Source organism: Pseudomonas sp. Teo4 (assembly GCF_034387475.1).
GTDB lineage: Bacteria > Pseudomonadota > Gammaproteobacteria > Pseudomonadales > Pseudomonadaceae > Aquipseudomonas.
In genome coordinates, this window is record NZ_JAXCIL010000002.1 from 1,609,357 (window position 1) to 1,832,953 (window position 223,597).

Here is a 223,597-nt window from a genome sequence, read left to right on the forward strand (position 1 = left end):
GAGCGAGAGCATCGACGAGATCGTCGGTGCGGTTTCGGTGATGCGTGAACTGGCCGACAAGGTCGAACTGAAAAGCCTCGATGGCGTGGTCGATATCGTCGGTACCGGGGGCGATGGCGCCAACATTTTCAACGTTTCCACCGCATCTTCCTTCGTCCTTGCGGCGGCGGGCTGCCCGGTGGCCAAGCATGGTAACCGGGCCGTCTCCGGCAAGAGCGGCAGCGCCGACCTGCTGGAAGCCGCTGGGGTTTATCTGGACCTGAACCCGACTCAGGTCGCTCGCTGCATCGACAGCCTCGGCATTGGCTTCATGTTCGCCCAAAGCCACCACAAGGCAATGAAATATGCCGCCGGCCCGCGCCGTGACCTGGGTCTGCGTACCCTGTTCAACATGCTCGGCCCGCTTACGAATCCGGCCGGTGTGAAGCACCAGGTGGTCGGCGTGTTCACCCAGGCCTTGTGCCGCCCACTGGCTGAAGTGTTGCAGCGTCTGGGCAGCAAGCATGTGCTGGTGGTGCACTCGAAGGACGGCCTGGACGAGTTCAGCCTGGCCGCGCCGACTTTCGTGGCCGAATTGAAGAATGACCAGATCACCGAGTACTGGATCGAGCCTGAAGACCTCGGCATCAAGAGCCAGAGCCTGCATGGCCTGGCAGTCGAAGGGCCGGAAGCCTCGCTGGCGCTGATTCGCGATGCATTGGGCCGACGCAAGACTGAAAACGGGCAGAAAGCTGCCGAAATGATCGTACTCAATGCGGGCGCGGCACTGTACGCCGCAGACCACGCAATGAGCCTGAAGGCGGGTGTGGAACTGGCCCACGACGTCCTGCACACCGGGCTGGCCTGGGAGAAGCTGCAGGAGCTAGGCGCCTTTACGGCGGTATTCAAGGTGGAGAACGAAGCATGAGTGTGCCGACGGTGCTGGAAAGGATCATCGCCCGCAAATTCCAGGAAGTGGCCGAGCGCAGCGCGCGCGTGAGCCTCGCCGAGCTGGAGCGCCTGGCCAAATCGGCTGATGCGCCGCGAGGCTTCGCCAACGCCCTGATCGAACAGGCAAAGCGCAAACAGCCGGCGGTGATTGCCGAAATCAAGAAAGCTTCACCGAGCAAGGGTGTGATCCGCGAGAACTTCGTGCCGGCAGAGATTGCCGTCAGCTACGAAAAAGGTGGCGCGACCTGCCTGTCGGTGTTGACCGATGTGGACTACTTCCAGGGTGCTGATGAGTATCTGCAGCAGGCGCGTGCCGCTGTTTCGCTGCCAGTGATCCGCAAGGACTTCATGGTCGATCCGTACCAGATCGTCGAGGCCCGTGCCCTGGGTGCCGATTGCGTGCTGCTGATCGTGTCGGCGCTGGATGACGTGAAAATGGCTGAATTGGCCGCCACGGCCAAGGATGTCGGCCTCGACGTCCTGGTCGAAGTGCACGACGGCGATGAGCTGGAACGTGCCTTGAAGACGCTCGATACGCCGCTGGTGGGGGTCAACAATCGTAACCTGCACACCTTCGAGGTGAGCCTTGAGACCACGCTCGACCTGTTGCCGCGTATTCCGCGTGATCGCCTGGCCATTACTGAAAGCGGCATTCTCAACCGTGCCGACGTCGAGCTGATGGAAATCAACGAGGTCTACAGCTTCCTGGTAGGCGAGGCGTTCATGCGCGCCGAGCAGCCTGGGCTTGAACTGCAGCGGTTGTTCTTCCCGGATCAGATCAAGAAGACTGTTCAGCAACTGGACTGATCAAAACGAAGCCGGCCTATTGCCGGCTTTTTTGTAGGCCTGTTCCGGCCCTTTCGCGGGTAAACCCGCTCCCACAGGATTTCTGTTGCTCTCAGGGGCCGTACAGTACCTGTGGGAGCGGGTTTACCCGCGAAGAGGCCTGTGAATCCAACATCATAGGTGGATCAATGACCGATCAACCCCTGGCACTGACCGTCGAACAAGGCCTGCACGCCGAGCAAGAGCTGCTGGCGGCCGTCTGCCGCGGCGAGCGTGACGCCGGTGTGCTGTTCTGGCGCCCAACCGACCATGCCTTGGTCATGCCACGGCGCATGAGCCGGTTGGACAACTTCGAAGCGGCCTGTGCGGAGCTGGCGATTGCCGGTTGGCCGGTGCTGCTGCGTGAAACCGGCGGCGAGCCGGTGCCACAGTCTCACTCGACGGTGAACGTCGCGCTGGTCTACGTCGCGCCGCGCAGCGAAGGCGACCACGGGCGAATCGAGCATGCCTACGAGCGGCTGTGCCTGCCTTTGTGCGATGTGTTGCGCGAGTGGGGGGGCGTGGCTTCGGTGGGCGAAATCGACGGTGCCTTCTGTGACGGCCGTTTCAACGTCAATTTGAACGGCCGAAAACTGGTGGGCACCGCGCAGCGCTGGCGCCAGGGCTTGGGCGGCAAGCGGGCAGTGGTGCTGGTCCATGGCGCCCTGCTGCTGGACAATGAGCGGGAGTCGATGGTGGCGGCCGTCAATCGCTTCAACGAATGCTGCGATCTGGAGCCGCGTTGCCGGGCCGACAGCCATATCGCCCTGCATGAGGTGGTGCCCCAAGCGCCCTGGTTCGAGCGTTTGTCCCAGGCCTATGCCGATGAATTGGCGAAGCTGCCCAAGGACTAACGGGTACCGTAGACCACCATGGTCTTGCCCTTGACCTGTACCAGGCTGCGCTCCTCGAGGTCCTTGAGGACGCGGCCGACCATTTCCCGCGAACACCCGACGATGCGACCGATCTCCTGACGGGTGATCTTGATCTGCATGCCATCCGGGTGGGTCATGGCGTCCGGCTGCTTGCACAAGTCCAACAGGCAGCGGGCAACACGGCCGGTAACGTCGAAAAAGGCCAGATCACCGACCTTGCGCGTGGTATTGCGCAGGCGCTGGGCCATCTGACTGCCCAGGGCGTAGAGGATGTCCGGGTCGTGGCGTGACAGTTCACGGAATTTGTCGTAGCTGATTTCCGCCACCTCGCATTCAGTCTTGGCGCGGACCCACGCGCTGCGCTGGTGATCGCCGCCCACCGGCTCGAACAGGCCCAGTTCGCCGAAGAAGTCGCCGCTGTTGAGGTAGGCGATGATCATCTCGTGACCTTCGTCGTCCTCGATCAGGATGGTGACCGACCCTTTGATGATGAACGAAAGCGTCTCGGCTCGGTCACCGGCGCAAATGATGTTGCTCTTGGCGACATATCGGCGGCGTTGGCAGTGAACCAGCAGTTTGTCGATGTTCTTGATCTTGGCGGGTAGGGCTGAGGCAACCATCACGAAATCCTGTTCGATGTGAGGTGTGAGCTTTGTTCTAAGATGCCTGGCAGTTGACGCCAGTCATTTGGCGCCAGCTTATCAGACACTGTGGGATGTTTCGGCACAATTGCGACTCGTCTTGATCTTTTCCGACAGCCACACAAGGTCTAAGCTGACACCCTTTTCCGATATCTAGGAGTCCGGATAGATGAAGGCACGCATCCAGTGGGCCGGTGAAGCGATGTTCCTCGGCGAGTCCGGGAGCGGCCACGTCGTGGTGATGGACGGCCCTCCCGAGGCGGGTGGGCGCAACCTGGGCGTGCGCCCGATGGAAATGCTCCTGCTTGGCTTGGGTGGCTGCAGCAGCTTTGACGTCGTGAGTATCCTGAAGAAGTCGCGTCAGGCGGTGGAGAGCTGCGAGGCTTTCCTCGAGGCCGAGCGCGCTGGCGAGGATCCGAAAGTCTTCACCAAGATCCACATGAACTTCGTGGTGAAGGGGCGTGGGCTGAAGGAGGCTCAGGTCAAGCGGGCGGTTGAGTTGTCGGCGGAGAAGTACTGCTCGGCGTCGATCATGTTGGAGCGTGCAGGCGTTGAGATCACCCACGGCTACGAGATTGTAGAGCTGGGTTGAGTCTGAGTATTTGGGGCCGCTTTGCGGCCCATCGCTTATCAGTTACGCAGCGCTGGCAGGGCCGCCAGCAACCACTGCGGCAAGCACCCTCTGACAGATTGGCTCAGCTGCTCCCGCCGCTTCTGATACACCAGCCCCAGCCCAATCACCCCCAACCCGATCAAGGTCAGTACCACCGGGAACAACAGGGATTCGGCAAATACGTCGTATGACAGGTACCCCAGGTACGCCGCCACGCCCATTGCCCCGAACACCATGAACACTGGCCGGCGCAGCAACACTGCCATGCCCATCAGTCCAAGGTTGATCAGGCAGTAAATCGCTTTGCCCAGTTCGCTGCCGCTGTCCAGCAGAGTCAGGCCGCCCCAGAACGCTGCCAATCCAGCCAGATAGCCCCAATGGGCATAGTCCTGTCGGGTACGTCCATCCAGAACCAACACCACCAGCAACAGGCCAAGCCCGAACCACAGCGAAACCGTACGGCGTTGCTCCCAACTGAAGGGTGAGCCATACACCCATTCGCTCAGGTCCATCGACATGAACCACAAGGCAACGGCGATCGGCATGACGATGAACGGGTAGGGAACCAGCCGCAGCATCAGCAGGCCGGCCAGCACCGTGGCCGCTTCCATCAGCAGCCAGCCGCCTTGCACGTAGGTGTAGTACTGGTGGTAGTCCGTTTGCGCGTCGTCCATGGGCCACCAGCCAGCCATGCGTTCGAGGGCGAATACGACCAGCGGCACGATGCTGACCGCGACTGCGGCGAGTACCCCGGCGGCGATGGGTTGTCGGCGACGTTGCAGGCTCAGTGCGAACAGTGTCAGCAGCGTGATGTACAGCCCGGCGATGGCCAGCAGTGCCCCGTCACCGGTGCGCATCCAGGCTTCGGTGAGCAACCAGCCCATGGCGCCCATGATCAGCAGAGCGCCGAAATAGAACGCCACGTGTGCCAGTTGCAGGGTGCCGCGAGGGGCCGGATGCTGTTGCAGAAATGCCAGCAGGGCCTGGTCCTGGCCCGGCTGGAGGATGCCGGCTTGCACGGCGCGCGCCAGGTCCTTGGCGTCGATGCGGTCCGTCATGGTCGTGGCCCTAGATGCGGTAGGTGCTCTTGGTCATGACTTTGGCCAACAGGCTCATGCCAAAGCGGACAGGCGCGGGGAAGCGATAGCCGCCTGCCTCGAGGGCCGATTCGGCGTGCTGTTCTTCGTCGACGCGCATCTGTTCGAGGATGGCGCGAGATTTCTCGTCTTCCTCAGGAAGCTGTTCAAGGTGCTCGTCCAGGTGTTTGCACACCTGATGCTCGGTGGCGGCAACGAAGCCCAGGCTGACTTTGTCGCTGACCAGGCCGGCGAGAGCGCCAATGCCAAACGACATGCCATAGAACAATGGGTTGAGCACGCTCGGGTGGCTGCCCAGTTGGCGAATGCGTTGCTCGCACCAGGCCAGGTGATCGACCTCTTCCTCGGCGGCATGTTCCATCGCCTTGCGTACCTGGGGCAGCTTTGCGGTCAGGGCCTGGCCCTGGTACAGCGCCTGGGCGCAGACTTCGCCAGTGTGGTTGATGCGCATGAGCCCGGCGATGTGACGGGTCTGGTTTTCATCCAGCTCGACATCTGGCTGGACGATGGCCGGGGAGGGCCGGGAAGGTTGGCCGCTGAAAGGCAGCAAGGTGCGCATGGCGGTATCGGCCTGCAGCAACAAGCGGTCGAGCGGCGAGTAGTGACGTTCGGTGGCCATCGGGCACCTCCGCTAGAGTGTGCCCGACAGTTTACCGCAATCGGTCCGGGGTCGCTTGCCCTGGATCAGCCCGGCGGCCAGTGCATCTGGCGTTGGCCAAGCACGTGCATATGGATGTGATAGACGGTCTGGCCACCTTGCTCGTTGCAGTTCATGACCACGCGGAAGCCGTCGTCGCAGCCGAGCTCTTTGGCCAGACGCTGGGCGGTGAACAGGATGTGGCCGGCCAGGCCCTTGTCCTCTTCGGTCAGGTCGTTGAGGGTGCGGATGTGTTTTTTCGGGATAACCAGAAAATGCACCGGCGCCTGAGGGGCGATATCGTGGAACGCCAGAACCTGGTCGTCCTCGTAGATGATCTTCGCCGGGATCTCCCGGTTGATGATTCTGGTGAATAAGTCGTCCACAGCACTTGCTCCATGGTGAGGGTCCGGGCCGAGTTTACTCAGCCGGGCGCCGCTCGCCCAGTGGCTATTCCATGCCGATCGGGCAGTAGCGGCGATGCAGTGCCCCAGCGAGCTTACGTACCAGCCAGCGGGGTAGCAGGCGCGGGGCGAAGGCCAGCCAGCGGTTACGCCGGCCAGGCGTGATCAGGGCGCGGTTTTTGTCGAGGGCGCGTACGGTGTAAAGCGCCACTTCCTCGGGGCTCAGGCAGCGGGTGTTGCCTTCGAGCTTGGGAATAGGGCGTCTGGACGAGCGCACCGGGCCGGGGTTGAGTACCGAGACCTTGATACCCGTGCGCTTGAGTTCTTCGCGCAGAGCCTCGGAAAAGTTCAGCACATAAGCCTTGCTGGCCGCATAGGTCGCCATCCAGGGGCCGGGTGCTGCGCTGGCCAGGCCGGCGACATTGAGAATCTGCCCGCCGCCTTGTACCGCCATCAGGTTGCCGATCGCATGGCACAGACGGCTCATGGCGAGGATGTTGACCTCTAGCAGATCCTGCTCATCGGCCCATTCATGGGCGAGGAACGGCCCATAGGTGCGCAGCCCGGCGCAGTTCACCAACAGGTCGATGCGTCGCTCGCCTTCTTCCAGTTCGAGCACGAAGCCCGACAGGCGCAAGGGCTGGCTAAGGTCGCAGGCGCGGAACAGCACCTCGACACCAAAGCGCTGGGTCAGCTCGATGGCGACCGGCTCCAGGGTTTCGCGCTGGCGTGCCACCAGGATCAGATTGCGCCCGCGCCGCGCCAGGGCTTCCGCCAGGGCCAGGCCCAGGCCGCTGGAAGCACCGGTAATCATGGCGTAACGGGTCATGCAAGGCTCCTGGGGGCTGAAGAGGGCGCCTAGTGTACAGCTTGGTCAGGCAAGGTGTTGCCTTTTGCTACAGGGTCTTGTCGCGTAGGGCCTTGGTGCGGTCAAGGGCTGCGCGGTACTCGCCGTGCAGGCGCTCGATCAGTTTAGCGGTGCCGGGCAGGTCTAGGATTTCACCAACGCCCTGACCCGCAGACCAAACGGTCTTCCATGCCTTGGCCTCGTCATCGAGCGGCTTGAGCTTGCCCGGTTCGTGGCCGCTGTTGAGGGTGGCCATGTCATAGCCGGCCTGCTCCAGACTTGGGCGCAGGAAACTGGCGGGCACGCCGGACACTGCTGGCGTGTGCACGATATCCGCCGCATGGGCATTTAGCAGCATCTGCTTGTACTCAGGTTGAGCCTGGCTTTCGGCCGTGGCGATGAAGCGGGTGCCCATGTACGCAAGGTCTGCCCCCAGCAACTGGGCGGCGAGGATCTGATGGCCATGGTTGATGCACCCTGCCAGCAGCAGCGTCTTGTCGAAGAACTGCCGGATCTCGGCGGCCAGGGCGAAGGGGCTCCAGCTGCCAGCATGGCCACCGGCGCCAGCAGCCACGGCGATCAGGCCATCGACGCCTGCCTCGGCAGCCTTTTCGGCATGGCGGCGCGTGGTGACGTCATGAAATACCAGGCCGCCGTAGCTGTGCACGGCATCCACCACTTCCTTTACCGCACCGAGACTTGTGATGACGATTGGTACGCGGTGTTCGACGCAAAGCGCCAGGTCGGCCTGCAAGCGTGGGTTGGTGGGGTGGACGATGAGGTTGACCGCATAGGGAGCTGGAGCGGCCAGGCCTTTCAAACCCTGCTTGATCTCTTCAAGCCAGGCCTTGAACCCGGCACTGTTGCGCTGGTTCAGGGCCGGGAAGCTTCCCACCACGCCGTTGGCGCAGCAGGCCAGCACCAGGCGTGGGTTGGAGATCAGGAACATCGGAGCCGCAACCACGGGGAGGCGCAGGCGTCGTGCGAGCGAGGTGGGCAAGGGCATGGAGGGCTCCTGAGGGTAGGTATATCGTCAGAACGGTTTGACCACCACGAGAATTACGATGCCCAGCAGGAACAACACGGGGACCTCGTTGAACCAGCGATAGTACACATGGCTGCGGGTATTGCTGCCGCTGGCGAAGCGTTTGCGCTGGGCGCCACAGATGTGATGGTAGCCGGTCAGCAGGATTACCAGGGTGAGCTTGGCGTGCAGCCAGCCCTGGCTAAGCCAGCCCGGTGTGAGGTAAAGCATCCAGGCGCCGAACACGTAGGTGGCGATCATCGCCGGGTTCATGATGCCGCGGTACAGCTTGCGCTCCATGGTGACGAAGCGTTCCTGGCTGATGCTGTCATTGCTCTGGGCGTGGTAGACGAACAGCCTTGGCAGGTAGAACAGGCCGGCGAACCAGCAGACCACGCTGATGATGTGCAGCGCCTTGATCCATAGGTAAAGCATGGAGGGAGTTCCTTCAGGTTTTCACGGTCGTCAGATAGTAGAGGTCAAGCGCCCAAAGGGGCACCCCAAGAGTTGTTACAGGCGGCGTGCGCCCCTATCATCGTGCGCTTTCCAGTCGGCTCGTTGATAAGGGGCAAGCGTTATGATCAAGGTCGGTATCGTCGGCGGCACGGGTTACACCGGCGTCGAACTGTTGCGTCTGCTGGCACAGCATCCACAGGCCGAGGTGGCGGTCATCACTTCGCGCTCCGAGGCGGGCGTGGCGGTTGCCGACATGTATCCGAACCTGCGTGGCCACTACGATGGCCTGGCCTTCAGTGTTCCGGACAGCAAAACCCTGGGCGCCTGCGACGTGGTGTTCTTCGCCACTCCCCATGGCGTTGCCCACGCCCTGGCCGGCGAGCTGCTGGCGGCTGGCACCAAGGTGATCGACCTGTCCGCTGACTTCCGCCTGCAGGATGCCGTCGAGTGGGGCAAGTGGTACGGCCAGCCGCATGGCGCGCCCGAGCTGCTCAAGGACGCGGTATACGGCTTGCCTGAAGTCAACCGTGAGAAGATTCGCCAGGCACGCCTGATTGCCGTACCGGGCTGCTACCCAACCGCTACCCAGCTGGGTTTCCTGCCGCTGCTCGAAGCTGGCCTGGCCGACCCATCGCGACTGATCGCCGACTGCAAGTCGGGCGTCAGCGGCGCCGGTCGTGGTGCTGCCGTGGGCTCGCTGTTCTGCGAAGCAGGCGAAAGCATGAAAGCCTACGCGGTCAAGGGCCACCGTCACTTGCCGGAAATCAGCCAAGGCCTGCGCCTGGCGGCTGGCAAAGACATTGGCCTGACCTTCGTGCCGCACCTGACGCCGATGATTCGCGGCATCCACGCAACCCTGTACGCGAACGTGGTCGACACCTCGGTCGACCTGCAGGCGCTGTTCGAGAAGCGCTATGCCGATGAACCGTTCGTCGACGTCATGCCTGCCGGCAGCCATCCGGAAACCCGCAGCGTGCGTGGCGCCAACGTCTGCCGCATCGCGGTTCACCGTCCGCAAGGCGGCGACCTGGTGGTGGTACTGTCGGTCATCGACAACCTGGTCAAGGGCGCGTCCGGCCAGGCAGTACAGAACCTGAACATCCTGTTCGGGCTGGATGAGCGCATGGGCTTGTCCCACGCCGGTCTGCTGCCGTAAGCGCAGGCTTGTCCACAAGGCCCGCCCAGTGCGGGCCTTTTTATTTGGCGCGACTAAAGCCGCACAATTCTTGACCGATTTTCTCGGAGAAGCGGATAATGCGCACCATCGAGTTTTATGGCGGCACTGCGCCGGGAGAATCAACATGAGCGTCGAAACCTTCACCCCCACCGCGTTGGAGTTCACCCACGGGGCTGCGCAAAAGGTGAAGAACCTGGTTTCCGAGGAAGGCAACGATCGCCTGAAGTTGCGTGTATTCGTGACGGGTGGTGGCTGCTCGGGCTTCCAGTATGGTTTCACCTTTGATGAAGATGTGGCCGAAGATGACACCATTGTTGAGCGCGAAGGTGTTTCCCTGGTGGTCGACCCTATGAGCTTCCAGTACCTGGCGGGTGCCGAGGTGGACTACCAGGAAGGCCTGGAAGGTTCGCGCTTCGTGATCAAGAACCCCAACGCTGCCACCACCTGTGGCTGTGGTTCCTCGTTCTCGATCTGAGACTTGGCCATACGAAAACGCCGCGCAATTGCGCGGCGTTTTGCATTCTACGGTTCGTTACGCGGGATAGATCGCGCCCAGAATACGTAGCCCTTTTGCCGCCGTGACGCTGGGGCGATTGGCGGGAATGCCCTCCAGGCAGCAATGGGCCAGCCAGGCGAAGGCCATGGCTTCGACCCAGTCCGGGTCCACGCCATGAGCTGCCGTGCTGCAGACCTTCGCATCAGGCAGCAAGGCTGCCAGGCGAGCCATCAGCGCGCCGTTGCGGGCGCCGCCACCGCAGACCAGCAGGGCTTCGGTGCCTTGTTGGGCATTGCGCAGAGACTCGATGATGCTGCGACTGGTGAGCTCCAGGAGCGTGGCTTGCACATCTTCATCGCTGTACTGGGGCAGGCGTGCCAGGTGGCCATCAAGCCACTGCAGGTTGAACACCTCGCGGCCTGTGCTTTTCGGACCGCTGCCGGAGAAGAACGGATCGCTGAGCAAGGCGTTCAGCAGACCTTCCTGTACGCTTCCGCTGGCAGCCCAAGCACCGTCGGCATCATACGACTGCCCGCGCTTGCGCTCGATCCAGGCATCCATCAGCACGTTGCCTGGGCCGCAGTCGAAGCCGTGCACGGGTCTGTCGCTTTCGATCAGGCTGAGGTTGCTGAAACCGCCGACGTTAAGCACCGCCAGCCGTTGGCCGAGATGGCCGAACAAGGTTTCATGGAATGCAGGTACCAGTGGGGCGCCTTGGCCGCCGGCCGCCACGTCACGACGTCGGAAATCGCCTACCACAGTGATGCCGGTCAGTTCAGCGAGCAGTGCCGGGTTGCCGATTTGCACGGTGAAGCCGCGGGCGGGTTCATGGCGAATGGTCTGGCCGTGGCTGCCGATTGCGCGAATGGCTGCTGCCTCGAGCCCTTGCTGGGCGAGGAGGTCGCGAATGCCCTCTGCGGCAAGGCTGGCCCAGCGGTTTTCCGCCAGTGCTGCCCGTGCGATCTCGTCAGCGCCGCTGGCGCATAGGCTCAGCAGGTCCTGACGCAGGTCAGCAGGCATGGGGAGGTAGTGGGTGGCGAACAGGCGGGGCTGCTCGCCTTGTTCGATCAAGGCGATGTCCAGGCCGTCGAGGCTGGTGCCGGACATCACCCCCAGATAAAGCGCCATGGGCTCAGCGCTTGTTGGCTGCGAGCAGCGTAGCCTTTTCCTGATCCATGCGTGCGATCAGGGGCTGGCTTTGCTGCAGGAAGCGCTGGCGCTCGGCCTTGGCGATTGGGTCGGCCATCGGCACTTTCTGGCTCAAGGGGTCGACGTGCACGCCGTTGACCTGGAACTCGTAGTGCAGGTGCGGCCCGGTGGACAGGCCGGTGGTTCCGATGTAACCAATGATCTGCCCCTGTTTGACCTGGCCTCCGGTCTTGATGCCTTTGGCAAAGCCTTGCATATGGCCGTAAAGGGTTTTGTAGCGGTTGCCATGGGCGATGATCACGGTATTGCCATAACCACCACGGCGCCCTGCCAGCTCGATGCGACCGTCACCGGCGGCCTTGATCGGCGTACCGCGTGGGGCTGCATAGTCAACGCCCTTGTGCGCCCGGATCTTGTTCAGGATCGGGTGCTTGCGGCCAGCGGAGAAGCGCGAACTGATGCGGGCGAAGTCCACTGGAGTACGGATGAACGCCTTGCGCAGGCTGTTGCCATCGGCGGTGTAGTAGCTGGTGTTGCCCTGTTTGTTGGTGTAGCGCACGGCAGTGTAGGTCTTGCCGCGGTTGGTGAAGCGTGCGGACAGGATGTTGCCGGTGCCGACCACCTTGCCATCCATGACTTTCTGTTCGTAAACCACGTCGAACTCGTCGCCTGGGCGGATGTCCTGAGCGAAGTCGATGTCGTAGCCAAGTACCCGGGCCATGTCCATGGTCATGCTGTGGGAAAGGCCGGCGCGTTGGGCGGAAGCGGAAAGCGAGCTCTTGATCACGCCGTGGGCGTAAGCGGTGCGCACTACTGGCTTGCTGACTTCACGCTCGAACGTGTAACCCTTGGCGGTTTTGTTCAGGCGAATGGTTTCGAGGTTGCTGACCTTGCTGTGCAGGCTGGCCAGTTGGCCATCCTTGTCCAATTCGAACTGCAGGACCTGGCCATGCTTGAGCTGGGTGAACTGCTTGGCTTGCTTGTTGCTGGCCAGCAGGTCGTGGACCGCGTTCGACGGCAGACCGACTTTGGAAAACAGCGTAGACAGCGTGTCGCCACGGGCTACGGTGACTTCGCGATGGGCAGGGTCCTTGGCCGCAGGCTCCGGCTGGGCCTCAGGCGCTTGCGGGGCTGCTGCTTGTTCGGTACTCGGCTCGGCGTTTTCGATCTGGGCGAAGGGGGAGCCTTGATCGCCTTCTGACTGGACCAGCGGTGCATTGCTGGTTTCGTCCTTCAACTGCTCGGCAGGGCTCTCCAGTTCAAGGGAAAGCGTGGTTTTCTTGGCTTCTACCTCGCTGGAGGGAAATACCAGCAAGGCCAGGCTGAGCAGGGCGGCAATGCCGCTGGCGGCCAACAGATGGCTTTTCGGATAAAGCGGGGGCGCTTTAGGCGTTTTGTTGGTCATAGGTAAGGTGGCTTTGAAGAAAAATGAATATGGAAAAGATGAATGACATGATGAAGATGAAATAACTGTATAAAATATAACCAAATCCATTTTCACGCAAGGGCGCGTAGACGCCGTAAGGCTTCACCTGGGTCACATTCCTTTGCGAAACTTGTATTTGATGGCCGATCTTGTATGGTTGGCTCCCCTTGAATCTGAGCCTTGCGGGTCTGTCTATGAAGTCGGTTGAAGAGCAGCTGGCGCTTATCAAGCGCGGTGCGGAAGAAGTATTGGTCGAGTCGGAACTGGTGGAGAAGCTCAAGCGCGGCCAACCTCTGCGTATCAAGGCAGGCTTCGACCCGACTGCGCCCGACCTGCATCTGGGGCACACGGTGCTCATCAACAAGCTGCGCCAGTTCCAGGATCTGGGGCATCAGGTCATCTTCCTGATCGGTGACTTCACCGGCATGATCGGTGACCCAAGCGGCAAGAGTGCCACCCGTCCGCCGCTAACGCGCGAGCAGGTGCTGGACAATGCTGAGACCTACAAGCAGCAGGTGTTCAAGATTCTCGACCCGGCCAAGACCGAAGTCGCGTTCAACTCCACCTGGATGGACAAGCTGACGCCGGCAGACTTCATTCGCCTGGCTTCGCAATACACCGTGGCGCGCATGCTCGAGCGTGATGACTTCGACAAGCGCTACACCACCAATCAGCCGATTGCCATCCACGAGTTCCTTTACCCGCTGGTGCAGGGCTATGACTCCGTGGCACTGAAGGCTGACGTGGAGCTGGGTGGTACCGATCAGAAGTTCAACCTGTTGATGGGGCGTGAGCTGCAGCGCGCCTATGGCCAGGAAGCGCAGAACATCGTCACCATGCCGTTGCTCGAAGGGCTTGATGGCGTGAAGAAGATGTCCAAGTCGCTGGGTAACTATGTGGGTATCCAGGAAGCGCCGGGCGTGATGTACAGCAAGCTGGTATCGATCCCGGATACGCTGATGTGGCGTTACTTCGAGTTGCTGAGCTTCCGCTCGATGGAAGAGATTGATCAGTTCCGGGCTGACGTCGCCAATGGTGCGAACCCGCGTGACATCAAGATCAAGCTGGCTGAAGAGATTGTCGCGCGTTTCCATGGTGAAGAGGCTGCAGCCAATGCTCACCGTGCTGCGGGTAACCGCATGAAGGAGGGCGAGCTGCCAGAAGACCTGCCGGAGATCGAGGTGGTCGCGGCCGAAGACTTGCCGATCGCTGCAGTGCTGAACCGGGCAGGCCTGGTCAAGAACTCGGCGCAGGCGCGGGACCTGCTTAATGGCGGTGCCGTCAAGGTCGATGGTTCGGTCGTCGATCGCGACTTCATGTTTGCGCTTGGTGCGACCCATGTGTGCCAGGCGGGCAAGAAGGCATTCGCGCGGGTTACCCTCAAGGCTGAGTGATCGCCTGTAGTAGTTGTAGCTATATAGAAGCGGGGAGGCCGGTAGGCCTCCCCGCTTTGCTTTTCAGGTTTATTAAACTTTCTTGAAATTAAGGGTTGACGGGCTTTCGAATCCCCTTATAATGCGCCCCACTTCCGACGCAGTCGAAACGAAAAATTCCTTGTTAATCAACAGGTTGAGCGTTTCGAAAGCAGAAAGAAGCGCTGAAAGAGGTGGTTGACAACGTTTTTAAACGCTGTATTATTCGCCTCCCGCTACGAGAGATCGCAGCGAGCCAAGTGTTTGAAGCTAAACGAGTTTCTCGCAAAAAACTTCAAAATAAACACTTGACAGCAAATGAGGAAAGCGTAGAATGCGCGCCTCGGTTGAGACGAAACACTCTTAACCAAACGCTCTTTAACAAATCGAATCAAGCAATTCGTGTGGGTGCTTGTGAGTACGGACTGATAGTCACAAAGATTATCAGCATCACAAGTGGCCATGCGAGAAATCACATAGTCATTTGAGATTGCTGAGCCAAGTTTAGGGTTTCTTAAAAACCCAAGCAGTATTGAACTGAAGAGTTTGATCATGGCTCAGATTGAACGCTGGCGGCAGGCCTAACACATGCAAGTCGAGCGGATGACGGGAGCTTGCTCCTTGATTCAGCGGCGGACGGGTGAGTAATGCCTAGGAATCTGCCTGGTAGTGGGGGACAACGTTTCGAAAGGAACGCTAATACCGCATACGTCCTACGGGAGAAAGCAGGGGACCTTCGGGCCTTGCGCTATCAGATGAGCCTAGGTCGGATTAGCTAGTTGGTGAGGTAATGGCTCACCAAGGCGACGATCCGTAACTGGTCTGAGAGGATGATCAGTCACACTGGAACTGAGACACGGTCCAGACTCCTACGGGAGGCAGCAGTGGGGAATATTGGACAATGGGCGAAAGCCTGATCCAGCCATGCCGCGTGTGTGAAGAAGGTCTTCGGATTGTAAAGCACTTTAAGTTGGGAGGAAGGGCAGTAAGTTAATACCTTGCTGTTTTGACGTTACCGACAGAATAAGCACCGGCTAACTCTGTGCCAGCAGCCGCGGTAATACAGAGGGTGCAAGCGTTAATCGGAATTACTGGGCGTAAAGCGCGCGTAGGTGGTTCGTTAAGTTGGATGTGAAAGCCCCGGGCTCAACCTGGGAACTGCATCCAAAACTGGCGAGCTAGAGTACGGTAGAGGGTGGTGGAATTTCCTGTGTAGCGGTGAAATGCGTAGATATAGGAAGGAACACCAGTGGCGAAGGCGACCACCTGGACTGATACTGACACTGAGGTGCGAAAGCGTGGGGAGCAAACAGGATTAGATACCCTGGTAGTCCACGCCGTAAACGATGTCAACTAGCCGTTGGAATCCTTGAGATTTTAGTGGCGCAGCTAACGCATTAAGTTGACCGCCTGGGGAGTACGGCCGCAAGGTTAAAACTCAAATGAATTGACGGGGGCCCGCACAAGCGGTGGAGCATGTGGTTTAATTCGAAGCAACGCGAAGAACCTTACCAGGCCTTGACATGCAGAGAACTTTCCAGAGATGGATTGGTGCCTTCGGGAACTCTGACACAGGTGCTGCATGGCTGTCGTCAGCTCGTGTCGTGAGATGTTGGGTTAAGTCCCGTAACGAGCGCAACCCTTGTCCTTAGTTACCAGCACGTTATGGTGGGCACTCTAAGGAGACTGCCGGTGACAAACCGGAGGAAGGTGGGGATGACGTCAAGTCATCATGGCCCTTACGGCCTGGGCTACACACGTGCTACAATGGTCGGTACAGAGGGTTGCCAAGCCGCGAGGTGGAGCTAATCTCACAAAACCGATCGTAGTCCGGATCGCAGTCTGCAACTCGACTGCGTGAAGTCGGAATCGCTAGTAATCGCGAATCAGAATGTCGCGGTGAATACGTTCCCGGGCCTTGTACACACCGCCCGTCACACCATGGGAGTGGGTTGCACCAGAAGTAGCTAGTCTAACCTTCGGGAGGACGGTTACCACGGTGTGATTCATGACTGGGGTGAAGTCGTAACAAGGTAGCCGTAGGGGAACCTGCGGCTGGATCACCTCCTTAATCGACGACATCAGCCTACTGATGAGCTCCCACACGAATTGCTTGATTCATTGTAGAAGACGATCAAGATCCCATAGGGATCTAATGTTGTTCCTGATCAGAACTCGGAAATGAGCATTCGCATCGAATGTTGATTTCTGACTTTTGTCAGATCGTTCTTTAAAAATTCGGATATGTGATAGATATAGACTGATAACCACTTTCACTGGTGGATATCAGGCTAAGGTAAAATTTGTGAGTTCTGCTCTTAATTGAGCAACATGCGAATTTTCGGCGAATGTCGTCTTCACAGTATAACCAGATTGCTTGGGGTTATATGGTCAAGTGAAGAAGCGCATACGGTGGATGCCTTGGCAGTCAGAGGCGATGAAAGACGTGGTAGCCTGCGATAAGCTTTGGGGAGTCGGCAAACAGACTGTGATCCAGAGATCTCTGAATGGGGGAACCCAGCCAGCATAAGCTGGTTATCTTGTACTGAATACATAGGTACAAGAGGCGAACCAGGGGAACTGAAACATCTAAGTACCCTGAGGAAAAGAAATCAACCGAGATTCCCTTAGTAGTGGCGAGCGAACGGGGACCAGCCCTTAAGTTGGTTTGAGATTAGTGGAACACTCTGGAAAGTGTGGCCATAGTGGGTGATAGCCCCGTACACGAAAATCTCTTATCAATGAAATCGAGTAGGACGGAGCACGAGAAACTTTGTCTGAACATGGGGGGACCATCCTCCAAGGCTAAATACTACTGACTGACCGATAGTGAACCAGTACCGTGAGGGAAAGGCGAAAAGAACCCCGGAGAGGGGAGTGAAATAGAACCTGAAACCGTATGCGTACAAGCAGTGGGAGCCTACTTTGTTAGGTGACTGCGTACCTTTTGTATAATGGGTCAGCGACTTATATTCAGTGGCGAGCTTAACCGAATAGGGGAGGCGTAGCGAAAGCGAGTCTTAATAGGGCGTTTAGTCGCTGGGTATAGACCCGAAACCGGGCGATCTATCCATGGGCAGGTTGAAGGTTAGGTAACACTGACTGGAGGACCGAACCGACTACCGTTGAAAAGTTAGCGGATGACCTGTGGATCGGAGTGAAAGGCTAATCAAGCTCGGAGATAGCTGGTTCTCCTCGAAAGCTATTTAGGTAGCGCCTCATGTATCACTGTAGGGGGTAGAGCACTGTTTCGGCTAGGGGGTCATCCCGACTTACCAAACCGATGCAAACTCCGAATACCTACAAGTGCCGAGCATGGGAGACACACGGCGGGTGCTAACGTCCGTCGTGAAAAGGGAAACAACCCAGACCGTCAGCTAAGGTCCCAAAGTCATGGTTAAGTGGGAAACGATGTGGGAAGGCTTAGACAGCTAGGAGGTTGGCTTAGAAGCAGCCATCCTTTAAAGAAAGCGTAATAGCTCACTAGTCGAGTCGGCCTGCGCGGAAGATGTAACGGGGCTCAAACCATGCACCGAAGCTACGGGTATCACCTTTGGTGATGCGGTAGAGGAGCGTTCTGTAAGCCTGTGAAGGTGAGTTGAGAAGCTTGCTGGAGGTATCAGAAGTGCGAATGCTGACATGAGTAACGACAATGGGAGTGAAAAACTCCCACGCCGAAAGACCAAGGTTTCCTGCGCAACGTTAATCGACGCAGGGTTAGTCGGTCCCTAAGGCGAGGCTGAAAAGCGTAGTCGATGGAAAACAGGTTAATATTCCTGTACTTCCAGTTATTGCGATGGAGGGACGGAGAAGGCTAGGCCAGCTTGGCGTTGGTTGTCCAAGTTTAAGGTGGTAGGCTGAGATCTTAGGCAAATCCGGGATTTCAAGGCCGAGAGCTGATGACGAGTTGCTATTAGGCGACGAAGTGGTTGATGCCATGCTTCCAAGAAAAGCTCCTAAGCTTCAGATAACTGGGAACCGTACCCCAAACCGACACAGGTGGTCGGGTAGAGAATACCAAGGCGCTTGAGAGAACTCGGGTGAAGGAACTAGGCAAAATGGCACCGTAACTTCGGGAGAAGGTGCGCCGGCGAGGGTTAAGGACTTGCTCCGTAAGCCCATGCCGGTCGAAGATACCAGGCCGCTGCGACTGTTTATTAAAAACACAGCACTCTGCAAACACGAAAGTGGACGTATAGGGTGTGACGCCTGCCCGGTGCCGGAAGGTTAATTGATGGGGTTAGCGCAAGCGAAGCTCTTGATCGAAGCCCCGGTAAACGGCGGCCGTAACTATAACGGTCCTAAGGTAGCGAAATTCCTTGTCGGGTAAGTTCCGACCTGCACGAATGGCGTAACGATGGCGGCGCTGTCTCCACCCGAGACTCAGTGAAATTGAAATCGCTGTGAAGATGCAGTGTATCCGCGGCTAGACGGAAAGACCCCGTGAACCTTTACTATAGCTTTGCACTGGACTTTGAATTTGCTTGTGTAGGATAGGTGGGAGGCTTTGAAGTGGGGACGCCAGTTCTCATGGAGCCATTCTTGAAATACCACCCTGGCAACTTTGAGGTTCTAACTCAGGTCCGTTATCCGGATCGAGGACAGTGTATGGTGGGTAGTTTGACTGGGGCGGTCTCCTCCCAAAGAGTAACGGAGGAGTACGAAGGTGCGCTCAGACCGGTCGGAAATCGGTCGTAGAGTATAAAGGCAAAAGCGCGCTTGACTGCGAGACAAACACGTCGAGCAGGTACGAAAGTAGGTCTTAGTGATCCGGTGGTTCTGTATGGAAGGGCCATCGCTCAACGGATAAAAGGTACTCCGGGGATAACAGGCTGATACCGCCCAAGAGTTCATATCGACGGCGGTGTTTGGCACCTCGATGTCGGCTCATCACATCCTGGGGCTGAAGCCGGTCCCAAGGGTATGGCTGTTCGCCATTTAAAGTGGTACGCGAGCTGGGTTTAGAACGTCGTGAGACAGTTCGGTCCCTATCTGCCGTGGACGTTTGAGATTTGAGAGGGGCTGCTCCTAGTACGAGAGGACCGGAGTGGACGAACCTCTGGTGTTCCGGTTGTCACGCCAGTGGCATTGCCGGGTAGCTATGTTCGGAAGAGATAACCGCTGAAAGCATCTAAGCGGGAAACTTGCCTCAAGATGAGATCTCACTGGGATCTTGAATCCCCTAAAGGGCCGTCGAAGACTACGACGTTGATAGGTTGGGTGTGTAAGCGCTGTGAGGCGTTGAGCTAACCAATACTAATTGCCCGTGAGGCTTGACCATATAACACCCAAGCAATTTGCTGACGCAGATTGCGGTGGTGAAGACGAAAGAACCGAAAATTCGTAACATCACAAATTCACATATCCGAATTCGCCAAGAGTGTTCCTAAGACATTCTGGCTACAGAATTTCTTGACGACCATAGAGCATTGGAACCACCTGATCCCATCCCGAACTCAGTAGTGAAACGATGCATCGCCGATGGTAGTGTGGGGTTTCCCCATGTGAGAGTAGGTCATCGTCAAGATTCATTTCGCAAAACCCCTATCTGCGCATGCAGGTAGGGGTTTTGTCTTTTCCGGGTTTTATCCCGGCAAGGCTCCCATCGTACGTTGTGGGAGCCGGCTTGCCGGCGATCACCGGCGAAGCCGGTGCCGCAGCGGCCGCAACCTCTGTTTCCACTGGGTTATGGCCGCTATATCCGGCCCCTTTTCCTATGCAAGCCCACTACCCATAGCTATCATGCCAGCCTTATTCCAAGTCGAGACTGGCATGCTGAAGTTGTTGAATCTCCTCAAGGATGGCCGGTTCCATTCCGGAGAAGCCTTAGGTGCAGCCCTCGGGGTGAGTCGTAGTGCTGTCTGGAAACAGCTACAGCACCTCGAGAGTGACTTGAACCTGACCATCCACAAGGTTCGCGGGCGCGGCTATCAGCTGGCGGCTCCCTTGGCGTTGCTCGAGGAGCAAGCGATTGCCGAGCTTTCTCAGGGTGAGCAATGGCCGGTGTTCATTCATGACACCATCGACTCGACTAATGCCGAGGGCTTGAGGCTCGCCACGGAGGGGCAGGTTGCGCCATTCCTGGTCCTGGCCGAGCGCCAAAGTGCTGGTCGAGGGCGGCGCGGGCGTCAGTGGGTCAGTCCGTTTGCCGAAAACCTCTATTACAGCCTGGTGTTGCGCGTTGATGGTGGCATGCGGCAGCTTGAGGGCTTGAGCCTGGTTGTCGGGCTAGCAGTCATGCGTACGTTGCAGGCTTTCGGTGTAAAAGAGGTAGGGCTCAAATGGCCTAATGATGTGCTAGTCAGAGGGCAGAAAATTACCGGTATTCTGCTTGAACTGGTTGGAGATCCAGCTGATGTCTGCCATGTAGTGCTGGGTGTCGGTATCAATGTGAACATGCAGGTCAATGAGCAGGTCGACCAGGCATGGACCTCGATGCGGCGTGAACTTGGTACGAGCATTGATCGAAATCGTCTGGTGTCTTCGCTGACCCAGCAACTGCAGCATGAGTTGACGCGCCATCGTCGCTACGGGTTTGCAGCGTTTCAGGAAGAGTGGGAGCAGGCTCATCTCTGGCAGGGGCGGAGTGTATCGCTGATTGCCGGGTCCACCCGTATCGATGGTGTGGTGCTTGGTGTGGATGGGCAGGGCGGTTTGCGCCTTGAGGTCGATGGTGTGGAAAAGAGCTTCAGTGGCGGAGAGCTCAGTTTGAGGTTGCGTGATGATTCTTGAGCTCGATTGCGGTAATAGCTTTATCAAGTGGCGGGTTATTCACACTGCTGACGGCACTATCGTGGGCGGCGGCATTGTCGACTCCGACCAGGCCCTGGTTGCTCAAGTAGCGGCATTGTCATCTATTCATTTATCCGGCTGTCGCATGGTCAGTGTGCGCAGTGAGGATGAGACCGAAGCGCTCTGTGCCCTTATCGCCAAGGCGTTCGCGGTCGAAGCTCGGGTGGCGCAGCCTGCACAGGAAATGTCAGGGGTGCGCAACGGTTATGAAGATTTCCAGCGCTTGGGCATGGATCGCTGGCTAGCCGCTTTGGGTGCTTATCACCTGGCCAAGGGCGCCTGCCTGGTCATCGATCTTGGTACCGCAGCGAAAGCCGACTTCGTCGCCGGCGACGGTGAGCACCTGGGTGGCTACATCTGTCCAGGTATGCCGTTGATGCGCAGTCAGCTCCGTACCCATACCCGTCGGATTCGTTACGACGACGCTTCAGCCGAAAGGGCGCTGGCCAGTCTGGAGCCCGGTCGCTCCACCGTCGAAGCTGTTGAGCGCGGTTGCGTGTTGATGTTGCAGGGGTTTGCGCGCACACAGCTTGAGCAGGCGCGCGCCTTGTGGGGAGATGATTTCGCGGTGTTTCTCACTGGTGGGGATGCCCCGCTGGTAAGAGAGGCCGTGCCGCAGGCGCGAGTCGTGCCTGACCTGGTGTTCGTCGGTCTGGCCATGGCCTGCCCATTGGATTGAGGTGCCTATGCGTTGGTTGTTTCTGTTGTTGGTGGTGCTCAACGTCGTCTATTACGTATGGCACCAGCAGGAAGCCCCGCTGAAGGTCAAGGAAGTCGCGTCCCTGTCGCTGTACAAGGGAAATCAGCAAGAAATCCGTTTACTGCGTGAAGCTGGCGTCAATGCACCGCCCAAGCGGCGTGATGAGTGTCTTGTAGTAGGGGGGCTTGCGACGCAAGAGCAGCTCGATGAGTTGCGTCAGCGTCTGTTGAGCCTCGATATCAGCGCTGTTCCGGTGTCTGGTCAGCTGCCTGGCGCCGACGGTCGCTGGCTCAAGGTCAGCCCTCAAAGCGAGCGTTTGCTGGACTCAGCCGTGCTTTCTACTCTTTCCAACGATTTCAAAGACTTAAAACATAAAATTATTTTCTGCCAGGGTATTGCAACTGGCGAATAGCTTGATAGAATGGCGCCCGCTTCACAGGGAACACTACTTAGGTGGCAGAACTGGAAGCGGTGTCAAAGCAGCTAAGTTTCAGATTTGATTGAAAAAATTTGAAAAAACGCTTGACACTAGGACGGCAGACAAATAGAATGCCGGCCACATCTGGAGGGATTCCCGAGCGGTCAAAGGGGACGGACTGTAAATCCGTTGCGAGAGCTTCGAAGGTTCGAATCCTTCTCCCTCCACCAGTTTTAGCGAGAGCCGCAAGCTCCGCGGGTATAGTTTAGTGGTAGAACCTCAGCCTTCCAAGCTGATGATGCGGGTTCGATTCCCGCTACCCGCTCCAAGTTTGCTGGATTTTGCACAAAGTGTTTCGCTCTTGTAGCTCAGTTGGTAGAGCACACCCTTGGTAAGGGTGAGGTCAGCGGTTCAAGTCCGCTCAAGAGCTCCATATAAACAAGGCAGATATGAAAATATCTGCCTTTGTTTTATCAGCGGTGTGACTATTTTCTTCTGCGGAGGATTGTATCGATGGCTAAGGAAAAGTTTGATCGTTCCCTACCACACGTGAACGTTGGCACTATCGGCCACGTTGACCATGGTAAAACCACTCTGACCGCAGCTCTGACTCGCGTCTGCTCCGAAGTTTTCGGTTCGGCAGTCGTTGAGTTCGACAAGATCGACTCGGCTCCGGAAGAAAAAGCGCGCGGTATCACCATCAACACCGCTCATGTCGAGTACAACTCGAACATTCGTCACTACGCTCACGTTGACTGCCCAGGTCACGCTGACTACGTGAAGAACATGATCACCGGTGCTGCCCAGATGGATGGCGCGATCCTGGTTTGCTCGGCCGCCGATGGTCCGATGCCACAAACCCGTGAGCACATCCTGCTGTCCCGTCAGGTTGGCGTTCCGTACATCGTGGTCTTCCTGAACAAGGCTGACCTGGTAGACGACGCTGAGCTGCTGGAGCTGGTCGAGATGGAAGTTCGCGACCTGCTGTCCACCTACGACTTCCCAGGCGACGACACTCCGATCATCATCGGTTCCGCTCGTATGGCCCTGGAAGGCAAAGACGACAACGAAATGGGTACTACCGCTGTTAAGAAGCTGGTAGAAACTCTGGATGCCTACATCCCTGAGCCAGTTCGTGCCGTTGACCAGCCGTTCCTGATGCCGATCGAAGACGTATTCTCGATCTCGGGTCGTGGTACCGTTGTTACCGGTCGTATCGAGCGTGGTATCGTTCGCGTTCAAGACCCGCTGGAAATCGTTGGTCTGCGTGACACCACCACCACCACCTGCACCGGTGTTGAGATGTTCCGCAAGCTGCTGGACGAAGGCCGTGCTGGCGAGAACTGCGGCGTTCTGCTGCGTGGTACCAAGCGTGACGACGTTGAGCGTGGCCAGGTTCTGGTTAAGCCAGGTTCGGTCAAGCCGCACACCAAGTTCACCGCAGAAGTCTACGTTCTGTCGAAAGAAGAAGGCGGCCGTCACACTCCGTTCTTCAAAGGCTACCGTCCTCAGTTCTACTTCCGTACCACTGACGTGACCGGTAACTGCGAACTGCCGGAAGGCGTTGAAATGGTAATGCCAGGTGACAACATTCAGATGACTGTCACTCTGATCAAGACCATCGCAATGGAAGACGGTCTGCGCTTCGCTATCCGTGAAGGCGGTCGTACCGTCGGCGCCGGTGTCGTAGCAAAAATTATTGAATAAGTAGTTGATTTACTTGATCGGGCCGGTATAATGGCCGGCCTGATACAGCGTTAAAGGTCAGTAGCTCAATTGGCAGAGCGACGGTCTCCAAAACCGTAGGTTGGGGGTTCGATTCCCTCCTGACCTGCCATTCACCTCGGTGTGATTGGCTTTCTTCTCACAGGATCCTCCCCGATGACGCCCAAGACTGAAGCCCAAGAATCGCGTTTTGATCTGTTCAAGTGGCTGGCTGTAGTGGCTTTGGTGGTCGTTGGTGTTGTGGGTAATCAGTATTACTCCGCCTCTCCGATCCTGTATCGCGTCCTTGCACTTCTCGCCCTGGCTGCTGTCGCAGGCTTTGTTGCCTTGCAGACTGCGAAGGGTAAGTCGTTCTTTGCGTTGGCGAAGGAAGCTCGTACCGAGATTCGTAAAGTCGTGTGGCCGACCCGCCAGGAAACCACCCAGACCACTCTGATTGTCGTGGCTGTCGTGTTGGTTATGGCACTGCTGCTGTGGGGTCTTGATTCCCTGCTCGGCTGGGCGGTCTCCCTGATCGTTGGCTAAAGGTGTCCCGTGGCTAAGCGTTGGTATGTTGTGCATGCTTACTCGGGTTACGAGAAGCATGTGATGCGGTCGCTGATCGAGCGCGTCAAGCTGGCTGGCATGGAAGACGAATTCGGCGAGATCCTGGTCCCGACCGAAGAAGTCGTAGAAATGCGCAACGGCCAAAAGCGTAAGAGTGAGCGCAAGTTCTTCCCTGGCTATGTTCTGGTCCAGATGGAAATGAACGAAGGGACTTGGCACTTGGTCAAGGATACCCCGCGTGTGATGGGCTTTATTGGTGGTACCGCAGACAAGCCTGCGCCGATCACTGATAAAGAAGCTGAAGCTATCCTGCGTCGCGTAGCTGACGGTAGTGATAAGCCGAAGCCGAAGACGCTGTTCGAGCCGGGTGAAGTGGTTCGAGTCATTGACGGTCCGTTCGCTGACTTCAATGGTAGTGTCGAAGAGGTTAACTACGAAAAGAGTCGCCTCCAGGTGGCGGTGCTCATTTTCGGTCGCTCTACTCCGGTGGAGCTCGAGTTCAGCCAGGTCGAAAAGGTCTAGGCGGACAATGCATCCCATACCCCGCAGCCCTGTGTGCTGCGGGGTTTTGTCGTCACTGGGATAAAACGCAAGTCATCCGGGGAGCCTTCTGGCGTTCGTACCCGATTTTGGAGTAGCTCATGGCTAAGAAGATTCAGGCTTACATCAAGCTGCAAGTTAAGGCCGGCCAGGCCAACCCAAGCCCACCCGTTGGTCCAGCACTGGGTCAACACGGTGTGAACATCATGGAATTCTGCAAGGCCTTCAACGCCCGTACTCAGGGTCAAGAAGCCGGCCTGCCGACTCCTGTGATCATCACTGTCTACAGTGACCGTAGCTTCACTTTCGAAACCAAGAGCACCCCTGCTTCGGTTCTGCTGAAGAAGGCTGCTGGCCTGGCTAGCGGTTCGGCTCGCCCGAACACTGTCAAGGTTGGCACCGTCAACCGTGCTCAGCTCGAAGAGATCGCCAAGGCCAAACAGGCTGATCTGACCGCTGCTGACCTGGACGCAGCTGTACGCACCATCGCTGGCTCTGCCCGCAGCATGGGCCTGAACGTGGAGGGTGTGTAATGGCTAAGCTGACCAAGCGCCAAAAGGCCATTGCTTCGAAAATCGAAGCTGGCAAAGTTTACAACTTCGAAGAAGCCGCCGTGCTGCTGGCCGAACTGTCCACCGTGAAGTTCAGCGAGTCCTTCGACGTTGCCGTCAACCTCGGCGTTGACCCACGTAAATCCGACCAGGTCGTTCGTAGCGCTACCGTGCTGCCACACGGCACTGGCAAGACCGTACGTGTTGCCGTCTTCACCCAGGGTCCAGCTGCTGAAGCCGCTCTGGCTGCCGGCGCTGACCGCGTAGGTATGGACGATCTGGCTGCCGAAATGAAAGGCGGCGACCTGAACTATGACGTCGTCATCGCATCGCCTGATGCCATGCGCGTTGTAGGTCAGCTGGGTCAGGTTCTGGGTCCTCGCGGCCTGATGCCTAACCCGAAAGTTGGTACCGTGACTCCAGACGTAGCTGGCGCTGTCAAAAACGCCAAGGCTGGTCAGGTTCGCTACCGTACCGACAAGAACGGTATCATCCACACCTCCGTTGGCAAGGTCGGCTTCGAAGCTGGCAAGCTGAAGGAAAACGTTGAAGCCCTGATCGCTGACCTGAAGCGTATCAAGCCAGCTTCTTCGAAAGGTATCTACGTCAAGCGCGTTACCCTGAGCACCACTATGGGCCCAGGTCTGGTTATCGACCAGAGCTCGCTGAACGCGTAAGACCATGGTGGCGCGATTCGTCGCGCCACCAGCAAAAATTGGGGTCCCTGCCTGGCGGGGGCTATCCAAGACCGTAGGCGGCGCAAGCCTTAAACGACAAGCCTACGCAGATGGTGCTCCCGATTCGTTACCGAATCAGACACCAAAACGACATCCGGCTTCGGCCAGATGAAACGGTAAAAACCAGGAGTAAACCCGTGGCAATTAAACTCGAAGACAAGAAGGCCATCGTCGCTGAAGTCAACGAGGCTGCCAAAGTCGCTCTGTCCGCTGTCGTGGCCGATGCCCGTGGTGTGACTGTAAGCGCAATGACCGGACTCCGTAAAGAGGCCCGCGAAGCTGGCGTTTACGTACGTGTCGTACGTAATACCCTGCTCAAGCGCGCTGTTGAAGGCACCGAATTCTCGATCCTCAACGACGCGTTCAAAGGCCCGACCCTGATTGCTTTCTCCAACGAACACCCGGGCGCTGCTGCTCGTCTGTTCAAAGAGTTCGCCAAGGGTCAGGACAAGTTCGAGATCAAGGCAGCTGCGTTTGACGGCAATTTCATTGCAGCGAACCAGATCGACGTGTTGGCTACCCTGCCGACCCGCGACGAAGCTATTGCGAAACTGATGAGCGTGATCCAAGGCGCTACCAGCAAGCTGGCTCGTACTCTGGCAGCCATTCGCGACCAGAAAGAAGCTACCGCTGCCTAAGGCACGCGAGACTCTTTCAAAATCATACGTTTAATTTGATGGCTGCGTAGGCTGTCACCCCAATACAGGATTTAAGTCATGTCTCTGACTAACGAACAAATCATCGAAGCAATCGGCCAGAAAACCGTTCTGGAAGTTGTTGAACTGATCAAAGCAATGGAAGAAACCTTCGGCGTTACCGCTGCTGTTGCCGCTGCTGGCCCAGCTGCTGCTGCTGCCGTTGTTGAAGAGCAAACCGAGTTCAACGTCGTTCTGACCGAAGCTGGCGACAAGAAGGTCAACGTGATCAAGGCAGTTCGTGAACTGACCGGTCTGGGCCTGAAAGAAGCCAAAGAGAAAGTCGACGGCGCTCCTCAGGTTATCGCTGAAGGCGTTTCGAAAGAAGCCGCTGAAGACGCGAAGAAGAAGCTGGAAGAAGCTGGCGCTAAAGTCGAGCTGAAGTAATCTCGACCTTGCGACTCCAGCCGGAGCGTTGAGCGAAGGCTGATGGCTGGTGGCTTATGCCACCGGCCTTTTTCCGTTATTGGTGGCCGATCAGGTCGGCCCCGATAACAGGCTGCAAGACACCCATGTGGGTGGCGCAAACCAAGGGGTTTGCACGATTTTCTGGCTGCTCCCGCCGGGAGAAGCCAAACAAGCAGGTGACCAAGCTGGGGAACGCTGATGGCTTACTCATACACTGAGAAAAAACGTATCCGCAAGGACTTTAGCAAGTTGCCGGACGTCATGGATGTGCCTTACCTCCTGGCCATCCAGCTGGATTCGTATCGCGAATTCCTGCAAGCGGGAGCATCCAAGGATCAGTTCCGCGACGTCGGCCTGCACGCGGCCTTCAAATCGGTATTCCCGATCATCAGCTACTCCGGCAATGCTGCCCTGGAGTACGTAGGCTATCGCCTGGGCGAACCAGCCTTCGATGTGAAGGAATGTGTCCTGCGTGGCGTGACCTTCGCGGTCCCACTGCGGGTCAAGGTGCGCCTGATCATCTTCGACAAGGAATCGTCGAACAAAGCGATCAAGGACATCAAAGAGCAAGAAGTCTACATGGGTGAAATCCCCCTGATGACTGAGAACGGTACCTTCGTAATCAACGGTACCGAGCGTGTGATCGTTTCCCAGCTGCACCGTTCGCCTGGTGTGTTCTTCGACCACGACCGTGGCAAGACTCACAGCTCCGGCAAGCTGCTGTACTCCGCTCGCATCATCCCTTACCGCGGTTCGTGGCTGGACTTCGAGTTCGACCCTAAAGACTGCGTGTTCGTGCGTATCGACCGTCGCCGCAAACTGCCGGCTTCGGTACTGCTGCGCGCCCTGGGTTACAGCACCGAAGAGGTTCTGAACACCTTCTACACCACCAACGTCTTCCATGTGTCCGGCGAAAAACTGAGCCTGGAACTGGTACCGCAGCGTCTGCGTGGTGAAGTTGCTGTCATGGACATCCTTGACGGCAGCGGCAAGGTCATCGTCGAGCAAGGGCGCCGTATTACCGCGCGTCACGTCAACCAGCTCGAGAAGGCCGGCGTCAGCCAGCTGGACGTTCCAATGGAGTACGTCCTGGGTCGTACCACCGCCAAGGCCATCGTGCATCCGGCCACCGGTGAGATCCTGGCTGAGTGCAACACCGAGATGACCACCGAGCTGATGATCAAGGTCGCCAAGGCCCAGGTCGTTCGCATCGAGACCCTGTACACCAACGACATCGACTGCGGTCCGTTCATCTCCGACACCCTGAAGATCGACACCACCAGCAACCAGCTGGAAGCTCTGGTCGAGATCTACCGCATGATGCGTCCAGGCGAGCCGCCAACCAAGGATGCCGCCGAGACCCTGTTCAACAACCTGTTCTTCAGCGCCGAGCGTTACGACCTGTCCGCCGTTGGCCGCATGAAGTTCAACCGTCGTATCGGTCGTACCGAGATCGAAGGTTCGGGCGTGCTGAGCAAGGAAGATATCGTCGAGGTCCTCAAGACCCTGGTCGACATCCGTAACGGCAAAGGCATCGTCGACGACATCGACCACCTGGGTAACCGTCGCGTCCGTTGCGTCGGCGAGATGGCCGAGAACCAGTTCCGTGTTGGCCTGGTGCGCGTAGAGCGTGCGGTCAAGGAACGCCTGTCGATGGCAGAAAGCGAAGGCCTGATGCCGCAAGACCTGATCAACGCCAAGCCAGTAGCGGCGGCGGTGAAAGAGTTCTTCGGTTCCAGCCAGCTGTCGCAGTTCATGGACCAGAACAACCCGCTCTCCGAGATCACCCACAAGCGTCGTGTCTCCGCACTCGGCCCTGGTGGTCTGACCCGTGAGCGCGCTGGCTTCGAAGTCCGTGACGTACACCCGACCCACTACGGCCGTGTGTGCCCGATCGAGACCCCTGAAGGTCCGAACATCGGTCTGATCAACTCCCTGGCAGCCTATGCCCGCACCAACCAGTACGGCTTCCTGGAAAGCCCGTACCGCGTTGTGAAGGAAGGCGTGGTCAGCGATGACATCGTGTTCCTGTCGGCGATCGAAGAAGCGGATCACGTCATTGCACAGGCTTCGGCCGCAATGAACGAGAAGAAGCAGCTGATCGACGAGCTGGTAGCGGTCCGTCACCTGAACGAATTCACCGTCAAGGCGCCGGAAGACGTCACCCTGATGGACGTTTCGCCGAAGCAGGTTGTTTCCGTCGCTGCCTCGTTGATTCCGTTCCTCGAGCACGACGACGCCAACCGTGCATTGATGGGTTCGAACATGCAGCGTCAGGCTGTACCGACACTGCGTGCCGACAAGCCGCTGGTAGGTACCGGCATGGAGCGCAACGTCGCCCGTGACTCCGGTGTCTGCGTGGTTGCTCGCCGTGGCGGCGTGATCGACTCGGTCGACGCAAGCCGTATCGTCGTTCGCGTTGCCGACGACGAAGTCGAGACCGGCGAAGCAGGTGTGGATATCTACAACCTGACCAAGTACACCCGTTCCAACCAGAACACCTGCATCAACCAGCGTCCGCTGGTCAGCAAAGGTGACGTGGTTGCGCGTGGTGACATCATGGCCGACGGCCCGTCCACCGACATGGGTGAACTGGCTCTGGGTCAGAACATGCGCATCGCGTTCATGGCGTGGAACGGCTTCAACTTCGAAGACTCCATCTGCCTGTCCGAGCGTGTTGTTCAGGAAGACCGTTTCACCACCATCCACATTCAGGAACTGACCTGTGTGGCGCGTGACACCAAGCTTGGCCCAGAGGAAATCACTGCGGACATCCCGAACGTCGGTGAAGCCGCTCTGAACAAACTGGACGAAGCCGGTATCGTCTACGTCGGTGCCGAAGTTGGCGCTGGTGATATCCTGGTCGGCAAGGTCACTCCGAAAGGTGAGACCCAGCTGACTCCGGAAGAAAAACTGCTGCGTGCGATCTTCGGTGAGAAGGCCAGCGACGTCAAAGACACCTCCCTGCGCGTGCCGACCGGCACCAAGGGTACCGTCATCGACGTTCAGGTCTTCACTCGTGATGGCGTTGAGCGCGACAGCCGCGCCCTGGCCATCGAGAAGATGCAGCTGGACGAGATCCGCAAGGACCTCAACGAAGAGTTCCGCATCGTCGAAGGCGCGACCTTCGAGCGTCTGCGTAGTGCCCTGAACGGCCAGGTGGTCGACGGTGGCGCGGGCCTGAAGAAAGGCGCCGTGATCACTGACGAAGTGCTGGACGGTCTGGAGCACGGCCAGTGGTTCAAACTGCGCATGGCTGAAGATGCACTGAACGAGCAGCTGGAAAAGGCTCAGCAGTACATCGTCGACCGCCGTCGTCTGTTGGATGACAAGTTCGAAGACAAGAAGCGCAAGCTGCAGCAGGGCGACGACTTGGCTCCGGGCGTTCTGAAGATCGTCAAGGTCTACCTGGCAATCCGCCGTCGCATCCAGCCGGGTGACAAGATGGCCGGTCGTCACGGTAACAAAGGTGTGGTCTCCGTGATCATGCCGGTCGAAGACATGCCGCACGACGCCAACGGTACTCCGGTCGACGTCGTACTGAACCCGCTGGGCGTACCTTCGCGTATGAACGTCGGTCAGATCCTTGAAACCCACCTGGGCCTCGCGGCCAAAGGTCTGGGCGAGAAGATCGACCGCATGATCGAAGAGCAGCGCAAGGCCGCTGAACTGCGCACCTTCCTGACCGAGATCTACAACGAGATCGGTGGTCGTCAGGAAAACCTGGACGAGTTCTCTGACGAAGAGATCATCACCCTGGCGAACAACCTGAAGAAGGGTGTGCCGATGGCCACTCCAGTCTTCGACGGTGCCAAGGAGCGTGAGATCAAGGCCATGCTGAAGCTGGCCGACCTGCCAGAGAGCGGCCAGATGGTGCTGTTCGATGGTCGTACCGGCAACAAGTTCGAGCGTCCTGTGACCGTTGGTTACATGTACATGCTCAAGCTGAACCACTTGGTGGACGACAAGATGCACGCGCGTTCCACTGGTTCCTACAGCCTGGTTACCCAGCAGCCGCTGGGTGGTAAGGCGCAGTTCGGTGGTCAGCGTTTCGGGGAGATGGAAGTGTGGGCGCTGGAAGCATACGGCGCGGCATACACCCTGCAAGAAATGCTCACAGTGAAGTCGGACGACGTGAACGGCCGTACCAAGATGTACAAGAACATCGTGGATGGCGATCACCGTATGGAGCCGGGCATGCCCGAGTCCTTCAACGTGTTGATCAAAGAGATCCGTTCGCTCGGTATCGATATCGATCTGGAAACCGAATAACACGTGACGCGAAGGGGAGTGGGGCAGGTAATGCCCGCTCCCTGCTCCGCCAGGAGGAAAGGCCTTGAAAGACCTACTGAATTTGCTGAAAAACCAGGGTCAAGTCGAAGAGTTCGACGCCATCCGCATCGGTCTGGCGTCGCCTGAAATGATCCGTTCGTGGTCGTTCGGTGAAGTTAAGAAGCCGGAAACCATCAACTACCGTACGTTCAAGCCTGAGCGTGACGGCCTGTTCTGCGCCAAGATCTTTGGCCCAGTCAAGGACTACGAGTGCCTGTGCGGTAAGTACAAGCGCCTGAAGCACCGTGGCGTCATCTGCGAGAAGTGCGGCGTTGAAGTCGCTCTGGCCAAGGTTCGTCGTGAGCGCATGGCGCACATCGAACTGGCTTCGCCGGTTGCCCACATCTGGTTCCTGAAGTCGCTGCCGTCCCGTATCGGCCTGCTGATGGACATGACCCTGCGTGATATCGAGCGCGTGCTCTACTTCGAGAGCTATGTCGTTATTGATCCGGGCATGACCACCCTGGAAAAGGGTCAGCTGCTGAACGACGAGCAGTATTTCGAAGCGCTGGAAGAGTTCGGTGACGACTTCGACGCCCGCATGGGTGCCGAGGCTGTCCGCGAACTGCTGCACGCTATCGACCTGGAGCACGAGATCGGCCGCCTGCGCGAAGAGATTCCGCAGACCAACTCGGAAACCAAGATCAAGAAGCTGTCCAAACGCCTGAAGCTGATGGAAGCTTTCCAGGGTTCGGGCAACCTGCCTGAGTGGATGGTCCTGACCGTCCTGCCAGTACTGCCGCCGGACCTGCGTCCGCTGGTACCGCTGGATGGTGGCCGCTTCGCGACCTCCGACCTGAACGACCTGTATCGTCGGGTGATCAACCGTAACAACCGTCTGAAGCGCCTGCTTGATCTGTCGGCGCCGGACATCATCGTGCGCAACGAAAAGCGCATGCTGCAGGAAGCGGTCGACGCCCTGCTGGACAACGGCCGTCGCGGTCGCGCCATCACTGGCTCGAACAAGCGTCCGCTGAAGTCCCTGGCTGACATGATCAAAGGTAAGCAAGGTCGCTTCCGTCAGAACTTGCTCGGTAAGCGTGTTGACTACTCCGGTCGTTCGGTAATTACCGTAGGCCCGACCCTGCGTCTGCACCAGTGCGGTCTGCCGAAGAAGATGGCTCTCGAGCTGTTCAAGCCGTTCATTTTCGGCAAGCTGGAAATGCGTGGTCTGGCGACCACCATCAAGGCTGCCAAGAAGATGGTCGAGCGCGAACTGCCAGAGGTATGGGACGTTCTCGCCGAAGTGATTCGCGAACACCCCGTCCTGCTCAACCGTGCACCGACCCTGCACCGTCTGGGTATCCAGGCGTTCGAGCCAGTGCTGATCGAAGGTAAGGCTATCCAGCTGCACCCGCTGGTCTGTGCCGCGTACAACGCCGACTTCGACGGTGACCAGATGGCCGTTCACGTGCCGCTGACCCTGGAAGCTCAGCTTGAAGCGCGTGCGCTGATGATGTCGACCAACAACATCCTGTCGCCAGCCAACGGTGAGCCAATCATCGTTCCGTCGCAGGACGTTGTACTGGGTCTGTACTACATGACCCGTGAAGCCATCAACGCCAAAGGCGAAGGTCGCGTGTTCGCCGACCTGCAGGAAGTCGACCGCGTATTCCGCGCCGGCGAAGCTGCCCTGCACGCCAAAATCAAGGTGCGTATCAACGAAACCGTCAAAGAGCGTGATGGTTCCGTGGTCAAGAACACCCGCATCGTCGACACCACTGTCGGCCGTGCGCTGCTGTTCCAGGTTGTACCGGCAGGTCTGCCGTACGACGTGGTTAACCAGCCGATGAAGAAAAAGGCGATCTCCAAGCTGATCAACCAGTGCTACCGCGTGGTTGGTCTGAAAGAGACCGTTATCTTCGCTGACCAGCTGATGTACACCGGTTTCGCTTATTCGACCATTTCCGGCGTTTCCATCGGTGTTAACGACTTCGTTATCCCGGACGAGAAAGCCCGCATCATCGGTAACGCTACCGACGAAGTGAAGGAAATCGAGAGCCAGTACGCCTCCGGCCTGGTAACCCAGGGCGAGAAGTACAACAAGGTCATCGACTTGTGGTCGAAGGCGAACGACGAAGTGTCCAAGGCGATGATGGCCAACCTCTCGAAAGAGAAGGTCATCGACCGCGAGGGCAAGGAAGTCGATCAAGAGTCCTTCAACTCGATGTACATGATGGCTGACTCCGGTGCGCGGGGTTCCGCAGCCCAGATCCGTCAGCTGGCCGGTATGCGTGGTCTGATGGCCAAGCCGGACGGCTCCATCATCGAGACGCCGATCACCGCGAACTTCCGTGAAGGTCTGAGCGTACTTCAGTACTTCATCTCGACTCACGGTGCTCGTAAGGGTCTGGCGGATACCGCCTTGAAGACTGCGAACTCCGGTTACCTGACTCGCCGTCTGGTAGACGTTGCCCAGGATCTGGTCGTTACCGAGATCGACTGCGGCACCGACCAGGGCCTGCTGATGACCCCGCACATCGAAGGCGGCGACGTTGTAGAGCCGCTGGGTGAGCGTGTACTGGGTCGTGTCATCGCCCGTGACGTGTTCAAGCCAGGCACCGAGGACGTCATCGTTCCGGCCGGTACCCTGGTCGACGAGCAGTGGGTCGAGTTCATCGAGCTGAACAGCATCGACGAAGTGATCGTGCGTTCGCCGATCAACTGCGAAACCCGCTACGGCATCTGCGCCAAGTGCTACGGTCGTGACCTGGCTCGTGGTCACCAGGTGAACATCGGTGAAGCTGTCGGCGTTATCGCTGCTCAGTCGATCGGTGAGCCGGGTACCCAGCTGACCATGCGTACGTTCCACATCGGTGGTGCTGCAAGCCGTACCTCGGCTGCCGACAGTGTCCAGGTGAAGAACGGCGGTATGGTTCGTCTGCACAACCTGAAGCAGGTTGAGCGTGCCGATGGCAACCTGGTTGCCGTATCGCGTTCCGGTGAGCTGGCCATTGCCGACGAATTCGGTCGTGAGCGTGAGCGTTACAAGCTGCCTTACGGTGCGGTGATTTCGGTCAAGGAAGGTGAGAAGGTCGAAGCTGGCGCCATCGTCGCCAAGTGGGACCCGCACACCCACCCGATCGTTACCGAGCTGAAAGGTACCGTGACCTTCGTGGGCATGGAAGAAAACATCACCATCAAGCGCCAGACCGACGAACTGACCGGTCTGACCAACATTGAAGTTCTGGACGTCAAGGATCGCCCTGCCGCTGGCAAGGAAATCCGTCCGGCCATCAAGATGGTAGATGCTGCTGGCAAGGACCTGTACCTGCCAGGTACCGACGTACCTGCCCAGTACTTCCTGCCGGCCAACGCCTTGGTTGGTGTGGCTGACGGTGCACAGATCGGCGTCGGTGACGTTATTGCGCGTATTCCGCAAGAAACGTCGAAGACCCGTGACATCACCGGTGGTCTGCCGCGCGTTGCCGACCTGTTCGAAGCGCGTCGTCCGAAAGAAGCCTCGATTCTGGCTGAAGTCAGCGGCACCATCGCGTTCGGTAAAGAGACCAAGGGCAAGCGCCGTCTGGTCATTACTCCGACCGACGGTAGCGATCCGTACGAAGAGCTGATTCCGAAGTGGCGCCACCTGAACGTCTTCGAAGGCGAACAGGTAAACCGCGGCGAAGTTATCTCCGACGGCCCGAGCGATCCGCACGACATCCTGCGTCTGCTGGGTGTGAGCGCGCTGGCGAAGTACATCGTCAACGAGATTCAGGACGTTTACCGTCTGCAAGGCGTTAAGATCAACGACAAGCACATCGAGACCATCCTGCGTCAGATGCTGCGCAAGGTCGAGATCTCCGAGTCGGGCGATTCCAGCTTCATCAAGGGCGACCAGATGGAACTGACCCAGGTACTGGTCGAGAACGAGCGTCTCGCCAGCGAGGACAAGTTCATCTCGAAGTTCACCCGTGTGCTGCTGGGTATCACCAAGGCCTCGCTGTCGACCGAGTCGTTCATCTCCGCGGCTTCCTTCCAGGAAACCACCCGCGTACTGACCGAAGCGGCGGTAACCGGCAAGCGCGATTACCTGCGCGGCCTGAAAGAGAACGTGGTCGTGGGTCGTCTGATCCCGGCCGGTACTGGTCTGGCATACCACAGCGAGCGTAAGCGTCGCCGTGATGCAGACAAGCCGCTGCGCGTAAGTGCCAGTGAGGTGGAAGCCGCACTGACCGAAGCGCTGAACTCCAGCGGTAACTAAGTACAGGGCAGGGCCCCGGCAGTTCCTGAAGGTCATCGGTGACATGAATTGTTGCCGATGATCGGGCGGGGAGGGCCGGGGCCTCGTCTTGACTGGGTGCAAGATCCTCTTTAGACTTTTGTACCCTTAAATTTGGTGAGGCTCCGTCTCGCCAATTTTTGGCTTTTCTTGCAAGACAATAGCGTCGCAAGACAATCAGTGGAGCTAGTAGATGGCAACTATCAACCAGCTGGTACGTCAGCCGCGTAAGCGTATCGTCGAGAAATCCGACGTTCCTGCGCTGCAGAACTGCCCGCAACGTCGTGGCGTGTGCACCCGCGTGTACACCACCACGCCGAAAAAACCTAACTCGGCACTGCGTAAAGTATGCCGTGTGCGTCTGACCAACGGTTTCGAGGTTTCCTCGTACATCGGTGGTGAAGGCCACAACCTGCAAGAGCACAGCGTCGTCCTGATCCGTGGCGGCCGTGTAAAAGACTTGCCAGGTGTTCGTTACCACACCGTTCGCGGCTCTCTGGATACTTCGGGCGTCAAAGGCCGTAACCAGGGTCGTTCGAAATACGGTACCAAGCGTCCGAAGTAATCGGTCGTTTGCAGACATCCATTTTTTTGAGTCGATAAGAGTAAGGTCGGGCAGGGGTCGAAGACCCACGTCCCGGGCTAACCTGAAGACCGTTTGAGGGCTTATCATGCCAAGACGTCGTGTAGCAGCAAAACGTGAGATCCTTGACGATCCGAAGTACGGATCCCAGATCCTCGCCAAGTTCATGAACCACGTGATGGAAAGCGGCAAGAAGGCCGTAGCCGAGCGCATCGTTTACGGTGCTCTGGATACCGTCAAAGCACGCAAGAACAGCGACCCCCTGGAAATCTTCGAGAAAGCTCTCGACGCCATCGCTCCGCTGGTCGAAGTTAAGTCCCGCCGTGTAGGCGGTGCTACCTACCAGGTTCCGGTTGAAGTTCGTCCATCCCGTCGTAACGCTCTGGCAATGCGCTGGCTCGTAGACTACGCCCGCAAGCGTGGCGAGAAGTCCATGGCCCTGCGCCTGGCTGGCGAGCTGCTGGATGCTGCCGAAGGCAAGGGTGCTGCAGTCAAGAAGCGTGAAGACGTGCACCGTATGGCCGAAGCCAACAAAGCGTTCTCGCACTACCGCTTCTAATTCAAGCATCAATCTTTTTGCGAGGGCTTTATGGCTCGTACTACAGCAATTAACCGCTACCGTAACATCGGTATCTGTGCTCACGTTGACGCGGGCAAGACTACCACTACCGAGCGGATCCTGTTCTACACAGGCCTGAGCCACAAGATGGGCGAGGTGCATGACGGCGCCGCGACCACCGACTGGATGGTTCAGGAGCAGGAGCGCGGTATCACCATTACCTCCGCTGCTGTTACCACCTTCTGGAAAGGTTCCCGTGGTCAGTACGACAACTACCGCGTAAACGTCATCGATACCCCCGGCCACGTTGACTTCACCATTGAAGTAGAGCGTTCGCTGCGTGTACTCGACGGCGCGGTCGTCGTATTCTGCGGTACTTCCGGCGTTGAGCCGCAGTCCGAAACCGTATGGCGTCAGGCCAACAAATACGGCGTTCCACGTGTTGTCTACGTGAACAAGATGGACCGTGCTGGTGCCAACTTCCTGCGCGTTGTCGGTCAGATCAAGAACCGTCTGGGTCACACCCCGGTTCCGGTCCAGCTGGCTATCGGTGCTGAAGAAGACTTCCAGGGTCAGGTTGACCTGATCAAGATGAAAGCCATCTACTGGAACGAAGACGACAAGGGCACTACCTACCGTGAGGAAGAGATTCCTGCCGAGCTGGTAGACCTGGCCAACGAATGGCGCAACAACATGGTTGAGGCTGCTGCCGAAGCCAGCGAAGAACTGATGAACAAGTACCTCGAAGAAGGTGACCTGTCCGTCGAAGACATCAAGGCTGGTCTGCGCGCCCGTACCCTGGCGAGCGAGATCGTTCCTGCTGTCTGCGGTTCCTCGTTCAAGAACAAGGGCGTTCCCCTGGTTCTCGACGCCGTTATCGACTTCCTGCCTGCTCCGACCGAGATTCCTGCGATCAAGGGTATCCACCCTGATCTGGCCGAAGTGCCGAAGGACGAAGTCAAGCCAGAACAGTACGACGAGCGTCACGCTAGCGACGACGAGCCTTTCTCGGCGCTGGCCTTCAAGATTGCCACCGACCCGTTCGTTGGTACTCTGACCTTCGTCCGCGTTTATTCGGGCTTCCTGACCTCCGGTGACTCCGTCATCAACTCGGTCAAGGGCAAGAAAGAGCGCGTTGGTCGTATGGTGCAGATGCACGCTAACCAGCGTGAAGAGATCAAAGAAGTACGCGCTGGTGACATCGCTGCTCTGATCGGCATGAAGGACGTCACCACTGGTGACACCCTGTGCAACGCCGACAAGCCGATCATCCTCGAGCGTATGGACTTCCCAGAGCCTGTGATTTCGCTCTCTGTAGAGCCGAAAACCAAGCAGGATCAGGAGAAGATGGGTATCGCACTGGGCAAGCTGGCTCAGGAAGACCCGTCGTTCCGCGTCAAGACTGACGAAGAAACCGGTCAGACCATCATCTCCGGTATGGGTGAGCTGCACCTGGACATTCTCGTTGACCGCATGAAGCGCGAATTCAACGTTGAAGCCAACATTGGTAAGCCTCAGGTTTCGTACCGCGAGAAGATCACCAAGTCCAACGTCGAAATCGAAGGCAAGTTCGTTCGTCAGTCGGGTGGTCGTGGTCAGTTCGGTCACTGCTGGATCCGTTTCTCGGAGCCAGATCAGGACGAGAAAGGCAACATCACCGAAGGTCTGGTGTTCGCGAACGAAGTCGTTGGTGGTGTGATTCCTAAGGAATACATCCCTGCGATCCAGAAGGGTATCGAAGAGCAGATGAAGAACGGCGTTGTTGCCGGCTATCCTCTGATCGGCCTGAAGGCCGCGGTATTCGATGGTTCGTACCACGACGTCGACTCCAACGAAATGGCGTTCAAGATCGCTGCTTCGATGGCAACCAAGCAACTGGCCCAGAAGGGCGGTGGCGTGGTTCTCGAGCCGATCATGAAGGTCGAAGTTGTAACCCCGGAAGACTACCTGGGTGACGTGATGGGTGACCTGAACCGTCGTCGTGGTCTGGTACAGGGTATGGATGAGTCGGTCTCTGGCCGTGTCGTCCGCGCTGAAGTTCCGCTCGGAGAGATGTTCGGTTATGCAACCGACGTTCGTTCCATGTCTCAGGGTCGCGCAAGCTACTCCATGGAATTCTCCAAATACGCCGAAGCTCCGTCGAACATCGTCGAAGCACTCGTTAAAAAACAAGGCTAATCCCCTTTAGGCAAGAGGTTCACTGTCGTGGCTAAAGAAAAATTTGATCGTTCCCTTCCCCACGTTAACGTCGGCACCATCGGCCACGTTGACCACGGTAAGACCACTCTGACCGCAGCTCTGACTCGCGTCTGCTCCGAAGTTTTCGGTTCGGCAGTCGTTGAGTTCGACAAGATCGACTCGGCTCCGGAAGAAAAAGCTCGCGGTATCACCATCAACACCGCTCACGTCGAGTACAACTCGAACATTCGTCACTACGCTCACGTTGACTGCCCAGGTCACGCTGACTACGTGAAGAACATGATCACCGGTGCTGCCCAGATGGACGGCGCGATCCTGGTTTGCTCGGCCGCCGATGGTCCGATGCCACAAACCCGTGAGCACATCCTGCTGTCCCGTCAGGTTGGCGTTCCGTACATCGTGGTCTTCCTGAACAAGGCTGACCTGGTAGACGACGCTGAGCTGCTGGAACTGGTCGAGATGGAAGTTCGCGACCTGCTGTCCACCTACGACTTCCCAGGCGACGACACTCCGATCATCATCGGTTCCGCTCGTATGGCCCTGGAAGGCAAAGACGACAACGAAATGGGTACTACCGCTGTTAAGAAGCTGGTAGAAACTCTGGATGCCTACATCCCTGAGCCAGTTCGTGCCGTTGACCAGCCGTTCCTGATGCCGATCGAAGACGTATTCTCGATCTCGGGTCGTGGTACCGTTGTTACCGGTCGTATCGAGCGCGGTATCGTTCGCGTTCAAGATCCGCTGGAAATCGTTGGTCTGCGTGACACCACCACCACCACCTGCACCGGTGTTGAGATGTTCCGCAAGCTGCTGGACGAAGGCCGTGCTGGCGAGAACTGCGGCGTTCTGCTGCGTGGTACCAAGCGTGACGACGTTGAGCGTGGCCAGGTTCTGGTCAAGCCAGGTTCGGTCAAGCCGCACACCAAGTTCACCGCAGAAGTCTACGTTCTGTCGAAAGAAGAAGGCGGTCGTCACACTCCGTTCTTCAAAGGCTACCGTCCTCAGTTCTACTTCCGTACCACTGACGTGACCGGTAACTGCGAACTGCCGGAAGGCGTTGAAATGGTAATGCCAGGTGACAACATTCAGATGACTGTCACTCTGATCAAGACCATCGCAATGGAAGACGGTCTGCGCTTCGCTATCCGTGAAGGCGGTCGTACCGTCGGCGCCGGCGTCGTAGCCAAAATCATCGAGTAATCACTCGATCGATTGAAAAAACCCCCGCTCAGCGGGGGTTTTTTTATTGGGTTGACACTAAATTGGGGCGTCTATAGAATCACGCCTCCTTTTAACGGGCGTAGTGCGCCCGATGGGAACAGCCTGGAGTCTGAAATCCAATGCAAAATCAGCAAATCCGAATCAGGTTGAAGGCTTTCGACCATCGCCTGATCGACCAATCCACCCAGGAAATCGTGGAAACCGCGAAACGTACTGGTGCACAAGTGCGTGGTCCAATTCCACTGCCTACCCGCAAAGAGCGTTTCACCGTTCTGGTCTCCCCGCACGTCAACAAAGACGCGCGTGACCAGTACGAGATTCGCACTCATAAGCGTGTTCTGGACATCGTCCAGCCAACGGATAAAACCGTTGATGCGCTGATGAAGCTTGATCTTGCGGCAGGTGTGGAAGTGCAGATCAGCCTCGGCTAAGACTTCGGTCTGGTCGTGTAACGCTCTGAAATGGGCGGCCATAGCGGGTGAAAGCCCCGTACACTCATGAGGTTTACAACATGACTATTGGTGTAGTCGGTCGCAAGTGCGGTATGACCCGCATTTTCACCGAAGAAGGTGTCTCCATTCCGGTCACGGTCATCGAGATCGAGCCGAATCGTGTCACCCAGTTCAAAACTGAAGAAACCGATGGCTACCGTGCAGTGCAAGTCACTGTCGGCGAGCGTCGTGCTTCGCGTGTGACTGCCGCTCAGGCAGGTCACTTCGCCAAGGCTAACGTTGCCGCTGGTCGCGGTGTCTGGGAGTTCCGTCTTGAAGAAGGCGAGTTCCAGGCTGGCGACTCGATCAAAGCTGAACTCTTCGCTGCAGGCCAGCTGGTTGACGTTACTGGTCAGTCCAAAGGTAAAGGCTTCGCCGGTACCATCAAGCGCTGGAACTTCCGTGGTCAGGACAACACCCACGGTAACTCCGTGTCGCACCGTGTCCCTGGTTCCATCGGCCAGTGCCAGACTCCTGGTCGTGTGTTCAAGGGCAAGAAAATGTCCGGTCACATGGGCGCCGAGCGCGTGACTGTTCAGTCCCTGGAAGTAGTGCGTGTAGACGCTGAACGCAATCTGCTGCTGGTCAAGGGTGCCGTTCCTGGCGCTACTGGCGGCGACGTGATTGTTCGTCCAGCTGTCAAGGCTCGCGGTTAAGGGGAAACTGACATGCAACTTAATGTAAATGACGCTCAGGCGATCGAAGTTTCCGAACTGACCTTCGGTGGCGAATTCAACGAGACGCTGGTACACCAAGCAGTCGTGGCCTACATGGCCGGCGGCCGTCAGGGCACCAAGCAGCAAAAGACCCGTTCCGACGTGGCTGGTGGCGGTAAGCGCCCATGGCGTCAGAAGGGTACTGGCCGTGCTCGTGCTGGTACCACTCGTGGTCCGATCTGGCGTGGCGGTGGTGTAACCTTCGCAGCGCGTCCTCAGGATCACTCGCAGAAGCTCAACAAGAAGATGTATCGCGCAGCTCTGCGCTCCATCCTCGCTGAGCTGGTGCGTAGCGACCGTCTGGTTGTGGTTCAGGACTTCGCTGTTGAAGCCCCGAAAACCAAAGACCTGCTGAACAAGCTGAACGGCATGGGTCTGAACGACGTACTGATCGTTTCGGACGCTGTTGATCAGAACCTGTACCTGGCTGCTCGCAACCTGCCGCACGTCGACGTACGTGACGTTCAAGGTTCCGACCCGGTCAGTCTGATCGCATACGAGAAAGTGTTGATCACTGTCTCGGCCGTGAAGAAATTCGAGGAGCTGCTGGGATGAACCAGGAACGCGTATTTAAAGTCCTCCTTGGCCCGCACGTTTCCGAGAAGGCTACCGTTCTGGCTGAGAAAAAAGGCCAGTTCGTATTCAAGGTTGCTACCGATGCAACCAAGCTGGAAATCAAGAAAGCTGTCGAAGGCCTGTTCAACGTAAAAGTTGAAAACGTGTCGACCGTTAACGTTCTGGGTAAAACCAAGCGTACCGCACGTGGTCTGGGCAAGCGTAATGACTGGAAGAAGGCGATCGTCTCCCTTCAGCCAGGCCAAGATCTCGATTTCAGCAGCAGTGCTGAGTAAGGAAGGGGTGCATCATGGCAATCGTTAAATGCAAACCGACTTCCCCTGGCCGCCGTTTCGTGGTCAAGGTGGTCAACAAGGAGCTGCACAAAGGCGCTCCTCACGCACCGCTGCTCGAGAAGAAGTCGAAGTCTGGTGGTCGTAACAACAATGGCCGCATTACCACTCGTCACGTTGGTGGTGGTCATAAGCAGCATTACCGTCTGGTCGACTTCCGTCGCAACGACAAAGATGGCATCCCAGCCACTGTCGAGCGTATCGAATACGACCCGAACCGTACTGCTCACATCGCCCTGCTGTGCTACGCAGACGGTGAGCGTCGCTACATCATCGCCCCTAAAGGCGTTGTTGCTGGTGACCAGCTGATCGCAGGCGCTCTGGCCCCAATCAAGGCCGGTAACTCCCTGCAACTGCGCAACATCCCAGTAGGTAGCACCATTCACGGCATCGAACTGAAGCCGGGTAAAGGTGCTCAGATCGCACGTTCCGCTGGTGCTTCGGCTCAGCTGATCGCTCGTGAAGGTGTCTACGTGACCCTGCGTCTGCGCTCTGGTGAAATGCGTAAAGTCCTGGCTGAGTGCCGTGCGACCCTGGGCGAAGTCTCGAACTCCGAGCACAGCCTGCGTTCGCTGGGTAAAGCTGGTGCCAAACGCTGGCGCGGCGTTCGCCCAACCGTTCGTGGTGTTGCCATGAACCCGGTTGACCACCCACATGGTGGTGGTGAAGGTCGTACCTCCGGTGGTCGTCATCCGGTATCGCCATGGGGCTTCCCAACCAAGGGTGCGAAGACCCGCGGTAATAAGCGTACCGACAACATGATCGTCCGTCGTCGCAAGTAACTAGAGGGATACGACAGTGCCACGTTCTCTGAAAAAAGGTCCTTTTATCGATCTTCACCTGCTGAAGAAGATCGAAGTGGCGGTGGAGAAGAACGATCGCAAGCCAGTTAAAACCTGGTCGCGCCGTTCGATGATCCTGCCACAAATGGTCGGTCTGACCATCGCGGTACACAACGGTCGTCAACATGTCCCAGTTCTCGTGAACGAAGACATGGTCGGCCACAAACTGGGCGAGTTCGCCGGTACCCGCACCTACCGCGGGCACGTGGCTGACAAGAAAGCCAAGCGTTAAGGGGTAAGGAAATGGAAGTAGCCGCTAAGTTGTCGGGCGCTCGCATCTCCGCCCAGAAAGCCCGCTTGGTCGCCGACCAGATCCGCGGGAAGAAGGTGGGCGAAGCGCTCAACCTGTTGGCCTTCAGCAGCAAAAAAGCCGCTGAAATCATGAAGAAAGTCCTCGAGTCGGCCGTTGCCAACGCCGAACACAACGAAGGCGCAGACGTTGATGACCTGAAGGTCTCCACCGTCTTCGTCAACGAAGGGCGTTCGCTGAAGCGCATCATGCCACGTGCCAAAGGCCGTGCTGATCGCATCGTCAAGCGGTCTTGCCATATCACTGTCAAGGTTGCGGACAAGTAACGGAGTCGATCAGATGGGTCAGAAAGTACATCCCACTGGCATTCGCCTGGGAATCGTCAAGGAGCACACCTCCGTCTGGTACGCAGACGGTGCTACTTACGCAGATTACCTGTTGAAGGATCTGAAAACGCGTGAGTACCTCCAAGACAAACTAAAAAGCGCGTCCGTAAGCCGTATCGATATTCATCGTCCGGCTCAAACTGCACGCATCACCATCCACACCGCTCGTCCCGGTATCGTTATCGGTAAGAAAGGTGAAGATGTCGAGAAGCTGCGTCAGGACCTGACCAAGCAGATGGGTGTGCCTGTGCACATCAACATCGAAGAGATCCGCAAGCCGGAACTCGACGCTATGCTGGTTGCGCAGAGCGTAGCTCAGCAGCTGGAACGCCGCGTAATGTTCCGTCGCGCCATGAAGCGCGCCGTACAGAACGCCATGCGTATTGGTGCCAAAGGCATCAAGATCCAGGTGAGCGGTCGTCTCGGCGGTGCTGAGATTGCTCGTACCGAGTGGTATCGCGAAGGTCGTGTGCCTCTGCACACCCTGCGTGCCGATATCGACTACAACACCTACGAAGCTCACACCACTTATGGTGTGATCGGTGTGAAGGTTTGGATCTTCAAAGGCGAAGTTATTGGTGGTCGCCAAGAAGAACTGAAACCACAAGCACCAGCGCCTCGTAAAAAAGCTGCTAAGTAAGGGGTACGCCAAATGTTGCAACCAAAGCGTACAAAATTCCGCAAGCAGATGACCGGCCACAACCGTGGTCTGGCACTGCGCGGTAGCAAAGTCAGCTTCGGCGAATTCGCCCTGAAGGCTGTTGCTCGCGGTCGCCTCACCGCTCGCCAGATCGAGTCCGCACGTCGTGCGCTGACCCGTCACGTAAAACGTGGCGGTAAGATCTGGATCCGTGTGTTCCCGGACAAGCCGATCTCCAAGAAGCCTCTCGAGGTTCGTATGGGTAAAGGTAAAGGTTCCGTGGAATACTGGGTTGCCCAGATCCAGCCAGGCAAAGTCCTGTACGAGATCGAGGGTGTTTCTGAAGAGCTGGCGCGCGAAGCTTTCGCCCTGGCTGCTGCAAAGCTGCCTCTCGCCACCTCCTTTGTTAAGCGGACGGTGATGTGATGAAAGCGAATGAACTTCGTGAAAAATCTGCACAGCAACTGAATGAGCAACTGCTCGGCTTGCTGCGCGACCAGTTCAATCTGCGTATGCAGAAAGCAACTGGCCAGTTGGGTCAGTCGCACCTGCTCTCGCAAGTTAAGCGTGACATCGCTCGCGTGAAAACTGTGCTCAACCAGCAGGCAGGTAAGTGATCATGGCTGAAGCTGAAAAAACCGTCCGTACGCTGACTGGCCGTGTCGTCAGCGACAAAATGGACAAGACCATCACCGTTCTGATCGAGCGTCGCGTAAAGCACCCGATCTACGGTAAATACGTTAAGCGTTCGACTAAGCTGCACGCGCACGACGAATCCAACCAGTGCAAAATCGGCGACAAGGTTTCCATCCGTGAAACCCGTCCGCTGGCCAAGACCAAGTCCTGGGCACTGGTTGAAGTCCTCGAACGCGCTGTTGAAGTCTAAGGGCTAGGGGTCGGAGAAATTTTATGATTCAGACTCAATCCATGCTCGATGTGGCCGATAACAGCGGCGCTCGTCGCGTCATGTGCATCAAGGTGCTCGGCGGTTCCCACCGCCGTTACGCCGGCATCGGTGACATCATCAAAGTAACCGTCAAGGAAGCAATTCCGCGCGGTAAGGTCAAAAAAGGCCAGGTGATGACCGCTGTTGTCGTCCGTACCCGTCACGGTGTACGTCGCGCTGACGGTTCCATCATTCGTTTCGACGGCAACGCTGCTGTTCTGCTGAACAACAAGCAAGAGCCGATCGGCACTCGCATCTTCGGGCCAGTGACCCGTGAACTTCGTACCGAGAAGTTCATGAAGATCGTTTCGCTCGCCCCTGAAGTGCTCTAAGGAGATCCGACATGCAAAAGATTCGTCGTGACGACGAGATCATCGTGATCGCCGGCAAAGACAAAGGTAAGCGCGGTAAGGTGCTGAAGGTTCTGGCTGATGACCGTCTGGTCATCGGTGGTGTGAACCTGGTTAAGCGTCATACCAAGCCTAACCCGATGGCGGGCGTTCAGGGCGGTATCGTCGAAAAAGAAGCGCCACTGCACGCTTCCAACGTTGCCATCTTCAACGGCGAAACCAACAAGGCTGACCGCGTTGGTTTCAAAGTAGAAGACGGTAAGAAAATTCGTGTCTTCAAGTCGACCCAAAAAGCGGTTGATGCTTGAACACTGCTAGGTAGAAGACCATGGCACGACTGAAAGAGATTTACCGGAACGAAATCGCTCCTAAGCTTAAGGAAGAACTTAAGCTGTCGAACGTGATGGAAGTTCCGCGCGTTACCAAGATCACCCTGAACATGGGTCTGGGCGAAGCGATCGGCGACAAGAAAGTCATCGAGCACGCTGTTGCCGACCTGGAAAAGATCACCGGTCAAAAGCCGGTTGTGACTTTCGCTCGTAAATCCATCGCGGGCTTCAAAGTCCGTGAAGGATGGCCGATCGGTGTCAAGGTGACCCTGCGTCGCGACAAGATGTACGAGTTCCTGGACCGCCTGCTGGCGATCTCCCTGCCTCGGGTTCGCGACTTCCGCGGCCTGAATGCCAAGTCCTTCGACGGTCGTGGCAACTACAGCATGGGCGTGAAAGAGCAGATCATCTTCCCGGAAATCGATTACGACAAGATCGATGCTCTGCGCGGTCTGGACATTACCCTGACCACCACTGCTCGTACGGATGACGAAGGCCGCGCCCTGCTGCGCGCTTTCAAATTCCCGTTCCGCAACTGATTGGAGTAGGAAAATGGCCAAGAAGAGCATGAAAAACCGCGAGCTGAAGCGTCAGCTCACGGTAGCCAAGTTCGCTAAGAAGCGTGCTGAGCTGAAAGCGACCATCGTCAACCTGAACGCCTCTCCAGAAGAGCGTTTCGCTGCCGTTGTCGCTCTGCAGAAGCAGCCACGTGACGCTAGCGCTTCGCGCCTGCGCAACCGTTGCCGCCTGACCGGTCGTCCTCACGGTGTATACCGTAAGTTCGGCCTGGGCCGTAACATGCTGCGTCAAGCTGCAATGCGCGGCGACGTACCAGGCCTGGTCAAAGCCTCCTGGTAATCGCTGCAGGTGTGATCCCGGCGGAAGGGGAGCAATCTTCCGACCGTCGGTGACCTCGCCAACAAACAAGCCCCTATACGGGGCTTGTTTCGTTTCTGTCTTGTGTCTAGAATGACCGGCTCACCTGGGCCTGGGTTTTTTGCCCTGCCTGCTCGGGTGGTTGTGATAGCCGCAAGGCTAATAATTCTTGTATCAGGAGCATCTAGCCCATGAGTATGCAGGACCCGTTAGCGGACATGCTAACTCGCATCCGTAATGCCCAGATGGCTGAAAAGTCCGTCGTAAGCATGCCTTCCTCCACTCTGAAGGTCGCGGTTGCCAAAGTTCTGAAGGACGAAGGTTACATCGCTGGCTACCAGGTCAGTGGCGAAGCCAAACCTTCCCTGTTGATCGAACTGAAGTACTTCGAAGGCCGTCCGGTCATCGAGGAACTGAAGCGCTCCAGCCGTCCAGGCCTGCGCCAGTACAAGTCCGTCTCTGACCTGCCGAAAGTACGTGGCGGCCTGGGCGTGTCTATCGTCTCCACCAACAAAGGTGTGATGACGGATCGCGCTGCACGCGCTGCCGGTGTCGGCGGCGAAGTTCTGTGCACAGTGTTCTAAGGGGAGATAGGCATGTCTCGCGTCGCTAAGAACCCCGTTAAGCTTCCAGCTGGCGTCGAAGTTAAATTCGCCGGCCAACAGCTTTCGGTTAAGGGTGCCAAAGGCACTCTCGAACTGAACGTTCACTCGTCTGTTGAAGTTACCGAAGAGTCTGGCGAGCTGCGTTTCGTCGCTCGCAATGGTGACCAGCAAGCTCGCGCCATGGCCGGTACTACCCGTGCTCTGGTCAACAACATGGTCCAAGGCGTAAGCCAAGGCTTCGAGCGTAAGCTCCAGCTGGTCGGTGTTGGTTACAAGGCACAGGCTAAAGGCACCGTCCTGAACCTGGCTCTGGGCTTCTCGCACCCAGTGGACTACGAACTGCCAGCCGGTATCACCGCTGAAACCCCAAGCCAAACCGACATCCTGATCAAGGGTATCGACAAGCAGCTGGTGGGTCAGGTGGCCGCTGAAATCCGCGATTTCCGTCCGCCAGAGCCTTACAAAGGCAAGGGTGTGCGTTACGCGGACGAAGTAGTCCGTCGTAAAGAAGCCAAGAAGAAGTAGGGCCTAGCAAATGACCGACAAAAAAGTTACTCGACTGCGTCGCGCTCGCAAAGCACGCCTGAAAATGCACGAACTCGAAGTCGTGCGTCTCTGCGTGTTCCGCTCCTCGCAGCACATCTATGCCCAGGTCATTTCGGCCGACGGCAGCAAGGTTCTGGCAAGCGCCTCGACCTTGGACAAAGAACTGCGTGATGGCGCCACCGGCAACATCGACGCGGCCACTAAGGTTGGCAAGCTGGTAGCTGAGCGTGCGAAAGCCGCCGGTGTATCTCAAGTTGCCTTTGACCGTTCCGGCTTCAAGTACCATGGCCGCGTCAAAGCGCTGGCTGATGCTGCTCGTGAAGGCGGGCTGGAGTTCTAAGTTATGGCAAATAACGATCAAAAGCGCGACGAAGGCTACATCGAGAAGCTGGTTCAAGTTAACCGCGTAGCTAAAACCGTTAAAGGCGGCCGTATCTTCACCTTCACCGCGCTGACCGTGGTTGGTGATGGCAAGGGTCGCGTTGGTTTCGGCCGTGGCAAATCGCGCGAAGTACCTGCTGCGATCCAGAAAGCCATGGAAGCTGCTCGTCGCAACATGATTCAGGTTGACCTGAAAGGCACCACCCTGCAGTACGCCACCAAGGCCGCCCACGGCGCCTCGAAGGTTTACATGCAGCCTGCCTCGGAAGGTACCGGTATCATCGCCGGCGGCGCCATGCGTGCCGTCCTGGAAGTTGCTGGTGTTCAGAACGTCCTGGCCAAGTGCTACGGTTCGACCAACCCAGTGAACGTGGTTTACGCCACCTTCAAGGGTCTGAAAGCCATGCAATCTCCTGAGTCCATTGCTGCCAAGCGCGGCAAGAGCGTTGAGGAGATCTTCTGATCATGGCAACCGTTAAAGTAACGCTGATCAAAAGCACCGCCGGCCGTCTGCCTAACCACATTCTGTGCGTTAAAGGCCTGGGTCTGCGTCGCATCGGTCACACTGTAGAAGTCCAGGATACTCCCGAGAACCGCGGGATGATCAACAAGGCTTACTACATGCTGCGCGTCGAGGGTTAATCGATGAAACTCAATGATCTGAGTCCAGCGCCGGGTTCCCGTCGCGAAAAGCATCGTCCGGGTCGTGGTATCGGTAGCGGTCTGGGTAAGACCGGCGGCCGTGGCCACAAAGGTCAGACTTCCCGTTCGGGTGGTTCGATCGCTCCGGGCTTCGAAGGCGGTCAACAGCCGCTGCACCGTCGTCTGCCGAAGTTCGGCTTCGTTTCCCTGAAAGCCATGGACCGCGCTGAAGTGCGTCTGTCCGAGTTGGCCAAAGTGGAAGGCGACGTGATCTCCGTGCAGTCCCTGAAGGATGCCAACGTGATCAACCAGCACATTCAGCGTGTGAAAATCATGCTGTCTGGCGAAGTTACTCGCGCAGTCACCATCAAGGGCATCGCAGCCACCAAGGGTGCGCGTGCGGCTATCGAAGCAGCTGGCGGCAAGTTCGAGGAATAAATGGCTAAGCAAGGTGCTCTCTCTTCGCTCGGTAAGGGCGGGATGTCGGAACTCTGGGCTCGTCTGCGCTTTCTGTTCATGGCGATCATCGTCTATCGGATTGGCGCGCACATCCCGGTACCAGGCATCAACCCTGACCGTCTAGCGGATCTGTTCCGGCAGAATGAGGGGACCATTCTTAGCTTGTTCAACATGTTTTCCGGCGGCGCGCTGGAGCGCATGAGTATTTTTGCACTGGGGATCATGCCGTACATCTCGGCGTCGATCATCATGCAGCTCATGACCGCAGTCAGCCCGCAGCTGGAACAGTTGAAGAAGGAAGGTGAAGCTGGCCGTCGCAAGATCAGCCAGTACACCCGCTACGGCACCGTTATCCTGGCGCTGGTTCAAGCCATTGGCATGTCCATTGGCCTGGCCAACCAGGGCGTGGCGTTTTCTGTAGGCCTGGGCTTCCATGTCGTCGCCGTCTCCACCTTCGTGGCAGGCGCGATGTTCATGATGTGGCTGGGCGAGCAGATCACTGAGCGCGGTGTGGGCAACGGTATCTCGATGTTGATCTTCGCAGGTATCGTTGCCGGTCTTCCGAGAGCAATCGGGCAGTCTTTCGAGTCTGCACGCACAGGCGATATCAACATTTTCGCCCTGGTCGCAATCGGTTTGCTGGCAGTAGCGATTATCGGTTTCGTGGTGTTCATTGAGCGTGGTCAGCGTCGTATCGCCGTTCATTACGCCAAGCGTCAGCAGGGCCGCAAGGTCTTCGCAGCGCAGACTAGCCACTTGCCGTTGAAGGTGAACATGGCGGGGGTTATCCCGGCCATCTTCGCGAGCAGCATTCTGCTGTTCCCGGCTTCGCTGGGTGCCTGGTTCGGTCAGTCCGAAGGTATGGGCTGGCTGCAGGACATCTCGCAGTCGATCGCTCCTGGTCAGCCGTTGAACATTCTGCTGTTTAGTGCAGGGATCATTTTCTTCTGCTTCTTCTACACAGCGTTGATGTTCAACCCGAAAGACGTAGCGGAAAACCTGAAGAAGTCCGGTGCCTTTATTCCGGGTATCCGTCCTGGTGAGCAGTCGGCGCGCTACATTGATGGCGTTCTGACCCGTTTGACCATGTTCGGTGCTCTTTACATGATGGCCGTCTGCCTTCTGCCCCAGTTCCTGGTGGTGGCAGCAAATGTGCCGTTCTACCTTGGCGGGACCTCGTTGCTGATTGTGGTAGTGGTTGTGATGGACTTCATGTCCCAAGTACAATCGCACCTCGTTTCGCACCAGTACGAATCCCTGATGAAGAAAGCCAACCTGAAAGGCTACGGTGGCAGCGGTCTGCTGCGCTGATACGCCCCTAAGGTTCGAGGAGTCGGTAATGAAAGTTCGTGCATCGGTGAAAAAGCTGTGCCGTAACTGCAAAATCATTCGTCGCGAAGGCGTCGTACGAGTGATCTGCAGCGCGGAACCGCGTCACAAACAGCGCCAAGGCTGAGTGTGATCTGCGCTTCAAACCCAGCAGCTAGTGTGCTGCTGGGTTGATTATTCGTTTCTACAGCGATATTATCTCGCGCCCTATTTCTTGGCTTCCGGGGCGTAGGTAGCTGTCAATTGGAGTCCCACTGAATGGCCCGTATTGCAGGCGTCAACATTCCAGATAACAAGCATACTGTTATCTCGCTGACCTACATCTATGGTGTCGGTCGCACAACTGCACAGAAGATCTGTGCAGACGCTGGTGTCAACCCAGCCGCTAAGATCAAGGATCTGAGCGACGAGCAAATCGAAACCCTGCGTGGCGAAGTCGCGAAGTTCACCACCGAAGGTGACCTGCGTCGTGACATCAACATGAAGATCAAACGCTTGATGGACCTGGGTTGCTACCGCGGCCTGCGTCATCGTAAAGGTCTGCCGGTTCGCGGTCAGCGCACCAAGACCAACGCACGCACCCGTAAGGGCCCGCGTAAGCCGATCCGCAAGTAATCGCCCAGGAATATAGACATGGCAAAACCTGCTGCTCGTCCTCGTAAGAAAGTCAAAAAGACAGTGGTTGATGGCATCGCCCACATCCATGCGTCTTTCAACAACACCATCGTGACCATCACCGACCGTCAGGGCAATGCTTTGTCCTGGGCTACTTCCGGTGGTTCGGGTTTCCGTGGTTCGCGCAAATCCACCCCGTTCGCAGCTCAGATCGCTGCTGAGCGTGCTGGTCAAGCTGCGCTGGAATATGGTCTGAAGAACCTCGACGTCAACGTCAAGGGTCCAGGTCCAGGTCGTGAATCCGCCGTTCGTGCATTGAACAGCTGCGGCTACAAGATCGCCAGCATCACCGACGTGACGCCTATCCCGCACAACGGGTGCCGTCCGCCGAAGAAGCGTCGCGTGTAATCAGGAGACAGAAGAATGGCACGTTACATTGGTCCAAAATGCAAACTGTCTCGTCGTGAAGGCACCGACCTGTTCCTGAAGAGCGGCGTTCGCGCTCTGGAATCGAAGTGCAACATCGAAGCAGCCCCAGGTATCCACGGCCAGCGCCGTGGCCGTCAGTCCGACTACGGCACCCAGCTGCGTGAGAAACAAAAAGTCCGTCGTATCTACGGTGTTCTGGAGCGTCAGTTCCGCGGTTACTACCAAGCTGCTGCCTCGAAAAAAGGCGCAACCGGTGAGAACCTGCTGCAACTGCTCGAGTGCCGTCTGGATAACGTCGTTTACCGTATGGGCTTCGGCTCGACTCGTTCCGAGTCCCGTCAGCTGGTTTCGCACAAAGCGATCAGCGTCAACGGTAAGACTGTAAACATTCCATCCTACCAAGTTCGTCCGGGTGACGTGGTCGCAGTTCGCGAGAAGTCGTCGAACCAGCTGCGCATTGTTCAAGCCCTTGAACTGTGCGCCCAGCGTGGCCGCGTTGAGTGGGTAGACGTAGATGCTGCTAAAAAGTCGGGCGTTTTCAAGAACGTTCCTGCTCGCGGCGACCTGTCTGCCGACATCAACGAAAACCTGATTGTCGAGCTCTACTCCAAGTAAGGGCTAGAAAATAGGTGCATCCATGCAGATTTCGGTAAATGAGTTCCTGACTCCCCGTCACATTGACGTGCAGGTAGTCAGTCCAACCCGCGCTAAGATCACGCTCGAGCCTCTCGAGCGTGGTTTCGGCCATACCCTGGGCAACGCGCTGCGCCGCATCCTGTTGTCCTCCATGCCTGGCTGTGCAGTAGTCGAGGCCGAGATCGATGGCGTACTCCACGAGTACTCCGCGATCGAAGGTGTACAGGAAGACGTCATTGAAATCCTGTTGAACCTGAAAGGCCTGGCTATCAAACTGCACGGTCGTGACGAAGTTACGCTGACCTTGTCGAAAAAGGGTTCGGGGGTGGTTACCGCTGCCGATATTCAGCTGGATCACGATGTCGAGATCGTCAACCCCGATCACGTAATCGCGAACCTGGCGTCCAACGGCGCCCTGAACATGAAGCTCACTGTAGCTCGTGGTCGCGGTTACGAGCCGGCCGACTCCCGTCAAACCGACGAAGACGAAAGCCGTAGCATTGGCCGTCTGCAGCTGGACGCTTCGTTCAGCCCGGTGCGTCGTATCGCCTATGTGGTCGAAAACGCCCGTGTTGAACAGCGTACCAACCTGGACAAGCTGGTCATTGATCTGGAAACCAACGGGACCCTGGACCCTGAAGAGGCTATCCGCCGCGCTGCGACCATCCTGCAACAGCAGCTGGCCGCGTTCGTCGACCTCAAAGGTGACAGCGAGCCTGTCGTAGTCGAGCAGGAAGACGAGATCGATCCGATCCTGCTGCGCCCGGTTGACGACCTGGAACTGACTGTACGTTCGGCCAACTGCCTCAAGGCGGAGAACATCTACTACATCGGCGACCTGATTCAGCGTACCGAAGTAGAGCTGTTGAAGACTCCTAACCTGGGCAAGAAGTCCCTGACTGAAATCAAGGACGTCCTGGCCTCTCGTGGTCTGTCTCTCGGCATGCGCCTCGACAACTGGCCGCCTGCAAGTCTTAAGAAAGACGACAAGGCGACCGCCTGATCGTCGTAATCACCGAACGTAGTGTTTGGTAAGGAATGAATCATGCGTCATCGTAAAAGTGGACGTCACCTGAGCCGTACCAGCTCTCACCGCAAGGCTATGTTCCAGAACATGGCAGTGTCGTTGATCGAGCACGAGCTGATCAAAACCACCCTGCCGAAAGCCAAGGAACTGCGCCGCGTTGCCGAGCCGCTGATCACCCTGGCCAAGGAAGACAGCGTTGCTAACCGTCGTCTGGCCTTCGACCGTACCCGTTCGAAGTCCGCTGTTGGCAAACTGTTCAACGACCTGGGCAAGCGTTACGCCACCCGTCAGGGCGGCTACCTGCGCATCCTGAAGTGCGGTTTCCGCGCTGGCGACAACGCGCCTATGGCGTACGTCGAGCTGGTTGATCGTCCGGTCGGCGGTGCTGTAGAAGCTGCTGAGTAAGACGTTCTGTCTGCTACAAAGAACCGGGCCTAGTGCCCGGTTTTTTGTGTCTACATGAATTGTAATTTTCTATTGATGTAAGTCATTCAATGAATTTGTTCTTGGAACCTTGCTCGTCAATACTCTCTCCAAGCCGTTTAGCCGGCACATCAAGACCCATAAGGAGAGCCCATGAGCAAGATTCTCACCACCGCCAGCGGTGCACCCGTAGCAGATAACCAGAACTCCCGTTCCGCAGGCCCACGTGGCCCGTTGCTGCTCGATGACTTCCACCTGGTGGAGAAGCTCGCCCATTTCAACCGTGAGAATATTCCGGAGCGCCGTGTACACGCCAAGGGCTCGGGTGCTTACGGCACCTTTACGGTCACCCGCGATATCACCGGCTACAGCAGCGCCAAACTGTTCGCGCAGGTCGGCAAGCAGACTGAGACGTTCCTGCGTTTTTCCACCGTTGGCGGTGAGCGCGGCTCCGCTGACTCCGAGCGAGATCCACGCGGTTTTGCCGTCAAGTTCTATACCGAGGAAGGCAACTGGGACATTGTGGGTAACAACACGCCAGTGTTCTTCATCCGCGACCCGCTGAAATTCCCTGACTTTATCCACACCCAGAAGCGCCATCCGCAGACCAACCTGAAGAGCGCCCAAATGATGTGGGACTTCTGGTCGCACTCGCCCGAAGCGCTGCACCAGGTCACCATTCTGTTCTCGGACCGCGGGATTCCGGACGGCTACCGTCACATGCACGGCTTCGGCAGCCATACCTACAGCTTGGTCAACGCCCAAGGTGAGCGCACCTGGGTGAAGTGGCACTTCAAGACCCAGCAAGGCATCAAGAACCTGGCACCCGCCGAGGCTGCACGCCTGGCCGGTACGGACCCGGATTACGCACAACGTGACCTGTTCGAGGCCATTGATCGCGGTGATTACCCGCGTTGGACGGTCTGCATTCAGGTCATGAGCGAAGCGCAGGCGGCAAGCCGCGACGAGAACCCGTTCGACGTCACCAAGACCTGGTCGCAGAAAGAATTCCCGTTGATCGAAGTAGGTGTTCTGGAGCTTAACCGTAACCCGCTGAACTACTTTGCTGAAGTCGAGCAAGCCACCTTCGGCCCGAGCAACATGGTTCCAGGCGTGGGGCTGTCGCCGGATCGCATGCTGCAAGGTCGCGTGTTCGCCTACGCGGATGCCCATCGCTACCGCGTCGGCACCAATCACCAGCAGTTGCCGGTCAACGCGCCGCGCTGCCCAATGCACAGCTACCAGCGTGATGGTTCCATGGCCATGGGGAGCTACGGCGGCGCTCCGAACTATGAGCCCAACAGCTACGCAGATGCTCCCAAGCAGTCGCCGCGCCACGCCGAGCCGGCGTTGGCCCTGAATGGGGCGGCGGATCGCTACGATCACCGCGAGGATAACGACTACTACAGCCACGCCGGTGCGCTGTTCCGCCTGATGAACCAGCAGCAGAAAGCGCTGCTGATCAGCAACATCGCCGGAGCCATGGCCGGTGTCAGTGAAGACGTGGTTCAGCGGCAGTTGCAGCACTTCTTCAAGGCCGATCCGGCCTATGGGGAAGGGATTGCCAAGGCTTTGGGCGTGAATCTCGCCTAAGTCGAAGTGATAAGAAGAACCGCCCTCATTTGGGCGGTTTTTCAATGAATATCACTACTGTTTAACCGATTTTTTGCTTCTAATTGCGCGTTTTTCAGTGACCGCGAGCAAAAGCTGGTTCACACTATGTGGCATAGACGTTTTCACATGGAGAAGCAGGGCGATGCAAGGTCACCCGGACGTAATCAACTATCTCGTCACGCTGCTGAAGGGCGAACTGGCGGCGCGCGACCAGTACTTCATTCACTCGCGTATGTACGAAGACTGGGGCCTGTCCAAGCTCTACGAGCGTATCAACCACGAGATGGAAGAAGAGACGCAGCACGCCGACGCCCTGATGCGACGTATCCTCATGCTCGAAGGGACGCCCGACATGCGCGCCGATGACCTGCATGTGGGCAGCACCGTACCTGAAATGATCGAGGCTGACCTCAAGCTCGAGTACAAGGTTCGTGGCGCACTGTGCAAAGGCATCGAGCTGTGCGAGCTGCACAAGGACTACATCAGCCGCGACATTCTGCGAGCGCAGTTGGCCGACACCGAAGAAGATCACACCTACTGGCTGGAGAAACAGCAGGGTCTGATCAAGGCCATTGGCCTGGAAAATTACCTGCAGTCGCAGATGTAATATCTGAGGATCCTGCAGGAAGTGCAGTGATCTCAAGGTTAGCGTGGTCATTGTGGGAGCCGGCTTGCCGGCGATAGGGCCGGACCAGCCAATACAAGAAGCCCCTGGCATTTCACTGCCAGGGGCTTTTTTATTACGCCCGATCCCGCTCCAGCAGCGGTTTCAGGTAATGCCCGGTATATGACTGCTTGGTGTTGCTCAGCTCTTCTGGCGTACCGCAGGCGATGATCTGGCCACCTTTGGAGCCACCTTCCGGCCCCAGGTCCACCAGCCAGTCAGCAGTCTTGATAACGTCCAGGTTGTGCTCGATCACCACCACGGTGTTGCCGTGATCGCGCAGGCGGTGCAGCACGTCCAGCAGTTGCTGGATGTCGGCGAAGTGCAGGCCGGTGGTCGGTTCATCGAGGATATACAGCGTCTTGCCGGTATCGCGCTTGGACAGCTCACGCGACAGCTTGACCCGCTGCGCTTCGCCACCCGACAGGGTGGTCGCCGATTGCCCCAGCTTGATGTACGACAGCCCGACATCCATCAGCGTCTGCAGCTTGCGCGCCAGCGCCGGGACTGCGTCGAAGAACTCGCGGGCATCCTCGATGGTCATTTCCAGCACCTCATGGATGTTCTTGCCCTTGTACTTGATCTCCAGCGTCTCGCGGTTGTAGCGCTTGCTCTTGCACACATCGCACGGGACGTAGATATCCGGCAGGAAGTGCATCTCTACCTTGATCAGGCCATCGCCTTGGCAAGCCTCGCAGCGGCCACCTTTGACGTTGAACGAGAAACGCCCTGGGCCGTAGCCCCGCGATCGCGATTCCGGCACGCCGGAGAACAGCTCGCGGATCGGGGTGAAGATGCCGGTGTAGGTGGCCGGGTTCGAGCGCGGTGTACGGCCAATCGGGCTCTGGTCAATGTCGACCACCTTGTCCAGATGCTGCAGGCCGTCGATGCTGGTGTGCGCAGCGGGTTCCAGGCTGCTCGCGCCGTTTAGGGCGGTGGCGGCCAGGGGGAACAGGGTGTTGTTGATCAGGGTCGACTTGCCCGAACCGGACACACCGGTCACGCAGGTCAGCAGGCCGATCGGGACTTCCAGGTCGACGTTCTGCAGGTTGTTGCCACGTGCGCCCTTGAGTTTGAGCTGCAGCTTCTTGTTGCGCGGCGTGCGCTTGGCTGGCACGACGATCTTCTTGCGTCCGGACAGGTACTTGCCGGTCAACGAGTCTGGGTGCGCCATGACTTCCTGCGGCGAGCCCTCGGCGACGATTTGGCCGCCATGCACACCGGCACCGGGGCCGATGTCGACGACATAGTCGGCCAGGCGAATGGCATCTTCGTCGTGTTCTACGACGATCACTGTGTTACCCAGGTCGCGCAGGTGGTTCAGCGTTGCCAGCAGGCGATCGTTGTCGCGTTGATGAAGACCGATGGACGGTTCATCGAGGATGTACATCACCCCCACCAGGCCTGCGCCGATCTGGCTGGCCAGGCGAATTCGCTGGGCTTCACCGCCAGACAGGGTTTCGGCGCTACGGTCCAGCGTCAGGTAGTCGAGGCCGACGTTGACCAGGAACTGCAGGCGCTCGCAGATTTCCTTGAGGATTTTCGCGGCAATTTCGCCGCGCCGACCGGTCAGGGTCAGTGCGCCGAAGTAGTCGCTGGCCTCGCCGATCGGCAGGTTGGTCACTGCTGGCAGCGTCTTCTCGCCGACCCACACATGACGTGCCTCACGGCGCAAGCGCGTGCCACGGCAGTCCGGGCAGGGCTGGGTGCCGAGGAATTTGGCCAGTTCTTCACGCACGGTGGCCGACTCGGTTTCGCGGTAGCGCCGCTCCAGGTTCGGCACGATGCCCTCGAACGGGTGCGAGCGCTTGACGATGTCGCCACGGTCGTTGAGGTACTTGAAGTCGACGCTCTGCTTGCCGCTACCCTGCAGGATGACCTTCTGGTCCTCTGCAGACAGCTGTCCGAAGGGTTCTTCAAGGCTGAAACCGTAGTGCGCGGCCAGTGAGCCGAGCATCTGGAAGTAATAGACGTTGCGCCGGTCCCAGCCGCGGATCGCCCCCTCGGCCAAGGTCAGCTCGGCATTGACCAGGCGCTTGGTGTCGAAGAACTGCTTCACGCCCAGGCCGTCACAGGTCGGGCAGGCGCCGGCCGGGTTGTTGAAGGAGAACAGTTTCGGCTCGAGTTCGCTGATTGCATGGCCGCAGATCGGGCAGGCGAAGCGGGCGGAGAAGATCATTTCTTCGCCGGCCTCGTCGTCCATCGGCGCCACCAGCGCGATGCCGTCAGCCAGCTTCAGGGCCGTCTCGAAGGACTCGGCCAGGCGCTGCTGCAAGTCGGCGCGCACCTTGAAGCGGTCCACCACCACGTCGATGCTGTGCTTCTTCTGTTTGTCCAGCTTGGGCAGCTCGTCAAGCTCGTACAGCTTGCCGTTGACCCGCGCACGGACGAAGCCCTGGGCGCGCAGTTCGTCGAACACTGCCAGGTGCTCGCCCTTGCGCTCGCGGATTACCGGTGCCAGCAGCATGAGTTTGCTGCCCTCGGGTTGGGCGAGCACCAGGTCGACCATCTGGCTGATGGTTTGCGCCTCCAGCGGAATGTCGTGGTCCGGGCAGCGCGGGGTGCCGACGCGGGCATAGAGCAGGCGCAGGTAGTCGTAGATTTCGGTAATGGTGCCGACGGTCGAACGCGGGTTGTGCGAAGTCGACTTCTGCTCGATGGAAATGGCCGGCGACAACCCTTCGATGGTGTCGACGTCAGGTTTTTCCATCATCGACAGGAACTGTCGGGCATAGGCTGACAGCGACTCGACGTAGCGGCGTTGGCCCTCTGCGTACAGGGTGTCGAACGCCAGGGACGACTTGCCGGAGCCGGACAGGCCGGTGATCACGATCAGCTTGTCCCGGGGCAGGGTCAGGTCGATGTTCTTCAGGTTGTGGGTGCGTGCCCCACGAATCAGGATCTTGTCCACTGCGGCCTCGCTTGGCGGGCATAAACAAGGAAGTATACGGCGCGCTGCCAGTACGCGGCAAAGCGTCGCGTAGATGCCGTCACGCTGTCGGACTGGTAGAATCGCCGCCGGTTCATACGAGGTTAATCCATGCAAGACACCCACAACGAGCGCATGAGTGGCAGCGAAACCCGTGCCGCAAGCGGCCTGGCTCTGGTCTTTGCCTTTCGTATGCTGGGCATGTTCATGGTCTTGCCGGTACTGGCCACCTACGGCATGGACCTGGCTGGCGCCACCCCGGCGCTGATCGGCCTGGCCATTGGTGCCTACGGCCTGACCCAGGCGGTATTGCAGATTCCGTTCGGCATGATTTCCGACCGCATCGGCCGTCGCCCGGTGATTTACCTGGGCTTGGTCATCTTTGCCCTGGGCAGCGTGCTGGCCGCACAGGCCGATTCGATCTGGGGCGTGATCGCCGGGCGCATCCTGCAGGGCGCAGGGGCGATTTCCGCAGCGGTCATGGCGCTGCTGTCCGACCTTACCCGCGAGCAGCATCGCACCAAGGCCATGGCCATGATCGGCATGAGCATCGGCCTGTCGTTCGCCGTGGCGATGGTCGTCGGGCCATTGCTGACACGCGCCTTCGGCTTGTCAGGATTGTTCCTTGCCACTGCAGGACTTGCCCTGGTCGGCATCGCCTTGATCGCCTTCGTGGTGCCCAACACCCACAGCACCCTGCAACACCGTGAATCGGGTGTGGCGCGCCAGGCCCTCGGCCCGACCCTGCGCCATCCGGACCTTCTGCGCCTGGACGTGGGCATTTTCATCCTCCACGCCATTCTCATGGCCAGCTTCGTCGCACTGCCGCTGGCGTTCGTCGAGCGTGGCGGTCTGCCCAAGGAACAGCACTGGTGGGTGTACCTGACCGCGCTGTTCATCTCATTTTTTGCAATGGTCCCGTTCATCATCTACGGCGAAAAGAAGCGCAAGATGAAGCGCGTGTTGGTCGGCGCGGTCAGCGTGCTGCTGCTGGTCGAGGTGTTCTTCTGGGAATGGGCTGACAACTTGCGCGGACTGGTGATCGGCACCGTGGTATTCTTTACCGCATTCAACCTGCTGGAGGCGTCGTTGCCTTCGCTGGTGAGCAAGGTGTCGCCCGCTGGCGGCAAGGGGACGGCGATGGGGGTATATTCCACCAGCCAGTTCCTCGGCGCTGCTCTGGGAGGAATCATCGGTGGCTGGTTGTTCCAGCACGGTGGGCTGAGCATGGTGTTCCTCGGTTGCGCGGGGCTTTGCGCCATTTGGTTGGTCGTTGCCTTGCGCATGAACGAGCCGCCCTATGTGACCAGCCTGCGCATGCCGCTGACGCCCGAGGCGGTCCGGGAAGCCGGACTGACCGAGCGCCTGATGGCCGTGCCGGGTGTGACCGACGCCGTGGTGGTGGCAGAAGAGGCCGCCATCTATATCAAACTGGATACGAAAATTTTGGACCGTGCGACCTTGGAGCAACTGGTGAACCCAGCCTCTTCGGCGTGCGAAGCCTAGGAGAACGTTATGGCCCGTGGGGTTAACAAAGTCATTCTGGTCGGCACCTGCGGTCAGGATCCCGAAGTCCGCTACCTGCCCAACGGTAACGCCGTGACCAACCTGAGCCTGGCCACCAGCGAGCAGTGGACCGACAAGCAGTCCGGTCAGAAGGTCGAGCGTACCGAGTGGCACCGTGTGTCGCTGTTCGGCAAGGTTGCCGAAATTGCCGGTGAATACCTGCGCAAGGGTTCCCAGGTCTACATCGAGGGCAAGCTGCAGACCCGCGAGTGGGAAAAAGACGGCATCAAGCGCTACACCACCGAGATCATTGTCGACATCAACGGCACCATGCAGCTGCTCGGCGGTCGTCCGCAGAACCAGCAAGGTGGCGGCGACCCGTACAATCAAGGTGGCGGTAACTACAACCAAGGCGGCCAGCAGCAGTACAACCAGGCTCCGCAGCGTCAGCAGGCCCCGCGCCCGCAACAGGCACCACAGCGCCCTGCGCCGCAACAGCCGGCTCCGCAGCCAGCAGCCGACTTCGACAGCTTCGACGACGATATTCCGTTCTGATACGGCCATCCGACTCAGCTGTTACGAAAAACCCGTGGTCTTGGCCACGGGTTTTTTCTTTTCTACTCAGTCGCCCACAGTATCCCAGGCAACGGCCGCCCATTCGGCCCATACAGCCTGTCGGCAGTGATACGGTCGAGGAAGTCCAGAATCTGCTGGTTGCCTTTAAGCCGAGCATCCAGGGCCTCGCCGTTGTTATGGTTGAGCGCCCGCGCCCGCAACGCCAACTGTCTCAGACGGCGCCAGGCGGCCAAGCAGTCAGCCTCCCGTGCCGCCCGCAACGCGCCTTCACGCCCCGGCCCGAAGCCAAGCTTCAATTGCGCGCCGACGCGCACGGCCTCCAGTTGTTCCAAGCGCAACAGGGCGGCCTGTTTACCGGCGACCAACTCGCGCAGACGCTCGGCATCCACCTTGGCCTGAGCCAATGTCTGGCGTTCCTGATCCAGCAGTTGCAGCAGCTGCTCGATAACCTGGCGTTGCAGGTCCAGGTGCTTTTCCAGGCTCATAATCACTCCACGTTCAGGCTGAACCAGGCCAGCTGACGCTCAGGTCGGCTCACTGCCCTGCATTTCCTTGGCGTCGGCCACCAGGCTGGTGTAGATGGTGTGCGAATCAATCTCGAAACTGCCCTCGGCGATGGCCTGAGTCAGCGCCGCAACCTTCTCCAGATCGACATCCGCCATCCCGTCGGTGTCGCTGAGGCTACTTACCTGCGAAAGCTGCACGGCGTCTTCCTGAAGCATTTCCAGGTCCTGCGGCGCAACCTCGGACGGGCTGGCGCTGGCCAGGCTGCTGTCGGTCGGGAGGGGAAGGCTAGGGGGCGGGGAGCTGGTTATTTTCACGGTAGGGGCTTCGTTGGCTGTGGTTGCAACACTATCGGCATCCGCATGGGGCAACTTTGGCCGGCGATAGGGTTTTGAAGAAAAAAATCAGTTTTGCAGTTGCAGTTCGTTCTTGCCGACGACCTGGGCGTTGAGCATCCGGCCGTCGCTGCCCTTGAACCGCACGGTATTGCCCAGGCTGCCGTTGTCCAGGGCCTTGCCGTCGCGGGTCAGGCTGAACCCGGTACCCTGTGCCCGCAGCGAGACGCGGTTGTCGCGTTCTACCAGCCAGCGCTCGCGGACGGCTTTGAGCGCCACTACCGAACCTTTGGCCACGCTGCGGGCAGCCTGCCGGCCAATCAGCTGGCTCGCACTCAACGCGCTGCCTTTGGGCAGATCCTCCAGAGGGCCGCGTCGACTGATCAGCATGTCGGCCTGAATCACTTCCCCCGCGTCGATCTTGCGGGCGGTCACGACATAACCGCCCAGCGCGCCGACCGTCACTTGCAAGTAACCCGCGACGCTATCCGATGCCCCGCACTTCACGCCCGTGGCCACGCGGCCGACAGGCGGACGGCGCGGGTGCACGAGGTAAGGGCGGGGGTCGTTACAGGCGCTGATCCGTGAAGAAGGCTGGCCGACATCGAGCTTCGTCAGGAGGCTGCCGGCGGGCAGGTGTTGTTCCACCAGGCGCCGAACCCGTTCTTGCAGCACGTCGGTGTAGGCCAGGACGGTGCCTGCCTGAACCAGGCAGGCCAATGCCAACAGGGCGCGAAGCGAGGGAAGCCCTTTCATCACGAAGATGCCTCTAACAGAGTTTCATGCGGCGCATTCTAGATAGCCCTTCGAACAGGCAAAGCTCGAATTGCTCGTCAAATAGCGGTCTGTTCTGCACTTTGCCGCGAGCCTTGGGCCTCTAATCTGCTGGCCGTTCAATTGATGGCACGGGCGGCAGGCATGATCGACAAACTCGACAACGAGCTGCGCTTCCAGCAAGACGCGATGAGCTTGCGAGCGGAGCGCCAGCAGGTGTTGGCCAACAACATCGCCAACGCGGATACGCCCAACTACCGCGCGCGCGACTTCGATTTCGCCGCCGAGCTGGCCAGCTCCCTCAGCGAGGGGCGCCCTGGCAATGGCGGCATGGCCTTGGCCACCACCTCGCAGCGTCACCTGCGCGCGTCCTTCAGCACAGCGTCCAGCCGCGAGCTGCTCTACCGCGTGCCGGACCAGCCGAGCCTCGATGGCAACACTGTGGACATGGACCGCGAGCGCGCGCAGTTCGCCGACAACAGCGTCCGTTACCAGGCCAGCCTGACCTTTCTGAACAACCGCCTGCAGTCGCTCAAGAGCGCGATGCAATCCGAATAACCTGGGGAACACAGCATGCCGATGTTCAGCATTTTCGATATCGCCGGCTCAGCGCTCAGCGCCCAGTCCGAGCGCATGAACGTGACCGCCAGCAACCTGGCCAACGCCGACACCACCAGCGGCCCCGACAGCGACGCCTATCGCGCCCGACAGGTGGTGTTCGAGACCCAGTACCAGGACGGCAGCGACGTGGGCGGCGTGCGGGTCAGCCAGGTGGTCGAGGACGGCTCGCCGATGCGCCAGGAATACCGCCCCGGCGACCCGCTGGCGGATGAGTCGGGCTACGTGACCATGCCCAACGTCGAGCCGGTGGGCGAGATGGTGAACATGATCGCAGCCTCGCGCTCCTACCAGGCCAACGTCGAAGTCATGGCCACCAGCAAAGAACTGATGCTCAAGACCCTGACCCTCGGCGAGGCGTAAACATGACCAGCACGATTGCCAGTTCGGTCCTTGCGACCATGAACAGTTCCAGCAGCACCAGCGAAAGCTCGAGCACCAGCTCCGAAGAGCTGCAGGACCAGTTCCTGACGCTGTTGACCACCCAGCTGCAGAACCAGGACCCAACCGACCCGCTGGACAACAGCGAGATGGTCACGCAGTTGGCGCAGATCAGCACCATCAGCAGCATCGAGGAGGTGACCAGCACCCTCGAAGGCATTTCCAGCCAGATCAGCGCCTCGGAAACCCTGCAAGCCTCGGCGCTGGTGGGCAACGGCGTGCTCATCGAAGGCAACACCATCCAGGTCGCCAGCGGCACCGCCACCGCTTTCGGCGTCACCCTGGACAGCGATGCGGACAGCGTCACCATCACCATCAAGGACAGCAGCGGCAACGTGGTCGCCACCCTCGACGGCGGCGACATGAGCGCTGGCACCCAGACCCTGTACTGGGATGGCGTGCAGGACGACGGCACTACCGCCGCCGATGGCAGTTACACCTTCAGCGTCAGCGCCAGCAGCGACGACGAGGCCGTGAGCGCCACCGCGCTGAAGTACGCGCTGGTCACCGGTGTGACCACCGACAGCAGCAACGAAGTGGCGCTCGACCTGGGCGGCGTCAACGACAACGTCGGCCTCAGCGATATCAAGCTGGTGCTTTGAACCCTACCCAAGCTCGCTCATCAGGAGAACAACCATGGGCTTTTCCCAAGCGCTGAGTGGCCTGTCGGCCGCTTCCACCGACCTGAACGTCGTCAGCAACAACATCTCCAACTCGCAGACCGTGGGTTTCAAGAGCTCCACCGTGCAGTTCGCCGATGTCTACTCGGGGGCCGACGTGGGCTTGGGCACCACAGTGTCGGGGGTAGTGCAGAACTTCGAGTCCGGTAGCCTCACCACCACCGACAACAGCCTGGACCTGGCCATCAACGGCGACGGTTTCTTCACCTTCACCGATGGCACGCAGACGGTGTACTCGCGCAACGGCCAGCTGACCCTGACCTCCGACGGCTACCTGGTGAACGCGGCGGGCAACCAGCTGCTGGGCGTCAACGGCGTCATCCAGATTCCCACCTCTGGCATGCAGGCCAGCGCCAGCACCGAGCTGGACGCAGAGCTGAACCTCGATTCCAGCGAGGACATCATCACCGACACCTTCGACGCCACCGACTCGTCGACCTACTCCTATTCGACCACCGCCACGGTCTACGACTCGCTGGGCAACAGCCATACCTCGACGCTGTACTTCAGCAAGACTGCCGAGAACACCTGGGAAGTGCACTCCGCCATTGACGGCAACCTGCTGAGCGAGACTCAGACCGTCACCTTCAGCTCCAGCGGCCTGATCACCAGTGGCGAGACCGGCACCTACACCTACGACCCGGCCAACGGTGCCGCCGAGATGTCCATCGAACTGGACCTGACCGGCACCACGCAGTTCGGCAATGACTCGGAAGTGTCGAGCATTTCCCAGAACGGCTACACCTCCGGCAGCCTGGTCAGCTTCACCATCGATGACACCGGCACCGTCATCGCCACCTATTCCAATGACCAGACCCAGGAAATCGACCAGATCCAGCTGGCGACGTTCTCCAACGAAAACGGCCTGCAGTCCAACGGTGACAACACCTGGCTCGCCACTACCGCCTCCGGCCAGGCGTTGCTTGGCGTTGCCGGCAGCGGCTCGCTGGGTTCGATTCTCAGCGGCACCACCGAAGACTCGAACGTCGACCTCACCGCCGAGCTGGTGAACCTGATCATCGCCCAGCGTAACTTCCAGGCCAACGCCAAGTCGGTGACAGCCCAAAGTGAAGTGCTGCAGCAAGCCGTGAACATCGGAAGCTGACGTCATGGACCGGATGCTCTTCACCGCCATGAGCGGGGCGAACCAGGCACTCGAACAGCAAGCCGTGGTGGCCAACAACCTGGCCAACATCGTGACCCCTGGCTTTCGCGCGCAACTGGTGGAAATGCAGTCCTCGCCGGTGGCGGGGGAGGGCCTGCCAACGCGGGTCTCAGTCAGCGCCCATGGTGTGGGCGTGGACTGGACCGAAGGGCCGGTCACCCATACCGACCGCAACCTGGACGTGGCCTTGGGCGAAGACACCCTGCTCGCGGTGCAGGCTGCCGATGGCGAGGAAGCCTATACCCGTCGCGGCGACCTGCAGGTTGATGGCGAGGGTGCCATCACGGTTGCCGGCTTGCCGGTGATCGGTGATGGCGGCCCTATCAGCGTGCCGCAAGGCAGTGAAATCAGTATTGGCAGCGACGGCACGCTCAGCGTGCGCGAGTTGGGCATGGAGCCGCGTGGCCTCAGCCCGGTCGGGCGCTTGAAGCTGGTGTCGGCCCCGCCGGGCACTGTGGAAGTCGGGCTCGACGGGCTGTTCCGTCAGCCCGCGGATGCCAACGGCACCCGACAGCCGCTGGAGTCCGATGACAGCCTGCGCCTGACCCCCGGCGCCCTGGAGGGCAGCAACGTCAGCCCCACCGGCGCCATGGTCGCGATGATCGACAACGCCCGCCGCTACGAAATGCAGATTAAGGCCATCAGTGCCGCCGACGAAAACGCCAAGTCCGCCAATGCGCTGCTCGCCCTGCAGGGCTGAGCCAGCGTTGAATGAAGAGAGAAACGATCGATGATCAGATCACTGTGGACGGCCAAGACCGGCCTTGAAGCCCAGCAAGGGCAGCTCGACGTCATTGCCAACAACCTGGCCAACGTCAGCACCAACGGCTTCAAGCGCTCGCGGGCGGTGTTCGAAGACCTCGTCTATCAGAATGTGCGTCAGCCGGGCGCCCAGAGCAGCACCGACACCCGCTTGCCATCGGGGCTGCAGGTCGGCACCGGGGTGCGCCAGGTGGCCACCGAACGCCTGCACACCCAGGGCAACCTGGAGGAGACCAGCAGCTCCAAGGACCTGGCCATCAACGGCTTGGGTTTCTTTGAAGTGGATATGCCTGACGGTACCACCGCCTACACCCGCGATGGCAGCTTCCAGCTCGACGCCAACGGCGAAATGGTCAGCTCCAACGGCTACAAGCTGACAGCAGGAATCACCATTCCGGCCAATGCCACCTCCATCAGCATCAGCTCCGATGGCATCGTCTCGGTGACCACGCCAAGCAGCAGCGCCTCGACCCAGGTGGGCCAGCTGAACCTGGCGCTGTTCGTCAACAACGCGGGGCTGCAGAGCATCGGCCAGAACCTCTACCTGGAAACCGACGCCTCGGGCACGGCTACCGAGACCACGCCTGGTCTTAACGGTGGTGGCACCCTCAGCCAGGGCTATGTCGAGACCTCCAACGTCAACGTGGTGGAAGAGATGGTCGGCATGATCCAGACCCAGCGTGCCTACGAGATCAACAGCAAATCCGTCGAGACCTCCGACGAAATGCTTCAACGCCTGACACAGCTCTGATGGCCATGTTCCAACCCCGTAGATTCCCATCCCCCGTCCGCTCCAGCGCCGCGCTCGCCATGCTGCTGGCTGCCGCGCTGTCGGCGGCGGGCTGTGGACAACTGGTGCGTCAGCCGGTGGTGCCCGACGAGTCCATGGAAGTGCCGATGGCCCCCGAGCGCCTGGCCAATGGTTCGATCTACCAGGGGCGGCGCGGCTCGCAGCCGCTGTTCGAGGACCGTCGCCCACGCATGGTCGGTGACACGCTCACCGTCGAGCTCAACGAACAGGTCAGTGCCAGCAAGACGTCGTCATCCAATGCCGACCGTAGCGGCAGCATGGGCCTGGCGTTCTCCACCACTTCCGACCGCGAGTCCAAGGTCGGCAACTACGGCCTGAACGCCTCGACTGACCATGAATTCAGCGGCAGCGGTGGTTCCCGGGCCAACAACTCCTTCACCGGCACCATCTCGGTGACGGTCATGGAAGTGCTGTCCAACGGCAACCTGCGGGTACGCGGCGACAAGCAGATCGCCATCAACCAGGGCACCGAATTCATCCGCTTCTCTGGCGTGGTCAACCCGCGCACCATCACGGGCGAGAACACCGTGCTGTCCACCCAGGTTTCCCGGGCGCGCATCGAATACGTGGGTGAGGGCTACATCAACGAAGCGCAACGCATGGGCTGGCTCCACCGCGTGCTTCTCAACCTGTCACCTTTCTAGCGAGTGAACCATGGCTGAGTCCCTGTCCACGTCCGGGTGGAGCGATCGGCTGCACCGTGCCGCCCGCCACCTTCACATTCTGTTGGGCGTTGTCGCGCTGGCGCTGGCCAGCACCTCCCAAGCCGAGCAGGTGCGCGACATCGCCGACTTTGCCGGGATACGCACCAACAACCTGGTGGGTTACGGCCTGGTGGTCGGGCTCGATGGCACCGGTGACCAGACCACCCAGAGCCCCTTCACCGAGCAGGGCCTGACCAACATGCTGTCGCAGCTTGGCGTCACCCTGCCGGCTGACGCCAACATGCAGATGCGCAACATCGCGGCGGTGATCGTCACCGCCAACCTGCCACCGTTGACCCGTCCCGGCCAGCAGATCGATGTGGTGGTGTCGTCCATCGGCAACGCCCGCAGCCTCAGAGGTGGAACCCTGCTGATGACCCCGCTCAAAGGCGCCGATGGCGAGGTCTATGCGATGGCCCAGGGCAACTTGCTGGTGGGCGGTGCTGGCGCTGCAGCCAACGGCAGCAGCGTGCAAATCAACCAGCTGGCCGGTGGCCGCATCAGCCGAGGTGCCGTGGTGGAGCACAGCGTGCCGCTCGACCTGGGTGCCGAGCATGGCGTCCTCGAACTGCAGCTGCGCGAGCCGGACCCGGCCACTGCGCAGCGGGTGGTGTACGCCATCAACAGCGAAATGCGCAACACGGTCGCCTCGGCCGTGGACGGTGGCCTGGTGCAGATCCAGGGGCCGCTGTCGGCCAACGAGCGGGTGAACTTCATGGCCCGTATCGACAGTATCGAGGTCATGCCGATGCAGGCGCGGCCCAAGGTCATTCTTGATTCGCGCACCGGCTCCGTGGTGCTCAATGGCTCGGTGAAGCTGTTCCGTGCCGCCGTGGCCCATGGTGACCTGTCGGTGACCATTGGCACTACCAACAGCATCAGCCAGCCTGGCGCCCTCAGCGGTGGGCAGACCGCCGCCACCGCCAACAGCAATATCTCCATCGAGACCCAGGCCCGCGCCTTGCACGTGGTGGAAGGCAGCGCCGACCTGATGGACGTGGTCAAGGGCCTGAACGCTCTGGGGGCGACCCCGCAGGACTTGATGGTGATCCTGCAGGCACTCAAGGCGGCCGGCTCCCTGCGAGCGGAACTGGAGATCATCTGATGAGCATGGCTGAAGGGGCCGCCGGGCTCGCGCTGGATGTTCAAGGCCTGCAGCGCTTGCGCAGCCAGGCCGGTCGCGGTGGTGAAGCCGGCCTGAAGGAGGCGGCCCGGCAATTCGAGGCCCTGTTTCTGCAGAACATGCTGAAAAGCATGCGCGCCGCGATTCCCAAGTCGGAACGGTCCAGCAACTCGCAGACCGAGCTGTACACCGAAATGCTGGACCAGCAATGGGCGCAAACCCTGGCCGGGCGCGGCATGGGCCTGGCCGAACAGTTGACCCGCAGCTTGTCTGGCCGGGCGCTTGCGCCCAGTGAAGCCCAGGCGCCCATGAACGCCCTGGTGCCTGCTTCAGGCGAATCACCCTTCGTTGGCCTGACACGCCACAGTGCCGCCTACGAGTCGTGGAAACGCCATGCCGTCAGCGCCGACGACATCGACCGTACCGACCACGTCGAGGCATTCGTCGCGCGTCTGGCCGGCCCCGCCCGCAGTGCCGAGCGCAGCAGTGGGGTGCCGGCCGAGCTGATTCTCGCCCAGGCCGCCCTGGAAACCGACTGGGGGCGCCGGCGCATCACCACCGCCGATGGCGCGGACAGCCACAACCTGTTCGGCATCAAGGCGGGCGGGCGCTGGCAGGGCGAGACCGCCCGGGTGATGACCACCGAGTACGTTGCCGGTGAAGCGCAGCGCCAAGAGGAAAACTTCCGCGTGTACCCGGATGCGCAGGCGGCCTTCGACGACTATGCCCGGTTGATTCGCAGCCGCCCCGGTTACGCGGCGGCCCGCCATGCCGCCGACAGTACTCAGGCCGCCATCGCCTTGCAGGAAGGCGGTTATGCCACCGACCCGCACTATGCGCAGAAGCTGGTCGCGGTCATGGCCACCATTGGCCCGCTGCCAGCCGCTGGTGCGGTGGTACTGGCTGACGAGCAATAGCGGTATTGGGGCGACGTGACTCGGCGTCGCCAATGTTTTTGTGCAAACAATTCGTGCCCTGGGGTCAAGATGCCTGCGCGTGGGGCCGATGTTGCGCAGCATGTAGCCCAGGAGCTTTTCGATGAGCATCATCTCCATTGGCGTCAGCGGCCTCACGGCGGCGCAGATCGCCCTCACCACCAGCAGCAATAACACCACCAACGCCTACACCGATGGCTACACCCGGCAGGTCGCCACCTTCAGCGAAGCCACCTCGGGTAGCGGCGTGCAGGTGTCCAGCGTCGCCCGCCAGTACAACCAGTTCGTCACCACCCAGCTCAATGGCTCGATCAGTGCCGAAAGCGCGCTGTCCACCTACCAGACCGAAGTCGACCAGATCGACAGCTTGCTGGCCGACAGCGACGCCAGCCTGGATACGCTGCTGCAGAGCTTTTTCTCGGCCATCCAGACGCTGACTTCCGATGCCAGCGATACTGCGGCGCGGGAGGAAGTGGTTGGCAGCGCAGAAACTCTCGCAAGCCAGTTCAACCAGCTGGGCAGTTACCTGTCCGAGATGGCCGACGATGTGAACAACCAGATCGACGACCAGGTCACCCAGATCAACGACCTGAGCGCCCAGATCGCCACGCTGAACGGGCAGATCAGCCTGTCCGAGTCGCTGGGCGGCGCCTCCAACGACCTGCTGGACCAGCGCGACCTGCTGGTGAGCCAGCTCAGCGAGTTGGTAGCGGTGGACGTCACCGTTCAGGACAACGGCAGCTACACCGTGTCGCTCAGCAATGGCATGGCCCTGGTGTCCGGTGGCGACAGCTTCGAACTGTCCACTGAACCCTCCGCCAGCGACCCGAGCGAGTTGTCGATCAGCTACGTCGACGCTGCCGGCAACAGCGTGACGCTGGACGACGAAACACTCGACAGTGGCTCGCTCGGCGGCCTGATCGAGTTTCGCGACACCACCCTGGCCGAAACGCAGAACCAGCTGGGCCTGATGGCCGTGTCGCTGACTCAGGCGCTCAATACCCTCCAGGCCCAGGGCATCGACCTCAATGGCGACACTGGCAGCGACTTCTTCTCGGTGGCCGACCCGGTGGTCTACGGCAATACCGGCAACACCGGCGACGCGACCATCAGCGCCACCTTCAGCGATGATGTCAGCGAGCTCAGTGCCAGCGACTACACCGTGAGCTACTCGGACACCGATGGCTACACCGTCACCCGCAACGACACCGGCGCCAGCGTCACCGCGAGCTACGAGAGCAGCAGCGCCACCCTCAGTTTTGCCGGCATGGAATTGACCATCAGCGGCAGCGCCGACGACGGTGACAGCTTCCTGGTCCAGCCCACGCGCAATGCCGCCAGCAGCTTCACCACCCTGATCAGCGACGGTGAGCAGATCGCCGCCGGCACCACCAGCGGCAGCAGCGACAACAGCAACGCCTTGGCCATGCTCGAGCTACAGACCAGCGACATCGTCGGCGGCGGTTCGACCCTGAGCGAGTCGTATGCCGCGCTGGTGAGTGACGTGGGCAGCACCGCGACCCGGGTTGCCGCGCAACTGGAAACCCAGTCCGCCCTGACCGAGCAACTGACCACCCTGCAACAGTCGGAGTCGGGGGTGAACCTCGACGAGGAAGCGGCCAACCTCATCGTCTACCAGCAGTACTACCAGGCCTGCGCGAAGATCGTCGAAGTGGGCACCACAGTCCTCGACACCATTCTCGACATCAGCTGATTCCAGCCCAAGGAGCGACCGCCATGCGCTTGAGCAGTGCGACCATCTACAACCAGAACCTCAACTCCATGCTCGCCCAGCAAAGCGACTATCAGGATGCCGCGCTGGAGGTGTCCAGCGGCACCCGGGTGAGCAAGCCGTCCGATGACTCGCTGGCTGCCGCGCAGGCCGTGACGGTGCGTCAGTCCATCGCCGCCAACGAGCAGTACGCCGATTCGCGCGCCAGCATCACCACAGCGTTGTCCCAGGAAGAAAGCACCCTGGACAGCATCAACGATGCCATCACCAGCGCCATGAGCCTGGTGGTGCAGGCCGGCAACGGCACCCTGAGCGATGCCGACCGCGAGTCTCTGGCCACTTCCCTGCAAGGTCTCTACGACACCCTGGTGACGTTGGCCAACAGCACCGACAGCAATGGCAATTACCTGTTCTCCGGCTACCAGAGCCAGACACCGGCCTTTGCCGAGAATGCCGATGGCGAGCTGGTTTACCAGGGTGATGACAATGTGGTGACGCAGCAGGTAAGCGCCACCCAGACCATGGCCAGTGGCGACAACGGCGCCAGCATCTTCCTCTCGGTCAGCAGCACGGCGGGTTTCATTGCCGAGGCCGGCGACAACAGCGGCACCCTGACTTTCGACGGCCCGGACATCGCCGACACCAGCGCCAGCAACTACGGCAGCGGCTTCACCCTGACCTTCAGCGTCGCCGACGACGGCACCACCCAGTACAGCATCGACGGCCAGGACCCGGTCGCCTACACCGACGGTGAAACGCTGGAAATCAACGGACTAAGCCTGACCCTGAGCGGTACGCCCGCCGACGGCGACAGTCTGACGGTCAGCGCCGCCGCCGATGCCGACCCTGACCTGTTCGCCACCCTGCAGAACCTGATCACGGCCTTGCAGACGCCCGTGGAGGATGACGCTGATCAGGCCGCGCTGAGCAATACCCTGTCCACTGCCAGCCGTGAACTGAGCAATGCCCAGGACAATGTGCTCACCGTAATTACCTCGGTCGGCGCGCGCCTGAGCCAGGTGGAAGTGCTGGACACCATTGGTGATGATCTGGCGCTTAGCTACACCGAGCGGCTGTCCGGGCTGGTGGACGCCGACTACACCGAGTCCATTTCGCGCTACGTGACCTTGCAGGTGTCGATGCAGGCTGCCCAGCAGACCTTTGCCAGTGTTCAGCAGTTGTCACTGTTCGAGTACATCTGAAGACAGGGCCGCTACGCGCCCCATCGCAGGCTGGCGCCAGCTCCCACAGGGTGGACTGCCCCCAAGAAGTTGGACACAAATCCAACCCTTGGGGGGCAGTCCAGGGACTGTGTTGGTATTTTGTGGGAGCTGGCGCCAGCCTGCGATTGGGGCGCGCAGCGCCCCCCTGCAATTTCAAGCCGAAAGCATCTCGATGAACCGCTGCATGAAATGCAGTGCCTGATACAAAAGCCCCGCAAGAAACTGCCCCAGGTCCCCCACCAGCACCGTGAGCAGCAGCATGCCGACAAACAAAGTGGCCGGAAAACCAACCGAGAACACCGTCAGCTGCGGCGCCACCCGGTTCAAGATGCCCATCGCCAGGTTGATGATCAGCAACGCCCCAACCATCGGCAACGCCAGCAGCAGGCCGGTGAGAAAAATGCTGCCGCCGTGACGCGCCAGCGCATCCCATGCCTGGGCGTTGAAGCTGAAGTGGCCGATCGGCAGGCGCACGAAGGTGGAGGCCAGCAGCTCCAGCACCATCAGATGACCGTCCAGGGCAAGGAACATCAGAATCGTCACCAAACTCAGAAAGCGCGACAGCACCTGGCTGTTGGTGCTGGTGTCGGCGGAAAAGAACGAGGCGAACGCCAGGCCCATCTGCATGCCGCAGATATCCCCGGCCATTTCCACCACCGCCAGGGTGATGCGCATGACCATGCCCAGCGACATGCCGATCAGCAACTGCTCGACTATCACACCCAGCCCGGCCCATGAGAACAAAGCGATATCAGGCATGGGCGGCAGGTTGGGCACCAGCAGGAACGCCAGCAACAAGGCCAGACCGACCTTCACCTGGCTGGAGATGCTCTTGTGCCCCAGGATCGGGTCGCTCATGAAAAAGGCCAGCAACCGGCAGAACGGCCAGAAAAAGGCGCTGACCCAAAGCTGCAATTGCGTCCAGTCGACTTCGATCAACGGTGTTCAACCAAGCAACGTTGGCAGGCTGCTGAACAGCGCCCGGGTGTAGTCCACCAGCATTTCCATGAGCAAAGGGCCTGCGAGAATCAGCACCAGGCACACGCCGACGATCTTGGGAATGAATGACAGCGTCGATTCGTTGATCTGCGTCGCGGCCTGGAACAGGCTCACCAGCAAGCCAATGCACAGGGTCACCAACAACAGTGGCGCGGCCAGCGTCATGGTCATGCGCATGCCTTTGTAAGCCAGGTCCATCACCATTTCCGGGGTCATCGGCGTGTTCCTCTTGGGCTCATGCGGGGTAGAAACTCTGTGCCAGCGAACCGAGCAGCAGCTGCCAGCCATCCACCAGCACGAACAGCATCAGCTTGAAGGGCAGGGAAATGGTCGAGGGCGGCACCATCATCATGCCCAGGGCCATCAGCACACTGGCGACCAGCAGGTCGATGATCAGGAACGGTATGAAGATGGTGAAGCCCGCTTGAAACGCCGTCTTCAGTTCGCTGGTGACGAACGCCGGAAGCAGCACGCGCATGGGCACGTCCTCCGGGCCTTGCAGGTCCTTGACCTGCGCCAGGCGTGCGTACAGCGCAAGGTCGGTCTGGCGCGTCTGCGCCAGCATGAAAGTACGAAATGGCTTGCTGCCTTCGTCCAGAAACTGCTCGACGTTCATTTCATCCTGGGAGAACGGCACCCAGGCCTTCTGGTAGGCCTGCTCCAGGGTGGGCGACATGACGAAGAAGGTCAGGAACAGGGCCAGGCCCAACAGCACCTGGTTTGGTGGGGCGGTGGTGGTGCCGATTGCCGTGCGCAGCAAACTCAGCACGATGATGATGCGGGTGAAACCGGTCATCATCAGCAGCACCGCCGGCAGAAAGGCCATGGCGCTGAGCAGCATCAAGGTCTGCAGGCTCAGCGACCACTTCTCGCCACCGGCCTGGCCGGTGAACCCCGACAGCCCCTGCAGCGCGGGCGCTGCCTCGGCAACCGGCAACAGCGCGGGCAACAGCAGCGCCAGCAGGATCAGGCGGCGGGCATTCATGCGCTGTGCTCCGGGCCACGGGCCCCGCCACGTTTCAGGGCATCCGCCAGACGCAGGGCAAAACCGCGCGCAGGCTGCGTAGCGTCAGCCTCGGTAGCGGCGGGTGGCGCATCCATTTCCGACAGGCAGGCAATCTGCTGAGCGGTGACTCCCAGTACCAGCCTGCGGCCGCTGACCTCGATCACCACCACTTTCTCCCGCTGGCCCAGCCGGGTGCTGCCAATAACGCGAACGACGCTGCTGGCGGACGCGGGGCGGGCACCGATTCGGGACACCAGCCAGCCACACAACAGGATGCACGCCGCCACCAGCCCCAGGGCCAGTGCGGTCTTGCCCATCAGGGCCAGCCCGGTCAGGTCGTCTGCCGGTACGCCGAGGCTGGCAGGGGCGGCAAGGGCACTGGGGACGGTCATCGGTTGAGCTTCTGCACGCGCTCGGAGGGCGTGATGATCTCGGTGATGCGAATACCGTAGCGGTCATCCACCACCACCACTTCGCCCTGGGCGATGAGATAGCTGTTGATCAGAATGTCCATCGGCTCGCCCGCCAGCCCATCCAGCGCCAGTACCGAGCCTTGCGCCAGTTCCAGCAACTGCTTGATGGTGATCCGGGTGCGTCCCAGCTCCACGCTGAGCTTCACCGGAATGTCCATGATCATTTCCAGCTCGCGCGGCGAAGCCTGTGGCTGAACCGTGGCGAAGGGCTTGAACACACCGCTGCCGGCGTTGCTGGCTACCGCGGCCGGTACGGCTTCGCTCTGTTCGGCCAGGGCTGCAGCCCAAGGGTCTTCGGCAGGGTCGAGCGCACCTTGTTCGGCCAGGGCGTCGGCCCACTCATCGTCTTCGCGCGGTTCGGGAAGGTTCGGGTCACTCATGGTCGGGTTCCTTGGCTATGGGCAGGTGGCCCTTGACGAATCGGCTGGAGGAAGAGGGCTTGCCAATGGAGTGATCGATCAACTCTTTCACCAGCAGGGCGCGGGCGCCGTTGTAGCTGCCGAATTCGCAATTCATGACCGGCACGCCATCGACCCGCACCTTGACGCTGTCCGGCAGGTCGATGGGCAGCACGTCACCCTTCTTCAGTGCCATGACCTGGCCCAGGCGCGATTCGATCTCGACGAAGTCGGCGATCAGGTCAACCTGGGACTGGGTGATTTCGTCCGCCATGCGCCGGTTCCACTGCCGCTCCTCCTCCGGGTTGATGTCGGTCAGCGGGCCATTGAGCAGTTGGCGCATCGGCTCGATCATCAGGTAGGGGATGACGATGTTGAAGTCGCTGGACAGGTTGCCGACCTCAAGGTGGAAGGTGGCGTTGACCACCACCTCGTTGGGCGAGCCGGTGATGTTGGCGAACTTGGCCTGCATCTCGGAACGCAGGTATTCGATCTCCAGCGGGTACACCGACTTCCAGGCATCGCGGTAGGCATCCACCGTCAGCCCCAGCACACGCCGGATGATGCGCATCTCGGTGTGGGTGAATTCGCGGCCTTCGGACTTGGTCACGAAGCGGCCGTCACCGCCGAACAGGTTGTCCACCACCATGAACACCACGCTGGGCGGGAACACCACCAGCGCGGTGCCGCGCAGCGGCTTCATCGACAGCAGGTTGATGTTGGTGGGCATCGGCAAGTGCAGGGAGAACTCGCTGAAACTCTGGTAGCCGATGCTTTTGAAGGTGATGTCGACGTTGCGCCGGATCAGGTTGAACAGGCTCATGCGGAAGTAGCGCGCAAACCGTCCGTTGATGATATCCAGGGCATGCAGGCGTTCGTGGATTACCCGGTGCTGGGTGGCCGGGTCGTAGGGGCGAACCCGCTCGTCGGGGTCCAGGGACGAATCGCCGGGGAACTCCATCGCCGTGTCATCGGTGAGCCCGGAGGTGTCGATATCGTCGCTGCCGCGCAGCAGCATGTCGATCTCGTCTTGCGAGAGCATGTCGTTGGTGGACATGGCTTATTGCACGATGAAGTCGGTGTAGAGCACGCCGAGCAGCGCGACATCGGGCTGCTCGGCGGCCAGGTTCTTGCGCAGCAGCTCAAGCATCTGAGCTGCCAGCGCCTCCTTGCCCTGGGGCGTTGCCAGTTGTGCGCTGTCCTGGCCGCTCAGGGCGGTCAGCAGCTGGCTGCGAATCTTCGGCATGTACATCTCCACCAGCTTGCGCGTGCCCTCGTTGCCGACTTCAAGGTTGAAACCGACGTAGAGCACGCTTTGGTCATCGCGCTCGCTGTGCAGGTTGACCGTCATGGGCGCGACGCTCACCAGCAGTGGCGCCTGTGGCACCACGGCCGACGTTTTGTGTACCTGCGCCTGGGCACGTTCACGCACGATGTAGGCATACACGCCCGCGGAACTGGCCGCCGCAGTGACCAAGGCCAGTGGTATGAACCAGAGCCAGATCTTCTTGGTGGTAGTGGGCATGGATAGCGGCCTTGGGAGTGGGTAAACGGTTCGAAAGGGCGCAAGTATGCCCAGCGGGCCAATCGTCCGATGGGCTGATTAGCGCGGGTTTAGGGCGTCAACTTGTGGCTTTGCTTCGGCGTTTACAGATACAGGTCGACCCCGGCGCCAAGGCTGGCAACCTGCTGGGTTTGTGGTGCGGCAGCAGGTTCCGAGGTCGGTTCCGTGCGCGTCGTGTTGCTGGCGCCTGGCGACTCCCGGCGAGGCTGCTCGCCCATGGCCTGGCGTGATGCGCCGTCGTTGACCGACGCCTCACCCAGTGTCAGCCCCTGCGCGGCCAGCGCCACCTGCAACTGCGGCAGCGCCTGCTCCACCGCCGAGCGCACCGAGGCGTGGGTGGACTGGAACTGCGCTTGAATACCGCCTTCGCTGACATTCAGGCTGATCGACAGCGGGCCAAGGTCAGCCGGGTTCAGTTGCATGTCCATTTGCTGCTCGCCGCGACGCACCAGGGCGATCACCTGCTGGCCCAGGTCGTCCTGCCAGGCCGTGCTTCCCAAGGAGGGAGTGGCAGCGGCGGTTGTGTCGGTGCTGACAGTGCTGGCGCTGGCGGTTGTGGTCGAACTCAGGCCGGGCACGACCGTGGGCACGGCGGAAGTACCGTCTGCGGTGTCAGCGGGCGGGCTGTCGAAGGCAATGCCACGGGTGGTTTCCAGCGAGGCGCGCGTCGCTACCGGGGCTATTTCGGCGAGGCTGTCGACGGCAAGGTCTGGTTGGGCCGCAGGGGACTCCTCCTCGGGCGCGCTCCACTCTAGGGGTGCCGATACTTTGCCTTCGTAGGAAGGCTCGCTATCGGGCGAGGGTTCGGGGTTTGCCGCAGGTGCCTGCGCCCAGCTCACGGGCGCAGAAATGGCGAGTACGCCGGCATTGTCGATCAAGTCCAGGCGCTGGCGAATCGCTTCCAACGAATCCCGTGACGGCTCTGTACCGTCATCTGCATCAGTGCTGTCTTCTACTGTGTCGTCGGTGTCCAGCATCGCGGCCAGACTGTCCATGTCCACGGCTTCGTCGGCGTTGGCGTCCACTTCGGCGACCTGCAGATCGGCCGCCGGAGGCAGTGGCTCGGGAGCGACTACCTGGGGCAGTTCCTGTTGCAGGTCTGCTGCTTCTGCTTGCACCGCCAGCTGGGGAGCTTCGCTGGCTTTCACCGGTTGGCTTTGGGCAGGTAACGTCGGCGTGCTTGCAGGGCGTGTCGACGGCGTCGCGGTGGTAATCGGGGTGGCCGGCGCATCTGTGCTAGCCGTTTCGGCCTGCTCAAGCGCGGTCGAGAAGGCATTCGCCGTGTCGCTTGTGCTGCTGGTGTCGGTCACATCCTGGCTTGAGGCCAAGGGTTGGGCTGTGAGGTTGGTGATGATGTTCATGGCTCTCTCAGAATCCGCTGCCCAGGGATGCGCGTCGCGCACGGCTGGCCTGTTCGTCGGTTTGTCTTTGTTCGGCGCGACCGGCGCGCAGCTGTTCCTGTGCTTGGCGCCGGGCCAGCAGCGTCTCGATGGCGTTGACCTTGCGCCATGCCTGGCGCCAGGTTTCCTGATGCTCGGCAACCTGGGCCCGGTGGCGTTCCAGGTTGGCTTCGGCGCGCTCCATCGCCGCCTCCAGCGACTTGAGAAAACCCCGGTAGTTGGCCAGCGTGGCCGGGCTCATGCCGGCGCCGGCCAGTTCTTGCTGCAGTGTCTTGCGGTATTCGCGCTGGTACTGGTCCAGGGTGCGCAATTGTTCGGCCAGTCGTTGCTCGGCGCGGCGGCTCTGGGACAGCGCGTTGGCAGCGTCCTCCCGGGCGCGGGCGGTCAGTTCGACAAGCAGCTGGAGCGATTCGTGGGCCATGGTCTACCTGCCTGCTCTGTGGTCATTTGCCGGGGAACAGCAGATTGAGCCCGGCCAGGCTGTCTTCCATCGACGAGCGTTCATTGATCCGCTGTTGCAGGAAGCGCTCGATATGCGGGTACAGGTTCACGGCGCGGTCCAGCTGGGCGTCGTGCCCCGGCGCGTAGGCGCCCACGCCGATCAGGTCGCGGTTGCGCTGGTAGCGTGACAAGGCCTGCTTGAGCTTCTGGGTCTTGCGCTGTTGCGATTCGCTGACGATCGCGGTCATCGCCCGGCTGATCGAGGCTTCGATATCGATGGCGGGGTAGTGCCCGCTTTCGGCCAGCTGGCGCGACAGCACGAAGTGGCCATCGAGAATGGCCCGCGCCGAATCGGCAATCGGGTCCTGCTGGTCGTCGCCCTCGCTGAGCACGGTATAGAAACCGGTGATCGAGCCACCGCCCCGTGGGCCATTGCCTGCGCGCTCGACCAACTTCGGCAGCTTGGCGAACACTGATGGCGGGTAGCCCTTGGTGGCCGGTGGCTCGCCCAGGGCCAGGGCGATTTCGCGCTGGGCTTGGGCGTAGCGCGTCAGCGAGTCCATGATCAACAGCACATCCTTGCCCTGGTCGCGGAAATCCTCCGCCAGGCGCGTGGCGTACAGCGCGCCCTGCAGCCGTTGCAGGGGCGAGGCGTCGGCCGGTGCGGCCACTACCACCGAGCGGCGCAGGCCTTCCTCGCCAAGAATGTTGTCGATGAAGTCCTGCACCTCGCGGCCACGTTCACCGATCAGGCCGACCACCACCACATCGGCGCGGGTGTAGCGGGCCATCATGCCCAGCAACACCGACTTGCCCACGCCGGAGCCAGCGAACAGGCCCAGACGCTGCCCACGCCCCACGCTGAGCAAGGCATTGATGGCGCGGATGCCCACGTCGATCTGGCGGTCGATGGGCGCCCGTTGCAGCGGGTTGATCGGTTGGCCATGCAGGCTGGCGCGATGCGCCGCCAGCAACGGGCCTTTGCCATCGAACGGGTTGCCGCTGCTGTCCAGTACCCGGCCGAGCAGCGACATGCCCAGCGGCACGGGGCGGATACCGTCGCTGGCGCCCGGCTCATCGGCCAGGGCGAACACCCGCGCCCCCGACTGTAAGCCGTGGATTTCTTCCAGCGGCATCAGGTAGAGCACCTCGCCGGCAAAGCCGATCACTTCTGCTTCGGCGAAAATCCCTGGCTGTGCGCCACGCGCGGGCAGCAGTTCGATACGGCACCCGGCGCCCAGCGGCAGGCGCATGCCCACCGCCTCCAGCACGATGCCGGTGGCCCGGGTGATACGGCCGCTACGCCGGTAGTCGGTGGCCTGCAACGCTTCGCCAGCCAGGGTGTCGAGGCCTTGGCTCCAGCGTTTCAGGTGCGGGTTGGCGGTGGTCATTGGGGCGGAGCCATTTCGTCGAGCAGCCATTGGCCGTTACGTTCGAACAGCGCCTGACGTGTCTGGTGCGTGGCGTCCAGCTCGGCGGTCGCGCTCAGTGCACGGCAACCGCCGGGCTGAATCGACGGGTCGGCGTGCAGGGTCCAACCGGCCGCCGCCAGTTCATCGCCCAGGCTGCCTTGCACCCAGGGCAGGTCGCCAGGGTTCAGCTCAAGGCTTGGTTTGCCGGTCAGCGCCGGTTCGCAGGCAAGCATGCGCCGGGCGAGCTGTTCCACTTGCTCGGGCTGAACCGACAGCGCCATGCCGGCCAGACGGCTGGCAAGCTCCAGCGCCACCTGGCCCACTTGCCGCGCCACCAGGCCATCGACCTCGCGCAGCGCTTCATCGAAGCTCCGGCACAAGGCGCGCAAGGGTTCGAGGGTCTGGCTGAGCTGCTGGCGCAACTCTTCAGCCGCCGCTTCGCGCCCTTCGGCCAACCCCTGGGCATAACCCAGTTCCTTGCCTTGGGCATGGCCCAATCGTTCGGCCTCGGCTTGCGCCTGGTCGCGCAGGCGCTGCAAGGCCAGGCGTTGGGCGAGGGCGTGCTTGCGCTGTTGTTCGCGGCGTGCGGCATCCGGGTCGATGGAAAGTGGCGCTTCGGTACCCAGGGGGTCCATCTGCCAGGCTTGCCAGTGCCCATGCGGCAACCGTTCAGACATAGGCATCGTCGCCCCGTGCGGTGACCATGTCGCCGGTTTCGGACAGGCGTCGAACCACCTGCAAGATCGACTTCTGCTCGGTTTCGATCTGCGACATGCGAACCGGCCCGCGGGCCTCCATATCCTCGCGGAACAGCGTCGAAGCACGTTGCGACATGTTGCGCATGAAGCGGTCGAGCAACGGCGCCGATGCGCCTTTGAGGGCAATCGCCAGGGAATTGCTGTCGATGTTCTGCAGCAGCGTCTGGATGCTGCGGTCGTCGACATCGGCGAGGTTCTCGAACAGGAACATCTCGTCGAGAATCTTCTGTGCCAGGTCCACGCTGTGGTTGCGCAGGTTGTCGATGGCCGAAGATTCCTGGGCCGAGGCCATCAGGTTGAGGATTTCCGCCGCTGCCCTCACGCCGCCCATCTTGCTGCGCTTGAGGCTCTGGCCATCGAGCATGACGCCCAGTACTTCGGTGAGCTCGTGCAACGCCACCGGTTGTACGCCACTGAAGGTGGCGATGCGCAGGATGATGTCGTTGCGCAGGCGCTCGGGCAGCAGCTGCAGAATCGCCGAGGCCTGGTTGCGTTCCAGGTGCACGAGAATGGTGGCGACGATCTGCGGGTGTTCGTCGCGGATCATCTCCGCCACCATCGGCGCTTCCATCAGGTTGAGCTTGTCGATGCCGGAAACGGTGTTGGTGGTTTCCAGAATGTCGTCGATCAGGCTGGCGGCGCGCTCGCTGCCCAGGGCCTTGGTCAGCACCGCGCGGATGTGGTCGCTGCTTTGAATGTTGATCGCCGCGTACTGTTCGGTCTCGTCCATGAACTCGGCCAGCACCTGGCGCATTTCCTCATGGGAAACCTGGCTCAGCCGCGCCATTTCCAGGCTGATGGTTTCAACGTCCTGGCTGGGCAGGAACTTGAACACTTCGGCGGCGCTGTCGGCGTCGAGCGACAGCAGCAGGATGGCACTGCGACGTGGCCCACTGATCTTGTTAGTCATTTTTCTTCATCCAGCCGCGCACGATCATCGCCACCAGACGCGGGTCTTCGGTGGCCAGGCGTTTCAGGCTTTCCATGTTCTGTTCGTACAGCGCCGACTTGCGCGGCAGCGCAGGCCGCGCCGGGCTGCCTGGGCTGGCAACCACGTCACCGGCGGGCAGGGTGTCTGGCGTCAGCTCAAGGTCTTGGTCGGACAGCGCCATCAGCTCGCGGCGTCCGGACTCGGTAGCGCGCTGCTGCATCGGTTTGAGCACGCGTCGCCACAGCATGAAGGCGGCGAAGCCCACCAGCAGATAGCGCAGCGCACTCATGGCCAGGTTGTAGGCCTCCGGCGTTCGCCACCACGGCAGTTCGGCGAGGTCTGTCTGTTCTTCCACGAATGGGCTGTTGATCACTTGCAGGGTGTCGCCACGGCTTTCGGTAAAGCCCATGGCCTGACGCACCAGGTCGTTGATGCCGGCCAGCTCTTCCTTGCTCAGTGGTTCGTTGGAAGGGGCGCCGTCTTTCATCACGGTTCGGTAGTTCACCACTACGGCAGCGGTCAGGCGCTGAATGTTGCCCAGGCTCGATTTGACGTGCTCGACATCCCGGTCCACCTCGTAGTTGACCATGCGCTCGCTCTGCAGCGCCTTGCCGGTCTCGCTGGCGGAGGTGGTGGCGGTGGCGTTGTTGGCGTTGGCGCTGCCCGGTGCGGGCGTTGGCGCGTTGGCGCGGGTTGGCGCTGGGGTATTCGGTGGAGAGTTGGTCAAAGCACCCGGCACGCCGCGACCGCTCTCACCGGTTTGGTTCAGGCGTTCGGAGGTCTGCTGGCTGCGCACTGCTGCCGCGTTGGCATCCTGGTTGGGGGCGTAACGCTCGGCGGTGCTTTCGCGCACCGAGAAATCCACCTGGGCCACCACTCGGGCGTGCACGTTGGTGCTGCCCAGCAACGGTGTGAGGATTTCCTCGATGCGCCGTTGGTAGCTGCGCTCGATTTCGCTGACGTAGTCCAGCTTGGCGTCGTCGAGCCCGTCGCTTTCGTGGCTGCGCGAGAGCAGGCGGCCGCTCTGGTCGACCACGGTGACGCCGTCCACCGCCAGCTCGGGCACGCTGGCGGTGACCAGGTGAATGATCGCGCTGACCTGGCTCTGGCCCAGCTCGCGGCCAGGCTGCAGGGCAAGGGTGACCGAGGCCCGGGCGGCTTCGCGATCGCGGGCGAACACCGAATCTTTGGCCATGACCAGGTGCACCCGCGCATGGGCCACCGGGCCGAGCGATTCGATGGTGCGCGCCAGTTCTCCTTCCAGGCCGCGCTGATAGTTGAGGTGTTCAGCGAACTGGCTGATACCGAAGGCCTGCTTGTCCAGCAACTCGAAGCCGACACTGCCACCTTTGGGCAGGCCCTGTTCGGCCAGTTGCAGGCGCAGTGCATTCATCCGTTCGGCAGGCACCATGATGGTGTGACCGCCTTCGCCCAGCCGATAGGGCACGCCGCGTTTGTCCAGTTCCCCGATGACCTGGCCGCCATCCGCTTCGCTCAGGTTGGAAAACAGCACGCGGTATTCCGGCTCGCGCGCCCACAGCAGCAACGCCACCAACACCGCCACCGCGGCGGCGCCGGCCAGCAGCAATGGCAGCATCGGCCGGCCACGCAGCAACCCTGCCAGCGCATCCAGGGCTTGGGGCGGGCTGGCAATCGGCAGATTCTTTTTTGTGCCCTTGGCCTGGGCAGCAGTAGTCACGAGCACCTCGAAGCTGAGGTTGTGGCCGGGAAGAGGGGCATCACAGAGTCCGCTGGCAATGGTAATCGACCCGCGGTCCGCCGGCCGGTTGGGGCGGTGGTCCAGTCGGGATTGGCTCAGCGTCATTCTGGCGAAGCGCAAAGCGGGCAAAGGGCAGAAAAGCCTGATGTTTTGCTGCCAATTGGGCGGATTCGTATTTGCACTGGCTTGTTAATCTGCCGCGCATTCGCCAGCCACGAGCCCCGTGCCATGACCAGCCCAGCCTTTGTCGATGCCTTGCAACAGTTGAGCAGCCTTGCCGAGCAGGCCCAGGGCACTGCTTCGTTCCGGGGCAATCAGGCCGCCACCAGCTTTGCCGGCGAACTGCAGGTTTCGCTGCAGCGCATCAACCAGCTGCAACAAACCGCCGGCACCCAGGCCAATGCTTTCCAGGCCGGCAGCAGCGAGGTTTCGCTCAGTGATGTGATGGCCGATTCGCAGAAAGCCAGTGTCGCGTTCCAGATGGGGGTGCAGGTTCGCAACCGCCTGCTCACTGCTTATAAAGATGTGATGGCCATGCAGGTTTGAGACGCCGCTCACAGATTTAGCAGCAAGTGCCTTAAAGACGACCCAGTCGATTGCCGATGTTGCGCCCTAAGACAGCCACTGAACCGCGTTGGCGGTAAGCGGCCCGAAAAGCTGCGCACATCAGGACGGACACGCACATGACCACCACCAGCTCTACAGCCTCCATCACTTCCCTGGGCGTGGGCTCCGGGCTTGATCTGGAAAGCATCCTGGAAAGCCTGGAAGAATCGAAGACCACCAGCCTGCTGGACCCGATTACCGCCCAGGAAGAATCTGTCGAAGCTGAAATCTCGGCCTACGGCACGTTGACCAGTGCGCTCGATGCGCTGCAAACGGCTGCAGAAGCCCTGGCCGACGCCAGCCTGTACGAGTCGTTGAGCACCAGCATTTCGGGCAGCGGCGTGTCGGTGACGACCAGCAGCGAGGCGGTGGCGGGCTCCTACAGCATCGAGGTCACCCAGCTGGCGCAGGCCCAGAGCCTTGCCACCGATGGCATCAGCGATACCAGCAGCACCCTGGGTACCGGCACGCTCACGCTTCAGGTTGGCAGCGACGAAGCGATCTCCATCACCCTGGACAGCAGCAACAACACCCTGGCCGGGCTGCGCGACGCGATCAATGCGGCGGATGCCGGTGTCACCGCCACCATCGTCAGCGATGGCAGTGACAGCCCGTATCGCCTGGTGCTGACCTCCAACAGCACCGGCACCGAAGCGCAGATGACCGTCAGCTACAGCAGCGACGACAGCAGCGACCTGGCGACTTCGCTGTTCGGCTATGCCGATGGCTCCGGCAACATGACCGAAACGGTCGCCGCGCAGGATGCCGAGCTCACCATCAATGGCATCTCGATCACCAGCCAGAGCAACACCGTCGAAGAAGCCTTGCAGGGCGTCACCCTCAGCCTGACCGCCACCGGCAGCTCGCAGACCCTGACCATCGAGCGCGACACCGACACGATCCTCGATGCGATCACCGATTTCGTCGATGCCTACAACGACTTCGTGGCCACGGTGGATGACCTGACCGCCTACGATGCCGACTCGGAAACCAGCGGGGAATTGCTGGGCGACTCCACGACCCGGCGTATCAGCACCGAACTGGCCAGCGACATCTACAACTCGATCGGCAGCGGCACCTTCACCTACCTGTCGCAACTGGGCATCGCCCTGGAGTCCGATGGCACCTTGTCCATCGACGAAGACACGCTGGAAAGCGCGCTTGAAGACAACATCGACGCGGTATCCGAATTCTTCATCGGCAGCGACGGCAGCTCGGGTTTCATCTCGCGCATGACCGAAGACCTGGACAACTACCTCGACGAGGACAACGGCCTGATCGTCGCCAAGACCGACAGCCTGGAATCCAAGCTCGAACAGCTGGAAGAGCGCTACGAAGAAAAGCAGGACCTGATCGATTCCGAGATGGAGCGCTGGCGTGAGGAGTTCACCGAGCTCGATACCTTGATTTCCACCCTGAACTCCACCGCCGATTACCTCACCACCCAATTCGAGGCGCTCAACAGTGACGATTAATGCCCGCGTGACGGAGCTCGCCAGATGATATCCGCCCAAGACGCCAGCGCTTATGCCCGGGTGGGCCTGGAGAGCGGCATTCTTGCCGCCTCGCCGCACCAGCGCATCACCATGCTGTTCGACCACTACCAGGCTTCGCTGCGCCTTGCCCGCTTGCACCTGCAGGCGGGCAACATCCCGGCAAAGGGCAAGGCAATCACCCGTGCCGTCAATATTGTCAGCCGGGGGCTGCGTGCATCACTGGACCTGGAGCAAGGCGGCGAGATCGCCCGTCAACTGGACGATCTGTACGACTTCGTCGTGCGCCTGTTGCTGCGCGCCAACCTTGAAAATAACGAAGAGCACCTAACTGCCGCCGCGGAGCTTCTGGGCAATATCGCCTCGGCTTGGAACGCGATTGGCCCGCAAACCGAGGATTAACGGTAGATATGCTGCAAGCACAAGTGATCGCTGCCTATGAACGACTGCTGGAACAGTCACGCCGCATGCTCGCATGCGCGGAGAATGGTGACTGGGATGGCATCTTCACACTGAAGTCGCAGGGACTGATTGACGCCGCCGGCCTGCAGCGGGCGGAACGCCAGTCGGAACTCGACGAGCAGGGGAAAACGCGCAAGCTTGAACTTGTTACCGAAATTCTGGAGCTGGATGCCAAGGTCAGCAGTTTCTTGCATGAACGGCAAAACTACCTGGGGCAACTCATGCAAGTCAGCCGTCAGAAAGACGAGTTGGACAATGCCTACCGTTTGAATGGCGCCAAAGTGATATCACTGAGCCATCTTTTGTATCGGTAGCGGCAGTAAGCCATCATCTGGTGGCTGATGAACGCGTTGCAAGCGTGTAAAAATCAGGGTCTTAACAGTACTTAACACTTCTTTGGTAAATACTAGTAAAGGTCTGCCGCTATCTGTTATCGGGCGATGCACTTGATACTTTAGTGGGTAAAAAAATAAATCTCGATGCCCCGCAAGGGAGCACTCGGATGTTCAACACATAGGAAAGCCGCAGGAAACCCAGAAAGCCCACGCTAGAGGCTTTGGTCATTTCAAGCGCAGGGCAAGTGTGTATGGCTTCATCTTTACGGCGTGCCGGGGCGGTAGTCACTATCGAAAAAGGGGAGAAAGTTGCCAAACACTAATAAAGACCTAGCAGACATCCAGGAACTCAACCTGTCCTACTTGCTGCTGGCACAGAACTTGTTGCGCAAGGATCGCGAAGTCGCGATGTTCAGGTTGAAACTTAACGACAACATGGCGGACTTGCTCACCCAGTTGAGCAGCAAGCAGATGACCCAGTTGTCCAGGACCAACCAGCTCATTTGCCGGCCTATCTTCGAGGAAGCAGAGCGTATTTCCAGGGCTCTGGATAACTCGCGCGAGCTGGGCATGGTTGAAATTCACACTTCCCTGCTGATGGCGGCTGCTGACCGTTCGGAAGGCATGCACAGCAACGGCGGCTGAGCCATGTCCGAGAAAAGTCTGGTCACCGAGATGCAGCAGGTGCATCTGGCCATCGAGCTGATCCAGCTGGGGGCGCGCCTCCAGGTCGTGGAAACCGAGACCTCGCTCAGTCGCGGGCGGCTCATCCGTCTGTACAAGGAAGTACGCGGAGCTCCTCCGCCCAAAGGCATGTTGCCGTTTTCTACAGACTGGTTCGTGACTTGGCTGCCGAACATCCATTCGTCACTGTTCTACAGCATCTATTGCAGCTTGCTGGAGATTGGTGGCCATCGGATCGACGCCTTCATCAAGGCGTATCGCTTGTACATGGAGCACGCCAGCGACACCGAGGGCGAGCGGGTGCTGGGGCTCACGCGCGCCTGGACGCTGGTGCGCTTCGTCGAGAACGGCATGCTGGAGCAGATTCGTTGCTCCTGCTGCACGGGCAAGTTCATCACCCACTCGTACTCGCCGACCCAGAACTACGTGTGCGGTATTTGCCAGCCGCCGTCCCGGGCAGGCAAGACCTTGAAGCGCCGCGATAGCGAAACCGAAACCCTCGACAGCCTGCGTCCGGTACGCCAGCGATGACCCATCGCCCGCGCAGGCGATGGGTTTCACAGTCACCGGGGCAAGTTTTCTCAAGTTGGCCATTGCCGTTGCCGATCTTCAGCCGTCTTTCACGGGAACCTGAGGAGCGGCGACGTGCTTATTGTATTGGGACTGTTTGTGGCGCTGGCCTCGGTATTCGGTGGTTTCGTACTGTCCGGTGGCAGCCTGGGGCCTTTGTATCAACCCACTGAACTGCTGATGATCGGCGGGGCGGCGATCGGCGCGTTCATCGCGGCGAACAATGGCAAGGCCATTCGCGCGACCCTGGGCGCGGTCTCGACCTTCAGGCGCAGCGCCGGCTACGACAAATCCTTCTACATGGACCTGCTGGCCATGATGTACAACCTGCTGGGCAAGGCCCGGCGGGAAAGCCTGCTGGCGGTGGAGCGGGACATCGACAACCCGCGGGAAAGCCCGATTTTTTCCCAGTACCCCAAGCTGCTCGACGACCCGTTGGTGCTCAACTTCATCGTCGACTACCTGCGCCTGCTCATCAGCCTGTCGGTTCAGGCCCATGAGCTGGACGAGTTGATGCAGCACGAGATCGAGGAATTCGAGCATGAGGCGCACCTGCCCGCCGATGCGCTGTACAAGATCAGCGATGGGCTGCCGGCCTTCGGCATCGTTGCCGCGGTGCTGGGGGTGGTCAAGGCCCTGAGTGCGGTCAATGTCGGCCCTGACATGATGGGCCTGATGATCGCCCATGCGTTGGTCGGCACCTTCCTCGGTATCTACCTGGCCTATGGTGTCGTCGCCCCCCTGGCCAGTCGCATCGAGCGGCAGACCGGCGAATCCACCAAGATGCTGCACTGCCTGCGCATAACCTTGCTGGGCCATGTGCAGGGCATTCCCCCGCAATTGGCCGTGGAGTTCGCCCGCAAGGCGCTGCACAGCAGTGAAAGGCCCACCGCCGATGAGCTGGAAAACCATGTGCGGGGCGGTGCCGGTCAACCGAGCCTGGCGACAGCATGAGTGAGCAGCCGATCATCATTCGACGCAAGAAAAAGGCCGCCAAGGGGCACCACGGCGGGGCCTGGAAAATCGCCTTCGCTGATTTCATGACGGCGCTCATGGCGCTGTTTCTGGTGCTATGGGTGCTTTCCAATGCCGGCAAGGGCGACAAGGAGGCCATCGCCCAGTACTTCAGCACGCCGTTGCTGGTAGCCCTTGCCCATGGTGACAAGAGCAGCGCCAGCACCAGCGCGATTCCCGGTGGTGGTACCGACCCTAACGTGTCGCAGGGCGAAAGGGTCCGTAAACCTCCGCGATCCAGCCGTTTGTCCAGCGAGGAACGACGTCACCTGCAAGCGCTCAAGCAACGGCTGGAAGATGCCGTGGAGCGCGACCCGAAGCTGCGCGAGCTGAAGCAGCAGATCGCCATCGAGTTGAGCCCGGAAGGCCTGCGCGTGCAATTGCTGGATACCGACAAGCGCCCCATGTTCGAGCTGGGCAGTGCGAAGGTGGCGCCGTACATGAGCCAGTTGCTGCGCACGTTCGCCCCGGTGCTCAATGAACTGCGTAACCGGATTCAGATCAGCGGCCATACCGACAGCCATCCCTATGCGGGCGGCGAAGCGACTTACAGCAACTGGGAGTTGTCTGCCGATCGCGCCAAGGCTTCGCGCCAGGAACTGGTGGCGGGCGGGCTCGACCCGGACAAACTGTTGCGGGTCTCGGGCATGTCCGACCGTATTCGCTTGCGCGGGGCCGGGCCGTATGACGCGGCCAATCGGCGGATCGAGATCATCGTCCTCGACAGCCAGGTCGCTCAGCGCATCCTAGACCAGGACGAGTACGGCATTCAGGCGCCTCCTGGCAGCGACCACGAGCCTGTCAGTGCCCCAGCGCAAACCCCGCAATAGCGAGGCATAAAGGCGTTTGTTCGCAGGTTCGCCGTGCCAGGCGCCTGTCCACAATAGCGGCCCCTGAACTGCCCGGGTGGCCGCTGTTGCCTGAACGATCATGGCCGAGACCAGCAGAGAAGACCAGACCGAAGCGGCCACGCCGCGCCGCATCGAAAAAGCCCGGGAAGAAGGGCAGATTGCGCGCTCGCGCGAGTTGACCACGTTCGTCATGCTGCTGGCCGGTATCGGTGGGCTGTGGGTCATGGGCGGGCATCTTTACGACCAGATCGGCGCCATCGTCGAGCGGGCACTGCTGTTCGATCGCGTCCAGCTGTTCGATACCGCGCGCATGCTCGCCACCTGCTGGGCGCTCGGCCAGTCGGCGCTGATGGCCCTGATTCCGTTCTTCGCCTTGATGGTGTTTGCCGCCCTGGTAGCGCCGACGTTGCTTGGCGGGCTGGTCATCACCCTGGCAGCGGCGCGGCCGCGTCTGTCCCGGGTCAACCCGATCAGCGGCCTGGCGCGCCTGTTTTCCATGCAGGTGCTGGTGGAACTGGCCAAGGCCATCGCCAAAGCCACGCTCGTTGGCCTGGTGCTGTACCTGTTCCTGGATGCCCACATCGGCCAACTGCTCGGCCTGCCCAAGCTGCCACCGCAGCAGGCGCTGGTGACGACCATGGCGTTGACGGCGAAGGCCTGTGCCACCTGCGTGGCGGCCCTGATCGTCGTGGTCGGCATGGACACGCCCTACCAGTTGTGGACCTACGCCAAGAACCTGCGGATGTCGAAGGAGGAGGTGCGCCAGGAGCACAAGAACTCCGACGGTGACCCCCATGTGAAGGCGCGCATCCGGCGCCTGCAGCAGACACGGGCGCGCCGACGCATGATGAGCAAGGTGCCCAAGGCTGACGTGGTGGTGACCAACCCCAGCCATTTCGCGGTCGCCCTCAGTTACCGCAAGGACAAGGATGGCGCCCCGCGCGTACTCGCCAAGGGGGCGGATGCCGTGGCGCTGCGTATTCGCGAGATCGCCCAGGAGCATGACCTGCCGATTCTGCAGGCGCCTCCGCTGGCGCGTGCGCTGTATTTCCATGTGGACCTCGACCGAGAGATCCCCATGGAGCTCTACACCGTTGTCGCCGAGGTGGTGGCCTGGGCCATCCGCCTCAAGCGCGTCAGCGAACACGGCGGGCCCGTTCCGCCCACACCGCTCAATCTGAACGTTCCTGATGGCATGGACCAGCCAGGACGACGCGCCAGGAAAACCGAGGACCCACAAGACCCATGAAAGGCCTGACTGCCCTGTTACGTCGCGACGCCTGGCCAGCCGGCGCCGACCTGAAGATCATGACCGGCCCGGTGCTGATCGTGCTCATCCTGTCGATGATGATCCTGCCGCTGCCAAGCTTCATTCTCGACCTGCTGTTCACCTTCAACATTGCCCTGGCGATCATGGTGTTGATCGTCAGCATGCTCACCGAGAAGCCGTTGGACTTCTCGGCATTTCCGTCGGTGCTGCTGTTCACCACGCTGCTGCGCCTGTCGCTGAACGTGGCATCGACGCGGGTGATCCTGATGCATGGCCATACTGGCACCGACGCCGCTGGCAAGGTGATCGAGGCCTTCGGCGAGTTTCTGGTTGGCGGCAACTTTGCGGTGGGGCTGGCGCTGTTCCTGATTCTGGTGACCATCAACTTCATGGTGATTACCAAGGGCGCGGGCCGTATCGCCGAGGTGGGCGCACGCTTCACCCTCGATTCGATGCCCGGCAAGCAGATGGCCATCGATGCCGACCTCAACGCCGGCCTGATCGGCGAGCCAGAGGCCCGCAAGCGACGCAAGGAAGTTGCCCAGGAAGCCGACTTCTTCGGCTCCATGGACGGTGCCAGCAAGTTCGTGCGGGGTGACGCCGTGGCCGGCCTGGTGATCATGGCGGTGTGCGTCGTCGGTGGCCTGGCCATCGGCCTGCTGCAGCACGACATGAGCTTCGCCGACGCGGCCCACACCTACACCATGCTGACCATTGGCGATGGCCTGGTGGCGCAGATTCCTGGCCTGGTGATCTCCATTGCGGCCGGTGTCATGGTGTCGCGGGTGAATACCGAGGAGGACGTCAGCCGGCAGATGATCGGCCAGCTGTTCAGCCGCCCGAAGATGCTGATGATGACGGCCGGCGTGATGGGCTTGCTGGGCCTGGTGCCCGGCATGCCCAACCTGGTGTTCCTGCTGCTGACCGCGCTGTTGGGCGGGCTGGGCTGGTGGTTCTCGCGCCAGGAGCAACTGGCCGAGCAGGCACCGGTATCGGTCGCCCAACCCAAGGCGGCGGTGCAGAGCAGCGAGGCGAGTTGGGATGACGTGAAGCTGGTGGACACCCTCAGCCTGCGCGTGGGCCATCGGCTCATTCCGCTGGTGGACGTGCGCCAGCAAGGCGAGCTGAGCACGCGTATCAAGAGCCTGCGCAAGAAGTTCGCCCAGGACATGGGCTTTCTGCCGCCGGTGGTGCACGTGCGCGACAACCTGGAATTGTCGCCCAACACCTACATCATCAGCCTCAAGGGCGTGGAAGTGGGGCGCGGCGAGATCTACCCCGGCAAGTGGTTGGCGATCAACCCTGGCAAGGTCACTGGTCAGCTGGAAGGCAAGGAGGCGGTGGACCCGGCCTTCGGCCTGCCCGCCATCTGGATCGACCAGAACCTGCGCGAGCATGGGCAGATCTACGGCTACACCGTGGTCGATGCCAGCACCGTGGCGGCTACCCACCTGAACCATCTGCTGCATCAGCATGCCAAGGACATGCTGGGGCGTGGCGAGGTGCAGAAGCTGCTGGACAAGCTGGGCAGCGACGGCAAGGGCCTGGCAGATGAAGTGGTGCCCAAGCTGCTGACGCTGACGCAACTGCAACGCATTCTGCAGAACCTGCTGGAGGAGAACGTGCCGATCCGCGACATGCGCACCATCCTCGACACCCTGGCCGAGCACGGCGGCGCCCAGCAGCCGCCCGACATTGCCGAGCTGACGGCACTGGTGCGCATCGCCCTGGGCCGTTCCATCGTCAACCAGTACTACGCCAACAAGCCGGAACTGCGTGTCATTGGCCTGGATTTCAACCTGGAGCAGGTGGTGATGCAGGCGGTTGGCAATGGCGGCTCCCTGGAGCCGAGCCTGGCCGACACCTTGATGAAGGAAACCACCCAGGCCCTCAAGCGCCAGGAAATGAACAGCGACCCGGCCGTGCTGGTGGTGCCCAACCGCCTGCGCCCAGTGTTGTCGCGCTTCCTGCGCCGGCGCCTGCGTCAGCTGGCGGTGATCGCGCTGAGTGAAATCCCTGAGGACCGCACCCTGCGTATCACCAGCATCATCGGCGCGCCTGGGTCCTGACGCCGGCTAACTGACGAATAGCCCTGAAACCACGGGGTTGTTCTTGGCTTCGCGGCCAGAACGCTGCGCCGATAATCCCGGCGCTATCCCTCAGGCAGCGCTCGGTTTGCAATCGGCGCGGATGCCTCATCGCCACATGGGTCCTTCACAGGCGCGCACGATGTATACGGCACAAGGCAGGATGTACCAACAGGAACTGCTGCAGCAGTACTTGCCCTTGGTCAAACGGCATGCACTGAACTTCAAGACGAAGCTGCCGCCCAGCATCGACCTGGATGACCTCATCCAGGCCGGCAGCATCGGCCTGCTCGATGCCATCACCCGCTACGACCAGACCCGGGGGACCACCTTCGGCACTTTCGTGCTGCACCGCATTCGCGGGGCCATGCTCGACGAACTGCGCTCGCGCGACTGGGCGCCACGCAGCGTGCGGCGCCAGGCACGGCTGCTGTCGGACACCCTGTATCGGCTAGAGCAGAGCCTCGGCCGCTCGCCTACCGAGCGCGAGATCGCCACCGCCATGGGCATGTCCCTGGCCGAATACCACCAGCTGCTGTGCGATACCAATGGCAGCCACATGCTGCCCATCGACCAGGTCAGTGAAGACCACTTGGAAACCCTCGAATTCCATGGTCGCAACCCCGTCAACGCACTGCTCGACGAGTGCAATCGCACGCTGCTGATACGCGCGATCGACAGCTTGCCCGAGCGCGAGCGGCTGCTGATGGCGCTGTACCACCAGGAAAAACTCAACATGCGTGAGATTGGTCAGGTGCTGAAAATCAGCGAGTCCCGTGTCTGCCAGCTGCACAGCCAGGCCATCGCCCGCCTGCGTGCGAAGCTGGCGGACTGATCGTTAGGAAAACCATGAAAATCAGCGTGTTTGGTTCCGGGTACGTAGGGCTGGTGGCAAGCGCCTGCCTGGCCGATGCAGGGCATGATGTGATGTGCATGGACATCGACCCGTTGCGCGTCGAGTCCTTGAAGGCCGGCGAAGTCCCCATCCATGAACCCGGGCTGGACGTGCTGCTCGGCAGCAACCTTCGCGCCGGGCGCCTGCACTTCAGCTGCGATGCGGCACAGGCCGTTGCCTTTGCCGAACTGCTGTTCATCGCTGTAGGTACCCCGCCCGATGAAGATGGTTCGGCCGACCTTCAATATGTGCTGGCGGTGGCCCGGGACATTGGCCGGTTCATGAGCGGCTACAAGGTGGTGGTGGGCAAGTCCACCGTGCCTGTTGGCACTGGCGAAAAAGTACAGGCGACCATCGCCGCCGAGCTGGCAAGACGTGGCCTGCAACTGCCGTTTGAAGTCTGCTCGAACCCTGAGTTTCTCAAGGAAGGGGCGGCCATCGAGGACTTTACCCGTGGCGCCCGCATCGTTGTCGGCACCGAGTCGCCGGCGGTCATGCGCCTGATGCGCGAATGCTATGCCCCCTACAACCGTAACCACGACAAATTGATGTTCATGAGCCTGCGGGCCGCCGAGCTGACCAAGTACGCCGCCAACGCCATGCTGGCCACCAAGATCAGCTTCATGAACGAGATGGCCAACCTGGCCGAGCACCTGCGCGTGGACATCGAAGAAGTCCGACACGGCATCGGCAGCGACCCGCGCATTGGCTACGACTTCATCTACCCAGGCTGCGGCTATGGGGGCTCGTGCTTTCCCAAGGACATTCAGGCTCTGAGCCGCACCGCCCAGGCCGTCGGTTACGAACCCCAGTTGCTCAATGCGGTGGAGGCGATCAACCAGCGCCAGAAAGCCGCGCTGTTCAAGAAGCTGGAGCACGCGCTGGGCGGTGAGCTTGAAGGACGGACCATTGCCGTCTGGGGGCTGGCCTTCAAGCCCAACACCAACGACATGCGCGCAGCGCCCAGCCGGGCGTTGATGGAGGCGTTGTGGGCAAGCGGTGCACGGGTGCAGGCGTACGACCCTGAAGCGATGCCGGAGTGTCGTCGGCTGTATGGCGAGCGTGACGACCTGTTGCTGGCCGGGGACCGGATCCAGGCAGTGAAGGGCGCTGACGCGCTGGTGATCTGCACCGAGTGGAAAGCCTTTCGCAGTGTCGACTTCGACTGGCTGCGCCAGCAACTGCGCAGTGCCGTCGTGATCGATGGGCGCAACCTCTACGACCCCCGCGCCGCCGCTGATGCCGGCCTGACCTACCGCGCCATCGGCCGGGGCTGAATCAGCCCCGACCGCGTCAGCGTCGCTTAGCTGGCGTAGGCCACCTCGTTATAGCTCGACACCATCCAGGTCAGCAGTTCTCTGGGGATTTCAGCCATCGGCTGCAAGTCGAAACGGGCCATGCGGCCGATGTGCGCTGTGGGCTTCGCCAGGCGCTCGACCACGTGATAGTGCGGTCGGTCTAGGTAGTCGTCGAACAGCACGATGGTGGGCTTGGTGATGCGCAGGCAAGCGGTGACGAAGCAGGCGACGCGGAAGCGCCCATCGATCAGCACCACATCGGGCGCCTGGAAGCCTGCCTCATCCCACACCTGCAGCGGGTAACGATGAAAGCGTTTCCATCCCGAAGCATCGCGGGGCCTGGCCCAGGCACCGGTAGCGCCCACATCCACCGGGTGCATGCGCGGCGGCGATGGCAGGTCGGCCGTGTCGATCAGGTGCTGCATCTGCTCGGCCCAGCGCAGGTCGTTCTCGACCGAGAACACGGTCTTGCCCTCCATGCGTCCGGCCAGCAGGGTAGAGCCGCCGCTGCCGTATTCGAGAATCACCGAAGCTTTGGCGTAGATCGACTCGACATACTTAGCCACTTCCGCTGGGAACGTCAGCTGCGGTTCCTGTAATGGCACTTGCGGTGCGGGTGGCGCGAATGTTGGCGGCGCTTTACGAGAGGCCTCTAGCACGCTCAGGTTGAGTTGGCAGTATTTCAGGTAGCGCTCGGCAACGTCACCCTCCAGCTCGCGCAGCAATTGCAGCGTCGCGTCTTTTGCGTCGAAGACGGTGTGCAGCAGAAACGCCAGCTTGCGCCGCGGGTTCTCGCCAAGGCCGGCCATGCGTTCCTTGCTGGGCAGGAACAGGGCATCGGCACACACCAGTTGCGATGCGCCGAGCGTCGCACTGGCCGGGTCGTCGGTTGCGTAGCTGCGGTACTGGAGGTTGTGCAGCCGGTAGAAACTGAAGCCCAGTGGCATGAGCCGCTGGCACAGGTCGGCGATGCTCGGCTGGCCTTCATGGGTGGCGGAAAAGTTGAAGCGCGCCTGCACCAGCAAGGTGTTGGCCAGCGTGCCTGTGCCGTGGTCGATGGTCGCCAGGCTGTCGTTGAGGTTGTCCAGCAGCAGCCAGTCCAGCGTGTCGAGCCCTTCGATGGCGTCCAGTCGAAGCGTTGGCAGCTTCACGCGGGCCAGTACTTGTGGCATCGGCCCTTTGCTGGGCGCTGGCAAGGGTTCGAGTGTGGCGCTCAGCGCCGGGTCGAGGCAGGCGCGCAGTGTTGCGGGGCGGCCGTTGCCCAGGGCGGTATTCGGGTAATAGTGCAGCTCGCCCAGCTGCTTCAACTGGCTGGCGTTGCTGATGCGGCTGCTGGGGTCGAAGGCGATGGTCGACAGCACGCCCAGCCGCTGCAGGGAAACGTAGCGCGGTGAGCCCAGCAGGGCGGCGCCGTGGTCCAGGGTGACGATTCGGCCCTTGAAGCTGAAACTGAACTCGCCTTGCGCGGCAGGTGCTGCGGGGTGCTGAAGCCGCACGGCGTCGTGCTCATCTTCGAAGAAGGCGCTGCCGTCCTTGTTCAGCGTCAGGGCGGCAGCAGGCTTCGCGGCACAATGGCGCTGCCAGATGGCGCGCAAGGCATTGCCCAGATGCGAAGCGAACCGCTGGCTGTCGCAGACCGGCGAGCTCATCAACTTGTCGCGCAGGTGGTTGCGGATGGTCGCAAGGCTCGGCAGGTCGCGGGCCAGCGATGCAGCGCGTTGCACGTACGCGTCCCAGCTGTCGACCACCAGTTCGGGCAGGCCAGCATTGACCAGGTGAGTGGTGGAGTGGCGACCGGCAAAGGTGGGGCCGGGCAAGGTCACCACCGGTACGCCCATCAACAGCGCTTCGCAGGTGGTCAGGCCACCGGAGTAGGGCCAGGGGTCGAGCGCGATGTCGACACGGTTGTAGCTCTCCAGCAGGCTCTTGTGACCCACCGGGCCTTCCACCTGCACACGCTCGGGAGCGATGCCGCGCCCTTGCAGAACGCGTTGCACGTGCTCGCGCAGTTCGGGGTTGGCGAAGGCGCCGCCCTTGAGCAGCAGACGCGAATCGGCAACGGCGTGCAGCAGGTCTGCCCAGTGGCTGAGCAATTGGTCGTTGATCTTGGTCGGGTTGTTGAAACAGCCGAAGGTGACGAAGCCGTTGCTCAAGGCCGGCAGCGATTTTATGTCTGGCGTGTAGACCGGCGGGTCGTAGCAGATGTAGTCGTCCGGCAGGCGAATCAGCTTCTCGGTGTAGAAGGCATCCTCGCCGGGCGGCGACTCGAGGGCATCGGTCAGCAGGTAGTCGATGGCCTCAAGGCCTGTGGTGTTGATCAGCCCTCCGACCCACTTCACCAACAGAGGTGCCGGCTGCAGGGCCATCGTGCCCATGCGGTTACCGGCATTGTGGCCGCTGAGGTCGATGAGGATGTCGATGCGGTCGTCGCGAATCTGCTGCGCCAGGCGCTGATCGTCCATGTGCCTGATGGGTTGCCAACCCTGAACGCGCGCGCGTATGCGCCGGGTCAGGTGGTCGCTGACCTGGCTGCTGCTGTAGGCCAGCAGCTGGAACTGGTGGCGCGGCAGGCGTTCGAGCACGCCGACGATCATGTTGCCGACCGGGTGCTGGCGCAGGCCGTCGGATACCAGGCCGACCCGCAGCGGTTTGTCCGGCGCAAGGTTGTCTGCCAGTGGGCGAGGGGGGACGCAGGCCGGGCCGAAACGCGTCTGCCACTCCTTGCACACCTCGAAGATGTACTCGCGGCTGCGGTTCGGGTCGTAGTGCAGGCTGGTCAGGCGGTTGGAGTAGGGCAGCACATCCTTGCGCCCGGCCAGTTCAATAGCCCGGCGATAGTGCTGATCGGCCAGCTCCAGCTGGCCGATGTCCTTGTACAGGTTGGCCAGGTTGTTCCAGTGGCTGTAGTCCTTCGGTTCCTGGTCGATCAGCAGCCGAAACACCTCGATGGCCTCGCCGAAGCGGTCGAGGCGATTGAGGATCAAGCCCTTTCTGGCCAGCAGGCGGCAGTCGTTGGGTTGGTTTCGCAGCGCCAGGTCGACATGTTCCAGCGCTGCGGGGAATTGGCCTTTTTCGAAATGCAGGGTCGCCATGCGGTGGTGCGCGGCGGAGCACTCGGGCGCCAAATGGATGGCCCTCGTAGCGAGGGACAGGGCGCGTTCGAAGTCGCCCAGTTTCTGCGCGGCCTTGGCCACCAGTTCAAGTACCAGCGGGTCGTCTGGGGTGAGCTTCAGGGCGTGTTCGTAACTGGCCAGGGCCTGCTCTGGAGCATCGCCCAACTGCAGATTGCCCAGGGTTTGCCAGGCCCGCGCATCATCGGGGCGGCGCTGGCAAATGCGTTGCGCTTCGCCCAGGTTCAAAGGCGGGGGAGATAGGCGGGGTTTAGGGGGTCGAGCGCGCTGGGGCTTGGGCATGGGAACGGCCTTGTGGCGTAGGAAAACAAGCCCGAATGCTATCCCTGCGCAGGGTTGGGCAAAGCCCGGATAAGCCACCTGCCAACCTCGGGATTTTGCCCATTGGTGGTGCGAGTGCCTGTCTTGGGTTTTGTGGAGGGGCGGATATCGAGCGCCGCCCGCGCGGCGCATCGCGAGCAAGGCTCGCTCCTACGTTTGTTTACGGCCAGTAACGCCTGTGGCAGGCGCGCGCGACCGCCTTGTGCGTACGACTCGATATCAAGCCATGCGCCAAGGCGTTCGCGCGCAAATCCCACAGGCTTAAATTGGCCCGAAACAAACGTAGGAGCGAGCCTTGCTCGCGATGCGCCGCGCGGGCGGCGCTCGATCTTCCAAACGCCGGAGATGTCCTGGCGAGCCCTTTGCACCACCAACAAAAAAGGCGCAGCTCGCGCCACGCCTTCAAATGGCAACCAAGGTTGCCAATCACCAGCCTTACTGCAGCAGCGACAGCATCTGCTGCGGCATGGAGTTGGCCTGGGACAGTACCGAGGTACCGGCCTGTTGCAGAATCTGCGCGCTGGTCATCGCCGACACTTCAGTGGCGTAGTCCACATCCTGAATACCGGAGCGGGCGGACGTCAGGTTGGTCACCGTGGTGGAAATGTTGGTGATCGCCGAGTCGAAGCGGTTCTGGATCGCACCCAGGTCCGAACGCATGGAGTCGATGGTGTACAGCGCGTTGTCCAGCGAAGTCAGGGTGTTGGTGGACTTCTTGGTGACCGCGTTGTCGGTGTCGATGGTGATGGTCGCGGTGGTGGTGGAGCCGCTGGTGGTGGTGTCCACTTCGGCCGCGTAGGTCTTGCCACCCACGGTGAGGAAGTAGTTGCCGTCGGCGTCCTGCGACAGGGTGCCGCCGCTGACGGTGGTGCCCGAGCTGTCGACGTAGCTGGTGTTGGTGGAGGTGATCGCGGTGCCCGAAGCGTCGTTCAGGGTGACAGCGGTCAGCGTGGTGTCGTAGCCGTTGACGTTGAAATCGCCCAGACCCAGGGTCTCGGCGTTGATTTCGCTGAGCGAGATTTCGATGGTTTCACCGTCGTTGGCGCCCACCTGGATGCTGATGGTCTGGTCCTTGGCCAGGACATCCACGCCGTTGAACGAGGTCTGCTCGGAGATACGGTTGATCTCGTCCAGACGTTGGGTGATTTCATCCTGGATCGACTGCAGGTCGGACTGCGAGTTGGTGCCGTTGGACGCTTGAACCGCCAGCTCACGGATACGCTGCAGGTTGTCGTTGACCTGGTCCAGCGCGCCTTCGGTGGTCTGTGCCAGGGAGATGCCGTCGCTGGCGTTGCTGCTTGCCTGCTCAAGGCCGGTGATCTGCGAGCTCATGCGGTTGGCGATGGCCTGGCCGGCGGCGTCGTCGGAGGCGCTGTTGATCTTCAGGCCCGAGGACAGACGCTCGATCGAGGTGCTCAGGCTGCTTTCCGAAGCGCTCAGGTTCTGTTGGGCAATCAACGAGGTGATGTTGGTATTGATGACAGACATCGTGTGGTTCCTTTTCGTGGTTGGGCACTTGTGACAAGCACGGGTCCGGCGCTCCACATTTACAGCGCCTTGGTCTTGCTGACAGCGCGAACATCGGCGCCCGCAAATCTCACCTTTAGCGCCACACCGAAAAAAAGTTGCCCAGCTGCTCCACCCACCACGACCCCGTCATCCCGTCGCGCAAACTCGCCGCGAAAAGTGGCTGTATTAGCCCCTTTGCCCGTTGGCCCTTGCCGCTATAAAGCGACGCAACATTATTCAACGGCCGGGGGCCGTCCACGGAGTGTCCATGAACCCATCGACCCTGATCGGCCTGTTCGCCAGCCTGCTGTTGCTGGCAGTGCTGATGATGTTCTGCGCGCAGCAGCCTGCGCTGCTGATCGACCTGCCGAGCCTGGCCATCGTGCTGGGGGGCACTTTCGCGGCCACCTGCATCAGCTATCCCATGGCCGAAGTCCGCCGCATCGGCCGCCTGCTGGTCACCGTTCTGCGTACCGAGCGCGAGCGTGCGCTGCACGATATCGACGACCTGGTAAGCCTGGCCCGGCGCTGGGTCGATGGCGACAGCCGCGCGGTGGAGAAGGCGCTGGCGCAGGTGCAGAACCCGTTCCTGTGCTCTGGCGTGCAGCTGTTGGTCGACCAGGTGGCGGAGGAGGACATCCTTGAAATCATGCAATGGCGCATCGCCCGGCTGCGGGCCAAGGAGCAGGCCGAAGCGCAGATGTTTCGCGTCATGGCCAGCTACGCCCCGGCGTTCGGCATGCTCGGCACCCTGGTCGGCCTGGTGAACATGGTCTTCGTGCTGGGCGATGGCGACCTGGGCAGTGTTGGCAGGCAGATGGCGATGAGCCTGACCACCACGCTGTATGGCGTGCTGCTGGCCAACCTGTTGTTCAAGCCGGTGGCGGTCAAGCTCGAGCGGCGTACCGAGCGGCGGGTGGTGCTGATGAACATGATTCTGCAAGGCATCTCGATGATGGCCAGAAAGCGCAGCCCCGGCCTGATGCGAGAAACCCTGAAGACGCTGGTCGATCACCAGCAGGACGAGTTGCAGGAGGAAAGTGCCCGGCGTATCGACCCGACGCTGTTCGCGGTCTGGCGCAAACGCCCATGAGCCTGCTCAATGCCTCGCACAACAGTGTGGCTGACAACCGACACTGGCTGGCGCATCAGCGCGCGCTGGAAGTCGAACTGATGAAGGCCCGCGAGCGGCAGTGCAACCTCAAGCGCTCGGCCATGGCGCCAGACTGGCTGGGCGGTACGGCAGCGGAGACCGATGCCGAGGGCTGGATGATGACCTATCTGGACCTGATGACGCTGCTGCTGGTCATGGTCCTGGCCATGCTTGCCCAAGCCATGATCAGCCGCAACCAGCCGACGCAAGTGCCGTCTGAACTGTTCCAGCCACTCGATATGGCCCAGCTGACAAGAGTCGATCCGCCGGGGGCACTGCTGCGCGTTGCGCCGATCGTGCCCGAGCCGCCACCCGTAATCGAGGTGCCGCCTGTCACCGAAGTTCCAGTCACCCCGGCGCCGGAAGAGCAAAGCAACCCGCTTGCCGAGCTACCCCTGGACCAGTTGGGCAGTGATATCGAAGTGATCCGCAATGAGCGCACTGTCAGCTTCCGGATCGACAGCAGCATCCTGTTCCACTCCGGGCAGACCGACCTCGACCCGAGGGGTTTGCAGGCCCTGCAACGCCTGGCTGGCGTGTTGAGCGGCATCCCCCACCGGATCATCGTTGCCGGCCATACCGACAACCGCACCATCCGCAATGAGCGCTACCCCTCCAACTGGGAACTGTCCGGCGCCCGGGCCGGCAGCGTCGTGCGCTACCTGCAGCAACAAGGCATCGCTGGCGCCCGGCTCACCGCCGTTGGTATGGCCGACACCCAGCCGTTGGCGGACAACGCCGATGCGCAGGGGCGGGCGAAAAATCGGCGGGTCGAGTTGACGCTGGAGCGCGCTGAGCCGTGAGGTCAGTCCCGGCTCAGTAGAACAGTCGTGGCTCTGGCGAATCCAGCAAGCTGGCCAGCTTGGTCAGGGCGAAGCTCAGTTCCTGGCGGCTGGGTGTCATCAGGGCAATGCGCACACCGCAGGTGGCTGAGGTTCGTTCCGGCAGGAACTGGCTGCCACTGACCACCGTCACCCCATTGTTGCGAGCCAGGTTGGCGAACTCGTCGCTGGTCCAAGGCTCGGGCAGCTCCAGCCAGATATGGAAGCTGTTGGGCTGGCTGCGAATGTTGTACTGGCCGAGGATTTCCCGAGCCATTTGCTGACGTGCCGCAGCTTCGTTCTGCTGCACCTGGATCAATTGATCGGCCTTGCCGCTGTTGATCAGGTTGCTGGCCAGTTGGGCCATCAGCGGCGAAGGCATCCAGACGCTGCTGCGCACCATCGACGACAGCCGCGACAGGGTTTGCGGCGGGGCATACAGGTAGCCGATGCGCAGCGCCGGCAGCACGCTCTTGGACAGGCTGGTCAGGTACACCGAACGCTCGGGCGCATAGGCGGCCAGCGGTTTGTAGTCGGGGGCCGGCTCAAGAAAACCGTAAATATCGTCATCGATGATGAACAGGTCGAACTCGCGGGCGATCTGCGCAATCGCCTCGCGCCGTTCGCGGGGCATGATCGAGTTGGTCGGGTTCTGGTGGGTGGCGACGCAGACCAGCAGGGCAGGGCGGTGCTCACGACAAGCTGCGCGAAGAGCCTCCGGGATCAGGCCGTGCTCGTCCATCGCCACGCCGCGCAGACGGCGCCCCATGCTGTGGGCCAGTGAAATGATGCCCGGGTAGCAGAACGACTCGCACAGAATCACATCGTCGCTTTTCGACAGGCTGCTGATGGCCACCAGCAGGCCATGTTGCGCGCCAGAGGTCAGCACCACCTGCTGCCAGCGGGCTTCGGGCAGCCAGCGCTGGATCCAGGCCGCACCCGCCTGCTTGTGCGTCGCATGGCCACCTTCGGTGACGTAGTCCAGCACCTGAGCCAGGTCGGGGGACTCGGCCAGCTCGTTGATCGCACTGCGCAGCCAGTCGGCCGTGTGCGCGTCATGGGGCTTGATGATCGAGAGGTCGACCTGGTCGCTTTCGCTTGGAACAGGGCCTGGGCGAGCAGATGACGCGCTGACGCTGGCCTGCTGCTGCACGAACGTGCCGCGGCCTACTTCACCCACTACCAGACCACGCTTGGCGGCTTCGTCGTACGCCCGGCCGATGGTGCCAGGGGTCACATTCAATGACTCGGCCAGCTCCTTGAGCGTTGGCAGGCGATCGCCCGCTGCCAGGCGGCCATTGCCGATGTCCTGTTCGAGGGCGTCGGCGATCATCAGGTAGACCGGTTGCGACAGGTCACTGTAACGAGGAACCCACATGGGAATGGCACCAGAATCCGCGAGAGCGCGAAAGCCTAGCACGAAAGGTCAAATCGAGTTAATTGCCATTGCTTGCGGGCTAATTACATCGATTGACCCGTTAAGGCCCTTCAAATACCTGCCCTATCTGGCAGCTCGATCCTGATCTACAAAAACATTGAATCGATTCAATTTTTGCAATTACTATGATTGAGTCGATGTAATGTGAAGGCCCACCCTGTATCAGGATCAATTGGAATGGAATCTATCGCGATGGAACTGTCAGGCACCTTCTGGGCGGAACATTGGTTGTTGGCGATCCTGCTGCTTGGCGCAATCGCCTTCATCGCCGGCTTCGTGGACAGCATCGCCGGTGGCGGCGGGCTGTTCCTGGTGCCAGGTTTTCTGCTGGTGGGCATGCCACCGCAGGTCGCCCTTGGCCAGGAAAAACTGGTGAGTACCCTGGGCACGCTGGCGGCCATCAGAAACTTCCTGGCCAACAGCAAGATGGTCTGGCAGGTGGCGTTGGTCGGTGTGCCGTTCTCGCTGCTGGGTGCCTACCTGGGCGCGCACCTGATCGTGTCGATCTCCCAGGAAACCGTGGGCAAGATCATCCTGGCGCTGATTCCCTTCGGCATCCTTATCTTCCTCACACCCAAGGATCGCCCGGTCGAAGAGCGTGAGCTGTCGACGCGCATGCTCTATACCGTGGTGCCGCTGACCTGCCTCGTCATCGGCTTCTATGACGGCTTCTTCGGCCCGGGCACCGGCAGCATGTTCATCATTGCTTTCCATTACCTGCTGCGCATGGACCTGGTGTCCAGCTCGGCCAACTCCAAGACCTTCAACTTCGCCTCGAACATCGGCGCGCTGGTGGCCTTCGTGATGGCGGGCAAGGTGGTCTACCTGCTGGCCGTGCCGCTGGTGCTCTGCAACATCCTCGGCAACCACATGGGCAGCGCACTGGCCATCCGCAAGGGCAACGAGGTGGTCCGCAAGGCCCTGGTGTTCTCGATGCTCTGCCTGTTCACCAGCCTGGGCGTGAAGTACCTGGCCTGACCCCTCGACCTTTGGAGATACCTGATGAAAACAGCATTCGTAACCGGCGCATCCTCCGGGTTTGGCCGCGCCATCTGCCAAGTTCTGGTCAAGAAGGGCTACCGCGTGATCGGTGGCGCCCGGCGCACCGACAAACTGCAAGCGCTTGAGGCCGAACTGGGCGACAACTTCATCCCGCTGACGCTGGATGTCACCGATGCCCGGTCGATTGCCTCTGCGGTGGAGCAGATCAACGAAGCGGCGCCTAGCATCGACGTGCTGGTCAACAACGCTGGCCTGGCGCTGGGCGTCGAGCGTGCCCAGGTCAGCAGCGCGGAAAACTGGCAGCGCATGATCGACACCAACATCACCGGCCTGGCCATGGTGACCCATGCGGTGCTGCCGCAGATGGTGGCGGCCGACAGTGGCATGATCATCAACATCGGTTCGATTGCCGGTACTTACCCCTACCCAGGTGGCAATGTCTACGGTGCCAGCAAGGCCTTTGTCCGCCAGTTCAGTCTCAACCTGCGGGCCGACCTGGCTGGCACTCGGGTGCGCGTCAGCAATATCGAGCCGGGGCTGTGTTCGGGCACCGACTTCTCGGTGGTGCGCCTGAACGGTGACCTGGCTGCAGTGGATGCGCTGTACCGCGACGTGCAGGCGATTCTGCCCGAGGACATCGCCGCGACCGTGGCCTGGATCGCCGAGCAGCCGGCGCATGTGAACATCAATACCGTTGAAATGATGCCGGTGGCGCAGAGCAGTGCGGCGTTGAATGTGGTGCGTAACCTGCCGCGTTGCTGAGCGGAGCATATCTTCGGCAAATTGCCTCCTACAGGTAGTGGTTAACCTGTGGGGCAGGTTGCTTGGTTAAAATCCCGAAGCTTGCGACGTTCTGGTGGGAGCTGGCGCCAGCCGGCGATGGGACGCATTGCGGCCCCAACTGTGGTGGCCTTGGTATCGTTGCGAGCGCTTCGCACTCGATCGCAGGCTGCCGCCAGCTCCCACGGGGTTTAACACCCGATGTTGTAGTTAGCTTGCCGGCGATTGGCCCCCGAAGGTCAATGCAACCGGTTCTTGCTCATCTCGATTTCATTCATCAGCGCCTTGGCCAAGGCCGTCAGATAATCTGCTGCGCCCAGCAGCTTGTGGTCATCTTCCATGTCGCCCTCACGCACCAGGTGCTTGATATAGCCGAGTAAAACCGAGACCTGCTCGTAGGCGTCGTCAATCGGCACGCCGGGCTGTACTCGCAGCAAGTTGATGGGCGGGTTGCCGACTTCAAGGAAGGTTTCCACGCCGATGGTGGTGATGTTGGGTTCGTCGGCCATGTCGTCACTCCTTGGCCTGCTGGCCGAAGAGCCGAGTCTGCACATGCTCAACCAGCGAATAGGCAATCTCGCTGGCATGCATCGCATTGCCCAGCATGTTCAGCCCAGGTTCGCCGGCGCGGGCGCGGCAGTGTTCGTCGATGGTTTCGATGACGCCGCGTAGCAGCTCACTGACGTGGGCGAGGGCGTCGGGTGGGTACATGTCGGATTGGACGGTGAAGAAAGGGGTGGTGACCGGGGTGCGGTGGGGTGGGTCGGGTACGATCTTTTTCATGGCAAATCTCTTGATTTCGTGACCGAGAGCTGCGACCCAAACCTTCTCACGGGTTTAGGGTGGCAGCGGTGTACGGGGTGAGAACCCGGAGAAATCAAGCAAAACCCGGCCAGGACGAAGCCTGCCCGTACACAGCTGCCATAAAAGATACTGCTGCTTGAAATCTTGCGGGTTCTCACACCCGGTCGCCGAAACGACCCGGAAACGTTATCCGTGAGGCATTTCCCCGACAACAGCGATGGTTCAGCAGCGCGCGTAGGATAATTCCCAAGCATGCTGGTCTTGAAGCATTTGGTTTCAGGTTCAGAAATGTCTTACAGCCGCTGGCCTCTTCGCGGGTAAACCCGCTCCCACAGGTGCGGTGCAGCTTCAGGGGTCGGCATTAATCCTGTGGGAGCGGGTTTACCCGCGAAAGGGCCTTCAACCCTGACCCACGTCATCGCACTTCCCTGATTCTTGTCTAGTCTTAACAGTTGGCGGCATTTATTTGCCACCACCGTGATGACCAGAGGCGCCGGCCATGTTCTGGCGCCCGAAACCTGATCAGGAGTGCACGATGGACCTCAACCGTCGGCAGTTCTTCAAGGTCGCCGCCGTCGGCCTTGGAGGCTCGAGCCTGGCGGCGTTGGGCATGGCCCCGACGCCGGCATTCGCCGAGCAGGTGCGCCACTTCAAGCTGGCGCACACCAAAGAAGCTCGCAATACCTGCCCCTACTGCTCGGTCGGCTGCGGCCTGATCATGTACAGCCAGGGCGATGCGGGCAAAAACGTCAAACAGAACATCATCCACATCGAAGGCGACGCCGATCACCCGGTCAACCGTGGCACCCTGTGCCCCAAAGGTGCCGGCCTGCTCGACTTTATCCACAGCCCCAGCCGCCTCAAGTACCCCGAAGTGCGCAAGCCGGGCAGCAAGGAGTGGGTGCAGGTCAGCTGGGATGACGCGCTCGACCGCATCGCCGACCTGATGAAGCAGGACCGCGATGCCAACTTCATCGAGAAGAATGCCCAGGGCCAGACGGTCAACCGTTGGCTCACCACCGGTTTCCTCGCTGCATCCGCCGCCTCCAGCGAGGCAGGCTACCTGACCCACAAGGTCATCCGCGCAACAGGCATGCTGGGGTTCGATAACCAAGCGCGTGTCTGACATGGCCCGACGGTGGCAAGTCTTGCCCCGACGTACGGCCGTGGCGCCATGACCAACCACTGGTCCGATATCGCTAACGCGAATCTGGTCCTGGTGATGGGTGGCAACGCAGCAGAAGCGCACCCGTGCGGCTTCAAGTGGGTGACCGAGGCCAAGGCGCACAACAAGGCGCGGCTGATCGTGGTCGACCCGCGGTTTACCCGTACCGCCTCGGTGGCGGATTACTACGCGCCGATTCGCACCGGCAGCGACATCGCCTTCATGGGCGGGCTGATCAACTACCTGCTGAGCAACGACAAGATCCAGCACGAGTACGTGCGCAATTACACAGATGTGTCGTTCATCGTCAAGGAAACCTATGGTTTCGAAGACGGGCTGTTCAGCGGCTACGACGCGGCCAAGCGTGTGTATGCCGACAAGTCCGGCTGGGGCTACGAGATTGGCGAAGATGGCTTCGCCAAGGTCGACCCGACCCTGCAGCACCCGCGTTGCGTCTATCAGCTGATGAAGCAGCACTACAGCCGCTACACCCCGGAAGTGGCAAGCATGACTTGCGGCATGCCGCAGGACGCCATGATGAAGATCTGGGAAGAGATCGCCACCTGCTCGGTACCGGGCAAGACCATGACGATTCTCTACGCGCTGGGCTGGACGCAGCATTCGATTGGCGCACAGATCATCCGCAGTGCGGCAATGGTGCAGTTGCTGCTGGGTAACGTCGGCATGCCCGGTGGTGGGGTGAACGCCTTGCGTGGCCACTCCAACATCCAGGGCCTGACTGACCTGGGGCTGCTGTCGAACTCGCTGCCGGGTTACCTGACCCTGGCGGGCGATGCCGAGCAGGACTATGCCGCCTACATCGACAAGCGCGCTTCCAAGCCGTTGCGTCCAGGGCAGCTGTCGTACTGGCAGAACTACGGCAAGTTCCACGTCAGCCTGATGAAAGCCTGGTATGGCGCCAATGCCACCGCCGAAAACAACTGGGGCTACGACTGGCTGCCCAAGCTCGACGTGCCGGCCTACGACGTGCTGCGCATGTTCGAGATGATGGGCCAGGGCAAGGTCAACGGCTACCTGTGCCAAGGCTTCAACCCGATTGCCGCGTTGCCGGACAAAAACCGCGTAACCGCAGCCTTGGGCAAGCTCAAGTGGCTGGTGATCATGGACCCGCTGGCCACCGAGACCTCGGAGTTCTGGCGCAATGCCGGGCCGTTCAACGATGTCGACACGGCCAATATCCAGACCGAAGTCATTCGCCTGCCCACCACCTGCTTCGCCGAGGAGGACGGCTCGCTGGTCAACAGCAGCCGCTGGCTGCAATGGCACTGGAAAGGTGCCGACGGCCCGGGCGAGACCCGCACCGACGTGCACATCATGAGCGAGCTGTTCCTGCGCCTGCGTCATCGCTACCAGGCTGAAGGCGGTGCGTATCCAGACGCCATCATGAACATCAATTGGCCGTACAAGGTTCCCGAAGAGCCATCGCCCGAGGAGCTGGCCAAGGAGATGAACGGCTGGGCCGTGAGCGACGTTACCGATGCCACTGGCGCGCAGCTTAAAGCGGGCCAGCAGCTGTCGGGCTTCGGCCAGCTCAAGGACGACGGCAGTACTGCTTCGGGCTGCTGGATTTTCGCCGGCTGCTGGACCGAGCAGGGCAACCAGATGGCCCGTCGTGACAACAGCGACCCGTACGGCATGCACCAGGTGCAGAACTGGGCCTGGGCCTGGCCGGCCAACCGGCGCATCCTCTACAACCGCGCCTCCTGCGACCCACAGGGCAAACCATGGGACCCAGAGAAAAAACGCCTGGTGTGGTGGAACGGCAAGGCCTGGACCGGTACCGACGTGCCGGACTTCAAGGTCGATTCGCCACCGGAGGCGGGGATGAACCCGTTCATCATGAACCCTGAGGGCGTGGCGCGGTTCTTCGCCGTCGACAAGATGGCCGAGGGGCCGTTCCCCGAGCACTACGAGCCGTTCGAGACGCCCATCGGCATCAACCCACTGCACCCGCAGAACAAGAAGGTCGTCAGCAACCCGGCCGGGCGGGTCTTCGACTCGGTGTGGGACACCCTCGGTACGCACGACGAGTTCCCTTACGCGGCAACCACCTACCGGCTGACCGAACACTTCCACTTCTGGAGCAAGCATTGCCGGCTCAACGCCATTGCCCAGCCCGAGCAGTTCGTCGAGATCGGCGAGGTGCTGGCCAACGAGAAGGGCATCAAGGCCGGCGACCGGGTGCGGGTGTCGAGCAAGCGCGGGCATATCGACGCGGTGGCGGTGGTGACCAAGCGGATTCGTCCGCTGCAGGTCAACAACCAGACCGTGCACCAGATCGGCATCCCGTTGCACTGGGGCTTCACCGGTTCCACCCGGCACGGCTACCTGACCAACACCTTGGTGCCGTTCCTCGGTGATGGCAACACCCAGACGCCGGAGTCCAAGTCGTTCCTCGTCAAAGTGGAGAAACTCTGATGGCCAGCCAAGACATCATCGCCCGCTCGGCCACCACCACCGTACCGCCCTCGGTACGTCAGCAGCAGGAAGTGGCCAAGCTGATCGACACCACCAAGTGCATCGGCTGCAAGGCTTGCCAGGTGGCGTGTTCGGAGTGGAACGAACTGCGTGACGAGGTCGGCCACAACCATGGCACCTACGACAACCCCCAGGACCTGACCGCCGAAACCTGGACCCTGATGCGCTTCACCGAGCACGAGCGTGACGATGGCAACCTGGAGTGGCTGATCCGCAAGGACGGCTGCATGCACTGCGCAGACCCAGGTTGCCTGAAGGCGTGCCCAAGCCCGGGGGCGATCATCAAGCACGCCAACGGTATCGTCGACTTCAACCAGGACCATTGCATCGGCTGCGGTTACTGCATCACCGGCTGCCCGTTCAACATTCCGCGCATCTCGCAGAAAGACCACAAGGCGTACAAGTGCACCCTGTGTTCCGACCGTGTGACCGTGGGCCTGGAGCCGGCCTGTGTGAAGACCTGCCCAACCGGGGCGATTGTCTTCGGGACCAAGGACGAGATGAAGGTGCATGCCGCCGAGCGCATCGTCGACTTGAAGTCGCGGGGCTACGACAACGCCGGCTTGTACGACCCGGATGGCGTCGGTGGCACCCACGTGATGTATGTGCTGCACCATGCCGACACGCCGAAGCTTTATGCCGGTCTTCCGGACCAGCCGGTGATCAGCCCGTTGGTCGGGCTATGGAAGGGCTTTACCAAGCCGCTGGCACTGCTGGCCATGGGCGCGGCGGTGCTGGCCGGGTTCTTCCACTATGTGCGGGTCGGCCCGCAGCGGGTCGAGGAGGACGAGCACCCCGTACCGCCGCCCGCTGATGGCGTGCACCAGGTGGACCCGACGGTCCATGTCTATGACCCGAAACGGCCCGGCGGGCAGGGGGAGCAGCGGCCATGAACGACGACAAGCCAATCTTGCGTTACAACGCCAACGAGCGCAGCAACCACTGGGTGGTGGCGATTCTGTTCATTCTGGCTGGGCTGTCGGGGCTTGCGCTGTTCCACCCGGCGTTGTTCTGGCTCAGCCACCTGTTTGGCGGTGGGCCCTGGACGCGCATCCTGCATCCGTTCATCGGGGTGGCGATGTTCGTGTTCTTTCTCGGGTTGGTGCTGCGCTTCTGGCGCGCCAACTTCATCACCGCCAACGACCGCCTGTGGCTGCGCCGCATCGACCGGGTGATGCTCAACAAAGAGGAGGGCGTGCCGCCAATCGGCAAGTACAACGCCGGGCAGAAGCTGCTGTTCTGGACCCTGCTGGCGTGCATGCTGGTGTTGCTGGTCAGTGGGGTGGTGATTTGGCGGGCGTACTTCAGCCATTACTTCGACATCGGCGCCATTCGCCTGGCCACCTTGCTGCACGCCCTGGCCGCCTTCGTGCTGATTCTCAGCATCATCGTGCACATCTATGCCGGGATCTGGATCAAGGGCTCGATCGGTGCAATGTTGCATGGTTGGGTGAGCCGCACCTGGGCGCGTAAACACCATGAGTTGTGGTACCGCGAAGTGACCGGCGACAAGACGCCGACCCATCACGGACGTAAAGAAGGATGACCGTTTGAGCACGATACTCGAACCCGGGCAGATCGAAGCATCGGCGGTGATGCCGCCGTTTCTTCATCTGCCACCCGCCAACCTGTTCGAACTGCGTGCAGTGCGGCTGGAGCACTTATCCACAGGGCATGCCTTGGGTGACTACCTGCGGCTGGTCGCTCGGTTGTGCCGCATTCAGCAGCAGCTTGTGGATAACCCACCCGGTGGTTTGCCGGTGGCCGAAGAACGCCAGCGCCTGTGTATAAGTCACGGGTTGCCGCCGTTGGCGGCTGACAGCCTGGTGCGCGAAGGCCCTTGGCTGGTGTGGTTGCAGGCACTGCTCGATCACTTCGAATACGAGGCCGACGGCCCTCTGGCCGAAGCCTTGCAGACCTTGCGCAACGGCGATGAAAGCCAGCGTAAAGGCTGGGGCATCGCCTTGCTGGCTGGCCAGTACGATGCCGTACCGGCGGCGTTGGTACCGTTCATCGGTGCTGCGGTGCAAGCAGCCTGGTCCAGTTGGCTGCTGGCGTTGCCTGCGCCGGAGCTAAAGCCCGCCGGCAGCCTGGCCCAGTGCCCGGCCTGCGGTTCGCCGGCCATGGCCGGTATGGTGCGTAACCGAGGCAAGCACAATGGCCTGCGTTACCTGGTCTGCTCGTTGTGTGCCTGTGAATGGCATGTGGTGCGGGTGAAGTGTGTGTACTGCGAGTCGAGCAAGGATTTGCGCTACACCAGCCTCGATGATGATCGCCATGCACCGGGCAAGGCGCCGCTGCGGGCGGAGTGTTGTCCTGGGTGTGATACCTACTTGAAGCAGCACTATCTGGAGAACGATGCGGGCGCTGAAGCGCTCGCTGACGACCTGGCCAGTTTGGCGCTGGACATTCGCCTGGATGAAGAAGGCTTCCACCGCCTGGCACCGAACCTGATGCTGGCGCCAGGCAGTGGGTGAGTGTCTACACTTCAGCATCGAGTCGCCCCATTCGCGGGTAAACCCGCTCCCACAGGTACCCCACAGTCCCTGAAGGCTGTGCGGTCTTTGTGGGAGCGGGTTTACCCGCGAAAGGGCCCGAACAGACACCGGATCAGTCCAAGGTAGTACTGCATGTCTTCCAGCCTCGCCAGCGACACCCCACGCCTGCCCTCGATCGATACCCTGCTGCGCCACCCAGCCTGCCTTCCGCTAATCGACCGCCACGGCCGCGACGCCGTGCTTGCCACCCTGCGCCAGTTGCTCGACGACCTGCGCGAACCGGCTCGCCTCGGCCAGCTCGGTGCCGCAGAGCTGGCCGCTGAAGTATTACTGGGCCGCGCCGGCGAACGCCTGGCCATCCAGCAACGCAGTCAGGTCCGCCGTGTTTTCAACCTCACCGGCACCGTACTGCACACCAACCTCGGTCGTGCCTTGTTGCCGGAAGAAGCCGTCGAGGCCATGCAGACCGCCGCCCGTTACCCTCTCAACCTGGAATTCGACCTGGCCACCGGCAAACGTGGCGACCGCGATGACCTGATCGAAGGCCTGATCCGCGAGCTGACCGGCGCCGAAGCCGTCACCGTGGTCAACAACAATGCCGCTGCCGTGTTGCTGGCTCTAAACAGCCTCGGTGCACGTAAGGAAGGCGTCATCTCCCGTGGCGAGCTGATCGAGATCGGCGGGGCATTCCGCATTCCCGACATCATGGCCCGCGCGGGTGTGCGCCTACATGAAGTCGGCACCACCAACCGCACCCATGCCCGCGATTACGAAGCGGCCATCGGCCCACGTACTGGCCTGCTGATGCGCGTGCACTGCAGCAACTACAGCATCCAGGGTTTCACCACCCAGGTGCCGACCGCAGAATTGGCGCGCATCGCCCATCAGCATCAATTGCCACTGCTCGAAGACCTCGGTAGCGGTAGCCTGCTGGACCTGACGCGCTGGGGCCTGCCTGCCGAACCAACGGTCCGCCAAGCGCTGGCGGACGGCGCCGATATTGTCACCTTCAGCGGCGACAAACTGCTCGGCGGCCCCCAGGCGGGCATCATCGTCGGCCGCAAGGAGCTGATTGCCAAGATCAAGAAAAACCCGCTCAAGCGTGCCCTGCGGGTCGACAAGATCACCCTTGCCGCACTTGAAGCAGTGCTGGCGCTGTACCGCAACCCCGACCGCCTGGCCGAACGCCTGCCCAGCCTACGTTTGCTGACCCGCAGCCAGGCCGAGATCCAGGCCCAGGCCGAGCGCCTGGCGCCGGAGCTCAAGGCCCATCTGGGTGAGCAATGGGTGGTCAGCGTTGAACCAGCGCTGGGCATGATCGGCAGCGGCAGCCAGCCGGTGGCACGCTTGCCCAGCGCGGCGTTGTGCCTGCGCCCGCAGGTTTCGAAGAAGCTGCGCGGGCGTAGCCTGCATGTGCTGGAGCGGGCCCTGCGAAGCCTGCCGGTGCCGGTGCTGGGCCGTATCGACGACGATGCGCTATGGCTTGACCTGCGCCAGCTCGACGACGAAGCCCAATGGCTGGCGCAATTGCCTGCCTTGCAGTTGGGGCCGGTGCAGTGATCGTAGGAACCGCCGGCCACATCGACCACGGCAAGACCGCACTGCTGCAGGCGCTGACTGGCCAGGCGGGCGACCACCGCCAGGAAGAACGCGCCCGTGGCATGACCATCGACCTCGGATATCGCTACGCGGCCCTGGCCGAAGGGGCGCCGTTGACGGGCTTTATCGATGTGCCCGGTCACGAGCGATTTATCCACAACATGCTGGCCGGCGCCCATGGCATCGACCTGGTGCTGCTGGTGGTGGCCGCCGATGATGGGGTGATGCCGCAGACCCGCGAGCACTTGGCGATCATCGAACTGTTGGGTATTCCCCAGGCGTTGGTGGCGATCAGCAAGTGCGACCGGGTGGAGCCGGCGCGTTTGCTGGAAGTGCGGGCGCAGGTGGCCGAGTTGTTGGCGCCAGGGCCATACGCGGGGGCGTTGCAGTTTCCGCTGTCGAGCGTGACCGGCGAGGGTATCGAGGCGCTGCGCGAGGCTTTGCTGGCGGCCGAAAGGCGCGTGCACCAGCGTAGCGTGCGCGGAGGTTTTCGCCTGGCCGTCGACCGTGCCTTTGCCGTCACCGGTGCAGGGGTTGTGGTCACGGGCACAGCGTTGGCCGGGCAGGTGAGCGCTGGCGACACCTTGTGCCTGGGCAAGGCTGGCAAGCCTGTGCGGGTGCGTGGCCTGCATGCGCAGAACCAGGCGGCGTTGGTGGCCGAGGCTGGGCAGCGGGTGGCGTTGAATATTGCCGCCGAACGCCTGACGGTCGAGCAGGTGCACCGGGGCGACTGGCTGGTGCCTGAATGGCTGCATGCGCCTAGCGTGCGGGTCGATATCGAACTGACTCTGTTGGCGAGCGAGACACGTACCTTCGAACATTTCAGTGCGGTGCACGTACACCTGGGCACCCAGGACGTCACTGCCCGGGTCGCGCTGCTGGAGGGCGAGAGCCTGTCGCCCGGCCAGCGAATGTTTGCCCAGTTGCTGCTCAACGCGCCGCTGCAGGCGGTTCACGGCGATCGCTTGGTATTGCGCGACCAGCGAGCCCAGCGCACCTTGGGGGGCGGTAAGGTGCTCGACCCGTTCGCGCCAAGTCGGCAGCGGCGCAGTGAGGAGCGGCTACGCCAGTTGCAAGTGCTGCGTGCTGCCGAGGGCTTGGAGCAGGCTTTGACGGCCCTGCTGGAAAACGCGCCCGGTGGGGTTGATCCGCAGCGCCTTGAGCGCCAGTTCAACCGCCTTCGAGAGACTTGGCAGCTTCCAAACAATGTGCTGGTTGTGGCCACCCGGCAAGGTCAGTTGTTGTTCGATAAGCGCCAGTGGCAACTACTCAGACAACAGGTGCTGGAGCAACTGGCGTTGTTCCACGAGCAGGAACCCGACCAGCTCGGCCCGGACCGTGACCGCTTGCGGCGCTTCGCTGCCTTGCCTTTGGAGCGACCGGCTTTTGTCAGCCTGCTGGATGAGCTACTTAATGAAGGCGCGATCGCCAGCAGCGGCCCTTGGCTGCATCTGCCGGATCACAAGGTTCAATTGAGTGATGCCGACAGCGCATTGTGGGCGCGTCTGCAGCCTCTTTTGCTGGATGGGCAGTTCGACCCGCCTTGGGTTCGGACCTTGGCCAATGAGGAAAAGTGTGCTGAAGCGGATGTGCGTCTGCTGTTGCGCAAGCTGGCCAGGTTGGGCCTGGTGCACCAGGTGGTGCGCGACCTGTTCTACCCTGAGGCGACTCTGCGGCGCATGGCAGAGCTGCTGCTGGCCCAGGCAACTGACACCCCGATAGTGCAGGTTGCGGCGTTTCGCGATATGTTGGGCATCGGTCGCAAGCGCAGTGTGCAGATTCTCGAATACTTCGACCGCATCGGCCTGACCCGCAGGGTTGCCGACCAGCGTCACATCCGCGCCGACAGCGCCCTGGCTCAGCAGCAGGCCAGGCACTGAGTTCAAGGAAGGCAATCGCGCCCGGTGGCGCGGCCGGGCTTCAAACCCGGTTGGGGACGGCAGCCGTTCCCGGGCAGGTTCGACTCCCGCTGCCTTCCGCCACTTTTTTGCATGTGGGAAGGGCTTCTGGGCTGGTGGACGCCTGGCGCAAGAGGCGCAGCGCCCATGAGATCGAGCGCCGCCCGCGCGGCGCATCGCGAGCAAGGCTCGCTCCTACGTTTGTTTACGGCCAATAACGCCTGTGACAGACGCGCGCGACCGCCTTGTGTGTACGACTCGATATCAAGCCATGCGCCAAGGCGTTCGCGCGCAAATCCCACAGGCATAACTGGCCCGAAACAAACGTAGGAGCGAGCCTTGCTCGCGATGCGCCGCGCGGGCGGCGCGCGATTTTCGCACCACCTCGAAGCTCAAGTCAGGCCCGCTCGCCACACAGATCCAGCGCAAACCACTGCTCGGCCGCATCTACATCCAACCCAGCCCCCAGCAGCGCAAACAGCTTGCCCAGCGCCGCCTCACGAGTCATGCCGCCAGCGCTGACCAACCCTGCACCGCGCAGCTTGTTACCCGCCGCGTAGGTATCGAACACCACCGAACCTTCCGGGCATTGGCTGATCGCAACGATCATCACGCCACGCTGGCGGGCCGCATGCAGCACGTCCAGCAACGCCTGGTCATCCGAGGGGCCGGTACCGCTGCCGTAGCACTCCAGCAGCAAGCCTTGCACGCCGCTGTCCAGCAGAGCGCGCAGATGCTCGGCCTGCAGACCAGGGAACACCGGCATCACCGCGAGGTTGACCTGCGTACGCGGCTGGCGGTAATCGAGGGCGGCAGGCACCGCACCTGCACGCTCGCCCTCGCGGTGGCGAGGCAGGGCGGCAAAGGCGTCGAATGCTTCGCTGCGAAGTTTCGAGACGCGGCAGCCATGCAGCAATTGGCCATGGAAATACAGCTGCACGCCGTCCTCCAGGCCTGCTTCGAACTGACGCAACGCGCCACACAGATTGTCCCAGGCATCGCTGCCTGGGGCGCCTGCCGGCAACATCGAGCCGGTCAGCAGCACCGGTGCCGGCAGGCCAAGCAGCAGGAACGACAGCACGGCGGCGCTATAAGCCAGAGTGTCGGTGCCATGCAGCACCAACACACCATCATGACCACCAACTTCCACCGCTTCGACGATGGCATCACGCATCGCCAGCCAGTTGGCCTGCTGCATGTTGGCACTGTCGAGCAGCGGGTTCATTTCGGTCAGCGACCACTGCACCCGCGGCGCATCGTCCTGCTGGGCGAGGTACTCGCGCATGCGCGCGTCGAAACCACCCGCCGGCGCCAGGCCTTCGGGTGTTTCGAGCATGCCGATGGTGCCCCCGGTGTAGAGGACGAGGAGATTCTTGACTGCACGCATGGAAAGCATCCGTAGCGGTGAGCGGAGAAAGAACAGCCGCCCACGGAAGGGGCGGCTGGGTACGGCAGGATATCAGCGCTGAGTCTGAACTTGGCCAGTGACCTTGTCAGCGGCTGTTTCAGCCTGGGGATTGGCAGGCCAGGCATCGCGGTCCAGGTCCAGGTCGGTGAACTTGGCCGAGTCGAATACCGGCTGCTTCACGCCAGCCTTGCGCTGGGCGTCGTAGTCACGCATCACACGCAGGCCGATCTTGAACAGCAGGGCCAGGGCGAGCAGGTTGACGAACGCCAGGCAGGTCATGGTGATGTCGGCGAAGGCGAACACGGTGGACAGGTCTTGCACCGAACCCCATACGATCAGTGCCAGTACCAGGCCGCGGAAGACCATCAGCACCACACGGTTGCGGGTCAGGAACTGCAGGCTGTTCTCGCCCAGGTAGTAGTTGTAGAGGATGCAGGTGAACACGAACAGCGACAGTGCGACGCTGACGAACAGGCGACCCCAGTCACCGACTACAGCAGCCAGGGAGTTCTGGGTCAGGACGATGCCGTCACCTTCGAAGCCCGGGGTGTAGAAGCCCGACAGCAGAATCAGCAGCGCGGTGCAGGTGCAGATGACGAAGGTGTCGAGGAACACGCTGAACGCCTGGACCACGCCCTGGGCGCCCGGGTGTTTCACAGCGGCGACCGCGGCGACGTTAGGGGCACTGCCCAGGCCGGCTTCGTTGGCGAACACGCCGCGCTTCACGCCCATGACGATGGCGCTGCCGAGCAGGCCGGCGAACGCTGGGTCGAGGCCGAAGGCGCTCTTGAAGATGGTCTCCAGCATGGCCGGAACGTGTTCGATCTGGCTGCCGATTACGTACAGAGTGACGCCGATGTAGGCCAGGGTCTTGACCGGAACCAGCAGGTCGGACACTGCCGCGATGCGCTTGATGCCGCCGAGGAAGACGATCGCCAGCAGCACTGCCAGGGCAATGCCGGTGTGCTGCGGGTTGAAGCCGAAGGCGTTCTGCAGCGAGTGGGTCACGGTGTACGACTGCAGGCCGTTGAAGGCGAAGCCGTAGGTGACCAGCAGCAGAATCGAGAACACCACCGCCATGCTTTTCAGCTTCAGGCCGTGCTGGATGTAGTAGGCCGGGCCGCCGCGATACAGGCCGTCGCCATCGGCGCGCTTGTAAACCTGGGCCAGGGTACATTCGAAGAAGCTGCTGGACATGCCCACCAGTGCGGTGACCCACATCCAGAATACGGCACCTGGGCCGCCCAGGGTCACGGCGATGCCGACACCTGCGATGTTACCGGCGCCGACGCGGCCGGCGAGGCTCAGCATCAGGGCCTGGAACGAGCTCAGTTGGCCTGCCTGGCCGCGCAGGGATTCCTTGAAAACACTGAACATGTGGCCGAAATGGCGGAACTGGACGAATCGCGAGCGGATCGTGAAGTAGCTGCCGAGTCCGACGATCAGCACGATGAGAAGTTTCCCCGAAAGGAAATCGTTGAGTGCTTCGAGCATTGGAAAATGACCTCGATTCTTATTGTTCGTGTGGAAAGACCAGCGGGCGGCAGGCGCGCCGCTATGTGTTGGGGCGCATGGTTGGCTATGACAAGAGTGGTTACAATTTCGCGGGTTGCTCTGACTTGATGCGACTTGATGCTACAATTGCGCCATTCGCGTCACCTGGATTCCACACATGAGCGATCATTTCGCTACCAACCTGAAACTGGCTTGCAGCCACTACCGCTCTATTTCCGAAGTTTGCCGGCAGTTGTCGATCAACCGTGCTCAGTTCAACAAGTACCTGAGCGGGCAGAGCCGTCCGACGGCTTACAACCTCAAGCGCATCGGCGACTTCTTCGGTGTCGAGGACTACGAGCTGAACCTGCCCGCCGAGCAGTTCGCCCGACTGATCGGCGCGCGGGTATCGGCGGTGGCCGATCAGCCCAGCGACCCGATCAGCGAAATTTTCAAGCCGCTGCACGCGCATGCCGGCAACCTGTCGCGTTATTGCGGGTACTACTTCGAGTATTCCAACTGCATGTCGGTGCCGGGCACGATCCTGGTGTCGCTGGTGCACCTGCGCGAGGAGCGCGGCCACTTCCTGTTCGAGCGTCAGGAGCGCCAGGAGCGTTCCAGTGCGGCCGACCAGCATGCCGAAGTCCGTTGCCGCTACCTGGGCGCGGCGTTCCAGTTGCAGGACCGGGTGTTCCTGATCGACTACGAATCGCTGACCCTCAACGAGATGAGCCAGACCATTCTCATTCCCAGCTTCAAGAGCCGCATCACCCGCCTTAATGGGCTCAAGACGGGGGTTTCCAGCGGCGACCGGCGCAACCCGGCCTGCACCCGGGTGGTCTGGGAGTACCTGGGGGAGGAGATCAACCGCATCAATGCCTACCGGCAGGTCAAGTTGTACCGGCCGGATGACCCGCGTATCGATGACGATGTGCGCGAGCGGTTGAGCGTGGGGCCGTTGAGCAACGGGTTGTTCGAAATCGAGTGACGGTCAACGCGTCAAGCGGGCTCGCCGCTGGCGCTTTCTAGAAGAATTGGCTGTGCAGCCATTCGCCAAGCGGGTTGCCCGTGTCGAGCAGTAGCTTGAGCGCCATGATGCAGCAAACACAGACCAGCAGTGGCTTGATGAGCCGCGGGCCGAAGTGTACCGCGCAGCGGGCGCCCAACTGGGCACCCACGAATGAAGCAAGCGCCATTGCCAGCGCCAGTGGCCAGATGATCGCTCCGCTGAGTGAAAACACTGACAATGCACCCAAGTTACAAGCTGCGTTCAATAGTTTGCTATTGCACACGGCTTGTATCAGGTGTTGGCCCAAGAGAATCACGCAAGCCACCATGAAGAACGAGCCGACACCTGGGCCGAAGATCCCATCATAAAACCCGATGATTGGCGCAACTGCCACGCAGAAGAGGCTGGTCGATATCTTCGCTTTACGCGCTTGCTCATTCGGTTTGGGGCTGAAGGCGAAGTAGGCGGCCACCAGAATCAGCAATATGGGTACGCACGCCTGCAAAACGGTTTTGGGTAAGTAGCTTGCTGACAGGGCTCCGAGAGCACCTCCAGCGAAAGACATGAGCGCCATTGGGCTACCGCGTCGCCAGTCGATCATGCCCTTGCGGGCAAAGGCACACGTGGCTGAAACCGTGGCCGAGGCCGCCTGGAATTTATTGGTGGCGATTGCCGCCAAGGGTTCGATGCCGGCAATGAACAACACTGGGAGTGTGATCAGGCCTCCGCCACCGGCAATCGCGTCGAAAAAGCCCGCCATCAATGCAACCAGAGCGAGTATCAAAATAAGCGACAAGTCGAGTTCGATCATCGGGCGTTTTCCTGTTCTCAACCACGAACCAGTAAGGGGTCTTCAGTGAGCACCACGGGTACTGCGAAGGGGGAATATCCAAACTGACGCACGAGAAGCCGCCGGTTGTCCCGAACCATGTCGCGGCCATGCAACGCTCGGCTGTTGTTGATCAACAATGCGCTGTCAGGCTGCAGGACGAACGTCAGCGGTTGTGCGTTGTTCAGCGTTTTCTGAAACGCGTCGAAAGCGTGTGCAACAGCGCTGCTGGCGCACTCATTCAATGAGAAGCGGTAGCTGTTGTAACGGAGCGAGAAGCCACCATTGGCCTCGAACTGCAGCATTGAAACTGCTTTGCCATCACTGCCGAGGCCTTGAGCAAAACAGTCGCTGCGAGTGAAGTCGAAAGATGCCGAAGTGAGCGCAAGGGCTTCCAGGCTGCCCAAACGCTCGAGGATATCCCGAAGCGGAAATACACTCGTGGGTTCATTGGCAGGGTTCCAGCGTGCCGTGAGAATCAGTGCAGAGGGGGCAGGGGAGCGGTTGTCGTTGGCAATGGTCGAGCAGTTGTAAGGTGCTTCGGTGTGCGGCCCCAGGCGCAAGCCTGCATGCGAGCTGATTTCAACTTCCGTGCTGGAGGGCTCGTCGGGTCGCGGGACGCAGCCACCTCCCTTGAAGTTGCCGACCAGGCGGATTTGTTTGCCTTCGTTGTCGATATCGAAGGCAAAGCTGCGATGACGAGCCAGCTCCAGCAGCAACTGGTTGCGTGAAGCGAGGTATTGGCAGCGAGGACTTTGCGCCAAAACTGAAATGTCGGGTAGCTGTTCGGGCATCGGGTCGTCTGGGCAAGGCATCTGCCTGTACATCAAGGCAGAAAGATGGCCTTCGCTAAAGCGCTGCAGAACGGAACGTTGGTTTTCGCTCAAGGTTTTTTCGATTCGTTTGGCGAATAGTCGAGCCTGAAGTGCGACCCCTTTGGCCTCTGGCCCTCCAGATTCAGTGATGGCCTTGCTTGCAGAGGCTATGGCCTGGCTTTGCTCCAGGTTGAAGTCCAGGTGAGCGACTTCCGAATGAGGCATTGGACGGTCCCCGATAACTGATGTTTGAAGCTCCCCAGCTGGCAAGTGGGTGAGTCAACTATTCAATGCAGTTATGCTCTAGGGGGGAAGTCAGCTCGTTCCGGGCTTGTCGTAGGAGATATCTGCTGGTTACGGCATTGAAATTCGAAAGTTCGAAATCTTTACCGTCCGTGGCATTGGCTTTGCCCTGAGTTGGACTTCCCAGGCAGGAAACCGCAAAATGGCTCCTTTCCCCTATCAACCTGTTCGGATCTGCTGACTCTATGCGTATGCGCCTGATGCTGTTGGGTGGTGGCAATGCCCTCGGGCAAGCGCTGATTCGTCTCGGGGCCGAGGAGGACATCGCATTCCTGGCGCCGCGCCCGCCCGAAGACGGCTGGACACCGGCCAGCCTCACTCAGCTGCTGGACGATCATCGCCCCGATGCCCTGGTCAACCTGGCTTACTATTTCGACTGGTTCCAGGCCGAGTCGGTCAGCGAGCAGCGCCTGGCCCAACAGGAGCGGGCGGTTGAGCGGTTGGCCGAGCTGTGCCAGCACCACCAGATCACTCTGGTGCAACCGTCCAGCTACCGGGTTTTCGACGGCTCGCGGGCCACGGCCTACAGCGAGAAGGACGAGCCCGTGCCATTGGGGCTGCGTGGCCAGGCGCTGTGGCGCATCGAACAGAGCGTGCGGGCGGCCTGCCCTCACCACGTGCTACTGCGCTTCGGCTGGCTGCTGGACGAGAGCATCGACGGCACGCTGGGTCGCTTCCTGACCCGTGCCGAACAGCCGCAGGAGCTGCTGCTCGCGGATGATCGCCGCGGTAATCCAACCCCTGTCGACGATGCTGCCCGGGTGATTCTCTCGGTCTTGAAGCAGCTCGACTGTAGCGCGCCGCTGTGGGGCACCTACCACTACGCCGGTAACGAGGCGACCACGCCGCTGGCGCTTGGCCAGGCGATCCTCGGCGAAGCAGGGCAGTACCGCAAGCTGGCTGTGCAGGCACCTACGGCGCAGGCCCACACCGCCCGACCGGATGCCAGCGAAGAGCCTCAGCACGCGGTGCTGGCCTGCAAGAAAATTCTTCACACCTTTGGCATCAAGCCGCGTGCCTGGCGCGCTGGTTTGCCGCCTCTTCTGGACCGATTCTACCGCCATGGCTGACGCCCCCATTCTCATCACCGGCGGTGCCGGCTTCATTGGCTCCCATCTGTGTGATGCATTGCTAGGCAAAGGCTACGCCGTACGCATCCTTGATGACTTGTCCACAGGCAAGCGGGACAACCTGCAACTGGGCCACCCACGGCTTGAATTGATCGAAGGCGATGTGGCCGACGCCGAGCTGGTCAATCGCGCTGTCGCGGGTTGCTGCGCCGTGGTGCACCTGGCTGCGGTGGCTTCGGTACAGGCATCGGTCGAAGACCCGGTGAAAACCCACCAAAGCAACTTCATCGGCACCCTCAACGTGTGTGAGGCGATGCGCGTGCATGGCGTACGTCGTGTGCTGTTCGCCTCCAGTGCCGCGGTGTATGGCAACAACGGCGAGGGCGAGTCGATCGTCGAGGACACGCCCAAGGCGCCGCTGACGCCCTACGCTGTGGATAAACTGGCCAGCGAGCAGTACCTGGACTTCTATCGTCGCCAGCATGGCCTGGAGCCGGTGGTGTTCCGCTTCTTCAATATCTTCGGTCCGCGTCAGGACCCGTCCTCGCCGTACTCCGGCGTGATCAGCATTTTCTGCGAGCGAGCGACTCAAGGGCTGCCGATTACCGTGTTCGGCGATGGTGAGCAGACCCGCGACTTCCTCTACGTGGCAGACCTGGTGCAGGTGATGGTGCAGGCACTGGAGAAGCCACAGGTGGAAGAGGGGGCAGTGAATATCGGGCTGAACCAGGCGACTTCGCTGAACGACCTGTTGAAGGCGTTGGAGAAGGTGGTGGGCGGACTGCCGTCGATCAGCTACGGGCCGGCGCGGTCGGGTGATATTCGCCATTCTCGGGCAGATAACCAGCGGTTGCTGGCGCGGTTCGATTTTCCACAACCTACGTCGATGGTCGACGGGTTGGCTCGGCTATTGGGGAAGGGCTGACGTAAAGCGTTAGCCTACCTGGCCCTATCGCCGGCAAGCCGGCTCCCACATGGACCGCGCCGTTCTCAAGAACATTGCAGTACCTGTAGGAGCCGGCTTGCCGGCGATGGGGCCGGTACAGGCAACTCAAGACAGTTGCTCCCACATGGACCGTGACGTTCTTCTGTAGGAACCAACCAAGGCAGCACAGCGGGGGCGCAACGCCCCCGCGATTCTTGCAGTGGCAATCAGAACTTGTAGCCGAGGCCGACCATGTAGACCCATGGGTCTACATCCACGTTGACCTTGGTCTTGCTGTAGCCCAGTGCGCTCGGGCCATCGACGGTGGCCTTGGTGTCGATGTCGACATACCAGATAGAGGCGTTGACCAGCAGGTTGTCGGTCAGCAGGTAATCCATGCCCAACTGGCCAGCAATGCCGACCGAGTCTTGCAGCTTCAGGTTGCTGAAGCCCTGCTGTTTGCGCTCGCTGCTGAGGTCTTCATCGAAGAACAGGGTGTAGTTGATGCCGATGCCTGCATACGGCTGGAACTTCGAGTTCGCTTCCATCGGGTAGTACTGCAGCGACAGGGTGGGTGGCAGTTGCTTGATATCGGCCAACTTGCCGTCCAACCCGCCGCCGAGGCCTTTCACGCCAACGGTGTGCTGGAAGGGGGTGGCAGCCAGCAGCTCTACGCCAATGTGATCGGTGAGCATGTAGGCGAAGGTCAGGCCCAATTGGGTATCGCTGTCCAGCGTGGCCTTGGTACCCGACACCTTGTTGCCATCGAACTTGAGGTCACCGCTGCTTTCGTTCGGTGCGGTGGTGATGGCGCCAGCGCGAAGGATCATGTCCCCCGCCTGATAGGCGTGGGCAACAGGGGCCGCGAACGCCAGGGCAACGAGTGCGGCGCCGAGCAAGGACTTGTTCATGGAAGCTCCCAAAGGACGTGAAAATTTTGTGAAGCCCAATGGTACGAAGTCGCATAAACAGAAAGTTTGACCCAGCTCAAAGAAGCGTGCGCACGAACGGGTAACAGTTCTCACTTCAGCTCATAAGCGTATATTTTCTCGGCCTCCATCTGGTAACCCGCGTCGGCGAGTTCGCTGCTGGAGGCTCTAACCTGCATCTTTCCCTCGATCCAGTACGGCTGGTAGAGGTCTTCGACGCGCACACCCATTTCACTGAAAATGTGCACGATCTGGTTCGACGGTGGTGGCGGTACATGGATGCAGGCGCCGTAGTAAGGCACCAGGAGAAACTCGGTGGTGCGGCCTTCTTCGCTGACTTCCAGTGGCACGATGTAGCCAGGCAGCTTGATCTGCTGGCCGTCCAGGTTCTTCACCACGGGCGCGTCAGGCGCCTGCTGGCGCGCTGCGGGAGCGGACTCGGCGGACAGGGCGTCGCTTAATTGCGACATGTCGTGTAGCGGCGCCAACTGTGGCGGAATCACTGGCGCGCCTTCGGGAATGAGCGCAGGCCAGTCCAGCTCGCGGGGTTCCGCGGCCCAAGCTGGCAGCGCCAGTGCCAGCAGCATCAACAGCAGCATCGGTAATGCGTGCGACGCGGTCCCTGTGGGAGCCGGCTTGCCGGCGATGAGGCCGGTAAATTTTTCGATCATGGCGAGTCCTTAGAGGTGAATCGACAGGCCATCGGCCAGCGACTGCCGATAGGCGCGCCAGGCCGGCACGCTTCCCATCAGCAGCGCAGCGCCAAGAATTATCGCCAACAACGTCCATTCGTGTGCGCTCGGCCAGGCCAGTGGCAGGTACAAACCATAGTTGGCCTGCACGTAGCCCTGAGCCAGGGCGATACCCGCATAGAGCAAGCCAAGCCCTGCGGCGATACCGGCCAGGGCCAGGGCAAAGGCTTCCAGCACCAGCAAACCTGCGATGTGCCATGGCCGGGCGCCCACCGAGCGCAGAATGGCCATTTCCCGGCGACGTTCGTTGAGGCTGGTGAGGATGGCTGTGAGCATGCCAATCAGCCCGGTCAGCACCACGAACAGCGACACCACGAACAAGGCCTGTTCGGCCGTGCTCATCAGGCTCCACAGCTCTTGCAGCGCCACTCCAGGCAGAATCGCCAGCAGCGGCTCGTTCCGGTATTCATTGATCTCGCGCTGCAGGCTGAAGGTGGCGATCTTGTTGTTCAGACCCAGCATGAAGGCTGTGATGGCTGCGGGCTGCAGGTCCATGCCGCGTGCCTGTTCGGCGCTGATACGCCCGGCGCCACGGGCAGGGACACCGTTGTGCCAGTCGATGTGGATGGCTTCCATACCACCCAGGCTGATGTGCAGCGTGCGGTCCACAGGGGTACCGGTGCGCTTGAGTACACCCACCACGGTGAACGGTTTGTCATCGTGCTTGACCAGGCTGATGGCGGCCACGCCATGGGCCAGTACCAGCTTGTCCCCCAGCTTGTAATGCAGTGCATCGGCCACTTCAGCACCCAGCACCACTTCGAACGGGTCGTCAGCGAATGCCCGGCCCTGGCTGAGTTCCAGATGTTGGCGGCGGCCGTACTGGTAGTGGCTGAAGTAATCGCCAGTGGTGCCCATCACCCGGTAGCCACGGTGCGAGTCGCCCAGCGAGATGGGAATCGCCCATTTCACACGGGGGTCTTTGGCGTAGTGTTCGAAGCTGTCCCAGCGGATGTTGTTGGTGGCGTTGCCAATGCGGAACACCGAATAAAGCAGCAGGTTCACCGAGCCCGAACGGGCGCCGACGATCAGGTCGGTGCCGCTGATGGTGCTGGCGAAGCTGGCGCGGGCCTCGGTGCGTACCCGTTCGACGGCCAGCAGCAGGCACACCGACAGGGCAATGGCAAAGGCGGTGAGGAAAGCGGTGAAACGGCGGTTGGCCAGGCTGGCCAGGGCAAGGCGAAGCAGGTACATCAGGCCTCCCGGGGCTTGGCGGCGCGGTTGAGCTCGGCCAGGGACAAATGACGGTCGAACAAGGGGGCCAGGCTCTGGTCATGGCTGACGAACAGCAGGCTGGAGCCGGCCGCGCGGCATTCGTCGAACAGCAGGCGAATGAACGCCTCACGGGTGTCGGCGTCAAGGGCCGAGGTCGGCTCGTCGGCGATCACCAGTTCCGGTTGACCGATCAGCGCCCTGGCTGCGGCGACGCGTTGTTGCTGGCCGATCGACAGGCTGCCGGCGCGGCGGGCGAGCAGGGCTGGGTCGTCCAGGCCCAGATGGGCCAGTAGTGTGGCGGCCGCCTGGTCGACGCTGCCGTGGCGTTCCACGGCGCGTGACGCCCGGTTATGCGAGAAGCGGCAGGGAAGCTCGACGTTCTCGCGCACCGAAAGAAACGGCAGCAGGTTGAACTGTTGGAAGATGTAGCCGGTGTGGTCGACACGGAACCGGTCGCGGGCACCCTGACTCAAGCTCGACAGGTCTTGGCCAAGCAAGCGGATGCTGCCCTTGCCGGGTTGGTTGACGCCGCCCAGCAGGCCCAGCAGGGTGGTCTTGCCACTGCCGCTGGGGCCTTTGAGGAACAAGGCCTCGCCGGCCTCCAGGCGCAAGGCTGGGATGTCCAGCAAGGGCGACTGCCCCGGCCAGGCGAACACCAGGTCACGCAGTTCGATCAGCGGCTGGCTCATTCAGAATGCAACCGTGGCCTTGGCAGGGGTGGCTTCCACGCCCTTCTGACCGTTCGGGCCGATCAGTTGCACGATGATTTTCTGGGTCTGCGGGAAGGTTTTGAACAGCGGGCCGAGGTCGAGTTGGGCAAGTTTGTCCGGCTGTGCACAGGTCAACTGGTAGTGGGCGTTGACGTCCGCGTGCTGGTGGCCGTGTTCGTGGGCGTCGCCGTCCTCATCGGCATGGGCAGCGTCGCCAAACAGCGGGCTTTCGAGCTCCTGGGCGTCTTCCTTGCAGGCAGCAGCTTGGGCCAGACCGAATAGCTTCAGGGGTTGCTCAAGCTGTTGGCGGGCAGCAGCCACCTTGGCTTTGTCGGCGTCAGTGCTGGGCGCGTGCTCGAACCCGACCAGGTTCATCGCCGGGCTGTCCAGTTCCAGCTCCAGGGTGTTGCCATCAAGCACGGCGTTGAGCTTGGCCACGCCGTGTTCATGGGCGGCAAGTGTGCCGTGGGCATGATCGTGGTCATGGTCGTCATCGTGGGCATGGGCCGCAGCCAGAGGCAGCAGGGCGAAGGGCAGGGCGAGCAGCAGACGACGCATGGGCGACTCCAGGGTTGGGTGGCGATGTTTTGGTAATGTTATAACAATTTTTCTCGCCCCCGCCAGCCTGTGTGGCGCAGGTTTCATGTTCATGGGAGCATGACGCATTGACCTGTATTCAAGGACCGCATCGTGAGAATTCGTGGACACATTGGTGATTGGCCGGTGGACCTGACCATTGAACTGGAACCGGCGGAGTGGGCGCAGCTGGGGCGGCAGATCGAAGTACCCACAGCTGCTGAGGTGGTGCCTGCGGCCACGGCGCCGCGTCAAGACGATGGACAATGGTCGGCGGCGCGGGAAGTGCTACGCCAGGCTGGGCACATGAATGGGCCTGAATTGTTGGATCGGCTGGAAGGGCTGACGGGGAGTACCGCGGCGGGCAAACGGCTGCTGGTGCGCTTGCGGCACAGCAGTGAGGTGAAGGTGGAAAGTGGTGTGGATGCGCCGGTGTATCACTGGGTGGGGTGATACGCCGGCGATCAGGCCCGTGGGCGTCAGAACATCGCAGATGACAGCTTGCGTCGGTACACACTCACCAGCGGGTGATCGTTACCCAGCAGCTCGAACACCTGCAGCAGCGACTTCTGCGGCAGACCATTTTCATAGCCACGGTTACGCTGGAACAGCTTCAGCAGCCCATCCAGGGCCGCTTCGTACTGCTGGCGCGCCAATTGCTGAATGCTCAGCTGGTAGGCGGCTTCATCATCCTGCGGGTTCTGCGCCAGACGGCTTTTCAGCTCGGCGACTTCCGGCAGGCTGGCAGCCTGGCGCAGGAAAGTCAGCTGCACCTTGGCTCCAGCCAGCGCGGCCTTGTGCTCGTCGGTCTTGACCGCATCCAGCACCACCTCGGCTTCACCCAGCTCGCCACGTTCGGCCAGGCAGCGGGCATACAGGATCAGCGCTTCGGCGTTGCTGTTATCTTCACCCAGCAGTTGCTTGAGCAAGGCTTCGGCTTCAGCGAAACGGCTTTCGGCGAACAGGGCCTTGGCCTGCTCCAGCGGGCTGGCCGCAGGTGCGGCAGGCATTTGTACGTGCGGTTCGAGCATGGCGCGGATCGCCGACTCCGGCTGCGCACCCGCGAAGCCGTCGACCGGCTGGCCGTCCTTGAACAGCACCACGGTCGGCAGGCTGCGGATACCGAACTGGGCAACGACCTGCTGTTCAACATCGCAGTTGATCTTGGCCAGCAGCAGTTCGCCCTGATAACCCTCGGCGATCTTGGCCAGCAGCGGCATCAATGCTTTGCACGGCGCGCACCACTCGGCCCAGAAATCGACCAGCACTGGCTTGTGGAAGGAGTTCTCGATGACCAGTTGCTGGAAGGTGGCATCGGTGGCATCGAAGATATACGGTGTTTCCTGGCTCATCGTAACTCTCGCAAATCCGTGAATGGCACCACTATAAAGGCTCGCGGCTGGCGTGGTACAGGCAGACACGGCGGAATTCGTGCGGCTCGGCCAGGTCCGGTAGGGTAAGGGCTTCGAGCACGCCCAGCTGGCGGTACAGCGGGTGGCTGAAGTCACGTACCCGCGAGTCGGCCACCAATGCCTGGCGACCGCGATCCAGGAACGCGTCCAGTAGCGGCAGGTTGGCGCGGTCGTAGAGCACATCGGCCACCAGGATCAGGTCAAACCGGTCGGCCTCGGCGAAGAAGTCGCTGCTGTAACCCAGCTCCACGCTATTGAGCGCGGCATTGGCCCGGCAAGCGTCCAGCGCCAACGGATCAAGATCGCAGGCCACCACCTCCAGGGCGCCCGCACGGGCGGCGGCAATGCCAGCAATGCCTGAGCCTGCGCCGAAATCCAGCACCCGCTTGCCGGCCACCCACTCAGGCCGTTCGGCCAGGTAGCGGGCCATGGCCAGGCCGCTGGCCCAGCAGAAGCTCCAGTAGGGCGGGTCTTCGAGGATGCGGCGGGTTTCTTCGCTGCTGAAGGCACGGTCCATGTTTTGCTCGTCGATCAGCCAGAGCTTCAGCTCACAGCCCGGCAATTCGCTGACGATCAGCCGCGCTTCGCCGATCAGGCCGCTCAGGGCCTGTTGCAGGTGCTGTGGCGCCATTTACGGCGCCTTCTCGAAACGCAGCGGGCCGGTGGCCTGGGTTTGCGCCTGGACAATGCGCACCGGCGGCAGGTGCAGGATCAACTGCCCGGACTGACTGGCGCGGCCGCGCAGTTCGACCCGGGCGCCGGCGGGGAAGACTTCGGGGTTGAAGCGCAGTTGGTAGGGCAGGGCCTGGCCGGTGCCGGTCAGGGTGCTGCTGGCCAGCAATTGTTGCGGGCGGTCACGCTCGTCGATCACCAGCAAGGCCAGTTCGACGTTGGCTCCGGCGGGAATGTCCAGCAGCGTGCCGCTCAGCTCGCGCTGGTAGGCCGGCAATGGGCCGAGTGGCTCGGCCTTCTTCGCCACCCTGGCCGGCGTGGGCGCAGGGGGCTGTTCGGTCTTGGGCCGGTCGCTGCTGCAGGCAGCGAGCAGGGCGGCGCAGCACAGCACGGCGAGCGCTCGAAGATGCATGGGGTCGTCCTTCACGGGCAGAATTGAATGGATGTTAACCCCTTTGGCTTGTCTTGCCAGTGCAATGCGCTACCATGGCCCTCCCTTTTTTTGTTGCCTGCCACCATGCACTGTCCCTTTTGCGGTGCCAACGACACCAAGGTCATCGACTCGCGTCTGGTCGCCGAGGGCGAACAGGTGCGTCGCCGGCGCGAATGCGTCGCCTGCGGCGAGCGTTTCACCACCTTCGAAACCGCCGAGCTTGTACTGCCCCGGCTGATCAAGCAGGACGGCACGCGCCAGCCCTTCGATGAAGAGAAGCTGCGGGCCGGCATGCAGCGCGCGCTGGAAAAGCGCCCGGTCAGCGTCGAACGCCTGGAGGCTGCACTGGCGCACATCAAGAGCCGCCTGCGTGCCACTGGCGAGCGTGAGGTCAAGTCTTTGGTGGTCGGCGAACTGGTGATGGCCGAGCTGCGCAAGCTCGACGAAGTCGCCTACATTCGTTTCGCCTCGGTCTACCGGCGGTTCCAGGACCTCGACGAATTCCGCGAAGAAATCGACCGACTGGCCCGCGAGCCAGCTAAAGAGTAAACATGCCGAGCCAGACCGCGATCCTTGACGCCCACTACATGGCCCGTGCCCTGGAACTGGCCCGCAAGGGTGCCTACACCACGCACCCCAACCCGCGGGTGGGCTGTGTCATCGTGCGTGACGGCGAGGTGGTGGGTGAGGGCTGGCATGTGCGCGCCGGCGAGCCGCATGCCGAGGTGCATGCCCTGCGCCAGGCCGGTGAGCGTGCCCGTGGTGCCTGCGCCTACGTGACCCTCGAACCTTGCAGCCACCATGGCCGTACCCCGCCGTGCGCCGAGGCGCTGGTGAAGGCGGGCGTTGCCCGGGTGGTGGCGGCCATGCAGGACCCGAACCCGCAAGTGGCCGGGCAAGGCCTGCGCCGGCTGGCCGAAGCGGGCATCGAGGTCGCCAGCGGTGTGCTCGAAGGCGAGGCGCGTGCGCTCAACCCTGGTTTTCTCAAGCGCATGGAGCATGGCCTGCCGTTCGTCAGGGCCAAGCTGGCGATGAGCCTGGATGGTCGCACTGCCATGGCCAGCGGCGAAAGCCAGTGGATCACCGGCCCCGCCGCTCGCTCTGCGGTGCAGCGCCTGCGCGCCCGTTCCAGCGTCGTGCTGACCAGCGCCGCCAGTGTGCTGGCCGACAATGCCCGCATGACCGTGCGTGGCGACGAGCTGGGCCTGGATGCCGAAACCACTGCCCTGGCCATGACCCGCACACCGCTGCGCGTACTTGTCGACGGCCGCCTGCGCTTGCCGCTGGACGCCCCGTTCTTCCAGGCAGGCCCCGCCCTGGTGGTCACCGCCGCCGCTGAAGACCCGCGCTATGCCGCCGCAGGCCATGAACTGCTGTGCCTGCCGGGCGAGGGCGGCCATGTCGATCTGCCCGCGCTGTTGCGTACCCTGGCCGCCCGCGGCGTCAATGAAATTCTGCTGGAAGCTGGCGCTGGCCTGGTCGGCGCCTTCGCCCGCCAAGGGCTGGTCGACGAATACCAATTGTTTGTAGCAGGTACCTTCCTCGGCTCCCAGGCCCGTCCTCTGCTGGACTGGCCATTGGCGAAAATGAGCGAGGCGCCACGACTGAAAATCACCGAAATGCGCGCAGTGGGCGATGACTGGCGGGTCACAGCCATCCCCCTGCCGCCGCCCGGCGTATAATGCCGGGCTTGCCCTGCGCAACCCGTTCTTGAGGAAGACCCCATGTTCACCGGCATCATCGAATCCATCGGCACCATCCGCAGCCTGACCCCGAAAGGCGGCGACGTGCGCGTCTACGTCGAAACCGGCAAGCTCGACCTGGGTGACGTAAAGCTCGGTGACAGCATTGCCGTCAACGGCGTGTGCCTGACCGCCGTCGAGCTTCCGGGCGATGGTTTCTGGGCCGACGTCAGCGTCGAGACCCTCAAGCGTACCGCCTTCATCGACCTCAAGAGCGGCAGCAAGGTCAACCTGGAGAAAGCCCTGACCCCGACCACTCGTCTTGGCGGGCACCTGGTCAGCGGCCACGTCGACGGCGTCGGCGAGATCATTTCGCGCAGCGATAACGCGCGCGCCATCCAGTTCCGCGTGCGTGCACCCAAGGAGCTGGCCAAGTACATCGCCCACAAGGGTTCGATCACCGTCGACGGCACCAGCCTGACGGTCAATGAGGTCAATGGCGCCGAATTCGAGCTGACCATCGTCCCGCACACCCTGTCCGAAACCATCATGGCCGACTACCGCGCAGGTCGTCGGGTGAACCTTGAGGTCGACCTGCTGGCCCGTTACCTGGAGCGTCTGCTGCTGGGTGACAAGGCTGCCGAGCCGAGCAAGGGCAGTGGCATTACCGAAAGCTTCCTGGCCGCCAACGGCTTCTTGAAATCCTGATTGAGAAGGGGGTGCCGAGTGGCGCTCAACAGCATCGAAGAACTGGTAGAAGACATCCGCCAGGGCAAAATGGTCATCCTCATGGACGACGAAGACCGTGAGAACGAAGGCGACATCATCATGGCCGCCGAGTGCTGCCTGCCTGAGCACATCAACTTCATGGCCAAGCACGCCCGTGGCCTGATCTGCATGCCGATGACCCGCGAGCGTTGCGAAACGCTGAAGCTGCCGCTGATGGCGCCGCGCAACGGCTCGGGCTTCGGCACCAAGTTCACCGTATCGATCGAGGCCGCTGAAGGCGTCACCACCGGCATCTCCGCCGCCGACCGCGCCCGCACCGTGCAGGCCGCCGCCGCCAAGGACGCCAAGGCTGAAGACATCGTCAGCCCCGGCCACATCTTCCCGCTGATGGCCCAGCCTGGCGGCACCCTGGCTCGCGCCGGCCACACTGAAGCCGCCTGCGACCTGGCACGCATGGCCGGTTTCGAGCCTAGCGGCGTGATCTGCGAAGTGATGAACGACGACGGCACCATGTCGCGCCGCGCCGAGCTGGAAGTGTTCGCCGCCGAGCACGGCCTGAAGATCGGCACCATCGCCGACCTGATCCACTACCGCATGATCCACGAGCGCACCGTGCAGCGCGTCTCCGAACAGCCGATCGAAAGCGAGCTGGGCCAGTTCAACCTGGTCACCTACCGCGACGCGGTGGAAGGCGACGTGCACATGGCCCTGACTCTGGGCAAGATCTGCGCCGAAGAGCCGACCCTGGTGCGTGTGCACAACATGGACCCGCTGCGTGACCTGCTGATGGTCAAACAGCCGGGCCGCTGGAGCCTGCGCGCGGCCATGGCCGCGGTGGCCGAGGCGGGTAGTGGCGTGGTGCTGCTGCTGGGTCACCCGCTGGACGGCGACGTATTGCTGGCGCACATCCGCGAAAGCGCGGGCGATGCGCCGACCAAGGCGCCGACCACCTACAGCACCGTTGGTGCCGGTTCGCAGATCCTGCGTGACCTGGGCGTGCGCAAGATGCGCCTGATGAGTTCGCCGATGAAGTTCAATGCGATATCCGGATTCGATCTGGAAGTTGTAGAATACGTGCCCTCCGAGTGACTTGAAGCGGCATTGATGCCCTTGCGCTCGAGTCCAAACCCTCCCGAGGCCGCCAGTGCGCGGCCTCGCTCTTGAAGATGAGAACATCGGAATGACCCTGAAGACCATCGAAGGTACCTTCATCGCCCCCAAAGGTCGCTATGCTTTGGTGGTTGGCCGCTTCAACAGCTTCGTCGTCGAAAGCCTGGTAAGCGGTGCAGTCGATGCCCTGGTTCGCCATGGCGTCAGCGAAAGCGACATCACCATCATCCGTGCCCCGGGCGCGTTCGAAATCCCGCTGGTGGCCCAGAAAGTCGCCCAGCAAGGTGAATACGACGCGATCATCGCCCTGGGCGCAGTGATCCGTGGCGGTACCCCGCACTTCGAATACGTGGCGGGCGAATGCACCAAGGGCCTGGCCCAGGTGTCCATGGAGTTCGGTGTACCGGTCGCCTTCGGCGTCCTGACCGTCGACTCCATCGAGCAAGCCATCGAGCGTTCCGGCACCAAGGCCGGTAACAAAGGTGCTGAAGCTGCCCTGTCCGCTCTGGAAATGGTCAGCCTGCTGGCGCAGTTGGAGGCCAAGTGATTAGCGACGAAAGCGATCGTTTCAACCCGCGCGATCCAAAACCTGCGGATGCCGGCAAGCCATCGAAGAGCGCCAAGCGCCGCGAAGCCCGCAAGCTCGCGACCCAGGCCCTGTACCAATGGCACATGGCTCAGCATTCGCTGAACGAGATCGAGGCACAATTCCGGGTCGATAACGATTTCTCCGATGTCGATGGCGCCTATTTCCGCGAAATCCTGCACGGGGTTCCGGCAATCAAGGTCGAGATCGATACGGCCCTGGCACCTTGCCTGGACCTGGCATTGGAAGAGCTCGACCCGGTCGAGCTGGCTGTGCTGCGTCTGTCCACCTGGGAGTTCATCAAGCGCGTCGACGTACCGTACCGCGTGGTGATCAACGAAGGTGTGGAACTGGCCAAGGTCTTCGGCGCCACCGACGGCCACAAGTTCGTCAACGGTGTGCTGGACAAGCTCGCACCGACCCTGCGTGAAGCAGAAGTCAAGGCGAACAAGCGCTGATTCTGGCGCTGTCGGGCCATGGGTGAGTTCGAGCTGATCAACCGTTACTTCGCCGCCGCGTCCTGTGCGCAAGGCGGCGAAGGCGTGGTGCTGGGTATCGGTGACGACTGCGCCCTGCTGAGTCTTCCCCCTGGCGAGCAGTTGGCGGTGTCCACCGATACGCTGGTTGCCGGGGTGCACTTTCCCGCAATCTGCGACCCTTACCTGCTCGGCCAGCGCTCGCTGGCAGTGGCGGCCAGTGATCTGGCGGCCATGGGCGCCACGCCGATCGCTTTCACCCTCGCCCTGACCCTGCCTGATGTTGGCCCGGATTGGCTTGCGGCCTTTGCCGAAGGCCTCAGCAAAATGGCCCATCGTTGCCACATAAGCCTGATTGGTGGCGATACCACGCGCGGCCCCTTGAGCATCAATGTGACCGTGTTCGGCAGGGTGCCGGCCGGCCAGGCGCTGCGTCGCAGCGGTGCAAGGCCAGGCGACTTGCTGTGTGTCGGTGCTCCGCTGGGCAACGCGGCGGGTGCATTGCCGTTGGTGCTGGGGGAGCGCGAGGCGCCGGCCGAGCTGGCCGAGCCTTTGTTGAGCCACTTCTGGTCGCCGATGCCACAGCTGAGCCTGGGCCTGATGCTGCGCGGGCGTGCCACTGCTGCACTGGACATCTCCGACGGTCTGCTCGCCGATTGCGGGCATATCGCCAAGGCGTCTGGCGTCGCACTCGAGGTGAACCTGGCGCAGGTGCCAGTGTCTGCTGCCTTGCAGGCCTTCCTAGGGCAGGAAGCTGCCCAGTGGGCCGCGCTCACCGGTGGCGACGACTATGTACTGGCCTTCACCTTGCCGCCCGAGGCACTTTCAGCCCTGCAGAGCGCTGTGGCGGTGCATGTCATCGGCCGCGTGCTCGAGGGCCAGGGCGTGACTCTGCGTGACCCGCAGGGCCAGGACATCACCCCCGTGCAGCGGGGCTACCAACATTTTAGGGAGACACCGTGACCGACCACCCCAACCAGGTGCCTGCGGAGTTCGTTCCGCCTTCGGTCTGGCGCAACCCCTGGCACTTCATTGCATTCGGCTTCGGTTCAGGCACGCTGCCCAAGGCCCCAGGTACCTGGGGTTCGCTGGTGGCGCTGCCGTTCATTCCGCTGTGGCAGATGCTGCCTGACTGGGGCTACTGGCTGCTGCTGGGCATCACCATGCTGTTTGGCTTCTGGTTGTGCGGCAAAGTTGCGAATGACTTGCGTGTGCACGACCATGAAGGCATTGTCTGGGATGAGATGGTCGGCATGTGGATCACCCTGTGGCTGGTGCCAGAAGGATGGCAGTGGCTGCTGGCAGGGTTTTTGATGTTCCGCTTCTTCGACATCCTCAAGCCGTGGCCGATCCGCTGGGTCGACCGCCACGTGCATGGCGGTGTCGGAATCATGCTCGACGATATCCTGGCCGGCGTTTTTGCCTGGCTGGGCATGCAGGTTCTGGTATGGGTGGTGGCCTGACAGGGAGCGCGTAAATGGCCATAAGGACGATGCTGCTGGCAATGATGCTGATACTTGCCCCATGGGCAGGTAACGCGGCGGCCGAGGACACGCCCAGGCAGATACACCTGGTCAGCGAAGAGTGGCTCGATTACACCAACGCGGACGGTACCGGGGTGGCCTGGGACGTGCTGCGCAAGGTGTTCGAGCCAGCCGGGGTCAAGGTGGTGGTGCAAAGCGCGCCTTACAGCCGCGCGGTTGGCCTGGTCAAACGGGGCACAGCCGATGCCTGGGTCGGTTCGTACAAGGAAGAGAACGACGACAACCTGTACCCGCGCTGGCATTTCGATATGGACCATATCTATGCGCTGGGCCTGGTCAGCAAGCCTGTGCCGACACTGGACACTGTCGGTCAATACCGCCTGGCCTGGGTGCGCGGCTATGACTACGGCAGTTACCTGCCCAATGTGCACGACTTCCGTGAGATCCAACGGCGCGAAGGCATCCTGCCAATGCTCGAGCACGACCGCGTTGACTTCTACATCGATGCGTTGACCGAGGTCGACTATGTGCTGGGGCAGGCGTCGCAACCAGAGCGCTTCCGCCGTACCCACGTGGCCGAACTGCCGCTTTACCTGGCGTTTGGCCGCAGCGATCAGGCCAAGGCGTTGATCAAGGTGTTCGACAGGCGCATGGCCGAGTTGGTGCGAAGTGGTGAGCTCAAGCCAATCTTCGAGCACTGGAAGCAGCCGTACCCGTTTACCCCGGACAGCAAACCGCAGTGAGCCTTGGGCCGCGATGCGGCCCAATCGCCACAGACAAGCCGACTCCAACATCCAATAAGCATCGAACTTTTCGATCTTAAGCCACGGTATTCAGCCTGCGCACAGGCGCCGGCCTGCTGATACAATCGGCGCACGTGAAATTTCAAACTTATCCAGGAGCACAACGTGCCCGTCGTCTTTGTTGCCGCCTCGAAACTCCCGACGCCCTTCGCGATCTTCACCATGCATGGCTTCCTCGACGAAGCCACTGGCCGTGAGCATGTAGTGCTCAGCCTGGGTGATATCGCCGACGGCCAGCCGGTGCTGGGGCGCCTGCACTCCGAGTGCCTGACCGGCGATGCCCTGTTCAGCCAGCGCTGCGACTGTGGCTCGCAGCTGGAAGCCGCATTGCAGGCCATCGCCCGCGAAGGCCGTGGCGTGCTGCTTTACCTGCGTCAGGAAGGCCGTGGTATTGGCCTGCTGAACAAGATTCGCGCCTATGAGCTGCAAGATGGTGGTGCCGATACCGTCGAGGCCAACGAACGCCTGGGCTTTGCCGCCGACCAGCGTGACTACGCCATGTGCCTGCCGATGCTTGAGCACCTGGGCGTTCAGTCGTTGCGTCTGATGACCAACAACCCGCGCAAGGTCAAAGCCCTGACCGACATGAACATCAAAGTTGCCGAGCGCGTGCCGCTGCACACCGGCCACAACCCGCACAACCGCCTGTACCTGGCGACCAAGGCTGACAAGCTCGGCCACATGATGGGCAACAAGCATCAGGGCGAGGTGCCCCAGGCGTGACACGGGGCCAGGTGAAACGGCGGCTGGAGCTGGCCTGGTGGCAATACCTGGCGGTCGGCCTGGTGCCGCTGCCGGTCATGGCCTGGGCCTTCGGCGGTGGCGATGCACTGGTCCCGGTGCTGGCCATGCCGCTGTTCATTGCCGGTGCTGCCACCATGTTTCTCAGCCTGCCGCGCTTCGGCGCCTACAAACGCGCCTTGATCGCCACTTCCAAGGTGCTGGGAACGGCTGAAGAGCCCGCAGCCTGGATCGAGCTGGCCCGTGTCCGGCGGCTGGCGATGCTGTACGCCTGTTTCCCCGCCTGGGTCGCGGCACTGTCGGTGCTGGTGGGCCTTGAAGCCGTGCCGCAAATTCTTCTGGCGCTGTCCACTGTGGTGGTGCTGTACCTCTACCGTATTCCACGTCAGTTGGGCTGATGCGCATCGTCCTGTGCCTGTTGGTGCTGCTGGCGGGCAGTGCTTGGGCGCAGGAACCGCTGCGGGTGATCAGCCTGACACCCTCGATGACCGAAATCATGCTCGAGCTGCAGGCCGACGACCTGTTGGTGGGTGTGCTCGACGGTGGTGAGCGACCGGCCGCGTTGCGTGCCTTGCCTTCGGTGGGGCGGTACGGGCAACTGGACATGGAGCGTTTACTGAGCCTTGAGCCCGACCTGCTGTTGCTGTGGCCTGGCAGTGTGCCGCCAGCCCAGCGCGACCAGCTCAAGCGCTTGGGGATCGAGACCTTCAGCGCCGAGCCCCACACCCTCGAACAACTCATCGAGCAGATTGAAGCTATAGCCGAACGTGTAGGCCGTGGCGAGCAAGGGCATCGATACGCCGTGTCACTTCGAGAGCGTGTGCGGCAGCTGCGTCAGCACTATCGGCGCGAACAGCCCCTAGGCGTGTTCTATCAAGTGTGGGACAAACCGCTCTTTACCGTTGGCGCCAAGCAGGTGATCAGCGACGCGCTGGCTGTGTGCGGGGCACGGAACGTGTTCGACGATCTTGACCTGCCTGCACCGCAGGTTGGCGTAGAGGCGGTGCTTCAGCGTGATCCGCAGGTGATTCTGGCCGGTGATGAGGCGCAATTGGCCAGTTGGAAAGCCTGGCCGCGATTGCGTGCCGTGGCGGGAAACCGCTTGCTGGTGGTGCCAGACAAGGGCCTGGAGCGGCCCAGCGGGCAGATGATCGACGCCACCGAGCGTCTGTGTGCGTTGCTGGAGGCCCAAGCGCCAGAGTGAACCCAGGCGCTCGGGCCTCAGCCCTTACAGGCCGAGCTTGGCCATCCGCGCTTTGATCGAAGCTTCGATACCAGCAGCGTCCAGGCCGCATTCGGCGAGCATTTGCGCAGGCTTGGCATGCTCGACGTAGATGTCTGGCAGCCCAAGGTGCAGCAGCGGTTTGACCACGCCCTCGCTGGCCAGGAACTCGCCAACGGCCGCGCCGGCACCACCCATGATGGCGTTCTCTTCGATGGTCACCAGCAGTTCATGGCTGGCCGCCAGCTCGCGGACCAGTGCTTCGTCCAGAGGCTTGACGAAGCGCATGTCGACCACGGTTGCGTTGATCTGCTCAGCGACTTGCAGGGCTTCGGTCAACTGCACACCAAACACCAGCAAGGCGACTTTCTCACCCTGGCGGCGGACCACGCCCTTGCCGATTTCCAGAGGTTCGAGATCACCGCTGATCGGCGCATTCGGGCCGGTGCCACGCGGGTAGCGAACGGCTGCAGGGCCGTTGTAGCGGTGGCCGGTAGTGAGCATCTTGCGCAGCTCGTTCTCGTCGCTTGGGGTCATCACCACGATGCCCGGGATACAGCGCAGGTACGACAGGTCGTAGCTGCCGGCGTGGGTCGGGCCGTCTTCGCCGACCAGGCCGGCGCGGTCGATGGCGAACAGTACGTCGAGGTTCTGCACCGCCACATCGTGAATCAGTTGGTCGTAGGCGCGCTGCAGGAAGGTCGAGTAGATCGCCACCACTGGTTTGGCACCTTCGCAGGCCATGCCGGCGGCCAGGGTGACGGCGTGCTGCTCGGCAATGGCCACGTCGAAGTAGCGCTCCGGGTAGCGTTCGCTGAAGGCGACCAGGTCAGAGCCTTCTTTCATCGCCGGGGTAATGCCTACCAGACGGTTGTCGGCGGCGGCCATGTCGCACAGCCACTGACCAAATACCGCGGAATATTTCGGGCCACTGGCTTTCTTCGGCGCGGCAGGCTTGTCGGCCGGCTCCAGCTTGGTGATGGCGTGGTAGCCGATCGGGTCGACCTCGGCCGGGGCGAAGCCTTTGCCTTTCTTGGTCACCACGTGCAGGAACTGCGGGCCCTTGAGGTCACGCATGTTGCGCAGCGTGGCGATCATGGTGGGCAGGTCGTGGCCGTCGATCGGGCCGATGTAGTTCCAGCCCAGCTCTTCGAACAGGGTGCCGGGAGCCAGCATGCCCTTGGCGTATTCCTCGGTGCGGCGGGCGATTTCCCAGGCGCCAGGCAGACGCGACAGCACCTTCTTGCTGCCCTCGCGCATGCTCGAATAGGTGCGGCTGGAGAGGATCTTGGCCAGGTAGTTGGACAGGCCGCCGACGTTGCGCGAAATCGACATGTCGTTGTCGTTGAGGATCACCAGCATGTCGGCGTCGACTTCCTGGGCGTGGTTCAACGCTTCGAAGGCCATGCCGGCAGTGAGGGCGCCGTCGCCGATCACCGCGATCGACTTGCGCGGGTCGTTCTGCAGGCGTGCGGCAATGGCCATGCCCAGCGCGGCGCTGATCGAGGTGCTGGAGTGGCCGACGCCAAAGGTGTCGTACTCGCTTTCGCTGCGGCGCGGGAAAGCGGCGATGCCGTCCTTCTGGCGCAGGGTCAGCATGCGGTTGCGACGGCCGGTGAGAATCTTGTGCGGGTAGGCCTGGTGGCCAACGTCCCACACCAGGCGGTCATCCGGGGTGTCGAAGACGTAGTGCAGGGCAATCGTCAGTTCGATGACGCCCAGACCGGCGCCGAAATGCCCACCGGTCTGACCGACGGTGTAGAGCAGCTCCTGGCGCAATTCGTCGGCCAGGGTCTCCAGGTCGGCTTCAGCCAGCCGGCGCAGGCCAGCAGGCGTGTCAGCGCGGTCGAGCAACGGCGTGACCGGGCGTTCGCGGGGAATCTCTTGAAACGTCGTGGGCATCAGGCGAGTCGTTATAGGTGTGAAGACGCGGCAGTTTACCCCATTGTGGGAAAAGTGCCCATTCAACCACAGGTTGCACGGCCCCTGTGGGAGCGGGTTTACCCGCGAATGCGGCGGTGAATCCGGCGTCGCATTCGCGGGTAAACCCGCTCCCACAGGGATTGGTGTCAGGGCTTAATGGCGGCGCTCGACGATGTAGCGGGCCAGAGCCCGCAGCGGCTCGGCGTTTTCGCCAAAACCATCGAGCGCAGCCAGCGCCTGGTCGCGCAGCTCCAGCGCATAGGCCTTGGCCGCCTCCAGCCCAAGCAGGGCCGGGTAGGTCGGTTTGTCACGGGCTATGTCAGCGCCCTGACGCTTGCCGAGGGTGGCGGTGTCGCTTTCCACGTCGAGGATGTCGTCCTGGACCTGGAACGCCAGGCCTATGGCCTGGGCATAGATTTTCAAGGCATCGAGCTGGGCTTGTTCGGCGCGGGCGCTGGCCAGGGCACCGAGGTGCACGCTGGCTTCGATCAACGCGCCGGTCTTGTGCCGGTGCATGTACTCGAGCGCCTGCTGGTCCAGCTTCAGGCCCACCGAACCGAGGTCGATGGCCTGGCCGCCGACCATGCCGGCAGGCCCGGCGGCCTTGGCCAGGGCCTGGACCATCGCCAGGCGAATGCTGTCGGGCTGTGGGCTCAGGCGCGGGTCGAGCAGGGCGGTGAAGGCCAGGCTTTGCAGGCCATCGCCAGCAAGAATGGCACAGGCTTCGTCGAAGGCCTTGTGGGTAGTTGGTTGGCCACGACGCAGGTCATCGTCGTCCATGGCCGGCAAGTCGTCGTGCACCAGCGAATAGGCGTGGATCAACTCTACCGCGCAGGCTGCGCCGTTGGCCTGTTCGGCCGGGGCACCCAGGGCTTCGCAGGCGGCATAGGCGAGCAGCGGGCGTACCCGCTTGCCACCGTTCATGACGCTGTAGCGCATCGCGGCGTAGAGGCGTTCAAGCTCCTTGGACGGGGCTACGAACAGGGGTTCCAGTGCGGCGTCGACACGAGCCTGGCTGCTGGCCTGGTAAGCGCTGATCATGCTTCTGGCTCCGCATCGAAGGGTTGGGCGGCCAGTTCGCCGTCCCGCTCCAGCAGAATCTGTACTTTCTGTTCGGCCTGGGCCAGCGCCCCCTGGCAATCACGGGTCAGGGCAATGCCTTGTTCAAAGGCGGCCAGCGACTCTTCCAGCGACAATTCGCCGTTCTCCAGGCGCTCGACCAGGGCTTGCAGGTCTGCGAGGGATTGCTCGAAATCGATGGAGGCTTTTTTGCGGGCCATGGCGACTGTCTCGGTGGTGTTCAGAACGGCGCGACACTAGCAGAGCGGGGCGGGGGGAGCAAACTTCAGGGCGTCTGAGGTTGGGTTTGCCGGCCCTTTCGCGGGTAAACCCGCTCCCACAGGTTCGGTGCAGGTTTCAAGCTATGTACAGAACCTGTGGGAGCGGGTTTACCCGCGAATGGGCCGCAAAGCGGCCCCGTACGATGGATCAGGCCATCTCGGCTTCTTGCTCCAGCATCGCCTCGCGGTAGCGCGCCAGCTCTTCAATGGTCAGTACCGGCAGGTTGTACTGCCGAGCATACACTGCCACTTCTTCACCCCGGGCCATGCTGCCATCGGGGTTCATCAGCTCGCACAGCACCGCAGCCGGGCGCAGCCCTGCCAAGCGCGCCAGGTCCACCGAGCCTTCGGTGTGTCCACGGCGAGTCAATACCCCGCCATTGCGGGCGCGCAGCGGGAATACATGACCGGGGCTGACGATATGGCGCTGCTCGGCGGTCGAGCGCAGGGCGGCTTCGATGGTGGTGATGCGGTCCTGGGCCGACACCCCGGTGCTCACGCCTTCGGCAGCTTCGATGCTGACGGTGAAACCAGTGCCATGCCGAGCCTGGTTGTTCTGCACCATTGGCGCCAACTCCAGGGCGTCGACGGTGGCTTCGTCCAGGCACAGGCAAACGATCCCGCTGCAGTCGCGAATCATCATGGCCATGGTTTGCAGCGACAGGTTTTCGGCAGCGGCGACGATGTCGGCTTCGTCCTCGCGGTCGTCATCGTCGAGCAGCAGCACGGGGCGGCCGGCCTGGAAGGCGGCGATGGCGGCGTTAACGTTAGGGAATTGCAGGTGATGCTTGGTGGACATGAAACGCTCCTCGTGAATGATCGATGAACGTCTCGGGGCGAACAAAATGCGCGCGCAGGGGCGCCCGAATGGCCCCTGCCTGACGCCTTCTTTCATCCGGACTATGACCGTCGGCTCTGGAGTCGCACCAGATCTGCTGACCCCCGGCATGGCCGGGGCGCTCGCGGGCTCATCTTTCGATTTACCGCCGGTGGGGACTTTCACCCCGCCCTGAAGACCGGGCAAGCATACCGCACTGTGCCACCCCGCTGGCAACCCGGCGGCCTACGACCTTCGGCGGTATCATGCGGTCATGGTCTTTTTGGAAGCGACACGATGAACATTCTCCAGGTTGCCGGCGGCAAGCCGATCAAGCTGTGGACCGACGGCGTACCCGTCGAGGACGAAGCCCGCCAACAATTGTTGAACACGGCGAAGATGCCGTTCATCTTCAAGCACCTGGCGGTGATGCCGGATGTGCACCTGGGCAAGGGCTCGACCATCGGCAGCGTGATCCCCACCGTTGGCGCGATCATCCCGGCGGCGGTGGGGGTGGACATAGGCTGCGGCATGATTGCCGCACGCACCTCGTTGCATGCCCGGGACCTGCCGGACAACCTGCACGGGCTGCGCACCGCCATCGAGAAAGCCGTGCCCCATGGCAAGACTTTCGGCCGCCGCGATCAGGGCGCCTGGGATGACGTCCCTGATCACGCCGATCGGCAGTGGCGGGGGTTGGCGGGGCGCTTCAAGGCAATCACCGACAAGTACCCGCGCCTGGAAAAGACCAACAATCGCCATCACCTGGGGACGTTGGGCGGCGGCAATCACTTCATCGAGGTGTGCCTGGACGAGGCCGACCAGGTCTGGTTCATGTTGCACAGTGGTTCGCGTGGTGTCGGCAATGCCATCGGCAACCTGTTCATAGAGCTGGCCCAGGCCGACATGCGCCAGCACCTGGCCAACCTGCCGGACAAGGACTTGGCCTACTTCGAGGAAGGCAGCCGCCACTTTGCCGATTACGTCGAGGCGGTCGAGTGGGCTCAGGATTATGCCCGGCGCAACCGCGAGCTGATGATGCAGGCGGTGGTCGCTGCCGTACGCAAAGTGCTGGGCCGACCCTTCGAGGCCAGCCTGGAAGCCGTCAATTGCCACCACAACTATGTGCAGCGCGAGCAGCATTTCGGCCGTGAGGTGCTGGTGACGCGCAAGGGCGCGGTGTCGGCGCAAAAAGGTCAGTTGGGCATCATTCCCGGCTCAATGGGGGCCAAGAGTTTCATCGTTCGTGGCCTGGGCAATGAGGAGTCATTCTGCTCGTGCAGCCACGGCGCGGGCCGGGTGATGAGCCGGACCAAGGCCAAGAGCCGTTTCAATGTCGAGGATCAACGGCGGGCGACCGCGCATGTGGAGTGCCGCAAGGACAAGGACGTGATCGATGAGATTCCCATGGCCTACAAGGACATCGATGCGGTGATGCTGGCCCAGCGAGAGTTGGTCGAGGTGGTGCACACGTTGCGGCAGGTGGTGTGTGTGAAGGGGTGACTTTACTGCCCAATCGCCGGCAAGCCGGCTCCCACAGGTAATGCAGTGATCTCAATATGAGCGCGTTCCCTGTGGGAGCCGGCTTGCCGGCGATTGGGCCGGTGCAGGTTCTACCGGGCCATGCCCTCAATCACTTTGTGCAACGAAGCTGGCAGCATCGGCCCATGGCCCAACCCTTCGAACCGTTCGAAGCGCACCTGCAATCCCTGCACCTTGGCCAGGTCGGCCACTAGCGTGCGTGCTGGCTGTTCTGAGTCTGCCCTGACCGGCCCGCGTGGGTTCGAAGGCTCATCCCCACCGCGCATCAGCAGCAACCGTGGCCGGCTGTTCCCCAGCCTTTGCTGCAAACCTTGCGCCTCCTGCACGATGGCTCCGTCATGCCACCACAGCGATGGGCTGGCGGCGGCATAGTCGCTGAAATCGCCTGGCCGGGTGAACAGCGCGTGCAGCACCGCCAGGCCACCATAGGAATGCCCCCAGAGTGTCTGGCGCTGCGGGTCGATGGGCGCAACTTTTGCCACCATTGGCCGCATCCGCTGGTTCAGCAGGTCGAAGAAAGCATCCACGCCGCCGCTGGGCAGGCCGGTCAGCGGGTCACGTTGCTCGGCCTGCCCAGGCAGCGCTGGGGTGTAGTCGTAGGTACGGCCACTGCGCTCGATGCGCTGGTCGGTCTGGTAACCCACGGCGACCAGCAACGGCGCCTGGCCTGCGGCAAGCTTTTCCAGCAGCGCGGCGTCCAGCGCCCCGATGGCGGCGTTGCCATCGAGCATCCACAGCACGGGGTACCCTGCCGTGGGTGCCGGACGGTTCGGCTTGCCGATCCACAAGCGGTAATGCCTTTGGCCGTCGACCGAGTCCAGGTCGAGGTGGCTGAAACCATAGGCCAGATCATGGCGCTGCAGCAGCGAGCCATCCATCTTCTGCTCACGCTCTGGCTGTGCCAGGACGACAGGGGCCGCGAGGGCCAGCACCATGGCCAGGGACAGGGTTATCTTGCTCATCATGAGTCTCATCAGGGCTTTGCACGGAGCACAAGGCTGGAGGCCCTGGATGATAATCAGTATTGATTGAGCGTAAAGCGCATTAACTTTCTAAACATTCCTGGCCGATGGGCAACAGCAAATGCAGGCATAGACCGGGATGACCATTGCTGGCCCAGAGCCGCCCTCCTTGCAGTTCGATGGCGCGGCGGGCGATGGGCAGGCCCAGGCCGAAGCCAGCGCCGCTGTCAGCCAGGCGCTGGTAAGGCTTGAAGATGCGCTCGAGGTCAGCTTGTGGCACGCCGGGGCCTTGGTCGCTCAGGCGTAGATGCCAGCAGTCACCCTCACGCCAGCCATCGAGGCTGACCCGGCCGTCGACAGGCGAGTGGCGGATGGCATTGCGCATCAGGTTTTCCAGAGCCTGGGCCAGGCTGTCCAGGTGGACTTGCACCAGGCAGTCGGTGCCGAGCGAGCAGGGCAGGCGTGTGCGCTCCCAGCCGCTTTCGAAACAGATGTCCTGGCACAACGCTTCCCACACTGAAACCATCAACACCGGTTCGGTTGGCAACTGGGGTTGCTCGGTGTCCATCCAGGCAAGGTCGAGCGTATCTTCGAGCAGCTTCTGCATGTCGTTCACCTCGCGGTCCAGGCGCTCGCGCAACTGGGCCGGTGGTAACTCGCTGTCATGGGCGATGCGTAGCCGGGCCAGGGGCGTGCGCAGTTCGTGCGACAGCGTGCGCAGCAGCAGGCGTTGCTGCTCCAGGCTCTGGCGCAGGCGGCCGGCCATGTGTTCAAAGGCCTGTGCCAGCTCGCCCAGCTCATCGCGCCGTTCCTGCAGGGGCAGGCCGGGGCTGTCGAGGTCGTCGGCGCGCAAGGCGTCGGCTCGGTCGCGCAGACGGTTCAGCGGCACCACCAGATGACGGTACAGCGCCAGGCCCAACAGCAAGGCCAGCAGCGTCGGGGCAACGCCGTGGGTGATGACATGGGTCCAGGGTGTCAGGCCGGTGGGCAACAGCCGCTCGGGGAGCTGCATGACCAGACGGCCTTCGTCAGGGTGCTGTGGAAACTCGATGCTGACGTAGGGCAGTTCATCCTGCAGGCGCCGGCTCATCGGCCAGTCAAGCTTGCGCATGAACGTCAGGTGGCTGGCCTCTTCGGCATTAAGCGGCGTGGTGCCAAGGCTTTGCAGGTGCGGGCCCAGCAGTACCACCCAGGTGCCCTCGGCCTGTTCCAGTTTCCTGCGGTAGGCCTCGGCACCAGCTGCCCCGCCCTGGTGCCAGGCCTGTTCGGCTTGCTGCGCGTAGCGGGCGAGATAGTCCTGGTCGGACTGGGAGAGGAAATAGGTGCTGCGCTCGACTGACAGACCCCAGGTCCAGATCAGCCAGGTCAGCAGCAGGCAGAAACCGACCTGCAGCACGGCAAGTTTCCACAGCAAGGGGTGTCGACGCATCAGGACTGTTCCGTATCCACCAGGATATATCCCTGACCTCGCACCGCCTGGATCTGCAGATGCTGGGCACCGATATCGGCCAGCTTGCGGCGCAGGTTGCACACATGCACATCGAGGCCACGGTCCAGGCGGGTGTAGGCACGGTGCAGCACGGTCTGGTACAGGAATGCCTTGCTCAAGGCTTCGCCAGGGTGGGCGCGCAGGGTGGTCAACAAGCGAAATTCGGAGGCCGTCAGGCCAGCAGCTTTGCCATCGCAGACGACGTCCTGACTGATCTGGTCAAAGGTCAGGCTGTCGGTGTCAGCACGCGGGACGGTGCCGCGATCGAAGGCCACTCGCCGCAACAGTGCATCGACCCGGGCGTCCAGCTCGGCCAGGCTGAAGGGCTTGGGCAGGTAGTCATCGGCCCCTCGGGTAAAGCCGCTGATGCGATCCTGCTCGGCCCCCAGCGCTGACATCAGCATGACCGGCACCGCCTGGTGGCGGCGCAATTCGTCGAGCAGGCTGAGGCCGTCGATGCCGGGGAGCATGATGTCCAGCAACACCAGATCGAAACGGTCATGGTGAATCGCATGCAGGGCCTGGGTGCCGGTGGCGCAGGCGTGAACCCGGAAATGGCGGTTGAGGAAGTGGCGTTCGAGGTCCTGGCGCAGGCGTGGGTCGTCTTCGGCGAGGAGGAGTGAGGTGGGCACGGCGAGCCTTGAATGAGAATTTCTATCAGTTGCGATCATCCCACTGCGGGCTGGGGGAGGGCAATCGTCTTGTTGTGTTAAGAAGGTTAATCCTGCTGCGCCGCGGTTTTCCCTCCGGTATCGTTCGCAAAAAGCAACTGGTTTCGTTTGCGATTCAATTTCATTTAGGTGGCTGACGCCACCCCCGTCCAGTCTTCATCCCTTTCCAATCGCCCGGCTTCGTCTGTGGTGCGTGGATGCGGCTGTCCGCAAGAAAGTGGTTTGAGCCACTCGTCGCGGCGCGGGCGAACCAGGTGCAGTTCTGTCCACTGCAAATCCAACTGAAGGGTGTGTCATGAGCGGTTTTAAAGGTGTGGGGAGCCCGCGACGGGTTCGGGGATGGGTAGTCCTGGGGCTGTTGGCGCCGTTTTCGTTGTCGGCACTGGCTGAAACGGTCGCCACCCAGGCGGCCGAGGACAACTCGCTCGATCTGCCGGCATTGACCATCGAAGGCAACCGCCTTTACGACATGCTGCCGTCGGAGCAAACCGGTGGCTACAGCGTCGACGCCGCCACGGTGGGCACCAAGACGCCCGCAGCGCTCAAGGACATTCCGCAGTCCATTACCGTCTACACCCAGGACTACGTCAAAGACCGCCAGTTCGTGCACCTGGATGACCTGGCCAAGTACACCGCCGGCCTGCGCACCCTGACCAACGACAGCGGCCGCTCGTCGATCTATGCCCGTGGCTATGAGTACAGCGAGTTCAACATCGACGGCTTGCCGGCCCCCATGGCCAGTATCTTCGGCACCGTACCTTCGTTGGCGGCCTTCGACCGCGTCGAGATCATGCGCGGCCCGGCTGGGTTGTTCAGCAGCACCAGCGAGCTGGGCGGCATCGTCAACATGGTGCGCAAGCGCCCGACCGCCGAATTCCAGGGGCACGTCGAAGCTGCCTACGGCACCTGGGACACCAACCACGAAGAAATCGACCTGAGCGGGCCGCTGGACGATGCCGGCCGCGTGCGCGGGCGCTTCGTCGCCTCCCGTGACGACACCAATGGCGAGGTCGACTACAACGCCAACACCAGCAACAGCTACTACGGCGCGCTGGACATCGACCTGGACGACGCGACCATGCTGTCGTTCGGGCTGATCCACGAAGTGAAGAACATCACCCCGCACAATGGTTACCCGGCAACGCTTGACGGTAAGGTGCCCGACTTCAGCCATTCCAAGTTCCTCGGTGCCGACTGGAACTACTTCGACGGTAAGACCACCGATTTGGTCGCCGAGCTGACCCACCGCTTCGACAATGGCGGCTACGGCCGTATCGCAGCCCGTGGCTCGCACCGCGACACCAACTACCTGTACGCCTTCACCGCGACCAACGCCAAAGGCGCCAACTCCTTGCGCGCCAGCGCCCGGGACTTTACCCAGGACACCTACTCGCTGGACGCCAGCTACAGCCAGCCATTCGAAACCTTCGGCCAGGTCAGCGAGTTCGTGGTCGGTACCGACTACAAGAACTACGACACCGAGTACCTCAACGGCACCAGCAACCTGGGCACCATCGACGTCAACAGCTACTCGCCGACGCAGACCACCAAGCCATCGCCGAACTACAGCACCGAAACCGGCATGCAGGAGGAAGAATACGGCCTGTATTCCAAGGTCACCTTCCGCCCGATCGAGCGCCTGGCGCTGATCGCCGGTGGCCGCTTCAGCTGGTATCGCGGTGACTTCTACACCACCACCCTGAGCACCGGGTCGACCACCGATGACAACAAGCGCGTGGACGGCCACTTCACGCCCTATGGCGGCCTGGTCTACGACCTGACCGAAAACCATGCGCTGTATGCCAGCTATTCGCAGGTATTCAAGCCGCAGTCCGATGTCGACAGCGGTGGCCGAGTACTCAAACCGCGTGAAGGCGAGCAGTACGAGTTCGGCCTCAAGAGCAGTTACTTCGGTGGCGACCTCAATACCCGCTTCTCGGTATTCCGCCTGACAGACAAGAACCGTGGCACTACCGAGTACGACGCAGACGGTGTGGATACCGGCTTCTCGGTCGCTTCCGGAAAGACGCGGGTCAAGGGTGCCGAAGTGGAAGTCAGTGGCAAGCTGACGCCGAACTGGGAACTGCTGGCCGGCTACACCTGGATGGAAACCGAAACCGTCAAGGGTGACGCGGAAACCACCTTCTTCATCATGCCGCGCCACCAGGCCTCGCTGTGGAGCAAATACACCATCGACCAAGGCCTGCTGAGCGGCCTGGCCATCGGCGGTGGTGTCTCGGCAATGAGCAACTTCTACTCCGAAAATGGCGGCGTGCGTATCGACGCGCCGGGCTACGCCACCGTGGATGCCATGCTCTCGTACCCAGTCACGTCGAAGCTGACGGCAACCTTCAACGTCAACAACCTGTTCGACCGGGACTACCTGTCTCGGGTGGGTTCGACCTCCACGTTCAACTTCTACGGGCCTTCGCGGAGCATGATGGTCGGCGCACGGTACGACTTCTAACCTGAACTGCGTGCCCTACATGTGTCGATTTTTTTGACACATGTAGGGCGACTGCTTCGATCAGGCAGTGCAAGATTGCTTGATAACGGTGGGCAAGCGCACCCGAATGCTGCCCACCATGTGCGCCAAGACTTTACCTGTGAAAATCTACAATATGGTCATGTCTTCAAACTAGACATATCGTCTCTCTTGCCTGATGGCCAATTGGCCGAAGACTAGGAGAGTCAAGATGACGGTTTACGACTGGGTGGCAGCGGTGTCGCTGGGGATGATTGCAGCGATTTCCGTGGTGATGCTGCTGCAGTACTTCAAGCTGCGGGATCTATGGGATGGGTTCAAGCGGTGTCGCGAAGCAATGCGCTGGGCACAGATTTTCGAAAGCGAGAACCGCGAGCTGAAACGCAGCCTCAGGGCAGAGCAGCGGCTGACCGCGCAGCTCCAGGCGCAAGTGGCCAAGCTGCAGGCCTGCGGGGCGCCCAGGGAAAATGCCTGAGCGCCGCCTTGGCTTCAGCCTTGATCGCGCATGATCTGGGCAATGATCGGCACCGGGGTCATCAGGTGCGTATGCATCATCGTGCTGGCCCTGGCGGCATCACGGGCGAGAATCGCCTCGACCAGTGCCGCGTGCTCCTGGCGTTTGGTTTCCAGCGCCTGCTCGGAAAACACCGTATGGGTCAGCCACAAGTGGCGGTAGCGTTCGGCCTGATCGAACAGGTAAGTGCGCGCTTGCAGCAGGTGCTTTGAGCCGCAGCCCGAGGCGATGGCGGTGTGGAACGCCTTGTGGCGTTGGTCCCAGACATCCAGGCGCTGTTCACGGGTCTTCACTTCCATGACCTTGGCCAGGGTATGCGACTGGGCCAGCACCGACGCTTCCCAGGCATCGTCACCGCGCTCGATGGCCAGGCCGACGATCATGGCTTCGAGGTTGGCGCGGGCGTCGTAGATATCCTTCATTTCGTCCAGCGACATGGGCGCCACCCGGTAGCCCTTCTGGCTGATGGCGACCACCAGCTTTTCTGCCACCAGTTGCGACAGGGCCTCGCGCAGCGGGCCTACGCCAAGGTCATAGCGCTCCTTCAGCGTGCTCATCAGCAGCTTTTCGCCGGGCTTGAACAGGCCGCGGATGATGTCCTGCTTCAGCCACTCATACCCACTGAATGCCGAGTTCTGTCGCGGGGCCTGTGCTTCCAAGGTCTGTTCCTCAAACGTTTTGCGAATCATACCGAAACGTCTTTTCAGATAAAAACAATGGACAAACTGGTGTTTTGTTTTCGTTTTACAAAAATGTAGACATTTTGTGTTTGTGGCGATATTTTTGCCTTGCCCACCTGATCCGGGCACTGCCATTTACTTCTCTGCCAGGAAACCGCCATGAACGCCTTCACCAAGATCGAGGAACCCGTGCTGCCAATGCCTCTGGAAACCCGGGGCTTCTCCGTCCAACCGTCCGCACAGTCGCCACGCCTGCTGGAAGTGATTTTTGCGCGCGAAACGGTCGAAGCGTTCGTCAAGGCCGTGGCCGAGTGGCCGGTGCAGGCGCTGGAGTACAAGTCGTTCCTGCGTTTCCGCGTCGGGCAGATTCTCGATGAACTGTGTGAAGGCACCCTGCGCCCGGTGCTGCTGAACAACCTGCTCAGCCGTGCCACCGGCGGCATGCTGATCACTCCGCTGGGGCTGGACGATGTGAGCCAGGCCGAGGACATGGTCAAGTTCACCACCGCCTGCGCGCACCTGGTTGGCCGTTCCAACTACGACGCCATGAGCGGCCAGTTCTATGCCCGCTTCGTGGTGGTCAACACCGACAACTCCGACAGCTACCTGCGTCAGCCGCACCGGGTCATGGAACTGCACAACGACGGCACCTTCGTGAACCAGATCACCGATTACGTGCTGATGCTCAAGATCGACGAGAAGAACATGGAAGGCGGCAATTCGCTGCTGCTGCACCTGGACGACTGGGAGCAGTGCGAGTCGTTCTTCCGTCACCCGATGGCCCGCCGCGAGATGCGCTGGACCGCGCCGCCGAGCAAGAAGGTCAGCGAAGATGTGTTCCACGCCGTGTTCGACACCGACGCCGTGGGCCGCCCGACCATGCGCTACATCGACCAGTTCGTGCAGCCTTCGAACTTCGAAGAAGGCATCTGGCTGAATGCCCTGTCCGAATCGCTGGAAGGCAGCGAGCACAAGGTGTCGGTACCGGTATCGGTCGGCAGCTTCCTGCTGATCAACAACCTGTTCTGGCTGCACGGCCGCGACCGCTTCACCCCGCACGACGGCCTGCGCCGCGAGCTGATGCGCCAGCGTGGCTACATCAGCTACGAGAAGCCGCGGTACCAGCGCGGCCAGTAACCCACCCGACGCTGCAGGGCTGCCCACAGGGCGGCCCTTCGTCGTGCCTGAAACAAAATTACTGGCTGGCGCCCCGCGCCCCGGCAAGAGGTAATGGCTGTGTACGATTTCATCATCATCGGCGGCGGGATCGTGGGTATGTCCACGGCCATGCAGCTGATTCAGCGCTACCCGGACGCGAAAATGCTCCTGCTGGAGAAAGAGTCCGGCCCCGCCCGCCATCAGACGGGCCACAACAGCGGCGTGATTCACGCCGGTGTGTATTACACCCCCGGTAGCCTCAAGGCGCGTTTCTGCCTGGAGGGCAATAAAGCCACCAAGGCGTTCTGCGACAAGCACGCCATCCGCTACGACGAGTGCGGCAAATTGCTGGTGGCCACCAACGCCCTGGAAATGGAGCGCATGAAGGCGTTGTGGGAGCGTACCGCTGCCAACGGCCTGGAGCGCTCATGGCTGTCGGCGGGTGAGCTGCGTGAACGTGAGCCGAACATTGTCGGCATCGGTGGCATCTTCGTGCCGTCCAGCGGCATCGTCAGCTACGCCGAAGTCACTGCTGCCATGGCCCGCGAATTCCAGGCGGCCGGCGGCGAAATCCGCTACAGCGCCGAAGTGCAGGGGCTCGAAGAACGTACCGACCAAGTGCTGGTGCGTACCCGTGCCGACGAGTTCCGTGGCCGCTTCCTGGTCACCTGTTCGGGGCTGATGGCCGACCGCGTGGTGCGTATGCTCGGCATCGAGCCGAGCTTCATCATCTGCCCGTTCCGTGGCGAGTACTACCTGCTGCCCAAGCAGCACAACCAGATCGTCAACCACCTGATCTACCCGATTCCGGACCCGTCCATGCCGTTCCTTGGCGTGCACCTGACGCGAATGATCGACGGCACCGTCACCGTCGGCCCCAATGCGGTGCTGGCCACCAAGCGCGAGGGCTATCGCAAGTCCGATATCTCGGTGCCCGACCTGTTCGAGACGCTCACCACGCCGGGCATCCTCAAGGTGCTGGCGAAGAATCTGCGCCCCGGCCTGATCGAGCTGAAGAACTCGCTGTTCAAGGGCGGCTACCTCAAGCAGGTGCAGAAGTACTGCCCAAGCATCACCAAGGCCGACCTCACCGACTACCCGGCAGGTGTTCGCGCCCAGGCCGTGTCGCGCGACGGCAAGCTCATCGACGACTTCCTGTTCGTCAACACGCCGCGCAGCGTGAACGTGTGCAACGCCCCGTCGCCCGCCGCCACGTCGGCGATCCCGATTGGTGCGCACATCGTCGACAAGGTACGCGAACAGCTCGCCGCCTCCGGCGCCAAGCTGACGGCCCGTACCCCCGATAACCAGCAGCGGGTCGCCGGCTGAAGCGCCGTCACCGCCATCCCAGCAGAGGAAGACTAGCGTGCAATTGCAAGACTCCAGCCTGTTCCGCCAACAAGCCTACATCGACGGCGCCTGGGTCGATGCCGACAATGGCCAGACCCTCAGCGTGAACAACCCGGCCACCGGCGAGCTGATCGGCCATGTGCCGAAAATGGGCGTTGCCGAAACCCGCCGCGCCATCGAAGCCGCCGAGCGTGCTCTGCCGGCCTGGCGTGCACTGACCGCCAAGGACCGCGCCAACCGCCTGCGCCGCTGGTTCGAACTGATGATGCAGAACCAGGAAGACCTGGCCCGCCTGATGACCCTCGAACAGGGCAAGCCGCTGGTCGAGTCCCGTGGCGAAATCGCCTATGCCGCCTCGTTCCTGGAATGGTTCGGTGAAGAGGCCAAGCGGGTCTATGGCGACATGATCCCCGGCCACCAGCCAGACAAGCGTCTGATGGTGATCAAGCAGCCAATCGGCGTCACCGCTGCCATCACTCCGTGGAACTTCCCCTCGGCGATGATCACTCGCAAGGCCGGCCCGGCACTGGCCGCCGGCTGCACCATGGTGCTCAAGCCCGCCTCGCAGACGCCGTACTCGGCCTTGGCCCTGGCGGAACTGGCCGAGCGCGCAGGCATTCCCAAAGGCGTGCTCAGTGTGGTCACCGGCAGTGCTGGTGAAGTGGGCGGCGAGCTGACCCACAACCCGATCGTACGCAAGCTGACCTTCACCGGCTCTACCGAAATCGGCCGCCAGCTGATGGCCGAGTGCGCCAAGGACATCAAGAAAGTGTCCCTGGAACTGGGCGGTAATGCCCCGTTCATCGTATTCGACGATGCCGACCTGGATGCAGCCGTCGAGGGCGCACTGGTTTCCAAGTACCGCAACAACGGCCAGACCTGCGTCTGCGCCAACCGGCTGTATGTGCAGGACGGTGTCTATGACGCCTTCGTCGACAAGCTCAAGGCTGCGGTCGCCCGTCTGAACATCGGCAACGGTCTCGAAACCGGCATCACCACTGGCCCGCTGATCGACGCCAAGGCCGTGGCCAAGGTCCAGGAACACATCGAGGACGCCGTCGCCAAGGGCGCTCGCGTGGTAGCGGGCGGCAAGCCGCACGCGCTGGGTGGCACCTTCTTCGAGCCGACCATTCTGGTCGATGTGCCCAAGCATGCCGCCGTGGCCAAGGAAGAAACCTTCGGCCCACTGGCCCCGCTGTTCCGCTTCAAGGACGAAGACGAAGTCATCGCCATGTCCAACGACACCGAGTACGGCCTGGCTGCCTACTTCTATGCCCGTGACATGAGCCGGGTGTTCCGTGTGGGCGAGGCGCTGGAGTACGGCATCGTCGGTATCAACACCGGGATCATCTCCAACGAGGTCGCGCCATTTGGCGGCGTCAAAGCCTCTGGCCTGGGCCGCGAGGGCTCCAAGTACGGCATCGATGACTACCTGGAAATCAAATATCTGTGCATCGGCGTGTAACCACGGCGGTCGTTGATCAAGTCTTGAACGGAGTGAACATGAATACCAACCAGAGCCTGCAACAACGCCGGATGTCCGCCATTCCCCGTGGTGTTGGGCAGATCCACCAGATTTACGCCGAGCGCGCCGAGAACGCCACCGTGTGGGATGTCGAGGGCCGTGAGTATCTGGACTTCGCCGGCGGTATCGCCGTGCTGAACACCGGTCACCTGCACCCGAAAGTGATGGCGGCCGTCCAGGCGCAGCTGGCCAAGCTGACCCACACCTGCTTCCACGTCTTCGGCTACGAGCCCTACGTGGCCCTGGCCGAAAAGATCAACCAGCGCGTACCGGGCAACTTCGAGAAGAATACCCTGCTGGTGACCACCGGCGCCGAAGCCGTGGAAAACGCCATCAAGATCGCCCGTGCCGCCACCGGTCGCCAAGGCGTGATCGCCTTCACTGGCGCCTACCACGGTCGTACCCACTACACCCTGAGCCTGACCGGCAAAGTCGTACCGTACTCGGCCGGTTTGGGCCTGATGCCGGGTGGCGTGTACCGTGCCCAGTACCCCAACGCCATGCATGGCGTGAGCAGCGATGACGCCATCGCCAGCGTCGAACGCATCTTCAAGAACGACGCCGCGCCCAGCGACATCGCCGCGATTATCCTCGAGCCGGTGCAAGGCGAGGGCGGTTTCAATGTGGCGCCGAAAGACTTTCTGGCCCGCCTGCGCGCGCTGTGCGACGAGCACGGCATCGTGCTGATCGCTGACGAAGTCCAGACCGGTGCTGGCCGTACCGGCACTTTCTTCGCCATGGAACAACTGGGCGTTGCCGCCGACCTCACCACCTTCGCCAAGTCCATCGCCGGTGGCTTCCCATTGGCCGGTGTGTGCGGCCGTGCCGAGATCATGGATGCGGTAGCCCCAGGTGGCCTGGGCGGTACTTATGCCGGTAGCCCGGTGTCCTGTGCTGCGGCCCTGGCCGTGCTGGAAGCCTTCGACGACGAGAAGCTGCTGGATCGGGCCAAGTCGGTCGGTGAAATCCTCACCAGCGGCCTGCGCGCCATTGGTGAGCGCCACAACAGCCTGGTGGATGTACGCAACCTGGGCGCCATGGTGGCCGTTGAGCTGTTCGAAGGCGGTGACCTGAACAAGCCTGCGGCCGAACTGACTGCCAAGGTGGTGGCGAAAGCCCGCGACAAAGGCCTGATCCTGTTGTCGTGCGGCACCTACTACAACGTCCTGCGCATTCTGGTGCCGCTGACCGTCAGCGACGCGGACCTGCAGCGCGGTCTGGCCCTGATCGGCGAGTGCTTCGACGAACTCGCCTGAAACGCTCATGCCTGACGGTCGCTGGATGGCCGTCAGCACTTTCTTGAGTCAGCGTCACCCTGATCTGTGCTCACCCGCATCTGTCCGACTCACCATCTCGGGCAGGGCGGGCTTTTTCGTCCGATGCTGGTGAGCGCGGACACCGAAAATGCCCACAGAGGCAGTACAAGAACAAAGGTAATGCCATGCAGAATGACAAGAACAATCTCAGTCACGGGCTCAAATCCCGTCATGTGACCATGCTTTCCATTGCCGGCGTCATTGGCGCCGGTTTGTTCGTAGGTTCCGGGCGGGCCATCGCCGAGGCCGGCCCGGCCACCATCCTTGCGTACATCTTCGCCGGCGTGCTGGTGGTGCTGGTGATGCGCATGCTGGCGGAAATGGCCGTCGCGTCGCCGGACACCGGTTCGTTTTCCACCTATGCCGACCAGGCCATCGGCAAGTGGGCGGGCTACACCATCGGCTGGCTGTACTGGTGGTTCTGGGTACTGATCATCCCGATCGAGGCCAATATCGCCGCAACCATCATCAACACCTATGTGCCGCAGATGGAAATCTGGGTGCTGTCATTGGTCATCACCTTGCTGCTGACCGCCACCAACCTGTTCAGCGTCAAGAACTACGGCGAGTTCGAGTTCTGGTTGGCGCTGGTGAAGGTGGCTGCCATCGTAAGCTTCATCATCCTCGGTGTCTGCGCCATCCTTGGCCTGTTCCCCAACACCGGCGTGAGTGGGGTTTCGCGCTTGTGGGATACCGGCGGCTTCATGCCCAACGGCTTTGGCGCGGTGCTCAGCGCGATGTTGATCACCATGTTCTCGTTCCTCGGTGCCGAGGTGGTGACCATTGCTGCGGCTGAGTCCGATGCTGCTGGCAAGCAGATCTCCAAGGCCACCAACTCGGTGATCTGGCGGATCACGCTGTTCTACATCCTGTCGATCTTCATCGTCGTGGCGCTGGTGCCCTGGAATGATCCACGGCTGGCTAGCGAGGGGTCTTACGTCGCGGTGCTGGATATCCTTAACGTGCCCCATGCCAAGGCCATCATCGATTTCGTGGTGCTGACCTCGGTGACCAGCTGTCTGAACTCGTCGCTGTACACCGCGTCGCGGATGCTCTATTCCCTGAGCCGACGGGGCGATGCACCGGCCTGCGCCCAGGTGACATCGCGCAGCGGTACGCCGATCTTTGCGGTGTTGCTGTCTACCGGTGCCGCGTTCCTGACGGTGATCGCCAACTACCTGGTGCCCTCGAAGGTATTCGGCTTCCTGATGGCCAGCTCTGGCGCAATCGCATTGCTGGTGTACCTGGTCATCGCCATTTCCCAGCTGCGCCTGCGCAAACGCCTGATCGCCGAGGGCAAGACCCTCAGCTACCGGATGTGGCTGTTCCCATGGCTGACCTGGGGCGTGATCCTGTTCATCAGCGCGGTGCTGGTGGTGATGCTGCTGCGGCCGGACCATCGGGTCGAAGTGGTGTCGACCATGGCGCTGGCGATCGTGGTGGTGTGCTCGGGGCTGTTGGTGACGCGACGTCGCCGGCAGCGGGTGGAGCGGGGTGGTGATGACGTCCGGAGAGTGGTGTCAAACTGACAATGAAGAGCCCTTGGGCGCAATGCTCAGGGGCTTTTTATTGGGCTTGTCACACCATTTTCGTTGCTCGATATACGCATCACCTACAAACCCAGGGCAGGCACTTCGAAGCCCCCCCAACATTCCGTGAAGAACCTTTTTGTCAAATAACGTGGGCGGCCATCCGTTAAAGCCAACATTAAGACACATATCCTACGTGGCCAGTCGGCTCAGAAGACGGATAACTGGTTGGTGCAGTCGAACGAAGATTAATCGACCCATTATCATGCGGCCTATCTTCGCCAGGGCCTCGATGGTCGAATTCTTTGAGCCTGACCGCCAATTTGGTCAGCAGCCTGCTGACCAATTACCTTGGTTCCATGTCGTCACGCTGCTGACCAAGTTGAGTAGTCCAGCCGAGCGCGAGTGGTACGCACAGCAAACTGTTCTGCATGGCTGGTCACGCAGTACGTTGGAGCAAAGCATCAAAAACCGTTTGCAGCAGCGCCAAGGCTCTGCGGTCACCAACTTTGTTGCCCGTCTTCCAGCCGCTGAGTCGACCTTGGCCCAGGAAACCCTGAAAGACCCCTATTTGTTCGATTTCCTTGGCCTGGGCGATGACGCTCATGAACGCGATATAGAAGATGGTTTGATACGCCACATCACCCGTTTCTTGCTGGAGTTAGGCGCAGGCTTTGCTTTCGTTGGTCGGCAGTTTCGTCTTGAAGTGGGTGGCGATGAATTTTTCATCGACTTGCTTTTCTATCACACCCGCCTCAAGTGTTATGTAGTAGTGGAACTCAAGGCTACAGCTTTCAAGCCGGAACACGCGGGGCAGTTGAATTTCTATCTGGCGGCGATAGATGCGCAGGTCAGGGCTCATGACGACAAACCCACTATCGGGCTGCTCCTGTGTAAACAGCAGAACCGCTTGGTGGCCGAGTATGCGCTGACGGGCATCGACAAACCCATTGGCGTCGCCGAGTACCAATTGTTGCGCGATTTGCCTGAAGACCTAGGGCGGAGCCTGCCTAGCATTGCAGAGATCGAGGCGGAACTGGCCAATGAACCGTAGCTTTAAGGAGGCTCAATTAGCCCTCATGGGTGTGCTGCTTACCATCACGGTGAATATGCGTCTTCGAAGCCGGCTTTGAGTGGTGACCACTGTCGGCTTCGTTATTCCCGTGGTGGCCAGGCGCTGGCTCGGGCGATGGCGATTCGGGATGATGCGCCTCTGCATGTCCCTTGTCATGATGACCTCTCCCGGAGGTCGCCTCTGCAGCGGGGGCGGGCACGTTGTCGCCGTGCTGGCCTTCATGGTTGTGCATTTCACTTTCGCCACCACCATGTTGGTGGCCGCCACTGCTCGTAACCATCGCGTTGTACTGTTGAGCGTTCATCTGGGGTAGTTGATCCAGGAAGGCGACTATTCCCCAGATGTACTCATCACCCATGCTCTTGCCCCAGGCCGGCATGCCAGAGGCCTTGATGCCGTGCTTGATGGTCCAGAATGCTACGGCGGGATCACCACTGACCCCAAGCTTGGCAAGGTTGGGAGGGGGCGGATAAAGCGCCTGGCTGAGCTCTGTCTTCTTGACGCCAGGGGCTAGATGGCAACCGATGCACATGGCGTTGTAGTTGCCAGCACCCACACGAATCAAGTTTTCATCCTTGAGGTTCGGGACCTCGATGTCTCTGGCACGTACCGCGATGGAGCGATCACGGGCCATGGCCAGAAATGCGTGCACTGCTGGAAAATGGGGATCATCAGCCCCAACATTGACCAGGCCAAGGTACGCCGCACCCAATACGCCCGCACTGGCGACGGCGCCTGCTGCTACCAGCGTTGTAATTGTTCTTTTCATGTCTGGCTCTCAAAACCACATCCGAATACCGGCTACGAAACGCGCTTCATCCACATCCCCACCCTCGTCGCGGATGAAGTCTGCGGTCTTGCCGTAGGAACGATTCCAGGTGACGCCTATGTAGGGTGCGAACTGACGGACGATTTCATACCGTAGGCGCAGGCCGACTTCGGTATTCGCAAGGCCCGAACCCACGCCTCGCTCGGGATCGTTCTTGCCATAGAAATTGGCCTCGGCGGTTGGCTGCAGGATCAGTCGATTGGTCAGGAGAATGTCGTAGTCGCCCTCCAGGCGAGCGGCGGTCTGACCATTCTCACCGATGAACGCGGTGGCTTCGGCTTCGAAGTCGTAAAGCGCCATGCCCTGAATACCGAACGCTGCCCAGGTTTGGGGCGATTCGGGCTTGAAGTCCTGGCGCACCCCCGCCACCACATCCCACCAGGGGCTGATTGAGCGGCCGTAGAGAAGTTGGAGTTCGGCGTCTTCGGTGACACCGTTGGTGCGTTCACCTTCGGAGCGGATCCAGAGCCGGTTGATATCGCCGCCTATCCAGCCAGAAGCGTCCCAGGCCAGCGCGCTGCCTTCGTCTGCGTCCTGGTACTCCAGTTGATCCAGCAAGAAGAAGCTGTTGATCGCGCTGTCGTGCATCTGATGCCCGTCCAGCGGGGGGAAGGCCGCTTGGCGGTCCGCATCCGTCAGTTCGGGAATCGGGGTACGGCTGCTGGTCGCAGGCTCAGCAGGGCCATGGTTCATCGTCGAGTGATCCATCCCCTGCATGCTTCCATGCTTCATCTGGCTGTGGTCCATGCCAGGCATCGAGTCATGCGACGGCGCGCTATCCATTTTCATGGATCCGTGTCCCATTGCCGAATGGTCCATTTCGTCAGCGGCGAAGCTGGGCGCAGCGCCCAGCATGCCGAGTGAAATGGTCAAGGCCAGCAGCGATGGTCGCGCCGGACTATTGGCCATCTTTCCCTGCCTTGGCTTTGTCGGTGCCATGCGATTCCATCATTTTCTTGTGATCCATGCCTTCCATGCCTTCCATGCCTTCCATGCCTTCCATGCCTTCCATGGAGCCGTGGTCCATGCCCTTCATCGAGCCGTGGTCCATACCCTTCATTGATCCATGATCCATGCCTTTCATCGAGCCATGATCCATACCCTGGGAACCCTTGGCTTTCTCAGCATCGGCAGACTTCTGGGTGTGCTGCTGATGTTCGTCGCTGGACCACGACGATGGCGAATAAACAGCCAACAGGCCAGCCATCACGGCAGAGATTAAAAACGCGCTTCGTTTCATGGGTGTGTTCATCTTTGATCTCCAGTTCATTCGTCCACGCGGACTTCTCGGAACATGCCCATCTCCATGTGGAACATGAGGTGACAGTGATAGGCCCAACGCCCCAAAGCATCTGCAGTCACGCGGTAGCTTCGTTTTGAGCCAGGCGGCATGTCGATGGTGTGCTTTCGAACCATGAAGTCGCCGTTCTCATCCTCCAGGTCACTCCACATGCCATGCAGGTGGATGGGGTGAGTCATCATGGTGTCGTTGACCAGGGTGATACGAAGACGCTCGCCGTATTTGAGGCGCAGAGGCTCGGCATCGGAAAACTTGATGCCGTCGAATGACCAGGTGAATTTCTCCATGTGGCCTGTCAGGTGCAACTCGATTGTCCGGCCAGGTTCCCGACCGTCTGGATCGATGAAGGTGCTTCTCAGGTCCGCATACGTCAGCACACGGCGGCCGTTGTCACGCAGCCCGATGCCCGGGTCGCTCAATTTTGGTGTCGGGGACATCGTCTGCATGTCGACCAAGGGGTTGTTGGTCTCAGAGTCCGGATGGCTCTGCATGGTCTCACTCATGCCGGCCATGCTGCCGTGGTCCATGCCAGCCATCTGACTATGGTCCATGCCGGCCATGCTGCCGTGGTCCATGCCGGCCATTTGACTATGGTCCATTGCGCCCATGCTGCCGTGATCCATGCCCATATCGCTCATGGAAATGAGCGGGCGTGGGTCAACCGCTGGAATAGGGGCTTGCAAGCCCTCGCGGATAGCCAAGGTGCCCCTGGAGTACCCGGTTCGATCCATGGATTGAGCGAAAATGGTGTATGCCTGCTCATTTTCTGGCTCAACGATGACATCGTAGGTTTCAGCAACGGCGATACGGAACTCGTCGACCGGGACGGGATTGACGTGCTGTCCATCCGCCGCAACAACGGTCATCTTCAGGCCGGGAATGCGCACATCGAAATACGTCATGGCGGAGGCGTTGATGAAGCGCAGCCGGATTTTCTCGCCAGGCTTGAACACGCCAGTCCAGTTTCCGTCTGGCGCCTGGCCGTTCATGAGATAGGTGTAGGTGTACCCACTCACGTCAGCGAGGTCGGTCGGGCTCATCTTCATTTCGGCCCACATCTTCCGATCAGCCACAGCAGCAGACCAACCCATTTCGCTTACGTCATTGACGAAATCGCCAACCGTGCGCTTGTGGAAGTTGTAATAGTCAGACTGCTTCTTGAGCTTGGACTGAACCCTGGCCGGATCTTCATCCGTCCAGTCGCTGAGCATCACTACGTAGTCACGGTCGTAGGTAAAGGGTTCGGGCTCTTTTGCATCGATGACCAGAGCGCCATACACCCCGAGCTGCTCCTGGAAACCGGAATGGCTGTGGTACCAGTAAGTGCCGTTCTGATGGACCTTGAACTTGTATTCATACATGCCGTCGGGGGCGATGCCATGGAAGCTCAGGCCTGGCACTCCATCCATGTTCGCCGGCAGGATCATGCCGTGCCAGTGGATGGAGGTGTCCTGCTTCAAGCGGTTGCGCACGCGAAGCGTAACGGTATCGCCCTCGCGCCAGCGAAGCGTTGGTCCCGGCAAGGAGCCGTTGATTGCCATGGCCGCTCGCTTTGCGCCGGTAATATTGACCGGTAGCTCACCGATGTAGAGATCGAAGTCGGTGCCAGTCAGCACATTCGGCTGGCCAGGGCTGGTCACCGCCCACACCGGCGCGCGCCACATGCCCAATCCGCCAAGTAGGCCGGTAGCAGCCAGGCCTTTGACGAAGGAACGTCTGGTGGTTTTGCTTTGCATGCCGTTGCGTCCAGTCAGATAGATAGCTGATGTCCAGGCTGCGAGGTGTCACAGCCATTGCTCTCAGTGAAGCTTGCACTAGCCGATCGAGTGATCTGGCTGGCACTAGGGCAAGGTAATGACTGGGCGCTGTCAAAAAGCTGAGGTCGACATGACATTTCTGTCAGCTTCTGGTTGCAGATGGGGAGGGGAGGCGGCGTAGCGGTATCTACGCGTGGACAATGATGGGAATGGCTTTCGCTGGGGCATTAAAAAGCCGGCTTGTGGCCGGCTTCTCGGGGACGGTCTTGGCTAATTTTTGGTAAGCCGCAATCGCCTTAATCGTGTTGGCACTCGGCCAGAATAGAGATGGCAGACGGCTGTGTGAGACGTTGCCGAGCCCTCTGAATCGCGGTTTGCACCGGTCGGGGCTGAATGTGGCGCGTAGCATACTAGGGCTGGCGCTGGATGCCCAGCAAAAAATGGCACAGGGTGTTTCAGGCGGGGCGTTGCTGGCGAAAATGTGACCAGTGGAAGACCCAGCCGAGAATTCTCAAATCCTGGTTCTTGAGTTGCGCAGGGGTGTAGCGCTCCACGGTGTGGTTTCGACGATCAAAGCTGTGCAGGCACAAGGTACCCGACTGGCCCAGGCTCAGGCTGTTCACCCTGAGGGTGCCGTTGTGCAAGAGCGCATAAGTTTCGCCTTCGATCACGTCGGTCAGGCTGAGGTCGATGGCCAGGAGTGCATTTCCTGGGATCAGAGGTGCCATGTTGGTGGCAGGCATGGCCATGCAGATGGTGTGGCTGGCGCTGATGCCCAGCTTTTGAAGAGCCTGCGCGGGAAGGCGCAATTGCTTGCCTTTTACAGGCACCAGCTGGCCATTACGCAGCTCGTGCAGGGGGACTGGCTGCAACCGCCCGTCGACCGTCGACAAAGAGATGGGGTCGTCGCCAGATTCTGGTCGCACCGTCTGGTGGCGCAGGATGGCGATGGGGTGTTTGGGGCCATCACCTGTATGCAGCCAGCCTCGGTTCACGCAAAACAACTCCGCAAGCTCGTCGAGTCGGGCCAGCGGGACGCCGCGCTTGAACCAGTTGTTGACGTGCTGGGCCGAGACGCTGCGCATGGCGGCAAGGTCGGAAGGGGTCAGGCCGCATTCGTTGAGCAGGGCCCTGAGGCGTTCACCGGAGGTATTCATGGAATCGAGTGTAGCGGCCGACTGCCAGCAGGGAAATGAACCTGATGTTGATGCGAACTACGGCAAAAAGCATGAATTGTGGGAAAAGTACTAGGACGAAGTAGGACCGCTTACGTTCCAGGGCTAACAGGCTGGATTGCGCCCACAAAAAAACCCGCCGAAGCGGGTTTTTTCATGCAACCGGTATCAGCCCTTGTAGGCAGCGACCGATTTGGTGATCGCAGCACGGGCGGCGTCGGCGCCTTCCCAGCCTTCGATCTTGACCCACTTGCCCTTCTCGAGGTCTTTGTAGTTCTCGAAGAAGTGTTCGATCTGCTGGATCAGCAGCGCAGGCAGGTCGGTGTATTCCTTCACGTCGACGTACAGCTGGGACAGCTTGTCGTGTGGAACTGCGACAACTTTGGCATCGCCGCCGCCGTCGTCGGTCATGTTCAGGATGCCGACCGGACGGGCACGAATGACCGAGCCTGGAGCAACCGGATACGGAGTGACAACCAGCACGTCCAGCGGATCACCGTCGTCGGCCAGGGTGTTAGGGATGTAGCCGTAGTTGGCCGGGTAGAACATCGGGGTGGCCATGAAGCGGTCAACGAACAGAGCGTCGCTGTCCTTGTCGATCTCGTATTTGATCGGCGCGTGGTTGGCCGGGATCTCGATGGCGACGTAGATGTCGTTCGGCAGGTCTTTGCCAGCCGGGATCTTGCTGTAGCTCATTGGGCTATGCCCCCGTGTTTGATCAAAAAAGTGGCGGCGATTATAGGCACATTCTGCCTGGGCACGCCACGCCTGGCCTGATGTGCGGCCGCATCAGGCGTGGCTTTCGCGGTAGTCCGGGTGCTCGGCCTGCAGCTGCGTCAGGCGCGCCAGCGGGTCTTGCCGATAGAACAGCGACAGTTGCTGGTACACCTGTGGATAACTGCCTTGCAGCAGGTCGGGGGCGCTGAAGAAGTATTCACTGCTGACGGCAAAGAACTCCGCGGGGTTCTCGGCGGCATAAGGGTCGATGGCGGTCTCGGCGTCGGGGTCGGTATCCAGTTGCCGATTGAGGTCGTCGTAGGCTTGTTGCATGGCACTGGCCCATTGCTCCACCTGCATGTCGCTGTGCAGTGGCGGCAGGCCGTTGGCATCGCCGTTGAGCATGTCGAGCTTGTGCGCCAGTTCGTGGATGACCAGGTTGTAGGCCTCCCAGCCACCGCTGGCCAACACGCCGGGCCAGGCCATGATCACCGGGCCCTGCTGCCAGGCCTCGCCGCTGTGTTCGGCGTCCCAGACGTGCTCGACACCGCTGCTGTCGCGGTGGCGCTGGGGGCTTTTGAAGTCGTCGGGGTAGAGGATGATTTCGTGAAAGCCCTGGTACCAGTTCAAATCACCCAGATGCAGCAGCGGCAGTTGTGCCTGGGCGGCGAGGAACAGCCTCTGTTCGTCATTGAGTTCCACGCCGGGCAACGTGGTGAGGTGCTTGTCGTGCAGGAAGAGGATGCAGGCGTCGCGCAGCCAGCGGTCCTCTTCGTCACTGATGCCATCAAGCATTGGCAGGTGTTCGCGGACCACCTGCCATTGCTGTGCCGCGATAGGGTAGCGCGCCAGGGTGCGCTTGCGCCGCCAGGCGCTCAACGACCACATGCCGTTGGTCAGTGGGCCTTGGCCGTGCGGCCCAGGCGGCTGCGCAGCAAGCCGAGAATCATCGGCACCAGCGACAGGAAGATGATTGCGACCACCATCAGTGACAGGTGCTGCTTGATGAACGGCACGTTGCCGAAGAAGAAGCCCAGGGTTACCAGGCCACCGACCCAGAGTATGGAGCCTGCAACGCTAAAGGCCAGGAAACGTGGGTAGTGCATGTGGGCAATGCCGGCCACGAAGGGGGCGAAGGTGCGCAGAATCGGCAGGAAGCGCGCCAGGGTCACGGTCTTGCCACCATGGCGTTCGTAGAACTCGTGGGTGCGCTGCAGGTAGTCGCGGCGGAAGATCTTCGAGTTGGGGTTGTTGAACAGCCGTTCACCCGCCGTTCGCCCGATCACGTAGTTGGTGCTGTCACCCATGATTGCTGCGGCCATCAGCAGGCCGGCGAGCAGAACCGGGTCCATGCCTCCACCCGCTGCAACGGCGCCGGCGATGAACAACAGCGAGTCGCCCGGCAGGAACGGCATCACCACCAGGCCGGTCTCGCAGAAAATCACGGTGAACAGGATGGCGTAGATCCAGGGACCGTAGTTGGTGACCAGCAGATCGAGGTAGGCATCGAGATGCAGGATGAGGTCCAGCGGGTTGAAATCCATGTACAGCACCTGTGTTCTTGACCCGCAGCTACGGGGACGCGATGACGGACAATGCCAAGGGCGTGGGCTTGTTTACCTTTAGGTGGGTAAATTTTCACACATGACAGAGGGAGGCATTATACGGCGAAGTAGGAAACGTGCCCGGAGAGATTGTAGCGGGGGGTTACCGAGGAGGCTGTGGCGGCCCTATCGTGGCGCTGTGGCTTGGAGAACAACTGTCTTGTGTTGCCTGTACTGGCCTCATCGCCGGCAAGCCGGCTCCCACAAGGACCGCGACCGCATTACCTGTGGGAGCCGGCTTGCCGGCGATGAGGCCTGTTTGGTCACTCCAGGACGATCGGCAACACATAGTTCTCGAACTCGGTGTCTTTACGAAAACCGATGGACTCGTAGGTCTTGCGTGCCACTTCGTTGTTGGCGCTGGTGGACACCCGCATGCGCACGGCATTGGTTTCCTTGGCCATTTTCTTGGCCTCGCGCATCAGGTGGTCGGCCACCAGCATGCGCCGTGAGTCCTCCGCCACGTAGATGTCGTTGAGAATCCACACCCGTTTGAGCGACAGCGACGAGAAGCTTGGGTAGAGCTGGCAGAAGCCCAGCAATTTGCTGTCGTCGTCATCCGGCAGCGCCAGGTAGATCACCGACTCGTCACGCTTGAGGCGTTTTTCCAGAAAGCTGCGCGAGCTGTCCGGGTAGGGCAACTGCCCGTAGAACTCACGGTATTTGACGAACAGCGGGGTGAGCAGGTCGAGGTGTTGCATGGTTGCCTTGATGATGCGCATGTGCGGCCCTCAGAGTCCATTTGGGGAAACAGCGGATTGCCAGCAGCTCTGATGGCATGCTGCCCAATGCGGGCCACAAGTGCAATCCGCCTTCCGTGACATGTTTTTTACCCTTCACCCAACAAGAAGTTACCTTTGCGGCTGGGGGCGTTTTCACTGTCGAGGCTATGGACCTCGGCTTCGTCCTTCAGATTCACTCCGGACAGTTGCCGGCGACAGGCTTCGCGCATCAGGTATAGCAGACGGTGGGCGGCCATGCCGTAGCTCAGGCCCTCCAGGCGGACGTTGGAGATGCAGTTGCGGTAGGCATCTGTCAGGCCGACCCGTGGCGCGTAGGTAAAGTACAGGCCCAGGCTGTCTGGAGAGCTTAGCCCAGGGCGTTCGCCGATCAGCATGACGGTCATGCGGGCGCCCAGCAGCTCGCCCACTTCGTCGGCCACGGCGACACGGCCTTGTTGCACCAGCACTACCGGGGCACGGGTCCAGCCATCGGCGGCGGCCTGCTCTTCAAAGCGGGTCAGGAAGGGCAAGGTGTGGCGGTGTACGGCCAGGGCCGACAGCCCATCGGCCACCACGATGGCAAGGTCGACGCCACCTGGGTTGGCTTGGGCATGCTGACGCAGCACGGCCACCGAATCGTCGTTCAGGCGCCGACCGAGGTCGGGCCGTTGCAGATACTGGTGGCGGTCGCTGGCGGCGCTGTGCAGCACCAGGCTCTGGCGACCACGGTCACTGAGCTGAGCGGTAAGGCCGGCGTGGTCGAAGGCCAGGTGCACGGCGTCGCGGGCTTGGGCATGGGCGAACTGGAAATCCAGCTGCGCGCCGGTCGGCAGGCTGGTGCCGGCACGCCCCAGGGCGATGCGCGCCGGGGTCAGGTTGCGCAGGGCCAGCCAGGGGTTGTCAGGGGTAGGCGTGCGATGGTCCATGGTCATCCCTATGCAAGCTGTGCCAAGGCCTGGCGGAAGGCCAGCGGCAGGTTGTCACCGAAACGCACCCGGCCATCGGCCTGGGTGAAGATGCCGGTGCGCTCAAGCCAGGCCTCGAACTCGGGGCCGGGCCTCAGGCCCAGGGTCTGGCGCGCATACAGCGCGTCGTGGAACGAGGTGGTCTGGTAGTTGAGCATGATGTCGTCGGAGCCGGGGATGCCCATGATGAAGTTGATCCCGGCCACACCCAGCAGGGTCAGCAGGGTGTCCATGTCGTCCTGGTCGGCTTCGGCGTGGTTGGTGTAGCAGATGTCGCAGCCCATGGGCACGCCGAGCAGCTTGCCGCAGAAATGGTCCTCGAGGCCGGCGCGGATGATCTGTTTGCCGTTGTACAGGTATTCCGGGCCGATGAAGCCGACCACGGTATTCACCAGAAATGGCTTGAAGTGCCTGGCCACGGCGTAGGCGCGGGTTTCACAGGTCTGCTGGTCGACACCGTGGTGGGCATTGGCCGACAGCGCACTGCCCTGGCCGGTTTCGAAGTACATGAGGTTTTGCCCAAGGGTGCCGCGCTTGAGCGACAGGCCCGCTTCGTAGCCTTCCTGCAGGACATTGAGGTTGATGCCGAAACCGGCGTTGGCGGCCTCGGTACCGGCAATCGACTGGAACACCAGGTCCAGCGGCACGCCACGGTTGATCGCCTCGATCGAGGTGGTGACATGGGTAAGCACGCAGGCCTGGGTGGGGATGTCGTAGCGCTGGATGATGGCGTCGAGCATTTCCAGCAGGGCGCAGATCGAGGCGATGCTGTCGGTGGCCGGGTTGATGCCGATCATGGCGTCGCCGTTGCCGTACAGCAGACCGTCCAGAATGCTGGCGGCGATGCCCGCCGGTTCGTCGGTCGGATGGTTCGGCTGCAGGCGGGTGGACAGGCGTCCGCGCAGGCCCATGGTGCCGCGAAAGCGCGTGACCACACGGATTTTCTGCGCCACCAGCACCAGGTCTTGCACGCGCATGATCTTTGACACCGCCGCGGCCATTTCCGGCGTCAGGCCTGGGGCCAAGGCGCGCAGGCTGTCTTCGTTGGCCTGATCGCTGAGCAACCAGTCGCGCAGACCGCCCACGGTCAGGTGGCTGACCGCTGCGAACGCCTCGGCGTCATGGGTGTCGACGATCAGCCGGGTGACTTCGTCCTGTTCGTAGGGAATCAACGCTTCGTTGAGGAAGTGGGTGAGCGGAATGTTGGCCAAAGCCATCTGTGCGGCGACCCGTTCGCCGTCGTTGCTGGCAGCGACGCCCGCCAGGTAGTCACCCGAACGTGCCGGGCTGGCTTTTGCCATCACCTCTTTGAGGCTGTCGAAGCGGTAGACCAGGTGGCCCACCGTGTGTACGAAACTTGCCATACAGAATCTCCAGAGCGCCGCGGGGCTGGCCCGCGGCGGGTGTCGGCGATCAGTGCAGGGCCTCTTCGGCCTTCTGGATCGCGGCGAATTCCTCTTCCGGTGTGCCCGCTACCAGATGGTGGCGGCTGTAGAAAGCAAAGTAGGCAATTAATACCGCATAGATCACTGCAGCGCCAATCACCACCCGAGGGTCGACCAGGAAACCGGCGACCACTGCGATGCAGGCCAGCACCAGCGCCACGCCCGAGGTGAAGATGCCGCCCGGGGTGCGGTAGGGGCGCTCCATCTTCGGCCGACGAATGCGCAGGGTGATATGCGCGGCCATCATCAGCACGTAGGACAAGGTCGCGCCGAACACTGCCACCAGAATCAGCAGATCGCCCTGGCCGGTCAGCGACAGTGCGAAGCCGATGATGCCGGGGATGACCAGGGCCAGTACTGGCGCCTTGCTCTTGTTGGTTTCCGAAAGCTTGCGCGGCAGGTAGCCGGCGCGGGACAGGGCGAAGATCTGCCGGGAATAGGCGTAGATGATCGAGAAGAAGCTGGCGATCAGGCCTGCCAGGCCCACCAGGTTGACAAAGCTGCCCATCCAGGTGGAACCGCCGTAGGCTTTGGCCAAGGCTTCGACCAGCGGGTTGCCGGACGCCTTGAGGGCCTCGGAGCCCGCGCCACCTGGGCCGACCACCAGAATCAGCAGGGCGAAGGCCAGCAGTACCAGCATGGCGCCGATCAGGCCGCGCGGCAGGTCACGGCGTGGGTTCTTGGTTTCTTCGGCGGCCAGCGGCACGCCCTCGACGGCCAGGAAGAACCAGATGGCGTAGGGAATGGCCGCCCACACACCGACATAGCCGAAGGGCAGGAAGCTGCTGGCGCCCACCGCGTCGGTCTGGGCGATGTCGAACAGGTTCGCTGCATCAAAATGGGGCACCATGCCCACCAGGAAGACAGCCAGGGCGATGGCGGCGATGGCGGTGATGATGAACATCAGTTTCAGGGCTTCACCCACGCCGAAGATGTGGATGCCGATGAACACGATGTAGAACGCCAGGTAGATCATCCAGCCGCCGATGCCGAACAGCGACTGGCAATAGGAACCGATGAACACGGCGATGGCCGCTGGCGCGATGGCATATTCGATGAGAATGGCCGTACCGGTGAGGAAGCCGCCCCAGGGGCCAAAGGCGCTGCGGGCAAAGCCGTAGCCGCCACCTGCGGTGGGGATCATCGAGGACAGTTCGGCCAGGGAGAAGCACATGCACAGGTACATGGTGGCCATCAGCAAGGTGGCGAGGAACATGCCGCCCCAGCCGCCCTGGGCCAGGCCGAAGTTCCAGCCGGCGTAGTCGCCGGAGATCACGTAGGCCACGCCCAGGCCCACCAGCAGGACCCAGCCGGCGGCACCTTTTTTCAGTTCACGTTGTTGAAAGTAGTCCGAGCCGACTTTTTCGAAGTCGACGGAAGAGCCTGCCGGCGTGCCGGCGGATTGATCGCTTGGCATGATTCACCTGTTCTTTTTCTTGGTGGCCGGAGGGTTCCGGCCCTTGGTGATATGTACTGCAGGAAGCGAGCCAGAGCGGTTCGTGCACGAGAACCGGCCTGGATTTGTGTAGTGCAGGTCTGGCCTCTTCGCGGGTAAACCCGCTCCCACAGATTGATGTGCAAAATTCAAGACCAGCACAGGACCTGTGGGAGCGGGTTTACCCGCGAAGAAGGCGACGCGGTTTAGAAGAAGCCCAACGGATTGATGTCGTAGCTCACCAGCAGGTTCTTGGTCTGCTGGTAGTGGTCGAGCATCATCTTGTGGGTTTCACGTCCAACGCCGGACTTCTTGTAGCCCCCGAACGCGGCGTGGGCCGGGTACAGGTGGTAGCAGTTGGTCCACACGCGGCCCGCCTTGATGCCGCGGCCCATGCGGTAGGCGCGGTTGATGTCGCGGGTCCACACGCCGGCACCGAGGCCGAACTCGGTGTCGTTGGCAATGGCCAGGGCTTCGGCTTCGTCCTTGAAGGTGGTGACGCTGACCACCGGGCCGAAGATTTCCTCCTGGAACACGCGCATCTTGTTGTTGCCTTTGAGCAGGGTCGGCTGGATGTAGTAACCGCTGGCCAGTGCGCCTTCGAGTTTTTCCACCTTGCCGCCGGTGAGCAGCTCAGCGCCTTCTTCCTGGGCGATGTCCAGGTACGAGAGGATTTTCTCGAACTGCTGCTGCGAGGCCTGGGCGCCGACCATGGTGTCGGTGTCCAAGGGGTCGCCGCGCTTGATCTGCTTGACCTTCTTCATCACCGCTTCCATGAACTGCGGGTAGATCGACTCCTGTACCAGCGCCCGCGATGGGCAGGTGCAGACTTCTCCCTGGTTGAAGAACGCCAGCACCATGCCTTCGGCGGCCTTCTCGATGAAGCTTGGCTCGGCCTGCATGATGTCTTCGAAGTAGATGTTCGGCGACTTGCCGCCCAGCTCGACGGTGGATGGGATGATGTTCTCGGCCGCGCACTTCATGATGTGCGAACCCACCGGGGTAGAGCCGGTGAAGGCGATTTTGGCGATGCGCTTGCTGGTGGCCAGGGCTTCACCTGCCTCGCGGCCATAGCCTTGCACCACGTTGAGCACACCCGGTGGCAGCAGGTCGCCGATCAGTTCCACCAGCACGGTGATGCCCAGCGGGGTCTGTTCGGCTGGCTTGAGCACCACGCAGTTGCCAGCGGCCAGAGCCGGGGCGAGCTTCCAGGCGGCCATCAGAATCGGGAAGTTCCACGGGATGATCTGCCCGACCACGCCCAGTGGCTCGTGGATGTGGTAGGCCACGGTGCCTTCGTTGATTTCCGCGGCGCCGCCTTCCTGGGCGCGGATGCAGCCGGCGAAGTAGCGGAAGTGGTCGACCGCCAGGGGGATGTCGGCGTTGAGGGTTTCACGGACCGGCTTGCCGTTGTCCCAGGTTTCGGTGATGGCCAGCACTTCGAGGTTCTGCTCGATGCGGTCGGCGATCTTCAGCAGGACGTTGGAGCGGTCCTGCACCGAGGTGCGGCCCCAGGCGTCAGCGGCGGCATGGGCCGCGTCCAGGGCTTTGTCGATATCTTCGGCAGTGGAGCGGGGGAATTCGGCAATCAGCTTGCCGTTCACCGGGGAAGTGTTTTCGAAATATTGCCCTTTGACCGGAGCTACGAACTCACCGCCGATGTAGTTGCCGTAGCGGCTCTTGAAGGAAACCTTGGAGCCCTCGGTACCGGGATGTGCGTAACGCATGGTGTGTCTCCTGGCTATTGTGTTTGTTAGGGAGCTGAAAAGCGTAGAGCAAAGGTTGGGCCAGTGCTTTGCGCTCCTTGTGAATCAATGACTTGGGTCAGTTTTGCCGAGGCGGTTGGCAGGTGCTGTGCCAGCGCTGGCACGGCCCGGGTGACACTTTGTACCGTTTGCGACACAGTGCGTGACCGGGCGGTCTCTGTGCCATTGCATTGCATTGGCAGGTGGAGGATGCTGACGGGAATCTCTATCTGCGGAGAACAACAACAAATGCAGAGCAACCCATTCAGCCGCCATGCCCAACAAGTCCACACCGTCGCCCGAGGCGAGGCAGGCGGCGCAGGCAGTGACCCATCCATCGCCCGCTCCTGGCTGCGTTGCCTGGAGGACTATCACCTCGACCCGGCGCTGATCGAAGCCCCCGTGGTGCTCGAACACGGGCGCCTGCTGGAAAGCCGTGAGCGCCTGCGCCAGGTGCTGAAAATCGCCGATACCGAAATGAACAGTCTGCATCAGCAGCTTTCCGGTGCAGGCCACGCGGTGCTGTTGACCGACGCCCGCGGCGTCATCCTCAATTGTGTCACTGCCCCTACCGAGCGCCGCAGTTTCGAGCGCGCCGGCCTGTGGCTGGGCGCGGACTGGAGTGAAGCCCGCGAGGGCACCAATGGCATCGGCACGTGCCTGGTCGAGCGCCAGGCGTTGACCATCCACCAGAACGAGCACTTTCGTGGCCGCCACACTGGGCTGACGTGCTCGGCCAGCCCGGTGTTCGACCCCCATGGCGAGCTGCTGGCGGTGCTCGACGTATCGTCGGCACGGCCTGATGTATCGCGCCAGAGCCAGTTCCACACCATGGCGCTGGTCAATCTGTCGGCGAAAATGATCGAAAGCTGTTACTTCCTGCGCCATTTCGACCAGCATTGGTTGTTGCGCTTTCACCTGCAGGCCGAGTCGGTGGGGCTGTTCAGCGAAGGGTTGTTGGCTTTTGACGGAGATGGACGAATCTGCGCGGCCAACCAGAGTGCATTGAATCTGTTGGGCACGATTCGTGGTGGCGTGTTGGGCAAGCCGATGGAGCAGTTCTTTGCCTGCGGCCATGATGAACTGTTCAGCCGGGCCATGCCCCAGGGTGGTACGGTCTGGCCGCTGCGTACCCGTGATGGCCGTCAGGTATTTGCATCCCTGCGCGGTCAAGCTCGCCAGCCCATTTGGTCGGTGCCTGCGGCGTTGCCTCAGGTTAAGGCTGAAGTTGAACCGGGCATCTGCTTGCTCGACCCGGCACTTCAGAATGAATTCCGCCGGTCAGTACGCGTGTTCGAGCGTGATGTGCCGTTGCTGCTGCGTGGCGAGACCGGTTGCGGCAAGGAAGCCTTCGCCCAGGCCGTGCACCAGGCCAGCCAGCGCCGCAGCAAGCCTTTTGTGGCGGTCAACTGCGCGTCGATCCCTGAGAGCCTGATCGAGAGCGAGTTGTTCGGCTATCGCGGCGGCAGTTTCACCGGGGCGCGCAAGGAAGGCATGCGCGGCAAGCTTCTGCAGGCCGATGGCGGCACCTTGTTGCTGGATGAAATCGGTGACATGCCGTTCGCGTTGCAGACCCGCTTGCTGCGGGTGCTGGAAGAGCGCCAGGTAGTGCCCATCGGGGGCGAGCCGCAGGCAGTGGATGTGCGCATCATCAGCGCCACTCACCGGGATCTGCTCGAACGGGTGGAGCAGGGCAGTTTCCGGGAGGACCTGTACTACAGGCTCAATGGTCTGGAAGTGGCGCTGCCAGCCGTGCGCGAACGTAGTGACAAGGAGCAGTTGCTGGACTTTCTGTTGCGTCAGGAGGCGCGGGGGGGCCTTGTGCAATTGGCGCCTGAGGCGCGGCAGGCGCTGCTGGACTTTGCCTGGCCGGGGAACGTGCGGCAGATGCGCAACGTGCTGCGGACCTTGGTGGCGCTATGCGAGGGCACCCATATAGCACTTTCCGATTTGCCCGCAGTTGTCCGTAACCAGGGCGAGGGCTTTGCCCTCGATCGCCGGCAAGCCAGCTCCCAAAAGGATAGCGCTAGGCCAAAGGGCGACACTGAACCTGTGGGAGCCGGCTTGCCGGCGATGAGGGCGCCATTGGAAGACGCCGAACATCAGGCCCTGCTGGCCACACTGGAGGCAAACCGCTGGCACATGACCCATGTCGCCGAGCAGCTGGGCATCAGCCGCAATACCTTGTATCGAAAACTGCGTAAACACGGCATCGCCAGGGTCGTCTGAGCGAAACAGCGGGTGCGATTTCCTGCGCCCTGGGCTACCCTGCCTCGAAGTTTTGCGAGGTCGACCATGCATATTCATATTCTCGGTATTTGCGGCACATTCATGGGCTCGCTGGCGGTGCTGGCCAAAGAGCTCGGCCACCGCGTCACAGGCTCGGACGCCAACGTCTATCCCCCGATGAGCACCCAGCTTCAGGCCCAGGGCATCGAGCTGACCCAGGGCTACGACCCGGCCCAGCTGGAGCCGGCGCCAGACCTGGTAGTGATCGGCAATGCCATGTCGCGCGGCAACCCGGCCGTGGAATACGTGCTGAACAAAGGCCTGCCCTATGTCTCCGGCCCGCAGTGGCTGGCTGACCATGTATTGCAGGGACGTTGGGTTCTGGCCGTGGCCGGTACCCACGGCAAGACCACCACCAGCAGCATGCTGGCCTGGGTGCTGGAGCACGCGGGCATGAGCCCTGGCTTCCTGATCGGTGGCGTACCGCAGAACTTCTCGGTCTCTGCGCGCCTGGGCGATACCCCGTTCTTCGTGGTCGAGGCTGACGAGTATGACAGCGCCTTCTTCGATAAACGCTCGAAGTTCGTCCACTACCATCCACGCACTGCGATTTTGAACAATCTCGAGTTCGATCATGCTGATATCTTCCCAGATCTGGCATCTATCGAGCGGCAGTTCCACCATCTGGTGCGCACCATTCCAAGCGAAGGCCTGGTTATCCACCCCACCACCGAGCAGGCGCTGGAGCGCGTGATCGGCATGGGCTGCTGGACCCCTGTGCAGACCACCGGCGAAGGTGGCCAATGGCAGGCCAGGTTGCTCAGTGCCGACGGTTCGCGCTTTGAAGTGCTGTTCGATGGCGAAGTGCAAGGCGTGGTGGACTGGTCGCTGACGGGTCAGCACAACGTCGCCAATGCTTTGGCGACCCTGGCCGCCGCCCGCCATGTGGGTGTGGTGCCAGCCATGGGTATCGAGGGGCTGAGTGCCTTCAAGAGCGTCAAGCGGCGCATGGAAAAGGTCGCTGAAGTGCAGGGCGTGACCATCTACGATGACTTCGCTCACCACCCGACCGCCATTGCCACCACACTCGACGGCCTGCGCAAGCGGGTGGGCGAGGCGCCGGTCATCGCCGTGATCGAGCCGCGTTCCAATTCCATGAAACTCGGCGCCCACCGTGACGGCTTGCCTGACAGCGTGACCGATGCCGACCAGGTGATCTGGTACGCGCCGGCCAACCTGGGTTGGGACCTGGCAGCTACCGCCGCGCAATGCAAAGTGCCAGCGGTGGTTGCGGACAGCCTCGAGGCGATCATCGAGCGGGTCAAAGGCCAGGCGCGCCCAGGCACCCATGTAGTGATCATGAGCAACGGCGGCTTTGGCGGCCTGCACGGCAAGTTGGCCGAGGCCCTCAAGTGAGCGGGCCGGAACGCATCACCCTGGCCATGACCGGCGCCTCCGGGGCGCAGTATGGCCTGCGTCTTCTCGATTGCCTGGTGCGCGAGGACCGTGAGGTGCACTTCCTCATTTCCAAGGCGGCGCAACTGGTGATGTCCACCGAGACCGACGTGGTGTTGCCGGCCAAGCCTCAGGCCATGCAGGCGTTTCTGACCGAATACACCGGTGCGGCCGATGGGCAGATCCGCGTGTATGGCAAGGAAGACTGGATGTCGCCGGTCGCTTCCGGCTCGGGGGCTCCGGCGGCGATGGTGGTGGTGCCTTGTTCCACGGGCACTCTGTCGGCCATTGCCACGGGGGCGTGCAACAATCTGATCGAGCGGGCTGCGGACGTCACCCTCAAAGAGCGCCGACAGCTGATTCTGGTGCCGAGGGAGGCGCCGTTCTCGACCATCCACCTTGAAAACATGCTCAAGCTGTCGCAGATGGGCGCAGTGATTCTGCCGGCGGCTCCGGGGTTCTATCACCAGCCGCAGACCATCGATGACTTGGTCGACTTCGTGGTGGCACGCATTCTCAATCTGCTTAACATCCCGCAGGACATGCTGCCGCGTTGGGGCGAGCACCACTTCGGGGCCGATGATTGAAGCGGGCGCTGGTCGGGCTGCTGGCCACGACACTGTTCAGCGGCTGCGCGACGGTGCGAACGCTGGACGCCAACATGCCAGGCGCCCCGGTGGTGTACGCCGGGACGCGGCTTAACTTGTATGTGATGAACGGTGGGTGCTGCCCAAAGGATCACTTCGGGGCTGAGGCGCCGGCGTATCCGGGGTTGGACCTGCCGGGGAGCGCGCTGCTCGATACCTTGTTGCTGCCGTTGTCACTGCTGACGGCGGCGGGGATTGGCTTCCAGGCCACAGGCGGCCTCTGATGGCCCTTTCGCGGGTAAACCCGCTCCCACAGGTACAGCATTGGCCTTGAGGCCGGCGAGTTGCCTGTGGGAGCGGGTTTACCCGCGAAGAGACCCTTATTTCTTGCCCAGTTTGCGTAACTCATCGGATTCGACGATCCGAATGCCATCCTCTTCCTCCAGCGCCAGCCGCCACAACGCCCGTGCCAGGGTACAGGCCTCGATACCCCGGTACTTGCCCGGAATCAGGCGGGCAAGTGGCGAAGCCAGTCGTTCGCCAAGCCTTGGCTCCACACGCTCGCCCAGCAGCAGCGATGGCCGCACGATGGTCAGTTGCGGCCAGTCCTGGGCTTTGAGGGCTGCTTCCATTTCGCCCTTGACCTTGTTGTAGAAAACAGGCGACCTGCGGTCGGCACCCAGGGCGCTGACCACCAGCAGGTGCCGCGCGCCCATTTCCCGGGCACGCTTGCTGAAGGCCACGACCATGTCCAGGTCGACTGCACGGAACGCGGACTCCGAGCCTGCTTGCTTGAGGGTGGTGCCCAGGCAGCAGAAGGCGATATCGACCCGGCCAGCCAGTTGAGGGAGAAACACTGCCGGGTCGCCGACCGGGTTTTCCAGGTGCGGGTGCTCGGCCAGTGGCCGGCGGGTAGGCGCCAGCACCCGGCTGATGGTGGGTTCGTTGAGCAGGCGGTCGAGCAGGTGTTCACCCGTCAAACCAGTGGCACCGGCAAGCAGGACATGCTGAGGCGTCAAGTACATGATGTCTCTCCCTTGTTACACACAAGCTTAGTGGTTGCCGGGCTTTTTTGCCTGTTCCCCCACCGGGGCCTGTGCCGCATTACGTAAGGCTTCCTCGGCCTGCTGCCGGCGCAACTGCTGCCAGTGTGCCAGTACCGCAGGGGGTGCCCACAGCTGTGGCTCCGAGGCTTCGAAACCTTCCCTTCGTTCTCGTTCGGCAACGCTGGTGCGGGCCAGTTCAAACGCCAGTTTCAAGTCGTCGGTCTGGTTCAGCGCCTCGGCGAACAGGGCGTCGCCGAAGTAGGTGAAATCCGCTTCCTCAGAGCAGCCGAAGGACACACGATCAGCACGCGCCGCAGTCATGATGAGCGTGCGGTCGTCCTTGAGCGGGGCAATGTAACCACCGGAATAGCAGGCCGAGATGACAATCACCTTGTCGCGGTCCTTGAGGGGGGCGAGTGCGCTGGCCAGTTCGTCGGCTGACAGGTCGGCCAGCTGCAGGCGCGGTTGGTCCAGCACCAATTGGTGGTCGTGGCTGCCATGGCTGGTCAGGTAGATGAACACCAGGTCCTCGGGGCCGCTGCGCTCGGCGAGGGTGCGGGCGGCGCGGGTGAGGCTCTCGCGGGTGGCCATGGGGCGCGTGGTCATGTGGTCGCGGTGGTTGACCAGGGTGACCTGGCCGCGGGCGCCGAAGCGTACCTTGAGCATGTTGCTGACGTAGTCTGCCTCGCGCAGGAACACGCTTTGCTGGCCATCACCGGCCACCACCAGGCTGTACAGCTGAATCGGCGATACGGAGCGGGGCACCTTGGCCAGGGCGTCTTCGAGCAGGCGGCCCTGATTGAGCAGGGCGAGGTCCAGCGGGTCGGGCAGCAACTGCCCCTTCTGGTCGCGAACGCGTACGCCATTGACCCAGTAGCCGGCTTCAACCTTGCCGTTGGCCAGCGTCAACTTGCCCTGGCCATGGTAGGCGTCATTGTCGAAGCCGCCCAGATACCGGCTGCCGTCGGCCAGTTGCAGGCTGCCCTGACCAGACAGGCGCCAGTCGACGAAACTGCCCTTGTAGTGGCTCCCGTCGCTGCCGAGCAATTCACCTTCGCCGCTGAGCGAGCCATCCTTGAATTCGCCGATCCAGACGTCGCCGTCCGCGTTTTCATAGCGCCCGCGGCCTTCCAGTCGGTTGTCCTTGAATTCACCGATGTACTGTTCGCCATCGACACTGTCGTAGGTGCCGCTGCCTTGCAACAGCCCGTCGACGAAGCGGCCACTGAACTGATTGCCGCTGGCATCGCTGCGCACCCCCGCGCCGTTGGGTTTACCCTTGGCGAACAGGCCCTGGTAGCGGCTGCCATCGGCCAGCTCCAGTTCGCCGGCGCCTTCGTATTGGTCATCCTTGAATTGGCCGCGGTAGGTTTGGTCGGCCTGCTTGAGTGTGCCTTCACCGTCTCGGCGGCCGTGGCTGAAGGTGCCGGCGTAGTGGCTGCCGGGGGTGGTCAGGTCGCCCAGCCCCTGGAACAGCCCTTCAGCGAATTGCCCACGGTAGACTTCGCCATTACGCCCATGCCACTCGCCCTGGCCGTGCCACTGGCCATCCTTGAACGAGCCGGCGTACCAGCTGCCGTTGGGGTAGTCGATGCGCCCCTCGCCCTGCAGCAGACCATTGACCACCTCGCCCCGGTAGCGCCCACCGTCAGGCAGGCGTGCGTCAGGGGGCTGAAGCGACTCGCCATCACCGCAGGCAGCGAGCAACAGTGTCAGAGCGATGGGGAGCAGTGGACGCATGGCGGAATCCGGGCAATAGATCTGCCGAGTATGCCGCAGAATGGGCCGCTTTGCGGCCCTGATGAGTGATCAGACGAAACAGAGTGACAGGGGCTCGGCAATGTAGGCCGGCTTTTCTTCACCTTCGATTTCCAGGGTGACGGTGGCTTTGAGCAACCATTGGCCAGGTTTTTTCTCGATGGCGTCGACCAGTTCGACCTTCAGGCGAACCTGGCTGTCGACCTTGACCGGTTGAATGAAACGCACGCTGTCCAGGCCATAGTTGACGACCATCTTCAAGCCCTCTGGCATTACCAGAATGTCTTCCATGAGCTTGGGGATCAGCGACAGGGACAGGAAACCATGGGCGATGGTCGTGCCGAACGGGGTTTTTGCCGCTTTTTCCGGGTCGACGTGGATAAATTGAAAGTCGCCTGTGGCCTCGGCGAACAAGTTGATGCGCTGCTGATCGATCTTCAGCCAGGCGGAACGCCCCAGTTCCTTTCCAACGTACTGCGAAAGCTCTGTAACCGGTACATAAGGCATCGCGACTCTCCAAGTTGTCATTTGGTACGAAGGTGCAAGATCAGCACGACGAACCGTTTCAGTCAAGTTGTCTGATTTTCGGCGAATATCGGCTTATCAGCCCTGCGTGCTTATAATGGCCACCATGCGCGAAGGAGATGCTTATGCTGTTGCGTGGTTTAACCTGGCTGGTGCTGTTTCAACTGCTGGGTACGGCGATCAACCATTTGTTTGTGCCGATCCTGCCTGGGCCGATCATCGGTCTGTTGCTGCTGCTGTGCTTCCTGATGGCCCGAGGTGAGGTGGGCAAGCCACTGAACGAAGCGGCCAGCAGCCTGCTGCGCTACCTGCCGTTGCTGCTGGTGCCACCGGCGGTAGGGGTGATGGTGTATGCCAAGGACATCGCCGCCGATTTCTGGGCCATCGTTGGCGCCTTGCTGATTTCCTGCCTGGTGACCCTGGTGTTCGTCGGCGTGCTCATGCAGAAGCTCATGCATCGGCAGGGCAAGCGCGAGGAGCAGCCATGAACCTCGATTGGCAAGGAGCGCTGGATGCGGTCATTCACCACCCGCTGTTCGGCATCGGCATCACCTTGGGGGCCTACCAGATCGTGTTGGCCGCCTACGAGAAGACCCGCTGGATCTTTCTGCAGCCTGTATTGGTGTCGATGTTGCTGGTGATTGGCGTGCTGCTGACCTGCGGCATCAATTACGCCGAATACCGCAAGAGCACCGAAATCATGAACATCCTCCTGGGGCCAGCCACGGTGGCGCTGGCGGTGCCGCTGTATCTGAACCTGCGGCGTATTCGGCAGTTGTTCTGGCCGACATTTACTACGCTGGTAGTCGGAGGCCTGTTCGCAACCCTGGCCTGTTTGCTGCTGGGCTGGTGGTTTGGTGCTGAACACATGATTCTGATGACCATGGCGCCGAAGTCGGTGACCTCGCCAATCGCCATGTTGGTCGCCGAGCAAATAGGTGGCGTGGCGGCGTTGGCAGCGGTGTTCGTATTGATTACCGGGGTGATCGGTGCGATCTTCGGCCCGGCGTTGTTGACCCGCTTCGGGGTCCACAGCCCAGAAGCGCGTGGCATGTCGTTAGGTGTCACAGCGCACGCCGTGGGGACCTCGGTGGCCCTGCAGGAAAGTGATGAATGCGGCGCTTTCGCAGCGCTGGCGATGAGCCTGATGGGTGTGGCCACGGCGGTGTTCCTGCCGTTGGCCGTCAGCCTGGTGGCCTGAGGAGTCGTGATGACGCTACCGCTGTTTCCGCTCAATACCGTGCTGTTTCCTGGTTGTCTGCTCGACTTGCAGATCTTCGAGGCGCGCTACCTGGACATGATCGGGCGCTGCATGAAGCAGGGCGAAGGTTTTGGCGTGGTCTGCATTCTGGAGGGCGAGCAGGTCGGCAAGGCGCCACCGGTGGTGGCGTCGATCGGTTGCGAGGCGCTGATCCGTGATTTCGTGCAGCAGGAGAATGGCCTGCTGGGCATTCGCGTGGAAGGTGTGCGGCGTTTCGAACTGACCAGCACCGAGGTGCAGAAGGACCAGTTGCTGGTGGGAGAGGTCCATTGGTTGCCGGAGCAGGCCGATAGCCCCCTGACCGAGCACGATGATGACCTGCTGGCGCTATTGGTGGCTTTGGGCGAGCACCCGATGGTCGAAGCCTTGGACATGCCTCGGGAAGTCGACGGGCGTCAGGCGCTGGCCAATCAGTTGGCTTATCTGTTGCCGTTCATGGAAGAGGACAAGCTGGACTTGCTGGCGATCGATTCGCCACAACAGCGGTTGGCGGAAATCCAGAAGCTCTTGGAGCGAATTCAGGGTGAGTTGTTCGCCTGATATGGCCCCATCGCCGGCAAGCCGGCTCCTACAGGTACTGCGTGATCTTAAGGTCGGCGCGGTCATTGAGGGAGCCGGCTTGCCGGCGATAGGGCCCGTACAGGCGACAAATCAGTACTGATAACGCAACAACGCCTGCGGCAACGCATGCATGGCAAAGAACGCGAGCAACGCGATACAGGCTGGCAACACCAGCCACCACACCCGCTGCGGCAAGGCGTCAAGCGGCTGGCGGTGCTGCACCAGCGTCAGGCTTACAGCACAGACGCAGCAGGCCAGCAAGGCACCGGCCAGAATGTCCGTCGGCCAATGCGCCCCCAGATAAACCCGCGACAATGCAATGGCCAGGGCAGGAATACACCCCAGCAGCACCCAGGTCAGGCGCATCCGCGGCGGCTGGCCACGCCCGGCCAGTAGCGCCAGCACCACGAAGAACGCGAACGATGCCGAACTGTGACCACTGGGCATGCTGTAGCTGGTCAGCGGGTCGGTCAGCACTTCGGGCCGAGCCCGGGCGAATAGCCATTTCAGGGTGCCATTGGCAATGGCCGTGCCCATCAGCGCGCCCCCGGCAAACAGCGCATGGCGCCATTGCCGGGCAAGCAGCAACAGGCCGGTGAGCAAGCCCCCGAGGAAAAACTGGGTGCGGAAGTCGCCCAGGCGGGTCACCAGTACCACGGTGCCGTCGATGAGCTGGCTGCGGTGCTCCTGGACCAAGGTCATCACGCCCTGATCGAATTCACTCAGATAGGGCCAGCCGAGGAACAGCGCAACCAGCGCCAGGAAACTCAGGCCCGCAATCAGTCGTGTGCCATGGCGTTGATCGCGAATGCTGCTGTTCAACCCCAGGCCGATCAACACCGCCAGGCTACCGGCAATGATCCCCGCATCCAGCCAGAAGCCTTCCGGCAATGGCAGGCGCATGGCCGCGCCAGTGGCCCAGCCCGGCAACAGGTAGGCCACCGCCCAGCCTGCACCGGCCACCAGGCTGACGGCGATGAAGCGGGGCAGCGGCATGTCGAACATACCCGCGACCATGGGCAGCATCGGGCGCAGCGGGCCGATGAAACGACCGACCAGCAGGCTGGCAATGCCGTAGCGCTGGAAGTAGTTCTCGGCACTGCCGATCCACTCCGGGTGGTGCCGTAACAAGGGTAGGCGGCGGATGTTCTGGTGAAAATATTTGCCGATGGTGTAGGAAATGGCATCGCCCAGCAGGCCGCCCAGGAAACCCAGCAGCAGGGTTTCGCCCAGGGTGAAGGCGCCACTGCCTGCGAGCACGGCAACGGCGAACAACAGGACGGTCCCCGGTACGATGATGCCGGCGATGGCCAGGCACTCCACGCAGGCCACGAGGAAAATTGCCAGGCCAAGCCACTGAGGGTTGGCGCTGAGCCAGCCGGTCAGGCTATCGAGCCATTGGCCCATTTATCAGCTTCCTTGTTCGAGAATGGAGAAATCTTGCCCTTCGACTTGCCCCCGGCGTAGCGGGTTCCGGGTGCAGAAGCGGGCGTATTCGGCGTCGACGAAGCGGTATGGCAAATGTTCGTCTCGGCCCAGGGGGATACCGAGCCGGGCGCATTGCACCACCTGTGGAACCTGGATGCCGCAGTCTTCGACATACAGGTGGTCAGGGTCGAAGCGTTGGGCGTCCCAGCGCGGCACCTTCAGGCCCATCGCTCGGCACAACAGCGTCTGGCCGGCGCACAGGCGCTCGACCGGGCGCAGGTTGCCGTTGCTGTCGGGGTTGTTCAGTTGCATCTGCGCCAGGCTGTTGGCGTCGGAAATGGCGTCCACCCAAGGGTAGGCCGACTTGATCAGCACGGCATTCCCGGGGCCCTGGGCGCTGAAGTTCAACGAATCGCCGCCGCGGGCGTAGTACATGTAGATGTGCCCGCCGTCGAGAAACAGTGCCTTGCGCTTTTCCGTGTAACCGAGCGAGGCATGGCTGCCTTTGTCTGTAAGGTAGTACGCCTCGGTTTCGATGATCCGCGCCGCCAGCCACAGGTTGCCGTGGCGATGACGAATGACTTTGCCCAGCAGGGCTTTGGCCAGCGTCTGGGCGTCGCGGTCGAAGAAACTGTCAGGCAGAGCGCGGGCAGGGCAGGGAGATGTATCTGGCATGCTGGCGATTCGTGATTTCAGAGGCGGCGATGATAGCAATGAATGGCTTAACCGATACTGAACCTGATATTGGTGGTGTGCCGGTATCGGCCTTGTCACCAGCATGCCAAGTCCCACAAAGATCGCTGTAGGAGCCGGCTTGCCGGCGATTAGGTCGGTGTTGATCTAAGAAATTTCGATAAGACCAGTTACATCTTTCCTACACATTGCCCTCGACCATTTTCTACCATCCGCCACCCGCCGCTGGGCGTATACCTGCGCGACAGTTATAATCAGCCGATTTCCCCTTCGCCAAGACACCGAACCCATGACTGAGTCCGTTCTTGACTATATGACCCGTTTGGGTCGCGCTGCTCGCCAGGCCTCCCGGGTGATCGCCCGTGCCAGCACCGCGCAGAAAAACCGCGCCTTGCAAGCTGCCGCCGATGCTCTGGATGCTGCCCGTGCCGAGCTCGCCGCAGCCAACGAACTGGACCTGGCCGCTGGTCGCGCCAATGGCCTGGAGCCCGCTCTGCTGGACCGCCTGGCGCTGACCCCGGCGCGTATCGACGGCATGATCACCGGCCTGCGCCAGGTGGCCAACCTGCCGGACCCTGTCGGTGCGATCCGCGACATGAGCTACCGCCCGTCGGGCATCCAGGTGGGCAAGATGCGTGTGCCGCTTGGCGTGATCGGGATCATCTACGAGTCGCGTCCGAACGTGACCATCGATGCCGCCAGCCTGTGTCTGAAGTCTGGTAACGCCACCATCCTGCGCGGCGGCTCCGAGGCCATCCACTCCAACCGCGCCATCGCTACTTGCATCCAGCGTGGCCTGGCCGAAGCCGGCTTGCCGGCAGCGGTAGTGCAGGTGGTCGAGACCACCGACCGCGAAGCCGTCGGCGCGCTGATCAGCATGCCTGAGTTCGTCGATGTGATCGTGCCGCGCGGTGGCCGTGGCCTGATCGAGCGCATCAGCCGCGATGCCCGTGTACCGGTCATCAAGCACCTGGACGGCATCTGCCATGTCTATGTGGCCGAGCATGCCGACCTCGACAAGGCCTGGCGCGTGGCATTCAACGCCAAGACCTACCGTTACGGTATCTGCGGGGCGATGGAAACCCTGCTGGTGGACCAGCGTGTGGCTGAAGGCTTCCTGCCGGAAATGGCCCGCCGTTTCGCGGAGAAAGGCGTCGAGCTGCGTGGTTGCGAACGCACCCGGGCGCTTATCGATGCCAAGCCGGCCACAGAAGACGACTGGCACACCGAATACCTCGACGCCATTCTGTCGATTCGTGTGGTCGACGGCCTGGACCAGGCCATCGAGCACATCAACCACTATGGCTCGCACCACACCGACTCGATCATCACCGAACACCAGGGGCAGGCTCGCCAGTTCATGGCCGAGGTCGATTCCGCGTCGGTGATGCTCAACACCCCAACCTGCTTCGCCGATGGCTTCGAGTACGGTCTGGGTGCTGAAATCGGCATTTCCACCGACAAGCTGCATGCTCGCGGCCCGGTCGGCCTGGAAGGGCTGACCTGCGAGAAATACGTGGTGATCGGCGACGGCCAACTGCGCGGCCAGGAGTCCTGCTGAGTTGAGCAAGGCCCAGGCAGTCCGGCGCATCGGCATACTAGGCGGCACTTTCGACCCCGTGCACATCGGCCACCTGCGCAGCGCGCTGGAGGTTGCCGAGTTCATGGCGCTGGATGAGCTGCGCCTGTTGCCCAACGCCCGGCCGCCACACCGCGACACGCCACAAGTGGCGGCGCAGGATCGTCTTGCCATGGTCCGCGAAGCGGTACAGGGCGTCGAATGCCTGAGCGTGGACGCCCGGGAGCTGGAACGCGACAAGCCATCGTACACCATCGATACCCTGGAGTCGGTCCGTGCCGAGTTGGGCAGCGCCGATCAGCTGTTTCTGGTGATGGGCTGGGACGCCTTCTGCGGCTTGCCCAGCTGGCATCGCTGGGAAGAGCTGCTGCAACACTGTCACATCCTGGTGCTGCAACGCCCGGATGCTGATGTCGAACCCCCTGACGAGCTGCGCAACCTTCTGGCTGCGCGCTCGGAGAGCGATCCCACCGCCATGTCCGGCCCGGCGGGGAATATTTCGTTCGTCTGGCAGACGCCGCTTGCGGTGTCGGCTACACAGATCCGACAGCTGCTGGCCAGCGGCAAGTCGGTGAGGTACCTGGTGCCGGACGCCGTACTGGCCTACATCGAGGCACACGACCTGTATCGTGCGCCTAACTGACGGTGCCGCAGGCACCTCACTCAACGAGTTGAAAGAGTTTTATATGAGCAAGCAGAAAATCAATGGCGAAGACCTGGTCAAACTGACCATCAGCGCTCTGGAAGACGTCAAGGCCCAGGACATCCAGGTCATCGACGTGCGCGAAAAGCACAGCCTGACCGACTACATGATCATTGCCACCGGTACCTCCAACCGCCAGATCAACGCGATGCTGGAAAAGGTCCGTGAAGCGGTCAAGAAAGAAGGCGCGCAGCCTTTGGGCGAAGAAGGCAAGGGCGACAGCGACTGGGTTCTGCTGGACCTGAACGACGTCATCGTGCACATGATGACCGCCGCTGCCCGCCAGTTCTACGACCTGGAGCGCCTGTGGGTGGGCGCCGAGCAGAGCCGTGCCGCCGATGCCAAGCACCACAGCCCGGAAAACGCCAGCGACTACTTCACCGACAAGCTCAAAGACCGGGAATAAGGAAGCGTCGTGCGTCTGCGTCTGATCGCGGTCGGCTCGCGCATGCCCAAGTGGGTCGAGGACGGTTGGCATGAATATGCCAAGCGCCTGCCCCCGGAGCTGTCGCTCGAGCTGGTGGAAATCCCGCTGAACACCCGTGGCAAGAATGCCGACGTCGCCCGCCTGATCCGTCAGGAGGGCGAAGCCATGCTGAGCAAGGTTCAGCCTGGGGAACGCATCGTCACGCTTGAGGTCCATGGCAAGCCCTGGAGTACCGAGCAGCTGGCGACCGAGCTGGACCGCTGGCGCCTGGATGCGCGCACGGTGAACTTGATGGTCGGTGGCCCGGAAGGGCTGGCGCCTGAAGTCTGTGCACGCGCCGAGCAACGCTGGTCGCTGTCGCCGCTGACCCTGCCGCACCCCTTGGTAAGGATACTCATCGGCGAGCAGATCTACCGCGCCTGGACTGTGTTGTCCGGGCACCCTTACCACAAATGAGCCTGTAAGCAGTCCGATGTCGCAGCCGATCCGTCTCAAGGACCACGAGAAAGACGCCCGCCTGGTGCGCAACCGCGTCGTGGTCGGCGCGGTTGCGATCGTGTTGCTGATTTGCGTGCTGATCGCGCGGCTGTATTACCTGCAGATCATCCAGTACGACTATCACTCGACGCTGTCCGAGAACAATCGGGTGCATGTGCAGCCCATTCCGCCGACGCGGGGTTTGATCTTCGACCGCAATGGCGTGATCGTCGCCGACAACCGGCCCAGCTTCAGCCTGTCCATGACCCGTGAACGTGCGGGTAACTGGCAGGAAGTGCTGGATAACATCGTTGAAGTGCTGGAACTCACCCCGGACGACCGAGCGCTGTTCGAAAAGCGCATGCGCCAGGGGCGCCGGCCTTTCGAACCGGTGCCGATCCTGTTCGAGCTGAACGAAGAGCAGATCGCTCGCGTGGCGGTCAATCAGTTCCGCCTGCCGGGCGTGGAAGTGGTCGCGCAGCTGGTGCGCCATTACCCGCAAGGCGCGCACTTCGCCCATTCGGTCGGTTATGTCGGGCGCATCAACGAAAAAGAGCTCAAGTCTCTCGACCCTGTGAACTACAGCGGCACCCACCATATCGGCAAGACCGGCATCGAGCGCTTCTACGAAGCCGAGCTGCATGGTCAGGTGGGTTACGAAGAAGTCGAGACCAACGCCCGTGGACGGGTGTTGCGGGTGCTCAAGCGTACCGACCCCAAGCCGGGCAAGGACATTATCCTGAGCCTGGACATCAAGCTGCAGGAGGCTGCCGAGGCGGCCCTGGGTGGCCGCCGTGGCGCCGTGGTGGCGCTCGACCCGCGCACTGGCGAGGTGCTGGCGATGGTCAGCCAGCCAAGCTTCGATCCGAACCTGTTCGTGACCGGTATCAGCTTCAAGGCCTATGCCGAACTGCGCGACTCGATCGACCGGCCGCTGTTCAACCGCGTGCTGCGCGGCCTGTATCCGCCAGGTTCGACCATCAAACCGGCGGTTGCCATCGCTGGTTTGGACAGCGGCGTGGTCAACGCCAGCAGTCGGGTGTTCGACCCAGGCTATTACCAGTTGCCCAACTACGATCACAAGTACCGCAACTGGAACCGCACTGGTGATGGCTGGGTCGACCTCGATACCGCCATCATGCGATCCAATGACACCTATTTCTACGATCTTGCCCACAAGATGGGTATCGATCGGCTGTCCAGCTACATGAACAAGTTCGGTATCGGGCAGAAGGTCTCCCTCGACATGTTCGAGGAATCGGCCGGCTTGATGCCGTCCCGCGAATGGAAACGCGCTACCCGTCGCCAGGCCTGGTTCCCCGGTGAAACCTTGATTCTGGGTATCGGCCAGGGCTACATGCAGGCCACACCGCTGCAACTTGCCCAGGCCACCGCGCTGATCGCCAACAAGGGCGTATGGAACCGTCCGCACCTGGCCAAGACCATCGAGGGTCTGCCGCCGGTGGACGAGAACCCCATGGAGAACATCGTCCTGCGTGACAAGTCCGATTGGGCCAAGGTCACCCATGGCATGGAACAGGTGATGCACAACGCCCGTGGTACCGCCCGCAAGGCTGCCCTGGGTGCCCAGTACCGTATTGCCGGCAAGAGCGGTACCGCCCAGGTGGTGGCGATCAAGCAAGGCGAGAAGTACGACCGCAACAAACTGCAGGAGCGCCATCGCGACCACGCGTTGTTCGTGGCCTTCGCCCCGGCTGACGATCCCAAGATCGTGGTCTCGGTGATGGTCGAGAACGGTGAGTCCGGCTCTGGCGTCGCCGCCCCCGTGGTACGCCAGGTCATGGACGCCTGGCTGCTCGACGAAAACGGCCGGCTCAAGCCTGAGTTCGCGCCTGCCACCGTTGCCCAGGAAACGGCTCAGTGAAGAACAATTTCGATCGCATGCTCTCCAGCGAGGACGTGATGCGTCGACGCGCCAGCTTCCTGCAGCGCATCCACGTCGACGGCCCCTTGCTGATCATCCTGCTGACCCTCGCGGCCGGCAGCCTGTTCGTCCTCTATTCGGCCAGCGGCAAGAACTGGGACTTGCTGCTCAAGCAGGCCAGCTCGTTCGGCATTGGCCTGGTGTCGATGTTCGTCATTGCCCAGCTCGAGCCACGCTTCATGGCACGCTGGGTGCCGCTGGCCTACCTGGCCGGGGTGTTCCTGCTGATCGTGGTGGACGTCATGGGCCACAACGCCATGGGCGCCACGCGCTGGATCAACATCCCTGGGGTGATCCGCTTCCAGCCGTCCGAGTTCATGAAGATCATCATGCCGGCGACGATTGCCTGGTACCTGTCCAAGCGCACCTTGCCGCCACACCTCAAGCATGTGGCGATCAGCCTGGTGCTGATCGGTGTGCCGTTCATCCTTATCGTGCGCCAGCCTGACCTTGGCACGGCGCTGTTGATTCTGGCTTCCGGTGCCTTCGTGCTGTTCATGGGCGGCTTGCGCTGGCGCTGGATCATCAGCGTGCTCGCAGCAGCAGTACCGGTGGCGGTGGCCATGTGGTTCTTCGTCATGCACGACTACCAGAAACAGCGCGTACTGACCTTCCTCGACCCAGAAAGCGACCCGCTGGGCACCGGCTGGAACATCATCCAGTCCAAGGCCGCGATCGGTTCGGGCGGCGTGTTTGGCAAGGGCTGGCTGCTGGGTACCCAGTCGCACCTGGATTTTCTTCCGGAAAGCCACACCGACTTCATCATCGCGGTGCTTGGCGAGGAGTTCGGGCTGGTCGGTATCTGCCTGCTGTTGATTGTCTACCTGCTGCTGATCGGCCGCGGGCTGATGATCACGGCCCAGGCCCAGACCCTGTTCGGCAAGCTGCTGGCAGGTAGCCTGACCATGACCTTCTTTGTTTACGTATTCGTCAATATCGGTATGGTCAGCGGCCTTCTGCCCGTGGTGGGCGTGCCGCTGCCCTTCATTAGCTATGGCGGAACTTCGTTGGTGACGCTGCTGTCAGCGTTTGGCGTTCTGATGTCGATCCACACACACCGCAAATGGATCGCGCAAGTTTGAATAAGGTGAAAATTTTCATGCAAGCAGTGCGTGGCTGGGCTGCCCGTTTTGCGCCGTGGATCGGTGCGCTGGGCCTGTTTGGCGCTGTCCAGCAAGCCAATGCCGGCGACTATGAAGGCTCGCCCCAGGTGGCCGAGTTCGTCGGTGAAATGACCCGTGACTACGGCTTTGCCGGCGAACAGTTGATGGGCGTGTTCAGTGAGGTACAGCGCAAGCAGTCGATTCTCGACGCGATTTCCCGTCCGGCCGAGCGGGTCAAGCCGTGGAAAGAGTACCGGCCGATGTTCATCACCGATGCGCGCATCGCCCGGGGCGTGGACTTCTGGCGTCAGCACGAGGCGACTTTGGCGCGGGCCGAGCAGGAATACGGCGTGCCTGCCCAGGTGATCGTGTCCATTATCGGTGTCGAAACCTTCTTTGGCCGTAACACTGGCAACTACCGGGTCATCGACGCGCTTTCTACGCTTGGCTTCGACTACCCGCCACGTGCTGAATTCTTCCGCAAGGAACTGCGCGAGTTCCTGCTGCTGGCCCGTGAAGAACAACTCGACCCGCTTACCCTCAAGGGCTCGTACGCGGGCGCAATGGGCCTGCCGCAGTTCATGCCCAGCAGTTTCCGTAACTATGCCGTCGATTTCGACGGTGATGGCCACATCAACATCTGGAACAACCCCGATGACGCCATCGGCAGTGTCGCCAGTTACTTCAAGCGCCATGGCTGGGTAGCCGGCGAGCCTGTGGTCAGCCGCGCCCAGGTGGCCGGTGCGCAGGTCGACCAGGGGCTGACCACCGGTATCGAGCCAGTGAAGACGGTCGGGGAGTTGCGGGCGCTGGGTTGGTCGAGTCATGATGCGCTGCGCGATGATCTGCCGGTTACCGCCTTCCGTCTGGAGGGTGACAACGGCCCCGAGTACTGGATGGGCCTGAAGAACTTCTACGCGATCACTCGCTACAACCGCAGCGTGATGTATGCCATGGCGGTGCATCAGCTTTCGGAACAGCTGGTTCAAGCACGGGGCGTCAAGTAATGCGCGCAATCATCTCTGCCAATTCTTTCAAGCTGCTGACCTGCGTCGCGGTCGGTCTGGCCCTGGCCAGTTGTTCCTCCAGTCGCCCGACTTCCCAGCAGAGCGGCAATGTCGTCCGCACCCAGCCGGGCCTGGACATCAACCGTGCCCACAAGGACGGTGCGCCGTGGTGGGACGTGGACGTCAACAAGATTCCCGACGCCACCCCAACCGTGCACACCGGTGCCTACAAGGCTAACCCGTACACGGTGCTGGGCAAGACCTACTACCCGATGCAGGATTCGCGCAACTACCGCGCCGAAGGCACCGCGTCCTGGTACGGCACCAAGTTCCACGGGCAGAACACCGCCAACGGTGAACTCTACGACCTCTATGGCATGAGCGCGGCGCACAAGACGCTGCCGCTGCCTGCTTACGTGCGCGTGACCAACCTGGCCAATGGCCGCAGCGTGATTCTGCGGGTCAACGACCGTGGCCCGTTCTATTCCGACCGGATCATCGACCTGTCCTACGCGGCGGCAAAGAAACTCGGTTATGCCGAGATCGGCACCGCCCACGTGCGGGTCGAGGGCATCGACCCGCAGCAATGGTGGGCCCAGCGTGGCCAGCAGCCACCGCTGATGCTGAAGGAGCCGCAGGTGGCTCAGGCGCAGCCGATTGCGGCCAGTACCGGTCGGGTCGAGCAGTGGACGCCACCGCCGCAGCAGCACGCGGCGCCTGTGGTGCCGGTACAGGTGGGGGGCAACAATGTCCCGAGCAGCAATGGTGGCAGCTTCCTGCAAGTGGGCGCGTTCGCCAACCCGGATGCCGCTGAGCTTCTGCGTTCGAAACTGAGCACCATGGTCAGTGCCCCGGTATTCATCAGCTCCATCGTGCGTAACCAGCAGACCCTGCACCGGGTGCGTCTGGGGCCGATCAGCAGCCAGGGCGAGATCCAGCAGGCTCAGGACAGCATTCGCCTGGCGAACTTGGGGCAGGCGAAGCTGGTCACAGCTGACTGATCGGGGCAAGTTCTTCGCGGGTTTGCCGGGGTACCGGCGCGCCGCGAAGAGGCCGATGCCAAACTGTCGGTTTTGTCATGAATTGCCGGGCGCAGGCATGTACAATGCCCGTTTTTGCTGCCGGCCAGGGAACCATTGCCCTCCGGGCATCAGACCATTAGCGATTTTCGAGAGACGGATGAACATCACCAAGCTTGCCAAACGACTTTGCCTGCCCGTACTGCTGATGATCACGCCTGCCGCATTCGCGGCGGAGCAGATGATGCCATCGCCACCGCAGCTGGCCGCCAAGTCCTACGTACTCATGGATGCGTCCAGCGGCAACGTGCTGGTCGAGAACAACGGTGACGAGCGCCTGCCGCCAGCCAGCCTGACCAAGCTGATGACTGCCTACATCGCCACCGTCGACATTCGTCGTGGCCAGATCGGCGAGAACGACCCGGTCACCGTCAGCGAAAACGCTTGGCGTACCGGCGGTTCGCGCATGTTCATCAAGGTCGGCAGCCAGGTCACCGTCAGCGACCTGCTGCACGGCATCATCATCCAGTCGGGTAACGACGCCTCCGTCGCCCTGTCCGAGCACATCGCCGGCAGCGAAGACGCGTTCGCCGACATGATGAACAAGACCGCCGCCGAACTGGGCATGAGCAACAGTCACTTCATGAACCCGACCGGCCTGCCGAACCCGGAGCACTACTCTTCGGCCCACGACATGGCCCTGCTGGCGCGTGCGATCATCAACATCGACCCTGCGCACTACGCCATCTACTCGCAGAAAGAGTTCTTCTGGAACAACATCAAGCAGCCCAACCGCAACCTGCTGCTGTGGCGTGACAAGACCGTCGACGGTCTGAAAACCGGTCACACCGAAGAAGCCGGCTACTGCATGGTGGCTTCGGCCGTTCGTGATGGCCAGCGCCTGATCGCCGTGGTGTTCGGCACCAACAGCGAGCAAGCGCGTGCCGCCGAGACCCAGAAGCTGCTGACCTACGGTTTCCGCTTCTTCGAAACCCAGACCTTCTACCAGAAGGGTACCGAGCTGGCCCAGGCGCCGGTCTGGAAGGGTGCTACCAGCCAGGTGAAGGCCGGCTTGGCCAACGACCTGACCATGACTATGCCTAAAGGACAATTGAAGCGCCTGCAGGCTTCGATGACCATGAACCCGCAGCTCACCGCACCGATCGCAAAAGGTGACGTGATCGGCAAAGTGGAAGTCAAACTGGACGAAAACGTGGTTCACAGCGCCGACCTGATCGCCCTCGACGGCGTCGAGGAAGGTGGTTTCATCCGCCGTATGTGGGATAGCATTCGTCTATTCTTCTACGGGTTGTTCAACTGATACGTGACCTGCCACGCTCCCGCGCATCGCTGCGGGAGCGTTGTTGTTGCCACGGCTTACGAGGCCGTTTCCGCCATGAGCGAAGCTGACGTCAAGTCGCACAAAATCGAATTCCCCTGCGAGGATTATCCGATCAAGGTGATCGGCGATACCGTTGTCGGTTTCAGAGACACGGTAATCGAGATCCTGAGCAAGCACGCCAAAGTCGACCTCAAGACCCTGGCCGAGCGCCAGAGCAAGGAAGGCAAGTACACCACCGTGCAACTGCATATCGTTGCCGAAAGCGAGAACCAGCTGCACGATATCAACAGCGCCCTGCGCGCGACCGGCATCGTGAAAATGGTGCTCTGATGCCGTTGTGTCTCGGTTTTCGCGATCTTGGCCTGCAGCCCTATGAACCGGTGCTGGAGGCCATGCGTCGGTTTACCGAGCAGCGAGGCCCGGACAGCCAGGACGAAGTCTGGCTGGTCGAGCACCCCGCGGTCTTCACCCAGGGCCAGGCCGGCAAGGCAGAGCACCTGCTGGTGCCGGGCGACATCCCGGTGGTGCAGACCGACCGTGGTGGCCAGGTGACCTATCACGGCCCCGGGCAGTTGGTGGCCTACCTGCTGCTGGATGTACGTCGCCTCGGCTTCGGTGTGCGTGACCTGGTGAGCCGCATCGAGCGCACCCTGATCGACCTGCTGGCCAGCTACGATGTCCAGGCTGCAGCAAAACCCGATGCTCCCGGTGTCTATGTCGATGGAGCGAAAATCGCCTCCCTCGGCCTGCGAATCCGCAATGGCCGCTCTTTTCACGGCCTTGCTCTGAATGTGGACATGGACCTTGCGCCATTCCGCCGAATCAACCCCTGCGGGTATGCGGGGCTGGCCATGACCCAGCTGCGTGACCTGGCAGGTCCGATCGAACTTGACGAGGTCAGGACAAGGCTGCGCGGACAGCTGGTCAAGCACCTCGACTATGCTGAGCAGACGACCCTCACGGGCGGAATCGACTGAATATGACAACTGTGCAAGAAGCCGTGCCGAACCTGATACCTACCCAGGATGCCACCCCGCGCCCCGCGCCGAAGAAGGTGGAAGCTGGGGTTAAATTGCGTGGCGCCGAAAAGGTCGCCCGTATTCCGGTGAAGATCATCCCCACCGAAGAGCTGCCCAAGAAGCCGGACTGGATCCGCGTGCGTATCCCGGTTTCCCCGGAGGTCGACCGCATCAAGCAACTGCTGCGCAAGCACAAGCTGCACAGCGTATGTGAAGAGGCGTCCTGCCCGAACCTGGGCGAGTGCTTCTCGGGTGGTACCGCGACCTTCATGATCATGGGTGACATCTGCACCCGTCGCTGCCCGTTCTGTGACGTTGGCCATGGCCGACCGAAGCCACTGGATCTCGATGAGCCGAAAAACCTGGCCATCGCCATCGCCGACCTGCGCCTGAAGTATGTGGTGATCACCTCGGTTGACCGCGATGACCTGCGTGATGGCGGTGCCCAGCACTTCGCTGACTGCATTCGCGAAATCCGTGCGCTGTCGCCAGGTGTACAGCTCGAGACCCTGGTCCCGGATTACCGTGGCCGCATGGACATTGCCCTGGAAATCACCGCGCAAGAGCCGCCGGATGTCTTCAACCACAACCTGGAAACCGTACCGCGCCTGTACAAGGCGGCGCGTCCGGGTTCGGACTACGACTGGTCGCTGGACCTGCTGCAGAAGTTCAAGCAGCTGGTACCGCATGTGCCGACCAAGTCGGGCCTGATGCTCGGCCTGGGCGAAACCGACGACGAAGTCATCGAAGTCATGCATCGCATGCGCGAGCACGATATCGACATGCTGACCCTCGGCCAGTACCTGCAGCCTTCGCGTAGCCACCTGCCGGTGCAACGCTTCGTCCACCCGGACACTTTTGCCTGGTTTGCCGAGGAAGGCTACAAGATGGGCTTCAAGAACGTTGCGTCTGGCCCGCTGGTGCGTTCGTCCTATCACGCTGACCAGCAGGCTCACGAGGCCAAGATCAAGCTCTGATCCTGGTTTGAGTCAGACATGCCGATGCGCGCTGAAAGGCGGCATCGGCATTTTTGTATGAGCGTCGCACGTGAATCGCGGTAAGGAGTTGCCCATTGAACAGCGTTGAAACCTTCGAGTCCCGCCTGCCTGCTGCGTTGCCAGCGGGTGCCTGCTTCGCCGTGGTCGCCCCCGCCGGGCCGGCCCGGCTGGATGCGCAAAAGGCCGGGCTGTGGTTTGCCAGCCGTGGTTACCAGTGCCGGATCTATCCAAGCGTCAATCAGGCCCAAGGCTATCTGGCCGGCTCCGACCAACGCCGCCTGCAAGACCTGCACGATGCATTCGCCGACCCTTCCATCCATGCCATTTTGTGCATGCGCGGCGGTTACGGAAGCATGCGCTTGCTCGATAAGCTCGATTTCGACCTGATTCGTCGCAATCCCAAGCCATTGATTGGCTACAGCGACATCACCGCGCTGCACACCGCAATCGGCCGGCACAGCGGGCTGGTCAGCTTTCATGGGGCGATGCTTAACGCCGACTTGCTGGGCGCCAAGCTGGAACCCACCGAGTCTTCGCTGCTGGCGCAGCTGTCCGGGCGTATGGTGGCGGGCGATGCCATTGTCCACCCGGCAGCTTATCCGTTGAGCTGTATGGTGCCGGGCGAGGCCTGCGGCCGCCTGGTGGGGGGCAACCTGTCGCTGCTGGGCGCCACGCTGGGTACCTTGGCCGAGGTCGATACCCAGGGCAGTATCCTGTTCATCGAGGATGTGAACGAGCCGCTTTACCGCATAGACCGTCTGCTGACGCAGTTGCGCCTGGCGGGCAAGCTGGAGGGCATCAAAGGCGTGCTGGTGGGGGATTTTGCCGGGATTACGGTCGCTGCCATGACGCCGCTGCTGGAGGACATATTCGCGCCGCTGGGCGTGCCAGTGCTGGCCGGGTGGCGCAGCGGGCACTGTGATCCGAATGTGTGTTTGCCGCTGGGGGCATGGGTACGGCTGGACAGCGTGAAGCAGACTCTGGTACTGCAGCAGGACCTGTTCCAGTCCTGAGCGCCAGGCTCCTACAGATACATCGCTGGACCTGTAGGAGCCGGCTTGCCGGTGATGGAGCGCGAAGCGCCCCCGGCCATCTCACTGCCGACGCAGACTATCGAGCAGCTTGTGCGTCGGATACCCATCCGCCGGCCATCCCAGCCCCTGCTGGGCATTGCGAATGGCCTTGCGGGTGTTTGCGCCAATGATGCCGTCGGCATTGCCCGCCTCATGCCCGCTGGCATTGAGCAGGTTCTGCAGCTCCACACGCTCGGTACGGCTCAGTGGCAGGTCTTCCTTCGGCCAACTGCCAGCAATGAAGCCCCAACCACTGAAGCGGTCCCCCAGCAGGCTCACAGCCAAAGCATAGGACGACGAGTTGTTGTACTTGAGGATGGCGCGGAAGTTGTCCAGCACCAGGAACGCCGGGCCGCGTGCGCCCGCAGGCAGCAACAGGGCGGCGGACAGCTGGTTGCTGCCGGCCGGCAACTGTGTGCCGACTGGCAGTTTCACGCCCATCTGCATCCACTCGGAGACCGGTTTGCGCAGCGCGCCGTCAGCCAGCCAGTAATCGAAGCCGGCCGGCACCTGTACCTCGAAGCCCCAAGGCTGACCGCGCTTCCAGCCCGAGCTTTGCAGGTAGTGAGCCGTGGAGGCCAGAGCGTCGGGGGTGCTGTTCCAGATGTCCCGGCGGCCATCGCCGTCGAAGTCCACGGCGTGGGTGTTGTAGGTGGTCGGAATGAACTGGGTCTGGCCCATGGCGCCAGCCCAGGAACCGCGCATGGCGTCCGGCTGGATGTCGCCGTTCTGCAGGATCTGCAGGGCCGCGATCAGTTGGTCCTGGGCGAACTGCGGGCGGCGGCCCTCATAGGCCAGAGTGGCCAGCGAGCGAATCACCGATTTGTTGCCCTGGAACTGGCCAAAGTTGCTTTCCATGCCCCAAACAGAAACCAGCACCTGGCGATCGACGCCATAGCGCTGCTCGATGCGGCTCAGCAGTTCGGCGTTCTGCTCCAGCAGCTTCTTGCCGTTGCGCACACGCAGCGGCGACAGGGCGCCTTCGAGGTACTCCCACACCGGACGGGTGAATTCAGGCTGGCTGCGGTCGGCCTTGATCACGTCCATGTCTGGCGTCACGCCAATGAATGCACGGTCGAAGGTGTACGCCGAAATGCCGGCTTGCAGCGCTTGCTGACGGAAACCGGCCTGCCATTGAGCAAAGGTTTGCAGAGGCTGGATTTCAGTGCTGACGTCGGGTGTAGCGGTGGGCAGGGTCACTACCGGGGCGGGCTGGGCAGGTGCCAGCGGCAGGGCGTCGGCGGCGGTGGGTTTCTCCGCGCAGGCGACGAGCAGGACAAGGCTGGAGGCCACGATCAGTTGGCGGGTTTTCCAGCGAGGGAGAAGACTGAGAAGCATGCACGGATCCAGAATTGCAGGTCAGGTGCCGACCATACCATGCCTGCGCCCGCGATGCTTTCATGCGGCCAAAAAGTAAGAAGCCTCCCAATCTCTCGATTGGAAGGCTTCGCGGCGGTAGCTGCCTTTGCCCTTGTTCGGTCGCTCTTGTCGGCAGCGGAACAGCGGCTGGGCGATGATGGACTTGGCCTTGTTGGGGCCGTGCTTTTTCGGCTTTTTGCTCATGGCGGAGTTCCTGGTTGGGGTGGTTTCGGGGCGCACTTTAGGCCTGTAGGTGGGGGGAGGCCAATTGATTGTGTTTATGGTTCGAGGGCCCTATCGCCGGCAAGCCGGCTCCCACAAGTGCAGCAGCGCCCGTGTGGGAGCCGGCTTGCCGGCGATAGCGCCCTTGAAAGTTACTCGGGAGGTAGCGCCAGGCGCTGGCCGGCCATCAAAAGCGACAACCGCGCGAGGCCGGTCCATGGCGAACCTTCAGCCTGGCCTTTGATCTGCGCGTCGATGCGCTGGGCATCTTGCAGCAACTGCGCCCAGCGCTGCGCAGAAAGACGCTGCAGGGCCTTGCTGACCAATGGCCGACGTTTGTCCCACACCGGCGGTCGCGCTTGGCTGAATGCCTTGTCCAGCGGCACGCCCTGGCTGAACTGCTGGGCCAGCCCCGCCAGCAAGCGCAGCTCGCGGGCCAGCGCCCAGAGAATCACCGGTGGTTCGACGCCCTCGCCGCGCAAGCCTTCGAGCATGCGCAGTGCATGCGCGGCCTCGCCGTTGAGAATGGCATCGACCAGGCCAAACACATCGAAGCGCGCACTGTCGGCAACAGCGGCCTGCACCGTCTCGACGGTGATCTGGTTGCCTTCGGCGAGCAGCTTGAGCTTTTCGATCTCTTGGGCGGCGGCCAGCAGATTGCCTTCGACCCTTGCAGCAATCAGGTCGACGGCATCGCGTTGAGCCGACAGTCCTGCCTGGGACAGGCGCTGATTGATCCACTGCGGCAGTTGCTGAGCATCCACCGGCCAGATCTGGATGAACTGGCAGTGGGCGCCTTCGATCAGTGCCTTGCCCCATTTGGTCTTCTGCGCGCTGCCATCCAGTTTGGGCAGGCTGATCAGCAGCAGGGTGTCCTCGGCAGGCCTGGCGCAGTATTCCATCAGCGCGCTGGCGCCCTTGTCACCGGGTTTGCCCGAGGGCAGGCGCAGCTCCAGCAGGCGTCGTTGGGCGAACAGCGAGAGGCTGGCTCCGGCCTGGAGCAGGGTGCCCCAGTCGAAGTTGGCGTCGGCACTGAACACCTGGCGCTCATCGAAGCCTTGCTGGCGGGCGGCAGCACGGATGGCGTCGGCGGCCTCCTGACACAGCAGTGGGTCGTCACCGCTGACCACATAGACCGGTGCCAAGGCGCCTTGCAGGTGCTTGTTGAGTTGGGCGGGGGAGAGCTTCATGGGAAACAGACGGGGCACCCTGGGGTGCCCCGCACGGGCTTAGTTGCCCGGAACTTCCAGCGGCGATTGCTGTGGCGTCTCAGCCTGCTGGCGGCGGGCGGCCTCCAGTGCGGCAGCTTCAGCCTTGGCACGTTCGTCGGCTTCCTGCTGCAACTGGTCCAGCTGGGACGGCGTCAGCAACTGCAGACGCACGACCATGGCTTGTACCAGGTCGCGACGCATCTCGGTGCGGGCCTGTTCGGCTTCCTGATCGGAACCGGTGATGTTGGAGCCGTCGTGGATGTAGATCTTGCGAACTTCCAGCTTGTCGCTGAGCAGTTCGAGGTTGTTCAGGCCTCGAATGCTGTAGTCCAGTTCCGTGGTCAGCTCGTATTCTGCCGAGCGGTTGCCACCGCTGTAGGTCGCGGCGCGCTGGGTCTCTTTCTCGTTGGTCAGCACCAGGCGGTAAGGTGCGCCCGCGTGAACGTTGACACCGCTACGTTGCAGCACTTCACGCAGTTGGGTAACGGTCTCGCCGTAGGCGTTGCGCGCGCTAACGTCCATTTCTTTGACGCTCAGCTCGGTAGAGCCGGTGCCGCGCAGCTGGAAACCACAGGCGCTGAGCACGACGGCCAGGCCTATTACCAGCAGGTTGCGTTTGATCATGTTGTTGCTCCCTTGTGGGCCGATTCCGCCCGCCCGCATTACCTGCGGACGGGCGTTGCCATCAGTTGGCGACGATGTTGACCAGCTTGCCCGGTACCACGATGACCTTGCGGATGGTCAGGCCATCGATGAAGCGCAGGACGTTCTCGTTGCTGCGGGCAGCGGCTTCGATGTCTTCACGGCTGGCGGCGGCCGGCATTTCCACCTGGCCACGCAGCTTGCCGTTGACCTGGACGACCAGGGTCACGGTGTCCTGTACCAGGGCGCTTTCATCGACAGCTGGCCAGCTGGCGTCGATCACGGCCTGGTCGTGGCCCAGCGCCTTCCACAGTTCATGGGAGATGTGCGGGGTGATCGGAGCCAGCAGCAGGGTGACGGCCTCCAGGCCTTCCTGCAGCAGGGCACGGTCCTGTTCGGTGGCCTGTGGGGCTTTTTCCAGCACGTTCATCACGGTCATCACCTGGGCGATGGCGGTGTTGAACTTGTGGAACTGGCCGACATCGTTGCTGGCCTGCTTGATCGCGGCGTGGATGGCGCGGCGAATGACCTTCTGCGCGTCGTCCAGAGCGGCGATGTCCAGCTTGCCCGGCAGGCCCTGGGTGACGTGGGCCTGGGCCAGGCGCCAGACACGGCGCAGGAAGCGGCTTGCACCTTCGACGCCGGAGTCGGACCACTCCAGGCTCATGTCGGGCGGCGAGGCGAACATCATGAACAGACGGCAGGTGTCGGCGCCGTAGGCTTCGATCATCGACTGCGGGTCGACGCCGTTGTTCTTGGACTTCGACATCTTCTCGGTGCCGCCGATTTCCACCGGCAGGCCGTCGGTCTTCAGGCGGGCGCCAATGATCTTGGCCTTGGCATCGCGCTCGATTTCGACGTCGGCCGGGTTGAACCAGTCCTTGCCGCCATTGCTGGCAACACGGTAGTAGGTCTCGGCGACCACCATGCCCTGGGTCAGCAGGTTCTTGAACGGCTCGTTGGAGGTGACCAGGCCTTCGTCGCGCATCAGTTTGTGGAAGAAGCGCGCGTACAGCAGGTGCAGGATCGCGTGCTCGATACCACCGATGTACTGATCGACCGGCAGCCAGTGGTTGGCCGCTTTCGGGTCAACCAGGCCCTGGTCGTAGTTCGGCGAGGCGTAACGGGCGAAGTACCAGGACGACTCGACGAAGGTGTCCATGGTGTCGGTTTCGCGCTTGGCTGCAGTGCCGCATTTCGGGCAGGTGCATGCATAGAACTCGGGCATGCGCGCCAGCGGCGAACCGGCGCCGTCCGGCACCACGTTCTCCGGCAGGGTGACCGGCAGTTGGTCTTCCGGCACCGGTACATCGCCGCAGGATGGGCAGTGGATGATCGGGATCGGGCAGCCCCAGTAGCGCTGGCGGCTGATGCCCCAGTCGCGCAGGCGGAACTGGGTGCGCGATTTGCCCAGCTCCTTGCGGATCAGGGCCGCTTCGATGGCGTCGAAGGCGCCGGCGAAGTCCAGGCCGTCGAACTCGCCGGAGTTGATCAGCTGGCCGTGTTCGCCATAGGCCGCCAGCCACTCGCTGCCGACTTCATCACCAGCGGTGGTGCGAACCACGGCCTTGACCGGCAGGTTGTACTTGTGGGCGAACTCGAAGTCGCGTTCGTCGTGGGCAGGAACAGCCATTACCGCGCCGTCGCCGTAGTGCATCAGCACGTAGTTGGCGACCCAGACTGGCAGCTTCTCGCCGGTCAGTGGGTGCTCCACCAACAGGGAAGTGGCCATGCCCTTCTTCTCCTGGGTGGCCATGTCGGCTTCGGCAACGCTACCGCTTTTGCATTCCTCGATGAACGCTTGCAGCGCCGGGTTGCCCTGGGCGGCCTGGGTGGCCAGCGGGTGCTCGGCAGCGACGGCGACGTAGGTGGCGCCCATCAGGGTGTCCGGACGGGTGGTGAAGACTTTCAGGGTGCCTTCGTGGCCGATGCTCGCCTGGTCGAACGGGAACTGCACTTCCATGCCGCGCGACTTGCCGATCCAGTTGCGCTGCATGGTCTTGACCTGCTCAGGCCAGCCCGGCAGCTCGTCGAGGCTTTCCAGCAGCTCGTCGGCGTAGTCGGTGATGCGGAAGTAGTACATCGGGATTTCGCGCTTCTCGATCAGCGCGCCCGAACGCCAGCCACGGCCGTCGATGACCTGCTCGTTGGCCAGTACGGTCTGGTCCGCAGGGTCCCAGTTAACGGTACCGTTCTTGCGGTAGATGATGCCTTTCTCGAACAGGCGGGTGAACAGCCACTGCTCCCAACGGTAGTAGTCGGGCTTGCAGGTGGTGACTTCACGTGCCCAGTCGATGGCCAGGCCCAGGCTCTTGAGCTGGGTCTTCATGTAGTCGATGTTTTCGTACGTCCACTTGGCAGGGGCGACGTTGTTCTTCATCGCGGCGTTTTCCGCCGGCATGCCAAAGGCGTCCCAGCCCATCGGCTGCAGGACGTTCTTGCCCAGCATGCGCTGGTAACGGGCAATCACGTCGCCGATGGTGTAGTTGCGAACGTGGCCCATGTGTAGCTTGCCGCTCGGGTACGGGAACATCGATAGGCAATAGTAGGTGTCTTTGCCTGGCTGTTCGGTAACAGCGAACGATTGTTGCTCGTCCCAGAACTTCTGGGCGGCGGCTTCGATATCACGGGGCGTGTATTGTTCGTGCATGGCTACTTTTGGCTGAGAGAGAAGAGACCTTGTTCCAGGCAGCGGAACCTCGCTGCGTCCGGCACTCCGGTGTCGTGAGAGTGAACGCCGTAGCATACAGCAGCGCTGCGCGTCGTGGGAAACCCTGATTGCGAATGCCCGCTGGTCGCAGCGCTCGGCTGCTTTTTGCAGTGACGCTAAGCTCATGGTTGGGGGGAGATATTCTTATCTTCAATGAGGTGAACGGATGGGAGAGACGCAGCTACCCGCAATCAAACCGGAGCTTTACGAACGCCTGATCGACCGTCTTGGCCTGGCACTGGAAGTTGCCAGAACGTCGGTGCGATTGCGCGACGAGATGCCCGCCGAGCTGGAGTTGCGTGGTTTGAGCCACGCAGAGTTCGAAGTGATCAAGGCCTACCTGGAATCCCTCCCGGAACGCCGCAATGCCTGTGTTGGCGCATACCCGCAAGCGGAGCCAGCCTCGGCGAAGATCATCTGGCTCAAGGACAAGCAACGCCCCGCCAACACGGCGAGATCCAGGACGCTGCCGCATCGCTAGCCGTTCAGGATTCCAGGCGCAGGTCATCGTGCGCCGGTGCTTCAACACACACCCTATGATCGGCGTCGGTCACACACTTGTTGCCCGGCGTCGATCCTCTTAGGCTGCACGCCTTCCATGGAGGTGTGGCCAATGCCGATACGATTCTTCATCAAACAATGGTTGTTGCCGCCAGGCATCCTGTTCCTGCTGTTGCTGGCTGCCTGGTGGTTGCGCAGCCGCCGCCCGCGCCTGTCGGCGCTGTGCTTTGCCGTCGGGTTGGGAGGCTTGTGGCTGATGAGCTTGCCGCTGGTGGTGCAGGAGTCGGCGCGGCTGCTGGAAACCGAACCACCCTTGGCGGTCCCTGACTGGGCGGGATTGGCGCGCCGGGCCGATGCCATCGTGGTGCTGGGGGCTGGGCGTGAGCGGGGCGACCCGGCCTGGGGCGGTGATGACCAGCCCAGCGCCCTGGCGTTGGAGCGCATGCGCTTTGCGGCGCGCCTGGCCAAGGCATCCGGCTTGCCGGTGCTGACCAGTGGCGGCTTGCACTATGGCACCCCGCCGAGCGAGGCGCAGTTGATGGCAGATCGGCTGCGCGAAGATTTCGCCATCGACGTCAAATGGAAGGAAGAAGCCAGCCGCACGACCTGGGAAAACGCTCAGCTCAGTGCACAGATGCTGCAGCCGTTGGGTATTCGCCGGGTGGTGTTGGTGACCCAGGCGTGGCACATGCAGCGCTCGCGCTGGAGCTTCGAACAGGCGGGCTTCGAGGTGGTGACGGCGCCGATGGGGTTCCTGGGCCGTGACCATGGGCGGCCGTTCGGCGGCTTGTTGCCAGAAAGCCGGGCCGTGTGGCAGAGCGGGCAGTTGCTCAATGAGGCGGTGGGGTTGGTGGGGTATCGGTTGTTCTATTGAGTTCTGTGCTGACTGCACTGGCCTCTTCGCGGGCAAGCCCGCTCCCACAGGATCTCCACAGCTCTTGATGGCGGTGGGGTCCTGTGGGAGCGGGCTTGCCCGCGAAGAGGCCGGAGCAGGCTACATCACACGGTCCTGGCAATCCGCCCGGCCGCCAGCGCCCAGCCGAACAGCAGCACACAGAAAATCGCCAGCGGCCACGAACGCCATTGCAGATAAGGCGTCAGCTGCTGCATGGGCACCACTTCGCCATACAGAATCGCTTGCTGGAACTGTGGTATCTGCGCCGTGATCTTGCCGAACGGGTCGATCAGTGCGGTCACCCCGTTGTTGGTGGCCCGGATCATCCAGCGCCCGGCCTCCAGTGCACGCATCTGGGCCATCTGCAGGTGCTGCAGCGGGCCGATAGAGGTGCCGAACCAGGTGTCGTTGCTGATGGTCAGCATCAGGTCGCTGCGCGCCGCCAGGCCGGCGGCGAACTCTGGATAGACGACTTCGTAGCAGATGTAAGGCGCAATCTGATAGCCCTTGGCCTGCAGCAGTGGCTGGTCCTCTGGCCCGCGGGCGAAGTCGGACATCGGCAGGTTGAAGAACTCGATCAGCCCGCGCAGCATGTCCTGCAACGGCACGTACTCACCGAACGGCACCAGCTTTTGCTTGAGATAAGTGCCATCGCCCTCACCGGTGACGGTGATGCCGTTGTAGTAGCGGCGCTGGTGGTGCACCACTTCCCGCACCGGCACGCCTGTGATCAGCGCGGAATGCCGCTCTGCCGCGAACCGACCCATCACGTCGATGTAGCCCTGGGCCTGGTCCTTGAGCACAGGTACGGCTGTTTCAGGCCAGATCAGCAGGTCCACGGGTTTGGACGTGAAGCTCATGTCGCGGTACAGCGCCAGCTGGGCGTCGATGTGTGCCGGGTCCCATTTCAGGTCCTGCTCGACATTGCCTTGCACAGCCGCGACCTTGAGCGGATCGCCGGCCGGCGTGGTCCAGGCGTGGCCCTTGAGCGCCAGGCCAATACCCCAAGGCGCCAGCAGCAGAGCGACGCCAATCACCAGGAATGACGGGCGAGTACGCAGGCGGTTCAGGTTGCACAGCAGGGCGGCGCTCAAGGCCAGTACGAAGGAAACCAGCCACACGCCCCCCAGGGGAGCCAGCCCGGCCAGCGGGCCATCCAGCTGGCTGTAACCGGCATAGAGCCAGGGGAAACCGGTCAGGAACCAGCCCCGGAAGGCTTCCTGCAGCAGCCACAGTGCAGCAAAGCAAAGCGCATCGGCCAAGGGCGCTTCGTTGCGCCGTAGCCAGCGGGCCCAAAGCCATGCGGGCAGGGCGAAGAACCAGGCGAGGGCAGCGAAGAACGCGAGCAGCAGCAGAATCGCCAGCAGCGGCGAGGCGCCGCCGTAGGTGTTCATGCTGACGTAGATCCACCAGGTGCCGGCACCGTACAGGCCGAAGCCGAAGCACCAGCCACGGCCCATGGCCTGGCGCGGGCTGAGCTCGCGCAGACCGAGGTAGAGCAGGGCGATGGACACCAGGGCCAGCGGCCAGATGTCGAATGGCGCCAGGGCCAGGAGGGTGGAAGCGCCGGCCGCCATGGCCAGCAGGTTACCGGGCCAGCCGGGGCGGGTGATCCAACGCATGTTTGTCCTTAGCGGGTGATCGGTGTCAGGCGCAGCAAGTGTATCCGCCGGCTATCGGCGTTGAGAATACGGAATTTGTAGGAGCCGATCTCGGTGGTCTCGTTGCGCTTGGGCAGGTGGCCAAAGGCGCTCATCACCAGGCCGCCGACCGTGTCGAACTCGTCGTCCGAGAACTCGCTGTCGAAGAACTCGTTGAAGTTGTCGATCGGCGTCAGTGCCTTGACCAGGAAGTCGCCGCTGGGCAGTGGCTTGATGTAGCTGTCTTCTTCGACATCGTGTTCGTCCTCGATGTCACCGACGATCTGCTCGAGCACGTCCTCGATGGTCACCAGGCCCGCCACACCGCCGTATTCGTCGATGACGATGGCCATGTGGTTGTGGTTGGCGCGGAATTCGCGCAGCAGCACGTTCAGGCGCTTGGACTCCGGCACGAAAGTGGCCGGGCGCAGCAGGTCCTTGATGTTGAAACTGTCGCCGTTCTCTTTGAGGATCAGCGGCAGCAGGTCCTTGGCCAGCAGGATCCCGAGCACATCGTCATGGCTTTCGCCGATCACCGGGTAGCGCGAGTGGGCAGCGTCGATCACCGCTGGCAGGAACTCGCGTGGCGACTGGGTGGCCTTGATGCTGATCATCTGTGAACGTGGGACCATGATGTCGCGTACCTGCAGGTCGGCGACCTGGATAGCACCTTCGACGATGGTCAGCGCTTCGCTGTCGAGCAGCTTGTTCTGATGGGCTTCGCGCAGCAGCTCGAGGAGCTCCTGACGGTTTTTCGGCTCATGGGCAAAAGCCTGGGTCAGTTTACCCAGCCAGGACTTCTGCCCGTTGCTCGATCGATCTTCGCTCATGGCGGTTCTCGTGATCCTTGCAGTATCAGTGTGTGATTGATTCGTTTTCATCGTCGGCATACGGGTCGGGGTGACCCAGTTCTGCCAGCAAATCTCGTTCCAGCGCTTCCATTTCCTCGGCCTCATCGTCTTCGATGTGGTCGTAGCCGAGCAGGTGCAGGCAGCCGTGGATGACCAGGTGCGCCCAGTGAGCCTCCAGGGCCTTGCCCTGTTCGGCAGCCTCGCGCTCGACCACCGGCACGCAGATCACCAGGTCGCCGAGCAGCGGAATGTCCAGCAGGTCGTCTGGTACGTCGGCCGGGAAGGACAGCACGTTGGTCGCGTAGTCCTTGTGCCGGTAGGTGTGGTTCAGCTCGCGGCCTTCGGCTTCGTCGACCAGGCGAATGGTCATTTCCGAGTCGGCGCTGCGCTGGCGCAAGGCCAATTCACACCAGCGGCGGAAGGCGGCGTCATCCGGGGCAGCGGCGTCCGTGGCCCGTTGCAGGTCGAGTTCAAGCATCTTTGCCGGGAACCTCGGGTTTGGCCTGGCGGGCGTCGAAGCGGTCATAGGCCTCGACGATGCGCTGTACAAGTGGGTGACGAACCACATCTTTGGGTTGGAAGTGGGTAAAACTGATCCCCGGAACGTCCCTGAGCACTTCGATCACATGGGCCAGGCCCGACTTGGTGCCGCGTGGCAGGTCGACCTGGGTGATGTCACCGGTGATCACTGCCGTCGAGCCGAAGCCGATACGGGTCAGGAACATCTTCATCTGCTCGAGCGTGGTGTTCTGGCTTTCGTCGAGGATGATGAAGCTGTTGTTCAAGGTGCGGCCACGCATGTAGGCGAGCGGGGCGATCTCGATCACCTGGCGCTCGATGAGCTTGGCCACATGCTCGAAGCCGAGCATTTCGTACAGCGCATCGTAGAGCGGGCGCAGGTACGGGTCGATCTTCTGGGCAAGGTCGCCTGGCAGGAAACCGAGCTTTTCGCCCGCCTCGACCGCTGGACGTACCAGCAGGATGCGGCGAACTTGCTCGCGCTCGAGGGCATCCACGGCGCAGGCCACGGCCAGGTAGGTCTTGCCGGTACCGGCCGGTCCGATGCCGAAGTTGATGTCGTTGGCCAGGATTTCCTTGACGTAGCGCTGCTGGTTGACGCCGCGCGGGCGAATGTTGCCCTTGCGCGTGCGCAGCGAGACGCTGACCTCATTGACCGCCGGGTTGTCGATGTTCTCGATCGTGGACTCCTGCAGGTACAGGTGCACGGTTTCCGGCGACAGGTCTGCGGATTGGGCCTCGCGATAGAGGCGGCGCAGCAGTTGCTCGGCAGCAGAGGTAGTCCTGGGTTCGCCGATCAGCTCGAATTGGTTGCCGCGGTTGCGGATTTCGATGGCCAGGCGTTGTTCGATCAGGCGCAGGTGCTCGTCGAACTGGCCGCACAGATTGGCGAAACGGTGGGCCTCGAAGGGTTCGAGGATGAAACGATGGGGTTGTATGGGCGCGTTCAAGGTCGTTTTTAGCCGCTCGACGGCAATGAATGTGAACTCAAGAATAACCCTTGAATGGCAGTGGCGAAAGCACTGAAACGTTCAACGGTATCTACTGCCTGTTCTGGCCTCTTCGCGGGTGAACCCGCTCCCACAGCTACTGTGCTGCTTTCAAGGGCGGTGGAGAACCTGTGGGAGCAGGCTTGTCCCGCGAAGAGGCCGGCACTGCTATGATGCGCCCCTTTTCTTACGCATGTGTTATTCCGTCAGACATGAGCAAACGCGAACCCGCCATCTACAAAGTCATTTTCCTTAACCAGGGCCAAGTCTTCGAGATGTACGCCAAGCAGATCTACCAGAGCGATCTGTGGGGCTTTCTTGAGATCGAGGAGTTTGTCTTCGGCGAGCGCACGCAGGTGGTGGTCGACCCCAGCGAAGAAAAGCTCAAGAACCAGTTCGAAGGGGTGATCCGCAGCTTCGTGCCGATGCATTCGATCGTGCGTATCGATGAAGTGGAACGTCTGGGTACGGCGAAGATCAGCGAGGCCAAGGGTGCTGGCAATGTAATGCCGTTCCCGATGCCGATGCCGGAAAAGTAAGGCGCTTCAGGGGAGTGGCGAGAACGGCGTTCGCCCTTCGGCGTTCTGCAGTTCCAGCAGGTATTTGCGGAAGATCTGGCCGAGCACTTGGGTGGCGTGCTCCAGTTCGTCGCGGGGCATCTGCTCGGTCACTTCGTCAGCCATGTCGAGCGCATCCTCGGCACCGTTGACTGCGGCCATCTTCAGAAGGATGTAAGCCTGCACATTGTTGGCCTTGACCCCCTCGCCATGGAAGAACATGGCGCCCAGGCGGTATTGGGCTTCGGCGTGGCCTTGCAACGAGGCTTTTTCGAACCAGTCCAGGGCCTTTTTCAGGTCTTTCGGCGTTTGTGTGTAGTAGTAGTCACCCAGTTCGAACTGTGCCTGGGCATCCCCGGTCGCCGCCGTTTGCTCGCACGCCTTCAGGGCATTCTGCAGGTCTTCTGGCTGAACGTTCAAAATGCAGCGGCCCGTCGCTGGAATCAGCAACGAGTTACCGCCCTCCGCCAGGGCCAGCAGGGGCTGAAGAAGCAACAGGCAGCCCATGGTCAGGGCGCGGCCGGTGCGGTTCATGGGGATCGACTTACCTCTGCAAAGCTACGGCCAATGTCTCTGGTGGCACATTATGGGATAAGCAGCGCCAACCTTACAAAGTTTTACGCGAATTTCTGTATCGGTAGGGGAGTTGGCTGATAGCGGCAGGTCTTTTATTGCTTGTGCCGGCCTCTTCGCGGGTAAACCCGCTCCTACAGGTATTGCACAGGTTTCAAGGCCTGTGAAGTACTTGTAGGAGCCGGCTTGCCGGCGATGAGGCCGGCAAGCCAAAGGCTTACTTGAGTTTGGCAAACGCTCGCTCAGCTGCATCCAGGGTGATCTGCAGTTCTTTCTCACCATGGGCGATGGAGGTGAAACCGGCCTCGAACGCGCTCGGGGCCAGGTACACGCCGCCTTCGAGCATCAGGTGGAAGAAGCGCTTGAAGCGCTCGGCATCGCTGGCCATGACGTCGTCGAAGGTGACGATGTCGTCGGCACCGCTGAAGTACAGGCCGAACATCGCGCCCGCCTGGGTGGTGACGAACGGGATGCCGGCGGCATCGGCGCGCTGCTGCAGGCCATCGAGCATGCGGCTGGTGAAGGCGGTCAGTTCATCGTGGAAGCCTGGGCGGCTGATCAGTTTCAGGGTGGTCAGGCCGGCCGCCATGGCCAGTGGGTTGCCCGACAAGGTGCCTGCCTGGTAGACCGGGCCCAGCGGAGCGATGCAGCCCATGATTTCGCGTTTGCCGCCGAAGCAGCCGACGGGCATGCCGCCGCCGACGATCTTGCCGAAGGTCGACAGGTCCGGCTTGATGCCGTAATGGCCTTGGGCGCCACCAAGGGAAACGCGGAAGCCGGTCATCACTTCGTCGAAGATCAACACCACACCGTGCTTGTCGCACTGCTCACGCAGGCCTTCGAGGAAGCCCGGAGCCGGTGGTACGCAGTTCATGTTGCCGGCCACAGGCTCGACGATGATGCAAGCGACGGTCTGGCCGACTTCGGCCAGGGTTTTTTCCACGGCCGCGATATCGTTGAACGGCAGAGTCAGGGTGTGCTTGGCGAAGTCCGCTGGTACACCCGCCGAGCTAGGCACGCCTTGGGTCAGCAAGCCGGAGCCGGCCTTGACCAGCAGGCTGTCGGAGTGGCCGTGGTAGCAGCCTTCGAACTTGATGATGGCGTCGCGGCCGGTGTAGCCACGGGCCAGACGAATGGCGCTCATGGTCGCTTCGGTGCCGGAGCTGACCATCCGCACCATTTCCATGGACGGTACGATTGAGCAGACCAGGTCGGCCATTTCGGTTTCCATGGCGGTTGGTGCGCCATAGGACAAGCCATGTTCGAGCTGCTTGCGCACTGCGTCCAGCACGTCCGGGTGGCCGTGGCCGAGAATCATCGGGCCCCAGGAACCCACGTAATCGACATAGCGCTTGTCGTCCTCGTCAACCACGTAGGCGCCTTCGGCGTGCTTGAAGAACAGTGGCGTGCCGCCAACGCTCTTGAAGGCACGGACCGGCGAGTTGACGCCACCGGGGATGTGCTTCTGGGCTTGGGCGAACAGGGATTCGGAACGGGACATGGAGTTATCTCTCGAAATCAGGAAGCGAACAGGGCGTTGAAGGCGCGGGCGCGGCGGGTAACTTCCTGCGCGCTGTCGGCACCGAACAAGCCATGGATCACCGCCAGCAGGTCTGCACCATGGGCAACCAGCGGGGCGGCGTTGTCGAGGGTGATGCCGCCGATCACGGCAATCGGCAGCTTGACCTGGGCACGGGCCTGCTCCAGCAGATCAAGGCTGGCGGCCGGCGCACCGGGCTTGGTGACGGAGTTGAAGAAACGGCCGAAGGCCACATAGCTGGCACCTTCGCTGGCCGCCTGACGGGCCAGGTCGAGCTGGGCGTGGCAGGTCGAACCGATGATGGCATGGCGGCCCAGCAGAGCGCGGGCCGGGGTCAGCGGGCCATCGGTCTGCCCCAGGTGTACGCCGACGCCCAGGCGCGCGGCCAGTTCGGCGTCGTCGTTGATGATCAGCTGTGTGCCATAGCGCTCACAGAGCTGCTTCAGTGCTTCGGCTTCGCGCAGACGGCGGGCTGCATCATCGCTTTTGTCGCGGTATTGCAACAGGCACACGCCGCCTTCCAGGGCTGCCTCGACATGGGACAGGAAACGGCCGGCGAGCAGCTGGCTGTCGGTGATCGCATACAGACCACGTAGCTTCATCGGAAGGCCTCGTATCAGGAGCAGAAGTCCAGGGGCAGACGGCGCGGGACGAACTGGCCCTTGCCCAGTTGCTCGGCATCGCGCAGGGTCCGCCAGGTGTAGTCCAGGGCGCTGCGCACGGCACTGTCGAGCTGTTCGCCAAGCGCCAGGCGGCCGGCCAGGGCGCTGGCCAGTGTGCAGCCCGAGCCGTGGTAGCTGCCGGGCAGGCGTTGGCAGGTCCAGGTGTGATGCTGGCCGTCGCGGCTGTACAGGCGGTTGTGAATCTCGTCTTCGTCACCGTGGCCACCGGTGATCAGCAGGTGTTTGCAGAACGGCAACAATTTTTCGGCACACTCGTCCGCCGTGCCTTCGGGCAGTTCGGCCAGGATGCGTGCCTCGGGCAGGTTTGGCGTGGCGATGGTCGCCAGCGGCAACAGGCGTTCGCGCAGGGCATAGCCTACTTCGTCCTTGCCCAGACGGCCGCCGCCGCCAGCGCGCAGCACCGGGTCGCAGACCAGGGGCAAATGCGGGTGGGCGCTGAGCAGCTCGGCAACGGTGTCGACCATTTCGATCGAGCCGAGCATGCCGAGCTTGACGGCAGCGACGGTGGAGTCGGCCAGCACGGCGTTGGCCTGTGCCAGTACCCACTCGCGGTCGAGCACGCGGAAGTCGGTAACGTTGACGGTATCCTGGACGGTCAGGGCTGTTACCGCGGGCGCGGCGTGACAGCCTTGGGCGATCAGGGCTTCGATATCTGCCTGCAGGCCGGCGCCGCCACTTGGGTCGTGGCCGGAGAGACAGAGGACAACGGGGCGGGAGCTGTAGGTATTCATGGTCGGCGAGCTTACCACCAAACCCATTTGTGCGGATCGTCCTACAAGCGCTATTTGTTGATCGATCGGTCAGTTTATTGTTCTTGTTTTATCTCAAACCATTGATTTAGAGCCTTTTCTTTAAAAAATGAGGTGGCTCAATGCTATCTTTGAAGGCTATGCTAGAGTGCTCGGACAATTCGACTAACGGGTACTGCCGGGGTACGTCGTCTCAAAGGGATGGGGGCAACTGCGACGCTACCGGACAGGCCATGCTGGGGCTGTATGCGCTATTTGCTGATTGTGCTTCTGGGCTGCCTGCCCGTGCTGGCCGGTGCGGTCGATTTCAACGACGCCACCCGGCATTTACCGCTTGGCAGGATCATGCAGGTCTACGAGGACCGCGATGGCAGCGCCAGTATCGTCCAGGTCAGTGCACCTGCGTTCGCCAGCCGTTTCCGCCAACACAGCAATGACGTGCTCAATGCCGGTTACTCGACGTCGGTGTTCTGGCTCAAGGTCGACCTGCGTTATGCCGCTGCCCCAGGTGCGGCGCCACGTCAGTGGCTTCTGGAACTGGCCTACCCGCCACTGGACTACCTCGAGCTCTACCTGCCTGACGCCAATGGCGTCTATCGACTGACCCAGCGAACCGGCGATGCCCTGCCTTATGAGAGCCGGCAAATACGCCAGAACAACTACCTGTTCGAGCTGCCTCTGCGTCCTGGCCAGGCGACCACGGCTTACCTGCGCCTGCACAGCCAAGGTTCGGTGCAGGCGCCCTTGGCGCTGTGGTCGGCCGAAGCCTATATGGAGGAGCAGCCCACGCGGTTGTACGTGCTGGGGATGATCTACGGCGTGTTACTGGTGATGCTGGTGTACAACCTGTTCATCTACTTGAGCGTGCGTGACGTCAGTTACCTCTATTACATCTTCTACATCGCCTCGTTTGGCCTGTATCAGGTATCGGTCAATGGCGCGGGCGTGGCCTATTTCTGGCCCGACAGCCCGTGGTGGGCGAACGCCGCGACACCTTTGTTCATTGGTGCGGCCGGCTTGTTCGGGTGTCAGTTCGCCCGTCATTTCCTGCAGCTGGGCAAGATCGCCCGCGGTTTCGATCGGCTGCTGCAACTGCTGATGCTGGGTGGGGCACTGGTGATGGTGCTGGCGGTCAGCATGCCCTATGGCGTCGCCTTGCGCATGGCCACCGTGCTGGCCTTGCTGTTCACTGTGAGTATTTTCACCGCCGGGCTGTATGCCTGGTGGCACGGTCTGCGCGTGGCGCGCTGGTTCATCATCGCCTGGTCGGCGTTCCTGCTCGGAGGTTTGGTCAACACCCTGATGGTGCTGGGCTATCTGCCGAACGTGTTCATCACCATGTACGCCAGCCAACTCGGCTCGGCGCTTGAGGTGGCGCTGTTGTCCCTGGCCCTGGCCGACCGGATCAACAGCCTGCGCGAGCAGCAGGCCAGCGCGCTGCGCGACACTGGCCGGGCATTGGAGCAGCTGAACCAGCAACTGGCCCGCAGTAATCGCCTGAAGGATGAGTTCCTGGCTACCGTGACCCACGAACTGCGCACGCCGATGAATGGTGTGATCGGTTCGCTGGAGCTGATGCAGACACTGCCCATGGACGCGGAGATGACCCAATACCACCGTACGGCGGTCGGCTCGTCCCAGGACATGATGGACATGGTTGATGACATCCTCACCCTGACCGAGCTTCAAGCCGGCCGCCTGCGTGCGCAAGCTACGCCGTTCAGCTTGCGCGGACTGGTCCAGGACCTGCGGGCAGGATACGCCGGGCAAGCATTGGGCAGGGGGTTGTATCTGAGCCTCGACATTCCGGCCGAGCTACCTGACGCGTTGCTGGGGGACGCGCAGAAGCTGACCCGATGCCTGGGGTGCCTGGTGGACAACGGCCTGAAGTTCACCCATCAAGGTGGAGTCATGATTCAGGTCCGAGGTCGGCGGCTTGGCCCGGACAGTCTGGCGCTGACGTTCACGGTCAGCGACAGCGGCATCGGTTTCGATGACTTGGACCAGGCAATTCTGTACCAGCGCTTCTTCCAGGTGGATGGCTCGATGACCCGACGCTATGGCGGCCTGGGTATCGGCTTGTCGATTTGCCGACAGTTGGGCGAATTGCTTGGCGCTACGTTGTCCCATGAATCGACGCGGGGGCTGGGTAGCCGTTTCGAGTTGGCGCTTGATCTGGCCATCGAGCAGGTTCAGGTGCCTCCGGGCCGGACGGCTTCTGGGGCCGCGCGGTACTAGGCCATTCGGTTGCCGCCTGTTTAGTCATTTTTGTCACTTTGACTGGTTGTCGGGGAGTGCTTCACTGGGGGTTCAGGCTGGCCCGGATCCAGGAGCTCCCCGATGAACCTGCACCAGTACGCTGAAACCCACGAAGTGACCAACCAGCCGCCATCGCTGGATGGCGCCAACCTGTACCGCCTCGACCAGCCGCTACAGGAATGGTCGCGGCGTTGCGGCGCGGGCTGGGCCGAGTCGCGGATCGACGCCTATGGTGCCCTGGCTGGCGGTCCGTTGATGGCCGCAGGTTTTCTGGCCAATGCGCACAAGCCCGAGTTCAGCAGCCACGACCGCTACGGCCATCGTATCGACCTGGTGGAGTTCCACCCTGCCTATCACGACCTGATGCGTACCGCTGTCGAGCACGGGCTGCCTTCGTTGCCCTGGGCCGAGCCTCGTCCAGGTGCCCATGTGGCACGGGCCAGCATGACCTACCTGCATAGCCAGGCCGAAGCCGGCACCGGTTGCCCGCTGACCATGACCTTCGCTGCGGTTCCGGCATTGCGCTTGCAGCCGGAGTTGGCCGAGTACTGGTTGCCGAAGATCCTGTCCCGCGAGTACGACCCACGCAATGTCGGTGACCGTCACAAGGCTGGGGTCACCATCGGCATGGCCATGACTGAAAAACAGGGCGGCACTGACGTGCGGGCCAACACCACCCGAGCCTATCCGGTCGGCGCTTCAGGGCCAGGCCAGGCTTATGAGCTGATCGGGCACAAGTGGTTCTGTTCGGCGCCCATGTGCGATGCCTTCCTGACCCTGGCCCAGACGGACAAGGGCCTCAGCTGTTTCCTGCTGCCACGTCACCGGCCGGATGACAGCCGCAACGAGTTCTACATCCAGCGTCTGAAGAACAAACTCGGCAACAGTTCCAATGCGTCCAGCGAAGTGGAGTTTCGCGGTGCGCTGGCGTGGATGATCGGTGAGGAGGGGCGAGGGGTGCCTACGATCATCGAGATGGTGGCGATGACGCGTTTTGACTGCATGGTTGGCTCCAGCGCCTTGATGCGGCAGGCATTGACCCAGGCGGCTCACCATTGCGCACACCGCAAGGTGGGTGGGCGGGTGTTGAGCGAGCAGCCGTTGATGCAGAACGTGTTGGCTGACCTGGCCTTGGAAAGCGAGGCGGCGCTAGCCTTGAGCTTGCGTATGGGGCAGGCGCTGGATCAGTTGGACGACCCTCAGCAAGCGCATTTCGCCCGGTTGGTGACGGCCGTGGGCAAGTACTGGATCTGCAAACGGGCGCCGGCAATGATCAATGAAGCGGCCGAGTGCCTGGGTGGCACGGGTTATGTCGAGGAGAGCATTCTGCCTCGGCTGTACCGTGAGGCGCCGGTCAACTCGACCTGGGAAGGTTCGGGGAATGTGCAGTGTCTGGATGTGCTGCGGGCGCTGTCCAAGGAGCCTGGGGTGCTGGATGCGTTGTTTGCCGAGCTTGGCGATGGCCATGGTGACCCGCGGCTTGCTGCGCATATTGGCAATCTCAAAGGGGCCTTTGCCGACACCGGCGACATTCAGTATCGCGCCCGGCAATTGACCGAAGATATTGCGATTGCGTTGCAGGCCAAGTTGTTATTGGAGGCAGGTAATTCAGTTGTTAGTGATGCGTTCATTGGCAGTCGGTTGTCGGGTAGTGGTCGGGTGTATGGGGCCTTGCCTAGAGGTGTTGATGTCGAGGCATTGGTGGCGCGAGCAACGCCGGTTTGGCCAAGTTGAAATGAGCACTAACGGCACGGGTTCCAGTTCTTGCTCTTGCTCTTGCTCTTGCTCTTGCTCTGCTTTTGCTTCTAGTGCGCGCTAGTTCAGACGCCACAAATTGCGACGTCAGTAGGCCGAGTGGAGGTCTTGCGTAGGGAGGTGACGGGCATGGATGCCCGTCAAGCGCTGCGGCCCAGGATGGGCCGTACAGCGCGGTCCTCCCGGGAGCAAGACCGGAGCGAGGGGACCCCGGAGCGTAGCGTAGGGGCCGGATGTAGGAGCCGACGGCTTTGGTTACTTTGGCCGAGACCAATCTATGGTCACCCCGTTTTTTGCAATACTGTTCATTGGATGAAATGGATGGCTTGCTTCAATCTATCCGGCGTCTATTGGGCTGGTATCCCGCGCCACGATGAGTGTTCGCGCCTGGCGGTCCTAACAAAGTAAGCGGCTTCCAAGAGCCAATTGGTCGTTCAGGATCATCGCTAGGCCGACCGGCCGTTTATTTCATCTGTTGTTCAGCTATCGCAAAACCTGATGGTGAAACACGGTGCAGCACAACGGGGTCAGACGTTCATAGCGTCTGGCTCCGTTCTATATTGCGTGTGTCGAGTAGCAATGGCCCAAGCGATGCGGGCCAGTTTGTTGGCCAACGCGCAGGCCACCACGTTGGAGTGGCGTCGCGCTGACAGGGAACGTACCCAGTCGGCCATTGGGCCTTTCTGATACTTCAGGCGAAGCATGTAGACCCGGGCGCAGAGCACCAGCAAATGCCGAAGGTTCTTGTCGCCACGTTTGCTGATCCCCAGCAGAGCCGGTCTACCGCCAGTGCTGTATTGCCTGGGAACCAAGCCTACGGCGGCTGCAAAATCACGGCTGCTGCCGTACTGCTGAGCGTCTCCCATTTCTACAGCCAGCAGGCTGGCGGTGATCGGCCCGACACACGGGATACTCAGCAAACGGCTACCTAGATCATCGTCAGCAAGCTGGCTCTCAAGCTCTTTGTCCAACAACTTGATCTGCTCACTCAGGTAGGCGAAGTGATCATGCAGGCGCTGTAGCAATGCGACGAGGCGTACAGGCAAGTCGTGCTCTTCAAGCACTGAAGCGAGCCGTTTTATCACCGCCAGCCCTGTCGGTAGGCTGATGCCGAACTCGAGCAGAAATCCATGCATCTGATTCACCGTCTTGGTCCGATCGCGGATCAATGACTCACGCATCCTGTGAGAAACAGAAAGTGTTTGCTGGTCAGGCGATTTGGGCGTCACAAAGCGCATGGAAGGCCGGGAAGCGGCTTCGCAGATGGCCTGCGCATCGACGAAGTCATTTTTGTTGGTCTTGACGAAAGGTTTAACGAACTGAGGTGAGATCAGTTTGGCCTCATGCCCCATCGCCTTGAGTTGACGGGCCAGATAGTGCGAGCCGGCACAGGCCTCCATCACTACCGTGCAAGGGGGATGATTGGCGAGAAGCCGCATCATCTGCTGCCTTGAGCATTTTTTGCGCGACACCTCTTTGCCGAACTTGTCTTGGGCATGCAGATGGAAGGTATGTTTGCCGATGTCGATGCCGATCAAGGTCACGGTACTCATGATGACGGTCTCCGAAGTAAAAACACCCTGCGAAAGCGTACGCCTCGCAGGGTGCCGGGGTGACCATCTCATTAAGTAACCCGCCGGAAGGGCGGAAAGGTGAATAAGCGCCTCCATGGCAAATGGATATTCACGCTGTATAAATGCAGCCACAAAGTTAGGTTTTTGATTTTTGGTTTTTGGTTTTTGGTTTTTGGTTTTTGGTTTTTGGTTTAAGTTGGTTTAAGTTGGTTTAAGTTGGTTTAAAAATTTGAGAGCATATCCATTTGCCAAGGCGACGCTTAATCACCTTTCCGCTCTTACAGCGGGTCACTTTTTGGCAAGCGCCCCAAAAAGTAACCAAAAAAGTCTGGCTCCTACATCCGGCCCCTACGCTGCGCTCCGGGGTTCCCTCGCTCCGGTCTTGCTCCCGGAAGGACCGCGCTGTACGGCCCATCCTGGGCCGCAGCGCTTGACGGGCATCCATGCCCGTCACCTTCCTTCGCAAGACCTCCACTCGGCCTACTGACGTCGCAATCTGCTGCGTCTGAACTATCGCGCGCTAGAAGCAAGAGCAAGAGCAAGAGCGAGCAACAGCAAGAGCGAGCAAGAGCAAGAGCGACAGCTGAGGCGAAAACGGAGGCTGGTTTGGGATGGAGCTGGCAACGCTGATCAATGGGGATGTAATTGCCTGCGAAGGCAGGCAAGATGGCTGACATGCATGTCCAGACAGGAAGCCCAGTGTGAGCCAAGCTTTTGTAGTCGTTGATACCCCCGAACAGGCTGTCGAGCGTCTGGCGGCCCTGCATGACCAGGCCACCGGAGCCCTCAGCCAGGCCCTGAAGCTCTACCTGAAGGACCGTACCCAGCCCAATGAAGACGAACGGGCCCTGTTCCGCTATCCGGCCCTGCGCCTGACCTACCACAGCCACGGCGAGGTCGCCGCCACCACCCGCGCCTACGCAAAAGTCCAGGTGGCCGGCACCTACAGCGTCACCGTCACCCAGCCAGCCGCGTTTCGCAGCTACCTGCTGGAGCAACTGCGCCCACTGATGAACGACTACACCGTAACGGTGGAAGTCGGCGTCAGCGAACAGAACATCCCGTACCCCTACGTCGTCGACCAAGGCGACGAGCTGGCCGGCAGCGGCATCACCGCCGCAGAGCTGGCGCGGGTTTTCCCCAGCACCGACCTTTCAGCCGCCACCGACAACATCGCCGACGGCCTGTACGACTGGGGCAACGCCGAGACGCTGCCACTGGCATTGTTCGACGCCGCCCGCGTCGACTTCTCCCTGCGTCGCCTGGTGCACTACACCGGCAGCGACTGGCGCCACATGCAACCGTGGATCCTGCTCACCAACTACCACCGCTATGTCGACCAGTTCATCAGCCACGGCCTGGAACAACTGCGCGAAGACCCACGCTTCGTACGCATGGTGCTGCCAGGCAACGTCGTGATCGAGAAGGGCATGGACCACGGTGAAGCACAGGCGCTGGTGGCCAGCGTGGTCTGGCACCGCTACCAGATGCCGGCCTATCACCTCATCGCCGGCGATGGTGACGGCATCACCCTGGTCAACATCGGTGTCGGCCCGTCCAACGCCAAGAACATCACCGACCACCTGGCGGTGCTGCGTCCACACTGCTGGCTGATGATTGGCCACTGCGGTGGCTTGCGGCAGTCGCAGACCATTGGCGACTACGTGCTGGCGCACGCTTATATGCGCCGTGACGGGATCCTCGACCGGGTGGTGCCGCCCAACATTCCGATTCCGGCCCTGGCCGAGGTGCAACTGGCACTGCAGGAGGCTGCTGCGCAGGTGACCGGCGAGCGGGGCGAGGCACTGAAAAAGCGCCTGCGTACCGGCACCGTGCTGACCTACGACGACCGTAACTGGGAGCTTCGCTGGGCCCAGGAGCGGCCACTGATCAACCTGTCCCGCGCCGTGGCGGTGGATATGGAAAGCGGCACCATCGCCGCCCAGGGCTACCGCCTGCGAGTCCCGTACGGCACCTTGCTGTGCGTGTCGGACAAGCCGCTGCACAGTGAAATCAAACTGCCTGGCTCGGCCAACGCCTTCTACAATCGCGCCGTCAGCCAGCACCTGAAAATCGGCATCGCTGCCCTCGATCTGTTGCGTACCGAGCTCAATTCGTTGCACTCGCGTAAACTGCGCAGTTTCGATGAGCCGCCGTTCCGCTGAGGATCCATGCCCCTGCCACCCCGTTCCAAGCCGCGCCGCCCTTCGGCGCGGCCTACCGGCCCGCGTCGCCAGCCCAAGGCAACGCCGGCCGAGCCTCGCCTGATCCTGTTCAACAAGCCGTTCGACGTACTGACTCAGTTCAGCGACGGCGAAGGGCGCGCCACCCTCAAGGACTTCATCGACATTCCAGGCGTGTACCCCGCCGGTCGGCTGGATCGTGACAGCGAAGGCCTGTTGTTGCTGACCAATGACGGAGGCTTGCAAGCGCGCATTGCCGACCCCAAGCACAAGTTGGCCAAAACCTATTGGGTGCAGGTGGAGGGTGAGCCAAGCGACGAGCAGTTGCAGCGGCTGCGTGACGGTGTCGAACTCAATGACGGGCCAACCTTGCCCGCCGAGGCACGGCGCCTGGAGGAGCCTGACCTGTGGCCGCGCAATCCGCCGGTGCGTTTTCGCAAGAGCGTGCCGACCAGTTGGCTGGAGCTGGTGATTCGCGAAGGGCGCAATCGCCAGGTGCGGCGGATGACGGCGGCTGTTGGCTTACCGACCCTGCGCCTGGTGCGGGTGCGCATTGGAGACTGGACCCTGGACGGCCTGGGCCAGGGCTGCTGGCGCGAGGTTTCGCCGAAGCTGGTGCGCTAGCCCTGCCGGATGAGCGACTGCCCTGATCAAACCTCCCAAGCTTGCTAGGTCCTTGTGGGAGCTGGCGCCAGCCTGCGATGGACCGCAAAGCGGTTCTGCTGTGGCAGCCGTTGCTCTACTGCGAGCGCTTCGCGCTCGATCGCAGGCTAACGCCAGCTCCCACGGGTCGCTACACCCCCTCCAGAAACCCCACCACCACGCTCTTGATGATGAAGGCCAGCACGCCCAGCCCCAGCACAAAGAACAGAATCAACGTGCCAAACCGGCCCGCCTTGGACTTCTTGGCCAGGTCCCAGACGATGAAGCCCATGAAACCGATCAGCACGGTGACGAGGACGATCATCATCCACTCTTCGAATACAGCCGGATCCATCTGTTTTCTCCTGGGGCAATTAGCGCAGGTGGGTCAATGGCATTTCGGTGCTGGCCAGCACCTGATTGAGCACGAAGCTCGAACGCACGCTGGTGACGCCTTCGATGCGGGTCAGGCTGCCTAGTAGCAATTTCTGGTAGTGATCCATGTCCGGCACCACCACCTTCAACTGATAGTCAGCGTCCATACCGGTCACCAGGCTGCATTCAAGTACCTGGGGCAGGTTGCGGATGGCGGCTTCGAAGGTTTCAAAGCGTTCCGGAGTGTGGCGGTCCATGCCGATCAGTACATAGGCCGTCAGGCTCAGGCCGAGTTTCTTGCGGTCGAGCAGGGCAACCTGACGCGAGATGTAGCCATCGTCTTCCAGTTGCTTGACCCGACGCGAGCACGGCGAGGGCGAAAGCCCGATACGTTCTGCCAGCTCCTGGTTGGAGATGCGCGCATCGCGCTGCAATTCGGCGAGGATGCTCAGGTCGTAGCGGTCAAGCTTGCTCATGGAAAAGGCCTTTTCTGTTCGGATTGCGGTGAATTATCGATCCAGGGTGAAAAATTGCGCAAGTGCTATTTATCTGAGCAATCTTCGCAATCATCTGCTGCGCCGCCTCCCGTATCGTTAACCACAGAATCACTGCCCGGACATGAGTCCACGGCGACGCGCCCTAGGCGGGCGGTCGCGGCCAGCCATCCAACAGGATCCGCCAGGCCCCCGGGCTACGCACCGTCCAGAAGACGATGTGAGGTGAGCCGGTGCCACAAGCGCCGAGCACGGACGACAATTCCCAAAGGGAGGCCCAGCGGCCTCCCTTTTTTCATGCCTGCGTTTTTCATCTGCCCGTGCCATGGGCGCGGTAGACTGGCGGCCAATGCAGCGCATCTACCGAGAGGAACAACATGAAGTCGCGCATCTGGCAGTTGGCAGGTGTTGGTTTGTTGGGGCTGGGCATCAGCCTGGGAGCCTTGGCCCAAGGGCCGGGTGATGAGCATGGCGGGCATGGCGACAACGCTCAGCAAGACCCCAATGGCGGCGGCGCAGGCCGCTCGCCGCTCAACTCGC

Annotated in this window: 226 protein-coding genes, 5 tRNA genes, 3 rRNA genes and 1 riboswitch (2 of these 235 running past the window's edge); of the genes, 149 read left to right on the forward strand and 85 right to left on the reverse strand. The window is 61.5% G+C overall.

Going from position 1 to position 223,597, the window contains the following annotated elements:
- The 3 genes from trpD to PspTeo4_RS23650 form a co-directional block, all read left to right on the forward strand.
- Positions 1-907, forward strand: the 3' portion of a protein-coding gene (trpD, locus tag PspTeo4_RS23640) for an anthranilate phosphoribosyltransferase (protein WP_322366218.1). Its footprint begins 143 nt before the window's first position; 907 of the gene's 1,050 nt are visible here — the last part of the coding sequence; its start codon lies beyond the left edge, outside the window; it ends in the stop codon at positions 905-907.
- Positions 904-1,737: an indole-3-glycerol phosphate synthase TrpC gene (gene trpC / locus PspTeo4_RS23645; protein ID WP_322366219.1), complete on the forward strand. Its 834-nt coding sequence runs from the start codon at positions 904-906 to the stop codon at positions 1,735-1,737. Before trpD ends, trpC begins: the two co-directional genes overlap by 4 nt.
- Positions 1,738-1,904: 167 nt before the next feature.
- Positions 1,905-2,609, forward strand: a complete 705-nt coding sequence (locus PspTeo4_RS23650; RefSeq protein WP_322366220.1) for a lipoate--protein ligase family protein — start codon at positions 1,905-1,907, stop codon at positions 2,607-2,609.
- On the opposite strand, the gene crp is transcribed toward PspTeo4_RS23650, so the two are convergent.
- Entirely contained in the window at positions 2,606-3,250 is a 645-nt protein-coding gene (crp, locus tag PspTeo4_RS23655; protein ID WP_322366221.1) for a cAMP-activated global transcriptional regulator CRP, read from the reverse strand. The genes PspTeo4_RS23650 and crp overlap by 4 nt on opposite strands.
- Positions 3,251-3,440: 190 nt before the next feature.
- Between crp and PspTeo4_RS23660 the strand changes: the two genes are divergently transcribed.
- Positions 3,441-3,863 (forward strand): OsmC family protein, encoded by a 423-nt coding sequence (locus PspTeo4_RS23660; RefSeq protein ID WP_023532673.1) that lies wholly within the window; start codon positions 3,441-3,443, stop codon positions 3,861-3,863.
- A gap of 38 nt (positions 3,864-3,901) precedes the next feature.
- Here PspTeo4_RS23660 and PspTeo4_RS23665 read toward each other — a convergent pair whose 3' ends face one another.
- The 6 genes from PspTeo4_RS23665 to hemJ all read right to left on the reverse strand — a co-directional run bounded on the left by PspTeo4_RS23665 (position 3,902) and on the right by hemJ (position 8,328).
- Positions 3,902-4,942 carry a DUF2157 domain-containing protein gene (locus PspTeo4_RS23665; RefSeq protein WP_322366222.1) on the reverse strand — a complete coding sequence of 347 codons (1,041 nt, stop codon included), beginning with the start codon at positions 4,940-4,942 and terminating at the stop codon, positions 3,902-3,904.
- Positions 4,943-4,952: 10 nt separating this feature from the next.
- Positions 4,953-5,600 carry a 2-polyprenyl-3-methyl-6-methoxy-1,4-benzoquinone monooxygenase gene (gene coq7 / locus PspTeo4_RS23670; protein ID WP_322366223.1) on the reverse strand — a complete coding sequence of 216 codons (648 nt, stop codon included), beginning with the start codon at positions 5,598-5,600 and terminating at the stop codon, positions 4,953-4,955.
- Positions 5,601-5,665: 65 nt separating this feature from the next.
- The gene (locus tag PspTeo4_RS23675; RefSeq protein WP_027594412.1) at positions 5,666-6,004 is read right to left on the reverse strand and encodes a histidine triad nucleotide-binding protein; all 339 of its coding nucleotides are present in this window, start codon (positions 6,002-6,004) and stop codon (positions 5,666-5,668) included.
- A gap of 64 nt (positions 6,005-6,068) precedes the next feature.
- Positions 6,069-6,851 (reverse strand): SDR family oxidoreductase, encoded by a 783-nt coding sequence (locus tag PspTeo4_RS23680; RefSeq protein WP_322366224.1) that lies wholly within the window; start codon positions 6,849-6,851, stop codon positions 6,069-6,071.
- Between the two features lie 67 nt (positions 6,852-6,918).
- Positions 6,919-7,875 carry a nitronate monooxygenase family protein gene (locus PspTeo4_RS23685; RefSeq protein ID WP_322366225.1) on the reverse strand — a complete coding sequence of 319 codons (957 nt, stop codon included), beginning with the start codon at positions 7,873-7,875 and terminating at the stop codon, positions 6,919-6,921.
- Positions 7,876-7,902: 27 nt separating this feature from the next.
- Positions 7,903-8,328 (reverse strand): protoporphyrinogen oxidase HemJ, encoded by a 426-nt coding sequence (gene hemJ, locus PspTeo4_RS23690; protein ID WP_322366226.1) that lies wholly within the window; start codon positions 8,326-8,328, stop codon positions 7,903-7,905.
- A gap of 142 nt (positions 8,329-8,470) precedes the next feature.
- Here hemJ and argC point away from each other — a divergent pair, with 142 nt between their 5' ends.
- Both argC and erpA read left to right on the forward strand, forming a co-directional pair.
- Positions 8,471-9,505 (forward strand): N-acetyl-gamma-glutamyl-phosphate reductase, encoded by a 1,035-nt coding sequence (argC, locus tag PspTeo4_RS23695; protein WP_322366227.1) that lies wholly within the window; start codon positions 8,471-8,473, stop codon positions 9,503-9,505.
- Positions 9,506-9,650: 145 nt separating this feature from the next.
- Positions 9,651-10,001: an iron-sulfur cluster insertion protein ErpA gene (gene erpA, locus PspTeo4_RS23700; RefSeq protein WP_015268740.1), complete on the forward strand. Its 351-nt coding sequence runs from the start codon at positions 9,651-9,653 to the stop codon at positions 9,999-10,001.
- Between the two features lie 57 nt (positions 10,002-10,058).
- On the opposite strand, the gene PspTeo4_RS23705 is transcribed toward erpA, so the two are convergent.
- Together PspTeo4_RS23705 and PspTeo4_RS23710 are read right to left on the reverse strand one after the other, a co-directional pair.
- Positions 10,059-11,150 carry an anhydro-N-acetylmuramic acid kinase gene (locus PspTeo4_RS23705; RefSeq protein ID WP_322366228.1) on the reverse strand — a complete coding sequence of 364 codons (1,092 nt, stop codon included), beginning with the start codon at positions 11,148-11,150 and terminating at the stop codon, positions 10,059-10,061.
- A 4-nt stretch (positions 11,151-11,154) separates the two neighbouring features.
- Positions 11,155-12,576 (reverse strand): peptidoglycan DD-metalloendopeptidase family protein, encoded by a 1,422-nt coding sequence (locus PspTeo4_RS23710; protein ID WP_322366229.1) that lies wholly within the window; start codon positions 12,574-12,576, stop codon positions 11,155-11,157.
- Positions 12,577-12,791: 215 nt separating this feature from the next.
- Here PspTeo4_RS23710 and tyrS point away from each other — a divergent pair, with 215 nt between their 5' ends.
- The 54 genes from tyrS (at position 12,792) to bfr (ending at position 56,284) form a co-directional block, all read left to right on the forward strand.
- Complete coding sequence (gene tyrS / locus PspTeo4_RS23715) at positions 12,792-13,991, forward strand: tyrosine--tRNA ligase (protein ID WP_322366230.1); 1,200 nt, start codon at positions 12,792-12,794, stop codon at positions 13,989-13,991.
- Between the two features lie 552 nt (positions 13,992-14,543).
- Positions 14,544-16,080: ribosomal RNA gene (locus tag PspTeo4_RS23720) — 16S ribosomal RNA — on the forward strand.
- A gap of 318 nt (positions 16,081-16,398) precedes the next feature.
- Positions 16,399-19,290, forward strand: a 23S ribosomal RNA gene (locus tag PspTeo4_RS23725).
- 130 nt (positions 19,291-19,420) lie between these two features.
- A 5S ribosomal RNA gene (gene rrf, locus PspTeo4_RS23730) occupies positions 19,421-19,536 on the forward strand.
- The 16S, 23S and 5S rRNA genes sit together here, the layout of an rRNA operon.
- 245 nt (positions 19,537-19,781) lie before the next feature.
- Positions 19,782-20,741 (forward strand): bifunctional biotin--[acetyl-CoA-carboxylase] ligase/biotin operon repressor BirA, encoded by a 960-nt coding sequence (birA, locus tag PspTeo4_RS23735; protein WP_322366231.1) that lies wholly within the window; start codon positions 19,782-19,784, stop codon positions 20,739-20,741.
- Positions 20,731-21,480, forward strand: coding sequence for a pantothenate kinase (locus PspTeo4_RS23740; protein WP_322366232.1), 750 nt, complete (start codon positions 20,731-20,733; stop codon positions 21,478-21,480). Before birA ends, PspTeo4_RS23740 begins: the two co-directional genes overlap by 11 nt.
- A 7-nt stretch (positions 21,481-21,487) precedes the next feature.
- Positions 21,488-21,913 (forward strand): hypothetical protein, encoded by a 426-nt coding sequence (locus tag PspTeo4_RS23745; protein ID WP_322366233.1) that lies wholly within the window; start codon positions 21,488-21,490, stop codon positions 21,911-21,913.
- A 152-nt stretch (positions 21,914-22,065) separates the two neighbouring features.
- Positions 22,066-22,149, forward strand: a tRNA-Tyr gene (locus PspTeo4_RS23750).
- A gap of 24 nt (positions 22,150-22,173) precedes the next feature.
- A tRNA-Gly gene (locus PspTeo4_RS23755) sits at positions 22,174-22,247 on the forward strand.
- A gap of 29 nt (positions 22,248-22,276) precedes the next feature.
- A tRNA-Thr gene (locus PspTeo4_RS23760) sits at positions 22,277-22,352 on the forward strand.
- 80 nt (positions 22,353-22,432) lie between these two features.
- Positions 22,433-23,626, forward strand: a complete 1,194-nt coding sequence (gene tuf, locus PspTeo4_RS23765) for an elongation factor Tu (protein ID WP_013970626.1) — start codon at positions 22,433-22,435, stop codon at positions 23,624-23,626.
- A gap of 54 nt (positions 23,627-23,680) precedes the next feature.
- Positions 23,681-23,756, forward strand: a tRNA-Trp gene (locus tag PspTeo4_RS23770).
- A 44-nt stretch (positions 23,757-23,800) separates the two neighbouring features.
- A complete protein-coding gene (gene secE, locus PspTeo4_RS23775; RefSeq protein WP_008089117.1) occupies positions 23,801-24,169 on the forward strand; it encodes a preprotein translocase subunit SecE in 369 nt (122 codons plus the stop codon).
- A gap of 9 nt (positions 24,170-24,178) precedes the next feature.
- Positions 24,179-24,712 carry a transcription termination/antitermination protein NusG gene (nusG, locus tag PspTeo4_RS23780; RefSeq protein WP_011531880.1) on the forward strand — a complete coding sequence of 178 codons (534 nt, stop codon included), beginning with the start codon at positions 24,179-24,181 and terminating at the stop codon, positions 24,710-24,712.
- Positions 24,713-24,831: 119 nt separating this feature from the next.
- Positions 24,832-25,263, forward strand: a complete 432-nt coding sequence (gene rplK / locus PspTeo4_RS23785; protein WP_322366234.1) for a 50S ribosomal protein L11 — start codon at positions 24,832-24,834, stop codon at positions 25,261-25,263.
- Positions 25,263-25,958 (forward strand): 50S ribosomal protein L1, encoded by a 696-nt coding sequence (gene rplA, locus PspTeo4_RS23790; protein WP_176518112.1) that lies wholly within the window; start codon positions 25,263-25,265, stop codon positions 25,956-25,958. Before rplK ends, rplA begins: the two co-directional genes overlap by 1 nt.
- A gap of 197 nt (positions 25,959-26,155) precedes the next feature.
- Positions 26,156-26,656, forward strand: a complete 501-nt coding sequence (rplJ, locus tag PspTeo4_RS23795) for a 50S ribosomal protein L10 (RefSeq protein WP_016715872.1) — start codon at positions 26,156-26,158, stop codon at positions 26,654-26,656.
- A 78-nt stretch (positions 26,657-26,734) separates the two neighbouring features.
- Complete coding sequence (rplL, locus tag PspTeo4_RS23800) at positions 26,735-27,100, forward strand: 50S ribosomal protein L7/L12 (protein WP_085626169.1); 366 nt, start codon at positions 26,735-26,737, stop codon at positions 27,098-27,100.
- Positions 27,101-27,319: 219 nt separating this feature from the next.
- A complete protein-coding gene (rpoB, locus tag PspTeo4_RS23805; RefSeq protein ID WP_322366235.1) occupies positions 27,320-31,393 on the forward strand; it encodes a DNA-directed RNA polymerase subunit beta in 4,074 nt (1,357 codons plus the stop codon).
- A gap of 64 nt (positions 31,394-31,457) precedes the next feature.
- Positions 31,458-35,657, forward strand: a complete 4,200-nt coding sequence (gene rpoC, locus PspTeo4_RS23810; RefSeq protein WP_322366236.1) for a DNA-directed RNA polymerase subunit beta' — start codon at positions 31,458-31,460, stop codon at positions 35,655-35,657.
- Between the two features lie 211 nt (positions 35,658-35,868).
- Positions 35,869-36,240, forward strand: a complete 372-nt coding sequence (gene rpsL, locus PspTeo4_RS23815; protein ID WP_003186084.1) for a 30S ribosomal protein S12 — start codon at positions 35,869-35,871, stop codon at positions 36,238-36,240.
- 106 nt (positions 36,241-36,346) lie between these two features.
- Positions 36,347-36,817, forward strand: a complete 471-nt coding sequence (gene rpsG, locus PspTeo4_RS23820) for a 30S ribosomal protein S7 (RefSeq protein WP_003246741.1) — start codon at positions 36,347-36,349, stop codon at positions 36,815-36,817.
- Positions 36,818-36,847: 30 nt separating this feature from the next.
- Positions 36,848-38,995: an elongation factor G gene (gene fusA / locus PspTeo4_RS23825; RefSeq protein WP_322366237.1), complete on the forward strand. Its 2,148-nt coding sequence runs from the start codon at positions 36,848-36,850 to the stop codon at positions 38,993-38,995.
- 27 nt (positions 38,996-39,022) lie between these two features.
- Positions 39,023-40,216 carry an elongation factor Tu gene (gene tuf, locus PspTeo4_RS23830; RefSeq protein ID WP_013970626.1) on the forward strand — a complete coding sequence of 398 codons (1,194 nt, stop codon included), beginning with the start codon at positions 39,023-39,025 and terminating at the stop codon, positions 40,214-40,216.
- Positions 40,217-40,356: 140 nt separating this feature from the next.
- Complete coding sequence (gene rpsJ / locus PspTeo4_RS23835; protein WP_003186070.1) at positions 40,357-40,668, forward strand: 30S ribosomal protein S10; 312 nt, start codon at positions 40,357-40,359, stop codon at positions 40,666-40,668.
- Between the two features lie 80 nt (positions 40,669-40,748).
- A complete protein-coding gene (gene rplC / locus PspTeo4_RS23840) occupies positions 40,749-41,384 on the forward strand; it encodes a 50S ribosomal protein L3 (RefSeq protein WP_023382631.1) in 636 nt (211 codons plus the stop codon).
- Positions 41,385-41,396: 12 nt separating this feature from the next.
- Positions 41,397-41,999 carry a 50S ribosomal protein L4 gene (rplD, locus tag PspTeo4_RS23845; protein ID WP_008089819.1) on the forward strand — a complete coding sequence of 201 codons (603 nt, stop codon included), beginning with the start codon at positions 41,397-41,399 and terminating at the stop codon, positions 41,997-41,999.
- Positions 41,996-42,295, forward strand: coding sequence for a 50S ribosomal protein L23 (gene rplW, locus PspTeo4_RS23850; RefSeq protein WP_003255484.1), 300 nt, complete (start codon positions 41,996-41,998; stop codon positions 42,293-42,295). The genes rplD and rplW overlap by 4 nt, the downstream gene beginning before the upstream one ends.
- Positions 42,296-42,309: 14 nt before the next feature.
- Positions 42,310-43,134, forward strand: coding sequence for a 50S ribosomal protein L2 (gene rplB, locus PspTeo4_RS23855; RefSeq protein ID WP_322366238.1), 825 nt, complete (start codon positions 42,310-42,312; stop codon positions 43,132-43,134).
- A gap of 16 nt (positions 43,135-43,150) precedes the next feature.
- On the forward strand, positions 43,151-43,426 hold the full coding sequence (gene rpsS, locus PspTeo4_RS23860; RefSeq protein WP_010486981.1) for a 30S ribosomal protein S19: 276 nt from the start codon (positions 43,151-43,153) through the stop codon (positions 43,424-43,426).
- Positions 43,427-43,437: 11 nt separating this feature from the next.
- Complete coding sequence (gene rplV, locus PspTeo4_RS23865) at positions 43,438-43,770, forward strand: 50S ribosomal protein L22 (protein ID WP_003103908.1); 333 nt, start codon at positions 43,438-43,440, stop codon at positions 43,768-43,770.
- 13 nt (positions 43,771-43,783) lie between these two features.
- Positions 43,784-44,470, forward strand: a complete 687-nt coding sequence (gene rpsC, locus PspTeo4_RS23870; RefSeq protein ID WP_003255481.1) for a 30S ribosomal protein S3 — start codon at positions 43,784-43,786, stop codon at positions 44,468-44,470.
- Positions 44,471-44,482: 12 nt separating this feature from the next.
- On the forward strand, positions 44,483-44,896 hold the full coding sequence (rplP, locus tag PspTeo4_RS23875) for a 50S ribosomal protein L16 (protein WP_003255479.1): 414 nt from the start codon (positions 44,483-44,485) through the stop codon (positions 44,894-44,896).
- Positions 44,896-45,087, forward strand: coding sequence for a 50S ribosomal protein L29 (rpmC, locus tag PspTeo4_RS23880; RefSeq protein WP_002555481.1), 192 nt, complete (start codon positions 44,896-44,898; stop codon positions 45,085-45,087). Before rplP ends, rpmC begins: the two co-directional genes overlap by 1 nt.
- 2 nt (positions 45,088-45,089) lie before the next feature.
- Positions 45,090-45,356, forward strand: a complete 267-nt coding sequence (gene rpsQ / locus PspTeo4_RS23885; RefSeq protein ID WP_008089812.1) for a 30S ribosomal protein S17 — start codon at positions 45,090-45,092, stop codon at positions 45,354-45,356.
- Between the two features lie 23 nt (positions 45,357-45,379).
- A complete protein-coding gene (gene rplN, locus PspTeo4_RS23890; protein ID WP_002555479.1) occupies positions 45,380-45,748 on the forward strand; it encodes a 50S ribosomal protein L14 in 369 nt (122 codons plus the stop codon).
- An 11-nt stretch (positions 45,749-45,759) separates the two neighbouring features.
- Positions 45,760-46,074 carry a 50S ribosomal protein L24 gene (rplX, locus tag PspTeo4_RS23895; RefSeq protein ID WP_003255476.1) on the forward strand — a complete coding sequence of 105 codons (315 nt, stop codon included), beginning with the start codon at positions 45,760-45,762 and terminating at the stop codon, positions 46,072-46,074.
- A 20-nt stretch (positions 46,075-46,094) separates the two neighbouring features.
- Positions 46,095-46,634 (forward strand): 50S ribosomal protein L5, encoded by a 540-nt coding sequence (rplE, locus tag PspTeo4_RS23900; protein WP_023382628.1) that lies wholly within the window; start codon positions 46,095-46,097, stop codon positions 46,632-46,634.
- Between the two features lie 13 nt (positions 46,635-46,647).
- Positions 46,648-46,953 carry a 30S ribosomal protein S14 gene (rpsN, locus tag PspTeo4_RS23905; protein WP_003255472.1) on the forward strand — a complete coding sequence of 102 codons (306 nt, stop codon included), beginning with the start codon at positions 46,648-46,650 and terminating at the stop codon, positions 46,951-46,953.
- A gap of 209 nt (positions 46,954-47,162) precedes the next feature.
- Entirely contained in the window at positions 47,163-47,555 is a 393-nt protein-coding gene (rpsH, locus tag PspTeo4_RS23910; RefSeq protein ID WP_322366239.1) for a 30S ribosomal protein S8, read from the forward strand.
- Positions 47,556-47,567: 12 nt separating this feature from the next.
- A complete protein-coding gene (rplF, locus tag PspTeo4_RS23915; RefSeq protein WP_009681972.1) occupies positions 47,568-48,101 on the forward strand; it encodes a 50S ribosomal protein L6 in 534 nt (177 codons plus the stop codon).
- Positions 48,102-48,111: 10 nt separating this feature from the next.
- Positions 48,112-48,462 (forward strand): 50S ribosomal protein L18, encoded by a 351-nt coding sequence (rplR, locus tag PspTeo4_RS23920; protein WP_009397496.1) that lies wholly within the window; start codon positions 48,112-48,114, stop codon positions 48,460-48,462.
- Positions 48,463-48,465: 3 nt separating this feature from the next.
- Positions 48,466-48,966: a 30S ribosomal protein S5 gene (rpsE, locus tag PspTeo4_RS23925; RefSeq protein ID WP_003255465.1), complete on the forward strand. Its 501-nt coding sequence runs from the start codon at positions 48,466-48,468 to the stop codon at positions 48,964-48,966.
- Between the two features lie 2 nt (positions 48,967-48,968).
- Positions 48,969-49,145, forward strand: a complete 177-nt coding sequence (rpmD, locus tag PspTeo4_RS23930) for a 50S ribosomal protein L30 (protein WP_029614570.1) — start codon at positions 48,969-48,971, stop codon at positions 49,143-49,145.
- Between the two features lie 3 nt (positions 49,146-49,148).
- Positions 49,149-49,583 (forward strand): 50S ribosomal protein L15, encoded by a 435-nt coding sequence (gene rplO, locus PspTeo4_RS23935; protein WP_003255461.1) that lies wholly within the window; start codon positions 49,149-49,151, stop codon positions 49,581-49,583.
- Positions 49,584-50,915: a preprotein translocase subunit SecY gene (gene secY, locus PspTeo4_RS23940; protein WP_003257108.1), complete on the forward strand. Its 1,332-nt coding sequence runs from the start codon at positions 49,584-49,586 to the stop codon at positions 50,913-50,915.
- 28 nt (positions 50,916-50,943) lie between these two features.
- Positions 50,944-51,060: a 50S ribosomal protein L36 gene (gene rpmJ / locus PspTeo4_RS23945; protein WP_002555468.1), complete on the forward strand. Its 117-nt coding sequence runs from the start codon at positions 50,944-50,946 to the stop codon at positions 51,058-51,060.
- 131 nt (positions 51,061-51,191) lie between these two features.
- Entirely contained in the window at positions 51,192-51,548 is a 357-nt protein-coding gene (gene rpsM / locus PspTeo4_RS23950; RefSeq protein WP_003255457.1) for a 30S ribosomal protein S13, read from the forward strand.
- A gap of 18 nt (positions 51,549-51,566) precedes the next feature.
- Complete coding sequence (gene rpsK / locus PspTeo4_RS23955; protein WP_003255454.1) at positions 51,567-51,956, forward strand: 30S ribosomal protein S11; 390 nt, start codon at positions 51,567-51,569, stop codon at positions 51,954-51,956.
- 15 nt (positions 51,957-51,971) lie between these two features.
- Positions 51,972-52,592: a 30S ribosomal protein S4 gene (rpsD, locus tag PspTeo4_RS23960; protein ID WP_008089778.1), complete on the forward strand. Its 621-nt coding sequence runs from the start codon at positions 51,972-51,974 to the stop codon at positions 52,590-52,592.
- 22 nt (positions 52,593-52,614) lie between these two features.
- Positions 52,615-53,616 carry a DNA-directed RNA polymerase subunit alpha gene (locus tag PspTeo4_RS23965; RefSeq protein WP_003255452.1) on the forward strand — a complete coding sequence of 334 codons (1,002 nt, stop codon included), beginning with the start codon at positions 52,615-52,617 and terminating at the stop codon, positions 53,614-53,616.
- Between the two features lie 42 nt (positions 53,617-53,658).
- Positions 53,659-54,045, forward strand: a complete 387-nt coding sequence (rplQ, locus tag PspTeo4_RS23970; protein WP_003255451.1) for a 50S ribosomal protein L17 — start codon at positions 53,659-53,661, stop codon at positions 54,043-54,045.
- 171 nt (positions 54,046-54,216) lie between these two features.
- Positions 54,217-55,656: a catalase gene (locus PspTeo4_RS23975; protein ID WP_322366240.1), complete on the forward strand. Its 1,440-nt coding sequence runs from the start codon at positions 54,217-54,219 to the stop codon at positions 55,654-55,656.
- 163 nt (positions 55,657-55,819) lie between these two features.
- Positions 55,820-56,284 (forward strand): bacterioferritin, encoded by a 465-nt coding sequence (gene bfr, locus PspTeo4_RS23980; RefSeq protein ID WP_322366241.1) that lies wholly within the window; start codon positions 55,820-55,822, stop codon positions 56,282-56,284.
- Between the two features lie 133 nt (positions 56,285-56,417).
- Here the strand turns inward: bfr and uvrA are convergent, their stop codons facing one another.
- On the reverse strand, positions 56,418-59,252 hold the full coding sequence (gene uvrA / locus PspTeo4_RS23985) for an excinuclease ABC subunit UvrA (protein ID WP_322366242.1): 2,835 nt from the start codon (positions 59,250-59,252) through the stop codon (positions 56,418-56,420).
- Between the two features lie 129 nt (positions 59,253-59,381).
- On the opposite strand from uvrA, the gene PspTeo4_RS23990 reads away from it, so the two are divergent.
- Both PspTeo4_RS23990 and PspTeo4_RS23995 read left to right on the forward strand, forming a co-directional pair.
- On the forward strand, positions 59,382-60,776 hold the full coding sequence (locus PspTeo4_RS23990) for an MFS transporter (RefSeq protein ID WP_322366243.1): 1,395 nt from the start codon (positions 59,382-59,384) through the stop codon (positions 60,774-60,776).
- Positions 60,777-60,785: 9 nt separating this feature from the next.
- On the forward strand, positions 60,786-61,331 hold the full coding sequence (locus PspTeo4_RS23995) for a single-stranded DNA-binding protein (protein WP_322366244.1): 546 nt from the start codon (positions 60,786-60,788) through the stop codon (positions 61,329-61,331).
- Positions 61,332-61,393: 62 nt separating this feature from the next.
- Here the strand turns inward: PspTeo4_RS23995 and PspTeo4_RS24000 are convergent, their stop codons facing one another.
- The 3 genes from PspTeo4_RS24000 to flgA form a co-directional block, all read right to left on the reverse strand.
- Positions 61,394-61,837 (reverse strand): flagellar protein FlgN, encoded by a 444-nt coding sequence (locus PspTeo4_RS24000; RefSeq protein WP_322366245.1) that lies wholly within the window; start codon positions 61,835-61,837, stop codon positions 61,394-61,396.
- Positions 61,838-61,876: 39 nt separating this feature from the next.
- Entirely contained in the window at positions 61,877-62,173 is a 297-nt protein-coding gene (locus PspTeo4_RS24005; RefSeq protein ID WP_322366246.1) for a flagellar biosynthesis anti-sigma factor FlgM, read from the reverse strand.
- Positions 62,174-62,260: 87 nt separating this feature from the next.
- Positions 62,261-62,947, reverse strand: a complete 687-nt coding sequence (flgA, locus tag PspTeo4_RS24010) for a flagellar basal body P-ring formation chaperone FlgA (RefSeq protein ID WP_322366247.1) — start codon at positions 62,945-62,947, stop codon at positions 62,261-62,263.
- Positions 62,948-63,109: 162 nt separating this feature from the next.
- On the opposite strand from flgA, the gene flgB reads away from it, so the two are divergent.
- The 11 genes from flgB (at position 63,110) to flgL (ending at position 73,138) form a co-directional block, all read left to right on the forward strand.
- Complete coding sequence (gene flgB, locus PspTeo4_RS24015) at positions 63,110-63,523, forward strand: flagellar basal body rod protein FlgB (RefSeq protein ID WP_322366248.1); 414 nt, start codon at positions 63,110-63,112, stop codon at positions 63,521-63,523.
- 15 nt (positions 63,524-63,538) lie between these two features.
- Entirely contained in the window at positions 63,539-63,946 is a 408-nt protein-coding gene (flgC, locus tag PspTeo4_RS24020; RefSeq protein ID WP_322366249.1) for a flagellar basal body rod protein FlgC, read from the forward strand.
- Positions 63,947-63,948: 2 nt separating this feature from the next.
- Entirely contained in the window at positions 63,949-64,626 is a 678-nt protein-coding gene (locus PspTeo4_RS24025; protein WP_322366250.1) for a flagellar hook assembly protein FlgD, read from the forward strand.
- Positions 64,627-64,660: 34 nt separating this feature from the next.
- A complete protein-coding gene (flgE, locus tag PspTeo4_RS24030) occupies positions 64,661-65,809 on the forward strand; it encodes a flagellar hook protein FlgE (protein ID WP_322366251.1) in 1,149 nt (382 codons plus the stop codon).
- 4 nt (positions 65,810-65,813) lie between these two features.
- Positions 65,814-66,569, forward strand: a complete 756-nt coding sequence (locus PspTeo4_RS24035; protein ID WP_322366252.1) for a flagellar basal body rod protein FlgF — start codon at positions 65,814-65,816, stop codon at positions 66,567-66,569.
- 30 nt (positions 66,570-66,599) lie between these two features.
- Positions 66,600-67,382, forward strand: coding sequence for a flagellar basal-body rod protein FlgG (gene flgG / locus PspTeo4_RS24040; protein WP_322366253.1), 783 nt, complete (start codon positions 66,600-66,602; stop codon positions 67,380-67,382).
- Positions 67,383-67,441: 59 nt separating this feature from the next.
- Positions 67,442-68,086, forward strand: coding sequence for a flagellar basal body L-ring protein FlgH (locus PspTeo4_RS24045; protein WP_322366254.1), 645 nt, complete (start codon positions 67,442-67,444; stop codon positions 68,084-68,086).
- Positions 68,087-68,096: 10 nt separating this feature from the next.
- Positions 68,097-69,251, forward strand: coding sequence for a flagellar basal body P-ring protein FlgI (locus PspTeo4_RS24050; protein ID WP_322366255.1), 1,155 nt, complete (start codon positions 68,097-68,099; stop codon positions 69,249-69,251).
- A complete protein-coding gene (gene flgJ / locus PspTeo4_RS24055; protein ID WP_322366256.1) occupies positions 69,251-70,186 on the forward strand; it encodes a flagellar assembly peptidoglycan hydrolase FlgJ in 936 nt (311 codons plus the stop codon). Before PspTeo4_RS24050 ends, flgJ begins: the two co-directional genes overlap by 1 nt.
- A 121-nt stretch (positions 70,187-70,307) precedes the next feature.
- Positions 70,308-71,918, forward strand: coding sequence for a flagellar hook-associated protein FlgK (flgK, locus tag PspTeo4_RS24060; RefSeq protein WP_322366257.1), 1,611 nt, complete (start codon positions 70,308-70,310; stop codon positions 71,916-71,918).
- Positions 71,919-71,941: 23 nt separating this feature from the next.
- Positions 71,942-73,138 (forward strand): flagellar hook-associated protein FlgL, encoded by a 1,197-nt coding sequence (gene flgL / locus PspTeo4_RS24065; RefSeq protein WP_322366258.1) that lies wholly within the window; start codon positions 71,942-71,944, stop codon positions 73,136-73,138.
- 174 nt (positions 73,139-73,312) lie between these two features.
- On the opposite strand, the gene fliR is transcribed toward flgL, so the two are convergent.
- The 13 genes from fliR to fliF all read right to left on the reverse strand — a co-directional run bounded on the left by fliR (position 73,313) and on the right by fliF (position 84,240).
- Entirely contained in the window at positions 73,313-74,098 is a 786-nt protein-coding gene (gene fliR / locus PspTeo4_RS24070) for a flagellar biosynthetic protein FliR (protein ID WP_322366259.1), read from the reverse strand.
- 6 nt (positions 74,099-74,104) lie between these two features.
- Positions 74,105-74,374 carry a flagellar biosynthesis protein FliQ gene (gene fliQ, locus PspTeo4_RS24075; RefSeq protein WP_322366260.1) on the reverse strand — a complete coding sequence of 90 codons (270 nt, stop codon included), beginning with the start codon at positions 74,372-74,374 and terminating at the stop codon, positions 74,105-74,107.
- Between the two features lie 19 nt (positions 74,375-74,393).
- Complete coding sequence (gene fliP, locus PspTeo4_RS24080) at positions 74,394-75,143, reverse strand: flagellar type III secretion system pore protein FliP (protein ID WP_322366261.1); 750 nt, start codon at positions 75,141-75,143, stop codon at positions 74,394-74,396.
- Positions 75,140-75,556 carry a flagellar biosynthetic protein FliO gene (gene fliO, locus PspTeo4_RS24085; protein WP_322366262.1) on the reverse strand — a complete coding sequence of 139 codons (417 nt, stop codon included), beginning with the start codon at positions 75,554-75,556 and terminating at the stop codon, positions 75,140-75,142. Before fliO ends, fliP begins: the two co-directional genes overlap by 4 nt.
- Positions 75,553-76,017, reverse strand: coding sequence for a flagellar motor switch protein FliN (gene fliN / locus PspTeo4_RS24090; RefSeq protein ID WP_322366263.1), 465 nt, complete (start codon positions 76,015-76,017; stop codon positions 75,553-75,555). Before fliN ends, fliO begins: the two co-directional genes overlap by 4 nt.
- Positions 76,010-77,092, reverse strand: coding sequence for a flagellar motor switch protein FliM (gene fliM / locus PspTeo4_RS24095; protein WP_322366264.1), 1,083 nt, complete (start codon positions 77,090-77,092; stop codon positions 76,010-76,012). The genes fliN and fliM overlap by 8 nt, the downstream gene beginning before the upstream one ends.
- Before the next feature lie 3 nt (positions 77,093-77,095).
- A complete protein-coding gene (locus tag PspTeo4_RS24100; RefSeq protein ID WP_322366265.1) occupies positions 77,096-77,560 on the reverse strand; it encodes a flagellar basal body-associated FliL family protein in 465 nt (154 codons plus the stop codon).
- 122 nt (positions 77,561-77,682) lie between these two features.
- Positions 77,683-78,960, reverse strand: a complete 1,278-nt coding sequence (locus PspTeo4_RS24105; protein WP_322366266.1) for a flagellar hook-length control protein FliK — start codon at positions 78,958-78,960, stop codon at positions 77,683-77,685.
- 7 nt (positions 78,961-78,967) lie between these two features.
- Positions 78,968-79,420 carry a flagellar export protein FliJ gene (gene fliJ, locus PspTeo4_RS24110; protein WP_322366267.1) on the reverse strand — a complete coding sequence of 151 codons (453 nt, stop codon included), beginning with the start codon at positions 79,418-79,420 and terminating at the stop codon, positions 78,968-78,970.
- A gap of 22 nt (positions 79,421-79,442) precedes the next feature.
- Complete coding sequence (gene fliI / locus PspTeo4_RS24115) at positions 79,443-80,831, reverse strand: flagellar protein export ATPase FliI (RefSeq protein ID WP_322366268.1); 1,389 nt, start codon at positions 80,829-80,831, stop codon at positions 79,443-79,445.
- A complete protein-coding gene (locus tag PspTeo4_RS24120) occupies positions 80,828-81,529 on the reverse strand; it encodes a FliH/SctL family protein (protein WP_322366269.1) in 702 nt (233 codons plus the stop codon). The genes fliI and PspTeo4_RS24120 overlap by 4 nt, the downstream gene beginning before the upstream one ends.
- Positions 81,522-82,520 (reverse strand): flagellar motor switch protein FliG, encoded by a 999-nt coding sequence (gene fliG / locus PspTeo4_RS24125; protein WP_322366270.1) that lies wholly within the window; start codon positions 82,518-82,520, stop codon positions 81,522-81,524. The genes PspTeo4_RS24120 and fliG overlap by 8 nt, the downstream gene beginning before the upstream one ends.
- The gene (fliF, locus tag PspTeo4_RS24130) at positions 82,513-84,240 is read right to left on the reverse strand and encodes a flagellar basal-body MS-ring/collar protein FliF (RefSeq protein WP_322366271.1); all 1,728 of its coding nucleotides are present in this window, start codon (positions 84,238-84,240) and stop codon (positions 82,513-82,515) included. Before fliF ends, fliG begins: the two co-directional genes overlap by 8 nt.
- A 249-nt stretch (positions 84,241-84,489) precedes the next feature.
- Between fliF and fliE the strand changes: the two genes are divergently transcribed.
- The 12 genes from fliE to PspTeo4_RS24190 all read left to right on the forward strand — a co-directional run bounded on the left by fliE (position 84,490) and on the right by PspTeo4_RS24190 (position 95,805).
- Positions 84,490-84,807 carry a flagellar hook-basal body complex protein FliE gene (fliE, locus tag PspTeo4_RS24135; protein ID WP_322366272.1) on the forward strand — a complete coding sequence of 106 codons (318 nt, stop codon included), beginning with the start codon at positions 84,490-84,492 and terminating at the stop codon, positions 84,805-84,807.
- A gap of 137 nt (positions 84,808-84,944) precedes the next feature.
- Complete coding sequence (gene fliD / locus PspTeo4_RS24140) at positions 84,945-86,342, forward strand: flagellar filament capping protein FliD (protein ID WP_322366273.1); 1,398 nt, start codon at positions 84,945-84,947, stop codon at positions 86,340-86,342.
- Positions 86,343-86,366: 24 nt separating this feature from the next.
- Positions 86,367-86,762, forward strand: a complete 396-nt coding sequence (gene fliS / locus PspTeo4_RS24145) for a flagellar export chaperone FliS (protein ID WP_322366274.1) — start codon at positions 86,367-86,369, stop codon at positions 86,760-86,762.
- 8 nt (positions 86,763-86,770) lie between these two features.
- Positions 86,771-87,136: a flagellar protein FliT gene (locus tag PspTeo4_RS24150; RefSeq protein ID WP_322366275.1), complete on the forward strand. Its 366-nt coding sequence runs from the start codon at positions 86,771-86,773 to the stop codon at positions 87,134-87,136.
- A gap of 330 nt (positions 87,137-87,466) precedes the next feature.
- On the forward strand, positions 87,467-87,802 hold the full coding sequence (flhD, locus tag PspTeo4_RS24155) for a flagellar transcriptional regulator FlhD (protein WP_322366276.1): 336 nt from the start codon (positions 87,467-87,469) through the stop codon (positions 87,800-87,802).
- Positions 87,803-87,805: 3 nt separating this feature from the next.
- Positions 87,806-88,372: a flagellar transcriptional regulator FlhC gene (gene flhC, locus PspTeo4_RS24160; RefSeq protein WP_322366277.1), complete on the forward strand. Its 567-nt coding sequence runs from the start codon at positions 87,806-87,808 to the stop codon at positions 88,370-88,372.
- Positions 88,373-88,486: 114 nt separating this feature from the next.
- A complete protein-coding gene (motA, locus tag PspTeo4_RS24165; protein WP_322366278.1) occupies positions 88,487-89,365 on the forward strand; it encodes a flagellar motor stator protein MotA in 879 nt (292 codons plus the stop codon).
- The gene (gene motB / locus PspTeo4_RS24170; RefSeq protein WP_322366279.1) at positions 89,362-90,255 is read left to right on the forward strand and encodes a flagellar motor protein MotB; all 894 of its coding nucleotides are present in this window, start codon (positions 89,362-89,364) and stop codon (positions 90,253-90,255) included. The genes motA and motB overlap by 4 nt, the downstream gene beginning before the upstream one ends.
- A gap of 100 nt (positions 90,256-90,355) precedes the next feature.
- Positions 90,356-91,525 carry a flagellar biosynthesis protein FlhB gene (gene flhB / locus PspTeo4_RS24175; protein WP_322366280.1) on the forward strand — a complete coding sequence of 390 codons (1,170 nt, stop codon included), beginning with the start codon at positions 90,356-90,358 and terminating at the stop codon, positions 91,523-91,525.
- Positions 91,522-93,615 (forward strand): flagellar biosynthesis protein FlhA, encoded by a 2,094-nt coding sequence (gene flhA / locus PspTeo4_RS24180; RefSeq protein WP_322366281.1) that lies wholly within the window; start codon positions 91,522-91,524, stop codon positions 93,613-93,615. The genes flhB and flhA overlap by 4 nt, the downstream gene beginning before the upstream one ends.
- A 160-nt stretch (positions 93,616-93,775) precedes the next feature.
- Positions 93,776-94,468 (forward strand): RNA polymerase sigma factor FliA, encoded by a 693-nt coding sequence (locus PspTeo4_RS24185; RefSeq protein WP_322366282.1) that lies wholly within the window; start codon positions 93,776-93,778, stop codon positions 94,466-94,468.
- Positions 94,469-94,482: 14 nt separating this feature from the next.
- Entirely contained in the window at positions 94,483-95,805 is a 1,323-nt protein-coding gene (locus tag PspTeo4_RS24190) for a UDP-glucose/GDP-mannose dehydrogenase family protein (protein WP_322366283.1), read from the forward strand.
- Positions 95,806-95,831: 26 nt separating this feature from the next.
- Here the strand turns inward: PspTeo4_RS24190 and PspTeo4_RS24195 are convergent, their stop codons facing one another.
- Together PspTeo4_RS24195 and PspTeo4_RS24200 are read right to left on the reverse strand one after the other, a co-directional pair.
- Positions 95,832-99,239 carry a tetratricopeptide repeat protein gene (locus PspTeo4_RS24195; RefSeq protein ID WP_322366284.1) on the reverse strand — a complete coding sequence of 1,136 codons (3,408 nt, stop codon included), beginning with the start codon at positions 99,237-99,239 and terminating at the stop codon, positions 95,832-95,834.
- Between the two features lie 474 nt (positions 99,240-99,713).
- A complete protein-coding gene (locus PspTeo4_RS24200; RefSeq protein ID WP_322366285.1) occupies positions 99,714-100,766 on the reverse strand; it encodes a flagellin in 1,053 nt (350 codons plus the stop codon).
- A gap of 289 nt (positions 100,767-101,055) precedes the next feature.
- On the opposite strand from PspTeo4_RS24200, the gene PspTeo4_RS24205 reads away from it, so the two are divergent.
- Both PspTeo4_RS24205 and PspTeo4_RS24210 read left to right on the forward strand, forming a co-directional pair.
- The gene (locus tag PspTeo4_RS24205) at positions 101,056-101,880 is read left to right on the forward strand and encodes a motility protein A (RefSeq protein ID WP_322366286.1); all 825 of its coding nucleotides are present in this window, start codon (positions 101,056-101,058) and stop codon (positions 101,878-101,880) included.
- Positions 101,877-102,743, forward strand: a complete 867-nt coding sequence (locus PspTeo4_RS24210; RefSeq protein WP_322366287.1) for an OmpA/MotB family protein — start codon at positions 101,877-101,879, stop codon at positions 102,741-102,743. Before PspTeo4_RS24205 ends, PspTeo4_RS24210 begins: the two co-directional genes overlap by 4 nt.
- Positions 102,744-102,756: 13 nt before the next feature.
- Here the strand turns inward: PspTeo4_RS24210 and PspTeo4_RS24215 are convergent, their stop codons facing one another.
- Positions 102,757-104,139, reverse strand: coding sequence for a PLP-dependent aminotransferase family protein (locus PspTeo4_RS24215; protein ID WP_322366288.1), 1,383 nt, complete (start codon positions 104,137-104,139; stop codon positions 102,757-102,759).
- 252 nt (positions 104,140-104,391) lie between these two features.
- Here PspTeo4_RS24215 and PspTeo4_RS24220 point away from each other — a divergent pair, with 252 nt between their 5' ends.
- Positions 104,392-105,177 (forward strand): sulfite exporter TauE/SafE family protein, encoded by a 786-nt coding sequence (locus PspTeo4_RS24220; RefSeq protein ID WP_322366925.1) that lies wholly within the window; start codon positions 104,392-104,394, stop codon positions 105,175-105,177.
- A gap of 24 nt (positions 105,178-105,201) precedes the next feature.
- On the forward strand, positions 105,202-105,963 hold the full coding sequence (locus tag PspTeo4_RS24225; protein WP_322366289.1) for an SDR family NAD(P)-dependent oxidoreductase: 762 nt from the start codon (positions 105,202-105,204) through the stop codon (positions 105,961-105,963).
- A 257-nt stretch (positions 105,964-106,220) separates the two neighbouring features.
- Here PspTeo4_RS24225 and PspTeo4_RS24230 read toward each other — a convergent pair whose 3' ends face one another.
- Positions 106,221-106,490, reverse strand: coding sequence for a DUF3077 domain-containing protein (locus PspTeo4_RS24230; RefSeq protein WP_322366290.1), 270 nt, complete (start codon positions 106,488-106,490; stop codon positions 106,221-106,223).
- Between the two features lie 4 nt (positions 106,491-106,494).
- A complete protein-coding gene (locus PspTeo4_RS24235; protein ID WP_322366291.1) occupies positions 106,495-106,764 on the reverse strand; it encodes a hypothetical protein in 270 nt (89 codons plus the stop codon).
- Positions 106,765-107,320: 556 nt separating this feature from the next.
- On the opposite strand from PspTeo4_RS24235, the gene fdnG reads away from it, so the two are divergent.
- From fdnG to PspTeo4_RS24270, 7 genes are all read left to right on the forward strand, one after another.
- On the forward strand, positions 107,321-110,389 hold the full coding sequence (gene fdnG, locus PspTeo4_RS24240; protein WP_322366292.1) for a formate dehydrogenase-N subunit alpha: 3,069 nt from the start codon (positions 107,321-107,323) through the stop codon (positions 110,387-110,389).
- The gene (gene fdxH, locus PspTeo4_RS24245; RefSeq protein ID WP_322366293.1) at positions 110,389-111,342 is read left to right on the forward strand and encodes a formate dehydrogenase subunit beta; all 954 of its coding nucleotides are present in this window, start codon (positions 110,389-110,391) and stop codon (positions 111,340-111,342) included. The genes fdnG and fdxH overlap by 1 nt, the downstream gene beginning before the upstream one ends.
- Complete coding sequence (locus PspTeo4_RS24250; RefSeq protein ID WP_322366294.1) at positions 111,339-111,995, forward strand: formate dehydrogenase subunit gamma; 657 nt, start codon at positions 111,339-111,341, stop codon at positions 111,993-111,995. Before fdxH ends, PspTeo4_RS24250 begins: the two co-directional genes overlap by 4 nt.
- A gap of 4 nt (positions 111,996-111,999) precedes the next feature.
- On the forward strand, positions 112,000-112,926 hold the full coding sequence (fdhE, locus tag PspTeo4_RS24255) for a formate dehydrogenase accessory protein FdhE (protein WP_322366295.1): 927 nt from the start codon (positions 112,000-112,002) through the stop codon (positions 112,924-112,926).
- A gap of 153 nt (positions 112,927-113,079) precedes the next feature.
- On the forward strand, positions 113,080-114,507 hold the full coding sequence (selA, locus tag PspTeo4_RS24260; protein WP_322366296.1) for an L-seryl-tRNA(Sec) selenium transferase: 1,428 nt from the start codon (positions 113,080-113,082) through the stop codon (positions 114,505-114,507).
- Positions 114,504-116,426: a selenocysteine-specific translation elongation factor gene (gene selB / locus PspTeo4_RS24265; RefSeq protein ID WP_322366297.1), complete on the forward strand. Its 1,923-nt coding sequence runs from the start codon at positions 114,504-114,506 to the stop codon at positions 116,424-116,426. Before selA ends, selB begins: the two co-directional genes overlap by 4 nt.
- A gap of 6 nt (positions 116,427-116,432) precedes the next feature.
- Positions 116,433-116,528 (forward strand) — tRNA-Sec (locus PspTeo4_RS24270).
- 313 nt (positions 116,529-116,841) lie between these two features.
- Here PspTeo4_RS24270 and PspTeo4_RS24275 read toward each other — a convergent pair.
- Positions 116,842-117,831, reverse strand: a complete 990-nt coding sequence (locus tag PspTeo4_RS24275) for an asparaginase (RefSeq protein WP_322366298.1) — start codon at positions 117,829-117,831, stop codon at positions 116,842-116,844.
- A 72-nt stretch (positions 117,832-117,903) separates the two neighbouring features.
- On the reverse strand, positions 117,904-119,346 hold the full coding sequence (locus PspTeo4_RS24280; RefSeq protein ID WP_322366299.1) for a sodium:alanine symporter family protein: 1,443 nt from the start codon (positions 119,344-119,346) through the stop codon (positions 117,904-117,906).
- A 178-nt stretch (positions 119,347-119,524) separates the two neighbouring features.
- Between PspTeo4_RS24280 and PspTeo4_RS24285 the strand changes: the two genes are divergently transcribed.
- Positions 119,525-120,334 (forward strand): helix-turn-helix transcriptional regulator, encoded by an 810-nt coding sequence (locus PspTeo4_RS24285; RefSeq protein ID WP_322366300.1) that lies wholly within the window; start codon positions 119,525-119,527, stop codon positions 120,332-120,334.
- A 37-nt stretch (positions 120,335-120,371) separates the two neighbouring features.
- Here the strand turns inward: PspTeo4_RS24285 and PspTeo4_RS24290 are convergent, their stop codons facing one another.
- Both PspTeo4_RS24290 and PspTeo4_RS24295 read right to left on the reverse strand, forming a co-directional pair.
- Positions 120,372-121,166 (reverse strand): TSUP family transporter, encoded by a 795-nt coding sequence (locus PspTeo4_RS24290; protein ID WP_322366301.1) that lies wholly within the window; start codon positions 121,164-121,166, stop codon positions 120,372-120,374.
- A 17-nt stretch (positions 121,167-121,183) separates the two neighbouring features.
- Complete coding sequence (locus PspTeo4_RS24295; RefSeq protein WP_322366302.1) at positions 121,184-122,224, reverse strand: hypothetical protein; 1,041 nt, start codon at positions 122,222-122,224, stop codon at positions 121,184-121,186.
- A gap of 263 nt (positions 122,225-122,487) precedes the next feature.
- Here PspTeo4_RS24295 and PspTeo4_RS24300 point away from each other — a divergent pair, with 263 nt between their 5' ends.
- Entirely contained in the window at positions 122,488-123,372 is an 885-nt protein-coding gene (locus PspTeo4_RS24300; RefSeq protein WP_322366303.1) for a sugar nucleotide-binding protein, read from the forward strand.
- Entirely contained in the window at positions 123,365-124,297 is a 933-nt protein-coding gene (locus PspTeo4_RS24305; RefSeq protein WP_322366304.1) for an NAD-dependent epimerase/dehydratase family protein, read from the forward strand. Before PspTeo4_RS24300 ends, PspTeo4_RS24305 begins: the two co-directional genes overlap by 8 nt.
- Positions 124,298-124,524: 227 nt before the next feature.
- Here the strand turns inward: PspTeo4_RS24305 and PspTeo4_RS24310 are convergent, their stop codons facing one another.
- The 5 genes from PspTeo4_RS24310 to PspTeo4_RS24330 form a co-directional block, all read right to left on the reverse strand.
- Positions 124,525-125,208: an OmpW/AlkL family protein gene (locus PspTeo4_RS24310; RefSeq protein ID WP_322366305.1), complete on the reverse strand. Its 684-nt coding sequence runs from the start codon at positions 125,206-125,208 to the stop codon at positions 124,525-124,527.
- Positions 125,209-125,318: 110 nt separating this feature from the next.
- Positions 125,319-125,825, reverse strand: a complete 507-nt coding sequence (locus tag PspTeo4_RS24315; protein WP_416196991.1) for a DUF3299 domain-containing protein — start codon at positions 125,823-125,825, stop codon at positions 125,319-125,321.
- Between the two features lie 81 nt (positions 125,826-125,906).
- A complete protein-coding gene (locus PspTeo4_RS24320; RefSeq protein ID WP_322366306.1) occupies positions 125,907-127,172 on the reverse strand; it encodes an ABC transporter permease in 1,266 nt (421 codons plus the stop codon).
- Positions 127,172-127,882, reverse strand: a complete 711-nt coding sequence (locus tag PspTeo4_RS24325) for an ABC transporter ATP-binding protein (protein WP_322366307.1) — start codon at positions 127,880-127,882, stop codon at positions 127,172-127,174. The genes PspTeo4_RS24320 and PspTeo4_RS24325 overlap by 1 nt, the downstream gene beginning before the upstream one ends.
- A complete protein-coding gene (locus PspTeo4_RS24330) occupies positions 127,883-128,461 on the reverse strand; it encodes a DUF2796 domain-containing protein (protein ID WP_322366308.1) in 579 nt (192 codons plus the stop codon).
- A 132-nt stretch (positions 128,462-128,593) separates the two neighbouring features.
- Between PspTeo4_RS24330 and PspTeo4_RS24335 the strand changes: the two genes are divergently transcribed.
- Positions 128,594-128,932 (forward strand): hypothetical protein, encoded by a 339-nt coding sequence (locus PspTeo4_RS24335; RefSeq protein ID WP_322366309.1) that lies wholly within the window; start codon positions 128,594-128,596, stop codon positions 128,930-128,932.
- 26 nt (positions 128,933-128,958) lie between these two features.
- On the opposite strand, the gene trxA is transcribed toward PspTeo4_RS24335, so the two are convergent.
- From trxA to PspTeo4_RS24350, 3 genes are read right to left on the reverse strand one after another with little or no spacing between them, the layout of a single operon-like run.
- A complete protein-coding gene (gene trxA / locus PspTeo4_RS24340) occupies positions 128,959-129,831 on the reverse strand; it encodes a thioredoxin (RefSeq protein WP_322366310.1) in 873 nt (290 codons plus the stop codon).
- A 31-nt stretch (positions 129,832-129,862) separates the two neighbouring features.
- A complete protein-coding gene (locus tag PspTeo4_RS24345) occupies positions 129,863-130,522 on the reverse strand; it encodes a class I SAM-dependent methyltransferase (protein ID WP_322366311.1) in 660 nt (219 codons plus the stop codon).
- Positions 130,523-130,975: a YbaY family lipoprotein gene (locus PspTeo4_RS24350; protein ID WP_322366312.1), complete on the reverse strand. Its 453-nt coding sequence runs from the start codon at positions 130,973-130,975 to the stop codon at positions 130,523-130,525.
- A gap of 105 nt (positions 130,976-131,080) precedes the next feature.
- On the opposite strand from PspTeo4_RS24350, the gene nrdR reads away from it, so the two are divergent.
- The 12 genes from nrdR to PspTeo4_RS24410 all read left to right on the forward strand — a co-directional run bounded on the left by nrdR (position 131,081) and on the right by PspTeo4_RS24410 (position 139,811).
- Positions 131,081-131,545, forward strand: a complete 465-nt coding sequence (nrdR, locus tag PspTeo4_RS24355) for a transcriptional regulator NrdR (RefSeq protein WP_008092351.1) — start codon at positions 131,081-131,083, stop codon at positions 131,543-131,545.
- 2 nt (positions 131,546-131,547) lie between these two features.
- Positions 131,548-132,678 (forward strand): bifunctional diaminohydroxyphosphoribosylaminopyrimidine deaminase/5-amino-6-(5-phosphoribosylamino)uracil reductase RibD, encoded by a 1,131-nt coding sequence (gene ribD / locus PspTeo4_RS24360; RefSeq protein WP_322366313.1) that lies wholly within the window; start codon positions 131,548-131,550, stop codon positions 132,676-132,678.
- A gap of 42 nt (positions 132,679-132,720) precedes the next feature.
- The gene (locus tag PspTeo4_RS24365; RefSeq protein ID WP_003255399.1) at positions 132,721-133,386 is read left to right on the forward strand and encodes a riboflavin synthase; all 666 of its coding nucleotides are present in this window, start codon (positions 132,721-132,723) and stop codon (positions 133,384-133,386) included.
- Between the two features lie 18 nt (positions 133,387-133,404).
- Positions 133,405-134,496: a bifunctional 3,4-dihydroxy-2-butanone-4-phosphate synthase/GTP cyclohydrolase II gene (ribBA, locus tag PspTeo4_RS24370; protein ID WP_322366314.1), complete on the forward strand. Its 1,092-nt coding sequence runs from the start codon at positions 133,405-133,407 to the stop codon at positions 134,494-134,496.
- A 91-nt stretch (positions 134,497-134,587) separates the two neighbouring features.
- Positions 134,588-135,064, forward strand: a complete 477-nt coding sequence (gene ribE / locus PspTeo4_RS24375) for a 6,7-dimethyl-8-ribityllumazine synthase (RefSeq protein ID WP_008092356.1) — start codon at positions 134,588-134,590, stop codon at positions 135,062-135,064.
- Entirely contained in the window at positions 135,061-135,561 is a 501-nt protein-coding gene (gene nusB / locus PspTeo4_RS24380) for a transcription antitermination factor NusB (protein WP_322366315.1), read from the forward strand. Before ribE ends, nusB begins: the two co-directional genes overlap by 4 nt.
- Positions 135,562-135,579: 18 nt before the next feature.
- On the forward strand, positions 135,580-136,542 hold the full coding sequence (gene thiL / locus PspTeo4_RS24385) for a thiamine-phosphate kinase (RefSeq protein WP_322366316.1): 963 nt from the start codon (positions 135,580-135,582) through the stop codon (positions 136,540-136,542).
- Positions 136,539-137,042, forward strand: a complete 504-nt coding sequence (locus PspTeo4_RS24390) for a phosphatidylglycerophosphatase A (RefSeq protein ID WP_043210214.1) — start codon at positions 136,539-136,541, stop codon at positions 137,040-137,042. The genes thiL and PspTeo4_RS24390 overlap by 4 nt, the downstream gene beginning before the upstream one ends.
- Positions 137,043-137,056: 14 nt before the next feature.
- Positions 137,057-137,806: a transporter substrate-binding domain-containing protein gene (locus tag PspTeo4_RS24395; protein ID WP_322366317.1), complete on the forward strand. Its 750-nt coding sequence runs from the start codon at positions 137,057-137,059 to the stop codon at positions 137,804-137,806.
- Between the two features lie 165 nt (positions 137,807-137,971).
- Entirely contained in the window at positions 137,972-138,589 is a 618-nt protein-coding gene (gene ribA / locus PspTeo4_RS24400; RefSeq protein WP_322366318.1) for a GTP cyclohydrolase II, read from the forward strand.
- Complete coding sequence (locus PspTeo4_RS24405) at positions 138,586-139,005, forward strand: MFS transporter (RefSeq protein WP_322366319.1); 420 nt, start codon at positions 138,586-138,588, stop codon at positions 139,003-139,005. The genes ribA and PspTeo4_RS24405 overlap by 4 nt, the downstream gene beginning before the upstream one ends.
- Positions 139,005-139,811, forward strand: a complete 807-nt coding sequence (locus PspTeo4_RS24410) for a cobalamin-binding protein (protein ID WP_322366320.1) — start codon at positions 139,005-139,007, stop codon at positions 139,809-139,811. Before PspTeo4_RS24405 ends, PspTeo4_RS24410 begins: the two co-directional genes overlap by 1 nt.
- Before the next feature lie 24 nt (positions 139,812-139,835).
- On the opposite strand, the gene dxs is transcribed toward PspTeo4_RS24410, so the two are convergent.
- The 4 genes from dxs to ribB form a co-directional block, all read right to left on the reverse strand.
- Complete coding sequence (dxs, locus tag PspTeo4_RS24415) at positions 139,836-141,731, reverse strand: 1-deoxy-D-xylulose-5-phosphate synthase (RefSeq protein WP_322366321.1); 1,896 nt, start codon at positions 141,729-141,731, stop codon at positions 139,836-139,838.
- Positions 141,732-141,905: 174 nt separating this feature from the next.
- Positions 141,906-142,793: a farnesyl diphosphate synthase gene (locus tag PspTeo4_RS24420; protein ID WP_322366322.1), complete on the reverse strand. Its 888-nt coding sequence runs from the start codon at positions 142,791-142,793 to the stop codon at positions 141,906-141,908.
- The gene (locus PspTeo4_RS24425; RefSeq protein WP_011531978.1) at positions 142,790-143,032 is read right to left on the reverse strand and encodes an exodeoxyribonuclease VII small subunit; all 243 of its coding nucleotides are present in this window, start codon (positions 143,030-143,032) and stop codon (positions 142,790-142,792) included. The genes PspTeo4_RS24420 and PspTeo4_RS24425 overlap by 4 nt, the downstream gene beginning before the upstream one ends.
- A 208-nt stretch (positions 143,033-143,240) precedes the next feature.
- The gene (gene ribB, locus PspTeo4_RS24430; protein WP_322366323.1) at positions 143,241-143,891 is read right to left on the reverse strand and encodes a 3,4-dihydroxy-2-butanone-4-phosphate synthase; all 651 of its coding nucleotides are present in this window, start codon (positions 143,889-143,891) and stop codon (positions 143,241-143,243) included.
- Between the two features lie 80 nt (positions 143,892-143,971).
- Positions 143,972-144,113, reverse strand: a riboswitch (FMN riboswitch).
- 93 nt (positions 144,114-144,206) lie between these two features.
- On the opposite strand from ribB, the gene PspTeo4_RS24435 reads away from it, so the two are divergent.
- A complete protein-coding gene (locus PspTeo4_RS24435) occupies positions 144,207-145,412 on the forward strand; it encodes an RtcB family protein (RefSeq protein WP_322366324.1) in 1,206 nt (401 codons plus the stop codon).
- A gap of 110 nt (positions 145,413-145,522) precedes the next feature.
- On the opposite strand, the gene PspTeo4_RS24440 is transcribed toward PspTeo4_RS24435, so the two are convergent.
- From PspTeo4_RS24440 to PspTeo4_RS24450, 3 genes are all read right to left on the reverse strand, one after another.
- Positions 145,523-146,413, reverse strand: coding sequence for an alpha/beta hydrolase (locus PspTeo4_RS24440; RefSeq protein WP_322366325.1), 891 nt, complete (start codon positions 146,411-146,413; stop codon positions 145,523-145,525).
- Between the two features lie 82 nt (positions 146,414-146,495).
- Positions 146,496-147,842 carry a sensor histidine kinase gene (locus PspTeo4_RS24445; RefSeq protein ID WP_322366326.1) on the reverse strand — a complete coding sequence of 449 codons (1,347 nt, stop codon included), beginning with the start codon at positions 147,840-147,842 and terminating at the stop codon, positions 146,496-146,498.
- On the reverse strand, positions 147,842-148,534 hold the full coding sequence (locus PspTeo4_RS24450; protein WP_322366327.1) for a response regulator transcription factor: 693 nt from the start codon (positions 148,532-148,534) through the stop codon (positions 147,842-147,844). Before PspTeo4_RS24450 ends, PspTeo4_RS24445 begins: the two co-directional genes overlap by 1 nt.
- Before the next feature lie 334 nt (positions 148,535-148,868).
- Between PspTeo4_RS24450 and PspTeo4_RS24455 the strand changes: the two genes are divergently transcribed.
- On the forward strand, positions 148,869-151,040 hold the full coding sequence (locus PspTeo4_RS24455) for a TonB-dependent siderophore receptor (protein WP_322366328.1): 2,172 nt from the start codon (positions 148,869-148,871) through the stop codon (positions 151,038-151,040).
- A gap of 229 nt (positions 151,041-151,269) precedes the next feature.
- Complete coding sequence (locus tag PspTeo4_RS24460; protein WP_322366329.1) at positions 151,270-151,533, forward strand: hypothetical protein; 264 nt, start codon at positions 151,270-151,272, stop codon at positions 151,531-151,533.
- Positions 151,534-151,547: 14 nt separating this feature from the next.
- Here PspTeo4_RS24460 and csiR read toward each other — a convergent pair whose 3' ends face one another.
- Complete coding sequence (gene csiR / locus PspTeo4_RS24465; RefSeq protein WP_322366330.1) at positions 151,548-152,231, reverse strand: DNA-binding transcriptional regulator CsiR; 684 nt, start codon at positions 152,229-152,231, stop codon at positions 151,548-151,550.
- A gap of 180 nt (positions 152,232-152,411) precedes the next feature.
- On the opposite strand from csiR, the gene glaH reads away from it, so the two are divergent.
- The 6 genes from glaH to PspTeo4_RS24495 all read left to right on the forward strand — a co-directional run bounded on the left by glaH (position 152,412) and on the right by PspTeo4_RS24495 (position 160,184).
- The gene (gene glaH / locus PspTeo4_RS24470; protein WP_322366331.1) at positions 152,412-153,389 is read left to right on the forward strand and encodes a glutarate dioxygenase GlaH; all 978 of its coding nucleotides are present in this window, start codon (positions 152,412-152,414) and stop codon (positions 153,387-153,389) included.
- 99 nt (positions 153,390-153,488) lie between these two features.
- Positions 153,489-154,739 carry an L-2-hydroxyglutarate oxidase gene (gene lhgO, locus PspTeo4_RS24475; protein WP_322366927.1) on the forward strand — a complete coding sequence of 417 codons (1,251 nt, stop codon included), beginning with the start codon at positions 153,489-153,491 and terminating at the stop codon, positions 154,737-154,739.
- 37 nt (positions 154,740-154,776) lie between these two features.
- The gene (gene gabD, locus PspTeo4_RS24480) at positions 154,777-156,225 is read left to right on the forward strand and encodes an NADP-dependent succinate-semialdehyde dehydrogenase (protein ID WP_322366332.1); all 1,449 of its coding nucleotides are present in this window, start codon (positions 154,777-154,779) and stop codon (positions 156,223-156,225) included.
- A 38-nt stretch (positions 156,226-156,263) separates the two neighbouring features.
- A complete protein-coding gene (gene gabT / locus PspTeo4_RS24485; protein ID WP_322366333.1) occupies positions 156,264-157,541 on the forward strand; it encodes a 4-aminobutyrate--2-oxoglutarate transaminase in 1,278 nt (425 codons plus the stop codon).
- A 185-nt stretch (positions 157,542-157,726) separates the two neighbouring features.
- Positions 157,727-159,130 carry a GABA permease gene (gene gabP, locus PspTeo4_RS24490; protein ID WP_322366334.1) on the forward strand — a complete coding sequence of 468 codons (1,404 nt, stop codon included), beginning with the start codon at positions 157,727-157,729 and terminating at the stop codon, positions 159,128-159,130.
- Positions 159,131-159,395: 265 nt separating this feature from the next.
- Positions 159,396-160,184 (forward strand): PDDEXK nuclease domain-containing protein, encoded by a 789-nt coding sequence (locus PspTeo4_RS24495; RefSeq protein ID WP_416196975.1) that lies wholly within the window; start codon positions 159,396-159,398, stop codon positions 160,182-160,184.
- Positions 160,185-160,200: 16 nt separating this feature from the next.
- On the opposite strand, the gene PspTeo4_RS24500 is transcribed toward PspTeo4_RS24495, so the two are convergent.
- The 13 genes from PspTeo4_RS24500 to PspTeo4_RS24560 all read right to left on the reverse strand — a co-directional run bounded on the left by PspTeo4_RS24500 (position 160,201) and on the right by PspTeo4_RS24560 (position 173,881).
- Positions 160,201-160,974, reverse strand: coding sequence for a cytochrome c (locus PspTeo4_RS24500; protein ID WP_322366335.1), 774 nt, complete (start codon positions 160,972-160,974; stop codon positions 160,201-160,203).
- 9 nt (positions 160,975-160,983) lie between these two features.
- Positions 160,984-161,943, reverse strand: coding sequence for a copper resistance protein B (locus PspTeo4_RS24505; protein ID WP_322366929.1), 960 nt, complete (start codon positions 161,941-161,943; stop codon positions 160,984-160,986).
- Positions 161,933-162,286: a hypothetical protein gene (locus tag PspTeo4_RS24510; protein ID WP_322366336.1), complete on the reverse strand. Its 354-nt coding sequence runs from the start codon at positions 162,284-162,286 to the stop codon at positions 161,933-161,935. The genes PspTeo4_RS24505 and PspTeo4_RS24510 overlap by 11 nt, the downstream gene beginning before the upstream one ends.
- A gap of 14 nt (positions 162,287-162,300) precedes the next feature.
- Positions 162,301-164,070 carry a copper resistance system multicopper oxidase gene (locus PspTeo4_RS24515; RefSeq protein WP_322366337.1) on the reverse strand — a complete coding sequence of 590 codons (1,770 nt, stop codon included), beginning with the start codon at positions 164,068-164,070 and terminating at the stop codon, positions 162,301-162,303.
- Positions 164,071-164,546: 476 nt separating this feature from the next.
- Positions 164,547-165,248: a helix-turn-helix transcriptional regulator gene (locus PspTeo4_RS24520; RefSeq protein ID WP_322366338.1), complete on the reverse strand. Its 702-nt coding sequence runs from the start codon at positions 165,246-165,248 to the stop codon at positions 164,547-164,549.
- Between the two features lie 186 nt (positions 165,249-165,434).
- Complete coding sequence (gene ppa / locus PspTeo4_RS24525; protein ID WP_084857414.1) at positions 165,435-165,962, reverse strand: inorganic diphosphatase; 528 nt, start codon at positions 165,960-165,962, stop codon at positions 165,435-165,437.
- 93 nt (positions 165,963-166,055) lie between these two features.
- Positions 166,056-166,871 (reverse strand): M90 family metallopeptidase, encoded by an 816-nt coding sequence (locus PspTeo4_RS24530; RefSeq protein WP_322366339.1) that lies wholly within the window; start codon positions 166,869-166,871, stop codon positions 166,056-166,058.
- Positions 166,872-166,879: 8 nt separating this feature from the next.
- The gene (locus tag PspTeo4_RS24535) at positions 166,880-167,527 is read right to left on the reverse strand and encodes a DedA family protein (protein WP_322366340.1); all 648 of its coding nucleotides are present in this window, start codon (positions 167,525-167,527) and stop codon (positions 166,880-166,882) included.
- Between the two features lie 323 nt (positions 167,528-167,850).
- Entirely contained in the window at positions 167,851-168,309 is a 459-nt protein-coding gene (locus PspTeo4_RS24540; protein WP_322366341.1) for an N-acetyltransferase, read from the reverse strand.
- Between the two features lie 107 nt (positions 168,310-168,416).
- The gene (gene eutC, locus PspTeo4_RS24545) at positions 168,417-169,235 is read right to left on the reverse strand and encodes an ethanolamine ammonia-lyase subunit EutC (protein WP_322366342.1); all 819 of its coding nucleotides are present in this window, start codon (positions 169,233-169,235) and stop codon (positions 168,417-168,419) included.
- A gap of 8 nt (positions 169,236-169,243) precedes the next feature.
- The gene (locus tag PspTeo4_RS24550; RefSeq protein WP_322366343.1) at positions 169,244-170,638 is read right to left on the reverse strand and encodes an ethanolamine ammonia-lyase subunit EutB; all 1,395 of its coding nucleotides are present in this window, start codon (positions 170,636-170,638) and stop codon (positions 169,244-169,246) included.
- A 49-nt stretch (positions 170,639-170,687) separates the two neighbouring features.
- The gene (gene eat, locus PspTeo4_RS24555) at positions 170,688-172,136 is read right to left on the reverse strand and encodes an ethanolamine permease (RefSeq protein WP_322366344.1); all 1,449 of its coding nucleotides are present in this window, start codon (positions 172,134-172,136) and stop codon (positions 170,688-170,690) included.
- Positions 172,137-172,360: 224 nt separating this feature from the next.
- On the reverse strand, positions 172,361-173,881 hold the full coding sequence (locus tag PspTeo4_RS24560; RefSeq protein ID WP_322366345.1) for an aldehyde dehydrogenase family protein: 1,521 nt from the start codon (positions 173,879-173,881) through the stop codon (positions 172,361-172,363).
- Positions 173,882-174,148: 267 nt separating this feature from the next.
- On the opposite strand from PspTeo4_RS24560, the gene PspTeo4_RS24565 reads away from it, so the two are divergent.
- The 4 genes from PspTeo4_RS24565 to PspTeo4_RS24580 all read left to right on the forward strand — a co-directional run bounded on the left by PspTeo4_RS24565 (position 174,149) and on the right by PspTeo4_RS24580 (position 178,454).
- Complete coding sequence (locus PspTeo4_RS24565) at positions 174,149-176,128, forward strand: sigma-54-dependent Fis family transcriptional regulator (protein ID WP_322366346.1); 1,980 nt, start codon at positions 174,149-174,151, stop codon at positions 176,126-176,128.
- A gap of 66 nt (positions 176,129-176,194) precedes the next feature.
- Positions 176,195-177,544, forward strand: coding sequence for a UDP-N-acetylmuramate:L-alanyl-gamma-D-glutamyl-meso-diaminopimelate ligase (mpl, locus tag PspTeo4_RS24570; protein ID WP_322366347.1), 1,350 nt, complete (start codon positions 176,195-176,197; stop codon positions 177,542-177,544).
- A complete protein-coding gene (ubiX, locus tag PspTeo4_RS24575) occupies positions 177,541-178,170 on the forward strand; it encodes a flavin prenyltransferase UbiX (protein WP_322366348.1) in 630 nt (209 codons plus the stop codon). Before mpl ends, ubiX begins: the two co-directional genes overlap by 4 nt.
- On the forward strand, positions 178,167-178,454 hold the full coding sequence (locus PspTeo4_RS24580; protein WP_322366349.1) for a YceK/YidQ family lipoprotein: 288 nt from the start codon (positions 178,167-178,169) through the stop codon (positions 178,452-178,454). Before ubiX ends, PspTeo4_RS24580 begins: the two co-directional genes overlap by 4 nt.
- Before the next feature lie 96 nt (positions 178,455-178,550).
- On the opposite strand, the gene PspTeo4_RS24585 is transcribed toward PspTeo4_RS24580, so the two are convergent.
- From PspTeo4_RS24585 to PspTeo4_RS24595, 3 genes are all read right to left on the reverse strand, one after another.
- Positions 178,551-179,195 carry an oxidoreductase gene (locus tag PspTeo4_RS24585; protein WP_322366350.1) on the reverse strand — a complete coding sequence of 215 codons (645 nt, stop codon included), beginning with the start codon at positions 179,193-179,195 and terminating at the stop codon, positions 178,551-178,553.
- A 27-nt stretch (positions 179,196-179,222) separates the two neighbouring features.
- Complete coding sequence (locus PspTeo4_RS24590) at positions 179,223-180,956, reverse strand: C13 family peptidase (RefSeq protein ID WP_322366351.1); 1,734 nt, start codon at positions 180,954-180,956, stop codon at positions 179,223-179,225.
- 69 nt (positions 180,957-181,025) lie between these two features.
- Entirely contained in the window at positions 181,026-181,481 is a 456-nt protein-coding gene (locus PspTeo4_RS24595) for a MaoC family dehydratase (RefSeq protein ID WP_322366352.1), read from the reverse strand.
- Positions 181,482-181,624: 143 nt separating this feature from the next.
- On the opposite strand from PspTeo4_RS24595, the gene PspTeo4_RS24600 reads away from it, so the two are divergent.
- From PspTeo4_RS24600 to PspTeo4_RS24610, 3 genes are read left to right on the forward strand one after another with little or no spacing between them, the layout of a single operon-like run.
- On the forward strand, positions 181,625-181,987 hold the full coding sequence (locus tag PspTeo4_RS24600) for a CidA/LrgA family protein (RefSeq protein ID WP_322366353.1): 363 nt from the start codon (positions 181,625-181,627) through the stop codon (positions 181,985-181,987).
- On the forward strand, positions 181,984-182,700 hold the full coding sequence (locus PspTeo4_RS24605) for an LrgB family protein (protein WP_322366354.1): 717 nt from the start codon (positions 181,984-181,986) through the stop codon (positions 182,698-182,700). The genes PspTeo4_RS24600 and PspTeo4_RS24605 overlap by 4 nt, the downstream gene beginning before the upstream one ends.
- Before the next feature lie 9 nt (positions 182,701-182,709).
- On the forward strand, positions 182,710-183,300 hold the full coding sequence (locus PspTeo4_RS24610) for an LON peptidase substrate-binding domain-containing protein (protein WP_322366355.1): 591 nt from the start codon (positions 182,710-182,712) through the stop codon (positions 183,298-183,300).
- A 111-nt stretch (positions 183,301-183,411) separates the two neighbouring features.
- Here the strand turns inward: PspTeo4_RS24610 and PspTeo4_RS24615 are convergent, their stop codons facing one another.
- Complete coding sequence (locus PspTeo4_RS24615; protein ID WP_322366356.1) at positions 183,412-184,728, reverse strand: bifunctional DedA family/phosphatase PAP2 family protein; 1,317 nt, start codon at positions 184,726-184,728, stop codon at positions 183,412-183,414.
- A 3-nt stretch (positions 184,729-184,731) separates the two neighbouring features.
- Entirely contained in the window at positions 184,732-185,424 is a 693-nt protein-coding gene (locus PspTeo4_RS24620) for a DNA-3-methyladenine glycosylase (protein ID WP_322366357.1), read from the reverse strand.
- A 307-nt stretch (positions 185,425-185,731) separates the two neighbouring features.
- Between PspTeo4_RS24620 and PspTeo4_RS24625 the strand changes: the two genes are divergently transcribed.
- The 13 genes from PspTeo4_RS24625 to PspTeo4_RS24685 all read left to right on the forward strand — a co-directional run bounded on the left by PspTeo4_RS24625 (position 185,732) and on the right by PspTeo4_RS24685 (position 198,074).
- The gene (locus PspTeo4_RS24625; protein ID WP_322366358.1) at positions 185,732-187,003 is read left to right on the forward strand and encodes a glutamate-5-semialdehyde dehydrogenase; all 1,272 of its coding nucleotides are present in this window, start codon (positions 185,732-185,734) and stop codon (positions 187,001-187,003) included.
- Position 187,004: 1 nt separating this feature from the next.
- Positions 187,005-187,664, forward strand: coding sequence for a nicotinate-nucleotide adenylyltransferase (gene nadD / locus PspTeo4_RS24630; protein ID WP_322366359.1), 660 nt, complete (start codon positions 187,005-187,007; stop codon positions 187,662-187,664).
- A 43-nt stretch (positions 187,665-187,707) separates the two neighbouring features.
- Entirely contained in the window at positions 187,708-188,130 is a 423-nt protein-coding gene (gene rsfS, locus PspTeo4_RS24635) for a ribosome silencing factor (RefSeq protein ID WP_322366360.1), read from the forward strand.
- 9 nt (positions 188,131-188,139) lie between these two features.
- Positions 188,140-188,607, forward strand: a complete 468-nt coding sequence (gene rlmH / locus PspTeo4_RS24640) for a 23S rRNA (pseudouridine(1915)-N(3))-methyltransferase RlmH (protein WP_023382530.1) — start codon at positions 188,140-188,142, stop codon at positions 188,605-188,607.
- 16 nt (positions 188,608-188,623) lie between these two features.
- Complete coding sequence (gene mrdA, locus PspTeo4_RS24645) at positions 188,624-190,513, forward strand: penicillin-binding protein 2 (RefSeq protein WP_322366361.1); 1,890 nt, start codon at positions 188,624-188,626, stop codon at positions 190,511-190,513.
- Between the two features lie 38 nt (positions 190,514-190,551).
- The gene (gene rodA / locus PspTeo4_RS24650; protein WP_322366930.1) at positions 190,552-191,655 is read left to right on the forward strand and encodes a rod shape-determining protein RodA; all 1,104 of its coding nucleotides are present in this window, start codon (positions 190,552-190,554) and stop codon (positions 191,653-191,655) included.
- A gap of 17 nt (positions 191,656-191,672) precedes the next feature.
- On the forward strand, positions 191,673-192,683 hold the full coding sequence (gene mltB, locus PspTeo4_RS24655) for a lytic murein transglycosylase B (protein WP_322366362.1): 1,011 nt from the start codon (positions 191,673-191,675) through the stop codon (positions 192,681-192,683).
- Complete coding sequence (locus PspTeo4_RS24660; protein WP_322366363.1) at positions 192,683-193,684, forward strand: septal ring lytic transglycosylase RlpA family protein; 1,002 nt, start codon at positions 192,683-192,685, stop codon at positions 193,682-193,684. Before mltB ends, PspTeo4_RS24660 begins: the two co-directional genes overlap by 1 nt.
- A 178-nt stretch (positions 193,685-193,862) precedes the next feature.
- On the forward strand, positions 193,863-195,023 hold the full coding sequence (locus tag PspTeo4_RS24665; protein WP_322366364.1) for a D-alanyl-D-alanine carboxypeptidase family protein: 1,161 nt from the start codon (positions 193,863-193,865) through the stop codon (positions 195,021-195,023).
- 75 nt (positions 195,024-195,098) lie between these two features.
- Positions 195,099-195,374: a DUF493 domain-containing protein gene (locus PspTeo4_RS24670; protein WP_322366365.1), complete on the forward strand. Its 276-nt coding sequence runs from the start codon at positions 195,099-195,101 to the stop codon at positions 195,372-195,374.
- On the forward strand, positions 195,374-196,021 hold the full coding sequence (gene lipB / locus PspTeo4_RS24675) for a lipoyl(octanoyl) transferase LipB (protein ID WP_322366366.1): 648 nt from the start codon (positions 195,374-195,376) through the stop codon (positions 196,019-196,021). The genes PspTeo4_RS24670 and lipB overlap by 1 nt, the downstream gene beginning before the upstream one ends.
- Before the next feature lie 2 nt (positions 196,022-196,023).
- Entirely contained in the window at positions 196,024-197,040 is a 1,017-nt protein-coding gene (gene lipA, locus PspTeo4_RS24680; protein WP_322366367.1) for a lipoyl synthase, read from the forward strand.
- 95 nt (positions 197,041-197,135) lie between these two features.
- A complete protein-coding gene (locus tag PspTeo4_RS24685) occupies positions 197,136-198,074 on the forward strand; it encodes an LD-carboxypeptidase (protein WP_322366368.1) in 939 nt (312 codons plus the stop codon).
- An 81-nt stretch (positions 198,075-198,155) separates the two neighbouring features.
- Here the strand turns inward: PspTeo4_RS24685 and PspTeo4_RS24690 are convergent, their stop codons facing one another.
- The 5 genes from PspTeo4_RS24690 to leuS form a co-directional block, all read right to left on the reverse strand.
- Entirely contained in the window at positions 198,156-199,472 is a 1,317-nt protein-coding gene (locus PspTeo4_RS24690) for a lytic murein transglycosylase (protein WP_322366369.1), read from the reverse strand.
- Positions 199,473-199,532: 60 nt separating this feature from the next.
- Complete coding sequence (gene arfA, locus PspTeo4_RS24695) at positions 199,533-199,697, reverse strand: alternative ribosome rescue factor ArfA (protein ID WP_025340762.1); 165 nt, start codon at positions 199,695-199,697, stop codon at positions 199,533-199,535.
- 170 nt (positions 199,698-199,867) lie between these two features.
- The gene (gene holA / locus PspTeo4_RS24700; RefSeq protein ID WP_322366370.1) at positions 199,868-200,905 is read right to left on the reverse strand and encodes a DNA polymerase III subunit delta; all 1,038 of its coding nucleotides are present in this window, start codon (positions 200,903-200,905) and stop codon (positions 199,868-199,870) included.
- Positions 200,906-200,944: 39 nt separating this feature from the next.
- The gene (gene lptE / locus PspTeo4_RS24705; protein ID WP_322366371.1) at positions 200,945-201,550 is read right to left on the reverse strand and encodes an LPS assembly lipoprotein LptE; all 606 of its coding nucleotides are present in this window, start codon (positions 201,548-201,550) and stop codon (positions 200,945-200,947) included.
- A gap of 61 nt (positions 201,551-201,611) precedes the next feature.
- Complete coding sequence (gene leuS, locus PspTeo4_RS24710) at positions 201,612-204,218, reverse strand: leucine--tRNA ligase (protein WP_322366372.1); 2,607 nt, start codon at positions 204,216-204,218, stop codon at positions 201,612-201,614.
- 226 nt (positions 204,219-204,444) lie between these two features.
- Here leuS and PspTeo4_RS24715 point away from each other — a divergent pair, with 226 nt between their 5' ends.
- Positions 204,445-204,759: a hypothetical protein gene (locus PspTeo4_RS24715; protein ID WP_322366373.1), complete on the forward strand. Its 315-nt coding sequence runs from the start codon at positions 204,445-204,447 to the stop codon at positions 204,757-204,759.
- 132 nt (positions 204,760-204,891) lie between these two features.
- On the forward strand, positions 204,892-205,653 hold the full coding sequence (locus PspTeo4_RS24720; RefSeq protein WP_322366374.1) for a YdcF family protein: 762 nt from the start codon (positions 204,892-204,894) through the stop codon (positions 205,651-205,653).
- Positions 205,654-205,778: 125 nt separating this feature from the next.
- Here the strand turns inward: PspTeo4_RS24720 and lnt are convergent, their stop codons facing one another.
- Genes lnt through PspTeo4_RS24740 form a run of 4 tightly spaced genes read right to left on the reverse strand, consistent with a single transcriptional unit; the run spans position 205,779 to position 209,634 of the window.
- On the reverse strand, positions 205,779-207,296 hold the full coding sequence (lnt, locus tag PspTeo4_RS24725) for an apolipoprotein N-acyltransferase (protein WP_322366375.1): 1,518 nt from the start codon (positions 207,294-207,296) through the stop codon (positions 205,779-205,781).
- An 8-nt stretch (positions 207,297-207,304) separates the two neighbouring features.
- The gene (locus PspTeo4_RS24730) at positions 207,305-208,144 is read right to left on the reverse strand and encodes an HlyC/CorC family transporter (RefSeq protein WP_322366376.1); all 840 of its coding nucleotides are present in this window, start codon (positions 208,142-208,144) and stop codon (positions 207,305-207,307) included.
- Between the two features lie 25 nt (positions 208,145-208,169).
- Positions 208,170-208,643, reverse strand: coding sequence for an rRNA maturation RNase YbeY (gene ybeY / locus PspTeo4_RS24735; protein WP_322366377.1), 474 nt, complete (start codon positions 208,641-208,643; stop codon positions 208,170-208,172).
- Positions 208,636-209,634 carry a PhoH family protein gene (locus tag PspTeo4_RS24740; protein WP_322366378.1) on the reverse strand — a complete coding sequence of 333 codons (999 nt, stop codon included), beginning with the start codon at positions 209,632-209,634 and terminating at the stop codon, positions 208,636-208,638. Before PspTeo4_RS24740 ends, ybeY begins: the two co-directional genes overlap by 8 nt.
- 251 nt (positions 209,635-209,885) lie before the next feature.
- Between PspTeo4_RS24740 and PspTeo4_RS24745 the strand changes: the two genes are divergently transcribed.
- Complete coding sequence (locus tag PspTeo4_RS24745; protein WP_322366379.1) at positions 209,886-210,212, forward strand: DUF1820 family protein; 327 nt, start codon at positions 209,886-209,888, stop codon at positions 210,210-210,212.
- A gap of 6 nt (positions 210,213-210,218) precedes the next feature.
- On the opposite strand, the gene PspTeo4_RS24750 is transcribed toward PspTeo4_RS24745, so the two are convergent.
- From PspTeo4_RS24750 to PspTeo4_RS24765, 4 genes are all read right to left on the reverse strand, one after another.
- On the reverse strand, positions 210,219-210,764 hold the full coding sequence (locus PspTeo4_RS24750; RefSeq protein WP_322366380.1) for a tetratricopeptide repeat protein: 546 nt from the start codon (positions 210,762-210,764) through the stop codon (positions 210,219-210,221).
- 256 nt (positions 210,765-211,020) lie between these two features.
- On the reverse strand, positions 211,021-212,304 hold the full coding sequence (hemL, locus tag PspTeo4_RS24755) for a glutamate-1-semialdehyde 2,1-aminomutase (RefSeq protein WP_322366381.1): 1,284 nt from the start codon (positions 212,302-212,304) through the stop codon (positions 211,021-211,023).
- A gap of 17 nt (positions 212,305-212,321) precedes the next feature.
- A complete protein-coding gene (gene thiE, locus PspTeo4_RS24760; protein WP_322366382.1) occupies positions 212,322-212,945 on the reverse strand; it encodes a thiamine phosphate synthase in 624 nt (207 codons plus the stop codon).
- 14 nt (positions 212,946-212,959) lie between these two features.
- Complete coding sequence (locus PspTeo4_RS24765) at positions 212,960-213,757, reverse strand: hydroxymethylpyrimidine/phosphomethylpyrimidine kinase (protein WP_322366383.1); 798 nt, start codon at positions 213,755-213,757, stop codon at positions 212,960-212,962.
- Positions 213,758-214,021: 264 nt separating this feature from the next.
- On the opposite strand from PspTeo4_RS24765, the gene PspTeo4_RS24770 reads away from it, so the two are divergent.
- Positions 214,022-216,013 (forward strand): 7TM diverse intracellular signaling domain-containing protein, encoded by a 1,992-nt coding sequence (locus PspTeo4_RS24770; RefSeq protein WP_322366384.1) that lies wholly within the window; start codon positions 214,022-214,024, stop codon positions 216,011-216,013.
- A gap of 102 nt (positions 216,014-216,115) precedes the next feature.
- Entirely contained in the window at positions 216,116-217,768 is a 1,653-nt protein-coding gene (locus PspTeo4_RS24775; RefSeq protein ID WP_322366385.1) for an acyl-CoA dehydrogenase family protein, read from the forward strand.
- A gap of 548 nt (positions 217,769-218,316) precedes the next feature.
- On the opposite strand, the gene PspTeo4_RS24780 is transcribed toward PspTeo4_RS24775, so the two are convergent.
- Positions 218,317-219,342: an IS110 family transposase gene (locus PspTeo4_RS24780; protein WP_322362670.1), complete on the reverse strand. Its 1,026-nt coding sequence runs from the start codon at positions 219,340-219,342 to the stop codon at positions 218,317-218,319.
- A 722-nt stretch (positions 219,343-220,064) separates the two neighbouring features.
- On the opposite strand from PspTeo4_RS24780, the gene amn reads away from it, so the two are divergent.
- A complete protein-coding gene (gene amn / locus PspTeo4_RS24785; RefSeq protein ID WP_322366386.1) occupies positions 220,065-221,528 on the forward strand; it encodes an AMP nucleosidase in 1,464 nt (487 codons plus the stop codon).
- 6 nt (positions 221,529-221,534) lie between these two features.
- Positions 221,535-222,170, forward strand: coding sequence for a pseudouridine synthase (locus tag PspTeo4_RS24790; RefSeq protein ID WP_322366387.1), 636 nt, complete (start codon positions 221,535-221,537; stop codon positions 222,168-222,170).
- Positions 222,171-222,339: 169 nt separating this feature from the next.
- On the opposite strand, the gene PspTeo4_RS24795 is transcribed toward PspTeo4_RS24790, so the two are convergent.
- Both PspTeo4_RS24795 and PspTeo4_RS24800 read right to left on the reverse strand, forming a co-directional pair.
- Entirely contained in the window at positions 222,340-222,543 is a 204-nt protein-coding gene (locus PspTeo4_RS24795) for a DUF2788 domain-containing protein (RefSeq protein WP_023378567.1), read from the reverse strand.
- A 19-nt stretch (positions 222,544-222,562) separates the two neighbouring features.
- Complete coding sequence (locus tag PspTeo4_RS24800) at positions 222,563-223,039, reverse strand: Lrp/AsnC family transcriptional regulator (RefSeq protein WP_016712159.1); 477 nt, start codon at positions 223,037-223,039, stop codon at positions 222,563-222,565.
- A gap of 395 nt (positions 223,040-223,434) precedes the next feature.
- On the opposite strand from PspTeo4_RS24800, the gene PspTeo4_RS24805 reads away from it, so the two are divergent.
- Positions 223,435-223,597 carry the beginning of a DUF6515 family protein gene (locus PspTeo4_RS24805; protein ID WP_322366388.1) on the forward strand. 680 nt of this gene lie beyond the right edge of the window, so the window shows 163 of its 843 coding nt (coding positions 1-163); its start codon is at positions 223,435-223,437; its stop codon lies beyond the right edge, outside the window.

Excerpts from the sequence above, each read along its gene's own strand:
- PspTeo4_RS24295 (WP_322366302.1), bottom strand. The coding sequence starts at position 122,224 with ATGCCTCATTCGGAAGTCGCTCACCTGGACTTCAACCTGGAGCAAAGC.
- birA (WP_322366231.1), top strand. The coding sequence starts at position 19,782 with ATGCTGAAGTTGTTGAATCTCCTCAAGGATGGCCGGTTCCATTCCGGA.
- eat (WP_322366344.1), bottom strand. The coding sequence starts at position 172,136 with ATGCCAAGCGATCAATCCGCCGGCACGCCGGCAGGCTCTTCCGTCGAC.
- PspTeo4_RS24530 (WP_322366339.1), bottom strand. The coding sequence starts at position 166,871 with ATGTGGTCGTTGAGCGCCTGGCGGCGCAAGCGCACCCTGGCGCGCTAC.
- PspTeo4_RS24330 (WP_322366308.1), bottom strand. The coding sequence starts at position 128,461 with ATGCGTCGTCTGCTGCTCGCCCTGCCCTTCGCCCTGCTGCCTCTGGCT.
- gabT (WP_322366333.1), top strand. The coding sequence starts at position 156,264 with ATGAATACCAACCAGAGCCTGCAACAACGCCGGATGTCCGCCATTCCC.
- PspTeo4_RS23740 (WP_322366232.1), top strand. The coding sequence starts at position 20,731 with ATGATTCTTGAGCTCGATTGCGGTAATAGCTTTATCAAGTGGCGGGTT.
- PspTeo4_RS24565 (WP_322366346.1), top strand. The coding sequence starts at position 174,149 with ATGCAGAGCAACCCATTCAGCCGCCATGCCCAACAAGTCCACACCGTC.
- flgA (WP_322366247.1), bottom strand. The coding sequence starts at position 62,947 with ATGAAAGGGCTTCCCTCGCTTCGCGCCCTGTTGGCATTGGCCTGCCTG.
- PspTeo4_RS24590 (WP_322366351.1), bottom strand. The coding sequence starts at position 180,956 with ATGCGTCCACTGCTCCCCATCGCTCTGACACTGTTGCTCGCTGCCTGC.
- PspTeo4_RS24345 (WP_322366311.1), bottom strand. The coding sequence starts at position 130,522 with ATGGCGCCACAGCACCTGCAACAGGCCCTGAGCGGCCTGATCGGCGAA.
- PspTeo4_RS24100 (WP_322366265.1), bottom strand. The coding sequence starts at position 77,560 with ATGCCCACTACCACCAAGAAGATCTGGCTCTGGTTCATACCACTGGCC.
- PspTeo4_RS24190 (WP_322366283.1), top strand. The coding sequence starts at position 94,483 with ATGAAAATCAGCGTGTTTGGTTCCGGGTACGTAGGGCTGGTGGCAAGC.
- PspTeo4_RS24150 (WP_322366275.1), top strand. The coding sequence starts at position 86,771 with ATGCTGCAAGCACAAGTGATCGCTGCCTATGAACGACTGCTGGAACAG.
- PspTeo4_RS24625 (WP_322366358.1), top strand. The coding sequence starts at position 185,732 with ATGACTGAGTCCGTTCTTGACTATATGACCCGTTTGGGTCGCGCTGCT.
- leuS (WP_322366372.1), bottom strand. The coding sequence starts at position 204,218 with ATGCACGAACAATACACGCCCCGTGATATCGAAGCCGCCGCCCAGAAG.
- PspTeo4_RS24220 (WP_322366925.1), top strand. The coding sequence starts at position 104,392 with ATGGAACTGTCAGGCACCTTCTGGGCGGAACATTGGTTGTTGGCGATC.
- PspTeo4_RS24325 (WP_322366307.1), bottom strand. The coding sequence starts at position 127,882 with ATGAGCCAGCCGCTGATCGAACTGCGTGACCTGGTGTTCGCCTGGCCG.
- flgK (WP_322366257.1), top strand. The coding sequence starts at position 70,308 with ATGAGCATCATCTCCATTGGCGTCAGCGGCCTCACGGCGGCGCAGATC.
- PspTeo4_RS24610 (WP_322366355.1), top strand. The coding sequence starts at position 182,710 with ATGACGCTACCGCTGTTTCCGCTCAATACCGTGCTGTTTCCTGGTTGT.
- hemJ (WP_322366226.1), bottom strand. The coding sequence starts at position 8,328 with ATGCTTTACCTATGGATCAAGGCGCTGCACATCATCAGCGTGGTCTGC.
- PspTeo4_RS24605 (WP_322366354.1), top strand. The coding sequence starts at position 181,984 with ATGAACCTCGATTGGCAAGGAGCGCTGGATGCGGTCATTCACCACCCG.
- ppa (WP_084857414.1), bottom strand. The coding sequence starts at position 165,962 with ATGAGCTACAGCAAGATCCCGGCTGGCAAAGACCTGCCGAACGACATC.
- PspTeo4_RS24560 (WP_322366345.1), bottom strand. The coding sequence starts at position 173,881 with ATGCGTTACGCACATCCCGGTACCGAGGGCTCCAAGGTTTCCTTCAAG.
- PspTeo4_RS24280 (WP_322366299.1), bottom strand. The coding sequence starts at position 119,346 with ATGCTCGAAGCACTCAACGATTTCCTTTCGGGGAAACTTCTCATCGTG.
- PspTeo4_RS23650 (WP_322366220.1), top strand. The coding sequence starts at position 1,905 with ATGACCGATCAACCCCTGGCACTGACCGTCGAACAAGGCCTGCACGCC.
- PspTeo4_RS24045 (WP_322366254.1), top strand. The coding sequence starts at position 67,442 with ATGCTGCTGGCTGCCGCGCTGTCGGCGGCGGGCTGTGGACAACTGGTG.
- thiL (WP_322366316.1), top strand. The coding sequence starts at position 135,580 with ATGGGTGAGTTCGAGCTGATCAACCGTTACTTCGCCGCCGCGTCCTGT.
- fliP (WP_322366261.1), bottom strand. The coding sequence starts at position 75,143 with ATGAATGCCCGCCGCCTGATCCTGCTGGCGCTGCTGTTGCCCGCGCTG.
- flgB (WP_322366248.1), top strand. The coding sequence starts at position 63,110 with ATGATCGACAAACTCGACAACGAGCTGCGCTTCCAGCAAGACGCGATG.
- PspTeo4_RS24275 (WP_322366298.1), bottom strand. The coding sequence starts at position 117,831 with ATGCGTGCAGTCAAGAATCTCCTCGTCCTCTACACCGGGGGCACCATC.
- PspTeo4_RS24225 (WP_322366289.1), top strand. The coding sequence starts at position 105,202 with ATGAAAACAGCATTCGTAACCGGCGCATCCTCCGGGTTTGGCCGCGCC.
- rsfS (WP_322366360.1), top strand. The coding sequence starts at position 187,708 with ATGAGCAAGCAGAAAATCAATGGCGAAGACCTGGTCAAACTGACCATC.
- PspTeo4_RS24455 (WP_322366328.1), top strand. The coding sequence starts at position 148,869 with ATGAGCGGTTTTAAAGGTGTGGGGAGCCCGCGACGGGTTCGGGGATGG.
- rpmJ (WP_002555468.1), top strand. The coding sequence starts at position 50,944 with ATGAAAGTTCGTGCATCGGTGAAAAAGCTGTGCCGTAACTGCAAAATC.
- PspTeo4_RS24185 (WP_322366282.1), top strand. The coding sequence starts at position 93,776 with ATGTATACGGCACAAGGCAGGATGTACCAACAGGAACTGCTGCAGCAG.
- PspTeo4_RS24745 (WP_322366379.1), top strand. The coding sequence starts at position 209,886 with ATGAGCAAACGCGAACCCGCCATCTACAAAGTCATTTTCCTTAACCAG.
- rpsQ (WP_008089812.1), top strand. The coding sequence starts at position 45,090 with ATGGCTGAAGCTGAAAAAACCGTCCGTACGCTGACTGGCCGTGTCGTC.
- secY (WP_003257108.1), top strand. The coding sequence starts at position 49,584 with ATGGCTAAGCAAGGTGCTCTCTCTTCGCTCGGTAAGGGCGGGATGTCG.
- tyrS (WP_322366230.1), top strand. The coding sequence starts at position 12,792 with ATGAAGTCGGTTGAAGAGCAGCTGGCGCTTATCAAGCGCGGTGCGGAA.
- rodA (WP_322366930.1), top strand. The coding sequence starts at position 190,552 with ATGCGTCGACGCGCCAGCTTCCTGCAGCGCATCCACGTCGACGGCCCC.
- PspTeo4_RS24770 (WP_322366384.1), top strand. The coding sequence starts at position 214,022 with ATGCGCTATTTGCTGATTGTGCTTCTGGGCTGCCTGCCCGTGCTGGCC.
- fusA (WP_322366237.1), top strand. The coding sequence starts at position 36,848 with ATGGCTCGTACTACAGCAATTAACCGCTACCGTAACATCGGTATCTGT.
- PspTeo4_RS24290 (WP_322366301.1), bottom strand. The coding sequence starts at position 121,166 with ATGATCGAACTCGACTTGTCGCTTATTTTGATACTCGCTCTGGTTGCA.
- PspTeo4_RS24305 (WP_322366304.1), top strand. The coding sequence starts at position 123,365 with ATGGCTGACGCCCCCATTCTCATCACCGGCGGTGCCGGCTTCATTGGC.
- PspTeo4_RS24520 (WP_322366338.1), bottom strand. The coding sequence starts at position 165,248 with ATGAATACCTCCGGTGAACGCCTCAGGGCCCTGCTCAACGAATGCGGC.
- rpoB (WP_322366235.1), top strand. The coding sequence starts at position 27,320 with ATGGCTTACTCATACACTGAGAAAAAACGTATCCGCAAGGACTTTAGC.
- PspTeo4_RS24510 (WP_322366336.1), bottom strand. The coding sequence starts at position 162,286 with ATGAACACACCCATGAAACGAAGCGCGTTTTTAATCTCTGCCGTGATG.
- holA (WP_322366370.1), bottom strand. The coding sequence starts at position 200,905 with ATGAAGCTCTCCCCCGCCCAACTCAACAAGCACCTGCAAGGCGCCTTG.
- PspTeo4_RS24620 (WP_322366357.1), bottom strand. The coding sequence starts at position 185,424 with ATGCCAGATACATCTCCCTGCCCTGCCCGCGCTCTGCCTGACAGTTTC.
- rplF (WP_009681972.1), top strand. The coding sequence starts at position 47,568 with ATGTCTCGCGTCGCTAAGAACCCCGTTAAGCTTCCAGCTGGCGTCGAA.
- rpsG (WP_003246741.1), top strand. The coding sequence starts at position 36,347 with ATGCCAAGACGTCGTGTAGCAGCAAAACGTGAGATCCTTGACGATCCG.
- rpsJ (WP_003186070.1), top strand. The coding sequence starts at position 40,357 with ATGCAAAATCAGCAAATCCGAATCAGGTTGAAGGCTTTCGACCATCGC.
- PspTeo4_RS24205 (WP_322366286.1), top strand. The coding sequence starts at position 101,056 with ATGAACCCATCGACCCTGATCGGCCTGTTCGCCAGCCTGCTGTTGCTG.
- PspTeo4_RS23710 (WP_322366229.1), bottom strand. The coding sequence starts at position 12,576 with ATGACCAACAAAACGCCTAAAGCGCCCCCGCTTTATCCGAAAAGCCAT.
- PspTeo4_RS24120 (WP_322366269.1), bottom strand. The coding sequence starts at position 81,529 with ATGTCTGAACGGTTGCCGCATGGGCACTGGCAAGCCTGGCAGATGGAC.
- flgE (WP_322366251.1), top strand. The coding sequence starts at position 64,661 with ATGGGCTTTTCCCAAGCGCTGAGTGGCCTGTCGGCCGCTTCCACCGAC.
- PspTeo4_RS24500 (WP_322366335.1), bottom strand. The coding sequence starts at position 160,974 with ATGAAAAGAACAATTACAACGCTGGTAGCAGCAGGCGCCGTCGCCAGT.
- rplL (WP_085626169.1), top strand. The coding sequence starts at position 26,735 with ATGTCTCTGACTAACGAACAAATCATCGAAGCAATCGGCCAGAAAACC.
- fliJ (WP_322366267.1), bottom strand. The coding sequence starts at position 79,420 with ATGGCCCACGAATCGCTCCAGCTGCTTGTCGAACTGACCGCCCGCGCC.
- PspTeo4_RS24435 (WP_322366324.1), top strand. The coding sequence starts at position 144,207 with ATGAACATTCTCCAGGTTGCCGGCGGCAAGCCGATCAAGCTGTGGACC.
- PspTeo4_RS24420 (WP_322366322.1), bottom strand. The coding sequence starts at position 142,793 with ATGATCAGCGCTTACCAGGCCAGCAGCCAGGCTCGTGTCGACGCCGCA.
- PspTeo4_RS24615 (WP_322366356.1), bottom strand. The coding sequence starts at position 184,728 with ATGGGCCAATGGCTCGATAGCCTGACCGGCTGGCTCAGCGCCAACCCT.
- argC (WP_322366227.1), top strand. The coding sequence starts at position 8,471 with ATGATCAAGGTCGGTATCGTCGGCGGCACGGGTTACACCGGCGTCGAA.
- fliQ (WP_322366260.1), bottom strand. The coding sequence starts at position 74,374 with ATGACCCCGGAAATGGTGATGGACCTGGCTTACAAAGGCATGCGCATG.
- PspTeo4_RS24445 (WP_322366326.1), bottom strand. The coding sequence starts at position 147,842 with ATGCGTCGACACCCCTTGCTGTGGAAACTTGCCGTGCTGCAGGTCGGT.
- trpC (WP_322366219.1), top strand. The coding sequence starts at position 904 with ATGAGTGTGCCGACGGTGCTGGAAAGGATCATCGCCCGCAAATTCCAG.
- fliO (WP_322366262.1), bottom strand. The coding sequence starts at position 75,556 with ATGACCGTCCCCAGTGCCCTTGCCGCCCCTGCCAGCCTCGGCGTACCG.
- PspTeo4_RS24025 (WP_322366250.1), top strand. The coding sequence starts at position 63,949 with ATGACCAGCACGATTGCCAGTTCGGTCCTTGCGACCATGAACAGTTCC.
- PspTeo4_RS24665 (WP_322366364.1), top strand. The coding sequence starts at position 193,863 with ATGAACATCACCAAGCTTGCCAAACGACTTTGCCTGCCCGTACTGCTG.
- flhB (WP_322366280.1), top strand. The coding sequence starts at position 90,356 with ATGGCCGAGACCAGCAGAGAAGACCAGACCGAAGCGGCCACGCCGCGC.
- thiE (WP_322366382.1), bottom strand. The coding sequence starts at position 212,945 with ATGAAGCTACGTGGTCTGTATGCGATCACCGACAGCCAGCTGCTCGCC.
- fliI (WP_322366268.1), bottom strand. The coding sequence starts at position 80,831 with ATGACCACCGCCAACCCGCACCTGAAACGCTGGAGCCAAGGCCTCGAC.
- lptE (WP_322366371.1), bottom strand. The coding sequence starts at position 201,550 with ATGATCAAACGCAACCTGCTGGTAATAGGCCTGGCCGTCGTGCTCAGC.
- PspTeo4_RS24410 (WP_322366320.1), top strand. The coding sequence starts at position 139,005 with ATGCGCATCGTCCTGTGCCTGTTGGTGCTGCTGGCGGGCAGTGCTTGG.
- PspTeo4_RS24320 (WP_322366306.1), bottom strand. The coding sequence starts at position 127,172 with ATGTACCTGCTTCGCCTTGCCCTGGCCAGCCTGGCCAACCGCCGTTTC.
- rplR (WP_009397496.1), top strand. The coding sequence starts at position 48,112 with ATGACCGACAAAAAAGTTACTCGACTGCGTCGCGCTCGCAAAGCACGC.
- PspTeo4_RS23680 (WP_322366224.1), bottom strand. The coding sequence starts at position 6,851 with ATGACCCGTTACGCCATGATTACCGGTGCTTCCAGCGGCCTGGGCCTG.
- PspTeo4_RS24195 (WP_322366284.1), bottom strand. The coding sequence starts at position 99,239 with ATGCCCAAGCCCCAGCGCGCTCGACCCCCTAAACCCCGCCTATCTCCC.
- nrdR (WP_008092351.1), top strand. The coding sequence starts at position 131,081 with ATGCACTGTCCCTTTTGCGGTGCCAACGACACCAAGGTCATCGACTCG.
- PspTeo4_RS24505 (WP_322366929.1), bottom strand. The coding sequence starts at position 161,943 with ATGGCCAATAGTCCGGCGCGACCATCGCTGCTGGCCTTGACCATTTCA.
- rpsM (WP_003255457.1), top strand. The coding sequence starts at position 51,192 with ATGGCCCGTATTGCAGGCGTCAACATTCCAGATAACAAGCATACTGTT.
- PspTeo4_RS23665 (WP_322366222.1), bottom strand. The coding sequence starts at position 4,942 with ATGACGGACCGCATCGACGCCAAGGACCTGGCGCGCGCCGTGCAAGCC.
- PspTeo4_RS24200 (WP_322366285.1), bottom strand. The coding sequence starts at position 100,766 with ATGTCTGTCATCAATACCAACATCACCTCGTTGATTGCCCAACAGAAC.
- PspTeo4_RS24495 (WP_416196975.1), top strand. The coding sequence starts at position 159,396 with ATGCGGCCTATCTTCGCCAGGGCCTCGATGGTCGAATTCTTTGAGCCT.
- fliE (WP_322366272.1), top strand. The coding sequence starts at position 84,490 with ATGACCAGCCCAGCCTTTGTCGATGCCTTGCAACAGTTGAGCAGCCTT.
- PspTeo4_RS24300 (WP_322366303.1), top strand. The coding sequence starts at position 122,488 with ATGCGTATGCGCCTGATGCTGTTGGGTGGTGGCAATGCCCTCGGGCAA.
- PspTeo4_RS23990 (WP_322366243.1), top strand. The coding sequence starts at position 59,382 with ATGCAAGACACCCACAACGAGCGCATGAGTGGCAGCGAAACCCGTGCC.
- PspTeo4_RS24235 (WP_322366291.1), bottom strand. The coding sequence starts at position 106,764 with ATGAAAAAGATCGTACCCGACCCACCCCACCGCACCCCGGTCACCACC.
- PspTeo4_RS24730 (WP_322366376.1), bottom strand. The coding sequence starts at position 208,144 with ATGAGCGAAGATCGATCGAGCAACGGGCAGAAGTCCTGGCTGGGTAAA.
- PspTeo4_RS24585 (WP_322366350.1), bottom strand. The coding sequence starts at position 179,195 with ATGTACTTGACGCCTCAGCATGTCCTGCTTGCCGGTGCCACTGGTTTG.
- ribB (WP_322366323.1), bottom strand. The coding sequence starts at position 143,891 with ATGTCCACCAAGCATCACCTGCAATTCCCTAACGTTAACGCCGCCATC.
- selA (WP_322366296.1), top strand. The coding sequence starts at position 113,080 with ATGTCTTCCAGCCTCGCCAGCGACACCCCACGCCTGCCCTCGATCGAT.
- trxA (WP_322366310.1), bottom strand. The coding sequence starts at position 129,831 with ATGAGCCAGGAAACACCGTATATCTTCGATGCCACCGATGCCACCTTC.
- PspTeo4_RS24215 (WP_322366288.1), bottom strand. The coding sequence starts at position 104,139 with ATGTGGGTTCCTCGTTACAGTGACCTGTCGCAACCGGTCTACCTGATG.
- ribD (WP_322366313.1), top strand. The coding sequence starts at position 131,548 with ATGCCGAGCCAGACCGCGATCCTTGACGCCCACTACATGGCCCGTGCC.
- PspTeo4_RS23965 (WP_003255452.1), top strand. The coding sequence starts at position 52,615 with ATGCAGATTTCGGTAAATGAGTTCCTGACTCCCCGTCACATTGACGTG.
- PspTeo4_RS23660 (WP_023532673.1), top strand. The coding sequence starts at position 3,441 with ATGAAGGCACGCATCCAGTGGGCCGGTGAAGCGATGTTCCTCGGCGAG.
- fliG (WP_322366270.1), bottom strand. The coding sequence starts at position 82,520 with ATGACTAACAAGATCAGTGGGCCACGTCGCAGTGCCATCCTGCTGCTG.
- PspTeo4_RS23705 (WP_322366228.1), bottom strand. The coding sequence starts at position 11,150 with ATGGCGCTTTATCTGGGGGTGATGTCCGGCACCAGCCTCGACGGCCTG.
- PspTeo4_RS24550 (WP_322366343.1), bottom strand. The coding sequence starts at position 170,638 with ATGGCAAGTTTCGTACACACGGTGGGCCACCTGGTCTACCGCTTCGAC.
- PspTeo4_RS24350 (WP_322366312.1), bottom strand. The coding sequence starts at position 130,975 with ATGCATCTTCGAGCGCTCGCCGTGCTGTGCTGCGCCGCCCTGCTCGCT.
- PspTeo4_RS24660 (WP_322366363.1), top strand. The coding sequence starts at position 192,683 with ATGCGCGCAATCATCTCTGCCAATTCTTTCAAGCTGCTGACCTGCGTC.
- rpsE (WP_003255465.1), top strand. The coding sequence starts at position 48,466 with ATGGCAAATAACGATCAAAAGCGCGACGAAGGCTACATCGAGAAGCTG.
- rplQ (WP_003255451.1), top strand. The coding sequence starts at position 53,659 with ATGCGTCATCGTAAAAGTGGACGTCACCTGAGCCGTACCAGCTCTCAC.
- PspTeo4_RS24670 (WP_322366365.1), top strand. The coding sequence starts at position 195,099 with ATGAGCGAAGCTGACGTCAAGTCGCACAAAATCGAATTCCCCTGCGAG.
- rpsK (WP_003255454.1), top strand. The coding sequence starts at position 51,567 with ATGGCAAAACCTGCTGCTCGTCCTCGTAAGAAAGTCAAAAAGACAGTG.
- rpmC (WP_002555481.1), top strand. The coding sequence starts at position 44,896 with ATGAAAGCGAATGAACTTCGTGAAAAATCTGCACAGCAACTGAATGAG.
- PspTeo4_RS23975 (WP_322366240.1), top strand. The coding sequence starts at position 54,217 with ATGAGCAAGATTCTCACCACCGCCAGCGGTGCACCCGTAGCAGATAAC.
- arfA (WP_025340762.1), bottom strand. The coding sequence starts at position 199,697 with ATGAGCAAAAAGCCGAAAAAGCACGGCCCCAACAAGGCCAAGTCCATC.
- rplK (WP_322366234.1), top strand. The coding sequence starts at position 24,832 with ATGGCTAAGAAGATTCAGGCTTACATCAAGCTGCAAGTTAAGGCCGGC.
- ybeY (WP_322366377.1), bottom strand. The coding sequence starts at position 208,643 with ATGCTTGAACTCGACCTGCAACGGGCCACGGACGCCGCTGCCCCGGAT.
- PspTeo4_RS24425 (WP_011531978.1), bottom strand. The coding sequence starts at position 143,032 with ATGGCCCGCAAAAAAGCCTCCATCGATTTCGAGCAATCCCTCGCAGAC.
- mpl (WP_322366347.1), top strand. The coding sequence starts at position 176,195 with ATGCATATTCATATTCTCGGTATTTGCGGCACATTCATGGGCTCGCTG.
- lipA (WP_322366367.1), top strand. The coding sequence starts at position 196,024 with ATGACAACTGTGCAAGAAGCCGTGCCGAACCTGATACCTACCCAGGAT.
- fliM (WP_322366264.1), bottom strand. The coding sequence starts at position 77,092 with ATGTCCACCAACGACATGCTCTCGCAAGACGAGATCGACATGCTGCTG.
- PspTeo4_RS24460 (WP_322366329.1), top strand. The coding sequence starts at position 151,270 with ATGACGGTTTACGACTGGGTGGCAGCGGTGTCGCTGGGGATGATTGCA.
- secE (WP_008089117.1), top strand. The coding sequence starts at position 23,801 with ATGACGCCCAAGACTGAAGCCCAAGAATCGCGTTTTGATCTGTTCAAG.
- rplE (WP_023382628.1), top strand. The coding sequence starts at position 46,095 with ATGGCACGACTGAAAGAGATTTACCGGAACGAAATCGCTCCTAAGCTT.
- flhC (WP_322366277.1), top strand. The coding sequence starts at position 87,806 with ATGTCCGAGAAAAGTCTGGTCACCGAGATGCAGCAGGTGCATCTGGCC.
- PspTeo4_RS24750 (WP_322366380.1), bottom strand. The coding sequence starts at position 210,764 with ATGAACCGCACCGGCCGCGCCCTGACCATGGGCTGCCTGTTGCTTCTT.
- rplW (WP_003255484.1), top strand. The coding sequence starts at position 41,996 with ATGAACCAGGAACGCGTATTTAAAGTCCTCCTTGGCCCGCACGTTTCC.
- erpA (WP_015268740.1), top strand. The coding sequence starts at position 9,651 with ATGAGCGTCGAAACCTTCACCCCCACCGCGTTGGAGTTCACCCACGGG.
- PspTeo4_RS24595 (WP_322366352.1), bottom strand. The coding sequence starts at position 181,481 with ATGCCTTATGTACCGGTTACAGAGCTTTCGCAGTACGTTGGAAAGGAA.
- bfr (WP_322366241.1), top strand. The coding sequence starts at position 55,820 with ATGCAAGGTCACCCGGACGTAATCAACTATCTCGTCACGCTGCTGAAG.
- lipB (WP_322366366.1), top strand. The coding sequence starts at position 195,374 with ATGCCGTTGTGTCTCGGTTTTCGCGATCTTGGCCTGCAGCCCTATGAA.
- PspTeo4_RS24515 (WP_322366337.1), bottom strand. The coding sequence starts at position 164,070 with ATGCAAAGCAAAACCACCAGACGTTCCTTCGTCAAAGGCCTGGCTGCT.
- coq7 (WP_322366223.1), bottom strand. The coding sequence starts at position 5,600 with ATGGCCACCGAACGTCACTACTCGCCGCTCGACCGCTTGTTGCTGCAG.
- PspTeo4_RS24250 (WP_322366294.1), top strand. The coding sequence starts at position 111,339 with ATGAACGACGACAAGCCAATCTTGCGTTACAACGCCAACGAGCGCAGC.
- flhA (WP_322366281.1), top strand. The coding sequence starts at position 91,522 with ATGAAAGGCCTGACTGCCCTGTTACGTCGCGACGCCTGGCCAGCCGGC.
- PspTeo4_RS23745 (WP_322366233.1), top strand. The coding sequence starts at position 21,488 with ATGCGTTGGTTGTTTCTGTTGTTGGTGGTGCTCAACGTCGTCTATTAC.
- PspTeo4_RS23995 (WP_322366244.1), top strand. The coding sequence starts at position 60,786 with ATGGCCCGTGGGGTTAACAAAGTCATTCTGGTCGGCACCTGCGGTCAG.
- rplC (WP_023382631.1), top strand. The coding sequence starts at position 40,749 with ATGACTATTGGTGTAGTCGGTCGCAAGTGCGGTATGACCCGCATTTTC.
- fliD (WP_322366273.1), top strand. The coding sequence starts at position 84,945 with ATGACCACCACCAGCTCTACAGCCTCCATCACTTCCCTGGGCGTGGGC.
- PspTeo4_RS24800 (WP_016712159.1), bottom strand. The coding sequence starts at position 223,039 with ATGAGCAAGCTTGACCGCTACGACCTGAGCATCCTCGCCGAATTGCAG.
- PspTeo4_RS24720 (WP_322366374.1), top strand. The coding sequence starts at position 204,892 with ATGCCGATACGATTCTTCATCAAACAATGGTTGTTGCCGCCAGGCATC.
- crp (WP_322366221.1), bottom strand. The coding sequence starts at position 3,250 with ATGGTTGCCTCAGCCCTACCCGCCAAGATCAAGAACATCGACAAACTG.
- PspTeo4_RS24715 (WP_322366373.1), top strand. The coding sequence starts at position 204,445 with ATGGGAGAGACGCAGCTACCCGCAATCAAACCGGAGCTTTACGAACGC.
- PspTeo4_RS24440 (WP_322366325.1), bottom strand. The coding sequence starts at position 146,413 with ATGAGCAAGATAACCCTGTCCCTGGCCATGGTGCTGGCCCTCGCGGCC.
- eutC (WP_322366342.1), bottom strand. The coding sequence starts at position 169,235 with ATGGACCATCGCACGCCTACCCCTGACAACCCCTGGCTGGCCCTGCGC.
- rplD (WP_008089819.1), top strand. The coding sequence starts at position 41,397 with ATGCAACTTAATGTAAATGACGCTCAGGCGATCGAAGTTTCCGAACTG.
- PspTeo4_RS24540 (WP_322366341.1), bottom strand. The coding sequence starts at position 168,309 with ATGCGCATCATCAAGGCAACCATGCAACACCTCGACCTGCTCACCCCG.
- rplB (WP_322366238.1), top strand. The coding sequence starts at position 42,310 with ATGGCAATCGTTAAATGCAAACCGACTTCCCCTGGCCGCCGTTTCGTG.
- rplA (WP_176518112.1), top strand. The coding sequence starts at position 25,263 with ATGGCTAAGCTGACCAAGCGCCAAAAGGCCATTGCTTCGAAAATCGAA.
- gabP (WP_322366334.1), top strand. The coding sequence starts at position 157,727 with ATGCAGAATGACAAGAACAATCTCAGTCACGGGCTCAAATCCCGTCAT.
- PspTeo4_RS24600 (WP_322366353.1), top strand. The coding sequence starts at position 181,625 with ATGCTGTTGCGTGGTTTAACCTGGCTGGTGCTGTTTCAACTGCTGGGT.
- mrdA (WP_322366361.1), top strand. The coding sequence starts at position 188,624 with ATGTCGCAGCCGATCCGTCTCAAGGACCACGAGAAAGACGCCCGCCTG.
- PspTeo4_RS24775 (WP_322366385.1), top strand. The coding sequence starts at position 216,116 with ATGAACCTGCACCAGTACGCTGAAACCCACGAAGTGACCAACCAGCCG.
- PspTeo4_RS24035 (WP_322366252.1), top strand. The coding sequence starts at position 65,814 with ATGGACCGGATGCTCTTCACCGCCATGAGCGGGGCGAACCAGGCACTC.
- PspTeo4_RS24310 (WP_322366305.1), bottom strand. The coding sequence starts at position 125,208 with ATGAACAAGTCCTTGCTCGGCGCCGCACTCGTTGCCCTGGCGTTCGCG.
- flgC (WP_322366249.1), top strand. The coding sequence starts at position 63,539 with ATGCCGATGTTCAGCATTTTCGATATCGCCGGCTCAGCGCTCAGCGCC.
- PspTeo4_RS24535 (WP_322366340.1), bottom strand. The coding sequence starts at position 167,527 with ATGGATTTCAACCCGCTGGACCTCATCCTGCATCTCGATGCCTACCTC.
- fdxH (WP_322366293.1), top strand. The coding sequence starts at position 110,389 with ATGGCCAGCCAAGACATCATCGCCCGCTCGGCCACCACCACCGTACCG.
- PspTeo4_RS24315 (WP_416196991.1), bottom strand. The coding sequence starts at position 125,825 with ATGCTGCTGTTGATGCTGCTGGCACTGGCGCTGCCAGCTTGGGCCGCG.
- rpsN (WP_003255472.1), top strand. The coding sequence starts at position 46,648 with ATGGCCAAGAAGAGCATGAAAAACCGCGAGCTGAAGCGTCAGCTCACG.
- PspTeo4_RS24230 (WP_322366290.1), bottom strand. The coding sequence starts at position 106,490 with ATGGCCGACGAACCCAACATCACCACCATCGGCGTGGAAACCTTCCTT.
- lnt (WP_322366375.1), bottom strand. The coding sequence starts at position 207,296 with ATGCGTTGGATCACCCGCCCCGGCTGGCCCGGTAACCTGCTGGCCATG.
- dxs (WP_322366321.1), bottom strand. The coding sequence starts at position 141,731 with ATGCCCACGACGTTTCAAGAGATTCCCCGCGAACGCCCGGTCACGCCG.
- PspTeo4_RS24285 (WP_322366300.1), top strand. The coding sequence starts at position 119,525 with ATGAGCGATCATTTCGCTACCAACCTGAAACTGGCTTGCAGCCACTAC.
- PspTeo4_RS23685 (WP_322366225.1), bottom strand. The coding sequence starts at position 7,875 with ATGCCCTTGCCCACCTCGCTCGCACGACGCCTGCGCCTCCCCGTGGTT.
- rpsD (WP_008089778.1), top strand. The coding sequence starts at position 51,972 with ATGGCACGTTACATTGGTCCAAAATGCAAACTGTCTCGTCGTGAAGGC.
- PspTeo4_RS24690 (WP_322366369.1), bottom strand. The coding sequence starts at position 199,472 with ATGCTTCTCAGTCTTCTCCCTCGCTGGAAAACCCGCCAACTGATCGTG.
- flgG (WP_322366253.1), top strand. The coding sequence starts at position 66,600 with ATGATCAGATCACTGTGGACGGCCAAGACCGGCCTTGAAGCCCAGCAA.
- rpsC (WP_003255481.1), top strand. The coding sequence starts at position 43,784 with ATGGGTCAGAAAGTACATCCCACTGGCATTCGCCTGGGAATCGTCAAG.
- hemL (WP_322366381.1), bottom strand. The coding sequence starts at position 212,304 with ATGTCCCGTTCCGAATCCCTGTTCGCCCAAGCCCAGAAGCACATCCCC.
- rpmD (WP_029614570.1), top strand. The coding sequence starts at position 48,969 with ATGGCAACCGTTAAAGTAACGCTGATCAAAAGCACCGCCGGCCGTCTG.
- PspTeo4_RS24105 (WP_322366266.1), bottom strand. The coding sequence starts at position 78,960 with ATGAACATCATCACCAACCTCACAGCCCAACCCTTGGCCTCAAGCCAG.
- rplO (WP_003255461.1), top strand. The coding sequence starts at position 49,149 with ATGAAACTCAATGATCTGAGTCCAGCGCCGGGTTCCCGTCGCGAAAAG.
- ribE (WP_008092356.1), top strand. The coding sequence starts at position 134,588 with ATGACCCTGAAGACCATCGAAGGTACCTTCATCGCCCCCAAAGGTCGC.
- rpsL (WP_003186084.1), top strand. The coding sequence starts at position 35,869 with ATGGCAACTATCAACCAGCTGGTACGTCAGCCGCGTAAGCGTATCGTC.
- PspTeo4_RS24795 (WP_023378567.1), bottom strand. The coding sequence starts at position 222,543 with ATGGATCCGGCTGTATTCGAAGAGTGGATGATGATCGTCCTCGTCACC.
- glaH (WP_322366331.1), top strand. The coding sequence starts at position 152,412 with ATGAACGCCTTCACCAAGATCGAGGAACCCGTGCTGCCAATGCCTCTG.
- PspTeo4_RS24780 (WP_322362670.1), bottom strand. The coding sequence starts at position 219,342 with ATGAGTACCGTGACCTTGATCGGCATCGACATCGGCAAACATACCTTC.
- fliS (WP_322366274.1), top strand. The coding sequence starts at position 86,367 with ATGATATCCGCCCAAGACGCCAGCGCTTATGCCCGGGTGGGCCTGGAG.
- PspTeo4_RS24365 (WP_003255399.1), top strand. The coding sequence starts at position 132,721 with ATGTTCACCGGCATCATCGAATCCATCGGCACCATCCGCAGCCTGACC.
- rpsH (WP_322366239.1), top strand. The coding sequence starts at position 47,163 with ATGAGTATGCAGGACCCGTTAGCGGACATGCTAACTCGCATCCGTAAT.
- tuf (WP_013970626.1), top strand. The coding sequence starts at position 22,433 with ATGGCTAAGGAAAAGTTTGATCGTTCCCTACCACACGTGAACGTTGGC.
- PspTeo4_RS24210 (WP_322366287.1), top strand. The coding sequence starts at position 101,877 with ATGAGCCTGCTCAATGCCTCGCACAACAGTGTGGCTGACAACCGACAC.
- flgJ (WP_322366256.1), top strand. The coding sequence starts at position 69,251 with ATGAGCATGGCTGAAGGGGCCGCCGGGCTCGCGCTGGATGTTCAAGGC.
- flgL (WP_322366258.1), top strand. The coding sequence starts at position 71,942 with ATGCGCTTGAGCAGTGCGACCATCTACAACCAGAACCTCAACTCCATG.
- mltB (WP_322366362.1), top strand. The coding sequence starts at position 191,673 with ATGCAAGCAGTGCGTGGCTGGGCTGCCCGTTTTGCGCCGTGGATCGGT.
- rplX (WP_003255476.1), top strand. The coding sequence starts at position 45,760 with ATGCAAAAGATTCGTCGTGACGACGAGATCATCGTGATCGCCGGCAAA.
- PspTeo4_RS24790 (WP_322366387.1), top strand. The coding sequence starts at position 221,535 with ATGCCCCTGCCACCCCGTTCCAAGCCGCGCCGCCCTTCGGCGCGGCCT.
- fliN (WP_322366263.1), bottom strand. The coding sequence starts at position 76,017 with ATGAGTGACCCGAACCTTCCCGAACCGCGCGAAGACGATGAGTGGGCC.
- PspTeo4_RS24000 (WP_322366245.1), bottom strand. The coding sequence starts at position 61,837 with ATGAGCCTGGAAAAGCACCTGGACCTGCAACGCCAGGTTATCGAGCAG.
- PspTeo4_RS24395 (WP_322366317.1), top strand. The coding sequence starts at position 137,057 with ATGGCCATAAGGACGATGCTGCTGGCAATGATGCTGATACTTGCCCCA.
- rplN (WP_002555479.1), top strand. The coding sequence starts at position 45,380 with ATGATTCAGACTCAATCCATGCTCGATGTGGCCGATAACAGCGGCGCT.
- PspTeo4_RS24050 (WP_322366255.1), top strand. The coding sequence starts at position 68,097 with ATGGCTGAGTCCCTGTCCACGTCCGGGTGGAGCGATCGGCTGCACCGT.
- rplV (WP_003103908.1), top strand. The coding sequence starts at position 43,438 with ATGGAAGTAGCCGCTAAGTTGTCGGGCGCTCGCATCTCCGCCCAGAAA.
- motB (WP_322366279.1), top strand. The coding sequence starts at position 89,362 with ATGAGTGAGCAGCCGATCATCATTCGACGCAAGAAAAAGGCCGCCAAG.
- rplP (WP_003255479.1), top strand. The coding sequence starts at position 44,483 with ATGTTGCAACCAAAGCGTACAAAATTCCGCAAGCAGATGACCGGCCAC.
- PspTeo4_RS24765 (WP_322366383.1), bottom strand. The coding sequence starts at position 213,757 with ATGAATACCTACAGCTCCCGCCCCGTTGTCCTCTGTCTCTCCGGCCAC.